Here is a 206,634-nt window from a genome sequence, read left to right on the forward strand (position 1 = left end):
GATCTCGATCGGCGCGGTCACCGGGCTGACGTCGGTGATGATGGTGGAGCTGGTGACGATCGGGCGGATCGGGTTCGCGATGGGCCGGGACGGGTTGCTGCCCAAGGCTTTGGGCACCGCGCACCCGCGCTGGGGCACCCCGCACCGGATGACGATCGGCGGCGCGGTGCTGATCGCCGTGCTCGCGGCGTTCGTGCCGATCACCGAGCTGTCCGACATGGTCAGCATCGGCGCGCTGTCCGCGATGATCATCGTCGCGATCGCGGTTCCGGTGCTGCGCAGGAAGCGCCCGGAGCTCAAGCGCCCGTTCCGGGTGCCCTTCTCCCCGGTGACCCCGATCCTGGCGGCGATCGCGTGTTTCTACCTGATGCTCAACCTGGACGTGCTCACCTGGATCCGGTTCGCGGCCTGGCTGGCCGTCGGCCTGATCATCTACTTCGGTTACGGCCGCACGCATTCGCGGCTGGCGGTCACCAGAGAACCGGTCGCAGACCACAGTTCCTGACCAGCTCGACGGCCTGCTGTTCGTGCTCGGGGCCGACCACGAACAGCAGGCCCCGGCCGCCGTCCAGAGCCAGGGCCAGCCGTTCGAGCATCTGGAAGTGCAAGCCCCGCTCGCCGAGCGAGGGATAGGTGTCCACTATGGACACCAGGGTGCCGCCGACGCCGGTGACGGTGCCCGCCAGCAGCACGAAGTGCCCCACTTTCCAGCGCGAAGTCCACAACGGCGGCAGCCCGCCTTCGAGGTAGTCCAGCAAGGCCCGCTCGGGTGTGTCGTGCGCGCCGAGCTCGGCAGTGTCCACATTGGCCAGAACCGTGACCCGGGGCAGCCCGGCCACCCCGTCGAGCAACGCGCGCAGTGCGTCGGGGCTCCATCGGCCGGAGGCCGGCACCACCCGGAGCCGCCCGCGCGACAGCTCCTGGACCGCTTCGGCGACACCGGCCGCCGAGGCACCCGCGTCGTCAGGATTTTCGGCCTGCGGCAAGGAAATCCGGTAGTCGTCGCGACCCTTCTCCCCTGGCGGCCAGGTCGGGGTGCCGTCCGGGTACAGCCGCACCCCGGCCGCCGCCGCGGCCTCGTCCTGATCCAGCACCGGGATTCCGTTGGCGCGCAACGCCACCAGCGTCACGAACCCGCCGCAGAGATCGTTCTTCTGCGGCATCTCGGCGCGGGCGACGGCGATCTGTTCCCGCGCTCCGGGGAACCAGCGCACTCCAGGCAGCACTCAGTACCGCCAAAGGTGTTCGGCGACGATCTCGTCGGTACCGCGTTCCGCCGCCCATTTCAGGTCGGACTCGCGCGCCGCCCGGAACGCACCCAGCAGATCATGGCCCAGCACGGCCGAAATCCGCGGCGAGGCGACGAGCGCCGCGTCCTGCTCGGCCGGGGTACTCGGCAGGCGCTGCACCCCGGCGGCGGCACGGCGTTCCTCCGTCCAGGTGCCCGGATCCTCCGCGATCGGTGCGGGCAGGGTCAGCTCGTCCGCCATGCCCGCGACCCCGGACGCGAGCACCGCGGCGAGCGCGAGATACGGATTCGCCGAGGCGTCGGACGGTTTCAGCTCGACGTTGGCGTGATCGGCACCGAGCAGCTCGGTGTCCGGCACGTAGCGCAGCGGCGCCTCGCGGTTCTCCACACCCCAGAACACGTAGGCGCTCGCGAAGTAGCCCGGCCGCAGCCGCATCGTGGACGGGACACTGGGCGCGGTGATCGCGGTCAACGCGGGCAGATCCCGCAACAGCCCCGCGAGGTACCCGGCGCCGGCGGAGCCGGGCAGCCCGGCGAGCAGGTTGCGCCCCTTGCGCCACAACGAGGTGTGCAGATGCCACCCGTTGCCGACGGCCTCGGCGCTGACGACGGGCGCGAAGCTGACTCGCAGCCCGTGCGTGCGGGCCGCCGCGTGGATGGTCTGGCGGGCCAGGAGCTGGTCGTCGGCCGCCGACACCGGATCGGTCGCCTGCAGGGACAGCTCGACCTGCGCGGGCCCGTATTCGGCGTGCAGCTGGTTGATCGCCAGGCCGTTCGCCTCGAAGTCGTGCAGCAGCGCCGCGACGAACTCGTCCAGCTCGATCAGCGCGTGCGGGCTGTACGCCGGTCCTCGATGCCCCGGGGCCGACGTGATGTCCGGGCTGCCGGCGGGCGCGACGGCGAACTCCAGCTCGTACCCGGCGCGCAGCTCGTAGCCCTGTTGCGCCGCTTCGGCCACCTGGCGTTCGAGCACGCTGCGCTGGCAGTACGGCCACGGAGAGCCATCCGGCGCGACCTGGCGCGCCGGCGCCCACGCCAGAGTCCGCTGCCCCGAGAGCCTGCGCAGGCGCTCCACGACCGGGATCAACCGGACATCGCCGGACGGCGTGGACAGGCCGGAGTGGCCGTAGGTGATCGCGTCGTGGGTGTCGAAGACCGCGAACAGCGACGTGACCCCGACGCCGTGGTTCGCGGCGGGCCCGAGCCCCTTGATCGGGACTATCCGGGAGCGCGGGATGCCGTTGTTGTCGGCCCAGGCGAGCTCGACCCCGGTCACGCCGGCGACCGCCAGGTCCTTGGCCGCCGCCGATGCCGCCTTCGTCATGAGTGAAGTGTCTCACGCGCCGGGGGCCGCGGACTGCCGTCCGAAGGGCCTTCCGGGGCCGATCGGGGTTTCGCCCTGAACGAACACCTTCCTGGCGGAACACACCCCCCGCGGCACTGCCGACGATCACTCACCGAGGCCGGAAAACACACCCTGACCACGGTGATCAGCAGGTTGGCGGTGTTGCGGCGAAGTTTCGCTGTCTTGAATGGCGGGATCGGTTCTACGGCATCCGGGGTAATTCGGCGTGACACAAGTCCCACACACGCGGGAACACTTGCGGCATGCTCAGCGTCTGCAAGAGTGGAAGCTACGAACACAGCGGAGCCGGCGGCGATCCCGTCCCGGCGTCAGTGCCGAAGTGATCGTGCTGGATCGATGGCCCCGGGCAACCGGTGCCGGGACGGAGGGAGACTCCCATGACATCACCCACGCTCACCCGCCCCGAATTGACCGCACTCGACCGTTGTGACAGGTGCGGTGCCGCAGCACAGGTACGAGCGATTCTCTCCACCGGGGGAGAACTGCTGTTCTGCAACCACCACGCCCGGGAGTACGAGCCCAAGCTCAAGGAGATGGCGGCGGAGATCCAGCGCTAAGGGACTTACGCCAGCGGGCGGGGACTCCTCACGGAGGTCCCCGCCCGTTTCGTTGTCTGGGGCGCGTTGGCCTGCCGGTCCGGCCCGAACGCTGCCCGGCAGCGGGGTGGCAGGCGCCAGTGGCGAGCGGAGCGGCCGGGGGCGGTAGGCGGTCACTCACCAGGAGCGCAGGGTGACGATCCGCTCTTCGAGCTGTTCGACCGTCGCCATCGCCGTGGGCGGCCCGCCGCAGACACGGCGTAGGTCGTTGTGAATGGCTCCGTGCGGCTTGTTCGTGCGATGGTGGTACATCCCGACCAGCGTGTTCAGTTCCTTCCGCAGCGACGCGATGCGCTCCTGCGTCGAACGCGGGCGGGCGGGGGCCGGCGCCTCTTCCTTCTGCGGCTTGCGGCGCTTGCCGTCGGCCAGCTGCTCCTCCTGCCGCTTCCGCAGCAGCGCGCGCACCTGGTCCGGCTCCAGCAGACCGGGCAGGCCGAGGTACTCCTGCTCCTCCTCGCTGCCGGAGAACACCGCGGTGCCGAAGGAGTTCCCGTCGTAGATGACCTGGTCCAGCTCGGCCGAGGCGCCCAGCGACGTGAACGCCTTCTCCTCCTCGCCGGGCTCGTCCTCGGTGCGGTTGGCCTGGGCGAGCAGCTCGTCGTCCCAGCCTTCCTTCTCCCGGTGCGGCTTCCCGAGCACGTGGTCCCGCTGGGCCTCCAGCTCGGCGGCCAGCTCCAGCAACACCGGCACGCTGGGCAGGAAAACGCTCGCTGTCTCACCCTTGCGCCGCGCCCGCACGAAACGCCCGATGGCCTGGGCGAAGAAGAGCGGTGTGGAGGCACTGGTCGCATACACGCCCACGGCGAGGCGTGGCACGTCGACGCCTTCGGACACCATCCGGACCGCGACCAGCCACCTGTCGTCGGTGTCGGAGAACTCGCCGATCTTCTTGGTGGCCTTGGGATCGTCGGACAACACGACCACCGGCTCGGTGCCGGTGATCCGGTACAGCAGCTTCGCGTAGGCCCGTGCGGACTCCTGGTCGGTCGCGATCACCAGCCCACCCGCGTCGGGGATGCCGCCGCCGCGCAACTGCTGCAACCGGGTGTCGGCGGCCTGCAGGACCGCGGGCATCCACTCCCCGCCCGGATCCAGCGCTGTGCGCCACGCCCGGGCCGTCTGCTCCGACGTCAGCGGCTCGCCGAGGCGGGCCGTGAACTCCTCGCCCGCGTTGGTGCGCCACGACGCTTCACCCGAGTACGCGAGGAAGACCACCGGCCGGACGACGCCGTCGGCGAGGGCATCGGCATAGCCGTAGGAGTGGTCCGGCTTGCTGCGCATGGCGCCGTCGCCGTCGGGCTCGTAGGAGATGAACGGGATCGGCGAATCGTCGCTGCGGAACGGGGTCCCGGTCAGCGACACGCGCCGTACCGCCGGGGTGAACGCCTCGCGGATCGCGTCGCCCCAGGACTTCGCGTCACCGCCGTGGTGGATCTCGTCGAGGATCACCAGCGTCTTGCGGTTCTCGGTGCGGACGCGGTGCAGCGTGGGGTGCGCGGCCACCTGCGCGTAGGTGAGCGCGACGCCCTGGTAGTCGGCGGAAGTCGCACCTTGGCCGTTGCGGTAGTTCGAATCGATCGCGATACCGGCGGCCGCCGCGGAGATCGCCCACTGGTGCTTGAGATGCTCGGTCGGGGTCACGATGGTGATCGACTCGACCGTACGGTCCGAGAGCAGCTCCGCCGCGATGCGCAGGCCGAACACGGTCTTCCCGGCGCCCGGCGTCGCCACCGCGAGGAAGTCCTTCGGCTTGCTGGTCAGGTACTTCGTCAGCGCGCGGCGCTGCCACGCGCGCAGCGGCCGTGCGGTGGAGTCGTGCTGCGGCTCGGGCGCGGCGAATCCGGATTCCCCCCGATTACGCTGTGCGGTGTCCGACAAGGATCTTCCCCCTCCTCTCGCCGACAGGAACGCCACATGCGAAAACCCCCACGAAACCGTCCGGCGGCAACGCCGGTCGCGGGTGAGGGCGCTGGATGGAGACTACCGGTCCGCAGCGGCGCGGGGCGCGAACGGCACGGCCGAGTGGAACACACCACACGCGCGGCGAGCCAAAATCCCCTTGATGGACCATGCTGGACGTCGAGATGAGTGACGAGATCGAGCCCCGGCCGCCCCGCAAGGGCGTGCGGCGTCTCATCGGCCGCACGTTCGGCAAAGCGTGGGAAGGCAACATCTTCTCCGAGTCCGCGGAAGCCGCTTTCTGGCAGACGCTGTCCCTGCCGCCGCTGCTGCTGGGACTGCTCGGCAGCCTCGGGTTCATGGGCGACTGGTTCGGCCCGGGTTTCGTCACCACGGTGCACGACAAGATCATCACGTTCTGCGAGCGCGTCTTCACCGGCAACGTGGTGCACCAGATCATCGAGCCGACGGTCGACGACATCCTCACCATCGGCAAGGGCGAGATCGTCTCCGTCGGCTTCCTGATCTCGCTGTGGGCCGGCTCCTCGGCGATGTCCTCGTTCGTCGACGCGATCACGGTGGCGCACGACCAGTACGGCGTGCGCAACGAGGTGTGGCAACGGATCTTCGCGCTGCTGCTTTACCTGTGCGGGCTGGTCCTGCTGGTGATCGGGCTGCCGGTGATCGCCGTGGGGCCGAACATCCTGACCGACTTCTTCCCCGATTCCTGGCGTCCGACGGTGTCCACGTGGATCGGCATCGGCTACTACCCGGTGCTGGCGGTGGGCCTGATCATCGCGCTCGCGACGCTGTACAAGCTCGCGCTGCCGCGGCGGCTGCCGTGGCACCGGGGGCTGCCGGGCGCGACGCTGGCGATGGTGATCTTCCTGCTGGCCAGTATCGGCCTGCGGATCTACCTGACGTGGATCACCAGCACCGGTTACACCTACGGCGCGCTCGCCACGCCGATCGCGTTCCTGCTGTTCACGTATTTCATCGGGATGGCCGTGGTCGGCGGCGCCTACTTCAACAGCGCCATCCAGGAACTCTGGCCGGCGAAGATGACCAGGCGGCAGCGCCGCCGGTGGCGCCGCCTGGAAATGGAGAAGGCCAGCGAGAAGATGCGCTCCGAGCAACAGGGCAAGGGCCTGTGGGAGCGCACCACCACGCCGTTGCGCAAACCGCGCGCGAAGGAATCCGGCGAAGCCGCAGGCGACCTCACCGACGCGGATCAGGCTTCGGGGCCGGGGCGCAGTCCTTCGTAGATCTCCTTGCACGCCGGGCAGACCGGCGAGCCGGGCTTGGGCGATTTGGTCACCGGGAAGACCTCGCCGCAGAGCGCCACCACGTGCGTGCCCATGACCGCGCTTTCGGCGATCTTGTTCTTGCGCACGTAGTGGAACATCTTCGGGGTGTCGTCGTCGGTGCTGTCAGTGGTTTCCGGCCGGGTGTCGGCCTCAGGCAGCGTCGTCGTGCTCATGTCTCCATGATGCCGCAGGCGCCCTGTGCCGCGAAGCACACACCTTGTCACTGTACCTACTAGTATGTACAGTGACCTCATGCCTCTCGTACGAATCGACGCCCCGCCCACGCACGACGACGCGACGCTGACCGCGCTCGGCGACGCGGTGCACCAGGCGATGACCGAAACCATCGACGTGCCCGCCGACGACTTCTTCCAGATCATCACCCGGCACGAAGCCGGCCAGGTCCGCTACGACCCCGGTTACCTCGGGATCACCCGCGACGACGGGATCGTGTTCATCAGCCTCACCCTGCGCGTCGGCAGGCTCAACTCGCAGAAGAAGGCGCTCTACGCGCGGATCGGCGAACTGGCGAAGGAAAGCGCCGGGATCGAGCCGCGCAACGTCTTCGTCAACCTCACCGAAAACAGCGAATCGGACTGGTCCTTCGGGGAGGGAGTGGCGCAGTATCTGAACTGAAGGGGGTGAGCCCGATGCCGGAGCCACGCGCCACCCGCCCGCACATGCCGGGCTACGGCACCCTGCCACCGGACGAGGGTTCGGGTCTGCTGCCGTGGTCGTGGGCGGTGCGGCGGCTGCAGGATTCCCATGACTACTGGGTCTCCACCGTGTGGCCGGACGGGCGCCCGCATCTGATGCCGGTGTGGGCGGTCTGGCACGACGAGGCGCTGTGGTTCTCCTCGGCCCTGCACGCCCGCAAGATCCGCAACCTGCGGGCCAACCCGGCGGTGTCGGCCGCGACGGACGATCCGCTCAACCCCGTGGTGCTGGAGGGCACGGCCAAGGTGGTGGCCGACACCGTGTCCCTGCGCGGATTCCTGAGCCAGATCAACGCCAAGTACGGCACGGACTACGGCGGGGAACTCATCGATCCGGTCAGCCACGCGACCGTGCGGGTGCGGCCGAAATGGGTGTTCGGCCTCGACGAGGCCGACTTCCCCGGCTCGCCCACCCGCTGGAAGTTCGGCTGAACCGGTCGGTGAAGATGACCTTCATGACCCCGATTTCCCTTTCCGGCGAGGTTTCCGAGGCCGTCAACAGCGGCAGGCCCCTCGTCGCGCTCGAGTCCACCATCCTGTCGCACGGGCTGCCGCCCGGCCGGAACCTCGACGTGGCACACCGTCTGGAGGAGACGGTGCGGGCGGCGGGCGCGGTACCGGCGACGATCGCGGTACTGGACGGCACGCCGGTCGCCGGTCTGTCGGCCGCGGAACTGGAACGGGTGTGCGCGCCGGACGCGGGTCTGGACAAGCTTTCGCTGCGCGACCTCGGCCCGGCGATCGGGCTGGGGCGTTCGGGTGCGACCACGGTGGCGAGCACCTCGGCGCTCGCGCACCAGGCCGGGATCGGGGTGTTCGCCACCGGCGGCCTCGGCGGGGTGCACCTCGGCGCGGCCGAGTCGTGGGACGTGTCGGCGGATCTCGGCGTGCTGGGCCGGATCCCGACGCTCGTGGTGTGTTCCGGGGTCAAGTCGGTGCTCGACATCGCGGCCACGCTGGAGGTGCTGGAGACCTCCTCGGTGCCGGTGCTGGGTTACCGGACCGACGAGTTCCCGGCGTTCTACCTGCGCTCGCGCGGGTTCGCGGTGCCGTGGCGGGTGGACGACCCGAAACAGGCGGCCGCGGTCGTCGCCGCGCACCGGCAGTACGCGGATTCCGGGGTACTGCTGGCGAATCCCATCCCCGCCGAGTCCGAAATGGACGGAGAGCTGCACGAACGGCTGCTGCGCGACGGGCTGGAGCTGGTGCGGGCCAAGGGAGTCCACGGCAAGGACGTGACGCCGGTGTTGCTGGAGCACTTCCACACCGCCAGCAACGGGGTGAGCCTGGACGCCAACGAGGCGCTCGTGCTGTCCAACGCGAAACTCGCGGCCGAGATCGCCGTGGAACTCGCGTGAAGGTGGTCGTGGTCGGCGATGCCGGCCTGGACGTGGTCGCCCGGCACGAGCACGCGATCGTGCGAGGCGGGGATTCGCGCGCACAGGTCCGGCTGACCGGCGGCGGCGCGGGAGCGAACACCGCGCTGTGGCTGGCTTCCGCCGGTGTGGAGACAACGCTCATCGCCCGGGTCGGCGATGACGCGGGCGGCCGGTTGATCCGGTCGGAACTGGAGGCGGCCGGGGTGCGGTGCGCGTTCGCGGTGGACGAGGTGGCCGCGACGTGCTGTGTGGTGGTGCTGGTGGACGGCCACGGCCAGCGCAGCATGCTCCCCGACCGCGGTGCCAACGCCCGTTTTTCGCCGGCCGATGTCGCCGCCGAGGCACTGGCGGGGGCAACGCATCTGCATTTGTCCGGTTATATCCTGCTCGACCCGTCGTCGCGGCCGGGCGGCTTGGCCGCGCTGGCGGCGGCACGGCGGGCGGGCCTGACCACGTCGGTGGACCCGCAGGCGGCGGCGTTGCTGACGGACCCGGCGGGCTTCCTCGACGACGTGCGCGGGGTGGATTTGCTCCTGCCGAACGCCGACGAACTGCGGGCCCTGACCGGTTCACACGGGCCGGAAACCTTGCTGGAGGCCGTGGGCGCGGTGGCTGTGACCGCGGGCATCGACGGCGCCGGCTGGGTGGACAGGAACGGCACCGTGAGCGTGCCCGCCGAGCCCGCGGAATGCGTGGACTCGACCGGCGCCGGTGACGCCTTCGACGCCGGCGTGCTTTCGGCGTGGCTGCACGGACAGTCCACTGTGGACGCCCTGCGCGCCGGAGTTACGTTGGGCGCCAAGGCGGTAGCACAGGTGGGGGCTCAGCCCTGACCGTCGATGACCCGGTGTTCGCGGTGCTCGATCTGCTTCGCCTCGCGCTGGTAGCGGCTGACGTTTTCCGCCTTGCGCGGCGGGCGGTCGTTGGCGACAAGCACGGCGATCCACGGCAGCGGAATGGACAGCACGACGAAGAACAGCGCCAGCCACCACGTGTGATAGAAGATGCCGGCCAGGATCAGGCAGGGGAAACGCATCCCCATCATGAGCATGTACTTGCGCTTACGCGCGGCGTGCTCTTCCTCGTAGGAGGGGGCGGCCTCGGTGATGAGAACCGGGTCGGCCTCTTCCCCGGCACTGCGGGGAGTCCTGTGCACTATGACCACCTCCGGCACCCATCGTCCCACTCGGCGCCGGTCGGCAACACCCGGGGAGGGTCACAACCCGCACCAATCCCGGCAGATCAGGGAGAAGATCTCCGCGGATTCGGCCAGCCGGCTCAGCGCGCACCACTCGTCGGTCACATGCGCCTGCGACGCCTCGCCAGGGCCGCAGATGAGCGTCGGTACCGAACCCAGCGCGGGCGTGAGGACCGAGGCGTCGGTGAAATAGGTCGCCGCGCGAGGTTCGCCCGATTCGCCGGTCACCGAACGCACGATCTCGGTGACCGAGGCGGCCCATTCGTCGCCCGGGTCGGTCCACACCGGCGGCAGATCGACGATCGGCCGCAGTTCCAGCCCTGCCACGCGCGAAAGTGCTCCGGCGACCAGCGCGTGGTCCTGCCCGGCGATCGTGCGCACGTCGACGGTGGCCACGGCGCGGTCCGGCACCGAGTTCGTGTTCAGGCCGCCGGAAATCGTGCCCACGTTCAGCGTCGGTGAGCCGAGGACCGGGTGCGGGCCGGCCTCGAACCGGTAGCCGGCGAGCGCGGTGACCGCGCTGGCGAGTTTGTAGATCGCGTTCTCCCCCAGCTCGGGCATCGAGCCGTGCGCGGTGACGCCGGTGGCCAGCGCCTCCAGCCACAGCGCGCCTTTGTGCCCGTGCACCACGGCGTTCGACGTCGGCTCCGCGATCACCAGCGGGCCGCTCGGCGCGTCGAGCACCGAATCCGCGACGTACCGGGCGCCCTGCGAACCCGTCTCCTCCGCGGCTGTCAGCACGAGACGCAGCCCGGCCCGCTTCGGCGTCTTCCCGGCGAGCGCGGTGGCCGCGGTGACGATGGCCGCGATGCCGCCCTTCATGTCACTGGTGCCGCGGCCGTACAGCCGGTCGCCGTCGACCTCCCCGAACGGCGCGTGCTGCCAGGCCGCGGCGCCGAGTGGGACGGTGTCGACATGCCCGGACAGGCACAGCGGCGGCACGCCGAGGCCGGTGTGCCAGTCCGCGACCAGCGTGCCGCGGCCGGGTTCGTGTTCGGTGATCGCGACGACGAACCCGGACTCCTCCAGCAGCGGCGCGAGTGTCCTGAGTGCGGCGGTCTCGTCCTTGCCCACCGTGTCCATGCCGACCAGTTTCCTGGTCAGCGCGACGACCTCGGTCATACGTGATTTCCCTTGCGTGCCAATCGGATCAGGCCCGGCCGTCGAGGTAGCGCAGCGCGCCGACGACGAGCGTCTCCACCCCGGTCCGCAGCGTGGGGTGCAGGATCGGGGCGAACTTCGACGAGTGGTTCGACGGGATGTCCTGTTCGAACCGGCCCTCGGTGATGGCCGTCAGCACCCGCTGCGGTTCGAGGCCACCGACCAGCCAGAACACCGACTGCGCGCCGGCCGCGCGGGCGAACTCGCTGAAGTCCTCGCTGCCGGTGACCAGCGGCGCCTCCATCCAGTGGTCCGGCCCGAAATGCGCCTGGAACGCCTCGGTGACCTGCGCGTTCGCGCCGTCGTCGTTGCGGGTGACGGGGAAGCTCGCGATGGTGGTGATCTCGGGCTCCTCCGGCGAACCGGCGACGACGGCCTCGCCACGCACGATGCGCTCGATCGCCGCCAGCACCTTGCGGCGCACCACGTCGTCGAAGGTGCGGATGTTGATCTCCAGCTCGGCGTGATCGGCGATCACGTTGTGCGCCGTGCCCACGTGCATCGAGCCCACGGTCACCACGGCCGAGTCGGTGGCCGAGATCTCCCGTGACACCACCGTTTGCAGCCTCATCACCACCGACGCCGCCAGCACCGCCGGATCCACCGTGGTCTCCGGGCGAGATCCGTGCCCACCGCGCCCGTGCAGCACCACCTTCAGCGCGTCGGTGGCGGCCATGATCACTCCGGGCCTGGTCAGCACCCAGCCCGCGGGCCCGGGCACCACGTGCTGGCCGAGGCACACATTGGGCTTGCCCACCAGGTCGAACAGCCCGTCTTGGACCATGCGCTCCGCACCCGAACCCTGCTCCTCCCCCGGCTGGAAGACCACCAGCAGCGTGCCCTGCCAGCTCTGCTTCGCCCGCGCGAGCAACTCGGCCGCGCCGGTGAGCCAGGCGGCGTGCATGTCGTGCCCGCACGCGTGCATCACGCCGTGCTCTTCGCTGGCGTACTCCAGGCCCGTGTGCTCCTCGACCGGCAGCGCGTCGATGTCCGCGCGCAGCAGCACCACCGGGCCGGACCCGTTGTGCAGCACCCCGGCGACCCCGGTTTTCCCGATGCCGGTGTGCACCTCGTAACCGGATTCGCGCAGCCGCCGCGCCAGCTCGCCCGCGGTGCGGTGCTCGGCGAAGGACAACTCCGGGTGCCGGTGCAGGTCCACATACAGCTCTTCCAGCGCCGGAAGAAGCCCGTCGAGTGGCGCCAGAGTCGCCGCGATGCTCATCCCGCCATCTCAGCACACCCATGGAAGGATCACCCGTTGTGAATCCCGAGTTTTCCGACGAGTTCTGCGCCCGCCTGCGAGACGCGTTCCGGCGCACCGGTTACGACACCGATGGAGTGGTCGGGGCGCTGGGCCTCGCGGCACACGCCGCGCTCGGCCGCGGTGAGCCGGAGGCAGCGTTCCGGGCGAGCCGTGACGCCGGGGAGCTCGGCACGCTCATCCGGCTGTTCCTGTTGGGCAGCAAGGAATCCGAAGCCGACGTGCGGGCCGCGCTCGCACCGGTTCCGCTCGAAGACGCCTTCACGACCGGGTTGCTGCGCGGCAAGGGCGACGAAGTGCAGGCGGGCCTGGACGTGCGCCCGCACGGTGACGAGCAGGGTTCCTGGTGGGTGGTCTCGGATCTGGACTCCGACGCGCTCGGCACGGAGGTGCCCACCGATCACGTGCTGGGCGTGGGACACGCGTCGCTGAGCCTGATCCGCGCGACGATCCGCCGCCCCGTGGGTTCGCTGCTCGACGTCGGCACCGGCAACGGGGTGCAGGCGCTGCACGCGTCGCGCCACGCCGAGCGCCTGACGGCGACGGACCTTTCGCCGCGCGCGCTCGCGTTGGCAAGCGTCACGTTCCGGCTCAACGAGATCGACGCGGAACTGCTGCGCGGCGAATGGTTCGCGCCCGTGGCGCGCCGCCGGTTCGACCAGATCGTGTGCAACCCGCCGTTCGTCGTCGGGCCCGCGAGGGTCGACTACACCTATCGCGACTCGGGGCTGGCCGGGGACGACGGTTCCGCGCTCGTGGTGCGCCAGCTGCCGGCCTTCCTCAACGAGGGCGGAGTGGGGCAGCTGCTCGCGTCGTGGCTGCACATCGAGGGCGAGGACTGGGGCGACCGCGTGGCGCGCTGGCTGCCGCCGGGCACCGACGCGTGGTTCGTCCAACGCGATATCGCCGATCCCGGGCTGTATGTCGGAACCTGGCTGCGCGACGCGGGAATCGACCCGCGCTCGCCGGAGGGCCGGGCCAAGGCCGGTGCGTGGCTCGATTGGTTCAACGAGGCGAAGGTGCAAGGCATCGGCTTCGGGTTCGTCACGCTGCGCCGCGCGGAGGTCGCCGACCCGACGATCGTGTGCGAAGACCTCCGGCAGGCCTACGACGACCCGCTCGGCCCCGAGGCCGGCGCGTGGCTGGATCGCGTGGCGTGGTTGCGCGAACACGGAAACGAGTTGCTCGACACCCGCTTCCGCGTGCCGCCGACGGTGTTGCTGGAACGAGTGGACTCTCCCGGCGACGAAGGCTGGGAGACCACTGTCCGCCGGCTGCACCGCAGCGACGGGCCCGGCTGGCAGCACGAGGTGGACGAGTTGGCCGAGGCGCTGCTGGCCGGCTGCCGCGGCGCGCTCCCGCTGGCCGACCTGCTGGAGCTGCTGGCGTTCGCGCACGGCGGAACTGCCGGGGAACTGGCCGAAACGGCCGTGCCGATGTTCCGGGAACTGGTGCGGCACGGGATGGTCGAGCCAGGGTGAGGACTGCTTGCAGGTCCGAACAATCAAGCAGCACGCCGGCCGACGCGAAGACACAGCCGCGGCTCGCCGCGTCCGGCAAGGAGGCAGCGTGAGGGCGGTGGTCGCGCGAGTGACCGAGGCGAGCGTCGTGGTGGGCGGGGAGACCGTCGGCGCGATCGACGAGCCCGGATTGCTGGTGCTACTCGGGGTGCACGTCGATGACACGGCGGACAAGGCGCCGGTGATGGCGCGCAAATTGCACGAGCTGCGTGTCCTCGACGGCGAGCAATCCTGCGCCGGTACCGGTGCGCCATTGCTCGTGGTGAGCCAGTTCACGCTGTACGGCGACACCCGCAAGGGGCGCCGTCCATCGTGGAGCGCGGCCGCCCGGCCGGAGCGGGCGGCGGAGATTTTCGCCACCGTCATCGGTGAACTTTCCGGCCGCGGCGCCCGTGTGAGCACCGGCGTATTCGGCGCGAAGATGGCTGTACACAGCGTGAACGACGGGCCCTTCACCGTACTCGTCGAGGTCTAGACCTCTGCCTCTCAGGAAAACCTCAGGCTTGGTCGAGCAACCGGATTGGCTGACGCCCCGTCCATTCCTCGGGAGCGCGGGAACGAAATCAGGGCTGACCGCGTTGACCCAAGTGTTCAGCCAACAAGCTGGATTCGCGTACCGGGTTCCACAGGCCCGGGCCGCGACGCACAGCCGGTGTGACGCACCAAAGTGTCAGCCCGTGACCGGGGAGGCAAACATGTCAGTACAGACTCTAGAGCGGAAGCCTCGGCGGCCCCGCGAGCGGAAGCTCCCGGAACCGGCTGTCGACACCAGCGTACCTGCTCCGGCGATGACGGACGCCGACCTCGACGCACAGAGCCCCGCCGCCGATCTCGTGCGCGTCTACCTCAACGGCATCGGCAAGACCTCGCTGCTCACCGCCGCCGACGAGGTCGAGCTGGCCAAGCGGATCGAAGCCGGGGTGTTCGCCCAGCACATGCTGGAGACCGCGCCGAAGCTCTCCGACCAGCGCCGCACCGAGCTCAAGGCCCTGATCAGGGACGGCCACCAGGCCAAGAACCACCTGCTGGAGGCCAACCTCCGGCTGGTCGTGTCCCTGGCCAAGCGGTACACGGGCCGGGGGATGCCACTGCTCGACCTGATCCAGGAGGGGAACCTGGGTCTGATCCGCGCGGTGGAGAAGTTCGACTACTCCAAGGGGTTCAAGTTCTCGACGTATGCGACCTGGTGGATCCGGCAGGCGATCACCCGGGGCATGGCGGATCAGGGGCGCACCATCCGGCTGCCGGTGCACCTGGTGGAGCAGGTCAACAAGCTCGCCAGGATCAAGCGGGACCTGCACCAGCAGCTCGGCCGCGAGGCCACCAACGAGGAGCTGGCCGCGGAGTCCGGGATAGCCGCCGAGAAGGTCGCCGACCTGCTCGACCACGCGCGCGACCCGGTGAGTCTGGACATGCCGGTGGGCACCGAGGAGGACGCTCCGCTGGGTGATTTCATCGAGGACTCCGAGGCGACCGACGCCGAGAGCGCGGTGATCTCCGGTCTGCTGCAGGACGATCTGCGCCGGGTGCTGGCCACCCTCGACGAGCGCGAGCAGTCGGTGATCCGGCTGCGCTACGGCCTGGACGACGGGCAGCCCCGCACACTGGACCAGATCGGCAAGCATTTCGGGCTGTCGCGGGAGCGGGTGCGTCAGATCGAGCGCGAGGTCATGTCGAAGCTGCGTCAGGGTGAGCGGGCCGAGCGGCTCCGCGCATATGCGAGCTGAGGGTAACTGGCGCATTACCCAAACGGCCCGTTGACATATGACGTACGTCACGAGACGGTCGAAGCAACGTCCGGAGGACGAACACGTCTTCCGGACGTGAGCTTCGCGACCGGTTCTGCCGGTCGCTTGCCCCGGAAGGTCGGGTCCGTCGGGGTGGGCCCGGCCTTCCGACTTTCCGGGACCCTTTTCGTTTCCCGGCAACTTGCGCAGAGCCGGACCGCGATCTTCATCATCCGGTTCCCGAATAGTTCTTGCCCACACCGCACAGTCGGTACGGGGATGCACGCGGTAACGTCGATGACCACCCGAACCGCGTGCAAGGGAGCCGTGCGTGACCGCCACCACCACCTCGTTCCAGTACACCGACGTGCTGCCACTCGCCCCTGACACTGAGACCGAGTACCGGCTCGTCACGCCCGAAGGCGTGCGCGTCGTCGAGGCCGGCGGGCGCAAGTTCCTGGAAGTGGCACCGGAGGCGCTGACGAACCTGGCGCGCACCGCGATCACCGACATCCAGCACCTGCTGCGTTCCTCGCACCTGGCCCAGCTGCGCGCCATCGTGGACGACCCGGAGGCCAGCGGTAACGACCGGTTCGTCGCGATGGACCTGTTGCGCAACGCCGCGATCTCCGCGGGCGGGGTGCTGCCGATGTGCCAGGACACCGGCACCGCGATCGTGATCGGCAAGCGCAGCGAGGGTGTGCTCACCGGTGGCACCGACGAGGAAGCGTTGGCGCGCGGCGTTTTCGACGCCTACCAGGAACTGAACCTGCGCTACTCGCAGATGGCCCCGGTGAACTTCTGGGAGGAGAAGAACACCGGCACCAACCTCCCGGCGCAGATCGAGCTTTACCACAAGGACGGCGCCAAGGACCCGGTCTACGAGTTCCTGTTCATGGCCAAGGGCGGCGGCAGCGCCAACAAGACCTTCCTCTACCAGGAGACCAAGGCGGTGCTGAACCCCAAGCGCCTGGCCAGGTTCCTGGACGAGAAGCTGCGCAGCCTCGGCACCGCGGCCTGCCCGCCGTACCACCTCGCGATCGTCGTCGGCGGCACCTCGGCCGAGTTCAACCTCAAGGTCGCCAAGCTCGCCTCCGCGCGCTACCTGGACAACCTGCCGCAGGAGGGTTCCCCGCTGGGGCACGGGTTCCGCGACAAGGACCTCGAGCAGCAGGTGCTGGAGATGACCCGGCAGTTCGGCATCGGCGCGCAGTTCGGTGGCAAGTACTTCTGCCACGATGTGCGCGTGATCCGGCTCCCCCGGCACGGCGCCTCCTGCCCGGTGGGCATCGCGGTGTCCTGCTCCGCCGACCGCCAGGCGAAGGCGAAGATCACCGCCGACGGGGTGTTCATCGAGCAGCTGGAGCGCGACCCGGCACGGTTCCTGCCCGAGGTCACCGAGGACGACCTGTCCGACGAGGTCGTGAGCGTGGACCTGAACCGGCCGATGGCCGAGATCCGCGCGCAGCTCACGCAGCTGCCGGTGAAGACGCGGCTGTCGCTGAGCGGGCCACTGGTGGTGGCGCGCGACATCGCGCACGCCAAGATCGCCGAGCGGCTCGAAGCCGGCGAGGAGATGCCGCAGTACCTGAAGGACCACCCGGTTTACTACGCCGGCCCGGCCAAGACGCCGGAGGGCTACGCCTCGGGTTCGTTCGGCCCGACCACCGCCGGCCGCATGGACTCCTATGTGGCCCAGTTCCAGGCGGCCGGCGGATCACTGGTGATGCTGGCGAAGGGCAACCGGTCCAAGCAGGTCACCGCGGCCTGCCGGGAACACGGCGGCTTCTACCTCGGCTCGATCGGCGGCCCGGCCGCGCGGCTGGCCCAGGACTGCATCAAGCAGGTCGACGTCCTGGAGTACCCGGAGCTGGGCATGGAAGCCGTGTGGAAGATCGAGGTCGAGGACTTCCCGGCGTTCATCGTGGTCGACGACAAGGGCAACGACTTCTTCTCCGAGACCTCGGAACCGGTGCTGCAGATCAGCTTCCGTTCGTGAGCCTTTCCTACAACCCGAGCGCGATCCTCTCGTGACCTTCGTCGTACGCAGGCGTCACGCCGACGCGCTCGACGAATTCCTGGGCGCACAAGAAATCAAGCTGACCGACGCGGTCCGGGTTCCCGGCATGTCGCGCTCAGTGGACGCGATTCACGTCGCCAGTGCCGAGCAACTCGGCTCCGAACTGACCGCGCTCGTGACCTACGACAGCCGGATGGCCGAGGCGGCCCGCAAAGCAGGACTGCCGGTCGCCGAGTAGGTCACCGCGCCTGGACCGGGTACATCCCGGCGAGCCGGTCGAGGGTCTTTTCGATGCCCTGCTTGTTCTTCCTCGGGAAGAAACTGATCCCGATCAGGAACGGCACGCGCGCGGTGGACCAGTCGAAGGTCTCGGTGACCTTCGTGCCGCCCTCGACCGGCTCGAGCTGCCAGCGCCACCGGTGGCCGTTGAAGTGCCGCCACGCGATGAGCCGGTTCTCCTCGTACTCGACCACGGTGTTGAGGATCTTGTACGACGCGCCCATCCGCATGTCCATCCCGAACTTCGAACCCAGTTCGAGCTTCTCCGGGCCACCGGCCTGCGCGGCCTTGACCGTGCCCGACCCGTCGAGCACCGGGTGCTTCGACGGGTCGGTCAGCAGGGCGAAGATCTCTTCCGGTGTGGTCGCGACCGTGCGCGTGCCGGAGACTTGACGTTTGGCCATGCCCGACACGCTAGGACATCAGCCGCCGCGCTTCTCGCTGGAGAGCACGAGTTTCCGCTGCCCGAGCGGCTCGCTCAGCGGCACCGAGACCACCGGGTAACGGATGTCCATCGTGCACATCTGGCCCTTGATGCTGGACTTGGTCTCGATCAGATTGAGCGCGACCTGCGAAGAGGTCTCTTCGCGGACTTCCACGGTCGCCTTCCCGCAGCCGCCTTCCTCGGCCCGGAGGTAGACCGTCTTCCCGTCCGCTGTGACGAAGACCTCGCGCGGATAGTCCGAAGCCAGCGCGCTCGTGTCGAGCTGGCCCGGCGGCACGACGAGCAGGCCGGCCGGGAAGGTCTGCGGGTTCCCTGGTCTGGTCGGCGCCGCCGCGCTGCTGCTGGTGGGGGTCGTGGCGCCTCCCCCGGCGGCCGGGACGCTCTCCGGCCGCTGACCGCACGCGGTCACGGTGAGAAGCACGATTCCTGTCGCGGCGAGCATTCCTTTCCACCTCATGTCACCAAGACGGAACAGGCGCGCCGAGGGGTTGCATCGGGTTCAATGTGGGCGTGAACGAACGGCTGACGCGGCGGCTGGGGACCACCGACGCGGTGGTGATCGGGCTGGGTTCGATGATCGGCGCGGGGGTGTTCGCCGCGTTCGCACCGGCGGCGCGCGCTGCGGGGGCGGGTTTACTGGTGGGGCTGGTGCTCGCCGGGCTCGTCGCGTACTGCAACGCGAGTTCGTCCGCGCGGCTCGCGGCGATGTACCCGTCCTCGGGTGGAACGTATGTGTACGGCAGGGAACGGCTCGGCGAATTCTGGGGTTATCTGGCCGGCTGGGGGTTCGTGGTCGGCAAGACCGCGAGCTGCGCCGCGATGGCGTTGACCGTCGCGGCCTATGTGGCGCCGCCCGGGTGGCAGCCGGTGGTCGCGGCCGGTGCGGTACTTGCCCTGACCGCGTTGAACTACTTCGGTGTGCAGCGTTCGGCCTGGCTGGCGCGAGTGCTCGTCGCGGTGACACTCGTGGTGCTCGCCGCCTCGGCCACCGCGATGTCCACCCAGCCGTTCGCGAGTGGAATCTCCTTTGACGGCAAGGGAATCCTCCAGTCCGCCGGTCTGCTGTTCTTCGCTTTCGCGGGATACGCGCGGATCGCGACCCTCGGCGAGGAGGTCCGCGACCCGGCCCGCACGATTCCCCGGGCGATCCCGATCGCGCTGGGCATCACGTTCGTCGTGTACGCGGCTGTCGGAGTACTGCTGGTCTTACGGCTCGGCCCGGCGCTGGCGTCCACTTCGGACCCGATCGCGCAGGCCGTGCCCGGCTGGATGGCGCCGGTGGTCCGGGCCGGTGCGGCGCTCGCGGCGCTGGGTTCCTTGCTGGCGTTGATTCTCGGCGTTTCCCGGACGACGTTCGCGATGGCGCGGGACGGCCGGCTGCCGCGTGCGCTCGCCGCCGTGCACCCGAGGTTCAAGGTGCCCCACCACGCCGAGCTCGCGGTCGGCGTGGTGGTGGCGATCCTCGTGACGACGACGGATCTCCGTGGTGCGATCGGGTTTTCGTCGTTCGCCGTGCTGACCTACTACGCGATCGCGAACGCCTCGGCGTTCACCTTGGGCGCCCGGGTGATCCCGGTGGCCGGGTTGGTGGGATGCGTGCTGCTGGCGTTCAGCCTGCCGCTGCCGTCGGTGATCGCCGGCTGCGTGGTGCTCGCGCTCGGCGCAGTGGCTTACTGGGTCAGCGGAAATCGGCGGCGTGGTGCGCCACCCAGCTCGCGTACGTGAACGGCGGGCGGCCGGTCACGCGCTCGACGTCGGGCAGGACCGGCGCGGTGGTGCCCACGAGTCCTTCGAACGTACTGAGCAGTGTGTCGACGATCGGCTCCGGCATGTAGGTCACCATCTGGCGCCGGGCTTCGGCCGGATCCTGTTCCTCGAACCGGACTTCCTGCCCCAGCACGTCGCCGATGATGCGCACCCGCTGCGCCACGGTCAGCGACTCCGGCCCGCTCAGCCGGTAGATCTGCCCCGCGTGCGCCTCGTCGAGCAATGCCTGCGCCACGACGGCCGCGATGTCGCGCTCGTCGACCGACGCCTGGGCTGCCGCACCGAACGGCGCCCGCACCACCCCGGCCTTGACCCCGGGCACCCACGCGAGGTCGTTGGTCATGAACCCGCCCGGCCGTACGAATGTCCACTTGAGACCGGAAGCCGCCAGCGCCCGCTCGTGGGCGAGATGCATGAGTCCGATCGAGTTCTCCTCCTCGTCGTCCACCGAGATCGAGGACAGCAGCACGACCTGCCGAAGGTCCTTGCCCTGCGCCAGAAATCCTTCCGTCGCCCCGGGGACCGGGAACAGGAAGGCACGCTCCACACCGGCGAGCGCGGCCGGGAGCGACTCCGGTTCGGTCAGATCCGCGCGCAGCACCTCGACTTCCGGCGGGAAGCTCAGACGTTCGGGATTGCGGGCGATCGCCCGCACCTTCTCTCCTGCTTCGAGCAACTGGGTGACGACGTTGTGGCCGACGTTGCCCGTCGCCCCGCTCACCAGGATCATGCTTTCCCCTTCAACTGTGCGGCCAGCCTTTCGTGCCAGCCGATCTCCCCTTCGAGCCGGCTTTGCGCGTGCTCGAATATCAAGGGCTCCAAGCCCTCGAGGAAGGGTGCCGCCTTCGCGCTCGTGGACTGCCAGGACGCCAGCTCGCGCCTGAGCGCGCAGAGCCGTTCCTCGATCATCTCCCGCAGCTCGGCGCAGTCGTCGCTGTAGACCAGGGCCAGATCGAGCGGATCCGGCCGGAGGCGGGTGTCAGCGATGATGCGCGCCCGCAGTTCGGCGAGCGCGCGACGGCCCTGATCGGTGATGCGGTACACGGTGCGCTCGGGCAGGTTGCCCTCCTGCTGCGTGCACGCGACCTCGATCAGCCCGTCGCCGGCCATCCGGGCGAGCGCACCGTAGAGCGAACCCGGCTTGATGTCGGTCCACAGTTCGGTGCGGTCGGTCTGGGCCTGCCGTCTGATGCCGTGCCCGTGCATGGGCCCCCACCTGGCGAGGGCACCGAGCACGAACAACCGGGTCACGCTCACCCGGCCTACTCAAACACGAGTACTCGTATGCGTCAACCCCGGGTCTTGTCCAGCCTCGCCAGCGCCTGCTCGTAGCCCTCGACCAGTTCGGTCATGATGTCGGCGACCGGGCGGATCTCCTTGATGCGCCCGATGATCTGGCCCGCGGGCATGGACACCAGCTGCGGGTCGTTCGCCTCGTGCAACCGGTTGTGCGCGTGCGACACGAGGATGTTCTGCAGCGGCATCGGGAGCGGCTTCGGTGCTTCCGGGATCTCCCACGCCTCGGTCCACCTGGTCTTGAGCAGCCGCGCGGGTTTGCCGGTGTAGATCCGGGTGCGCACGGTGTCCGAGGACGTCGCGTCGATCAGCGCGGACTGCATCGCCGCCGAACTCGGCATGGTTTCCAGGTACTCGCGGGTGGCCAGCCAGGTCGAGCCCATCCACACGCCGGAGGCGCCCAGCGCGAGCGCGGCCGCGGCCTGCCTGCCCGAGCCGATCCCGCCCGCGGCCAGCACCGGCGCGTCGATCGCGTCGACGATCTCCGGCAGCAGCACCATCGAACCGATCTCGCCGGTGTGCCCACCGGCCTCATATCCTTGCGCCACAATGAAATCCACGCCGTTGGCGACGTGCCGCGCGGCGTGCTCCGCCTTGCCGGCCAGCGCCGCGACGGGCACCCCGTGCGAATGTGCCTGCTCGATCACGTCCACCGGCGGCGAGCCCAGCGCGTTGGCGATGAGCTTGATCGGATGCTTGAGCGCGACCTCCACGTGCGAGCGCGCCACCGAGTGCAGCCAGCCCAGTACGCCCGCGCGTTCCTCGACGTTCCGCGGCAGCTCCGGCACACCCAGCTCACGCAGGGTTCGTTCGACGAACGCCTTGTGCTCCTCGGGAATCAGCTTCTCGATGTCGACCTGGGTGCCCTCGGTGGGGATTTTCGCCGGCATCACGATGTCCACCCCGTAGGGCCGCCCGCCGGTGTTGGCGTCCATCCAGTCCAGCACCGCGTCCAGTTCGGCCGCGTCGTTGAACCGGACGCAGCCCAGCACCCCGAGCCCGCCCGCCTTGCTGATCGCGGCCGCGACGTGTTCGGACGGGGTGAAACCGACGATCGGATACTCGATACCGAGCGTCTCGCACAACTCGGTGCGCATGAAGCCTCCTGGCGACTGGTCTAACGGGCGGGCTGGTTTTCGGCGGCGTGGCGCTGGGCCCACGGGTAGTCGGGCTTGCCGCTGGGCAGCCTGCCGACCTGGTCGACGACCCAGACGGTGCGCGGCACCTTGTACCCGGCGATCTCGGTCCGCACGTGCGCCTCGATCGCGTCCAGATCCGGGGTTTTCCCTTCCCTGGTCTCGATGATCGCGGCGACCCGCTGCCCGAGCCGTTCGTCCGGGACCCCGATGACGAGCGCGTCGAACACGTCCGGATGCGATTTCAGCGCGCCCTCGACCTCTTCCGGGAACACCTTCTCGCCGCCGGTGTTGACGCACTGCGAACCACGGCCCAGCAGGGTGACCGTGCCGTCGTCCTCGTAGCGCGCGTAGTCGCCGGGGATGACATAGCGGACGCCGTCGACCTCGATGAAGATCTGGTCGGTCTTGGTCTTGTCCTTGTAGTAGCCCACCGGCACGTGGCCGCGGCGCGCGATCCGCCCGGTGGCGCCGGGTTTCGGTTCCACCACACGGTTTTCGTCGTCCAGCAGGATCGCGTCCTTGCCGAAGTTCACCCGTGGTCCCGCCGAGTGGTCGGCGTCCTTGGCCACCATGCCCATCCCGGTGAACCCGCTCTCGGTGGAGCCGATCGCATCGGTGAGCACGATGTTCGGGAAGGTCGCCAGGTACTCCTGCTTGACCGAATGCGAGAACAGCGCGGCGTGACTGGACACGGCGACCAGCGACGACGCGTCGTAACCGCCGCGCTTGTAGGCGTCCAGCAGCGGCCGGGCCATCGCGTCGCCGACGATGGTGAGCACGTTGACCTTGTGCTCGGCCACCTGGCGCCAGATGTCGTCGGCGTCGAACTGCGGCACGAACACCACCGTCCCGCCGCCGAACAGCGCGCCGAACGCGGCCCACTGCGCGGCGCCGTGGATCAGTGGCGCCGCGGGCAGCCGCACCATCGCGCCCTGCTTGCCCTGTTCGGCGAGGGTCCATTCGTCGGGGATGTACTCGCCGGTGAGGAAGTCGATACCGCCGCCGAGCGCACGCCACACGTCCTCGTGCCGCCAGACGACGCCCTTCGGGTAGCCGGTCGTACCGCCGGTGTAGAGCATGTAGATGTCGTCCGCGCTGCGCTCACCGAAGTCGCGTTCCGGCGAATTGTCCGCCAGCGCTTCCTCGTAGGCGGCGCCTTCGAAGTGTTCGGAACTGCCGTCTTCGACGACTACAACGTGTTTCAATTTCGGGGCGTCCGGGAGCACCGCGGCGACCTTGTCCGCGTACTGGCGTTCGTGCACCAGCGCCACCAGATCGGCGTTGGTGAACAGGTACCTGAGCTCGCCCTCCACGTACCGGTAGTTGACGTTGATCGCGATGGCGCGGAGCTTGAACGCCGCGAACATCGCCTCGATCATCTCTATGGAGTTCCGGGAGTAAACGCCGATGTGATCGCCCTTGCCGACACCCTGCGCGGCAAGGTGGTGGGCGAGCCGGTTGGCCCGCCGCTCCAACTGACCGTAGGTGACCGCACGGCCGCCGCAGACGACCGCGGTCCGATCCGGCACGGCGTCGACGGCGTGCTCGAGGAGATCCGCGATGTTGTAAGCCACTCAGTCAAAGTAGAACATGTTATTGTTTTGGGCAATGGCCCCGGTGGAGGTAGTCGATGGCTGAGCCGCACGCTCTCGTTGAACAACGCGGACACACGCTCGTGGTGACGATGAATCGCCCGGAAGCACGCAACGCGATCTCGGGCGAAATGATGGAGATCATGGTCGGCGCCTGGAACCGCGTCGACGACGATCCGGAGATCAGGTCCTGCATCCTGACCGGCGCCGGCGGCGCGTTCTGCGCGGGCGCGGACCTCAAGTCGATGTCGCGCCACTCGCCGGCGGACTCCTACAAGGAGGGCACGTTCGACCCCGGCAAGATCGAGGGTCTGCTCAAGGGCCGCCGGCTGACCAAACCGCTGATCGCCGCCGTGGAGGGCGCCGCGATCGCGGGCGGGACGGAGATCCTGCAGGGCACGGACATCCGGGTCGCCGGGGAGAGCGCGAAGTTCGGCGTTTCCGAGGCGCGCTGGGGGTTGTTCCCGATGGGCGGTTCGGCCGTGCGGTTGCCGCGCCAGATCCCGTACACCGTCGCGGCGGAGATCCTGTTGACGGGCAAGCACATCACGGCCGCGGAGGCGAAGGAGATCGGCCTGATCGGGCAGGTCGTCCCCGACGGCACGGCACTGGAGCGCGCGCTGGAGATCGCCGGCAAGATCGCGGACAACGGCCCGCTCGCCGTGCAGGCGATCCTGCGCACGATCCGCGACACGGAGGGCATGCACGAGGAGGAAGCGTTCAAGCTGGAAGCCCAGTACGGGCTGAAGGTGTTCCAGTCCTCCGACGCACGTGAAGGGCCGAAGGCGTTCTCGGAGAAGCGCAAGCCCCGGTTCGAGGGGAAGTAGGGGCAGCCAGGACGAACCGCCCGGCCTCGGGAGCCGGGCGGTTTTTGCATTCCGGTGCCCGACCGGCTTGGCCGGCCACCCCCGACCCGAACGGAAACGATCAGTTGTCCATCCTGGTTCTAGAACTTGTTCCATGCGTGGCCAACTGCGTCTTGCCGTCATTTCGAGAACGTGTTTCACTCCAGGGGTGACTACACCGCTGTCTGCTCCGCTCGATGTCGGTTTCGACTACACGCGCTCGCTCGGGCCGGTGCTCGGGCGGTTCGTCAACGGCCTGCGCGAACGCCGCATCGAAGGCGTGCGTGGTTCGGACGGCCGGGTGCACGTGCCCCCGGTCGAATACGACCCGGTGACCGCGCAGCCGCTGACCGAATTCGTCCCGGTGACCGCCGAAGGAACTGTGCTGTCGTGGTCGTGGCAGCCCAATCCCCTTGACGCGCAACCACTTACCCGCCCGTTCGCCTGGGCGCTGATCAAGCTCGACGGCGCCGACACCCCGATGTTGCACGCCGTCGACGCGGGCAGTCCGGACGGAATCCACACCGGACTGCGCGTTCGCGTGCGCTGGGCGGACGAACTGGTCGGGCACATCCGCGATATCGCGTACTTCGTGCCGATCGGCGCCGAGGACGGTGCGGCGCCCCCGCCTCCCCCGGTGGCGAAACGGGAGGAAGGCGCGCCGGTCAGCATCATCATGACACCGGTGCACCTGCATTACGAACACTCGGCCTCGCCGGAGGAAAGCCGCTACCTGCAAGGGCTTGCCGAGGGCAAGCTCATCGGCCAGCGCTGCCCCGCGTGCCGGCAGGTCTACATCCCGCCACGTGGCTCGTGCCCCACCGACGGGGTGCCGACGGCCGAAGAGGTGGAACTGCCCGACACCGGGATCGTCACCACGTTCTGCATCGTGAACGTCCCGTTCCTCGGCCAGCGCATCAAACCGCCGTATGTGGCCGCATACATCCTGCTCGACGGCGCGGACATCGCGTTCCTGCACCTGGTCCTCGGCTGCGACGCCTCGGAGGTGCGGATGGGCATGCGCGTGCGGGCGGCGTGGAAGCCGCGCGAGGAGTGGTGGACGAGCCTGGAGAACATCGACCACTTCGAGCCGACCGGCGAGGAAGACGCGCCGTACGAATCGTTCGCCCACCATCTGTGAAAGGTGTAGTCATGCCAGAGGTCGCAGTGGTCGGCTTCGCGGAGGCGCCGCACGTCCGGCGCACGGAAGGCACCACCAACGGCGTGGAAATGCTGGTGCCGATCTTCGCCGAGGTGTACGCGCAGACCGGCTTGTCCAAAAAGGACATCGGATTCTGGTGCTCGGGTTCCTCGGACTATCTCGCGGGGCGGGCGTTCTCGTTCATCTCCGCGATCGACGCGATCGGCGCCTTCCCGCCCATCCACGAATCGCACGTCGAGATGGACGCCGCGTGGGCGCTTTACGAGGCGTGGCTGAAGATCCGGATGGGCGAAGTGGACACCGCGTTGGTGTACGGCTTCGGCAAATCCTCGGCGGGGCAGTTACGCCGGGTACTGTCGCTGCAGCTCGACCCTTACACGGTCGCGCCGCTGTGGCCGGACTCGATCAGCATCGCGGGCATCCAGGCCAGGATGGGCCTGGACACCGGGCTGTGGAGCGAGAAGGACCTGGCCGAGGTGGCCGCCCGCAGCCGGGGAGTCGACATCACCGGCCTGCTCGATGCGCCGTATGTCGCGGATCCGTTGCGGGCGCACGACATCGCGCCGATCACCGACGGTGCGGCCGTGATCATCCTGGCTTCCGCCGAGAAGGCCAAGGATCTCGCCGAGCGGCCCGCGTTGATCACCGGCATCGAGCACCGGGTCGACACTCCGGTGCTGGGCGCCCGTGACCTCACGCGCGCGCCATCGGCCGAGGCCGCGGCGAAGGCGATCGGCGTGTCCGGTGTGGAGGTCGCCGAGCTGCACGCGCCGTTCTCCCACCAGGAGCTCATCCTCCGCGCGGCGCTCGGGCTCAAGGACGACGTGCGGGTCAACCCGTCCGGCGGGGCGCTGGCCGGGAACCCGATGTTCGCCGCCGGGCTGGCGCGGATCGGCCAGGCGGCCAAGGAGATCTTCGCCGGGCGCGCCGGGAAGGTGCTCGCACACGCGACCAGCGGGCCGGCACTGCAGCAGAACCTTGTCGCGGTCATGGAAGGACTCGACTAGATGGGCAAGCAACTGGCCGCGGTGCTCGGCACCGGGCAGACCCACCACCGCGCCAGGCGGACCGACGTGTCGATGCCGGGCCTGCTGCGCGAGGCGATCGACCGGGCGATGGCCGACGCACAGGTCGACTGGCCCGACATCGACGCGGTCGTGATCGGCAAGGCGCCGGACCTGTTCGAGGGCGTCATGATGCCCGAACTGTTCCTCGCCGACTCGATCGGCGCGACCGGGAAGCCGTTGCTGCGCGTGCACACCGCGGGTTCGGTCGGCGGATCCACGGCACTGGTCGCGGCTTCCCTCGTGCAGGCCGGGGTGCATCGCCGGGTGCTGACGGTGGCGTTCGAGAAGCAGTCCGAGTCGAACGCGATGTGGGCGCTGTCGATCATGCCGCCGTTCACGATGCCGGTGGGCGCCGGCGCGGGCGGGTACTTCGCGCCGCACGTGCGCTCGTACATCCGCCGCTCCGGCGCGCCCGAGCACATCGGGTCGATTGTGGCGGCGAAGGACCGGCGCAACGGGGCGCTGAACCCGTACGCGCACCTACGACAGTCCGACATCACGGTGGAGTCGGTGCAGGCTTCGCAGATGCTGTGGGACCCGATCCGTTACGACGAGACCTGCCCGTCCTCCGACGGTGCCTGCGCGATGGTCATCGGCGACGAAGCGGCGGGGGACGCCGTTTCCGGTGGTGCGGCGTGGATCCGCGCGACGGCGATGCGCACGGAGCCCACGACGTTCGCCGGCCGGGACCAGGTGAGCCCGCAGGCGGGCCGGGACGCGGCCGCGGCGCTGTGGGCGGAGGCCGGGATCACCGATCCACTGTCCGAAGTGGACACGGCGGAGATCTACGTGCCGTTCTCCTGGTTCGAGCCGATGTGGCTGGAGAACCTGGGCTTCATGCCCGAGGGTGAAGGCTGGAAGCTCACCGAGGCCGGGGACACCGCGATCGGCGGTCGCCTGCCGGTGAACCCCTCCGGCGGGGTGCTGTCGTCGAACCCCATCGGCGCGTCGGGCATGCTGCGGTTCTCCGAAGCGGCGAAGCAGGTCATGGGCCGCGCCGGGGACTACCAGGTGGACGGCGCGCGGACCGCGCTCGGCCACGCCTACGGCGGCGGGTCGCAGTACTTCTCGATGTGGGTCGTCTCAGGCGAGAAACCCTGAGCGGGAACCGCTGAGCACCACAGGACCGGCCGTCCCATCGGGGCGGCCGGTCTCTTGGTGCGTGCGCCGTCTTTCCCGCGCATGACTGTGGGGCGGCACCTTCCGGCACCGCCCCACGTCGTCTTGTCTGCGGCCTAGGAGTACGCGACCTGGTAGTGCTTGATGCCGTTGAGCCAGCCCGAGCGCAGCCGTTCCGGCTCGGCGATCTGGCGGATGTTCGGCATCTCGTCGGCGATCGCGTTGAAGATCAGGTCGATCTCCAGCCGGGCCAGGTTCGCGCCGATGCAGTAGTGCGAGCCGGTGCCACCGAAGCCCACGTGCGGGTTGTCGGCGCGCAGCACGTCGAACTTCTCCGGGTGGTCGAACACCTCCGGGTCGAAGTTCGCCGAGCTGTAGAACATGCCGACCCGGTCCCCGCGTTTGATCTGCTGCCCACCGAGTTCCGTGTCGGCCGTCGCGGTGCGCTGGAACGCGACGACGGGGGTGGCCCACCGGACGATCTCGTCCGCGGCGGTCTTCGGCCGCTGCTGCTTGTACAGCTCCCACTGGTCCGGGTGGTCGAGGAACGCCTTCATCCCGTGCGTGATCGCGTTGCGGGTGGTTTCGTTGCCCGCCACGGAAAGCAGGATGACGAAGAACCCGAACTCCTCGGAGGCCAGCGACTCGCCGTCGACGTCGGCGTGCACGAGTTTGGTGACGATGTCGTCCATCGGGCAGCCGCGCCGCTGCTCCGCCATGTTCCAGGCGTAGCCGACCAGCTCCGCCGATGCCGCGATCGGCTCGACCTGGTACTCCGGGTCGTCGTAGCCGATCATCTGGTTCGACCAGTCGAAGATCTTGCCGCGGTCCTCCTGCGGGATCCCGATCAGCTCGGCGATCGCCTGCAGCGGCAGCTCACACGCGACGTCCTGGACGAAGTCCCCGGAGCCGTTCTTCTTGGCCTCGTGCACGATCCGCGCCGCGCGGTCGCGCAGGGTGTCCTCCAGCTTCGCGATCGCCCGCGGGGTGAAACCCTTGGACACGATCCGGCGCAGCTTCGTGTGCTGCGGCGCGTCCATGTTCAGCAGGACGAGCCTGTTGGCGTTGAGGTTCTCTTCGGTCATCGACTCGTCGAACCGGATGATCGCGAGCTTCTCCTGCGAGGAGAACAGCTCGCTGTCCCGTGACACCGTCTTGACGTCTTCGAGCCGGGTCACCACCCAATAGCCGTCGTCGCCGTACCCGGCGAGGTTGTGCGGCTGCTCATTCCACCAGACCGGCGCCGTACGACGGAGTTCCGCGAACTCCTCCAGCGGCAACCGCCGCGCGTACAGATCAGGATCGGTGAAGTCGAAACCGGCGGGGATCATCGGTGTTGCCACGGCTACCTCCCGGGATGCCACAACGTCGTGGAACACGTTCTATAGCCGATTGAAGCATACGGTGTTAACTAAAGAAAGAGGTCGAGTGATACCCGTTTACTTTTTCTTCGACGATCTTGAAACTCCTGGTAGAACAGGTGACTGCGGGAGGTAGCCAAATAGCGGTTGACCTGCGTCACAGTCTTCAAATACTGTAACTTGTTCTAGTTTTGACCCGGACAAAGGAGAGCAACGTGGGCGAAGCAGTCATCGTCGAGGCCGTGCGCACCCCGATCGGCAAACGGCGCGGCCTGCTGTCCGGCCTGCATGCCGCCGAGCTGCTCGGCGCGGCGCAGTCGGCGCTGCTGGAACGGGCCGGACTGGACCCGTCGCTCGTCGAGCAGGTGATCGGCGGCTGCGTCACGCAGGCCGGCGAGCAGGCGGGCAACGTCACCCGTACCGCGTGGCTGCACGCGGGCCTGCCGGAAGCGACCGGATCGACCACGATCGACGCCCAGTGCGGTTCGGCCCAGCAGGCCGCGCACCTGATCGCCGGCCTCATCGCGACGGACGCCATCGACGTCGGCATCGCCTGCGGCGTCGAGGCGATGAGCCGGATCCCGCTCGGCGCGAACCGGGGCGTGGACGCCGGGCAGCCCAAACCGGACGCGTGGTCCATCGACCTGCCCAACCAGTACGGCGCGGCCGAGCGGATCGCCGTACGGCGTGGACTCACCCGCGAGGACGTGGACCGTTTCGGCGTCGCCTCACAGGCCAAGGCCGCACAGGCCTGGGCAGAGGGCAGGTTCGACCGCGAGGTCACCCCTGTCAAAGCCCCCGTACTCGACGAGCAGGGCGCACCGACCGGCGAAACCCGGCTGGTCAGCCGCGACCAGGGCCTGCGCGACACCACCCTCGAAGGACTGGCCCGGCTCAAGCCCGTCATCGAAGACGGCGTGCACACCGCGGGTACGTCCTCGCAGATCTCCGACGGGGCCTCCGCCGTGCTCATCATGAGCGCCGCCAAGGCGCGCGAGCTGGGCCTGCGGCCGCGAGCGCGGATCCGTTCGCAGGCGCTCATCGGTGCCGAGCCCTACTACCACCTGGACGGGCCCGTGCAGGCGACCGAGCGCGTGCTGAGCCGGAGCGGGATGAAGATCGGCGACCTCGACCTCTTCGAGGTCAACGAGGCCTTCGCCTCCGTTGTGCTGTCCTGGCAGCAGGTGCACCAGCCCGACCCGGACAAGGTGAACGTCAACGGTGGCGCGATCGCGCTCGGCCATCCGGTCGGCAGCACGGGCGCCCGGTTGCTCACCACGGCGCTGCACGAACTGGAACGGCGGGACTCGAACACGGCGCTGATCACCATGTGCGCGGGCGGGGCCATGTCGACCGCGTCGATCCTGGAGCGTTGTTGAGTTGTGGGTCAGTGTTCGATACGCACCACCGGCCCGTTCTCCGGACGCTCGAACCTGATCGCGCCCCGGTCGGCGCGCCAGGACTCCACCACCAGCGTGCTGCCCTCCACCGTGGTCAGCACCACCTCGCGGAGATCGAGCCGGAACAGGTTGCAGGGCACGGAATCGCCCTGAACCGCCTCGATCTCCGCCGGGTCGGTGATCTCGACCGCCACCCCGGAGACCTTCGCGTCCCCGTTCGGGCCGGGATGGGCGTGCAAGGCGAACCGCCCGTCGCGCAACAGATCCCGCGCCTTGCGCGCGTCGAGCATCGAACCCGCTGTCAGCTCCGCACCGGCGAAATCGACCTCGATGCCGCTGACCCGCGGGGAACCATCCCGGCGCAGGGTGGCCAGGACATGGGTTTCGTGCGCGTCGAACCGGGCCCGGACCTCCCTCGCGAGGTCCGGTGCCCGAGTGCTGAACTCACGCCAATTCACCATGGACGCAGTCTCGCACGAGGCACCGACAAAACCGGGACTCAACGGATCCGGTAGCTACGCTCCGGGCCCCGACCGTTGGCACGTAAGCGAATCACGAGCCGATCCCAGCCCTGCGGCCACGACCCGGACGTCGGGCGCGCCGACGGTCAGGCTACCTCCGGTCGGATCAGCGACCCGGGACAGTCCACAACGGACGAAAGCCAAGCCGTCCGGGTCGAGCAGTGGGTCAGACCGCGCGGGCGGCCTTCGCCTCGTCGTAGCGGGCCCTGGCCTCGCCGACCTCCGGCAGCCGGGACTCCACGAACTCGATCAGGTCAAGCAGTTTGGCCGCGACCGCCTCCCCGGCGGGCGTCAGGCTGTACTCGACCCGCGGCGGGATCGTCGGCTCCGCCTCGCGGTGCACGAAACCGTCCCGCTCCAGTGCCTGCAACGTCTGCGCCAGCATCTTCTCGCTGACGCCGTCGACCTTGCGGCGCAGCGCGTTGAACCGGAACGGGCCCTCGCTCAGCGCGGCCAGCGCCAGCGTGCCCCAGCGACCGGTGATGTGTTCCAGCACGCCGCGCGAGTCACAGGCGCGGGCGAATACATCGGCCACAAGCTGGGCATGCTCGAGCTCGGACTCGTCGGACGCACAACCGGACATAGGACCAAGATACCGGGCTTTCCGAAAAAGCCCTTGTGACGATACTAACTTCTGGTTGGTACTTTCCAGAAGTTAGTACAAACTCTCGGTCGGTAGCACGAGTGAGGAGTCGACACATGATCGTTGTCACGGGCGCGACCGGGCAGCTGGGCCGCCACGTCATCGAAGGACTGAAGGAGAAGCTGCCCGCGGAGCAGATCGTTGCCGCGGTGCGCAATCCGGAGAAGGCCGCGGACCTCGGCGTCACCGTGAGGAAGGCGGACTACGACGATCCCGCCGCCGTGGCCGCCGCCCTCGAAGGCGCCGAGAAGGTGCTGCTGATCTCCGGCAGCGAGGTCGGGCGGCGAGTGCCGCAGCACCGCGCTGTCGTCGACGCCGCGAAACGAGCCGGGGTACGTCTGCTCGCCTACACCAGCGCTCCGCAGGCGGACTCGTCCCCGCTCATCCTGGCGCCCGAGCACAAGGCCACCGAGGAGCTCATCCGCGAATCCGGTCTGCCGTATACGTTCCTGCGCAACGGTTGGTACAACGAGAACTACGAGCAGACGATCAAGCAGGCCGCCGAAACCGGTGCCTTCGCCGGTAGCTCCGGCCAGGGCAAGGTGTCCAGCGCGGCGCGCGCCGACTACGCCGCGGCCGCCGTCGCGGTGCTCACCGGTGAGGGCCACGAGAACAAGATCTACGAACTGTCCGGGGACACGGCCTGGACGAATGACGAACTGGCCGACGAGATCGCCAAGGCGACCGGCAAGTCCATCACGTACACCGATCTGACGCCGGAACAGCACAAAGCCGCACTGCTGGAAGCAGGTCTGCCGGAAGGCACAGCGGAGTTCGTCGTGGCCCTGGACGGCAACCGCAAGGACGGCCTGCTCGGCGCGGTCACCGGCGAGCTGCGCGAGCTCATCGGCCGCCCGACGACGCCGATCGCAGACACCATCGCGACACTGGTGTAAGCGCTGCCCGGCCGCCCGCGCGGCGGCCGGGTCAGCTCGCGCCGTATACCGGTTCGGGCTCGGGCGAGTCGGCGATCAGCCGGTCCACCACCGGGCCGAGTTCCGCGGGCTCCCACCGGGCGCCCTTGTCCGCGGTGACCCCGTGCCGCCAGTTCTGCGCGAGCGAGACCTTGCCGCCCTCCACCTCGAACACCCGGCCGGTCACGTCCTTCGATTCGGCGCTGCCGAGCCAGACCACCAGCGGGGACACGTTTTCCGGTGCCATCGCGTCGAAACCCTGCTCCGGGGCGGCCATGTCGAAGGTCTGCTCGGTCATCCTGGTGCGCGCCGAAGGGGCGATCGCGTTCACGGTGATTCCGTAGCGCCCGAACTCCGCGGCCGCCACCACGGTGAGCCCGGCGATACCGGCCTTGGCCGCCGAATAGTTTCCTTGCCCGACGCTGCCCAGCAGGCCGGCACCGGAACTGGTGTTGATCACCCGCGCGTCCGGGGTGCGGCCCGCCTTTGCTTCCGCGCGCCAGTACGCGGCAGCGTGCCGCATCGGCGCGAAATGGCCCTTCAGGTGCACGCGGATCACCGCGTCCCACCCGTCCTCGCCGAGGTTGACCAGCATCCGGTCGCGCAGGAACCCCGCGTTGTTGACCAGGACATCGAGCCGGCCGAACCGTTCCAGCGCGGTCGCGACGAGCCGTTCGGCACCGGCCCAGTCCGCGATGTCGTCGGTGTTGGCGACCGCTTTGCCGCCCAGCGCCTCGATTTCCTCGACCACCTGCTGCGCAGGTCCGGTCGAGTTGCCACTGCCGTCCAGCCCGACGCCGACGTCGTTGACCACGACGCTCGCGCCCTCGCGCGCGAAAGCGAGCGCGTGCGCGCGACCGAGCCCCCGCCCCGCACCGGTGACGATCACGACCCGGCCGTCGACGATTCCGCTCACTTCTCCTCCTTCGCATACATCACGGGTGGCCGTTCGCCCCCGCCGTGTACCTGCAACGTCGCCCCGCTCACGTAGGAGGCCAGCGGCGAAGCCAGGAACGCGACGCAGGCACCGACCTCCTCCGGCTCGGCCAACCGTCCTAACGGGACTGTCCGGGCCACCGCCGAGTCATCCGGATAGTGCGTCGCCGCGAACTCGGTGCGGACCATCCCCACCGTGAGCGCGTTGACCCGGACCTTCGGCGCCCATTCCACGGCGAGCGTGGCCGTGAGGTTGTCCAGCCCCGCCTTCGCCGCCCCGTACGAAGCCGTTCCGGGCGATGGGCGGGTGCCGCTGACACTGCTGATGTTGACGATCGAACCGCCGGATTCCTGGTGCTGCATCACCGAATTCGCCTGCCGTGCCAGATACAGCGGGGCCAGCAGATTGAGACTCACGATCTTTTCGTGCAGGCGCGGCGAAGATGCCGCCACTTCGGCATACGGCGCGCCGCCCGCGTTGTTGACCAGCACGTCGAGCGAGCCGAACCGCGCCACGATGCGGTCCACCAGCTGCTCGACCTGCTCCGGATCCCGGACGTCACAAGGCAGGAACTCCGCCTCGGGATCGTCCGGTTCGGTGCGGCCGCAGGTGACGACTCTCGCCCCGGCGCGTTTCAGCGTGCGCGTTATTCCGGCGCCGACCCCGCGGGTGCCGCCGGTGATCAGCGCGACGGAGCCTTCGAGCCGCAGATCCAGGCTCACCGGCGAACCTCCTAGCACTATGCGCCCGCCAGGCGCCCTGTTAACCTACCAAGCAAGTGCTAGGTTTGGAAGAAGGCGCCGATGCCCATCAGCACCAACCGTCCGGAGCCCGGCATAGCCGTGGTCACCATGGACTCTCCCCCGGTCAACGCGCTGACCGTGCGCGGCTGGACAGAGCTGGCCGACGAAATCACCGCGGCGGGGCGGGATCCGGCGACGCACGTGGTCGTCCTGCGAGCCGAAGGCCGCGGGTTCAACGCGGGCGTGGACATCAAGGAGATGCAGCGCGAGCAAGGTTTCGACGCGCTCATCGGAGCGAACCACGGCTGCGCGGCGGCGTTCTCCGCGGTGTACGACTGTGCCGTGCCGGTGATCGCCGCGGTGCAGGGATTCTGCCTCGGCGGCGGGATCGGTCTCGTCGGCAACGCGGATGTCGTTGTGGCGTCCGAAGACGCGACGTTCGGTCTGCCCGAAGTGGACCGTGGCGCGCTCGGTGCGGCGACCCATCTCGCCCGGCTCGTCCCCCAGCATCTGATGCGCGCGCTGTACTACACGGCGAGCACGATCGACGCGCATCAGTTGCACCACCATGGTTCCGTGTACGCCGTGGTGCCGCGCGAAGGGCTCGACGAGAAGGCGCTCGAGGTCGCGCGGCAGATCGCGGCGAAGGACACCCGGGTGATCCGGGCGGCGAAACAGGCCATCAACGGAATCGACGTGCAGCCCGTGCACCGCAGCTATCGCTACGAGCAGGGCTTCACCTTCGAACTCAACCTCGCCGGGGTATCCGACCAGGCGAGGCAGGCATTTCTGGACAAGGGAGCGTGATGGACAAACGCATGACGGCGGAGGACGTCGTCGCGCAGCTCTGGGACGGGATGACGCTCGGCATCGGCGGCTGGGGTTCACGGCGCAAGCCGATGGCGCTGGTGCGGGCGATCCTGCGGTCGGGGTTGAAAGACCTCACCGTCGTCTCCTACGGCGGCCCGGACGTCGGCCTGCTCGCCTCGGCCGGCAAGATCCGGCGGCTCGTGTTCGGCTTCGTCACCCTCGACACGGTCCCGTTCGACCCGTGGTTCAACCGGGTCCGCGAGGCAGGCGACATCGAGGTGACCGAGTACGACGAGGGCGTGTTCGGCACCGGCCTTTCCGCTGCGGCACAACGGCTTCCGTTCCTGCCGACGCGCGCGGGCCTCGGCTCCGACGTGCTTCGGTTCAACCCCGGGCTGCGCACAGTGCAGTCGCCCTACACCGATGAGGAGCTGCTGGCGGTGCCGGCGTTGAAACTCGACGCGTCGCTCGTGCACCTCAACCGCGCGGACGCCCGCGGCAACGCGCAGTACCTCGGCCCGGACCCGTACTTCGACGAGCTGTTCGCGCTGGCCGCCGACAAGTGTTACGTGTCGACGGAACGGATCGTGGACACCGACGAACTGGCGTCGGGTGGTCCGGTGCAGAGCCTGCTGCTCAGCCGTGCGCAGGTGCACGGCGTCGTGGAAACCCCGCACGGCGCGCATTTCACCACCGCCGCCCCCGACTACGGGCGCGACGAAGCCTTCCAGCGGCATTACGCGGCGGCCGCGAAGGACCTCGACCAGTGGCCGGGGTTCGTCGACCGGTTCCTCTCCGGTGACGAGGCGACCTACCAGGCCGCGGTTGCGGAGTTCGCATGAGTGACGTGACAAGGGCCGAAGTGGCCGTGGTGGCCTGTGCCGAGCTGTTCCGCGGCGACGGCGAGATCGTGGTCAGCCCGATGGGGTTGATCCCTTCGCTCGGTGCGCGGCTGGCGCGGGCCACGTTCGAACCCGATCTGCTGCTCACCAACGGTGAGGCGTATCTGGTGTCCGACGGGGTCGTGGAAGGCTGGCTGCCGTTCCGCAAGATGCTGGACACCGTGGTGCCACACGGAAAACGGCACGTGGTGATGGGCGCGAACCAGATCGACCGGCACGGCAACCAGAACATCTCCGCCATCGGCGACCACGAACGGCCGAAGAAGCAGCTGCTCGGCATGCGCGGCAGCCCGGGCAACACGGTCAACCACCGCACGAGCTACTGGGTGCCGCGGCACAGCCGCCGAGTGTTCGTCAACGAGGTGGACGTGGTGGCGGGTATCGGATTCGAGCGTGCCCGCCAAGCCGGTGTGCAGCGCTTCCACGACCTGCACCGGGTGGTGACGAACCTGGGAGTGCTGGAGCTGCGCCCGGAGGGGATCCGGCTGCTGTCGGTGCACCCCGGGGTTTCGGTGGACGAGGTCGTGGAGAACACCACGTTCGAACTGGACACCTCGTCGGCCGTCGAAAGCCGGCTGCCGAGCCCGGAGGAGCTGCACCTGCTGCGTACCGTGATCGACCCGAAAGCCACCCGCGACAAGGAGTTCTGATGCGCACCGCGCTCACCGAGCTGACCGGGATCGCGCATCCGGTCGTGCAGACGGGGATGGGCTGGGTCGCCGGGCCGCGGCTGGTTTCGGCGACCGCCGAGGCCGGTGGGCTCGGCATACTCGCCTCGGCCACGATGACCTACGACGAACTGGAGGCCGCGGTCAAGGAGACCCGGTCCCGCACCGCGAAGCCGTTCGGCGTCAACCTGCGCGCCGATGCCGACGACGCGGAACGCCGGGTCGGCCTGTTGATCCGCGAGAGCGTCAAGGTCGCCTCGTTCGCGCTGGCGCCGCGCAAGGAGATGATCGCGCGGCTCAAGGACGCCGGCGTCGTGGTGATCCCGTCGATCGGTGCGGCGCGGCATGCGGAGAAGGTCGCGAGCTGGGGCGCGGACGCGGTGATCGTGCAGGGCGGCGAAGGCGGCGGCCACACCGGCGGGGTGGCGACCACGTTGCTGCTGCCGTCGGTGCTCGACGCCGTGGACATCCCGGTGATCGCGGCCGGCGGGTTCTTCGACGGGCGCGGGCTCGCGGCGGCACTCGCCTACGGCGCGGCGGGCATCGCGATGGGCACCCGCTTCCTGCTCACCCGCGAAAGCACGGTGCCGGACGCGGTGAAGGAGGCCTATCTCGGCCGCGGCCTGAACGACACCGTGGTGACCAGGAAGGTCGACGGGATGCCGCACCGGGTGCTGCGCACGGAACTGGTGGACGGGCTGGAACGTTCGGGCGCGTTGACCGGGTTCGTCCGGGCCGCGCGCAACGCGCGACGGTTCCAGCGGATCACCGGGCTGTCGTGGCGGTCGATGCTGCGCGAAGGCCTGGCGATGAAACAGGAACGGACGTGGTCACAGGTGATCATGGCCGCGAACACCCCGATGCTGCTGCGCGCCGGCCTCGTCGAAGGTGACACCGGGGCGGGCGTCCTGGCGTCCGGGCAGGTGGTGGGGCTGCTGGCCGATCTGCCGACCGTCGCGGAGCTGATCGAAGGCATTGTGGCGGACGCTTCGGGTATCTGTGCTCGGCTGGGCACGCTGTGATGGCGGCACCACGCTGTGCTTGACTGCCGCCATGAGTTCCGCGTGCCCGGTCGAGGACGGCGAACTGCATGTCCAGCGCCTCGGCGATGGCCCACCGCTGCTGCTGATCGCGGGCGGTATCGGCGCCGCCGAGGGCTACCGCGGGCTGGCGAAGAGACTCGCGGAGTCCTACACCGTGCTCAGCTACGACCGGCGCGGGCATTTTCTCAGCAAGGACAACACCGAGGGCCCGATCGCAGTCGAACGGCACGCCGACGACGCGCGCGCCGTGATCGAGTTCTTCGGCTACGGCAAGGCGCTGGCCTTCGGCAGCAGCGCCGGCGCGCAGATCGGGCTCGCGCTGGCCACCCGGCATCCCGAAGCCGTGGACGGGCTCGTGGCGCACGAACCACCGGCAGTACGTCTGCTGCCGGATGCCGAGGAGTGGCTGGGCTTCGCCGCGGAACAGGTCGCCTGCACCGAGGCCGGGGACCTGATGGCCGCGTTCGGGGGATTTCTGGGGTCCATCGCGGGCGCGGGCCTGCCGGAGCTGAAGACGATCCGGCTGCCCAACGAGACCGAATGGCGGACATTGTTCACCCGTGAGCTGACCGGGTTCTACGACTATCTGCCCGACGTGGACGCACTGCGGCGTTCGCGCGTGCCGATTGTGCTCGCCGGCGGTGAGGGCAGCCGCGGCTACTACCACTACCGGCCCGCGCGGACCCTGGCGCTGGAACTCGGCCTGCCGTTCGTGGAGATGCCGGGCGCGCATCTCGCGCCGCAACGCAACCCGGCGGTCTTCGCGGCCGCCCTGGCGGAAATCCTGACCGATCTGGTGCTGTGAGCCCGGTAAAGGTCGCCGTTCGCGATGCGCACCGATTGCCTCGGACTAGCTGTACGCTGAGAGATGGCGGTCGACGTCATCCTCCCCAGTTTCGCGTCGGCCGCGCTCCGGCGCACAACTCCCCCTCGGGTGCCGGGGCCAACGGCCTCCGGGCGGCGCCCTCCTCCCCCAGTTCGGCACCGCCCGGGGGTCCTCAAGTCCTTTGTAGACTTTCGATGATCGTGACGTTGGCCGTACCGCCGCCTTCGCACATCGTCTGCAGCCCGTACCGGCCGCCACGGCGCTCCAGCTCGTGCAGCAGGGTGGCCAGCAGCTTGGTGCCGGTGGCGCCGATCGGATGCCCGAGCGCGATACCGCCACCGTTCACGTTGACCCGCTCCGGATCGGCGCCGGTCTCGTCCAGCCACGCCAGCACCACGCTGGCGAATGCCTCGTTCACCTCGAACAGATCGATGTCGTGCACGCCGAGCCCGGTCTTCTGCAGGGCGCGCGCGGTGGCCGGGATCGGCCCGGTCAGCATCCACACCGGGTCGGCCGCGCGCACCGACACATGGTGAATCCGTGCCCGAGGGGTGATTCCGTGCTCACGTACGAAATCCTCGGAAGCGATCAGCGCGGCGCTCGCGCCGTCGGAGATCTGGCTCGACACGGCGGCAGTGAGCCTGCCGCCTTCGGAAAGCGGTTTCAGCCCGGCCATCCGCTCCAGGCTGGTGTCCCGCCGCGGCCCCTCGTCGTGACGGAACCCGTCGACGGGAACGATTTCGGCATCGAACCGGCCTTCGTCGACGGCCGAGATCGCGCGTTGATGGCTGCGGTAGGCGAACTCCTCCATGGCTTCACGCGAGAGATCCCAGTGCTCGGCGATCATCTCCGCGCTGCGGAACTGGGAGACCTCGGTGCTGCCGTAGCGTTCCTGCCAGCCCTTGGAACCGGAGAACGGGTCGTCGAACCCGTATTCGCGGCCTGCCAGCATCGCCGCGCTGATCGGGATCTGGCTCATGTTCTGCACACCGCCGGCCAGCACCAGGTCCATCGTGCCGGACAGCACGGCCTGCGCGGCGAACGTCACGGCCTGCTGCGACGAGCCGCACTGCCGGTCGATGGTCACGCCCGGCACGTGGTCCGGCAGCCCGGCGGCGAGCCAGGCCGTACGGGCGATGTTGCCCGCCTGTGAGCCGAGCGTGTCGGTGCAGCCGAAGATGACGTCGTCGACGAGCGCCGGGTCGATCCCGTTGCGCCGCACCGCCTCCTTGATCACGTGCGCGCCGAGATCGGCCGAGTGCAGGGCGCTGAGCGCGCCGCCACGGCGGCCGATCGGGGTACGGAGGGCATCGAGCAGGTAGGCCTCAGCCATCTGTTCTCCTCTTCGCGGGGCGCCGCCGGGTGGCGATACCGTCCAGCACGATCGACAGGTACTGCTGGGCGATCTCCGCCACCGGCAGCGAACCCTTCGGGTTGTACCAGTGCACCGCCACCCACACGGTGTCCCGGATGAACCGGTACACCACGTCGACGTCGAGGTCGGGGCGGAACGCCCCTTCGGCGACGCCCGCGGTGAGCAGGTCGGTCCAGAGAGCGCGGAACTCGGTGTTGCGGCGGTCGAGGTAGCCGAACCGGCCGAGCTTGGCGAGGTGTTTGGCCTCGTTCTGGTAGATCGCGACCTCGGCCGGATGCGAGTCGATCGCCTCGAAGGACGCGATCACGATGGCTTCCAGGGTTTTCCGCGGCCCGAGCCCCATCGCGACGATCTCGCTGTAGCGGCCGAACAGCCCGTCGAGGAAGCCGCCGAGGATCTCGTCGGCCATCGACTCCTTGGAGTCGAAATGGTGGTACAGGCTGCCGGAGAGAATGCCGGCGGCGTCCGCGATGTCCCGGACCGTGGTCGACTTGTAGCCGTGCTCGGCGAAGAGCCGGGCGGCCAGGTTCAGTAGTTCGGCGCGACGGCCGGAGTTCACCTCAGGCATGCTGGCTGCTCACGGAGATCACCTCACCGGTCAGGTACGACGCGTAGTCGCTGGCGAGGAATACCATCACATTCGCCACTTCCCACGGTTGAGCCGCCCTCCCCGATGCCTCGCGCGAGGTCAGTTCCGCCAGGAGTTCCTCGGTGGTCACCTTGGCCAGGAACGGATGCATCGCGAGGCTCGGTGCGACGGCGTTGACGCGGATCCCGTGCTCGGCGACGTCCACCGCGGCGCACCGGGTCAGCGCCATCACCCCGGCCTTCGCGGCGGCGTAGTGGGCCTGCTCAGCCTGGGCACGCCAGCCGATGACGGAAGCGTTGTTGACGATCGCGCCCCCGTTGCCCTGTGCGATGAAGGTGCGCAACGCGGCCCGGGTGGCGCGGAACGTACCGTTGAGGGTCACATCGAGGACGCGTGTCCACTCCTCGTCGGTCATGTCCACAATGGACTTGCTGCCACCCAGTCCGGCGTTGTTGATCAGCACGTCGATCCGGCCGAACTGCGCGGCCGCGCCGTCGACGAGCGCCTGCACCTGGCTCTCGTCGGTGACGTCGCACGGGATCGCGTGCACCTCGCCGAGGCCGGAGAGCTCGTCGAGCTTCTCTCCGAGCCTGCGCTCGTGCCAGTCGCTGAGCACGACCTTCGCGCCTTCTTCGAGGCTGCGCTGCGCGACGGCGGAGCCGATACCGGTCCCGGCCGCCGCCGTGACCACGACCACCTTGTCCCGCAACAGGTTCGCGCCTTCGGGGTACTTCGGGACCGGGATCATGGGCGCACCTCTCGGGGCAGGCCGAGCACCCGCTCGGCGATGATGTTGCGCTGGATCTCGTTGGAGCCGCCGTAGATGGTGTCCGCACGGCTGAACAGGTACAGCCGCCGCCAGGCGTCCTCCTCGACCAGGGAGGCCGCTCCTCGTACCGTCATCGCAAGCTCACCGAGTTCGCGATGCCAGTTCGCCCAGACCAGTTTGGACACTTCGGCGACGCCCGGCGCCTGCGAGCCGAGCGTGCGCGCGGCGTGTGCGCGCATGACCTCCAGGCCCATCCAGGACCGGGCGAGCCGCTCGGCGATCACCGGATCCTTGGCGGCGCCGTTCTCCTCGGCGAGCTTGGTCAGCGCGACGAGCTCGCGCCGGAACCCGACCTGCTGGCCGAGCGTCGCGACGCCCCGCTCGAAAGCGAGAGTGCCCATCGCGACGCGCCAGCCGTCGCCGGGCGCCCCGACGACAAGAGCTTCATCGGTGCGGGCGTCGTCGAAGAAGACCTCGTTGAACTCGCTGGTCCCGGTGAGCTGCCGGATCGGCCGCACCTCGATGCCCGGCTGGCGCATCGGCACCAGCAGGTAGGACAGGCCGTGGTGCCGTTTCGACCCGGGTTCGGTGCGGGCCAGCACGAAACACCAGTCCGCGACGTGGGCGAGCGAGGTCCAGATCTTCTGGCCGCGGATCACCCATTCGCCGTTTTCGAGCCGGGCGCTGGTGGAGACCGCGGCGAGGTCGGAGCCCGCGCCGGGTTCGGAATATCCCTGGCACCACAGTTCGTCCACCGACACGATCTTCGGCAGGAAACGGCGCTGCTGTTCAGAAGTACCGAACGCGATCAGCGTCGGGCCGAGCAGTTCCTGGCCGAGGTGGCTGACCTTGGCCGGCGCCTCCGCCCGCGCGTACTCCTCGTGGAAGATGACCTGTTCTTCGAGCGTCGCCCCGGCCCCGCCGTGCTCGGCCGGCCAGCCAAGGCAGTTCCAGCCCGCGCTCGCGAGATGCCGTTCCCACGCGACGCGTTCGGCGAATGCCTCGTCCTCACGGCCAGGCCCGCCAAGACCACGCAGGCCCGCGAACTCCCCGGCGAGGTTCTCCGCCAGCCAGGTTCGCGCCCTATCCCGGAACTCGGACACCGCACCTCCTCTGTTCAAAACGAGGCCTCCTGCGTAGGCTACCCTACCAAGCACTTGCTAGGGAGCAGCGTCATGGAAACCATCCCGGCCGCGGTCGTCCGGGCAGCGGAACGGTTCGGCGATCGTGAAGCGGTGGTCGACGGTCCGGTGCGCCTGACCTACGCGGAACTGTACGAGCGGATTCGCCGGTGCGCGGGGCTATTCCTGGAAGAGGGAATCCAGCCGGGCGACCGGATCGCGATCTGTTCCCCCAATACGTATCACTGGGTGATCGCGGCATTGGGCGCACTGCACACGGGCGCGTCGCTGGTGCCGATCAGCACCCGGTTCACCGGACCCGAGATGCGCGACGTCATCGAGCGCACGGACGCGCGGGCGCTCGTGGTCGCCGGCCCCTTCCTCGGCGTCGACCGGTTCGAGCAGATCGTGGAGGCGGGCACCCGGATTCCCGGGACGGTGCTTCGGATTCCGGTGGACGGCGAGGTGGATTGGAGCGGCGATACCAGCGGCGTCGATGCCCGGGCGGCCGCCGTGCGCCCCGACGACGTCAGCGACATCCTGTTCACCTCGGGTACGACCGGCCGCAGCAAGGGCGCGATGAGCGCGCACCGGCAGGCGCTCGGTGTCGCGCACGGCTGGGCCGAGCGCGGCCGGCTGTCTGCCGAGGATCGCTACCTGGTGATCAATCCGTTCTTCCACACCTTCGGCTACAAGGCGGGGATTCTCGCCGCGATCTCCCGCGGGGCGACGATGCTGCCGGAGACCACCTTTGACGTGGACCGCACCCTGCGCACGATCGAGCAGGAGCGGATCACCGTTCTTCCTGGCGCGCCGACGATCTACCAGATGTTGCTGAACTCGCCCGACCGCGCGAAGCGCGATCTGTCCAGCCTTCGCCTCGCGGTGACCGGCGCCGCGACGGTGCCGGTCGCGCTCGTCGAACGGATGCAGTCGGAGCTGAGTTTCGACACGGTGCTCACGGCGTACGGCCTCACCGAAGCCGTCGTCGCGACCATGTGCCGCCCGGAGGACGACGCGAAGACCGTCGCCCGCACCTGCGGCCGCGCCGCCGACGGCATCGAGGTGCGCACGGACCCCGAGACAAGCGAGATCCTGTTGCGGGGGCCGAACGTGATGCTCGGCTATCTCGACGATGCCGAGGCCACCGCGAAAGCCATCGACCCCGGCGGCTGGCTGCACACCGGCGACGTCGGTGTCCTGGACGAGCAGGGCTACCTCACGATCACCGACCGCATCAAGGACATGTACATCTGCGGCGGGTTCAACGTCTATCCCGCCGAGGTGGAACAGGCCCTCGCCCGGCTGAGCGGGGTGAGCGAATCCGCCGTGATCGGCGTGCCCGACCCGCGCCTCGGCGAGGTGGGCAAGGCCTTCGTCGTCCTCGTCCCCGGGCAGCGACTGTCCACCGAGGACGTGATCACGTACTGCAAACAGAACCTGGCCAACTACAAGGTGCCCCGCCAGGTGGAGTTCCGCGAGCAACTGCCGCGGAACGCCTCCGGCAAGGTGCTGAAACGAGTCCTGAGGGAGGCCCCGTGAGTGACGATGTCGTCCGCTACGAACGGCGCGGTCCGGTCGCACTGGTGACAATGAACCGCCCCGAGTACCGCAACGCCCAGAACTCGGCCATGACCTACGCGCTGGACGAGGCGTTCACGCGCGCCGTCGACGACGCCGGGGTGAAGGTGATCGTGCTGGCCGGCGCGGGCAAGCATTTCTCCGCGGGGCATGACATCGGGACCCCCGGCCGTGACGTCGACAAATCGTTCGAGAACAAGGCCGTGCTGTGGTGGGACCACGTCGACAAGGCCGGCGGCGATCAGCGTTTCGCCCGCGAGTCCGAGGTGTATCTGGGGATGTGCCGCCGCTGGCGGGAAATCCCCAAGCCGACGCTCGCGAGCGTGCAAGGCGCCTGCATCGCGGGCGCGCTGATGCTCGCCTGGGTGTGCGACATGATCATCGCCTCCGACGACGCGTTTTTCGCCGACCCTGTGGTGCGCATGGGCATTCCCGGCGTCGAGTATTTCGCGCATCCCTGGGTGCTCGGCCCGCGCGCGGCCAAGGAGGTGCTGTTCACCGGCGAACGGTTCAGCGCCCAGCAGGCGAAGGAATGGGGCATGCTCAACCGCATCGTGCCTCGCGCCGATCTCGAAGCCGAAACCCTGGCCCTGGCCGAAAAGATCGCCGAAATGCCACCGTTCGGCCTTGCGCTGACCAAGAAGGCGGTGAATCAGGCCGAGGACCTGATGGGCATGCGCTCCGGCATGGACTCGGCCTTCGGCCTGCACCATCTCGCACACGCGCACAACGCCGAGGTCGGCGGCGACTCCCTCGCCGGACAGGACGCCCGTTCCATGCGTGACGCGAACAAGGCCTCCTGACCGTGGACCTCGATCTCGACGACCACACCCTGGCCTTCCGCGACCAGGCACGGACCTGGCTGGCCGACAACGTACCCGCCGAGCCCTTGGCCTCCTTCGACACTGCTGAAGGCTTCGAGCAGCATCGCGCCTGGGAAGCCAAGCTCGCCGACGCACGCTGGTCGGTCGTTTCCTGGCCGGAGGAGTTCGGCGGCCGGGACGCGAGCCTCCTCGAATGGGTCGTGTTCGAGGAGGAGTACTACGCGTCCGGCGCACCGGGCCGGGTCAGCCAGAACGGTATCTTCATGCTGGCACCGACCCTGTTCTCCCACGGCACCGACGAACAGCGCACACGGATCCTGCCCGGCATGGCCCGAGGCGACCAGATCTGGGCCCAGGCCTGGTCCGAACCCGAGGCCGGCAGCGACATCGCCGCCCTGCGCAGTAGCGCGGTCCGCACCGACGGCGGCTGGCTCCTGTCCGGACAGAAGACGTGGAGCTCGCGCGCCGCCTACGCCGACCGTGCGTTCGGCCTGTTCCGCAGCGATCCGGAAAGCGTGCGGCACAAGGGTTTGACCTACTTCATGTTCGACCTCCGTTCTCCTGGCGTGCAGGTGCGCCCGATCCGTCAACTCGACGGCGAGCCCGGTTTCGCCGAGATCTTCCTCGACGAGGTGTTCGTGCCCGATGCCGATGTGATCGGCGAACCGGGCGCCGGCTGGCGCGTGGCGATGACCACCGCCAACAACGAGCGTGGGCTGTCCCTTCGCAGCCCGGGCAGATTTCTCGCGGCCGCGGACCGGCTCATCGGCCTGTGGCGCGAGGTCGGCGGCTCGCGTGAGACCGCCGACCGGGTGGTGGACGCCTGGATCGGCGCCCGGGCTTACCAGCTCTACACGTTCGGCACCGTCACCAGGCTCACCGAAGGCGGCGAGCTCGGCCCGGAGTCGAGCGTGAACAAGCTGCACTGGTCGCACCTGGACGTCGCCCTGCACGAGACGGCGCTCGACCTGCTCGGCCCGGAGGCCGAACTGCGCGGCGACTGGCTGGACGGCTGGCTGTTCTCCCTGGCAGGCCCGATCTACGGTGGCACCGACCAGATCCAGCGCAACACCGTCGCCGAACGCCTGCTCGGACTGCCCAGGGGTGATCGATGAGATTCGCGCTTTCCCAGGAACAACAGGACTTCTCCGCCACACTGGACGCTTATCTGTCCAGTGTGGACACAGCTGCGGCCGCCCGATCCTGGGCCTCCGGCGAGCACGAGCCGGGGCTCAAGATCTGGCGCGGGCTGGCCGAGGTCGGCGTCACCGCTTTGACTGTGCCCGAACGGTTCGACGGCATCGGCGCCGATGCCGTCGAACTCGTGCTGGCGTTCGAGCGCCTCGGGTACCACGTCGTACCCGGACCGTGGGTGGACACGGCCGCGGTGCTGCCCGCCCTGCTCGAGGACGAGCTGCTCGCCGACGTGGCCGCGGGCGAGACCCTGGCCTCGATCGTCGCACCGCCCGAGGTGCCGTATGCCCTGGACGCCGACGTCGCCGGACTCCGGGTGCGCGTTCAGGACTCCGGTCTGTCCGTCTTCACCCCCGGCCGCGCACTGTCCTCGGTGGACGGCGCACGACGGCTGTTCACCGCCGAACCCGGCGACCCCATCGGCACCGCGGCCGACCCCGGCCGCGCCTTCGACCTCGGTGCGCTCGCGACCGCCGCCCAGCTGCTCGGCGCTGGGCAGTGGCTGCTCGACTCGACCGTCGCCTACGCCCGGCAACGCAAGCAGTACGGTCGCGAGATCGGCCAGTACCAGGCAGTGAAACACCTGCTCGCCGACGTGGCCACCAAACTGGAACTGGCCCGCCCGCTGCTGTACGGCGCAGCAATCGCCGAAGGGACGCCGACGCGGCCACGTGACGTCTCCGCCGCCAAGGTCGCCGCCGCCGACGCCGCCCATCTCGCCGCCCGCACCGGCCTGCAGGTGCACGGCGCGATCGGCTACACCGACGAGCACACCCTCGGCCTGCGCCTCACCAAGGTGCGCGCCTTGGTGAGCGCCTGGGGCACGCAGGCCTTCCACCGCTCCCGTGTGCTGGAGGCGCTGGTATGACGGCCACCTCGGCCCATGTCACGGGGACCGTCCCAACCTTCACGTCCAGGCAGGCGAAGGGAACGGTATGACCTTCACCCCCGAGCAAGATGCCCTGCGCGAGACTGTCTGTGCGGTGCTGGAACGGCACTCCGATCCATGGAAGGTGCTGTGCGAGCAGGTCGGCGTCGCCGGGCTGGCGATCCCCGAGGCCTATGGCGGGCTGGGCTGTGGGCTGCGTGAGGCGCAAGTGGTCGCCGAGGAACTCGGCCGGGCGCTGAGCTCCGCGCCCTTCCTCGGATCGGCCGTGCTCGCGGCTCACGCAGTCCTCGAAGCCGCCGACGAGACCGCGGCACGGCGGCTGCTGCCGGCCATTGCCCACGGCGCGATCGCGACGCTTGCCTGGACATCGGCCGACGGCGCCTGGAGCCCGGACCGGGCCGCCGTGACCGCGAAAGACTCCACTTTGGACGGTAGCGCGCACTACGTCCTCGACGGAGACCTCGCCGACATTCTTCTGGTGATCGCGGAGACCGACGGTGAACTAGGCCTGTTCGAGGTCGACCCGAGGCAGGTCCGTCGCATCCACTCGACCACGATGGACGAGACCCGCGGACTGGCCGTCATCGAACTCACCGGTACGACCGGCACCCGGATCGGCACCGGCGACTTCCGTCCCGCGCTCCACCGCGTCCGGGACATCGCCTGTGCCGCTCTCGCCGCCGAGCAGGCAGGCGCGGCCGCTCGAGCGTTGGACATCACCGTCGCCTACACCAAGCAGCGAGAGCAGTTCGGCCGCCCCATCGGCGGTTTCCAGGCGCTGAAGCACCGGATGGCCGACCTGTACGTGCTGGTCGAAACCGCACGGTCGGCCGCTTACGCGGCCACGCAACCGGACGTGGACCGCGCGCGCCTGGCCGCGGTCGCGAAAGCCTATTGCACAGAGGCTTTCTCAACCGTTGCCGCGGAGATGATCCAGCTCCACGGCGGAATCGCGATCACCTGGGAGCACGAGGCGCACCGCTTTTTCAAGCGGGCACACAGCGCCACCCAGCTGTTCGGTCAACCACACCACCACCTTTCGCGTGTCGTGCCGGACTTGGGCTGAAGATCACCTTCGCCCGGCGGTTCATTCCCGCGCCGTGCCAGGCCACGGCCAGCAGGTCGGACAGCGGACGCGCCCCGAGGTGGGCGCGACCGGGACACAGGCCGCGCCGCATTCGGCGAGACCGAAGACCCTACCTTGCGCACGCAAACGGGAAGCGTTGCAGCGCTTGACTTTGTGCACGAGGTGCGCGGAGAAAGCACCGGGCCATGCGTAGTCGGATTCAGGCCTGCTGCCCGTTTCCGGCCGCATGACACGACTCACCGGGCGGGCCCGCGCCCTCCCGCACTCCGGCTCTCTTCGTCCACATGGCACGGCTCCCGCGCCACGGAACGTGAAAACTCTTGCAGGTCAACGATTTGTCAGTGTGTTCGAGTCGGCTTTCGCTCATACCGACGACTCTAAACGAACAGCGGGCTCCCGCGCATCTGCCAAAGTATGTATTTTCAAACCGGACGTCGCTGCGCTAACTTGCCTCCATGACCACCGCGCAGCCAACGACGGCCGCACGTCTCGACCGCCTTCCGGTCACTCGGTTCCACCGGTACCTGATCGCCGTCGTCGGCGTGGCGACCTTTTTCGACCTGTACGACCTGTTCCTGGCCAGCACCGTGAGCACGGTGCTGGGCAAGGAGTTCGGCGTGTCCAGCGCAGAACTCAAGCCGCTGCTCGCGTCCGCCTTCGTCGGCGCGTTCGTCGGCGCGGTCGCGCTCGGCAGGCTCGCCGACTGGGTCGGCCGCCGCCGCGCACTCCTGCTGACGCTCGCCATCTATTCGGTGTTCACGCTGCTCGGCGCGTTCAGCACCGACGTGTGGATGCTGGTCGTCTGCCGGTTCGTCGCGGGCATCGGAATCGGTGCAGAATTACCACTCGCGGACGCGTATTTGGCAGATCTGTTGCCGGCGCACGCTCGCGGGAGGGCCACGGCATGGGCGTACACCGTGGGCTTCTGCGGGGTACCCGCGGCCGGTTTCCTCGCGCAGGCGCTGGTCGGGCACAGCCCACTCGGTTTCGACGGCTGGCGCTGGCTGTTCGTGATCGGCGCGCTGGGTTCCGCGATCGTCTGGGTGCTGCGGGCCGGGTTGCCGGAGTCACCCCGCTGGCTCATCTCCCGTGGCAGAGCCGAAGAAGCGGACCAGGTCATCCGACGGCTGGAGAACTCGGCCGATAGTCCGTTGCCCGAGCCGGAAGTCCGCGAACATCCGGTCGAGCCGGAGCCACAGCGCAGCTCGGCGCTGTTCCGGCCGCCCTGGCGCCGGCGGACGGTGATGCTCTACGTCTTCCAGGTGCTGCAGGCGTTCGGCTACTACGGATTCGGTTCCCTGGTGCCGATCGTCCTGGCGGCCAAGGGATTCGACCTCACCCATTCGCTGCTGTTCAGTGCTCTGACGTTCCTCGGCTACCCGATCGGCTCGGCGCTGTCGATCCCGGTGATGGAGCGGGTGCAGCGGAAGTGGCTGATCGTCGCCAGTGCGCTGGGCATGGCGATGTTCGGTCTCGCTTTCGGTTACTCCACAACAGGTGTGGCGATCGCGATCCTCGGGTTCTGCTACACCGCCATCAGCAACGTCTTCTCGAACGCGTTCCACACGTACCAGGCCGAGTTGTTCCCGACCTCGCTGCGCGCGACGGCGGCGGGATCGGCCTACTCACTGTCCCGGCTGGCGACCGCCGCCATGCCGTTCATCCTGCTGCCGGTGCTCCAGCACCAGGGCGCGGGCGGGATGTTCGCGATAGTCGCGATCGCGATGGCGATCCTGGTCGTGGATGTCGCGGTACTCGGCCCGCGCACCACCGGCCGGTCGGTGGAGGCGATATCGAGCGCTGACTGAACCCGGTTCACAGCCAGTCGTCGGGAGCGGCCCAGGCCAGCATCGGTGCCAGATCGTTGCGCAGGGGCTCCGCCCCGGTGTACTGGCCGCGGTAGAACAACAGCGGCTTCCCACCGGAGGGGTCACCCAGGGCCGTCACCCGGCCGACCGCCACATAGTGGTCGCCGGCCTCGTGCACCATGTCCAGCTCGCAGTCGACCCAGGTCAGGGCACCGGCGAGAACCGGCGAACCCGACGGAGCCCGGGTCCATTCGACCGCGCCGAACTTGTCCGCCCCGCGTGAACCGAAGACGGAACTGACGTCACGTTGTTCCTCCGCCAGTACGCTGACCGCGAACCGGCCGGTCCCCTCGATGACCGGCCACGTCCGGGAAGTCCTGCTGGGGCAGAACAACACCAGCGGAGGGTCCAGGGACAACGCGGCGAAGGACTGGCAGGCGAACCCGACCGGCTCCTCGCCGCTGTGGGCCGCGACCACGGTGATCCCGGTACAGAAGTGACCCAGCGCCTGACGGAAGCGCGCCGAGTCCACTTCGGACACACCGGAACCGGAGATCACTGCTGCATCCCGACGCTGAAGTCGTGGCCCCACAGGCTGACCGCCGTACTCTCACGGGCGATCCAGTCGTCGTCGTCGACCTGACGCCCCTCGCACCCGAACTCCACGTCGAACCCACCGGGGGTCTTCATGTAGAAGGACAACATCAGATCGTTCACGTGCCTGCCGAGCGTCGCCGACATCGGGACCTTGCGCCGTTTCGCCCTGTCCAGGCAGAGGCCGACGTCGTCGGTGTTCTCGACCTCGACCATGAGGTGCACGATCCCGCTGGGGGTCGGCATCGGCAGGAACGCGAGACTGTGGTGCCGGGGATTGCAGCCGAAGAAGCGCAGCCAGGCCGGCTCACCGTCCGCGGGCCTGCCCACCATCTGCGGCGGCATCCGCATCGAGTCACGCAGCCGGAAACCGAGCACGTCCCGGTAGAACCGGAGCGCGGCCTCGTCGTCGTGCGTCGAAAGCACGACGTGCCCGAGCCCTTGTTCCTCCGTCACGAACCGGTGCCCGTACGGGCTCACAACGCGGCGATGTTCCAGCGCGACACCGTGGAAGACCTCCAGGGTGTTGCCCGAGGGATCGTCGAACGTGATCATCTCCGTAACCCGTCGATCGGCAAGCTGCTCCGCGGTGGCTTCCTTGTACGGCACGCCGTTCGACTCCAGCCTGCCCCGTACCTCGTCCAGTTCCGCGGCGGTGGCGACCTCCCAGCCGGCCTGCGCGAGACGGTCCGCCTCGCCGGGGAAAATCACCAGCCGGGCGGGAAAATCGTCCATGCGCAGGTACAGCGCGTCGGGATTGGTGCCCTTGCCCTCGATCATGCCGAGCACCTTGAGCCCGTACTCGCGCCACTTCGCCATGTCCGTGGCCTCGATGCGCAGGTACCCCAGTGAGCGAATGCCCATCACGAACCCCCAAGGAAATCCAGGGAAAGCCGGTTGAACTCGTCGAACTTCTCCAGTTGAGCCCAGTGCCCGCAGCGGCCGAACACGTGTAGCTGCGCGCGCGGGATCATCTTCAGCGCCACCAGTGCGCCGTCGAGCGGGTTGACGCGGTCCTCACGGCCCCAGATCAGCAGCACCCGCTGCCGGAGCCGATGGGCCTCCCGCCACAACAGGCCCTGCTCGTAGGAATCCGGCCGCATGAAGGACTCCCCCATCGCGCGCATCGCGGCGAGCGACTCGGGAGTGCTGGCCGCGGCGAAGCGTTCCTCCAGCAGTTCATCGGTGATCAGCGACTGGTCGTAGACCATCACCCGCAGGAATGCTTCGAGCTTTTCCTTGGTGGGCCCGGGAGGCGCGGCGAACCGGCCGAGGTTCTTCACGCCTTCGGTGGGGTCGGGCGCGAACACGTTCACGCTCAGCCCGCCCGGGCCCATCAGCACGAGCCGGCCCGCCCGGTCCGGGTGGTCCAGCGCCAGCCGCACCGCAGCTCCACCGCCGAGCGAATTCCCTACCAGATGGGCCTTTTCTACGCCGAGCTCATCGAGAAGGGCGACGACCGCGTCCGCGCTGTGCTTGAAGTACTGCGGATGGTCGACCGGTTTGCCGGAACGGCCGAAGCCGGGCTGATCGACCGCGATCGTGCGGAAGGATTTGGCGAACACCGGGATATTGCGGGAAAAGTTACTCCACGCCGAGGCGCCGGGGCCGCCGCCGTGCAGCAGTACCACCGTATTCGGATGCTCCGCGCCGGCCTCGTGATAGTGCAGCCGCAGACCGTCCCGTACCTGCACGTACTTACCTTCGGCCATAATTCACACCATCGCGTTCTCGACGGGCAGACCGAACTCTCCGGTGCCGAACATCGTGTAGGCTCGCTCTGGGTCGTTAGCCGCATGTACTCGGCCTGCGTGCGCGTCCCGCCAGAAGCGCTGAATGGGGGTTCCCATTTTCAGCGCGCGTCCTCCGGAATTCTCGAAAAGCCTGTCCACGGCGCCGATCGCGCGTTCTGTTCCGCGCACCTGATCCCGCCGCACCCGCAGGCGTGTAGCGAAAGGAAGTTTCTCACCACGACAGGCCAGTTGGTACAGCTCATCGATGTTGTGTGTCAGTTGCAGCCACGAAGCATCGATTTCGCTTGCCGCCTCGGCAATCCGCACCTTGGCGAAAGGATCCTCTTTGGACTGTTCTCCCGCGTAGGCGGCGCGCACGCGCTGGCGCTGGTGCTCGACGTGCGCGTCGTAAGCACCCTGGGCCATCCCGATGATGGGCGCGGTGATCGTCGACGGATGCACTGAGCCGTAAGGCAATCGGTACAACGGGCCGGGGTTGACCTCCTGTCCCGGCGTCTTGCACTTGGACGTCAGCATGAAGCTGAGCGCCCGGTGCTTGGGCACGAAAACGTCCTCGACCACGATGTCGTTGCTGCCGGTTCCGCGGAGTCCCACCGTGTCCCAGACGTCCACAATGCTGTAGTCGGCGATCGGCACCAGGTAGGTGCAGAAGTCGACCGGTTTACCGTCGGCGAAGGCCGGGCCGCCGAGCAGCACCCACGTGGCGTGGTCGCAGCCGGACGAGAAGCTCCACCGGCCCGAAAGCCGGTAGCCACCGTCGACCACGGTCGCCTTGCCCATCGGCGCGTACGACGACGAGATGAGCGTGTCGACGTTGTCGCTCCACACATCCGCCTGCGCCTGCGCTTCGAACAGCGCCAGGTGCCACGGGTGCACGCCCAGGATCGAAGCCACCCACCCGGTCGAACCGCACGCGCTCGCGATCTTCTTGACCGCGGTGTAGAAGCTCACCGGATCGGCTTCGTAACCACCGTAGGTTTTCGGCTGGAGAAGCTTGAAGAAACCGCATTCCTGCAAGGACTTGATCGACTCGTCCGGAATCCGTCGGGCGTCCTCGGTCTCCTGGGCCCGTTCCCGCAGGACGGGCAGGAGTTCGTCGACCCCCGCGATAACTGCCTGCGTGTCCTGCTCGCTCATTCGCGCTGCCCCGTCCTCGTCAGACCTGAACTCACATTCGCAAGACTAGAACACGTTCTCGTTTTTGTCATCACTCGCCGCCTTGAGCTGCCGAGATTCCCGCTCGACGTCCGGAAAACACGCAGTCAGCGAGCGACAGCCCGCTGACGTAGGACCTGGAACAGATTCCCACCGCGGATCGGCCGGCCGCGTACAGGCCGGGGATGCCGGCGCCGTTCTCGGCGCGGACCTGTCCGGTTTCCTCGTCCACGACCAGCCCGCCGAGGGTCAGCATCGGGCAGGGGAAACCGAGGCTGGGCCTGATCGACACATCGAGCAAAGAGAAAGGAGGAGTGCGTAACGGCTGCACATAATCGGCGGGCTTGCCCATGGGGTCGTCCACACCCGTTGCCGCGGCGGCATTGTAGGCCTCGACGGTCGCTTCGAGGCCGGCCGGATCCACGTCGGCACGGCGGGCCACGTCGGCCGGGGAGCCACCCTGCACGCGTTCGCGCCGCAACATGTAGTGCACCTGGAGCCATTGGAACCATTGGGCTTCCTTGCGCGCGCTGCGTTTCGCGGCGGTGACGATCTCCTGGTCGACGAGCAACCAGCCCTTGCCGTCGTGCTGCGAGATCATCGCTTCTCCGACCGCGGCGCCGTACCGCGATTCGTCGATGATCCGCTTGCCCGAGGCGTCGACGATCAGGCCGCGGATGAACGCGCTCGGTGGGGTGACGAAACGCCAGGCTGTGACGCTGCCCATTTCGCCGGTCGCCCCGCCCGCCGTGACACCGAGTCCGATGCCACTGCCGTCGTCGGCGGAGGTGCCGAGCGCGAGGCCGCCACGATAGGCGGGCGCGTGCTCACGCACCATCGCGCGGTTGGCGATGAACCCGCCTGCGGCGATGATCACGTTGCGGCAAGGGATTTCCTCCTCGCGCGCGTAGCGGCGCTCGATGCGCGCCGCGCGGCGGTGCAATGCCTTGCGCAGCGAGGGCAGGTAAATCCCCGGCTTGGCGGAGTAGCGCGACCAGAACCGGTGCGCGCGGCGTGCCCGGGCGGGCGCGTCGCGGAGCGTGCGTACGCGCACGCCGGTGACCGCGCCCGCAGCGTCGGTGAGCAGTTCCGTCGCCTGGGTGCCGGACATCACCTGCACCCCGCGGCGGCGCACGGCCTCGGCGAGCTTCTTGAAGAGGAGCTTGCCGGAGGTGCCGGAGCCCTTCGTGCGATGGCCGCGCGGAGCCGGTTTCGCGACGTCGCGGAACCCGCCTGAGGACTCGCTGCCCGAGTAGTACAGGTAGTAGTCGTCGTTGGGATACGACGTCTTGTACGGGCACAGGCTGCCCTCGAAAGGCACGCCCTGGTCCTGTAGCCAGCCGATCATGTCGACACTCTGGTCACAGAACCTGCGCAACGTCTTCTCCGACACCACGTCGCCCACTTCCAGGCGCAGGTAGTCGTACATCGCGTCGGCGGAATCATCCACGCCGGCGGCACGCTGCTGCTCCGTGCCACCGCCCGCATAGACGATCCCCCCGCTCAACGCGCTCGCGCCGCCGCCGCTGAACCGGTCCAGCACGAGCACCTCGGCGCCCGCGTCCGCGGCTTCGATCGCCGCACAGGCTCCGGCCGCGCCGAAGCCGATCACCACGACATCCACTGGTCGACCCACGTCGCCTACCCTAGAACTGAAACACGTTCTCGTCTATGGTGGCCGCAGAGGCTACGAGCAGGCAGGCGTTCTACTGGAACGCGTTCCACCGGAGGTCGCATGGCGGAGCAGTTCGACGTCGTTGTCGCGGGCAGCGGCGCCGCCGGGATGACGGCCGCTCTCGTCGCCGCACATCAGGGTCTGAGTGTGGTGGTGATCGAGAAGGCCGCCAAGTTCGGCGGGTCCACCGCCCGGTCGGGCGGCGGGGTCTGGATACCCAACAACGAGGTTCTTCAGGCCGCCGGGATCGAGGACACTCCCGAGAAGGCCCGCGAGTACCTCGAAGCGATCGTGGGGGATGTCGTTCCCGCCGCGGCGCGCGAGGCGTTCCTCGACAACGGCCCCGAGGTCGTGTCGTTCGTGCAGCGGGTGACCCCGTTGCGGCTCCAGTGGGTGCCGGGCTACTCGGACTACCACCCGGAGGCGCCGGGCGGACGTCCCGGCGGGCGCTCGGTGGAGCCGCGGCCGTTCAACGTCAAGTTGCTCGGCGACGAACTCGAAAACCTCGAACCGCCGTACAGCGCGCCGCCGCTGGGCGTGCCGATCACCCAGGCCGACTACCGCTGGCTCAGCCTTATCGCCCGACACCCGAAGGGTGTGCTGCGGATGCTGCGGCTGGGGCTTCGGCTGCTGTCCGGCAAGCGCCAGCTCTCGATGGGGCAGGCGCTTGCCGCCGGGCTGCGGGCAGGGCTGGTCAAGGCGAACGTCCCGGTGTGGCTGGACACCCCGCTCACCGACCTGGTCACCCAGGACGACCGCGTCACCGGCGTGGTCACCGGGGACGGGCGTGAGGTGCACGCGCGGCTCGGCGTGATCCTCGCGGCCGGCGGGTTCGAGCACAACGAAGAGATGCGCGCCAAGTACCAGCGCCAGCCCATCGGCACCGGATGGACGGTCGGCGCGAAGGCCAATACCGGCGACGCGATCACCGCCGGGCTCAAGCTCGGCGCCGCTGTCGACCTGATGGACGACGCGTGGTGGGGCCCTTCGATCCCGCTCACCGGCGGCCCGTGGTTCGCACTCGCGGAACGGTCGCGGCCTGGTTGCCTGATGGTCGACGCGAAGGGCGAACGGTTCGTCAACGAATCGGCGCCCTACGTCGAGGCCGTGCACGCCATGTACGGGCCTGGCGACGGGCCCGGGGAGCACATCCCCACCTGGCTCGTCTTCGACCAGCGCTACCGCAACCGCTACATGTTCACCGGGATCGGGCCGCGCCAGAAGCTGCCTGGCCGCTGGTACAAGGCCGGCGTCGCGGCGAAGGCGGGCACGCTCGCCGAGCTGGCGACGCGCATCGACGTCCCGGCCGAGTCGTTGGTCGCCACCGTGAACCGCTTCAACGGCTTTGCGCGCGAAGGCGTGGACGAGGACTTCGGGCGCGGGAAGAGCGCTTACGACCACTACTACGGCGACCCGCGCAACCGGCCTAACCCGAGCCTCGGCCCGCTCGACGTCGCACCGTTCTACGCGGTCAAGATCGTGCCGGGGGACCTGGGCACGAAGGGCGGGCTGCGGACGGACGTGCACGCACGCGTGCTGCGTGAAGACGGCTCGGTGATCACCGGGCTGTACGCGGCGGGAAACACCAGTTCGGCCGTCATGGGGCACACCTACGCCGGCCCGGGCGCCACCATCGGGCCCGCGATGGTCTTCGGCTACCTTGCCGCGCTGCACCTGGCTGGCCAGAATCGCACTGGAGGTCAACGATGACGGAAATCCGCACGATCGACGCGGGAGCTCCGCCGGAGCGGTTCGCGCGCGGCTGGCACTGCCTGGGCCTCGCCGACACGTTCAAGGACGGCAAACCCCACGCCATCAACGCTTTCGGCACCAAACTCGCGGTGTTCCAGGGCGCCGACGGCAAGCTCAGCGTGCTGGACGGGTACTGCAGGCACATGGGCGGTGACCTGACCCAGGGCAGCGTGAAGGGCACCGAGATCGCCTGCCCGTTCCACGACTGGCGCTGGGGCGGCAACGGGAAATGCGTCTCGATCCCTTACGCCAAAAGGGTTCCGCTGCGGGCGCGGACCCGCGCCTGGCGCACCCTCGAGGAGAACAAGCAGCTGTTCGTCTGGCACGACCCGCAGGGCAACCCGCCGCCCGAGGACGTGGTGATCCCCCGCATCGACGGGATCTTCAGCGGCGAGTGGAGCAACTGGACCTGGGACTCGGTGCTGATCGAGGGCGCGAACTGCCGCGAGATCATCGACAACATGGTCGACATGGCGCACTTCTTCTACATCCACTACGCCTTCCCGACCTACTTCAAGAACGTCTTCGAGGGGCACATCGCCACCCAGTACCTCAACACCAAGGGCCGCCCGGACATGGGCATGGCCTCCAACTACGGCGGCGAGGACAACCTGCTGCGGTCGGAGGCCTCGTACTTCGGACCCTCGTACATGATCAACAAACTGCTCAACACGTTCAAGGGCCTCGAAATCGAGAACGTGCTGATCAACTGCCATTACCCCGTCTCGCCGAACTCGTTCATGCTGCAGTGGGGCGTGAGCGTGAAGAAGCTGCCCGGGGTGTCCGACGAGCAGGCCGACAAGATCGCCGCCAAGTTCGCCAAGGGCATCAGCGTGGGTTTCCTGCAGGACGTGGAGATCTGGCGCAACAAGAGCAAGATCGACAACCCGCTGCTGTGCGAGGAGGACGGTCCCGTCTACCAGCTGCGCCGGTGGTACGACCAGTTCTACGTGGATGTCGAGGACGTCTCCGAGGACATGACGCGCCGCTTCGAGTTCGAGGTGGACACCACCAAGGCGAACGAGGCCTGGTCGCAGGAGGTCGCCGAGAACCTGGCCCGCCAGCAGGAAGAAGCGGGAGTCTGAGGATGCGGCGCCATGCGAGCGGGACGCGGCGGACGTGCGTGCCGGGTATGCGGCGGGAGGCCGGAGGATGACGACCGCCGAGCAGACGGAGTTCCTGTCCGGGGGGCTGCGCCCGCATACGTGCTCGGACTGCGGGACAAGGGTGCTGGTCAAGAAGAACAGCCACAAGCACACCAGCATCCAGTGGACGACCGACGCCGCCGCGAGCTGCCCGGTGTTCGCCGAGGCGGTGGCCGCCGGGGAGAACACCGCGCTGCTGGACACGTGTGACCGGTTGGGCGTCAGCATCGCGAAGGCGGTGCGGAACGGGGAGTTCGGGGAACTGGATGAGTGACGTGCACACGCTCACCGTGGCCGAGGTGATCGCCGAGACCGCCGACGCCAGGTCCGTCGTGTTCGAGATCGCGCCGGACCAGGAGGAGGCCTTCCGCTACCGCCCCGGCCAGTTCCTCACCCTGCGGGTCGGCACCGCGGCACGGTGCTACTCGCTGTCCAGCGCACCGCACGAGGGAACCCGGCTCAAGGTCACGGTCAAGCGCACCGACGGCGGCTACGGCTCGAACTGGATCTGCGACAACCTCGCGGCCGGCGCCACTGTCGAAGTGCTCCCGCCCGCCGGGATCTTCACCCCCGCCGACTTCGACGAGGACCTGTTGCTCTTCGCCGGGGGCAGCGGGATCACCCCGGTCATGTCGATCCTGAAAACCGCGCTGCGCCAGGGCAACGGCCGGATCGTGCTGGTCTACGCCAACCGGGACGAGAAGTCGGTGATCTTCGGCGACGAGCTTTCCGCGCTCGCCCGGGAGCATCCGGACCGCCTCGTGGTGCAGCACTGGCTGGAGAGCGTGCAGGGCCTGCCGACCGTCGAGCAGCTCCAGGCGCTGGCACGGCCGTTCACCGGGTTCGAGGCCTTCCTGTGCGGGCCGGCCCCGTTCATGGCCGCCACCAAACAGGCCCTGAAGGATCTCGGGTTCGAGCGCAAACGCGTGCACCTGGAGAAATTCGTCTCGCTCGGCGGGAATCCCTTCGACACCGGCCCCGCCGGGACCGAGGCCACCACCGAGGAAGAGACCACCGAACTGCGCGTCGATCTCGACGGCAAGCAGCACGAGCTCACCTGGCCGCGGCAACAGAAGCTGCTCGACCACCTGCTGGACAGGGGTTTGGACGCGCCCTACTCCTGCCGCGCCGGGCAGTGCAGTGCCTGTGCTTGCCGGATCGTCTCCGGTGAGGTGAAGATGCTGAACAACGAGATCCTGGACTCCGAGGACATCGCCGAGGGCATCGTGCTGGCCTGCCAGTCGCTGCCGCTGACGGACGAGGTTTCGGTCACCTACGAGTAGGAGCGCCCCCGTGCCCATCGATCCCGGCCTCGCGATCGGCGCCGAGCTCGGCGACGTGAACTTCAGCTGGTCCTCCTCCGACGTGCTGCTCTACCACCTCGCGCTGGGCGCGGGCGCGAAGCCGACGGACGAGCGGGAGCTGCGTTACGCCTCCGAGCGCGACCTGCGCGTGCTGCCGACCTTCGCGACCGTCGCGGCGAATCTGCACGCGGTCGCCCCGCCCGCGGTCTCCTACCCCGGCATCGAGATCAACCTGGCCGATGTCGTGCACGGCACACAGGCGGTGACCGTGCACCGGCCGATCCCGGTGGCGGGCAAGGCCGTCGGGCGCACCCGGATCGTCGACGTGCTGGACAAGGGCAAGGCGGCCGTCATCATCAACGAGACCACGGTGACCGAGCACGACGGCAGTCCACTATGGACGGAACGGTCAAGCATCTTCGCGCGCGGGGAAGGCGGGTTCGGCGGCAGACGGGGCAGCTCGGACAAGGTGGAGCTGCCCGACCGCGAGCCGGACATGGTGATCGAGACGCCCACCCTCCCCCAGCAGGCCCTGCTGTACCGGCTGTGCGGCGACCGCAACCCGCTGCACTCCGATCCCGAGTTCGCCCGCGCGGCGGGCTTCGAGGTGCCGATCCTGCATGGCCTGTGCACTTACGGCGTGGTGGCGAAGGCCGTGACGGACGCTTTACTCGACGCCGACGTCACCCGGGTGGAGTCGTTCTCCGCGCGGTTCGCCGGGATCGTGCTGCCCGGGGAAACCCTGCGCACCGCCGTGTGGCGGGACGGGAAGCGCCTGCTCGTCTCGACGGTCTCGAAGGACCGCGACGCCCCCGTGCTGTCGGACGCCGTGCTCGTCAGTAAGTAGCTACAACGCGGCGACAAGCAGGTACGCCATCCCGGCGCCCATGGCAGCGCGGTAGATGGGCCGTGCCGTCAGCGCCTCTCGCACGGGCGCGCCGCGCACCATGCGTACGGCGTTGAAGCCGGAGCGGGCCACATCGAACGCGAAGTACGCGACGCCGGCCACCGCGAGCGCGGGCCATGCGAGCCTGCCCGGCATCTCGACCATGTTCAGCCACGGGCCGTGACTCATCCCGTTCTGCGGCATCGCCGTGATCATGTACAGCATCACGACCGCCGAGATCAGGTGGTGCATCGCGCAGCACCGCCTGCCGCGCAGCGCCGCGACGAAGAACCAGCCCGCCATCAGCGCGAAGATCGCCTGCCAGCCCGCCGCCGGGATCGGGCCGCCCAGCGGGGACACCATCGCGACCATGGCGACGACCATCAGCAGTTCGGCGACGTCCATCTGCCGGATGTCGGGATCCATGCCTGGCCCCGCGAGCCGGACGAGCCGGTACACGCTCGGCACCGCCAGCAACGCGAACACCGCGGTCAGGCTCCATGCGACCGATGCCGGGATGTTCATGCGGTCAACGGTTGCGGATGCCGGCCCGCGAGGCTAGAGGTCATGCAGGTGAATGACCCATTTACTGATCCGACCAAAAGTAGCCGACCGTGATCAACTGGAAGCCGGTCTGCATAAGCCAGATAGCCGTGACTGTGGTCGGATCAGTAACGATCGGCACAGTACATCCTCACCGCGCGTCGCGGGCCAGCACCAGCCCACTGGTCGGCACGCCGGTCCCGGCGGTGACGAGCACGTTGTCCACCTGCGCCACCTGGTTCACCGCGGTGCCCCGCACCTGCCGCACGCCTTCGGCGATGCCGTTCATCCCGTGCACATAGGCCTCGCCGAGCTGGCCCCCGTGCGGGTTGAGCGGCAGTTTTCCGTCCAGCTCCAGCGTGTCGCCCGCAATGAAGTCCTTCGCCTCGCCACGGCCGCAGAAGCCCAGTTCCTCCAGCTGCATCAGCACATACGGGGTGAAGTGGTCATAGAGCACGGCCACATCCACATCGGACGGGCCGATGCCCGACTGGCCCCACAGCTGCCGCCCCACCACGCCCATTTCGGGCAGCGCGGCGAGATCGTCGCGGTAGTAGCTGGTCATGATGTACTGGTCCGGCCCGCTCCCCTGCGCCGCGGCGGTGATCACCGCGGGCGGCCGGGGCAGGTCGCGGGCGCGTGCCACGCTCGTGATCACCAACGCGACGCCGCCGTCGGTCTCCTGGCAGCAATCCAGCAGCCGCAACGGTTCCGCGATCCACCGCGAGGACTGGTGGTCCGCCAGGGTGATCGGCTTGCCGTGGAACCACGCATTCGGGTTCGTCGCGGCGTGTTTGCGGTCCACGACAGCGACGCGGCCGAAGTCCTCGGTGGTCGCGCCGTACTCGTGCAGGTACCGCTGGGCCACCATCGCGACCGTGGCCGCCGGAGTGGCCAGGCCCATCGGATAGTGGAAGCTGTTGTCGATACCCGAGGTGTTCACCTGTGTGGCGGCCGCGCTGGAGACCTGGCCGAAGCGGTGCCCGGACCGTTCGTTGAAGGCGCGGTAGGCCACCACGACCTCGGCGACGCCGGTGGCCACGGCCATCGCGGCCTGTTGCACGGTGGCCGCCGCCGCGCCGCCGCCGTAGTGGATGCGGCTGAAGAACGTCAGCTCCGGGATGCCCAGTTCGCGCGCCACCGAGGTTTCGTTGTTGCCGTCCATCGTGAACGAAACCAGTCCGTCCACATCGGACGGTTTCAGCCCCGCGTCGGTCAACGCCGACAGCACCGCCTCCGAGGCCAGCCGCAGCTCGCTTCGCCCGGAGTCCTTGGAGAACTCCGTGGCGCCGACGCCGACGATGGCCGCCTTGCCGGACAGGCTCATGCCACACCTCCGACCACGACGGTGCCGCCGACGTGCTCGCCGAGGCTGCACGTGCCCGAGACCTTGACGGTCACCTGATCCGCCTCCTGCTCGACGACCTCACCGGAGAAGACCAGCGTGTCGTAGGCGTAACAGGGCACGCCGAGCTTGATCTTGATCGAGCGCACCAGCGCCTCCGGGCCCGCCCAGTCGGTCACGAACCGCTGCACCAGGCCGGTGTCGGTGAGGATGTTGAGGAAGATGTCCTTGGAGCCACGCGTGATCGCCGCGTCCCGGTCGTGGTGCACGTCCTGGAAATCGCGGGTGGCCAGCGCGGAGCTGATCACGAAGGTGGGTGTGACCTCGATGCTCAGCGGCGGCAGCTGCGTGCCGATCATGACACCACCTGCCACACCGGCAGCGTCAGATCCTCGTCGATCTTCACGAACGCCGCCCGCACTTCCTGTCCGATGTGGACACTGGACACGTCGGCGACCTCGCCGAGCATCCGCACCCCCTCCTCCAGCTCCACCAGCGCGATGACGAACGGCAATCGCTTGCCGGGCACCGCGGGCCGGTGATGCACGATGTAGCTGTAGACCTTGCCGCGGCCGCCGGCCACGATGTAGCCGGGCTTGGCGTCGGTGTCCAGGTCCGGCGGCATCGGGCCCGGTGGATGCCGGAGCTTCCCGTCCCAGCTCTGGATCCGCAGCTCGCCGGCCTTGGTGCCCTCCCAGAAGAACTCGGTGTCCCGGCTGATCACCGGGCGCAGCGTGCCCTCGGTCGACGGTTTGGGCGCGGGCTTGAACTTGAGCACCCGGAACAACATGTCGGCGACCACTTCGTCGCCGACGCGCCAGGTGGTCTTCGTGGTGATGAACCAGCCCTCGCCGAGCGCCGTCCTTTTCGGACCGACGACGTCCTCGAGTTTCGTGGTGGCGGAGAAGTGTTCGCCGTATTCGACGTAGCGGTAGTAGTTCTGCTCGGAGTTCGTCGCGACGACCGAGGTGAACCCGGCCTCGTCCATGATGGCCATCATCGCGCCGAGCGGGTCGTCCTCCGCGCGCTCGTAGTGCAGCCCGCCCATGGTCCACACCTGGGCCATCGCCGGCGGCGCCTCGCCCCGCTCCACGTACCGCGGATTGGTGTCGCCGAGCGCTTCCAGCCAGTTGTTGACCATCGCCGGGTTCACCGGGTCGCGCGCCAGGCGCCGGGAGGATTCCCCTTTCGCGGCAACACGTTCGACTTGCTCTTGGATGCTCATCGCGGCACCCTCGGCAGGTTCAGGCCGAACATCGCGATCAGTTCCCGTTGCACCTCGTTCACCCCACCGCCGAAGGTCAGTACCAGATTCCGCCGGGCCAGCACGTCCAGCCATTCGGCCAGTTCCGCCGTGTCCGGGTCGGCGAGGTCGCCGTGCCGCGCCACCAGATCCTCCAGCAGCCTGCTGATCCGCTGGATCCGCTCGGAGCCGAAGATCTTCGTCGCCGACGCGTCCGCGATGTCCACCGGCGAACCCGGCGGCGCCGACGCGACCTGCCAGTTGAGCAGCTCGTTGATCCGCACCGTCGCGTCGGTCTCCCGCAACGCGGCGCGCACGTCGGGCAGGTCGAGGAGCTTGTGGGCCTCGGCCCAGGCGTGCACGCGGTCGTACAGCCCGCCGATGCGGCCCGCCGGGCCGAGCATCACGCGCTCGTGGTTGAGCTGCGTGGTGATCAGCTTCCAGCCCTCGTTCTCCTTGCCCACCACCATGTCCGCGGGCACCCGCACGTCGGAGTAGTACGTGGCGTTGACGTGGTGCGCGCCGTCGCAGGTGATGATCGGCGTCCAGGAATAGCCGGGGTCACGGGTGTCGACGATGAGAATCGAGATGCCCTTGTGCTTGGGCGCGTCCGGATCGGTGCGCACCGCGAGCCAGATGTAGTCCGCGTCGTGCCCGCCGGTGGTGAAGATCTTCTGCCCGTTGACGACGTAGGAATCCCCGTCGCGCACCGCCGTCGTGCGCAGCGACGCGAGATCCGTGCCCGCCTCCGGTTCGGTGTACCCGATGGCGAAATGCAGTTCCCCGGCCAGGATTTTCGGCAGGAAGAAGTTTTTCTGCTTGTCGGTGCCGAAGGCCTGCAGGGTGGGACCGACGGTCTGCAGCGTGACCGAGGGCAGCTGCACGTCGGCACGAGCGGCCTCGTCGACGAAAATGTGTTGCTCGATGTCACCGAACCCGTGGCCGCCGTACTCCTTCGGCCAGCCGACCCCGAGCTTGCCGTCCGAGCCCATCCGCCGCACGATCCGCCGGTACACCTCGCCGTGCCGCTCGCGCAGCAGCGCGTGGCGCTCCTCGGCCGTCACCAGGCCGGAGAAGTACTGCCGTAGCTCCGCGCGCAGTTCGTGTTGCGCCGGCGTCAGTTCGATATCCATGCGCTCAGCTCCTTGATCAGCGCGTAGTACCGGTGCAGCGGATAGGTGACGTCCACGCCGAGGCCCCCGTGCAGGTGGTGGCAGGTGCCCAGCGCGCGCGGCGCCTCGGCGGCGAACCAGTACGCCGCGATGTCCAGGTCCGGCTGCGGGTCCAGGCCCGTGGCCAGCCGCCACACGGCCGAAAGCGCAGCGAGATGCACGGTGCGCGAAGCGATGTAGACGTCGGCGATCTGCTGCGCCACCGCCTGGAACGCCGCCAGCGGACGACCGAACTGCTCACGCTGCCCGATGTGCTTCGTGGTCAGCTCCAGCGCCCCGGTCAGCGCCCCGTCGCCGAGCGCGACCGCGCCCGCGACGGCGAACCGGTGCAGCGCGGCGAGCGCGTCGGCGCCCTGCAATTGGTCGGCTTCGGTGACAGCCACCCCGTCCAGGCGCATCGACGTGCCCGTGACCTTGACGCCCTTGGCGTTCGGGTCCACCAGGAACACGCCCGCGCCGCCGGGCATCGACGCCGGGACGAGCACCCTCGTCGCCGCGCTCGCCCAGGGCACCTGGGTCTTGACCCCGTTGAGCAGCCAGGAGCCGTTCTCGGCCACGGCCTGGGTCTCGGGCTTCGTGGTCAGCGGTGCCGACGGCTCGTTCAGCGCGGCCGTGACCAGCGCGTCGCCGGCCGCGATTTCGGGCAGCAGCCAGGCTCGCTGATCCGGCGTGCCGAGCCGGTCCAGCGGCAACAGGCCGAGCGCGAGCGTCAGCGCCGGCACGGGCGCGGCGGCGCGGCCCAGCTCGGTGAGCAAGGTCGCGACCTCGCCGACACCGAGCCCGTCACCGCCCAGCTCCTCGGGCAACGCGAGCGAGAGCAAACCGGCTTTGCCCAGCGCGCGCCAGACCTGCTCGTCGTAACCGCGCTCACCGGCCGGGCGTTCGAAATCGACCTCCCGGCTGAGCAGGCCTGACGTCAGGCCGGCGATGTCCTGCCGGGTCTCGTCGAGGGTGAAGTCCACACGGGCTCCTCAGGCTAAGACTGAAACCTGTTCTAGTCTTAGTCGAGTGAGCAGCGTCAGGCAAGCCCGTCGGCCACCTGGAGAAGCTCCCGCATCTCCACGGGGAGGGCGTCCGCGAGCGGCCAGACTTCTGGAACGAGTTCTCGCGCCCCCAGCAGACCGACGTCGACCCGGCCCGCGGTGGAGATGACCGTGATGTTCAGCCCGGCGCCATGGAAGACCGGGCCCAGCGGGTACAGCCCGGTGATCCGCGAGCCCAGCAGGTACAACGGCATCGGCGGGCCCGGCACGTTGGAGATCACCAGGTTGTGCACCACCGGGTGCTTCTCCGCCAGCCGCAGCCCCGAGTACGCCCGCACCGCCAGCCCGAACACCCGCGGCGCGGCGAACTGCGCCCAGTCCCGCAGCATGTCCGGCTTCAGGGTGAAATGGTGTTCCTTGGCCAGCCGGTTGCTCTCCGCGATCGCGTAGACCCTCGCCGCGGGGTCGGCCAGCTGAGTGGGCAGAGAGGCGAAGAACGCCGAGACCTGGTTGCTGCCGTCGTCGTTCCGCGTGCGGTCCTGCGTCGACACCGGCACCGTGGCCACCAGTGGCTCGCCCGGCAACTCGCCGCGTTGTTCGAGGTAGCGGCGCAACGCACCCGCGCACAGCGCCAGCACCACGTCGTTGACCGTGACCCCGAAGGCGTTCTTGACCCGCTTGATCTCGTCGAGGTCCAGGCTGACGAACCCGACCGTGCGCAGGCCCGTGATGGTGCGGTTGAACGAGGTGCGCGGCGCGGTGAACGGCACCGGCATCCCGGTGCGCTTGAGCGCCCGCCCGACCCACGTCGGCGCCATGCTCACCAGGTCCGGCAGCAGTTTCGCCACCTCCACCGGGCGCTTGGCCAGGGACGAGACGCTCTTGCGCAGCAGGTCCAGGTGGCTCGGCGGCTGCGGGTTCTGCTCCGCGTCGGGCAGCGGCAGCAACGAGTCCGGCTCCAGCCCGCAGAGGTACGCGATCAGGTTCGCGCCCGCGACGCCGTCGGCGGTGGCGTGGTGCATCTTCAGCAGCACCGCGACCCCGTCGTCCGGCAGGCCCTCGATGACGTACATCTCCCACAGCGGGCGCGCCCTGTCCAGCGGTTGCCCGGCGAAATGCCCGCACAGCTCGGCCAGCTCCTCGCGCCCGCCGGGGCTGGGCACGGCGACCCGGTGCAGATGCCGGTCCAGGTCGAACTCGTCGTCCTCGACCCACATCGGATGCAGCAGGTTCAGTGGGGAATTGTGCAGTTTCCGGCGGAATTCCGGAATCTCCGCTATCCGGTCGCGCAGCTTGCGGCGGAACTCGGCGAAGCTGTACCCGCCGGGCATCGTCGAACCGTCCAACGTGAGCAGTCCGCAGATGTGCAGAACCTGGGAAGGTGTTTCCAGGTAGAGAAAACTCGCATCGAGGCCACTGAGCGGTTGCACCTGTCCAGCCTAAGCCAGATCGTTACGATCAGTCGTATGCGACCGCGTTTCCTCACCCGTCGGGCGATCCAACTGGCACTGACCGCGAACGCGCTGCGCCCTCCGCGCGGCGAACGGGCCGCGATACCCGCGTTCTTCGCCGGCTGGCTCACCGGGGAGCTGGCGCCGCACCTGCTCGCGCTGACCGCCGCCGACACCGCCGCGCATCTCGCGCGCCACGGCGCACGCAGCCGGTCGGACCGGGTCGCGCTCGGGCTGTCCGCGCTTTCCGCCGCCGGCCTCGGCGCGCTCGTCGTCAACTCGCAGCGGGCGCGCGGAAAGGTCGAGCAGGCGCTGGCCGAGGCGCTCGGGCCGCGCTACATCGAAGACCTCTCCCGCCCGCCGGACCCGAACGACCTGGCCACCCCGTGGGGGCAGCTGGTCTTCCCCTTCCGGATGCACAGCCCCGACGTCCGCCGCGACCGCAACGTCGCGTACGCGCCCGGCGGCAAACGGTTCCTGATGGACATCTACCGCCCGAAGGAACCCGTCGAGGGCAGGCCGGTGCTGCTGCAGATCCACGGCGGCGCCTGGATGATCGACAGCAAGGACCACCAGGGCATCCCGCTGATGCAGCACATGGCCCAGCGCGGCTGGGTGTGCGTGGCGATCAACTACCCGCTCTCGCCGAAGGCGCGCTGGCCCGAGCACATCGTCGCGATCAAGCGCGCGGTCGCCTGGATCCGGGACAACATCGCCGGGTACGGTGGCGATCCGACGTTCCTCGCCGCCACCGGCGGTTCCGCGGGCGGACACCTCGCCGCGCTGCTCGCGCTGACCGCCAACGACGCCTCGCTGCAGCCCGGGTTCGCCGAAGCCGACACCACGATCCAGGCCTGCGCACCGCATTACGGGGTCTACGACTTCGCCGCCACCAGCGGTTCACCCGCCAGCGAGTACCGCCTCAAGACGTTGCTGGCCCGTTACGTGGTCGGCAAGGACCCGGTGGAACACCTCGACGAATACATCGCGGCCTCCCCGTTGGACCGCGTCAACGAAAAGGCGCCGCCGTTCTTCGTGATCCACGGCGAGAACGACACGATGGTCCCGGTGCCCGAAGCCCGCGAATTCGTCCGGCGGTTACGGGAGACCTCGCCGAATCCGGTCGCGTACGCGGAATTGCCGGGGGCACAGCACGCGTTCGACGTCTTCCCGTCCATTCGAAGCGCACACGTCGTGCGCGGGGTGGAACGATTCCTGGAATGGGCCTACCTCCGTTCGCTGGCCGAATAACCCATTCTCCGGGAAATCTCGCCCGCCGTACGGCGGAGCGAACTCTCCAGCCTGCGCACGATCGAATCCATCGACGCGTGCCAGATCGACAAATGCACCGCGATGTTCACGGCCGCGACCACATCGCCGAAACCGTCCCGCACCGGGACGGCCAGCGAGCGCAGCCCTGGCGCGAGTTCCTCGTCGTTGACCGCGAGGCCGGTCTGGCGCACCCGGTTCAGCGCCGCCAGTAACGCTTCCCGCGCGGTCAGCGTGTTCGGGCCGCGGCGCGCGAGATCGATCCGGTCCAGTAGCGCGCGCAGTTCGTCGGGCTCCTGGAAAGCCAGCAGCACCTTGCCCATCGCCGTGCAGTACACCGGCAGCCGCGATCCCACGTGCAGGTTGAGGTCTATGCCGAAACGGCCTTCGCGCGCGCTGCGGCAGCGCTGGATGTAGAGGATCTCGATGCCGTCGAGCAAGGCGAGACTCACCGCGTAGCCGGTCTCGTCCGACAGCGCTTGCAGATGGGGCGCGGCGACCCGGGTGATCTCCATCGAGTTGATCGCCGCGAAGCCGAGATCGACCACCCTGGGCCCGAGCCGGTACTTCCGGGTGCACGGATCCTGTTGCAGGTAACCGAGATTCGTCAGCGTCGACAGGTACCGGTGAGTGGTGCTCTTGTTCAGCCCGACCGCGCGGGCCAGATCGACCGCGCCGAGCACCGGGCGTGCTTCGCCGAACGAGGCGAGGATGGCGAGGCCGCGTTCGAGCGACTGGGACTGACCGCGGGGATTCGGTTCCGTGGTGGGCATCGACGACCCCAATCGGGATTCGAGCGCGGCTCGGGTTCCGCATACTCGAACCGAAGTATTGACAGTCCGGCCCCCTGGCGCAATGCTGCACGCCCTCGAAGCCACCTGCGACGACGGAGGTGCCGCCGTGCCGATGCAACCTGCCTCCAGACGGACGTTCCTACGGCAGACCGGCGCGGGCGTCGCCGGTCTGATGCTCGCCGGATGCTCTTCGGGGCTGGGGAATTCCTCCGGTGGCGACAAGATCACGATCGGTTTCGTCAGCCCGCGCACCGGATCCACCGCCGGCTTCGGCGAGCCCGACGGGTACGTGCTGGACCTGGCGCGCAAGGCGTTCGCGAACGGGTTGCCACTCGGCGGAAAAACCTACGCCGTCGAGATCGTGGACAAGGACAGCCAGTCGAATCCGCAGCGCAGCGCGCAGGTGACCAACGACCTGATCAACTCTGCCGGTGTCGATCTCGTACTCGCCACCTCCACGCCGGAAACGGTGAACCCCGCCTCCGACGCCTGCGAAGCGGCGGGCGTGCCCTGTATTTCGACCAATACCCCTTGGGAGGCCTGGTATTTCGGCCGGGGCGCGAAGGAGGGCCAGCCCTCGCCGTTCAAGTACACCTACCACTTCTCGTTCGGCGTCGAGCAGTTCCACAAGACCTACGCGACGCTGTGGCCGCAGGTGCCGACGAACCGGAAGGTCGGCGTGATGTGGCCGAACGACGCCGACGGCAACGCCATCCGCCAGTCGCTTGGACCACTGCTCACCCAATCCGGCTACACGATCGTCGACCCCGGCGCGTACACCGACGGCACGAACGACTACTCATCGCAGATCGCCCGCTTCAAGGCCGAAAACTGCGAAATCTTCAACACCTTCCCGATCCCGCCCGACTTCGCGACGTTCTGGCAGCAGGCCGCGCAACAGGGCTACAAACCGAAAATCGCGCAGATCGCCAAGACCGGCCTGTTCGCCTCCCAGGTGGAAGCGCTAGGGCCGTTGGGAATCAACGTCGCCGGCGGTACCTACTGGGCGCCGACGTGGCCGTACAAGTCCGCGGTCACCGGGCTTACCGCGCAACAGCTCGGTGACGGATACACCGCGGCGACCGGCAAGCAGTGGAACCAGCAGCTCGGGCCCAGTATGGCGTTGTTCGACGTTGGCGTGGCCGCGTTGCGGGCGAGCGCGAACCCGAAGGACAAGGCGGGCCTGGCGAAAACGGTGAGCACGCTGAAGACCGACAGCTCGATCGGCCCGGTCGCGTGGGGCGGCGGGCCGGTGCCGAACGTGGTCGCGACGCCGATCGTCGGCGGGCAGTGGATCAAATCCGCGGGCGGGCGGTTCCCGCTGGAGTTCGTCATCTGCGAGAACTCGACCGATCCGGACGTGCCGATCGCGGCGAAGCTCATCCCCTACTCCTGACGGAGGTATCCGGTGGCCACTGTTTCCCGAAGAACCCTGCTCCAGGCCGGGGCGGGGCTCGCGATGGCAGGCCCGCTCGCGGCGTGTTCCTCCGGGCTGGGCGGTTCCGCCGGCGGTGACAAGATCACGATCGGCTTCGTCAGCCCGCGCACCGGATCCACCGCCGGCTTCGGCGAACCCGACGGCTATGTGCTCGACCAGGCGCGGAAGGCGCTGGCGAACGGCCTGCAGCTGGCCGGGAAGAGCTACCGCGTCGAGATCGTGGACAAGGACAGCCAGTCCAACCCACAGCGCAGCGCGCAGGTGACCAACGACCTGATCAACTCCAGTGGCGTCGATCTCGTGCTGACCACCTCGACGCCGGAAACCGTGAACCCCGCCTCCGACGCCTGCGAGGCGGCCGGGGTGCCGTGCATTTCCACGATCGTCCCTTGGGAGGCCTGGTATTTCGGGCGGGGTGCCAAGGAAGGGGAACCCTCGCCGTTCAAGTACACCTACCACTTCTCCTTCGGCGTGGAGCAGTTCCACAAGCAGTACACCTCGTTGTGGTCACAGGTCCCGACGAACAAGAAGGTCGGCGTCATGTGGCCCAACGACGCCGACGGCAACGCCATCCGCAAATCACTCGGCCCGCTGCTGAGCCAGTCCGGTTACACGATCGTCGACCCCGGCGCGTATACCGACGGCACGAACGATTTCTCGTCGCAGATCGCCCGGTTCAAGGCGGAGAACTGCGAAGTGTTCAACACCTTCCCGCTGCCACCGGACTTCGCCACGTTCTGGCAGCAGGCCGCACAACAGGGCTACAAACCGAAAATCGCGCAGATCGCCAAGACCGGGCTGTTCGTTTCGCAGGTGGAGGCCCTGGGCCCGTCCGCGGTCGGGCTCGCGGGCGGCACCTACTGGTCGCCGACTTTCCCTTACCGCGCAACGCTGACCGGTGTCACGTCACAACAGCTGGGCGACGGGTACACCGCGGCCACCGGCAAGCAGTGGAACCAGCAGCTCGGGCCGAGTACCGCGTTGTTCGACGTCGCCGTCGCCGCGCTGAAGGCCACCGCGAACCCGAAGGACAAGGCGGGGCTGGCGAAAACGATCAGCACCGTCTCGGCGGACACTACGCTCGGCAAGATCGCCTTCGGCACCGGTCCGGTGCCGAACGTGGTACCGATCGGGGTGCACGGCGGGCAGTGGCGCAAGGCGACCGGCGGCCCGTTCCAGCTGGAGTTCCTCATCTGCGAGAACTCCAACGACCCGAACGTGCCGACAGCGACGAAACTGCGGCCCTATGCCTGAGCCCGTCATCGAAGCCCTGGGCGCGAGCAGGAGATTCGGCGAGCTGGCCGCTCTGTCCGAAGTGGACTTCGCGGTCGACGCCGGCGAAGCTGTCGGCGTGGTCGGGCCCAACGGCGCGGGAAAGACCACGCTTTTGTCGGTGCTCGCGGGTACACTCAAACCCAACGACGGCGAGGTGCGGTTCCGGGGCGAGGACGTCACCCGGTTGCGTGCGGATCGCCGTTGTCGCAGAGGAATCGCGCGGGCGTATCAGATACCGCGGCCCTTCGGTGGGATGACGGTCCTGGAGAACGTCATCGTCGGCGCCACCCACGGGGCGGGACTACGAGGACAGGTGGCGCATCGGCGCGCCATCGAAACGCTCGAACAGTGCGCGCTGACCGAGCTGGCGAACAGGCGCGCCGAGAGCCTGGGATTACTGCATCGCAAACGGATGGAGCTGGCACGCGCCCTGGCAACCGGGCCGGCGGTGTTGTTGCTGGACGAGATCGGCGGCGGGCTGACCGACGCCGAAGCCGAGGAACTGGTGGCCACGATCCGGCAGCTGCACGCGGGCGGCGTCGCGATCGTGTGGATCGAGCACATCGTGCACGTGCTGGTGCAGGTGGTGAGCCGGCTGATGTGCATGAACGCGGGCCGGATCATCGCCGACGGCCCGCCCGGCGAGGTGCTCAAGGACGCTTCGGTGATCGACGCCTATCTGGGTCGGAGGGCGGCATGAGCGCGCTGCTTTCCGTGACGGAGCTCGACGTGCACCACGGTTTGCTGCACGCCGTCCGGTCCGTCTCGCTCACCGTGGCCGAGGGCGAACGGCTGGCGCTGGTCGGTGCCAATGGTGCCGGGAAGACGACACTGCTGCGGTCCATCGCCGGCGCGAAACAGGCAACACACGGAACGATTCGACTGGAAGAGGAGGTGATCACGGCACAGCCGGCACACAAACGCGTCCGGCTGGGGATAGCGCTGGTACCCGAGGGCCGCAAACTGTTCCCGGACCTGACGGTGGAGGAGAACCTGCTGGTCGCCACCCGGCACCGTCGCGCCGGGCCGTGGACGGTCGACGGGGTGCTCGACGTTTTCCCCATGCTGCGCAAGCTGCGCTCACGTCGAGCGTCCACTTTGTCCGGTGGTGAACAGCAGGCGACCGCGATCGGCCGCGCGCTGATGACGAACCCGAGGTTGCTGCTGCTGGACGAGGTCTCGCTCGGCCTGGCGCCACAGGCTGTCGACGCCGTGTACGAGTGCCTGGCGACGTTGCTCGCCGAGGGTGCCACGGTCGTGCTCGTGGAGCAGGATCTGGCGCGGGCGCTGAAGGTCGCGGACCGCGTGGTGTGCCTGTTGGAGGGCCGGGTGGTACTCGACGAACCCGCCGCCGACGTCAGCCGCGAACAGGTGACAGAGGCGTACTTCGGCCTGCGCGGGAGGTCGGCATGACGTGGGTCAATGCCGTCATCCAGGGCATCGCGCTCGGCGGGCTGTACGCGTTGCTCGCCTGTGGCCTGTCCCTGATGTTCGGGGTCATGCGCATCATCAACCTGGCGCACGGTGACATCGCGGTGCTCAGCGCGTTCATCGTGTGGGTGGTCGCCAACCAGTGGCACGTCTCGCCGTTCGTCGCGGTGCTGCCCGTGCTGCCGGTGATGCTGGTCCTCGGCTACCTCCTGCAACTGACGCTGCTCGGCCGGAGCCTGCGCGCCGGTATGCTGGTGCCGCTGCTGACCACGTTCGGGCTGGCGATCGTCATCCAGAACGCGCTGCTGCAGATCTTCTCGCCGGACGTGCGCTCGCTCGGCCCGATGGCGGGCGGCATCGTGACGGCGAGCTGGCGGATCAGCGGCAGTCTCGCGATCCCGGTGCTCGGGATCGTGGTGCTGGCGGTCGCGGTCGTGGTGCTCGGCGGGCTCCAGCTGTTCCTGCGGCGGACGCCGCTCGGCCGCGAGATGCGGGCCACGGCGCAGGACCAGGACACGGCACAACTGGTCGGGGTCAACGCGAAAGCGGTGTACGCCAGGGCGACCGCGATCGCGGTCGCGACGGCCGCACTCGCCGGCGTGTTCTACGCGATCCGGACGACCTTCGACCCGTCCAGCGGGCCGACGCAGCTGATCTTCGCGTTCGAAGCGGTCGTGATCGGCGGTTTCGGGTCCCTGTGGGGAACCCTGCTCGGCGGGATAGCGCTCGGGATCGCACAGGCGATCGGTGCGGCGATCGACCCGCAGTACGCGATCCTGGCCGGGCACATCGTGTTCCTGGCGGTGCTGGCTTCCCCGCGTGGCGGGCTGCTCGCGGCGAAGGAGACGGCGCAATGACCACGTACGCGGTGCGCCGGTGGACAGGCGTCTCCCGGATCTCCTCGGTGCTGTTGCTGGTGCTGGTACTCGTGCTCGTCGCGGTGCCGTACGGGATGTCGGGTTACGTGGTGCAGCAGCTGACCTCGCTGTTCATCCTGGTGATCCTGGCGGCGATGTGGAACACCCTCGCCGGGTACGGCGGGCTGGTTTCGGTCGGGCAGCAGGCGTATATCGGCATCGGCGCCTACGCGACGGTGTTGCTCACCCGCGAGCAGATCACGCCGTACCTGGCGATGGTGCTGGCGGCGGTGATCGCCGCGGTCATCGCGCTGCCCACGTCCCTGCTCGTGCTGCGGTTGCATGGCGGGCAGTTCGCGATCGGTACCTGGGTCGTGGCGGAGACGTTCGCGTTGCTGGTGACGCTGAACCAGACCCTGGGCGGCGGCACCGGGACGTCGTTGCTGGGGCTGAACCAGTACGACCCCGACTACCGGCGCGCGTACACCTATTGGCTGGCGCTGGCCTTCACGGTGCTGATGCTGGGCATCGTGTTCGTGCTGCTGCGCAGCCGGACAGGCCCGGCGCTGCAGGCGATCCGGGACGACGAGGAAGCGGCGGGCTCGCTCGGCGTACGCGTGCTGCCCGCGAAGCGCCTGTTGTTCGTCATCGCCGCGTTCGGCTGCGGGGCGGCGGGCGCGCTGACGGTGGCGAACTCGCTGTACATCCAGCCACAGTCGATCTTCGGCGTGCAGTGGACCGCGTACATGATCTTCATGGTGCTGGTCGGCGGGATCGGCACGTTCGAGGGCCCGCTGATCGGCGCGATCGTGTTCTTCGTGGTGCAGAACCTGTTCGCCGACTACGGCGCCTGGTACCTGATCGGGCTGGGCGCGGTGGCGATCCTGTTCGCGCTGGTGCTGCCGCGCGGGCTGTGGGGCATCGCGCGGGTGCAGCTGCTGCCGCTCGGGCATCGGCTGGTCCGGAAGTGACCGCACTGCGGCAGTTCATCGGCGGGCGCTGGCTGGAATCCAGTGGCGGGCGCACGTTCGAGGATCTGGATCCGTGGACCGGCAACGTGATCGCCCGCGTACCGGCGGGCGACGCGCACGACGCGCGGCTGGCGGTCGAAGCCGCGCACGCCGCGTTCGCGAACTGGACCCGCACCAGCCCCGGCACGCGGCAGGAGATCTTTCTCCGCGCCGCGGATGTGCTGCGTCGCCGTCGAGAGGAGATCATGGACCTGCTCGCCGCGGAGACGGGCTGCGGGCACGCGTTCGGCTCGATCCAGCTGGACTTCGTGCTTTCCTTGCTGCGTCAGGCATCCGGCGCGGGATACGCGGCGGTCGGGCAGGTAATCCCCTCGGACGAGCCGGATGCGTTCGCGATGGCGGTGCGGCATCCGGTAGGCGTGGTGGCGGCGATCGCACCGTGGAACGCCGCGCTGGTGCTGTCGTGCCGGGCGATCGCGGCGCCGTTGGTGTTGGGGAACACGGTGGTGCTCAAGCCTTCCGAAGAATCACCGTGGGTCGGTGGCCTGCTGTGGGCGGAGATCTTCGAGGAGGCCGGGCTCCCGCCGGGAGTGCTCAACGTGGTGACGCACGCGCGCGGCGAGGCCGGGGCGATCGGGCAGGAGCTGATCGCGCATCCGTGGGTGCGGCGGATCAACTTCACCGGCTCGACGGTGACCGGCAGGCGGCTCGCGGAGGCGGCGGGCCGGCACCTGAAGCGGATGGTGCTGGAGCTGGGCGGGCAGAACCCGCTGATCATCCTCGCCGACGCGGACGTGACGTACGCGGTGGACGCGGCGGCCTACGGTTCGTTCCTGCACCAGGGGCAGATCTGCATGTGCGCGCGGCGGATCTTCGTGGAACGCCCGCTGGCGGCGGAGTTCCTCGACAGGTTCGCCGTCAAGACCGCCGCTTTGCCTTACGGGGACCCGAAAGACCGGCGCACGGTGATCGGCCCGCTGATCAACGACCACGCGCTGCGGACGGTGGCCCGCCGGGTGGACGAGGCGGTGGCGAGCGGGGCGCGGGTGCTCGCGGGCGGAACGGCGACAGGACCGTGTTACCCGGCGACGCTGATCGTGGACGTGCCACCGGAAACGGAGCTGGCGCGGCACGAGACGTTCGGGCCGGTGGTGATCGCGGACGTGGTGGACAGCGCCGAGGAAGCGCTTTCCCACGCCAACGATTCGCGCTACGGGCTCACCGCGGGCGTGCTCACCGGCGATCCGGAACGCGGGCTGGCGCTGGCGAACAGGCTGGAGGCCGGCATCGTGCACGTCAACGACCAGCCCATCCACGACGAGCCGCAGATGCCGTTCGGCGGGGTGAAGGACAGCGGCTGGGGCCGGTTCGGGGTGACGTTCGCGATGGAGGAGTTCACCGAGATGCGCTGGGTGACCCTCGCCGGTGGCCCCCGCTCCTTCCCGTTCTAACGCAGGATCGCGTTCAGCAGCCCGGGAAAAGCCTCGTCGATCTCGTCCTCCCGGAGCACGTTGAGCGCCTGGCCGCCGTCGCGATGGGTGGCGATGATGCCTGCCTCGCGGAGGATCTTGAAGTGGTGGCTGAGCGTGTTCTTGGCCACCGTGGTGTCGAACCGGCCGCACGCGATCGCCGTGCCGGAGCGGCTGAGCTGGCGGACGAGGTCCAGGCGCACGGGATCCGCGAGCGCGCGCAGCACGCTCGTCACCTCGAGCCGGGCCGGGGCCTGTGGCGGGGACGACATCATCGGCACCTCATGGATCTCAGTTTAGACCTGTTCGATGGTCATCGAAACCCTTAGAGTTGTTCCATGACTATCGAACACCGTCGCGGTGTCGTGGCGCTCGCGCTGGTCGCCGCCTTCATGGTCTTCGTCGACGGCACGATCGTGAACCTCGCACTGGCCCAACTGGCCTCGCACCTGCACGCTTCGCGCCCGGAGCTGGAATGGGCCGTCAACGCCTACACGCTGACCTTCGCCGCGGTGATGCTCGGCGCCGGCGCGTTGGCGGACACTCTCGGCGCGAAGCGGGCCTTCGTCACCGGCCTTGTCGTGTTCACCGCCTCGTCTGCGGTCTGCGCGGTGGCCGGTTCGATGCTCGTGCTGAACCTCGCCCGGCTGGCGCAGGGGGTGGGCTCCGCGCTGCTGCTGCCCAGCGCGCTGATTCTGGCCACCGCGGCCGCGAGCGACGAGCAGTCGCGGCATCGGCTGGTCGGCTGGTGGGCCGCGGCCGGAGGCGTCGGCATGGCGGCCGGACCGTTGCTCGGCGGCGCGCTCGTCGCCCTCGCGGACTGGCGCGCGGTCTTCGCGGTCAACGTGGTGATCGGGATTCCGGCCATCGTCTGGAGCCTCCGCTCGATGCCTGCCGTGCCACGCCGGGACCGCCGCCTCGACCTCGCCGGCATGAGCACCGCGACCGTGGTGATCGGCGGCCTGGTGTTCGCGCTGATCGAAGCCCCGGCCCAGGGCTGGCACAGCCCCGCGGTCCTCATCGCGGGCGCACTGGTGGTCGCCGGGGGCATCGGTTTCGTACTGGCCGAACGAACGGCGAAGGCGCCGCTGCTTCCGGTGCGCGTCTATGCCGATCGCAGGTTCTCCGGGACCGCCGCGCAAGGGGCGCTGTTCAATTTCGCGTTCTACGGCCTGTTGTTCGCGATGGGCCTGCTGTTCCAGCAGAGCCGCGGACTCGGCCCGTTGGCCAGCGGGCTGCTGTTCCTGCCGCTGACCGGGCTGATCTCGGCCGGCACCCTGTCCGCGGCGCCGCTCGCACAACGCCTCGGCCGCCGGACCGTTCTCGGGATCGGCCAGACGGCGCTGGCGCTCACCCTGCTCGGGGTGGCCTGGGCGAGCACCTCGTCCTCGCTCTGGCCACTGGTTTTCGCTTTGATACCAGCCGGATTCAGCTCCGGCCTGCTGGTCTCGACGATGACTTCACAATCCATCTCCACCGTCGAGCCCACCCTGCACGGTGCGGCGTCCGCCGTCTTCAACACCTCCCGGCAGGTCGGTGCCGCCATCGGCGTCGCCACCTTCGGCCCGCTGCTCGGGGCGGGCGGCGGGTTCGTCACCTGCCTGATCGTGGGCGCCGCCGCGACCGCGGCCGCACTCGCGATCACGTTCCTGATGCGCCAGGCCACCGTGGCGAAGGCCCAGCCGGTCCCGGATTTTCCTTGCCACGCAAGGGGATGAGCAAGATCGTTTAAGCTCTGCCCCCGTGACGACCCTGTTGATCTACGCCGGACCCGGCGACGCGGCCGGGGACGGCACCAGGACCGGCGGACTGCCGCTGGTGCCTTCGGGTTTCACCTGGCCCCACTGCGGTTCCTGCGACGCTCCGCTGCAGTTCACCGCACAGGTGCGGGTCGGACCGGTCATCGCGGTGTTCCACTGCCGGCACGAAAGCCGCGCGTTCCGCTTCGCCGCGGACCGGTTGAGCGGACCGGCCGCGGCGCCGGGCGCGGTGCTGTCGGACGTCTCCGCGGTGCGCTTCGTGGAGGCGCCAGGGAACTACGCCCAGGCTCGCGACGCGTGGCCCCGCCGGCGGGATGTGCTGGGACAGCTGGGCGGTTCGCCCGTGTGGCTGCGGGGCGAACAAATTCCGGACTGCCCCGCCTGCGGCACGGCGATGGCATTCGTCGCGCAACTCGAAGTGGACGGCGGCTGCGCGTACGTCTTCACCTGCCGGCCCTGCGCGGAGGCCGCCTGCTGCTACCAGTGCTGACCGGAGGAAAGCGCGTCCAGCGGACGCGGGTAACCGGGCCCGGCGGGAAGCCAGCCGTCGGACGTGGGAGTGAACAGATACCAGCGTTCATCCCGGCCGATCCGGAGCTGGAGATCGCCACGGGTGACCCTGTTGCGCCAGACCTTCGTCTCCCCGGGCGATTCGTCGAGCGCGGCGCGCGCCTCGGCCAGCGCGATACCCGGCGGCTGCCACGACTCGCGCAACACCGCGAGGCCACCACGGCCCGCCACCGCCCAGGCGGACGCCCACCGACGCAGCTCGGCGGCCGGCATCCCCGCCGCCGCGGCAAGATTCGCGACCTCGCCACGGGCCGCCCGACGGGCCAGATCTTCTTGCGGGGAAAGGGAAAACTCGTCCTCCCCGGTCAGCAGCCCACACGCCAGGGCCGCCGCGGCCGACGCCAGCTCCGACAACGCCTCGACCCGCAGCCCCGAACCGGACGGCGGCTCCGTCAGCACGGCAGAAGGGCCTGGAGCCGACGGCGCCGCCGGCAACGACGGAACCGGCGAAGGCTTGCGCGCGAAGGCATCCCGGGGCGCCAAACCCTCCACCACCGGCACGTCCCGCACCGGGGCGGACGTCCGGCGCCGCGCCCGCAGCTCCTGCAACAACGGCTCCCGCGCACGGCCCCGCAACAGGAAAAGCACGAACGGATCGGCATCCACCTCGTCCGCCACGAGGTAACAGACCGCGGCGGAATGTTTGCACGGATCGGCCGAGTCCGGGCAGGAACACCGTGGCCGCAGGTCGCCAGGCCCCGGCAGCAGCTCCCCGGCCAGCTCCTCCGGCAACTCCCCGTCCAGCAGCGCGGCCGCGTGCCCGAGCCGGCCCACGATCTCGTCGAGCAGACTCTCCCATTGTGCCTCGGAAAACAGCTGCACCCGGATGGTGACCCGGTACGGCACCGACCGGCTGCCCCGCACCCATGCCCGCACCTCGCCCGCCGTCACGTCGAGCGCGCTCACCCGCCCCTTGCGCGCGTACGTCCGCCCGCGCGGCAACCGGTTCGGGTCCAGTTTCGCGCGGCCTTCGAGCGCCTCCGCCCAAGCCCGGCCCCACCAGGTCAGGCCGAAGTTCCGGCGCGGCGTCACGACTGCCCCAGCCGCACCAGATCGGCCAGCGCGTCGTCGGACAGCTCGGTGATCCAGTCCTCACCCGCGCCGACCACGGCTTCAGTGAGCCCGCGCTTGCTTTCCAGCACGGCCGCGATCCGCTCTTCGAGGGTGCCCTCGGCGATCAGCCGGTGCACCTGCACCGGACGGTCCTGGCCGATCCGGTACGCCCGGTCGGTGGCCTGGTCCTCGACCGCCGGGTTCCACCACCGGTCGTAGTGGATCACGTGGGTGGCCCGGGTGAGGTTCAGCCCGACCCCGCCTGCCTTGAGGGACAACAGGAACACCGGCACGTCCCCGCACTGGAACCGCTCGACCAGCTCCTCGCGGCGGCGCGGCGACGTGGCCCCGGACAGCAGCTCCACCGGCAGCCCGCGCTCGCCGAGCCGCGCGGCCAGCAGCTTGCACAGCTGCACGTACTGGCTGAACACGAGCACGCTCTCGCCTTCGTCGAGGATCACGTCCAGCAGCTCCTCGAAGGCCGCGAGCTTGCCCGAACGGCCTGGCAGCGGCCCGTCCTGTTTCAGGTACTGCGCCGGGTGGTTGCAGATCTGCTTCAACTCGGTCAGCAGCTTCAGCACCTGCCCACGGCGCTGCACCCCCTTCGCCTCGCGGATCACCGCCAGGTTCTCCCGCACTACCGCCTCGTACAGCGTGGCCTGCTCGGTGGTGAGCGGGACGAACCTGTCCGTCTCCGTCTTGCCGGGCAGCTCCGGCGCGATGTCCGGGTCGCTTTTCCGGCGGCGCAACAAGAACGGGCGCACGGTGGCCGCGAGCCGCTCGGTGCCGGCCCGGTCCCGGTCACGTTCCACCGGCCGCGCGACCGTGCGCCGGAAATGCTCCAGCGTGCCGAGCAGACCCGGCGTCGTCCAGTCCAAAATGGACCACAACTCGGTGAGCCTGTTCTCCATCGGGGTGCCGGTGAGCGCGACCCGCGCCCGCGACGGGATCTTCCGGAGTTCCTTCGCCGTCGCCGAAAGCGGGTTCTTCACGTGCTGCGCCTCGTCCGCCGCGAGCAGCCCCCAGCCGACCTCCGCCAGCGCCTCCCTGTCCCGGCGCAGCACCCCGTACGTCGCGAGCACCACCTCGTCCGGCGCGACCTCGTCGAGATGCCGCGAACCGCCGTGGAACCGCCGCACCGGCACGCCCGGCGCGAACTTCGTGAACTCGCGTTCCCAGTTGCCCAGCAACGAAGTGGGGCACAGCACGAGCGTCGGCCCGGTGCCCAGCCGGTGCAGATGCAGCGCGATCAGCTGGATCGTCTTGCCCAGCCCCATGTCGTCGGCCAGGATCCCGCCGAGGCCCAGCTCGGTCATCTTCGCCAGCCAGCCGAGCCCGGTCCGCTGGTACGGCCGCAGCGTGGCCTGCAGCCGCGGCGACGGCACCACTTCCGTCGCGTCCGCCGCCTGCACCCGCTCCAGCAAACCGGTCAACGCCGGCGGCGGCGCGAATTCCAGCTGCTCCCCGTCGACCTCCAGCGTGCCGGTCGACGCCGCCGCCAGCGCCTCCGCCGCTGTCATGGAACGGCCCCGGTGGCGCAGCTTGGCCAGCATGCCCGGATCGACCCGCACCCACTGACCGCGCAACCGGACCATCGGCCGCTTCGCCTCCGCGAGCGCCGTGACCTCCTCCTCGGTCAGGTCCTGCCCGCCGATGCTGAGCTGCCAGCGGAACTTCAGCAGATCGGTCAGCCGGAAAACTTCGCCGCCCTCGCTGCCGGGCGACGGGGTGGCCCCCGCCTTCACCCGCACGTCGTCGGCGAACATTCCCTTGGGCCACAACACTTCCACGCCCGAACGGCGCAGCGAACCGCCGAGCAGCTCGACCACTTCGTCGTCACTGAACGCCAGCTCGCTCGGCGTGGCCGCCTCAAGGGCGCGCTTCAACGGCGGCCACGCCTTCGCACCGCGCCGCAGGCCCAGCAACAGCTGCGCCCCGACCTGCTCACCGAGGCGGGACAACACCGCGTCCGGCGCGTCCCACAGCGTTGCCGCGTCGATCACCAGGCTCGGGTCGGACACGCTGCGCAGCGCGAGCACGCCGGCGAACGTCTCGTCCTCGCGGATCTCCATCCGCAGCATCAGCTGCGCCCCGGCGGGCTGCTGCGCGTCAAGCCACTCGATGTCCGCCGCGTCCAGCAGGGTGGGCTCGGGGGCGGCGAAGGCCGTGCCCCCGGCGGCCATCCGCGCGGCCGGCGTGCGCACCAGCACGTCCGCGGTGCCGTCCCACAGCGCGCGGATCAGCGTCTCCGGGGAGTGCAGCCGGATCTTCTTCAAACCCGACAACGGCAGCGCGTGCGCCTCCGGCGGCAACGCGGCCGCGAGATCACGCAACAACGCCTCGTCCGCTGTCTCCAGCGGGCCGACCCGCCACGCGTCCAGCCCGCCCGGCGTGGCCGCGGGCAGCACCCGGCCGCGCGCGATCAGGTTCAGCGCCGCCCGCACCGCGGCCGAGAACGCGGCGATCGCCGGGCTCGCCTCGCCGACCGCGAGCAATCCCGGAATGGCCTCGGACAGCGGCAGCACCCGAGCGTCCACTTTGCTGCGACGGAAGGCTTTTCCCCTGGGCAGCACGAGTTCGATCGGACTGTCCCCCGGCACGTCGTCGCCCCACAGCGCGAGCACACCGGCGCGCGGCGGGTCCGAAGGCACGAAGATCGCCCGGGTGTCGGGGGTCAGTTCCACAGGGCCACGATACGAGCCCCCACCGACAACTAGCGCGGCAGACCGAGCAGCCGTTCCGCCACCACGTTGCGCAGGATCTGGGTGCTGCCGCCGGCGATGCTCAGGCACCTCGTCAGCAGGAACTCGTGCTGGGCCTGGGCGTCGACCACCCCGGACGGGCCACACAGGTCGAGCGCCGCCTCCGCCACGGCCTGCCGGTGCGCGACGCCGAGCAGCTTGCGGACACTGGATTCCGGCCCCGGATCCTGCCCCGCGAGCCGCTTCTCGGTGGCCCGCAGGTCCAGCAGCGCACACGCCGAACCCTCGGTGACCAGCGCACCGAGCCGCTCCAGCTCCACCGGCTCCGGCTCCAGCCCGTCGAGCAGCTTCTCCACGCCTTCGCCGACCGACGAGCCGCTGCCCATCGCCACCCGCTCGTTGGCCAGCGTGGTGATGGCCAGCCGCCAGCCGCGGTCGACCTCGCCGACCACCAGTTCGTCGGGCACGAACACGTTCTCCAGGAACACCTCGTTGAACACCGCGTCACCGGTGATCTCCCGCAGCGGCCGGATCTCGATCCCCGCCGAGCGCATGTCGACGAGGAAGTACGTGATCCCCTTGTGTTTCGGCGCGTCCGGGTCGGTGCGGGCGAGACAGATCCCCCAGTCGGCGTCCCTGGCCAGTGACGTCCACACCTTCTGCCCGGACAACGACCAGCCACCGTCCACTTTGGTCGCTCTGGTGCGCAGCGAGGCGAGGTCCGAGCCCGCGCCCGGCTCGCTGAACAGCTGGCACCACACGATGTCGCCACGCAGGGTCGCGCCGACGAAACGCTCGCGCTGTGCTTCCGTGCCGTGTTCCAGGATCGTCGGTGCGGCCCACGCGCCGATCACGAGATCGGGCCGCTGCACCCCGGCACGCTGGAGTTCCGCGTCGATCACGAGCTGCTGCGCAGCGTCGGCGTCGAGCCCGTACGGACGCGGCCAATGCGGCATGAGGTACCCGGTTTCGGCAAGTTTCGCGCGCTGCTCGTCCGGCGGCAGCGCGGCGATTTCGGTTGCCGTGGCACGGATTTCCGGGTCTTCGGCGATCTCGATGTCGAGCCTGCGCCGCACCCCGGAGATCGCGAGTTCCGCCGCGCGCCGCCGCCAGTGCCCCGAACCGCCGAGCAGCTGCCGCAGCGAAACCGCGCGCCGGAGGTACAAATGCGCGTCGTGCTCCCAGGTGTAGCCGATGCCGCCCAGCACCTGAATACAGTCCTTCGCGTTGTCCACCGCGGCATCGAGCGCTCCAGCCGCGGCAACGGCGGCGGCCAGCGGATGCCCTGGCGCCCGCGCCGCGTCCCACGCCAGCGCCGACGCCTTTTCCGCGCGGCACAGCATTTCCGCGCAGATGTGTTTGATGGCCTGGAAAGAACCGATGGGCGCGCCGAACTGCTCGCGCACCTTCGCGTACTCGCTCGCGGTGCGCACGCACCAGTCCGCGATGCCCGACGCCTCCGCGGCGGCCAGCGTGGCGGCGAGTTCCCGCACCGGCGGGTCGTCCAGCACGAACTCGGCGGGCACCTCGGCCCCATCGAGATCGAGGAACCCGATCCCACGGGAGAAATCCAGCGGCGAAGCCTCTTCGACCGGGCGCGGTGGCAACAGGAACCACACTGCCCGCCCATCGAGGTCCGCCGCCAGCAGAAGGTACGTCGAGTCGTCCGCCTCCAGCACCGGCCCGGTGCGCCCGGTCAGCGAGAGCCCGTTCGGCGTGCGGGTGGCCTTCACCTCGCCCGGCCCGAACGCGACCGCCACCTGCGCCCGCCCTTCGGCCAGTGCGGGCCCGAGTTCGGTGGCCGGCGCCGATTCCGGTTGCCTGGCCAGCACCAGCCCGGCGAGCGCCGTGCCGAACACCGGCCCCGGCGCCAGCGCGACGGCCGCTTCTTCCAGTCCCGCCGCGAGATCGACGACGGTGCCGCCGACGCCGCCGAGTTCCTCGGGCAGGGCGACCGCGAACAGGCCGAGCCCGGCCAGTTCGCCTCGCCGGCCGCCTGCCCAGGACCGGATCGAATCCGCCAGCGCCCGCTGCTCCGGAGTAACCGCGATGACCATGCACACCACTATAGAACGTGTTTCAGTTTTTCCGAAGGAAGGCCGTTAGGTAAGGTACGCGTAGACAGTGGAACAAGTTTCGGGCAGGGGTCCAATGGCCGGTAAGGCGAAGGCATCAACGCAGAGCAAGAACGGCGTGGCCGGGGACGAGCTGGGCTCCGCCGCGCAGCGGGACCGGCGGCGCCGCATCATCGACGCCACCCTGGCACTGGCCTCGAAGGGCGGGTACGACGCGGTGCAGATGCGCGCCGTGGCCGAGAAGGCCGACGTCGCGCTGGGCACCCTCTACCGCTACTTCCCATCCAAGATCCACCTGCTGGTCTCCGGTCTGGCCAGGGAGTTCGAGCGCGCCAAGGAGAAGATCGAGCGTAGCGCCATCCCCGGCGAGACCCCGGTGGAACGGCTGATCTTCGTGCTCACCCGCAACACCAGGATGATGCAGCGGGACCCACATCTGACCGAGGCGATGGTGCGCGCGTTCATGTTCGCCGACACCACCGCGGCGGCCGAGGTGGAGCAGGTCGGGCAGCTGATGGAGGAGATGTTCGGCAAGGCGATGCGGATCGAGAAGCCGACGCCGCACGACCGCGCGGTCTTCCACCTCATCGCCGACGTGTGGATGGCCAACCTCGTGGCCTGGGTCACTCGGCGCGCCTCGGCGGCGGACGTGGCCGAGCGCCTGGAGCTGTCCGTGCACCTCCTGCTCGACAGCCCCGCTGCGGAATGACACCTGTGCATCACCGTTGGTGATCCTGGCTGTGGATTCCCTGTCAACGACCTGAGGGTTGTCTGTAGATCGGGAAAAACCGCAACAACGGCGGAGGTTGCGAGCGTTTATGGATCATGAAGCGCTCCGCGGCCGCGAATGCCGTACTCGGTGCCGTGGCCATGGGCGCGGCGATAATGCTGGTCGTTTCGGTCAGCCGGGACTCCGGTGCGGTGACCACCGCCAGCGTCGCCGTCGCGGCACCGGCGCCGTCGACCGCCTCACCGAGCACGACACTCGCCACGCAGTCCACCCACACGCCCACCCCGTCCCCCACGCCCGCGATCTCCGCCGAGCAGGGCCGGGCGATCGCCGAAGCGGTGCAGGCGGCGGCCCGTAAGACGGTGTCCAGCGCCAAGGTGGGCCTGGAGGTGTACGACAGGCAGACCGATGCCGTGGTCACCAGCGCCAACACCGAGACCCAGTTCTCCAGCATGTCGGTGGTGAAGCTGCTGATCGCGATCGACATCCTGGCGCGCGACGACTGGGCGCTGCCCTCGGAGTCCACCCAGCAGCGGATCACCAGAATGCTGAGCATGTCCGACGACGCGATAGCCAGCTCGTTCTGGGTTTCCGACGGTGGGCAGTCGATCATCACCAGGGACGTCAAGCTGATGGGCCTCACCGACACCACCGCCCCACGCACCGCCGGCGAGTGGGGCGACACGAAGATCACCGCCGCGGACATGGTGACCGTGTACCGCTACCTCGAGGACAAGGTGCCCCAGCCCGCGCACGACCTGCTGTACAACGCGATGTTCCACGCGTCCTCCACCGGGGCGGACGGCACCAACCAGTACTTCGGCATCCCGAATGGCCTGCCCGGCACCACGTGGGCCATCAAGCAGGGCTGGGGCAGCAGCGGCTCCACGGCGTACTACAACACCACCGGTCTCGTCGGGAAGGACGCGCGCTACGTGGTGATCGTGCTGTCGTCCGGCTCGCTCGGCAGCTACAGCTCGATGCCGAAGGCACTGACCAACGCCACCGCACAGCTGGCCCCGATCTTCGCCGCATAAGCCGCACAACCCCAACGAAAAAGAGCGCCCGCACCCACACGGATGCGAACGCCCTTCCCGAAAAACTCACCCATGCAGCTTCGGCAGCACCTCGCTGCCGAACACCTGCAGGAACTCCTTTTGGTTCCGCCCCACGTTGTGGATGTAGATCCGGTTGAACCCGGCGTCCACGTAGCGCTGCAGCGAAGCCCGGTGCACGTCGGGGTCGGACGAGATGACCATCCGGCCCTCGAAGTCCTCGGCGCGCACGAGCTTGGCCATCTGCGCGAAGTCGAACGGCGAGCGGACATCGGCCTTCGGGAACTTCATCCCGCCGTTGGGCCACTGGTCCATCGCGTTGGCCAGCGCCTCCTCCTCGGTCGGCGCCCACGACAGGTGCACCTGCAGCAGCTTCGGCATCGAGTCCGGGTCCTTGCCGGCCTTCTTCGCGCCCTGGCTGAAGTTGTCGACGATGCCCTGCAGCTTCTCGATCGCCGCGCCCGGCGTGATCAGGCCGTCGGCCAGTTCGCCGGTTTTGCGCGAGGTGTACGGGCCCGCCGAGGCGATATACACCGGCGGCGGGGTGTCCGGCAGGGTCCACAGCCGCGTGGTGTGCAACTTGAAGAACTCGCCGGAATGCTTGACATCCTTGCCGGTGAACAGTTTCCGGATGATCTCCAGCGCCTCGAACATGCGCCGCACCCGCTCGGGCGCCTCCGGCCAGTACCCGCCGATGATGTGCTCGTTGAGCGCCTCACCGGAACCGATGCCCAGCCACGTCCGCCCGGGGTAGGTCGCCTCCAGCGTGGCCGCCGCCTGCGCGACCATCGCCGGGTGCAGCCGGAAGGACGGGCACGTCACCCCCGGGCCCAGGTCACCGGTGGTGTTCTCGGCCAGCGAAGCCAGCACGCTCCACACGAACGAAGCCTCGCCCTGCTGCGGTACCCACGGCTGGAAATGGTCCGCCGCCATCTGCCCGGAGAATCCGTGCTGTTCACCCAGCGCGGCCAGCTCGATGGATTCGCGCGGGGAGAACTGCTCCAGCGCCGCCGCCAATCCGATCTGAACGTCACTCACGACCTCATCAACCTTTCTGAAGTGCGATATCTGCAACCTACCGGTAAGCCTCGACGAGTGCCGCGAACTCGTCGAGGCGCCGCAGCGTCCTCTCGGCGGGTTCCGGCGGGATGGCCAGCGTCACCCGCTCCGCGCCGGCCTCGGCATACGCCGCCAAGACCCGCGGATCCGGCCTTGCCGACGTCGCGGTGACCGGCAGCCCGGAACCGCCCAGCTGCGCGAACTGCGCGGGAACCGCGGCCGGGTCGGGCAGCGCGTTCGGCAGCCAGCCGTCCCCCAGCCGGTTCGCCCGCGCCGCGGCCACGTCGCTGTTGCCACCGATATAGATCGGCAGCACGCCGTACGGCTTGGGCCACGCGAAGATCGGATCGAAGTCGACGTACTTGCCGTGGAACTCCGCCTGCTCCTTCGTCCAGATCTCGCGCAGCGCCCGGATCTGCTCGTCCATCAGCGCTCCCCGGGTGCGCGGGTCGGTGCCGTGGTTGCGCATCTCCTCGCGGTTCCAGCCCACCCCGACGCCGTAGATCACCCGGCCACCGGAGATGAGGCTGAGGCTCGCCACGGAGTTCGCCGTGTGGATCACATCCCGCTGGATCAGCAGGCTGATCCCGGTGCCCAGGGTCAGCGTCGAGGTCACCGACGCCGCGGCCGCCAGCGCCACGAACGGATCCGCCGCCCGGTAGTAGGGCCGGCCCAGCTCGCCCCCGGCCGGATACGGCGTCTCCCTGTTGACCGGGATGTGCGAGTGCTCGGCGAGGAACAGGGACTCGAAGCCGCGCTCCTCCAGCGCTTTCGCCAGCGCGGCCGGCGCCATGCCCTCGTCGGTGACGAACGTGGTGATCCCGAGTTTCACAGGCCCCTCGCCAGTTCGGTGAGCTCGTCCAGTGCGGTGAGCGTCTCGGACTCCGGGCGGGTGGGCAGCATGAAGGTCACCCGGTCGACCCCGGCCTCCGCGTACTGCTCCAGCCGCGCGCGGTCCCGGCCGGCACCGAAGATGGTGAACGGCACGTCGGGACGACCGTTTTCGGCGAGCCACGAACGGACCCGGCGCAGCTCGGCCACGTCGGTGCCTTCGCGCGGCAGCCAGCCGTCGCAGTGCTTGAGCAGCCTGTCGAGCGCCGCCGGACTCTCGCCACCCACGTAGATCGGCGGATGCGGCCGCTGCACCGGTTTCGGCCACGCGAAGATCGGGTCGAAGTCGATGTGCTTACCGTGGAACTCGGCCTCGTCCTGGGTCCAGATCGCCTTCAGCGCCTCGATCTGCTCGTTGATCAGCGCGCCCCGGGTGCGCGGATCGGTGCCGTGGTTGCGCATCTCCTCGCGGTTCCAGCCGACGCCGACGCCGAAGATCACCCGGCCGTTCGAGATCATGTCCAGGCTGGCGACCTCGTTCGCGGTGTGGATGACATCGCGCTGCACCAGCAGCGCCACCCCGGTGGCCAGCAGCAGGTGGTCGGTCACCGACGCGGCGGCGGCGAGCGTCACGAACGGGTCGAGCGTGCGGTAGTACTTCCGCGGCAGGTCAGTGCCGCCCGGATACGGGCTCTCCCGGCTCGCCGGGATGTGCGAATGCTCGGCGAGGAACAGCGAGTCGAAACCCCGCTCCTCCAGCGCCCTGCCCAGGGCAGCGGGCCTGATGCCGTCGTCGGTCACGAACGTGGATATTCCGAACTTCATATGACCGCGCAACTCCCCTGGCGGACCGCGTATTCCCCGCGAAGGCGCTACCCTCGCTGGGTGAGCGCACCTGACCTCGATTTCGACCAGGTTTACCGCGAGTCACCGGTCATCCCCTGGGTGATCGGCGAACCCCAGCCACTGCTGGTCGCTCTGGAAGCCGCCGGCGAGTTCCGCGGCGACGTGCTCGACGTCGGCTGCGGCCCCGGCGACAACGCGATTTTCCTTGCCGGCCGCGGCTATCACGTCACCGGCGTCGACGGCTCGCCCACCGCGATCGAACGCGCCAAGGCGAAAACGGACGAAGTGGAATTCGTGATCGCGGACGCCACCCGCCTCGACGGTTTCGAGGACAGCTTCGACACGGTGCTCGACAGCGCGCTGTACCACTGCCTGGACGACGACGAGCAGCGCGCGTACGTGGCGGCGCTGCACCGCGCCTGCCGCTCCGGCGCCACGGTGCACGTGTTCTGCCAGGCCGAACAGCTCGCCGGCATGCCTGGCCCGCGGGTGATCTCGGCGGAGAACCTGCGCTCGACCTTCGCCGATGGCTGGCGGATCACCCGGCTGCAGCGGGCGTCCTACACCACGTCGATGACCGAGCAGCTGCTCGCGCAGATCCACCCGGACGCCGTGGGGAAGGTGCCCTTGGACGAGCGCGGGCGGTTCCTGATGCCGGTTTGGCAGCTGACCGCGGTCCGGGACTAGTCCGGCCGGACTAGATGTTGCGCCGATACTGGCCACCCACCTCGAAGAACGCGTCGGTGATCTGACCCAGCGAGCACACCCGTGCCGCGTCCATCAGGACTCCGAACAGGTTCTCGTCCCGGGTGGCCGCCTCGCGCAGTGCCTTGAGCGCCTGCTGTGCCTCGGCCTGGTTGCGCTGCTGGAAGTCCGCGAGGCGCTCCAGCTGGGACTGCTTCTCGCCCTCCGTGGCGCGCGCCAGCTCGACCTCGATCTCGTCGTCCTCCGGGTGCGGGTTGCGGAAGGTGTTCACGCCCACGATCGGCAGCGTGCCCTCGTGCTTGAGCCGTTCGTAGAGCATCGACTCGTCCTGGATCTTGCCGCGCTGGTAACCGGTCTCCATCGCGCCCAGCACCCCGCCGCGCTCGGCGATCCGGTCGAACTCGGTGAGCACGGCCTCCTCGACCAGATCGGTCAGCTCGTCGATGATGAACGAGCCCTGCAGCGGGTTCTCGTTGCCGGACAGGCCCCATTCCTTGTTGATGATCATCTGGATGGCCATCGCGCGGCGCACCGAGTTCTCGCTCGGCGTGGTGATCGCCTCGTCGAACGCGTTGGTGTGCAAGGAGTTCGCGTTGTCATACAGCGCGCACAGGGCCTGCAGGGTGGTCCGGATGTCGTTGAAGCTCATCTCCTGCGCATGCAGCGAACGACCGGAGGTCTGCACGTGGTACTTGAGCTTCTGCGAGCGTTCGTTCGCCCCGTAGCGCTCCTTCATCGCGGTGGCCCAGATCCGCCGCGCGACCCGGCCGAGCACCGAGTACTCCGCGTCCATTCCGTTGGAGAAGAAGAACGACAGGTTCGGCGCGAACTCGTCGATGTCCATCCCCCGCGCGAGATACGACTCGACGTAGGTGAAGCCGTTGGCGAGGGTGAACGCCAGCTGCGAAATCGGGTTCGCCCCGGCTTCGGCGATGTGGTAGCCGGAAATCGAGACCGAGTAGAAGTTCCGCACCCCGTGCTCGATGAACCATTCCTGGATGTCGGCCATCATCCGCAGGCTGAACTCGGTGGAGAAGATGCAGGTGTTCTGCCCCTGGTCCTCCTTGAGGATGTCCGCCTGCACCGTGCCGCGCACGTTGCGCAGCGTCCACTCGCGCAGCTCCGCGGCCTCCTCCGGCGAGGGCTCCCGACCGTGTTCTTCCTTGAAGGCGGCCATTTTCTGCTCGATCGCGGTGTTCAGGAAGAACGCCAGGATCGTCGGCGCCGGACCGTTGATCGTCATCGACACCGAGGTGTTCGGCGCGGTCAGGTCGAACCCGTCGTAGAGGACCTGCATGTCCTCCAGCGTCGCGATCGAGACCCCGGAGGTGCCCACCTTGCCGTAGATGTCGGGCCGGGTGCCCGGGTCACGCCCGTACAGCGTCACCGAGTCGAACGCGGTGGACAGGCGCTTGGCCTCGGAATCCGCGGACAGGTACTTGAACCGCCGGTTGGTGCGGAACGCGTCGCCCTCGCCCGCGAACATCCGGGCCGGGTCCTCGCCCTCCCGCTTGAACGGGAAAACCCCGGCGGTGTAAGGGAAATACCCGGGCAGGTGCTCGCGGCGGAGGAACGAAACGAGCTCGCCGCTGTCGGTGTAGCGCGGCAGGGCGACGCGCGGGATCTTGTTGCCCGACAACGTATCCCGCCACAGCTTGGTGCGCAGTTCCTTGTCCCGCACCTTGAAGACGAGCTCCTCGCCGCGGTAGGACTCGGAAAGCTCCGCCCAGTGCGCCAGCAGCTGCCGTGTCCCTTCGTCCACCCGCGACTCGGCCTCGGCGAGCAGCTCGCCGATCGCCTCGGTGTCCGCGTTCACCTTCTCCAGCGCGCGCTTCGCCGCCGCCAGCTGGTCGCGCTCGCGGACAGCTTCGGCCTGCTCACGCGTGTGCTCGTGGTAGCCGCGCACGGTGTCGGAGATGTCGGCGAGGTAGCGGGTGCGGGAGCTCGGGATGATCGTGCCCGCACCGGTGGACACCTTGCCCTCGATCTGCGGCAGCGTGCCCGCCGACACCGAAAGACCGCGCTGCGCAAGGGAATCCCGCAGATACTGGTACAGCGCGGTGACCCCGTCATCGTTGAACTTGGCGGCGCTCGTACCGAACACCGGCATGTCGTCGGGAGAAGCGCCGAACTCCTCACGGTTGCGCACCAGCTGCCGGGCGACGTCGCGGCGCGCGTCCTCGGCGCCACGGCGCTCGAACTTGTTGATGGCCACCACGTCGGCGAAGTCGAGCATGTCGATCTTCTCCAGCTGCGACGCGGCGCCGAACTCCGGCGTCATCACGTACAGCGAGGTGTCGACGTAGTCCACGATGCCCGCGTCACCCTGGCCGATGCCGGGCGTCTCCACGATCACCAGGTCATAGCCCGCCGCCTTACAGGCCAGGATCGACTCCTGCAGCCCCGTCGGGATCTCGCCGCTCTTCGTGCGCGTCGCCAGCGAACGGAAGTACACCGGCGAGCCTTCGAGGCTGTTCATCCTGATCCGGTCACCCAGCAACGCGCCCCCGCCGCGGCGGCGCGTCGGGTCCACCGCCAGTACCGCGATCCGCACCTTGTCCTGCTGGTCGAGCCGGAACCGGCGGACCAGTTCGTCGGTGAGTGAGGATTTGCCCGATCCGCCGGTGCCGGTGATGCCCAGCACCGGAACGGTCCGCTTGCCCGCGGTCTCGGTGATCGCGTCCAGCCAGTCCTGCGGCAGCTGCCCGGCCTGCAGCCGCGTGATCGTGCGGGCCAGCGCCGGCACGTCCCCCGAGAGCAGCTGGTCGACCGAACCCGCCTGCTCCGCCGCGAGATCGGTGTCGCAGGCTTCGATCATCAGGTTGATCATCCCGGGCAGGCCGAGCTCCATCCCGTCCTCCGGGGAGAAGATCCGCGCCACGCCACGGGAATGCAGCAGGTCGATCTCCTCGCGGACGATGACCCCGCCGCCACCGCCGAAAACCTTGATGTGCCCGGCCCCGCGCTCGCGCAACAGCTCCACCAGGTAGCTGAAGTACTCGACGTGGCCGCCCTGATAGGCGCTGATCGCGACGCCCTGGACGTCCTCGGCGATCGCGGCCGTGGCGACCTCGTCCACGGAACGGTTGTGCCCCAGGTGCACGACCTCCGCACCCTGCGCCTGCAGGATGCGGCGCATGATGTTGATGGAGGCGTCGTGCCCGTCGAACAGACTCGACGCCGTCACGAACCGGACCGGGTGGACGGCCTTGTGCAGTGGAGCGTTCATAGCTCCAAAATACTCGGACTTCCTACTATTTTAAACCCGAGCATCCACGTGACCGCAGTCACCAGCGGATCACCGCTGGTTGGCCGCCCGCAACGAGATCCACTGCCGCATCGCGTACTCGACCAGCGTGATCAACGTCTGCTTGGTCGACTCCCGGTCCCGCGCGTCGCAGCGCACGATCGGCACGGCCGGGTCGATGGCCAGCGCTTCCCGCACATCGCTGATCTCGTGGTGCATCACCCCGTCGAAGGTGTTGACCCCGATGATGTAGGGCAAGCCACGATCCTCGAAAAAGTCGACCGGGGCGAAGGAGTCGGCGAGGCGACGCGTGTCCGCGAGCACCACCGCCCCGATCGCGCCCCGCACCAGGTCGTCCCACATGAACCAGAACCGCTGCTGGCCCGGCGTGCCGAACAGGTACAGGATGAGGTCGGTGTCCAGCGACACGCGCCCGAAGTCCATCGCCACGGTGGTGGTGGACTTGTTGGGCGTCGAGTCGAGGTTGTCGATGCCCCGGCTGGCATCGGTCATCATCGCCTCGGTGGTGAGCGGCACGATTTCCGAGACCGACCCGACGAAGGTCGTCTTGCCCGCACCGAACCCACCGGCGACCACGATCTTGGCCGAGGTCATGGTCTGCGGCGCGGCCGGCCGCGGTGCCTTAAAGCCGACGGAGTCCACTCAACACCCTTTCCATCAACATGAGATGCGCCTCGGCGTTGTCATTGCCGGACACGGTCTTGTGCACGGTGACCAGACCGGCATCGGCCGCGTCACTGATGAGCACCCTCGCCACGCCGATGGGGATCCGCAGGAGCGCTGCGACCTCCGCGACGGAGCGAGGTGTCCGACATTCTTCCACGATCGAGTGATGCTCGATCGACACTGCCGCACCCGAGTGCATCCGGGCGTCGGCACCTTCCTGCACGGAGATCAACGTCTCCAGTTCCAGCAGGTAGCTGGCTTTCGTCCGGCCGCCGGTGAGGGCATACGGCCGGACGACCGCGGTCTCGTCCTCCCCGAACCCGGGCTCGGGCCGGAGCGGACCGCTGTTGGACACCGCGGGCTCGAACAGCCCGGAGCCTTGCCCCGGTTCGAACAGACCCGTGTTCGGCTCGAACTCCGGCCGTGCCGGCGGCGGTGGCGGAGGTTCGGGTACGCGCGGCTGCGGGGACGGGGCCGCCTCGGCGGCATCGTCCTGCTTTGGTGCCGGGGCCGCGGTTTCGGCCTCCGTTTCCCGGGCCTTCTTCCGCTTCCGGCGGCTGCGCCCCGAATCCAGGGTGAAGCCGTTGAGGACGTCCGCGAAAGTCGCGTCGCCGTCCTCGGGGGGAGAGGATCCGCTCCCGGGTCCCGTGGTCATCGCGGCATCATCCCACCGGTTCGCCGATCAGGGCACTACCAGAGCCCTGCAGCTGTGCCCGCATTTCCGGCGTGAGGATCTGGCCGACCCGGTCCACGAGCATCGTCATCTCGTAGGCGACCTGACCGATGTCGCAGTTGGGCGCGGCGAGGATCGCGAGGCACGAGCCGTCGCTGATGGACATCAGCACCATGATGCCGAGCTCCATCTCCACCACGGTCTCGTTCACCGCACCGGCCTCGAAGCAGCGCGCGGCCCCCTGCGTCAGGCTCACCAGGCCGGACGCCACCGCGGCGAGCTGGTCGGCACGGTCGAGCGGCAGCCGGTTCGACGCGGTCAGCAGCAGCCCGTCGGCGGACACGACCACCGCGTGCGCCACGCCGGGCACACGTTCGGCAAAGTCGTTGACCAGCCATCCGAACTGGTTCTGTTGTGGCTGCGGCGAGGTCATTCACCCTCCATCGTTTCGTGTTCCGAGTCGACAGGCTGACCCGTGCGGTGCCGTCCACGCCGGACACCCGCCTGGAAACTGCTCAGCCTGCCGCGCACGTCCTGTGGGTCCCGCTGGGTCCTTGGCCCGGAAGCCCCCACGGTGGACGCACTGCCCGGCATCAGTTGTTCCCCCCGACGTCGGCGCGGCAGTCCCGCCGCCGTGTAACCCGACGGCGTCGACTGCGAAACGGCCTGGACCGTCCGCCAGCTTTCGTCCGTCTCGAACGACCAGGCCGACTCCTCCACGGACGCCGGCCGGCTGTACTGCGTGGCCTCCTGCGGCTGGGTACCGCCGGAGAACAGTTCCTCGCCCCCCGGCGAGTCCTCTGACTGCTGCCACCGGAACGCACCCGTCGCCTCCGCGGCAGCGGGTTCAGACCGGGGCCGGCGGCGTGGCAACGGGGCCGAGGCCCCCGGCTGCTCCGGAGCCTCGGGCTGCCGCTGCGGCAGCGCCGTTTCCGCCTGCTCGGCGGCCGGGCGGCGTTGCGGCAGCTGTGTCTCAGCCGCGTCGGCGGCCGAAACCGGTTGCGGCTGCTGGGTTTCCGCCGGTTCCGCGGCGGGACGCCGTTGCGGGAGCGCCGTTTCCGGCGGCTGTTGCTCCGCCAACGGACGCCGCTGCGGCAAGGGATTCTCACGACGGGGCACCGGCGACGGCGTGCTCTCGGCCGCTTCCGTCTGCTCCTGCTGCGGCCAGGCCTGCCGCTGGGGCAGGCCGGAGGACGGCCGGCGCTGCGGCAGCACCTGCGCCCCTTCGGCCGGCGATTCCTGTTGCGGCTGCTGGGTTTCCGCCGGGGCGGCGGTGGCCTCGGCGGGCTGGTCGCCCGCCGCGTGCCGGGCCCGGTTGAGGCCCTGCTGGAAGCTGCTGAGCCTGCCACGGACGTCGGCCGGGTCGCGGACCGGCAACGGCGGCGCCGCGTCGGCCTTCGCGGGCTGCGCCGCCTCCGGCGTGGCGCTGCCGGGCATGAGCTGCTCGCCCCGGCGCCGCCGCGGCAGGCCCGCGTCCGTGTAACTGCTCGGTTCGCTCTGCGAAACCGCTTGCACGGTACGGAAACGCTCGTCCGCGGCGAAGTCCCAGCCGGTGCTGGCCTTCTCCTCGGAAACACTTTCCGGGCCGGCCTCCGGTCCGGCTTCGGGCTCCTCGTCGGTCGCCGTCTTCGGCTTCGGCGCCGGCTCTTCGCTGCGGAACCACGCCGAGAGCGTCTCGTCGAAAATCGGCGTGGTCTCGCGGGTGGGCGGCGGCTCGGGCTTCGGCTCGGCCGCGGCCGCGCTCCACCATTCCGTCAGCGCGCCCGCGCTCGTGTTCGCCGCGAACAGCGCCGCGCCGCTGGGCAGCTCGTCGTCGGGCACCGCATCCGGCTCGGCCGGGGGCTCCCCGGCGTCCTCGGGCTGGATCGGGTTGAACAGCGCCGTCCCGGACACCTCGACGTCCGACGGCGGACGCGGCGGCAGCACCCCGGAGTGCCCGTTCTGGTTCCACGGCCCCGGGGTCGCGGCACCGTCGCCGAGCGTGCCGGAGGTGGTGCCCGCGAGACTGGTCAGTGCCCCGGCCCGGCCGGCGCCGTTGACCGCGCGCCGGCGCGGCAGCGCACCGGTCTGTTGGGTGGTCTCGGCGGGGGCCTGCGCGGGCACGACCGCCTCGGGCAGGTCCATCACCAGTTCGGCCGGGACGGTCACGGTGGCCCGGACGCCCACGATGTCCTTGCCGCCGTGGAGAGTCACGCCGATGTGGTGGCGGCCGGCGAGGCGCCCGACCACGAACAGGCCCATCCGGCGCGAAGTGGCCAGGTCGACCGTGGCGGCTTCGGTGAGCCGGGCGTTCGCCTCGGCCACCTCGGCCTCGTTCATCCCGATGCCCTTGTCCATGATGTCGATCAGCAGGCCACCGCCGTCCGACACCCGGGTCGACACCGTCACCTGCGTCTCCGGCGCGGAGAACGCGGTGGCGTTGTCCAGCAGCTCGGCGACCAGGCGCATCAGGTCACTGGCCCCGTAGCCGACGATCCGCGCCGTCGGCGGCGTCTGCACCTGAACCCGTTGGTACTGCTCGATTTCCGACACCGCGGCGCGCAGCACGTCGGCGGTGGACACCGGCTGGCCGGAGCGGCGGCCCGGCTCGGCGCCGGAGAGCACCATCAGGTTCTCGTTGTTGCGCCGCATCCGGGTGGCGAGGTGGTCGAGCTGGAACAGGGTGGCCAGCTGGTCCGCGTCCTCCTCGTCCCGCTCCAGCCGCTCGATCAGCTGCAGCTGCCGCTGCACGAGGCTCTGGCTGCGGCGGGAGAGGTTGATGAACACGCTGGAGTAGCCGGTCCGCATCGCGGCCTGCTCGATCGCGAGGCGCAGCGCCTGGCTGTGCACCGCGTCGAAGGCCTTGGCGACCTCACCGACCTCGTCCTCGGTGCCGACGAGGACGGGACTGACCTCGGCGCTCTGTTCGCGCCCTTCCTGGATGTTCTGCACCGCCGCCGGCAGCTGCCGGTCCGCGACGTCCAGCGCGCTGGTGCGCAGCAGGCGCAGCGACCGCAGGAGCTGACGGGTGATCAGGAAGACCACCGCGGCGGTGATCACCAGCGCGGCGAACAGCAGCACGGCGAGCAGGCCGGCGTCGGTGCCGGAGGTTTCCACCAGATCGGTCGAGGTGGCGCTGACCTGGTCGCCCAGCCTGCCGCTCACCTGGCGCAGCGAGTTGACGACGTTGTTGGAGACGGTGCCCCACTGCTCGGCGGAGATACCGTCCAGCGCGTCGCCCGCCGTCACGCCCTGCGCGGCCAGCACGCTGGAGACCAGCCTGCTGCGCGTGTCGAAGTCCGGCCCGGTGACGGTGCGGTCGAAGTCCTGACCCTGGCCGCCGGTGGCGGCGGCGCGGAAGTCCTCGAGCCGGTCGGCGAGGCGCACCTCGGCGGTGCGCAGCTGGTTGAGCTGGGTCGGGGTGAGGTTGCCGCGGACGATCCCGTAGCCGACCAGGACCTGGGAGGTCGACACCTCCTCCTTGGCCACCTGCAGGTCGTGCAGCGCGTTCGCGGTACCGCTGATCGACGCGTCGCCCATGCCCGCCACCAGCGAGGTGTCCAGGGTCAGCAAAGCGGTCGTCATCGCGGAGTACGCGTCCAGCGCCTGCACCGAGTCCAGCTGACCGGCGGCGACCTGCTGCCGCACCTCGCCGAGCCGCGCGAGCGCGTTGTTCGCGGCGGTGCCCGGCGCGTCGATCGCGTTGTCGAGCTGCGTCACGCGCTGGGTGTCGGAGCTGATCGGCCGCAGCGCCTTGTCCGAGGCGGCCCGCGCGGCGTCCAGCTCCGGCGAGCTGCCGACCGTGCCCTGGGTGAGCAGGTTCGCGGTCTGGGTGCGCTCCTGCTGCAACGCGTCGGTGAGCCCGCGGACGTCGTTGGAGAGCACGACCAGCCGGTCGATGCGCTCGTAGTCGTTGTTGCGGCTGACCTGGTTGCTGATGGTGATACCGCCGAGCACCAGGGCGATCACGATCGGCACCAGCGTCACCGCGGCGAGCTTGACCGACAGCCGCCAGTCCCGCCAGCGCGCGGCGGCACGCCATTTGGAAGGCCGTTTCGGCTGCTGGCCCAGCAGTTGTCCGACGGGCACCTGGCCCTGTCCTGCTTCAGTCACGAAAGTGACTCCCTGTCCGGCATTTCTGGTGCGCGTCCGTGGCCCGCGGGCATCCGCGATCCGGGGCGGGCCCGGCGCCACGGGGACGGCAGCGCGCAGCCCGGCTGTGTCACTCTCCGCCTCAACCGCATGGTTCTCCTCGCCACGGATGGAACGACCGCGTTGTCTGTGTGTGCGTGCCCGGTCCCCACCGGCCGCACCTTGCCCGCCCTCACCGGCCCGGTCTCCCGTGCATGATGCGATGTGCAGGATGGCTGGGACAAGATCGGTTACCTTCGATCACGGTGAGTCAACTTGGCCGTGAAAGCGTACACCAATCGAGGCCCCTTCGAACCAGCCGAAGAAAGAGCCTTCGACCTGGGGAAATACCGGGTGTAACAAGGGGTTGACGCCGGGGTCGCCGACTCGGTCACAGTCCCACCCGGATCCGGTGACGACACTGTCCGGACCACTACGGACCACTGTCACCCACACAGCGCAGGGATCGCCTGCGCCCCAGCGGAAACAGATACTGACCGTACCGTCCCACCGTGGGCAAGCAGAGAATAACGCCCGATCTCGTGTCTTTTTGGCGCCGGGCCAATCGTGACCGATTTCCAGGGAAATGTCGGTACCGGTGACCTATTTCCAATGCGTATCAATCGCTTCCCGGGCGCTTGAACGATGTGCAAAATGAGCCATTCCCGCTAGATAATTACAAAGAGTGACCGAATTTGCAAAAGCACTAGACCAATGTCGCCCGATCGGCCCAAGAACTGCCGCCAGTGGCCTTGGTTGTGTTCAGCGCGTGAACCCGGCCTGGCGTGACATCCGTGTTTCGCCGGTAGTTAGAGTGTGCGCCTCCAAGGTTCGCCAGCTCGCCGGGAGGCAGCCATGCAGAACGTGGTTCCGAGTTCCACGACCAGAAACGCCGCCGAAGAAACCGGCCAGATGCCGGTCCTGTTCGACACGCCGGACGACGAGGTCCAGCAAGCGAGAAAGCGCATTCAGCACGACTACGTGGCCATCCAGCGCGGCCCCGAGTTCGGCGCGCTGCGCAGCCGCTTTCGCCGGTTCGTCTTCCCGATGAGCGTGCTGTTCGTGGTTTGGTACCTCGTCTACGTCCTGCTCGCGGCGTACGCGCACGACTTCATGAGCATCCAGGTCTTCGGCCAGATCAACGTCGGCATGATCATGGGCGTGCTCCAGTTCGTTTCCACCGCCTTGATCACCTTCGCCTATCTGCGTTTCGCGAAACGCAGGCTGGACCCCGAGGTGGACAAAGTCCGGCAGCAGGCAGGAGTTTGAACATGATCATCAATCTTGCCGCGGACGGCGACACGGCCACCAGCAACCCGGTTCTGAACACGGTCGTGTTCGCATTGTTCGTGGCGATCACGCTGTTCGTGGTGTACCGGGTCAGCAGCCGGCGCAACTCGCGTTCCGACTATTACGCCGCGGGCAGTGTGTTCACCGGACGGCAGAACGGGATCGCGCTCTCCGGTGACTTCCTTTCCGCCGCCTCGTTCCTCGGGATCGCCGGCGCCATCGCGGTGCACGGCTACGACGGTTTCCTCTACTCGATCGGCTTCCTCGTCGCCTGGCTGGTGGACCTGCTGCTGATCGCGGAACTGCTGCGCAACACCGGCCGCTTCACCATGGGCGACGTGCTCAGCTTCCGGATGAGGCAGCGCCCGGTGCGCGCCGCGGCTGCCACCTCGACCCTGGTGATCTCGCTGTTCTACATGCTCGCGCAGATGGCGGGCGCCGGCGGCCTGATCGCGCTGCTGCTCAACATCCACGGTGGTTTCGGGCAGGCCCTGATCATCGGCGTCGTCGGCCTGGTGATGGTGGTCTACGTGCTCGTCGGCGGGATGAAGGGCACCACCTGGGTGCAGATCATCAAGGCCAGCATCCTGATCGTGACCGTCGTGCTGATGACGGTGTTCCTGTTCGGCAAGTTCGGGTTCAGCCTGTCGAACCTGCTCTCCTCGGCCGCCTACAACAGCCCGATGGGCAACAAGCTGCTCGAACCGGGCGGCTCGTATGGCGCCAACGGCACCACCAAACTCGACTTCGTCTCGCTCGCCGTCGCGCTGATCCTCGGCGCGGCCGCGCTGCCACACGTGCTGATGCGCTTCTACACGGTGCCGAACTCGCACGAGGCGCGCCGGTCGGTGGTGTGGGCGACGGCCTGCATGTTCGTGTTCTACCTGTGCACCCTGGTGATCGGCTTCGGCGCCGCCGCGCTGGTCGGCACCAAGGAGATCAAGGCGGCGCCGGGTGGCGAGAACTCCGCGGCCCCGCTGCTGGCCCTGCACATCGGCGGCACGTTGCTGCTGGGCATCGTCGCCGCGGTCGCCTTCGCGACGATCCTCGCCGTGGTCGCCGGGCTGACCATCACCGCGTCCGCGTCCTTCGCGCACGACGTCTACGCGAACGTGTTCAAGCACGGCAACGCCGACCCGGTGGACGAGGTGCGCGTCGCGCGGATGACGGCGGTGGGCATCGGCGTGCTGGCGATCATCGGCGGCATCCTGGCCAACGGACAGAACATCGCGTTCCTGGTGGCGCTGGCCTTCGCGGTCGCCGCCTCGGCGAACCTGTCCACCCTGCTGTACTCGCTGTTCTGGAAGCGGTTCAACACCACGGGCACGCTGTGGGGCATCTACGGCGGGCTGATCGCCTGCCTGGTGCTGGTGGTCTTCTCCCCGGTGCTCTCCGGTGCCTCCGATTCGATCATCAAGGGCGTCGACTTCCACTGGTTCCCGCTGAAGAACCCGGGCCTGGTGTCGATCCCGTTCTCGTTCCTGTGCGGGTTCGTCGGCACCCTGGTCGGCAAGAACAAGGCCGACCCGGAAAAGTACGCCGAGATGGAGGTGCGTTCGCTCACCGGCATCGGGTCGTGAGAATGGAGCGGTGAGCCACGAACGGATCCACCGCTTCCTCGACGAGCAGCGGCCACCCACGCCCTGTCTGGTCGTCGACACCCGGGTAGTCACCGCGCGCGTGCGGGAGTTCGCCGAAGGACTCCCGCACGCGCGTTTGTGTTACGCGGTCAAGGCGAACCCGGAGCCGGCGGTGCTGCGCGCGGTGCTCGCCGCCGGGGGCGGGTTCGACGTGGCAAGTCCGGGCGAGATCACGGCCTGCCTCGCCGAGGGCGCGCGGCCGGAGGCACTGTCCTATGGCAACACGATCAAGAAACCCGCCGACATCGCGTTCGCTCATGCCTGCGGGGTAAGGGAGTTCACGACCGACGCCGAGTCCGATGTGGAGCGTCTGGCGCGGCACGCCCCCGGCGCGTCCGTCTCGGTGCGGGTGCTCGTGGACGCCCCGCGGTCGGCGACCCCGTTCGGCCGGAAGTTCGGTTGCCGCCCAGCCGAGGCGGTGGCGTTGCTGGCCAGGGCCGCGGCGCTCGGACTCGACCCCGCCGGGCTCGCGTTCCACGTCGGCTCCCAGCAACCCGACGTGTCGGCCTGGGAGCACGGAATCGCCATGGCCGCCAAGGTTTTCGCGGAGCTGGCCGGCCTCGGTATCCGGCTACGGCGGCTCGACATCGGTGGTGGATTCGGGATCTCCTACCAGGAAACAGTGCCGCCGCTGAGCGACTACCTGACGGCCGTCCGGCGCGCGCTGGACGCGTACTTTCCCGGCGGCGCACCGGAACTCGTGCTTGAACCGGGCCGCGCGATCGTCGCCGAAGCCGGGCTGATCCGCACCGAGGTGGTCCTGGTGGCCCAGCGCGGGCCGCACCGCTGGGTCTATGTGGACATCGGGCGGTACAACGGGCTGGCCGAGACGGAGAACGAAGCGATCAAGTACCGCTTCGGCGGCCCGCCCGGCGATCGGGGGCCGGTCGTCCTCGCCGGGCCGACGTGCGATGGTGACGACGTGCTCTACCAACACACGCCCTGCGAACTGCCGCTCGCGCTGGCTCCGGGCGACCAGCTCGACATCCTCGACGCCGGTGCGTACACGGCGAGCTACTCTTCGGTGTCATTCAACGGGATCGAGCCGTTGCGGACGTACTGCCTTGAGTGACGTGGGCGCCTTCGCCGGCCGCCACGTGCTGGCCGAACTGGACGGGATCGAGCCGGACCTGCTGGACGACCCGGAGTTCCTGCGCCGAGCGCTGACCAGCGCGGTGAGTGAGGCGGGAGCCACGGTGTGTGAAGTGGTGGCGCACCGCTTCGCGCCGCACGGAGTCACGGTGCTCGCGCTGCTCGCGGAGTCGCACGCCTCGATCCACACCTACCCGGAGATCGGTTCGGCCTTCGCGGACGTCTTCACCTGCGGGGAAAAGGCCGATCCCGAGAAAGCGGTCGAGCTGCTGGCCACGGCGCTGGGCACCGAATCCGTCCAGATGTCCGTTGTCGAACGCGGAAAGGCACGCGGCTGATGCGAATCGTGGAACCACTCGGCGCCGGGCTCACCCGGCACTGGGAAATCGAACAGGTGCTGTGCGAAACCGACACGGATTTCCAGCACCTGGTGATCGGCCGGACCGCGCAGGGCATCTCGCTGTTCTGCGATTCGGAACGCCAGAGCACCGAAGCCACCCAGCTCACCTATCACGAGGCGCTGATGGTGCCTCCGATGCTGCTCGCCGACCGGGTGCGGCGGGTGCTGATCATCGGCTCCAGCGAAGGCGTGGCCGGCCAACTGGCCGTGGCCGCGGGCGCGGAGATCGTCGACCACGTGGACATCGACAGCGCGGCCGTGCGGGCCTGCGCCGAGCACCTGCCGTATGGCTACACGCTTGCCGAGCTGGCCGCGGCCGAGCGCGGCGACGGGCCGGTGCGGATCCACTACCGCGACGGCTGGGAGTTCCTGGCCACCGCCGAGCCGGGTTACGACGTGGTGGTCGTCGACCTGCCGGACGAGAACGACGACCCGCAGGCACAGCACAACCGCTTGTACGGCAAGGAGTTCCTGCTCCGGTGCGCCGCGCTGCTCGCGCCCGGCGGGGTGGTCGGCAGCCAGGCGGGCTGCCCGACGATGTGGCGCAACGAGACGCTGATCAACGCCTGGCGCCGGTTCACCTCGGCCTTCGGGACGGTCGTCTACTACGGCTCGGACGAGCACGAATGGGCTTTCCTGTGCGGCCGGATGGACCGGAAAGCCCCGGACCTGGTGGCGAAACTGGCGAGCTCGCCCTACCGGCCCGAGACGATCGACGCGATGGCGCTGCGGGGCAACACCGTGCCGCCGCTGTCGGTCAGAGCTTCCGCCCCGCCTCCACCCGGCGCGTGACGGCGCGCTCGGCCACGAACGACAGGAACGGGATGGTCCCGGCGAGCAGGACGAGCACGGTGCCCTTGATCGACCACCGGGCCTTGAGCGCCAGGTCCACCGCCACCACCAGGTACACCATGTAGAACAGGCCGTGGGTGACCCCGGCCCAGCTCATCATGCCCGGGGAGTCGGCGGCGTACTTGAGGATGAACGCGGCGGTCAGGCACAGCAGGGCGACACCGGTGGCGTACGCCAGCACCCGGTAGCGCACCAACGGACCCCGAAGCGGCGCCGCGACCTTCGCCGGGGCACCCTCGCGCTCTTCCGTGCTCACCATTCAGGCCTTCTCTCTAGCGGTCTTGTTGGTCTCGTGCGTGCAGCTCGGCGAGATAGCGGTTGTACGCGGCAAGCTCGTCGTCGCCCTCCTCGATCCGTAGGACCGGCCTGGGCGCGCGCTGCTGCTTCGGCAGCTCGGGTGCCGGCTCCGGCGCGGCTTCGTCCTGCTCCGCGGCCTCCCGGCGGAGCTTGCGGATGCGCAGCACCATGAACGCCGGGAACAGCCCGAACAGCGGCCACTGCAGGACATAGCCGAGGTTCTGGAAGGTGCCGGTGGCCGATTCGAACCGATCCCACTGCCACCACGCCAGCCCGCAGCACACGAGCAGGCTGATCAGGCACAGCACGCCGATCGAGAGACGGCGTGGCGTGAAGAACCCGGCTGGCACGGCTTCGACGCTAGCACTTCCGGGTCAGGAGACCTTGACTACCTGCGCCGCCTTGGCGTAGGAGTCGGCCAGCCCGAACACCTTCTGCGCGTATTCGACCGAATTGTTGTAGGACAGGATCCCGTTCCACCAGCCCTGCGCGCTGGACATGTCACGGCCGCCGGCGCAGAGGTACTTCGCCGCGGCCAGTGCCGCCGCGTCGATCTGCTGCGGGTCGTAGCCGCCACCCCATTTCGCCCAGGTGCTCGGGATGAACTGCATCGGCCCGACCGCGCGGTCGTAGTTGGGATCCCCGTCGAAGCGGCCGCCGTCGGTGTCGGGAATCGCCTGCACGCCGGCCGAACCGTCCAGCGGGACGCCCACGATGGCCTTCGTCGGGTACCCGTTGGACTGGAGCACGGCGCCGCCGTACTGGCCGTGGTTGGACTCGATACGCCCGATGCCCGCGAGCGTCGCCCACGAGATCTTGCACGAGGGCTGGCTGTCGCGGAGCGCGAGTTCGGCGTTGCCGTAGCCGACGAGCGCCCTGGCCGGGATCCCGGTGACGGCGGAGACCTGGCCGGCCCACTTGGAGAGCAGGTCCTTGCCCGACTGCTTCTGTTGTTGCGGCTGCTGGACCTGCGGCTGCTGAGTCGCCGCGACGGGCGCGCCGCTGATGGTGGCGTTCACCGGGGCCGTCGACCCCGGCTGCACGTCGGCCGCCGCCACCTGCAACGCCGGGATGTCCGTGGTCGTCGGGCCCGCCTCGGGCGTGCTGGCCCTGGTGGTCACCCAGACCCCGGTTGCCGCGAGCGCCAGCACGGCGGCCACGATCCCGAGCCTGCCGAGTGCGGCCACCCCCGCGGGCCTCGCCTTGCGGGTCTTGCGGGGGGAGTCGCCTTCCGCCTCTTCTTCCTCGGCCGTGGGCACGTCGGCAACGTCCTGCTCAGTGTCCTCGGTGCCCAAAATCCAGCCCTTCCGGCGACGGCGTCTAGCGGATCAACGACCGCACAGCCGGTCAAGTTACGGCAAACGAGTCAGCTGGCCTTCTGCTGACGGGCGAGACGCGCGACACACCAGGCGGGAGCGCTGCCCCGGCGCAGGTGCTGCAGCACGGTCATCGGGCCGAGCCTGCGGCTGAGGTCGCCCGGGGTCAGCCCGGCCGCCCGGTAGTCCAGCGCGCGCTGGTCCAGCGGGCTGATCCCGGCGTCCCACCACTGCTCGGCCTCGGCCACGTCGCCGATCATCTGCCACCAGCCCGCGGCGGCGACGAGCAGATCGTGCGGGACCTCCGGCAGCCGCCGGCTCATGGCGTCCAGGTAGTCGGGGTCGGCCGAGGTGACCGGGGCCCAAGTCCTGGCGCCGCCACGGGCGCGCTGGCCGGGAATCCCTGGTGGCTGCTGCGGTGCGTCGGCGAGCCAGGCGGACGTGATGCGGTCGATCTCCCGCTCTTCGGCCGTCTTCTCGTTTTCGGCCGCCCACTGCCGAATAACCGCATCAACTCCGGGATCTCCGGTCATCCCTGCCTCCTTGTGCCCCAACTGACAAGTTCCGACATAGAACCGCGATGATCGAGTGATCGAGCGCCCCGGCCGGCTCGTTCACCCAGAACCGGCTGGTCACGCAATGTGAGCACCGTAGGGGCATTTCCCGCTGGGACGCCAGAGGTTCAAGCGGACGAATTCGGCGACCTGGTCTTTAATCGCGCACATCCACCCGGATGGTCGAATCAAGGACTTCACTTTCTGGGATTCGTGACTATCCGTAGTGAAGTTCCGTGGGCATACGAATATCCGGCACCACGCCTCGGCGGTGCCGGAACGACGTCAGGCCGGGGTCAGGAGAACAGTGCCCGCACGAAGGTCACGATCGCTTCCGCGCCGTCCCGCAGCCAGCCGAGCACGTTGTGCACCACGTCGGCGGACTGGTTGGGCTTGGTGATGAGGAAGAACAACACGAGCGCGACGACGGCGACGATGACGATCTTCTTGGCGTTCGCCGACATACGCTCCATCCGTTCCGGTTCCGCAGCCGGGATCCACCGTTCTGCACTGGAATACGCGTCATCCTGCCCGGCAAGAGCACTTTCCACCACGTGTTCACCCTGATGGCGGCACCCGGTGACAGTCCGTGCCCAAACCGGACGCTGACAGCCTAGGATAAAGGCGAGCTTCTCCCTCTCCCGACACGCGAAACGCACGCGCTGTGATGGGCACCCATGAGAGTGCCCACCACACCGATCAGGCGATCACGTCCCCGTCGCGGAGTCCCGCCAAGGCGTCGGCGTCGTAGCCGAGTTCGGCGAGCACGTCGGCGGTGTCGGCGCCAGGCTCACGCGGCGCCTCCGGGGTCTCCGGTGGCGTGCGGTCGAACCGTGGGGCGGGCGCGGGCTGGACCACCCCGCCGATGTCGACGAACGTGCCACGGGCGGCGTTGTGCGGATGTCCGGCCGCCTCCCACGGGCTCAGCACCGGCGTCAGGCACGCGTCCGTGCCCTCGGCGCGCGCGACCAGCTCGTCCCGCGTGTGCTTCCCGATGGCGTCGGCGAGGATCTTGCGCAGCCGCGGCCACTCGTCGGCGTTGACGTGCACGGGCAAGTCCTCGTCTTCGAGGCCGAGCACCTTGACCAGATCGCCCCAGAACCGCATCTCGATCGCGCCGACGGCCACGTATTTGCCGTCGGCGGTCTCGTAGGTGTCGTAGAACGGGGCGCCGCCGTCGAGCAGGTTGGTGCCGCGCGGGCCCGGCCACACGCCTGCCGCGCGCATCCCGTGCAGCTGCGTGGTGAGCAGCGCGGCGCCGTCGACCATCGCCGCGTCCACGACCTGCCCCTTGCCCGAGGACGTGCGCTCGTAGAGCGCGGACACGATGCCCATGGCCAGCAGCATCCCGCCGCCGGCGAAATCCGCGACCAGGTTCAGCGGCGGCACCGGCCGCTCCCCGGCACGCCCGATGGGTTCGAGCGCGCCGGCGATCCCGGCGTAGTTGATGTCGTGCCCGGCCGCCGTGGCCAGCGGACCGTCCTGGCCCCAGCCGGTGACCCGGCCGTAGACGAGCCGAGGGTTGCGGGCGTGTACCTGCTCGGGGCCAAGGCCCATCCGTTCGGCCACGCCAGGCCGGAACCCCTCGATCAGCACGTCGGATTTCCCGGCGAGGCGCAGTACGACCTCGACGCCCTCGGGTTTCTTGGTGTCCACGCCCACCGTGCGCCGGCCGCGGGCCAGCGGGTCGCCGGGGATGGCGAGCACGTCCGCGCCCGGCCGGGCCCGGTCGACCCGGATCACGTCGGCGCCGAGATCGGCGAGCATGGTGGCGGCGAACGGCGCCGGGGCCAGCCCGGCGAGTTCGACGACTTTCAGGCCGCTGAGCGGACCCTGCTTCATCGACGAGCTCCTCACAGCGTCCGGGAGATGATTTCCTTCATGATTTCGCTGGTGCCACCGAAAATCCGCGAGATGCGCAGATCGGTCCAGGCCCTGGCGATCGGGTATTCGTTCATGTAGCCGTAGCCGCCGAAGAGCTGCAGGCAGTCGTCCACGACCTTGTTGACCCGCTCGGTCGCCCACAGCTTCGCCATCGCGGCGCCCTGCACGTCCAGCTCGCCCTTCAGGTGCCGCTCGATGCACTGGTCGAGGAAGGCGCGCGAGACCGCGGCCTCGGTGGCCGCCTCGGCGAGCTTGAACTTGGTGTTCTGGAAGTTGAAGACCGGGCGGCCGAAAGCGGTGCGGTCCTTGGTGTAGGCGATCGTCAGGTCGACCGCGGCCTCCAGTGCCCCGACCGCGGTCACCGCGATGATCAGCCGTTCCTGCGGCAGCTGCATCATCATCTGGATGAAGCCCTGCCCCTCCTGCTCGCCGAGCAGGTTCGCGGCGGGCACGCGCACGTCGTCGAAGAACAGTTCGGCGGTGTCCTGGCCCTTGAGCCCGACCTTGTCCAGCACGCGGCCGCGGCGGAAGCCCGGGGTGTCGGTCGGTACGCCGATGAGCGAAACACCCTGCGCGCCGGCGTCCGGGTCGGTCTTGACCGCGAGCACGACGAGATCCGCGAGCGCCCCGTTGGTGATGAAGGTCTTGGCGCCGTTGATGACGTAGTAGTCGCCGTCGCGGACGGCGCGGGTCTTGATGTTCTGCAGATCCGAACCGGTGCCGGGTTCGGTCATCCCGATGGCGCCGACCATCTCGCCGCTGGCGAACTTCGGCAGCCACTCCTTCTTCTTCTCTTCGGAGGCGTAGTGCAGCAAGTAGTGCGCCACGATCCCGTTGTGCACCGACACGCCCCACGCGCCGTCACCGGCACGCGCCTGCTCCTCGTAGAGCACGGCTTCGTGGGCGAAGGTGCCGCCACCGCCGCCGTATTCCTCGGGAATCGACAGCGCGAGCAGACCGACCTCGCCCGCCTTGTTCCACAGCTCGCGGTCGACCTGCTTCTGCTTGCTCCAGCGATCCGCGTTCGGGGCCAGCTCCTTCTGGGCGAAATTCCTGGCCAGCTCCCGGAAATCGTCGAGCTCCGCGGCCCAGCCGCTCTTCGGCAGTTGCAGTGGCACTACGCCGCCTCCTAGAAAACATTACGCACGGAAGGTAAGTTCTACCCGGAATGTACATGCCAACTGGCTTGCCGGTACTGTGCCGTCCATTACCAATCCGATTACAGCCACGGCGGAAAGGGTCGCGACGAGCAAGTCGGCTGCGGACCGCGTCCGCCTACTTTCGGTCGGATTGGCAACGGCCAGCCAGGAGACGACGTGACGCAGCCCCGCGGCCACCGCACCCAGGCGCAACGTCGCGAGCAGACCAGGAACGCGCTGCTCGACGCCACGATCGACTGCCTGATCGAGCTCGGTTACGCACGAACGTCGATGCAGGAGATCTGCGCCCGCGCGGGTGTCTCGAAAGGCGCGGCACAGCACCATTTCGCGGACAAGGCGGAGCTGATGGCCGCGGCCGTCGAGCATCTGACGAACAAGCGGATGGCCGAGCTGTCCGAGTCGCTGGGCAGCCTCCCGCACGGGGTGGACGCCATCCCCGCCGCGATCGACAGGTTGTGGGCCGGATATTCGGGCGCGCTGGCCACCGCCTCGACCGAGCTGTGGGTGGCCGCCCGCACCGATCCCGCGCTGCGGGCGGCGATCCGCCCGGTCGACCGCGCCCTGGGCCGGGCCACGCTGGCGCAGATCCGCGGGCTCACCGCCGATCTCCCGCCGGAGCGCACGGAGCTGCTGTTCTGGCTCACCGTGAACCTCACCCGCGGCCTGGCGCTGGACGCCGAACTCGGCGGCGCGCCGGCGAGGCGCAAGCAGCTCCTCGAGGAGTGGAAGCGCGTCGCGGCCGCGCAGGCGAACGGAGAGTGAGCGGGCGGGCCGACCCGGCCCTCACACGGGTCGGCCCTGGCCACTCGATGAGACGGGCACAGCTGCGTTCTGTGACGGCTGTACACCAAACGATCTCACTCTTGCGGGGGAGGGAACGCGCGCAGCATGCTTCTCGTCCTAGCGCGTGAAGGCGAAGGAGTCCCTGATGACGACAGGATCGTTTCCCCAGCCGCAGTTCGCCAGGCAGGCCCCGCCCACCAAGAGCACAACGCGCGCGACCGTGATCGTGGGCGCCGCGCTCGCCATCGTGTCCGCCGCGCTGATCGTCGTCGGCACCTTCCTGCCGCTCACGAAGACGCATTCGCAAGCCGAGGAAATGACCATCACCTCCTGGAAGCGGACGTTCGATCCGCCGCCGGAGGGCACCATCGCGGCGATCTACGCGAAAAGTCACACCCCGTTGTTCGGCATTCCGTTGTCCGCCATCGCCCTGGTGCTGTTGATCGGCGGTGTCCTGGCGTTGCTGAACGCGCGGCGGCCCGGCGGCGCGGCCCGGGCGGTCCTGTTCGCCGGTGCCGGGGCGGCGCTGGCCGCAGCGCTGGTGCTGGCGGCGGAGGTCGACTCGGCACTGAGCTACAACGGCGCCGAGCCCGACGGCTCGAAGTACGAAATCGGCCTCGGCGGGTGGCTCGTCGCGGGCGGCGCGGTGCTGGCGGTGATCGCGGCGATTCTGGTGGCACTGCGCGGAAAACCGGCCACCCCGAATGGCGACGCGACGCCACCGCAGGGCTTCCCCGCACCGTCGGCCGCGCAGTACCCGCAGCGCGCGCAATATCCGCAGTACGCGCAGCAGTACCCGCCGAACCAGCAATACCCGCCGCAATACCCGCAGCGCCAGGCGCCGCAGCAGTACCCGCCCCGACAGGCGTACGACGAAGCGGCCGGGCCGGCTCATCCGCCCGCACCGGAGCCGGGCCAGGACCGGCCGGAACCCCCACAGGGGTGAGCGCGACCCGCCCTTCCCGTACCGGCGGTATGGTTTACTCGTCGGTAACCTAGCGCCATCGGGAGGGGTCCATGACGAGCACAGCCGCGACCACCGGGCAGGAATCGAGCCGTCCGACCACCGTCGGCGGCGTCGTCGGGGCGCCTTCGGCCGCGAGGGCCGCACAGCTCGTCCGCCGCGCCGCCGGTGGGCAGGATTCAGCGCCGGCCGAGGTCACCGCGCCCTTCACCGGGCTGGCCACGGCCACCCTCCCGCAGGCGACCGACAGCGAAGTGCGCCAGGTATTCGGCGAAGCGCGAGAAGCGCAGCGGGCCTGGGCCGCGCTCCCGGTAAACGAACGCCAGCACGTGCTCACCCGGTTGCACGGCCTGATCCTGCAACGCCAGGACGAAATCCTGGACCTGGTGCAACTCGAAGCGGGCAAAGCCAGGATGGACGCCTTCGACGAGGTGAGCGCGACAGCGCTCGTCGCCGGGTACTACGGCAAGCACAGCGCCCGGTTCCTCGCGCCGAAGCGGGTCGCGGGCGTGATCCCGGCCCTCACCAGGGCCGGTCAGGTCCGCCATCCCAAGGGTGTCGTCGGCGTGATCTCGCCGTGGAACTACCCGCTCGCGCTGACCGCGATGGACGTGTTCCCGGCGCTGGCCGCGGGCAACGCCGTGGTACAGAAGCCGGACAACCAGACCGCGCTCTCGGCGCTCTGGCTGCACGAACTCGCCGAGGAGGCGGGGCTGCCCGCCGGGTTGTGGCGGATCGTGCTGGGCCGGGGCTCGCAGATCGGCGACGCGCTCGTCGAGGAGTCGGACTACCTGTGCTTCACCGGTTCCACGCCGACCGGCAAGGACCTGGCCGCGAAGGTGGCGCGCCGGCTGACCGGCTACTCACTGGAACTCGGCGGAAAGAACCCGATGATCGTGCTGCCGGACGCGCCGGTGGCCAAGGCCGCGGCCGGCGCGGTCACCGCGTGCTTCTCCTCGGCCGGACAGCTTTGTGTTTCCGTGGAACGGATCTACGTGCACGAGAGCATCCGGGAGGAGTTCACGAAGGCGTTCGTCGCGAAGACGGAGGCGATGCGCCTCGGCGGTGAACTGGGCTACGGCGCCGACATGGGTTCGCTGACTTCGGAAAGCCAGTTGCGTGGCGTGTCCGCGCACGTGGAGGACGCCAGGGCGAAGGGCGCCACGGTGCTGACCGGCGGCAGGGCTCGGCCGGACCTGGGCCCGCTGTTCTACGAGCCCACCGTGCTGTCCGGTGTGACGCCGGATGTGCGGCTCTACGCCGAGGAAACCTTCGGCCCGGTCGTCTCGATCTACGGCTACACCGACGTCGAGGACGCGATCGCGCTGGCCAACGAGACGGACTTCGGCCTGAACGCGAGCGTCTTCACCAAAAACGCGGCGGCAGGCTGGGCCGTGGCAGCGCGTCTCAAGGCGGGCACGGTGAACATCAACGAGGGCTACGCCGCCACGTTCGGCACCGTCGCCCTGCCGATGGGCGGGATGAAGGAATCCGGCTTCGGCCGCCGCAACGGCTCCGAAGGACTGTTGAAATACACCGAGGTGCAGGCCATCGCCCAGCAGCGCGGCCTGCGGCTGCGCCCGCCGCGGATCGTTCCGCCGAAGCTGTGGGCTCGCGGCATGACCAGCGGACTGCGCTTCCTGCGCCGCATCCGCTGAGGCCCGCCGGGGAAAGCGCCGCGGCACCGATCCTCAACCTGATGGGCCTCGAAATTTCCGGACAGTGATTCGGGATGGTTTTATTCGACCCGGAAATTGTTCAGGTACCCGCCCCCCCGCAAGGCTCGGACGCAAAAAAGTTCACCAAATAGAGTGAACGGAATGCGCTACAGGTAACAACGATCGCGCTGCAAAACGATTCTGCCCTTGTCAGCATCGACTCCAGCGGCAATAAAGACCGGCTCGCAAGGTCGACTTCACGAGCAGGATCCGGAGGAAACGTCATGTCAAAAAAGAAGGGCGAGCCACCTACGGCAAGATGGCTGCAGGATGCCGCTACCAGTCCATGTCCTTCCTGGTGCTCGATAAACCACGGAAACAAGGATCATCCAGCGGACCGCACACACCTCTCCGATTGGGAATGGACCTTCCACCCAATACTTATGGAACCTGAAATCTTCGAACCACGCGGCGACGGATCCGGCCTATTTGATCACTACAAGTGGGAACTCAGCGTCTTCGTAAAACAGGGCTGGCTGGATCGGGAGCCGACTGTAGCAATTGCACCCGACCTGACGAAAGGGCCACTTGGCCACGGGTTGGAACTGACACTCAGCGAAACCAAGAAGCTGCAAAAAGCACTGTACAGGGCACTCGAGATCGCCTCTGGGAACGATATCGCCAATCGGCGGCAGCAGCTTGAAATCGCCGACAGAGCTTCGTGACACTGAGCCTTTGAGGAGAGTGGAATCGGGTTCGGCCGCAGAATGACCACACGATGAGCACAAGATGCTCGCGGACCTGCGTAGCGGAATACGGCTCACGAGTCCCGCGAGCATCCATCCACGCATCCGCTGAGGCCTAGACCCGTAGCGTCGACGGGCTGGCCGGACGCGTGAGCAGCCCCCTGTCGTAAGCGATGGCCACGGCCTCCGCGCGCCGGGTGGCACCCAGCTTGGCCATTACCCGGGACAGGTGGACGCTCACGGTCTTCTCGCTGATGTACAGCTCCTCGCCCACCTGCCGGTTGGTGCGGCCCAGCGCGACGCGCTCCAGCACCGAGCGCTCCCGTTCGGTGAGCGGGTCGACGACGTCGCGCTGGGCGCTCGCCGCGCTTTCGACCCCGGGCAGCTCGATCCGCGCGCGGCGCGCCAGCTCGCGGATCGCGTCGCGCAACGGCAGCGCGCGCAGCCTGTCCGCCACCTCGTGCGCCTTCGTCAGTTCGTTCGCCGCGCGCTCCGGCTCGGACACCCCGAGCAAAGCCTCGGCGTACTGCCACCGGCAGATCGCCTGCTCGTACACCGCGCCGTAGCCGAACGCCTCGACCGCAGCCGCCCACCGGTCCGGATCCGGGTTGCCACCGAGCCCGCTCGCCACCGCCTCCGCGCGAGCCAGCCAGGCAGCGCCCTCCGGCCCGAGCCGGCCGGCCCGCGGACGACCGTGCTCGGCCGCGTACCGGACCCGGGCAAGCTCCTTTTCCCCGATCGACAACGCGTCCGCGACCGCCGCGTCATCACCCTTGATGCGCGCCGCGGCGGCCTGCGCGACCGCGGAGGTGAGCGCGAGCGCGCCCAGCCTGACCCCGCTCAGCAGGTAGCCCTCGTCCAGCGCCGTGACGAACGCCGCCGCCTCCTGCGCCCGTCTGATCGCCTTCACGTGATCGCCCTGCCAGTACGCCATTTCCGCGCCGGCGCCGCCGGACGCCAGTGCTGTCAACGGCTCGACCCGCCAATGCGGGCGCAGCTCGGCCAGTAGCTTGCCCGCCGCGGCGAACCGGCCGCGGGCCACCACGATCGGCAGCCAGGAAGCCGACATCCGCGCGGCGAGCGTGCTGGACACCCCACGCGCGGGCGAGCCGGTGGCGGCCTCCGTCGGCCAGTCACCGCTCATGTAGCGCAACAGCAGATGCCGCGCCCGCAGCTCCAAGCCATACGCGCTCCAGATCAGCCCGGCCTGCTCGGCGCGTTCGATGCCGCGCTGGTACACCTCGATGGCCTCGGCGATCTCGCCCTGGTCCTCGTAGCTGAACCCGAGGAAACACACCGCCCGCAGCTCGACGTTCAGCGCGTCGGCCTCACGCGACTTCTCCTCGGCCTCCACCAGCCGGGCCCGCGCTTCCTCGAAATCCGCCGAGTTGTCCGCGAGCGCGCCGAGCGTGATCAGCGCCGAAGCTTCGGCCCCCGCCGCGCCGACCTCCCGCGCGTCCGCCACCGCCGTGCGGGCGCTCCAGTACGAATCCTCCCGGCGGTCGACGCTGCGCATGATCGCCGCCCTGGTGGCCAGCACCCACGCCCTCGTCCGGCTCACCTCGGCGTCGGCGACCAGATCCCAGGCCTTGCCGATCGCCTCCACCGCCTGGTCGATCGCCCCCTCGACATTCATCAGGGCTTCGGCCAGCCGGCGCCACGTCTTGACCGCGCGCTCGGGATCGATGTCCGGCCCCAGCGCCTGCACCGCCGAGCGCGCATACGCCACCGCCCGCTCAGGCTCGCCGGACGTGCCCGCGAAGTACGAGGCCTCGTGCAGCAGACGCAGCTCGTCCACGTCGGCGGGCCGCGCCGAATCGGCCACCACGTCCCAGATTTCCAGCGCCTGCTCGACATGCCGCAGCGCCGCGCCCGGCGCGCCGAGCCGCTCGGCCTCGTCCGCGGCTCGCAACAACGCGGGCAACGCCGTTGTGACGTCTCTGCTCTGCAGGCTGTGGTACGCCAGCTTCGCGTCGTGCCCCCGGCCCTGCGGCGTGCGATTGATGCGCACCGCATACGCCGCGTGCATTCTCGTGCGCTCCCCCGGGAGCAGATCCCCATACACCGCTTCGGAAAGCAGCGCGTGCCGGAAGGTGTACGCGCCCTTCTCCACCACCAGAACGTGGTGCTGCACCGCTTCGCGCAGCGCCTCGTCGAGCTCGTCCTCACCAAGACCGGAGACCTCGGCCAGCGCCGCGTGCGACACCGACTCGCCGGCCACCGAGATGACCCGCAGCACGCGGCGCGCGTCCGCGGAAAGCCTTTCCAGCCTGGCCAGCAGCACCTCGGCCAGCCCGGCGGGCATGTTCTCGGTCTCGGCGCAGGAAGCCAGCAGCTCCTCGGCGAAGAACGGGTTGCCCTCCGAACGCTCCACCACGTCGGCCAGCACATCGGCCGAAAGCGGGCCCTCGGCCAGCGCCTCCACGAAAGCCCGCGCGTCGGCCTGTTTCAGCGGATGCAGCTCGACCTGGGTGACCGTGGGCAGCCGGACCAGCTCGACCAGCATGCCGCGCAGCGGATGCCTGCGGTAGACGTCCTCCTCGCGGTAGCTCGCCACCACGAACAGCCGCTGTGCCCGCATCCGGGAAACCAGAAACGACAACAGGTTCCGGGTGGAACCGTCCGCCCAGTGCAGATCCTCCAGCACGAGCAGCACCGGCCGGTGCTCGGCGATCTCGGTGAGCACCCCGAGCACGGCGTCGAACAGCTGCAGCTGGCCGAGATCCTGCTCCGAGCGCGCCCGGTGCGGCACGTCGTGCTCGGAGCTGACCGGCACGAACTCCGAACTCGACAACGGGCCCGCCTGCGCCAGCGGCAGCAGCCTGCCCAGCGCGGGCCGGATCCGCACGGCCTCGGTGACCGCCGAATCCTCGGCCGTGGCCAGCGGCCCCAGCGCCTCGGCGAACGGGAGATAGGGCAGGCCGCCCTCCCGCACATCGAGACAGCGCCCGGTGAGCACGAGCGCGCCACGGCCCGTCGCGAACTCGGCCAGCTCGGCGAGCAGCCTGGTCTTGCCGACCCCCGCGTCCCCGGCAAGGAGCGCCGCGCCGGCCTCCCCGCGCTCGGCGCGGGTGAAGCCGGAACGGAGCCTGCGCATCTCCTCGACACGCGCGACCAACGGGATACCGGAACCTAGACGGGGCACGAGACGCATTCTCTCCTACCCCACCGACAATTCCGCAGTCGTTTTCGTCCTGCCCTGAGCGAACCGTGCGCGAGCACACGCACACGGTCCGCCCGGCCGGCCCGCCATGACGTCCCTTACCTCGCCCGGACCCCGGTAAGGGCACTCTCTTCGTGATCCGGGCGCCGCTGTTCGGGGACTGTCACCTCCGGGACCCTCCTGCCCAGTAGCCAGCGGCGACGCGGCTTGCTGGGCCGCCCCGCCCGGTAGTTCTCCTCGGTCCGGTACGCCACCTCGGCCTGCACCGCGTCGAAGATCCAGTCGTTTCGCATGGGATTTCCCTCGTCTCTGCGTGGTTCGCTCTGCTGCGAACCTCAGATTCGTCCTGAGGGGGTCGTCCCGGCATCGGAAGATCAGGCAGTACCTGGACGCAAAACGACCCCTTACCCCGCTTTGCCCCTGCTCAGCGGTGTAAGGGGTCGATGCCGGTACTCAGTTGCGGCCGACGGCGCCCAGCAGGCCGGTCCAGCCACGCCGCGACACGCTCAGCGCGCCCGCGTCCGGGTTCTTCGAGTCGCGCACGCCGACGTGCTCGGCGAACATCGCCACCTCGACACAGTCGTTCCCACCACCACTGTGGCTGCTCTTGCGCCAGACCGGCGCGGGAGACTCCGCTTCCACCATTCTCCCCACTCCTTCACTCTGCGTCTTTGATTGTTTTCGATATGGGCTCGGGCATCCCGCCTCAGGCGGAATACCGTTCCGCGGCCTCGGCGATCAGGGCTACCGAGTCGTCCGGTTTCAGGGCCGCTGCACGCAGATGATCGAACATGAGCGAATAACGGCGCACATCGGGGGGCGCTTCCAGGAAGAAACCTCCGGAAGTGCTGTCGACGTACACCACGTCGGGATCCGCCTGCTCGGGAAAACCGAGGATCAGGAAGGGTCCTTCCATGCCGGGATGCGCACCCGCCGTGAACGGCACCACCTGGATCGTCACGTGCGGCAGTTGCGCAAGTTCGAGCAACCGCGCCGCCTGTTTCGCCATCACTTCGGGCCCGCCGACCACGCGGTGCAGCACCGCCTCGTCGATCACCGCCCAGTATTCGGGCGGGCTCGGATCCGAAAGCAATTGCTGGCGGGCGGTACGCGCGGCGACCCGTTTCTGAATGTCGGATTCGTCCGCATCGGGCCGCATCGCGCGGATCACGGCACGCGCATACGTCTCCGTTTGCAGCAATCCCGGCACGAGCAGCGCCTGGAACGCGCGCAGCGAACTGGCATCGGCCTCGAGTCCGACGAACGTTCCGGTGAAGACCTCTTTGTAGGCGTGCCACCAGCCGGGCTTGCGCGCTTCGCGGGCGAGCTGGACCAGCGCCTCGCGCTCGTCACCGGTGAGGCCGTACAACTCGAGCATGTCCCTGGCGTCACGGGGAGTGACCCCGACGTGGCCGGTCTCGATCCGGCTCACCTTGGACGCGGAACATTCGAGCTTCTCGCCGACCTCGTCGATCGTCAGGTCGGCGGCTTCCCGGAGCCGGCGCAGTTCGCTTGCCAGCCGCCGCCTTCGAATGGTGGGACCCTGACCCCGTTTCACTCCACTACCTCCAAGGTCGCGCCATTCCCCCCAGGACCGATTGTTCGGCGACGGCCTCCATCTAACCAGCCGTTTCGTATTTCAGTACGTGCCTGACCCACCCCTATGGGTTACTTTCCCCGGATCGGGCCACTGCAAATTGCACAATGCGGATGTACGCTGGCATCCTGCGCGAGTCTGGGACGCGCATTCCGATCACCAGAACGTGCCTATCGCGAGGAGGCGGCGTGCTCGACAGCGAGGCCATCGCCGGACCGTTGCAGACGTCGGTGCACCACCGGCTGGACGAGCTGGCCCGCACCGCCGGACTGGCCGACGACGACCATGCCACCGAACTCGCCCGCCGGGAGATTCCCCTTCTGGTGCAAGCATTACGCGCCGTGCTCGCCGCGCATGAGCCGGACGCGCGCGGCCGTTGCCGGGCCTGCCGCGGGCAGGCCACCCGCAAGCTGTTCCGCCGCGGCAACCGGATGCCCTGCCGCGCCTACCTCGCCGTGCAACTCCGGCTGGGCACCATCGAGGCGGCGCTCCCGCACCACCGCCACAACCGCACGCGCCATCATCGCCGGACCACTACCCATCTGCACTCCGTGGGTTGACCGGCGGTCGCTTCAGCGGTCCTGGGGGACGCGGAGCAGACCCTCCTGGACCACGGTCGCGATCTGCGTGCCGTCGGCGGCGAAGAACCGGCCGGTGGCCAAGGCGCGAGCGCCCGAGGCGCTCGGCGAAGCCGTGTCGTAAAGGAACCATTCATCGGCGCGGAAGGGGCGGTGGAACCACAGCGCGTGGTCCAGGCTCGCGCCCACCACGTTGTCCAGCTCCCAGTACACGTTGTGCCGCGCCAGCGGTGAATCCAGCAGCGTCATGTCGGACGCGTAGGTCAGCACGCACACTTGCAGCAGGTCGTCGTCGGGCAGGGTCCCGTCGGCGCGCATCCAGACCTGGTTGCGGGCACTGGGGTCCTCGCTGCCCCGGGTGACCCACGGCGGGTCGTTCACGTACCGGATGTCGATCGGCCTCGGCATTTCACGGCTGCCGCCGAGCCCCGGGTAGCCCGCGATCCGCTCGGCGAACGTCGGCAGCGTCTCCGGCGCCGGCACCTCCGGCATCGTCTCCTGGTGTTCGATGCCCGGTTCCCGGATCTGGAACGACGCCGACAACGCGAAGATCGCCTTGCCGTGCTGCACCCCGACCACCCGCCTGGTGGTGAACGAACGCCCGTCGCGGATCCGGTCCACCTCGTAGACGATCGGCACGCTCGGGTCTCCGCCGCGGATGAAATACGCGTGCAGCGAGTGCACCTTCCGCTCGCTCGGCACCGTCCGCCCGGCGGCGACCAGTGCCTGCCCGGCGACCTGGCCACCGAAAACGCGCACCGGCGAATGCGCCGGGCTCACGCCGCGGTAGATGTTCTCGTCGATCTGCTCCAGGTCGAGCAGGGCGACGAGCCGGTCGAGCACGGGTTGCCCGACCAGGTCGGTCGCCACGTCCAGATCCGCCGCGGCGCCCCGGGCCACCTCAGTCATAGCGCGACTCTAAGCGAAGGCTCAGGCGTGGTCGTCTTCGCCGAGGCGGTGCACGCGGATGAGGTTCGTGGTACCGACGGTGCCGGGCGGCGAGCCCGCCACGATGACCACCAGATCGCCGGGCTGGTAGCGGTCCATCTCCAGCATCGCGTGGTCGACCTGCAGGATCATCTGGTCGGTCGAGTCCACCTTCGGCACGATCTGCGCGTTGGTGCCCCAGGTCATCGTGAGCTGGCTGCGGACGCTCTCCTCCGGGGTGAACGCGAGCAGCGGCAGGCGGGTGTGCAGCCGGGCCAGCCGGCGCACGGTGTCGCCGGACTGCGTGAAGGCGACGAGGGCCTTGGCGTTCAGCCGCTCGCCGATGTCCTTTGCCGCGTACGAGATGACGCCGCGCTTGGTCCGCGGCACGTGCGACAGCGGCGGCACGGCGAGCGAATCCGCCTCGACGGCCTCCACGATGCGGCCCATCGTCTGCACGGTCTCGACCGGGTAGCGGCCGACGCTCGTCTCACCGGAGAGCATCACCGCGTCGGCGCCGTCGAGCACCGCGTTCGCCACGTCGGAGGTTTCGGCGCGGGTCGGCCGGGAGTTGTTGATCATCGAGTCGAGCATCTGGGTGGCGACGATGACCGGCTTGGCGTTCTCCCGCGCGATCTGGATCGCGCGCTTCTGCACCAGCGGCACCTGCTCGAGCGGCAGTTCCACGCCGAGGTCGCCGCGGGCGACCATCACCCCGTCGAAGGCCAGCACGATCGCCTCGAGGTTGTAGACGGCCTCGGGCTTCTCCAGCTTGGCCACGACCGGCAGCCTGCCCTTGCCGACCCGGTCCATCACCTGGTGCACCAGGTCGATATCGGCCGGCGAGCGGACGAACGACAGCGCGATGAAGTCCACGCCCAGTTCGAGCGCGAACTCGAGGTCCTCGATGTCCTTCTCCGACATCGCGGGCACCGAGACGTCCATGCCCGGCAGCGAGACGCCCTTGTTGTTGCTGACCGGCCCGCCCTCGGTGACCTCGCAGACCACGTCCGGGCCCTCGACGCCCTTGACCACGAGGCCGACCTTGCCGTCGTCGACCAGCAGCCGGTCACCGGGCTTCGCGTCCTTGGCCAGCCCCTTGTACGTGGTGGAGACCCTGTCGTGGGTGCCGGCGACGTCCTCGACGGTGATCCGGACGACGTCACCGGTGCGCCACTCCACGGGCCCGCCTGCGAACGTGCCCAGCCGGATCTTGGGGCCCTGCAGGTCGGCCAGGATGCCGACGGCCCGCCCCGTCTCCGCGGCGGCGTGCCGGAGCAGGTCGTAAACCTGTTTGTGGTCGCCGTGGCTGCCGTGGCTGAAGTTCATCCTCGCGACATCCATCCCGGCGTCGACAAGGGCTCGTACCTTCTCCGCCGTGGCAGTCGCAGGACCAAGCGTACAAACGATCTTCGCGCGTCGGCTCACGTTCATAAAGCGTAGACCCTCCGGCCCGATCCGTCTGTACCGATCCCGAGATCGAGTCAGTCGTGTGGGTTAACGCCGCGGCTTCTCGCTGACGCCGACGTGGTCGCGCGCCCACTCGTTGAAGGCCCTGACCTGCCGCCAGGCCTTGCGAACCCGGTCCAGGCAGGCACGTTCGTGGAGTGTGTCGTCCGGCTCCCACACGCGCACGGCGTAGAGCGAACGATGTCGGAGCAGGTCGATGCGGGGGTGATCCTCGGGGTATCCGCGCGGTTTCGTCCGCAGCCGGTCACCGGCGATCTGCCAGCCCGCCTTGCGCAGTTGGGCAAGAATTCGCGCGAGCGCGTCGCCGTGCACGTCGGTGTCGACCGCTTGGCGGAACTTCGCGAGCTGGTCGGACTGCAGGTGGAAGCAGCCGCCACCGACGCGCAGCCCGGCCGAGGACAGCTCGACGTAGTACGCACCGCCGCCACGACCCGGTTCGATCACCCCGCCGCAGTGCGTCTTGTACGGCGTCTTGTCCTTCGCGAAGCGTACGTCGCGATACGGCCGGAAGACCTTGCTCTCCCCGAAGTCGGGGCCGAACTCGGGCGTCAGCTCGGCGAGCAGCGCCTCCATCGGGCCGCGCACGTCTTCTTTGTAGGTCTTGAGGTTGTCCTCCCAGTAGGGCTTGGAATTGTCGGCGCCGAGCCCGTCGTAGAACTCGACCGCGTACTCCCCGAAACCCGTGAACTTCACGAGCAGACGATATCGCTGGGGTCACTAATACGGGGGACCGGCGGTTTGCCACCCCGCGGGCGCCGGGTACCGCAGGGGCATCCGATTGAAGGGAGTCGCGGATGAACCTGTTCGACAAGGCCAAGGAAGCCCTCAGCCAGCACCCGGACCAGGCGGACAAGGGAATCGACAAGGCCGCGGAGGCCGCCAAGGGCAAGTTCGGCGGCCACGACGAGCAGATCGACCAGGCCGCGGAGAAGGCGAGGGGGTTCGCCCGCGGGCAGAACGACCAGCAGGATCCGCCTCCGCCGCCCCCGGCGTGAGGCGCTGAGAAAAGCCGGTTTCCCTTGCGTCAGGGGAAACCGGCTTTTCTCGCGCTCAGCCGTTCATCGCGGTGATCAACTGGCCGTCAGCGGTGTCCCCGGACAGTTCCCAGGCGAACGCGCCGCCGAGGCCTTGTGTCCGGGCATAGCCCATCTTGCCGGCGATGGTGCTCGGCGTGTCATAGCTCCACCACTCGTTCCCGCAGTAGGCGTACGCGGTGCCCGCGACCGTTCCCGTTGCGGGACAACGGGGCTGGAGCACCTTGTAGTCCTCGATCCCGGCCTCGTACTTGCCGGGGGCCGCGCCGGTCGCCGCGCCACCCGGCGCCGCCTGTGTCACGCCTGTCCAGCCGCGGCCGTAGAAACCTATGCCCAGCAACATCTTGCTCGCCGGGACACCCGTCGACCTGAGTTTCCGGACCGCCGCGTCGGCGTAGAAGCCGGCCGTCGGGATCCCGCTGTAGGAGTTCAGTGGAGAGTGCGGAGCCGTCGGCCCGCTGGTGGCCCACGCACCGAAGTAGTCGTAGGTCATCACGTTGTACCAGTCGACGTACTGCGAAGCGCCGCCGTAGTCGGCCGCGTCGATCTTGCCGCCCGACGTGCCGTCGGCGGTGATCGCCGCGGTGACGAGCTCGCCACCGAACCGCGACCGCAGTGCCGACATCAGGCTGGCGAACGCGGCGGATCCACTGGTGTCACAGGAAAGCCCGCAAGCGTTGGGATACTCCCAGTCGATGTCGATGCCGTCGAACACGCCGTTCCAGCGTGGATCGTGCAGCAGGTTGTAGCAGGAGTCGGCGAACGCGGCCGGGTTCCGCGCGGCCTGGGTGAACCCCGACGACCACGTCCAGCCGCCGAACGAGTAGATCACCTTGAGCCCGGGGTGCATCGCCTTGAGCCGCTTGAGCTGGCCGAAGTTGCCACGCAGCGCGCCGGCGTCCCAGGTGTCGGACACACCGTCCACGCTGCTCGCGGCGTCGTAGTACTTGTCATAGGCGGCGTACGAATCGCCGATCGCGCACTGGCCGTTCGTCACGTTGCCGAACGCGTAGTTGAGATCTGTCAGTTTTCCCGCCGAGCCGCTCGTCTCGACGTTCTTGACCTGGTAGTCGCGGTCGTAGACGCCCCATTCGGTGAAGTAGCCCAGCACCTTGCCGACGGGGGCCGACGAAGCGGGTGGCGCGTACGAGAGTGTCATCAGCATGGCCGCGAAAACTCCCGCGGCGCCCAGCAGTTTCCGGCGGATGGACATGCTTTCCTCCCGGATCCGGTTAAGGAGGGGGACAAAGGCACTCTATTTGGACTAGACCACCTGTTCAATGGTCTAGTCCACTTTCCCTACGAAGGTAGGTCCGCGAACTCGACGCCGGTGGCCGCCGCGCGCTGCTCGCCCCATTCGTAGAGCAGCTGCAGCGCGGGACCGAGCGACTTGCCCTGCGCGGTCAGCCGGTACTCCACCCGGGGCGGGTTCTCGTCGAACGCATGGCGCGAGACCAGGCCGTCGGCCTCCAGCTCCCGCAGCTGCTGGGTGAGCATCTTCTCGCTGATGGCGGGCAGGTGCGCGCGCAGCTGCCCGTACCGGTGCACGCCTTCCTTGAGGTGCGCCAGGATCACCGGCTTCCACCGGCCGCCGATCACGTCGATGGTCAGCTCCACCGGGCAGTAGTAGACCCGCGCCATGCCGATGCCCCTTACCGGAAAGTGCGTACTTGGCAACACCGCGCGCCCGGTGTTGCCTTGACTGGTGAACGATGACAGCACCGTGCCCACGTTGTACGAATGGGCGGGCGGCGCCCCGGCGCTGCACCGGCTTTTCGAGGTGTTCTACCGGAAGGTACTCGCCGACGAGCTGCTCGAACCCGTCTTCCGCGGCATGGATCCGCACCACCCCGCACACGTGGCCCTCTGGCTGGGCGAGGTGTTCGGCGGGCCCGCGGAGTACAGCACCGAGCGCGGCGGGCACGCGCACATGATCGGCAGGCACCTGGGCCGCGCGATCACCGAGGAGCAGCGGCGGCGCTGGGTCTCGCTGCTGATGGACGCGGCCGACGAGGCGGAACTGCCCGCGGATCCGGAGTTCCGCGCCGCCTTCGCCGGATACATCGAGTGGGGCAGCAGGCTCGCCGTCGTCTTCTCGCACCCCGGCGCGAACCCGGCCCACGACGAGCCGATGCCACGGTGGGACTGGACCGTCCCACCGTGGCAGCCGGCGGCTCAGCCGAAGAAGACCTCGGCCTCTTCGTAACGCTCCGCCGGCACCGTCTTGAGCTCGGCGGTAGCCTCGGCCAGCTTCACGCGCACGATGTCCGTGCCGCGCAGCGCCACCATCGTGCCGAAGTCGCCGTCGGTCACCGCGTCCACGGCGTGCAGCCCGAACCGGGTGGCCAGCACCCTGTCGTACGCCGTGGGCGTGCCGCCGCGCTGCACGTGGCCGAGCACCACGGCGCGGGATTCCTTGCCGGTACGCACGGCGATCTCGTCGGCGAGCCAGGTGCCGACCCCGCCGAGCCGGACGTGCCCGAACGCGTCCTTCTCGCCGGTCTTGAGCACCTCGGCGCCGCCCTCGGGCAGCGCGCCCTCGGCGACCACGATGATCGGCGCGTACATCCGCTCGAACCGGCGCTCGACCCATTCGGTGACCTGGTCGACCGAGAACGGCCGCTCCGGCACCAGGATCACGTTCGCGCCGCCTGCCAGCCCGGCGTGCAACGCGATCCAGCCCGCGTGCCTGCCCATCACCTCCACCACGAGCGCGCGGAAATGCGACTCGGCGGTGGTGCGCAGCCGGTCGATGGCCTCGGTCGCGATGTGCACCGCGGTGTCGAAACCGAAGGTGTAGTCGGTGGCGGCGAGGTCGTTGTCGATCGTCTTGGGCACGCCGACGACACCGATCCCGTCGTCGGTCAGCTTCTTGGCCACACCGAGGGTGTCCTCGCCGCCGATCGCGATCAGCGCGTCGATCTTCTGCTCGGCCAGCACCGACTTGATCTTGTCGACGCCGCCCTCCTCGTTGTACGGGTTGGTCCGCGAGGAGCCCAGGATGGTGCCGCCCCTGGTGAGGATCTCCTCCACGTCACCGAGCCCGAGCGGCCTGCTCTCCCCCGTCATCGGCCCGCGCCAGCCGCTGCGGAAGCCGACCACGTCCCAGCCGTGCACCTCGATGCCCTTGCGGACGACCGCACGGATCACCGCGTTGAGCCCGGGGCAGTCACCACCGCCGGTCAGCAAGCCCACTCGCATCGGATCAGCCCTTTCGAAAGTTGTCTCAGGTCACACTTCTCCCCGCCAGCGTAGCCGTGATCACCCTTGATCGGTAAAGGGGTGGTGGCCTTTGGTACTGTCGGCGCCATGCAGCGGTATTTCTGGTTTAGCGGGCCGGCCCTGGGTGGGCCAGCCGGCGAGATCGCCGCGCGCTGAACCTTCCACCCTGGAGCCGGATGCAAGACCGGCTCGGGTGGCAGACCGCGGGCCGGTCGGGAAAGGACCACCCGCAATGTCGATCACCGCAGCCCCCGCCGCCGCACTGGACAACCAGCGCACGGCCGGGATCAGCCCGCTGATCCCGCCTTCGCTGCTGCGCCAGGAACACCCGATGGACGTCACCGTCGCCAAGACCGTGGCCGAAGGCCGCGCGGCGACCGTCGACATCCTCGACGGCACCGACGACCGGCTGCTCGTCGTGGTCGGGCCGTGCTCGGTGCACGACCCGGAAGCCGCCGTGGACTACGCGATCCGGCTGGCCGAAAAGGCCGAGCAGCTGCGCGACAAGCTGCATGTGGTGATGCGCGTGTACTTCGAGAAGCCGCGCACCACACTGGGCTGGAAGGGCCTGATCAACGACCCAGGGCTGGACGGGTCCTACGCGGTCAACCAGGGCCTGCGGATGGCGCGCAAACTGCTGCTGGACATCTCCGCGCTCGGGTTGCCGGTGGGCTGCGAGTTCCTCGACCCGATCACCCCGCAGTTCATCGCCGACATCGTCAGCTGGGGTTCGATCGGCGCGCGCACCGCGGCCAGCCAGGTGCACCGGCAGCTGTGCAGTGCGCTGTCGATGCCGGTCGGGATCAAGAACGGCACCGACGGCGACGTGCAGGTCGCGGTGGACGCGACCAGGGCCGCGGCGGCCGGCCACGTGTTCCCCGGGATCAACGCCGACGGGCTCGCGGCGCTGATCACCACCTCCGGCAACCCGGACTGCCACGTGATCCTGCGCGGCGGCTCCGGCGGGCCGAACTACGACGCGGAAACGGTGGCGGACACGCTGGCGCGGCTGCGCAAGGCCGGGTTGCCGGAGCGGGTCATCATCGACGCGTCGCACGGCAACAGCGGCAAGGACCACGTGCGCCAGGGCGTCGTGGTGGAGGAGATCGCCGGGCGGATCGGCGCGGGCGAGCGCATCACCGGCGTGATGCTGGAGAGCTTCCTCGAAGCGGGGCGCCAGGATTTGGTGCTGGGCAAGGCTTCCGAGCTGACCTACGGGCAGTCGATCACCGACGCCTGCCTGGACTGGCCCACCACGGCCGCGCTGCTGGACACGCTCGCCGCCGCTGTCCGGTGAAGCAGCGGCTCAGCGACGGACCGCTTCGATGGCGTGCCAGCGCTCCAAGTTGTGCTTGGCGTCGGCCAGCGCGTCGTGCGCGTCGCGCGGGGGCGAGGGCAGCTTCGGCTTGCCCGCGTCCTCCCAGCGCTGGCGCAGGTCGCGGGTGAAGCGGGGCAGCTGGCGCGGCAGCGCGGGCATCGCGCCCCACAGCTGTGCCAGCGCCACATGGTCGTAGGCGGCGTACCAGGCCCACAGCTCGATCCCGCCCGGCGGCTTGCCGAAGAACTCCAGCAGGTCGGCGCGGATCTGCTCGCGGCTGCGCCACGCCTTGTCGGCCGGGGACGGCAGCTTCGGCAGGACGTTGTCGCGCACCCACTGGCCTGCCTTGGCGGGGTCGAAGTCCGTGGAGACCGCGTAGAACTCCCGGCCCCGCTCGTCCACGACACCGATCGACACAAGATCGATCGTCACGCCGTCCTCGATGAATTCGGTGTCGTAGAAAAATCGCACCGAAGCACCTTAGGGCTTGGGCTATCCGGCCTTCGTCTCCGGTACCCGGTCGGCGTCCGTGGCCGACGTCTGGGCCGGGACCTGCGGGCGTACACCGGCCGCCTCCGCGGCGAGCAACTCCTTGGCGCGGGCCGCGTAGATGTCGACGTACTCCTGACCCGAAAGCTCCATCAGGGCGTACATGATCTCGTCGGTGATCGACCGCTCGACGAACCTGTCCCCGGACAGCCCCTCGTACCGGGAGAAGTCCAGCGGGGCGCCGAAGCGGATCTCCAGCCGGCGCGGCCACCACATCTTCGAGCCGATCGGGTTGACCTTGTCGGTGCCGATCATGGCGACCGGGACGACCGGCACGCCCGCCTCCAGCGCGATCCGCGCGACGCCGGTCTTGCCCTTGTGCAGCCTGCCGTCCGGGGAGCGGGTGCCCTCGGGGTAGATGCCGAGGAGGCTGCCCTCGCGCAGCAGCCGGATCGCGGTGTCGAGCGCGGCCTGCGCGGCGGTGCCGCCGGAGCGGTCGATCGGGATCTGGCCGACGCCGGTGAAGAACCACTTCTTCAGGCGGCCCTTGACACCCTTTTCGGTGAAATACTCCGATTTCGCGGGGAACGTGACCCGCCGGGGAACCCGCACGGGCATGAAGAACGAGTCCGCCACCGCGAGGTGGTTGCTCGCCAGGATGGCGCCACCGGCGGCCGGAATATGCTCACGACCGGTGACCTTCGTCGGCCACAGCAACTTGAGCAACGGACCGATGAGCACGTACTTCAGCAACCGGTACAGCACTGTGACATGCCCTCCTGCCTGCCCGGACCGCTCGGCTGCCCCAGGGTACGAACCGTGACCGGCCGAGCACAACGCCCCCTCGGGCGGTGCGCGGGATCTCACAGCACCGGCAGGCATGTGAGATCCACCGCCCACGTGGGACCATGGGCAGGGTCGGGACGAGGAAAAGGCGGTCACCATGCCCGTACTCGCCGGTGCGGAACCCTTCACACACACCGGAACCGGTCAGACCGGGGTGCTGCTTTGCCCATGTCCCAGCACCGGCAATCCCCAGCACCACACAGCACCAGCAGGCATGTGAGATCCACCGCCCACGTGGGACCATGGGCACGGTCGGGACGAGGAAAAGGCGGTCACCATGCCCGTACTCGCCGGTGCGGAACCCTTCACACACACCGGAACCGGTCAGACCGGGGTGCTGCTTTGCCACGGGTTCACCGGGAGTCCGCAGAGTATGCGGCCCTGGGGTGAGTACCTCGCCGGGCTGGGCCACAGTGTGCGCTGCCCGCGGCTGCCAGGGCACGGCACGAGCTGGCCGGAACTGAACAGGACGACCTGGCAGGACTGGTACGGCTGTGTCCGCGCCGAGTTGCTCGACCTGCGGGAGAGCTGCCCGACGGTGTTCGTGTTCGGCCTGTCCATGGGCGGCACGCTGAGCCTGCGGCTGGCGCAGGAGTTCGGCGAGCAGATCGCCGGGCTGGTGCTGGTCAACCCCTCGGTCACCACGTTGCGCCGGGACGCGAAGCTGCTGCCCGTGCTGGGCCGGGTGCTGCCTTCGGTGCCCGCGATCTCGAACGACATCGCCAAGGCGGACGCCAAGGAGCTGGCCTACGACCGCACGCCGGTGCGCGCCGCGGCGAGCCTCGCGCAGCTGTGGCGCTTGGTGCGGGCCGACCTGGCGAAGGTGACTCAGCCGCTGCTGTTGTTCCGGTCGAGGGTCGACCATGTCGTGGAACCGGTGAACGCGCGTATCGTGCTGGACGGGGTACGCAGCGTCGAGACCGCGGAAGTGCTGCTGGAGCACAGTTTCCACGTTGCGACGCTGGACAATGACGCACCGCTGATCTTCCGGCGCAGTGGTGAGTTCGTAGCAGAGCAGGTGGGGTCCCGATGAGCGCGCACGGCACTGATCCCGACGACGTGGACGCCACGTTCGCCGCGATCGTCGCGGATCTGCGGGCCGAAGGGGTCGGGGTTTTCGCCGACGAATCGCTTGAGCAGTCCGCCGAGGGTGAGCCGCGTCCGGAGAAGCCGCCATCACCCCCGCCACCGGCGCCCGAGCCCGAGACGTCCTGGCGCACCGGCGGCCCCGGCTGGGAGGACACGCTCCTTGGCGAAGACGTGGCCGACGACAACGAGCACTACGAGCCGCCGGAGCCGCCGCCGCTGCCCCGTCCCGGCAAGGGCGCGTTCATCGTGCTGCTGTTCTTCCTGATCGGACTGTTCCTGCTGATCGCGCCGGGCCTGATCGGAATCAGCTCCTCGCTGGGCACCCCGCTCGGCATCCTGTCGCTGGCCACTGCGATCGCGTTGTTGCTGCTGCGGGTGAAGCAGGGCCCGCCCGACGGCGCCGATCCGAGCAACGGCGCGCAGGTCTGAATGCACCTGGACTTCCAGCCCTCACGCCGGTCGACGGTGGGAGCCGAATGGGAGCTGGCGCTGGTCGACCGCCGCAGCGGTGAGCTCAGATCGGTGGCGGAACGGATCCTCGAGGCGGTGCGCCCGGACGGGCTCGGCGAGCATCCCAAGATCAAGCAGGAGCTGCTGCTCAACACCATCGAGATCATCACCGGGGTGTGCGACACCGTCGGTGAGGTCACCGCGGATCTGGCCGCTTCGCTCGACGAGGTGCACGCCGTCGCGGACCCGCTCGGGGTGGAGCTGTTCTGCGCGGGCACGCACCCGTTTTCGTCCTGGTACCAGCAAAAGGTCACCGACAAGGCCCGGTACGCGAAGCTGATCGACCGCACCCAGTGGTGGGGCAGGCAGATGCTGATCTACGGGGTGCACGTGCACGTCGGGCTCGACCACCGGGACAAGGTGCTGCCGGTGCTCGACGCGCTGCTCAAGTACGCGCCGCACCTGCAGGCGCTGTCCGCGTCCTCGCCGTACTGGGGCGCCGAGGACACCGGCTACGCGTCGAACCGGGCGCTGATGTTCCAGCAGCTGCCCACCGCCGGGCTGCCGTTCCAGTTCCGCGAGTGGTCGGAGCTGGAGGGCTATGTGGACGACATGTTCAAGACAGGCGTGATCGACCATTTTTCCGAGATCCGCTGGGACATCCGGCCCGCCCCGCATTTCGGCACGATCGAGATGCGGGTGTGCGACGGGCTGCCCACGCTGGAGGAGGTCGGCGCGATCGCCGCGCTCACCCAGTGCCTGGTGGACGATTTCAGCGAGCGGCTGGACAACGGCGAGAGGCTGCCGTCGCTGCCGCCGTGGCACGTGCAGGAGAACAAGTGGCGCGCCGCCCGGTACGGACTGGACGCGATCATCATCCTGAACGCGGCGGGGGACGAAGGGCTGGTCACCGAGGATCTGGCGGATCTGCTGGAGCGGCTGGAGCCGGTCGCTCGCCGGCTGGACTGTGTCGAGCAGCTGCGCGGGGTGGAGACGATCCTCAAGTACGGGGCGAGCTATCAGCGTCAGCGGGCGGTGGCGCGACAGTACAACGGGAGCCTGAAGGCCGTCGTCGCTTCGCTCATCGCGGAGATGCGGGACGGTATCGCGCAGGATCAGTAGGCTGCCTGCTCATGCCTAGGGTCGTCATCGCTCCGGACAAGTTCAAGGGCTCGCTGCCGGCGAAGCAGGTCGCGGACGCGATCGCCGCCGGGCTGCGGCGGGCCGTGCCCGGGGTGCAGACGCTGGAATGCCCGATCGCCGACGGTGGCGATGGGACGGTGGCGGCGGCGCTGGCGGCGGGTTACGAGTTCGTGCCCGCGCGCGCGACCGGGCCGACGGGTGAGCCCGTCGATACGGGCTACGCGCGGCTGGACGGCACGGCGGTGGTCGAGCTCGCGTCGGTTTCCGGCTTGAGCCGGTTGCCGGGCGGGGTCGTGGCACCGTTGACGTCGAGCACGTTCGGTGTCGGTGAGCTGATCGCCCGGGCGCTCGCGGACGGTTGCCGGAAAATCGTGATCGGCCTGGGCGGCAGCGCGAGCACCGACGGTGGCGCGGGCATGGTGCGTGCTCTCGGCGCCCGGCTGCTCAACGCCGAAGGCGCGGAGATTCCCCTTGGCGGACAAGCACTTCTGGACCTGGACCAGGTCGATCTGAGCGGCCTGGACCTGCGCGGCGCGGAGTTCGTGGTGGCCAGCGACGTGGACAATCCCCTGCTCGGCAAGCACGGCGCGGCCGCGATCTACGGTCCGCAGAAGGGCGCGTCGCCGGAGGATGTGGCGCTGCTGGATTCGGCCTTGCGGCATTTCGCGGAACTGGTCGATCCGGCTTTCCTGGCCGCGCCCGGCGCCGGTGCGGCGGGCGGCACGGGTTACGCGTGCCTGGCGATCCTCGGCGCGAAGTTCCGGGCCGGGATCGAGGTGGTGCTGGAGATGACGGGGTTCGCGGAGAAGCTCGCCGGCGCGGATCTCGTGATCACCGGCGAGGGCTCCTTCGACGAACAGACCCTGCACGGCAAGGGGCCCGCCGGGATCGCCGCACAGGCAACGGGAATTCCCGTCGTGGCGATGGCCGGGCACACCACCTTGCCACCGGAAGTGTTGCGGGAGAACGGTTTCGCGGCGGCTTACGGGTTGACGGACATCGAGCCGGACGTGACGCGCTGTATGACGGACACGGCGGAACTGCTGACCCGGCTGGCGGCCCGGGTCGCGGCGGATTGGCTCTAGAAACGGCTTACCTGGTGGCGGGCGCCCGTCCGGTCGGACGCTCGGCGATGATTTCCCGGCTGCCCTGGCCGCTGATCAGCAGGGCGGTCGGCACCAGGTCCCCGCTCGTGTCGGGCGAGGTGCGCACCCAGTCCTTGATCTCCTGGGCCCAGCCCGAACTCGCGCCGGCGGCGTAGAGGTGGTCCGGGCTGATCAGCCCCACCATCACCTTCTCCTCGCCCACGTGGGCGGAAACCTGCTCATGGAAGTCGTCCAGCACGATCGCAGACCCGGCGCACAGGTTGTTGTCGCCGCGTTCGAGTTCGATCAGAAGCCCCTTCTCGTCATCCGCGAAAGCCTTGAAGGCGAGTCCGCGGGTGAGGTTGTCGATCGCTTCGCCGCCCACTGCCTGGAGTTCGTCCTCGCTCATCTCCGCGACCCTGCCCCGCAGCAGATGGGACATCTGGATCCTGCCTTCGGGCGAGATCGTCGTCTTGGCGAATCCGAGGTGCATCCGGTCGTCCACCAGCGGCAGGGAGAAGTAGAGCTTCAACGGGCCGTCGTAGGTGTGCAGGATGGGCAGCCATTCGCCGTCGGCTTCGGCCTTGAGATACGTCTCGGCGCTGCGTTCCAGCACGGCACCGGCCATGGCCTTTTCCGCGAACGCGAAGGCCTCGGTCCAGTCGTTTCCCTCGGGACGCTCGAACTGATGGGTGCACTCGACGCCCGGGAACGTCCCGGCCAGGAAGACCCGGTCCATCCGCGAGGGCTGCCAGATGCTGGCGATCCCGGTCACGTCGGCGGCCTGAATGCCATGCTCTTCCCGCACCTGCCGCCACGCCTGCCGGACGGCGTCCTGGGCCTTGGCCGGAGCCGCTGCCTGGCGCAGGTCGTCATCCCTGCCGTTCACCTGGAAAAGGACGACGTTCATGGTTATCGAGTTGTCCACAGCCTGGCGATCTTACGCAAGGCCGCTGACCTTTCCCCCGCACCCGGAACACCGCTGACATGCCGTTCGACCGCTCCGGTACGGACCGGCTACGGGTGTCCTCAGCCGAACATCATCCGCCACTCGTCCAGATTCCGTGGCCGGTAGACGAAGTTGCTCTCCCGCACCGAAGACAACGCGGCCGACGGCTCGGCCGAATACTGATGCCCGGGGAACACGACCGGATCCCCCGGCAACTCCGCCAGCGCCCGCAGGCTGTGGTACATCGCCTCGGCGTCACCGCCCGGGAAATCCGTGCGGCCACAGCCTTCCAGGAACAGGGTGTCCCCCGCGATGATCCGGTCGTCCAGCAGAAAGCACTGGCTGCCCGGCGTGTGCCCGGGGGTGTGCAGCAGGCGGATCGGGATCTCGCCGACCTGGATGACGTCGTCGTGGTCGTGTGCGGTGAGGTCGGTGGCGGACAGGCCGGTGGTCTGCCGCACCCACTCGCTCTCGGCGCGGTTCACGTGCACCGGCACGGGTTCGCGCGCGAGCAGCTCCGCGAGGCCGGGCAGGGTGAAACCCATCATGCTGCCGCCCACGTGATCGGGATGGTGGTGGGTGGCGAGCACACCGGTGAGCCGCATGTCGTCGGCAGCGAGGACGTCCAGCAGTTCGCCGACGGCATACGCGGGGTCGACGAGCACTGCCTCCCTCGTCTCCCGGTCGCCGATCAGGTAGGCGAAGTTGACCATCTGGGTGGCGATCGGGTCGCCGACGGCGAAGTCACGGCCGGAGAGCAGCTGGCGGAAGTACAGGCGATCGTCGGACATACCCCGAGGGTAAGGCGTCAGCTGAACGGGGTTTTCGGCCGCTCCTGCCGCACGCCGTCGACGAAGATGTCCACCTTTTCGTTGTAGAAGCAGACCAGGCCCTGCACCTTCTGGCTTTCCGGCACCGGTGAGCGGTAGTACCAGGCGATGTCCTCGTGCAGGCGCTCGCCGGCGCGCACCGAGTAGTACCGCGCGTCGCCCTTGTACGGGCAGCGGGTGATGGTCTCGCTCGGTTCGACCAGATCCAGCCGCACGTCCGTCTTCGGCAGGTAGTACCGGGTGGGCAGGCTCGTCTCGAACAACAGCCGCGGGCTGCTCGATTCCGCGACCGTGACACCGTCGATCTCGACCCGCACATGCCGCGAGCTCGACAGGATGTCGATGCGTTTGTACGGGTCGCGCGGGTGGACGAAGATCTCCTCGTCCTCCTCGAACCAGCCGTCCATCGCCTCGAAGTCGAAGCGCACGTGCTCACGCAGGGCTTCCACCGGCGACCCGCGGTACTCGGCCGCCGCACCCGGGGCCTCGCGGTCGCCGACCTTCACCGTGGACAGGACCGCGTCGCCGCGGCTCGGCGAATGCCTGGTCTCACTCGTCTCGACCAGCACGTCCGCGACATCCGCGCGGGGCACGTAGTAGGCCGGGTAGTACGGAACTTCCCAGACCAGCAGCGGCCGCGTCGTGTCGGCGATGAACTGCCCGCCGAAAAGCACCCGGACCCGCTTCGGCCCCTGTTCGACTCGCACCCGAGGTTTCTCCGACATCCGACTCCCTTTCAAGGGGTGTACCGGGCGATGAGGTCACGGGCCATCGCCTTGGCCCGGAGGGCGGCGTCGGCATCGCCTTCCGCCGCGGAGACGATGGAACCCTTCATCAGAATGTGCCACGACCGCGCGAACTCGCCCGGCTCGCTCAGCCCGGCTTCCTCGGCCAGCGTCCGCACGATCTTCCGGATGTTGCTCAGATAGCCGATGCACGCCTGGCCCAGCGGATGCGCCGCGCCCATCTCCAGCAGCACGTTGATGAACGAGCAGGCGTCGAACTCCTCCGGACGGCGGAACCATTCGTCGAAGACGTCGAAAATGCCCAGCAGGTGCTCCTGGGCCGTGGCGCCGCGCTGCCGCGCCCGCGTCTCGACGAAGCCGAGGGTCCACAGCTGTTCCCGCCGGTCGAGGAAGGCCAGGACCAGCTCGTCCTTCGACGGGAAATGCCGGTACAGGGTGGCCTTGGCGACCCCGGAGCGGGCGATGACCTCGTCGATCCCGACGTCCCGGACGCCACGCCGGGCGAACAGCTGGTAACTCGCGGTCAGGATCCGCTCGCGCGGCCCGAGCCCGCTGTCCACCGTGGTGCCGTCCGTCGTCATCGTCCCTTCATAGTAGCCCTGCCTCCGGGAACCGTCAGTCTATTGTGGACTCGGCGGCGTCGACCGTCTGTGCCAGCAGCACGGCGATGGTGGTCGGCCCGACCCCGCCGGGCACCGGGGTGATCAGGCCCGCCGGGCCGGACGCCTCCTCGAAGGCCACATCCCCGACGTTGCCAGGGTTGTAGCCCGCGTCGATCACGACGGCGCCGGGTTTGAGCCAGGAGCCACGCACGAACTCCGGCCGCCCGACCGCGGCGATCACGAGGTCGGCCGACCGCACGATCGAAGGCAGGTCCGTGGTTCGGGAATGACACACCGTCACCGTGGCGTTCCGGGCCAGCAACAACGCCGCCACCGGCTTGCCGAGGATCGGGCTGCGGCCGATCACCACCGCGTGCTTGCCTTCGATCCCCACGTCGTAGGCGTCCAGCAGCCGCATGATCCCGCCCGGAGTACAGGACACGAAACCCGGCAGCCCGAACGACATCGCGGCGAAGGAACTCATCGTCACCCCGTCGACGTCCTTGCCGGGCGCGATCGCCTCGAACGCCGCCCGCTCGTCGATGCCTTCGGGCACGGGGTGCTGCAACAGGATTCCGTCCACACCCGGATCGGCGGAGAGGTTTTCGATCACCTCGACCAGCCCGGCCGTCGTGGTGGTGGCGGGCAACGGGACGTGCCGCGAGTCGATTCCCGCCTTGCGGCAACGGTTCTGCTTCATCCGCACGTACGTCACCGAGGCCGGGTCCTCGCCGACGAGCACGGTGGCAAGGCACGGTTTACGGCCTGCGCGAGTTTCGAACCCGGCTGCGCGCCGTGCGGCGTCGGCGACTATTTCGGCGGCAAGGTCTGTACCGGACATCAGGGCCACTGGGGCGCTCCTCGAACTCGTCGGCTCACCCAGGCGCGCGGCTCCAGTAGCGGACCGCTCCCCGGTGGTGTCCCACCCGAACGCCAGTCACGGCCCACGGCCAGCTTAGCGCGAAGGCACCGCGCGCAGGTCCGCCACCAAGTCGGCGTAGGCACTGTCGCGGTCCGGCGCGCGCAATACGGACGACGGATGCACCGTGGGCAGCACCTGCCCGGGATGCCCGTCGAGTTCTTCGGGTGCGGGCAGCAGTTCGCCCCGGTGCTGAGTGACCTTGAACGACGGGCCCAGCAGTGCCTGTGCCGCCGTCGCGCCCAGCAGTACCACCAATTCCGGGTGCAGCGCCCCGAACTCGGCCAGCAGCCATGGCCGGCAGGCGACCACCTCGACACGCGACGGTTTCTTGTGGATGCGCTGTTTTCCGTTCGCGGCACGGGTGAACTTGAAATGCTTGACCGCGTTGGTCACGTACACCTCGTCGCGGTCGATGCCCGCTTCGACGAGCGCGCGGTCGAGCAGTCTGCCTGCCGGGCCCACGAACGGCTCGCCCTCGCGGTCTTCCTTGTCCCCGGGCTGTTCCCCGAGCAACACGATGCGGGCTCCCGCCGGGCCGGCGCCGAACACCGTCTGCGTCGCGTCCCGGTAGAGCCCGCACCCCTTGCAGGAACGGGACGCCTCCCGCAGCCGCGCCGGATCGGTACTGTCCGGCACGAACCCGGAGGCGTCCCCTCGCGTGGCCACGATCAGCCCGGCGGCCGTTCGACTTCACCCCGCCAGGCGCCGCTCTCCCGGCCGTGGTGCTCGATGAACTCCTTGAAGCGCTTGAGATCGCCGCTGACCCGGCGGTCGAGCACGCCCAGCTTGTCGGCGGCGTTCTCGGCGAAACCCTCGGGGTCGATGTCCATCTGCGCGGTCACCCGCGTGGTGCCCTCGCCGAGGCGGTGGAAGGTGATCACGCCACCGTGGTCGGGCCCGTTTTCCGAGCGCCATGCGACCCGCTCGTCGGGGTGCTGCTCGGTGATCGTCGCGTCGAACTCCCGTTGCACGCCACCTATCCTGGTCACCCAGTGCAGATGCGTGGCGTCGAGCTGGCGGATCTCCTGCACGCCCTCCATGAAACTCGGGAAGGACTCGAACTGCGTCCACTGGTTGTAAGCGGTGCGCACGGGGACAGCCACGTCGACCGTCTCGGTGATGGTGCTCATCTTCTGCGTCACTCCCTTCGTCGTCTCCCGACCGGGGTACCTCGACGCGAGGGAGCTACACGTCCTCCTTTGGTTTCGCGAGCCGCGCCAGCACCGATTCCAGGTACTCGCGGGTGCGGTCCGGCTGCACGGCCGGGTTCTGCACCGCCGCGACCAGCCGGTCGGCCAGCTCCCGGAGTTTGACATTGCCCCGCTGCGACGCGGTGATCAACATCTCGAACGCGGCCGCCGAGTCGCAGCCGTAGCCGAGCATGATCATCCCTTTGGCCTGCTCGATGCCGGCCCGCGACGCCATCGCCCGCTGCAGCCCGGCGGCCTCCCCGGCCAGCTCCGAGAGCTGCTCGGCCTCGCGCAGCCGGGCGCTGGTCAGATCGACGTAGTAACCGTGGATCTTGGTGGTGCCTGCCTCGTCCTGGTCGACGTCACCGACCACCACCACGGCACGGGTGACCTCGTCGGCGGCGGCGATGCGCAGCTGGCAGCTGAACGGCTCGCCGGTGCGCCGGGCCCGCTCGAACACATCGGTGAGCCGCGGCCGGTCGCCGGGATGCCCGTGTTTGGCCAGCAACTCCGTCGACGGTGAGACCGAACCCGGCCGGTAGCCGTACATGGAGTAGATCTCCGACGACCAGGACCAGGTCCCGGTCCGGACATCCCAGTGGTACATGCCGACTTGGTCGGCACGCTGGCCCGAGGGCAGCGCGGAGAGTGGATCCGGCTTCGTGGACATGCGTGTACGGCTCCTGTGCAAAAGCGCAATCAACACGGGTGCCACGCTGCTGGACAATCCCAGGGAGCCAGATCATAGCCGGAAGATCGTCAGGCCCCGCGCGCCGATAGCCGGATATCCGTGCGCCCCGGCCCGGCACCGCCGAAGGCCGACTCAGCCGTCATGCGCCCCAGCCCGACACCGCCGAAAGCCGACTCAGCCGTCACGCGCCCCAGCCCGGCACCACCGAAAGCCGACTCAACCGCCACGCGCCCCGGCCCGGCACCACCGAAGGCCGACTCAACCGACAAGCCAGCCGTGGCCGACACCGCCGACAGCCGACTCAACCGTCACGCGCCCCAGCCCGACACCGCCGAAGGCCGACTCAACCGTCACGCGCCCCAGCCCGGCACCACCGAAAGCCGACTCAGCCCTCGAGCCAGCCGTGGTCGGCCGCGAGGTCGAGCACCGTGCGGCGTACGCGCAGCAGTTGCTCGGCCGTCAGCGTGGGCACGCCGGCGAGCAGCGCCTCGGTCAGCTCCTCGCGGAACTCCAGGCCGGAGGCCGGGTAGTCGGCGGGCTCGCCGGACCGCCCGCCGCGCACGATGCGCACATTGGACGCCTTGGGCCCGCGCTCGCCATCCTCCACAGTGAACTCGACGATCGTGCCGGGCGCGATCAGCCGTTTGTCCACATCGAGGTCGTTGACGTGCACGAAAACGTCTTCACCGCCGCCCTCCGGCGCCACGAACCCATACCCGCGAATCTCGTCGAAGCGGACGACTTTTCCCGTGACCACAATGAATCCCGCAATCGAATCCGGCCGGAGACCCCCGGCGCAACATCGCGCTAAGGTACCGCCTCGTCCGGATACGCACAATCGACCGGTGCCAATCGGCCGAACCTGGGTACCCGGGGAACATGAAACTCCTCTACAAGCCGCTCAGCCTCGTGATCAGCGCCCTCGGCGGGGTGCTCGCGGGAGCCGTGTTCAAGAAGTCCTGGCAGGCCATCTCCGGTGACGACGAGGCGCCGAAGGCCACCGCGACCGAGCACCGGATCCGGGAAGTACTGCTGGCCGCCGCGCTGCAGGGCGCCATCTTCGGCGTGGTGAAGGCGGCGCTCGACCGCGGTGGCGCCGAGGCGTTCGAGCGGACCACGGGGAAGAAGCTGGAGGACTAGGGTCACAGCGCGGCGGCGTCGGGGAACATGGTGAGGGCGCGCAACGCCGTGCCGAGTTCCGCGACGTCCGCCGGGTTGCTGAGCGAGCGGTCGAGCTGGTCGGTGATCCGCTTGAGCCGGTGCCGGACCGTGTTCGGGTGGCAGAAGATCTGCTCGGCCACCAGCTTCGTCGAACCCTGGCAGTCGAACCAGGCGCGCAGCGTCAGCAGCAGCACGTCCCGGTCGTCCAAGGCCAGCAACGGATCCAGCACCTGGTGCGCGAGCTGCACGGAGGCCGCCGGGTCACTGGCCACCAACCCGGCCAGCGGCGACTCGGCGAACTGCGCGATCCCCGACTGCCCCGGCACCAGCCCGGCGAGCGCGACCCGCGCCAGGTGCAGGGCGCGGGCGGTGTTGCCCAGCCCGGTGAACTCGGGGCTCACCCCGATCCGGCCTGCCACGTTTTCCTTGAGCAGCACCATGATCAGGTCCGTCGCGCCCGGTGCCTGCACCGACACCACGCCCATCTGCAGGTCCGGGGTGAGCCGCCAGGCCGAGGCGAGATGCCGTTCGCGCAGCGTGTTTTCGATGCCCGGTAAGGCTTCCTGGCCCAAGCCCGGGGTTTCCGCCGCCACCACCAGGAAAGTCCCGTCCAACGACATCTCCAGCAGCCGGGCGATGTCCCACAGGGTGGCCTCGGTCGAGATGCCACCGGCGAACAGCGCCTCGACCAGCGCCAGCCGCTTCTCGTAGCGGGAACGCAGCAGTTCGGCGACCGAATCGCGGTAGGCGATGGTGAGCGCCTCGGTGTAGTCGTCCATCAGCGCCCAGATCGCGGTGGTGGCGGCCACCAGTGCCGGCTGGTCCCGGCCGGTCAGTTCCACGAACCGTTGCCACACCTCGATGAACCCGATCCGGAAGGCGCGCAGCAGCTCCGGCAGCGGCGCGCCCTGACGGGCCCGCTGGTGCCCGGTCTCGGCCGCTCTCGACAGGTCCGGACTGTCCGGTTCGGAGAGTGCGCGCAGCAGGAAGTCCAGATTCTCCAGGCAGGACACGTGCAGGTCCTCATGGGACACGAACTGTTCCTCGCGGTAAACCGCCATCTCGGCCACGATCCGGTTGAACGTGCGCCGGGCCAGCTGCGCCAGCCCCGGCCACGCCGCGGCCGCGAGTTCGGCCACGGCGGGTTCGGCTCCCGTGTACCGCATCGCCGTTTCCCCACCTGTCAGTGCGCGGACCTCATCGTCGAGGCACCGGAGCGTCATTGAACCCCAGTCGGCACGGCGACAGCAAAAGGTCCCGCATCTGCGGAGAGATGCGGGACCTTTCACCGAATCCGCGGTTACATCTTCGACTCCGCGCTCTTGATCGCCTCGCGGATGCGGAAGTAGGTGCCGCACCGGCAGATGTTGCGAATCTCGTCGAAGTCCGAATCGCCGAGTTCGCGGCCTTCGGCCTTGGCGGCCTTCACCTTGGCCACCGCGGCCATGATCTGCCCCGGCTGACAGTAGCCGCACTGCGCGACGTCGTGTTCCAGCCACGCCTCCTGCATCGGGTGCAGGGTTTCGCCGTCGGAGAGCCCTTCGATGGTGGTGACCTCGTCGGTCGCCTTGATGTCGGACACCGGCACCGAGCACGGGTTGAACGCCTTGCCGTTGATGTGCGAAGTGCACGCCTTGCAGACGTTGAGCCCGCAGCCGTACTTCGGGCCGGTGACCCCGAGCAGGTCACGCAGCACCCACAGCAGGCGCACGTTGTCCTCGGTGTCGACGGTGACCTGCTTGCCGTTGAGCACGAAACTGTGTTGGGACACGGGAATCCTTAGGAGACGTAGGAAAGACCGTCGGTGGGCGAGTCCGGAATGGACGGAACGCGCGGCAGTGGCTCGAAGCCGAGCGTGCCGTGGTTGATCGGGAAGCTGGTCGGCATCTTCCCCACCGCCCTGGCGTAGGCGCAGGCCACCGCGGCGAACGAGCTGGCGACACCGAGCTCACCCGCGCCACCGGGCTCGCCGTTGGCCGGCATCACGTGGATCTCCACCTCGGGCGGGGTGTTCCACTGCCGCGTGTAGAAGAAGTTGTCCCAGCTGCCTTCCAGCGGCAGGCCCTTGTCGATGTGCAGACTTGCGGTGAGCGCGAGCCCGATCCCGTCGTTGATGCAGCCCATCATCTGCGCTTCCAGGCCGCGCGGGTTGATCGGCAGCCCGGCGTCCACGGCCATGATCGCCTTGGTGACCCGCGGCCCGGTGACCCCGTCGCGCACCTTGCGGTTGACGGTCTCCGGCCGGCAGTCGATCTCCACCAGCACCGCGCTGCAGCTCTTGTACTCGGCGTGGAACCCGATGCCCTGCGCCATGCCGGCCGGCAGCTGCCTGCCCCACTGACCGGCCTGCGCGACCTTGTCCAGCACCGCCCGGAACCGGTCGTCCTTGAAGAAGGAACGCCGGAACGCCAGCGGGTCCTGGCCCATCTTCGCGGCCAGCTGGTCGACGATCAGCTCGCGGGCGCACACCACGTTGGGCGAGTAGACGTTGCGCATACTGCCGGTGTTGAACTTCAGCGGCACCTCGTTGAGCAGCTGCGTGGTGACCCCGAAGTTGTACGGCATCGACTGGGACAGCTCGAAGACCGTCTCCGAGAACCCGAGGCCGCCGACCGGGAGCTTCGCCGCGACCGCGGTGAGCAGTTCGCCGAGCCCGTGCCCGAAGTCGGTGCTGGCGCTGGTGTGCCGTTGCTCGTAGCTGACCACGTTGCCCAGCGCGTAGTTGACCCGTACCCGGGACAGCGACATCGGGTGCGCGCGGCCGTGCCGGAAGTCGTCGGTGCGGTGCCACATCAGCTTGACCGGCTTGCCGATCTTCTTCGAGAACTCCGCGGCCTCCATCGCCGCGTCGCCGAACAGCTTGCGGCCGAAGGAGCCGCCGCCCTGCATGACGTGCACCTTCACCGCGGTCACCGGCAGGCCGAGCATCGTCGCGATCTGTTCCTGGGTGGTGATCGGCGACTTCAGCCCGGACCAGATCTCCGCGCTGTCCGGCCGCACGTCGGCGACCGCGCAGTTGGTCTCCAGCGCACTGTTGCTGGCGAAGGCGAACACGAAATCCGCCTCGATGGAGCTGGTCAGCACCGGCGGCACGGCCAGCGGCAGGGTGGCCGCCTTCAGCTTGTCCAGCACGGTCTGGTCGGACTCGCCGTCCACCGTGCCCGGGCCCCAGTTCACCTGCAACGCGCGCACGGCGTCAATGCAATGGGTGATCGTCTTCCCGCGCACGGCGACGCCGCTGGAGATCACGGCGACGTCGGTGATCCCGGGCATCGCCTTGACCGCGGCCAGGTTCGCGACGGATTTCACGGTGCCGCCGATCGTCGGCGGGCGGCACACCATGGCCGGCAGCGCGTTCGGGATCTGCAGGTCCATCGTGAACTGCTTCTTGCCGGTGACCGCGTCGTGCGCGTCGATCCGGGTCTGCGGGGTGCCGACGAGCTTGAACTTCGCCGCGTCCTTGGGCTGCGCGGACACCTGTTCGGTGCGGCCGCTCGCGGCGGCTTCGGCGAGGGAGCCGAACGTGGCGCTGCGGCCCGAGCCGCTGATCACTCCATTTTGGACGGTCAGGGTGGACACCGGCACGCCCCACTGGCTCGCGGCCGTGGACAGCAGCCGGGCCCGCGCGATCGCGGCCGCCGCGCGGACCGGGTTGTACAGCGCGCGCACCGAGTTCGAACCACCGGTGAGCTGGTTGAACATCAGTTCCGGGCGGGCGTCGGCGAGCGTCACGCGCAGCTTGTCCAGCGGCACGTCCATTTCCTCGGCGATCAGCATCGCGACGGTGGTGGTGATCCCCTGGCCGACTTCGGCGCGCGGCACCGCGAAGGACACGGTGTCGTCGCGGTTCACCTGGATGGCGATCAGGCCCGAAGTGGGCAGCGCGGCGAGGGTCAGCGCGTCGCCGAGGTCGAGGAGATCGGAGGGCTCGGGCGGGGACGGGATCGCGGCCGAGGCCGCGGGCGGGTCGAGGGTGTCGGCCCCGAGGCGGGCTGCGACGGCGAGGGTGGGGGCGGCCAGCAGGTAACCGAGGAACCGGCGGCGCTGCAGGCCCTCGGCCCCGGCTGGCGATCGGCGCTGATCGACCATCACGGTCCTTCCAGGCGAGAGGGAATTTCTCGCGAAGATTAGGAAGGATGGCGGATTGCGGTCAACGCTGGGTAGCCGATTGCCCCGATCTCTGTGACGAGACGACAGAGAACTGCCACAAAACTGTGACGCCCCCACAGCTGAACGTTGTACAAACGCTCGGGCCGTGGGGGCGCCCGGGGACCGGGGCGGTCAGTTCACGCTGTGCATCAGCACGCCGCGGATGTTCTTACCGTCGCGGAGGTCCTGGTAGCCCTCGTTGACCTGGTCGAGGGTGTAGCGGCGGGTGACCAGCTCGTCGAGCTTGATCGCGCCGGCCTGGTAAAGCCGCAGGATGCGCACGATGTCGTACTGCGGGTTCGCCGAGCCGAACAGCGAGCCCTTGATCGTCTTCTCGAACAACGTCATCACGCCGCCGGAGACGTGCACGGTCAGCTTCTCCGGGTTGGCCAGCCCGGTGATGACCACCGTGCCGCCCTTGCCGACCGCGTTGAAGGCCTGTGTGACCACGTCCTCGTCGACGGTGCCGACCGTGATCAGCGCCTGGTCGGCCATCTGGCCCCAGGTCAGCTCGGCGATCTTGGCCAGCGCCTCGTCGGCGGAGGCGAACGCGTGGGTGGCACCCAGCTTCAGCGCCGTCTCCCGCTTGAACGCCACCGGGTCCACCACGACCACGTTCAGCGCGCCGGCGTGCGCGGCGCCCTGCACGGCGTTGATCCCGATCCCGCCGATGCCGTAGACGACCACGGTGTCCCCGGCCTTGACCCCGCCCGAGTAGTTCGCGGTGCCCCAGCCGGTCGGCACTCCGCAGCCGACGAGCACGGCTGTCTCCAGCGGGAGCCAGTCGTCCACCTTCACCAGCGAATGCTGCGAAATGGTGGCCCGCTCGGCGAACGTGCCGAGCATGCACATGGCTCCGTAGTCGGTGCCGCCGCGGTGGAAGCGGAAACTGCCGTCCGGCATGTGCCCGTCGAGGATCGTGGCGCCCATGTCGCACAGGTTCGAGCGGCCGGTGGCGCAGTAGCGGCAGGTCCCGCAGTTGGGGATGAAACTGCACACCACGTGGTCACCGGGCTTGACCTTGGTGACGCCCGGGCCGACCTCCTCGATGATGCCGGCGCCCTCGTGCCCGCCGACGATCGGAAACCGGGGCACCAGGTCGTTGTCGATCAGGTGCAGATCGGAATGGCACAGTCCGGCGGCGGTGTATTTGATGAGCACTTCGCCCTCGCGCGGGCCGTCGAGCTCGAGCTCCTCGATCTCGAAGGGCTTGTGCGGATCGTGCAGGACAGCGGCTTTCGTCTTCACGACGCTTCACCTCTTTGTGACGTGGGTCGCAGGCACGGACCGCTACATCATGGCATCCGACGCAACCGCCTCGACAGCTTCAAGTAGAGCATTGCCCCAGTTGAGGAGTATCCGTTCGCCTTCTTCGGCAGTCGCGCCCACCGGATTCCCGAGCACTCCGCTGGGACTCACGGCGGCCACGCCACCTTCGCGCAGTTGGTGAATCAGTTGCGGTAACGGTGTTGTGTTCCCGGGTTCGAGCCGGTCGAGCCGGACCGCGGACGGTCGCAGCGCGAGCATCACGGACGTCTCGGTGCGACCGGCATGGGTGTCGTCGGGTGACCCGCCCGGGCCCCAGGCGCGGACGTTGCGGCCCTCGTACCGAAGCGTGGCAAGGGCCCGGCGCAACGGCTCGGCGTTTCCACCGTGCCCGCACACGAGAATGACCCCGGCGTACGAATCGGCCGAGCGGACCAGCTCGACCAGTACCGCCTCGGTGGCGTCCTGCCCGATCGAGAGCGTGCCGGGAAAACCGGCGTGCTCGCCGCTGGACCCGAACGGCAACGCGGGCGCCAAGACGACGTCTTTCCGTTGCGCCGCAACACGTTCGCACAGCGCCACGGCGACCTCGGTGTCGACGGTGTAGGGCAGGTGCGGGCCGTGCTGCTCCACCGCGCCGAGCGGAACGGCGAGAATCCGGCGGCCCAGCTCGGGCCACGCGACATCGGCCAGGTGCGTCATTTACCCGGCCAGTCGGACAGATCCGGAACCAACGGCGCGACCGTGCGCTCGGTGACGCAACCACGCCAGACCCCGGCGCCGTAGCTGAGGTCGTCGGCCGCGCGGGCCGCGATCCACGTGCCGAGATCCACCTCCGGTTTGACCTCGGCCCACTCGCGGACATGCCGGGACAGCGCGAGCGCGAGCGTCCACCGGCCCCGTCTTGTCGCTGCCAGCAAGGGGATCGCGACCGGTCCCCAGGTGCGCGTCAGCAGGTCGGCGACGTACCGACCGGCGCCGAGATGTCCGCGCAAGGCGAGCTTGAGCGACTCACCGTCCGGTACACCCATCGGCCGGAGCTTGCGCGGGAGGAGCCCGGCAGTGACCAGCGCGACCATGAGCCCGAGCTTCGGCTTTCCCAGCGCCACCAACGACCACGCCAGCGCCGTCCAGCCGGAGATTCGCAGCGGCGCCAAGGCTTTTCGGCCGTGCCGACGGGACAGCGGTGCCGCGGAGGTGCCGTAGTCGAACCGCTGCTTCGCCCACGCACGCCAGCTGCTTCGGGGCTCGTGCACGACTTCCGCGGCGGGTTCGTAGCGCACCCGCCCACCCGCGTCGACAAGCCGCCACACGAGATCCACGTCCTCACCGAAGCGGAGGTCTTCGTCGAACCCGCCGATCTCACGCAGAGCTTCGACGCGCACGACGAGCGCCGCCGTCGGCACATACGTGACACGACCGCCGCGCCCCACCTGCGCGGGCTTGTCACCGAGATCGAGCGAGGAGCGGGCCCGTTCGTACCGCGCGAGTTTCGTCGAGCCTTTCGCGCTACGCACGCGGGGCGCGACGGCGACGACGGCGGGATCTTCGAACTGCGGGAGGAGGTTTTCGAGCCAGCCCGGCGCGGGCCGGGTGTCGGCGTCGAGGAACGCGACGAGCCGGGTGTCGGCCAGCCACCAGCCGGTGTTACGCGCCGCGGCGGGACCTCTGGCCACCTGATGTCGTTGTGCCGCATGGGGAATCGGCTCGACCGAACCGTCGTCCACGACCAGCGCGCCAACCGGCAGCGGGCCGGCGGGATCACGCGCAGGCACGACGATGGTCACGTCGGCCGGGGTCAGCGTGCCCCGCTCGTACACCGGATGCGCGATGCCGGCGGCGATGATTTTGTCCGCGAGTTGCCCTCCACTGTGGACCTCGTCACCGTTTTCCCATTGCCGGAAGAGCCGCGCCCCGGCTTCGGAAAGCCGGAGCACTCGCAGCGGTGCACCACCGATCAGGGTCCGCCCGAGCATTCGGGTTCCCGGATCGATCCGCAGCCTCATGCCGTGAAGCCTCCGTCGGCGTGCACGACCGTGCCCGTGATCGCGGAAGCCTGTTCCCCGCACAGCCAGCACACGGCGGCGGCCACCTCCTCGGGCGCCAACAGCCTTTCGGCGAGCTGGTGCTGGGAGAACTCCTGGACGTCTTCGAGGTCGTAGAGCGCGGCCGTGGCGTCGAGCATCGCCGTCCGGGTCGAGCCCGGTGACACGGCCGTCGCGGTGACGCCGGTGCCGCGCAGATCCGTTGCCAGGCCGCGGATCAGGCCCACCACGGCGTGCTTCGCCGCGTTGTACCCGGCCAGGTGCCACAGGCCTTTGTGCCCCGCCGCGGACGCCAAAGCGACAAAGCGCCCCGAACGCGGTTCCGGCCTGCGCAACAACGCCGGCACAGCCGCGCGAGCGAGGTTGAACACGCCACGCACGCCGGTGTCGAACAACGCGTCCCAGTCACCGTCTTCGGTTTTCCACAAGGGTTTCCCGCCGGCCATGACCGCGGCGGCGGCCACCGCGGCGTCCACCCCGCCGAACTCCCGCTCCGCCAGCGCGACCGCTTCCTGCAGCGCGTCCGGGTCACGCACATCGGCGACGAAATCCCGGACCTGCGGCCACTTCGCGGCCAGCGCGGCGAGATCTTCCCTGCGCGCCAAGGGATACTTCACCCCGGGCAGGTCGGCGCAGATGTCGACGGCGACGACCGACCAGCCCTCACCGGCGAGCTGGTTCACCACCGCGGCGCCGATCCCCCGGCCCGCTCCGGTGACCACGGCGGTTCTCATTCCGCGTACCCGTGCTCACGCAGGTAATCGAGCAAGGCCTGCGCCGCTTCGGCGGGACTACCCGGCCGGAGCACCTTCGGCGGTGTACGCTCCACCAGCGCTCCGGTCAAGGCCAGCACGCGCTGGTGCGGCTCCGCCCCTTCCGGGCTCGGCAACGCGCGGGGCCTCGGCCGGTACGGCCGGACCACGCCCGCCTTCACATGCAGCTCCTCGCCGTGCGCCACGGGAATCTCGGCGGCGCGGGCGGCGAGCGTGGCAGGCAGCGACGCGCGGCGCGGCACCGTGTCCGCCGGTTCCACCGAACAGACCGCCGGAGTACCGAAGGTGAGCCGCTCCCGGCGCCCCCCGTCCAGCCGCCGTAATGCGCGCAGCTTCCCTTCCACCACACCGAGTTCGATCAACCCGAGCGCCTGGCAGGCGCCGAGCCGGTGCGCCAGGAACGCGGGTGTACTGCCCGTGCCACGATCGGCGGAATGATCCCCGCAGACCACGATGTCCGGCCGCTCCGGCAACGCGGCCAGCAGCAGGCGCGCGGTCTCGCTGCCGTCCTCGGTGACGGTTTCGGCCGGATCCGGGCCCGCCACCCGCAACACCTCGTCCGCGCCCAGCGCCAGCGCCTCGCGCAGCATCTCGTCCGCCTCGGCGGGCCCGACCGTGACGGCCAGGCAACGGCCACCGAGGGTTTCCTTGAGCCGCAAGGCGTGTTCGAGCGCGGCCCGGTCCGCGGCGCTCGGCCCGCTCACCCGCGCGTCGGGGTGTACCTCACCGGTCAGCGCATCCACCGGGGCACGCTGGTCCACCCAGCGCAACGCGGCCACGACCAACATCGTCTACCCCTTTTTGAACACGACGCCGTAGCCCCCGTCGGGGTAGCTCCAGCTGATCGCGTTTTCGCCGTTGCAGATCTGGTAGCAGGTGCCGCACTCGAAGCACTGCTCGTAGTTGAACAGGATCCCGCCCTCACTGGTGGGCACGAACAGATCCGCCGGACAGGCGTGCACGCACGCCTTCGTCGTGCAGGACCGGCAGATCTCGGTGTCCACCACGATATGCGGCCGCTCCGCGACGCGGAACTCCACAGTGGACATCACGTCGTCGAAGGCCTGCTCCTGGTAACGCCGTTCGGTCATCGCAGTCCCCGCATCCCGGTCCACCCGTCACGCGCCAGGTCACGCAGGCGGACCCCGTTGTTCTTGGCGCTGCGCAGCAACAGCTTGCGCAGCCCCGGTTTCGGCGCGGGATTGTCCACCTGGAACAGTCCCTGCACCAGATCGCAGACCAGGCCGGGATACCGCTGCTGCATCCGTTCGGAGAGCACCAGCCCGGGAAAGTCGCGCAGCTTCCGGTGATCGGCGAGCACGAACGAGTTCTCCAGCAGCTTGCGGTACTCGCCGAGCCCGGCGCGGGAAACGTCACCGGCCTTGAGCGCCCGCGCCGCCGCCCGCCCGGCGAGCATCCCGGCGCCGAGCGCGAAGTTCACGCCCTCCAGCCAGAGCCCCGCGGCCAGGCACATCGCCGCCGCGTCACCGGCGATCAGGATCCCGTCCCCGGCCAGCTCCGGCATCGACCGGTAGCCGCCCTCGGGAATCAGGTGCGCCGAGTACTCGATCTGCTCGCCGCCCCTGACCAGCGGGGCGATCGCGGGATGCCGTTTCAGGTCGGCGACCAGGTCCTCCGGCCTCGTCTTGCCGTCCCGCACACCCGGCAGGCCGAGCACCACGCCGATGCTGATCGACTCGTAGTTGGTGTAGAGGAAACCGCCGCCGGGAATACCGCGCGTACAGCCGAGCATCTCGATGTCGACCCCGTCGCGGCCGGTCACCGCGAACCGTTCCTCGATCGTCTCGCGCGGCAGCGCCAGCGTCTGCTTGACGCCGAGCGTGAGGTGTTCGGCCTCGTGCTCGGTGTCGTACATCCCGGCTTCCTTGGCCAGGAACGAGTTCACCCCGTCGCACGCGATCACCACCCCACCGGTGAGATCCCCGTCCGGCCGGTCCGTGCGCACCCCGACCACCGCGCCGGCGCGATCCCGCAGCAGCCCGGTGACCACAGTGGACGGTACGAGCACCGCGCCCGCTTCCACGGCCAGCTCGGCGAGCCAGGAGTCGAGGTCCGCGCGGTGCGCAGTCGCCCCGTTGTACGGCGGCTTGCCCCAGTCCTCGGTGCGGAAGTCCACGGTGAGCGCCTGGTGCTCGGTCATGATCATGGTCTGCCGCCGGGTGACCCAGCGCTGCACCGGCATCCGCTCCCACCACCGCGGCACCAGCTCGTCCAGGATCCGGCCGTAGACCACCCCGCCATAGACGTTCTTGGAGCCGGGGAACGGCCCCCGCTCCACGAGCGCGACGGAGTACCCGGCGCGCGCCACCTCCAGCGCGGCCGCGGACCCGGCAGGCCCGGCGCCGACGACGATCACGTCGAAGGTCCGGGTGGTGGCCTCGACCACCGCGGACTGCGAGCTCGGTCCCGCGTGAGTCATCGGCGCACCTCCAGGATCCGGGCGAGTTCGGCGAGCGTGGCCTGCGCGTCGGCGACGATCCCGAGATCGGCCATCGCGGTCATCGGCGAGGACGGGTCGGTGTTCACGCTGACCACGTGCTCCGGCGTGCCGAGCCCGCCGATATGTTGTGCCGCACCGGAAATCCCGAAGGCGACGTAAAGTTCCGGGTTCACCACGACCCCGGTGGTACCGATCTGGCGCTGATAACCGGTCCACCCCGCGTCGGTCACCACGCGCGTGGCGCCGAGCGACGCGCCCAGCGCCGAAGCAACCCGGCCGAGCAGCTCCACGACGGCCGGGCCGTCCAGTTCGCCGTGACCGAGCCCGGCTCCGGCGCCGAAGATCCGCGCGGCCTCGGCGAGATCGACCGTGCCCGGCTCGGGGTCGAGCACTTCCGTCACGGTCACGTCCGGCACCGCCTCCACCTCGGGCAGCGCCAGGTCGTGCAGCGTCGGCGACACTCCCGCGGGCTGCCCGCCGCGCACGCCCGGAAGCAGCGTGGCGACGAACGGCCCGTCCGCGGTGAGGTCGACGCTGACCCGCCCGCCCCAGCGAAGAACCTCCGCGCCGCCGGCCCGGACGCGGAACGCGCCGGGCAGCAGCGGACGTCCGAGCTCGGCGGCCAACCGAGGCGCCAGGTCCCGGCCGTCGGGTGACGCGGGCAGCAGGATCTGTTCGTCCTCAAGGACTTTCGCGAGCTGGCGGGCCCAGCGACCCGGCGCGAACACGCCGTTCTCGGCGAGCTGACCACTGTGCAGCGACGGCAGCTCGGCCGCCGCTTCCTTCACCCCGGTGCCCACGAGCACCGCGGTGCCGCCGGCTTCGGCCACTGCCTCGTCCGCGCCCAGCGGCAGCACTCCGTCACGCACCACCAGTACGGCGATCACAACGCCACCCCCGCGCGGTGCCCCTCGATCACGGCCGAATGCGCGCGGCGCGGGGTCACGCAGTCGCCCGCCCGGTACACCTCGAACGGCGCGCCTTTCAGCTCGTGCCACAACGCGTCCTCGGGCGCCTGGTGGGTCGCGCAGACCACCCAGTCGCAGCGGACCTCGTTGGTCACGCCCGTGGTGTGCGTCAGTACCTGCAGCACGATCCGTCCGTCCTCTTCGGACGCTCCCAGCACCACCTCGTCGGTGTGCTGGGCGATCCCCTTCGCGTGCGCCCGCACGTTGAAGGTCTCCATGTCGAGCGTGATGCCCAGATCCTGGCCGACGACCATACCGGAGGTGGAAAGCCTTACCCGGCAACCACGATCGGCCAGCAACTCGGCGACCGAGGTGGCCTGGTGGAAGCCGAGGTCGTCCAGCACGAACACCTCACCGGACGGCGTCGCGCGGCCGTCCAGCACGTCGCGCACGTCGACCACCCGCTCCAGCCCGCCCGCCCAGTACGGCGCCTGCGGTTTCGCACCGGTCGCGAGCACGACGGCGTCCGGCGACTCGCCGCGCAGCAACTCGGCCGAAGCCTCCGCGCCGGTCTTGACGTCCACCCCGTAACGCTGGCATTCGGCGAGCAGATTCCTGACCACGTCGAGGAATTCGGCCCGGCTCGGGATGCTCGCGGCGAGCGCCACCTGACCACCGGTGTGCTCCCCACGCTCGAACAACGTGACGTGGTGCCCGCGCTGCGCGGCCGTCGAGGCGGCCTGCAGCCCGGCGGGCCCCCCGCCGACGACGAGTACCCGCTTCGGGCGCGGGCCCGGCATCGGCAGCGGCACGGATTCCTTGCCGGTGCGCGGGTTCTCGATGCAGCCCAGCCACCGGTTGAGCCCCATCCGGCCGACGCACTCCTGGTTGCAGGACAGACAGGTGCGGATCTCCGTGGCGTGCCCGGCACGGGCCTTCGCCACGAAATCGGCGTCCGCGATCTGCCCGCGCACCACACCGATGAGGTCGGCATGCCCTTCGGCCAGCGCGCGTTCCGCCTGCACCGGATCCTTGATCCGGCCGACCCCGATCACCGGGATCCGCACCGCCTCGCGGATCGCGTTGGAGATGAACAGGGCGTACCCCGGCGGGATCGCCATCGAGGCTTCGATCATGAACAGCGTCGAGGTGGCCACGCCGATCGAGGTGTTGATGTAGTCGACCTTCCCGGTCGCCTCCACCAGTTTCGCGACCTCGACGGCCTCGTCGATGGTCGTGCCACCTTCGATCAGCTCGTCCCCGCACAGCCGGACGCCCAGCGCACGGTTGGGGCCGATCGCCTCGCGCACGGCGCCGATGATCTCCAGCAGGATCCGCGCCCGGTTCGCCAGCGAGCCGCCGTAGGCGTCGGTGCGCTTGTTCGTTGCGGGGGAAAGGAATCCGCGCACGATCGAGGAGTGCGAGCACTGCAGCTCGATCCCGTCGAACCCGCCTTCGGCGCAATGCCCGGCGACCGTCCCGTACCCGGCGACCACCTCGGCGATCTCGTGCACATCGATGCCCTTGGGCACCTCACGGAACATCGGGTCCGGCACCGGCGACGGCGCCCACACCGGCAGCCGCGAGTACATCGACGAGGCCTGCCCGCCGTTGTGGTTGAGCTGCGCGAAGATCGGCGTGCCGTGGGCGTGCACCGCGTCGGTGATCCGTTTGTAGCCGGGGATCACCGAGCGGTGGAAGCCGTGGATGAGCTTCTCGTACGGCCAGTCGGTGACGTGGGTGGAATGCTCCTCGGTGATGATCAGCCCGGCGCCACCGGCCGCGCGCGCGGCGTAGTACTCGGCGTGCTGCTCGCTGGGCAGCCCGTCCTGGGCGTAGTTCGTCAGGTGCGCGGAGAACACGATCCTGTTGCGCACCACCACCGGCCCCACCTGCAAGGGGGAGAACAGGTACTTGTACCGGCCGCCGCTCATGCGCCCTCCTCGACGGACACGGCAAGCCGCGGCAACAACAACACGTCGGCAGACATGGCGTCCATGATTCGCTCGCAAGCGTCGCTCATACCTTCGCACCTTCTGCCGAAAGGACCATCGCCGCGCGACGCCCTTCGAGGATCGCTTCGTGCACCGTCCGCGGCGCGACGCAGTCACCGGCCCGCACGGGCCCGGCCAGCGTCTCGTCCGGCAGCCGGTGTCCACAGTGGATCAACACGGCGCAGGGCAGCTCGCGGCGTTCGGCGGTGAAGGAATCCTCCAGTACCACGTGATCGGCGTGCACCTCGCGCAGCAACGAGCACTTCGCCAGCGTCACACCTGCCTGCTGCAGCCGGGTGTTCGCGTCGGCGAGGTCGCCGGTGAGTGCGAGCTGGGTGCCGATCACCTGGTCCTGGCTGATGATCGCGGTCTGCCTGCCCTGGCTCGCCAGCAGTTCCGCCACCCCGACGCCGACGAAATCGCCGACCGGATCGGCCACCACCACCGGGCCGTCGGGCAGCTCCGCACCGGCCAGCAGGTCCACCACGTCGACAATCGTTCCATTGTGGATCGTGTAGTTCCTCGGCCCGGCAAGGGAACCGGTGGCCACGATCGACGGCCGGTCCAGCTCGGTCACCTCGACCCCGGTGCTGATCCGCACCCCGAGCCGCCGCACTTCGCTCTCCAGCCAGTCGGCGAGCTTGCCGAACCGCGAACGCCCGCCGACCTTCGCGGCGACGCGCAGCATCCCGCCCAGACTGTCGGAGCGCTCCGCCAGCTCGACCTGGTGCCCGCGCATCGCCAGCACCCGGGCGGCTTCCAGCCCAGCCGGGCCGCCGCCGACGACCAGCACGTCCCGAGGCGAATCGCTGCCCTCGGGCGCGGGGTCCCCGGTCTCGTGCCCGCTGCGCGGTTCGCTGATGCAGCTGACGATCGGGTTGCGGTTGTCCCGCACCCGGCACTTCTGGTTGGACAGCACGCACGGCCGGACCGCCGCGCCGGCACGCACCTTGACCACCAGATCCGGGTCGGCGATCTGGGCGCGCGTCATCTCGACGAGCCCCGCGACCCCGTCGTCCAGCGCTTGTTGCGCCTGCTCGGGCTCGACGACACTGCCCTGCAACACCGTCACCGTGCGGCCTTCGACGGCCTCGGTGATCTGGCGGCACAGCTCGCGGTTGAAGCCCGGCTCGACGTGCAGGTCGGGTTTGGTCGCCGAACCGCTCATCGCCGAACCCCGCACCGGCACCAGGTAGTCCACCAGGCCGGCCAGGTCACGCGCCAGCACCGCGGCCTGTTCCGGGGTGAGCCCGGCCCACGGCGCCAGCTCGTCACAGGAGAGCCGGAGCCCGACGATCCCGCCGGATTCCCTTACCGCGCCGAGCACTTCCCGCAGCAGCCTCGACTTGTCGGTGCCGTACTCGTCACCCCGCTGGTTCGTCAGCCCGGAGGAGAACTGCCGCAGCAGCGAGTACTGCCCGGCGTCGATCTCCACACCGTCCATTCCGGACTCGACGGCCAACGCGGCAGCCTCGGAGAACCCGGCGACGAGCGCCTTGATCTCGGTGTCTTCCATCTCCATCGGCAGCTCGCGGCTGGCCACGTCCGGCACCCGCGACGGCGCCCACAGCGCGGACTGGTTGAACGCCGTGGAGCCCTGCGACCCGGAATGCCCGAGCCCGGCGAGCACAATCGTGCCGTGTGGCCGGCAGGCGTCCACAGTGGACCGCCAGCCGGGACCGCAGAGCGCGGCCAGCGGCGCCCGCTCGTACGGCCAGTCAGAGTCGTGCACGCTGGCGGTCTCGGTGACAACAATGCCCGCGCCACCGGCCGCACGCCGCGCGTAGTAGGCGACGTGCCGGTCGGAAAACACCCTGCCACGCGCCAGATTCGTCTCATGGGGACCGAACAGCACACGGCTGGTCAGTGCCCGCCCGGCCAGTTCTGCCGGACCGGTCAGTGCGCTCATCGGCCCGGGGTGAACCCGGCCAGCGGCGAGGTGTCACAGGCGCGGTCCGGCCGGTCGGTGCCCTCGGGCGGGCCGAAACCGATCGACACCGGCACCTTGCGGCTCTTGCGCGTGGTGCGGTGGGAATGGTCCACATCGGACCGTGGCGCCGGGGCGCCGACGCCCTGCAGCGCGAGTTCCCCGTGTCCCTTCACGCATTCCGGGTCCGGCCCGTCCAGCGGCAGGCCGGTGAAGAACTTGGCCGCCATGCAGCCGCCCTGGCAGGCGTCATACGCCGAGCAGGAGGTGCAGGCGCCGCCGGTCTGCGGGCCGCGCAGGTTGTTGAACAGCTCGGATTCGCGCCACACCTTGCCGAAGCCGCCGTCGCGCACGTTGCCGGCCATGAACTCCTGGTGGATGGCGAACGGACAGGCGTAGACGTCGCCCACCGGGTCGATCAGGCACACCACCCGGCCGGCGCCACACAGGTTCAGGCCCGGCAGCGGGTCCGAGCCGAGTGCGTTGAGATGGAAGAAGGAGTCCCCGGTGAGCACCTTCTCGCCGTTGCCGACCAGCCAGTCATACAGCGTGAGCTGCTGCTCGGCCGTCGGGTGCAGCTCGTCCCACACGTCGGCGCCGCGGCCGGACGGACGCAGCCGGGTGATCCGCAGCTGCGCGCCGTAGGTGTCGGCGATTTCGGCGAACTGGTCGAGCTGGTCGACGTTCTGCCGCGTCATCACCACCGACAGCTTGAAATCCTTGAACCCGGCGTCGCGCAGGTTCGTCATCGCGCGGATCGCGGTGTCGTAGGAACCCGGGCCGCGAACGAAGTCGTTGACCTCGGCGGTGGCGCCGTCCAGCGAAATCTGCACGTCCACGTAGTCGGTGGCGGCGAGCCAGCGGGCGCGCTCGGGGGTGAGCTTGACGCCGTTGGTGGAGAACTTCACACCGACCTGGTGGGCGACCGCGTACTCGACCAGCTCCCAGAAGTCGGACCGGACGGTGGGCTCACCGCCGCCGATGTTCACGTAGAACACCTGCATCCGCTGCAGCTCGTCGATGACCGCCTTGCACTCCTCGGTGCTCAGCTCCCGCGGGTCACGGCGGCCCGACGAGGAAAGGCAGTGCACACACGAGAGATTGCACGCGTAGGTCAGTTCCCAGGTCAGACAGATGGGCGAGTTGAGCCCCTCTTTGAAATGCTCGACGAGCTTCATCGCGCGCCTTTCACGTGGTGGGATCAGCGGGGTTCGATGGTCCCGTTGCCCGCGAGACCCTCGAGTGCCTTCAGATAGCTGGGACGCTCCGGCTCGGGCACCCCGGCCGCGTCGAGGGTGGTGTGCACGTCGGGCTGCTCCTCCAGCGCGCGCACCACCTCGACCAGCAACTTCGTCTTCAGAAACGACAGCCTCCGCGTGCCGAAGTCATACGCGAGCGCGCCGAAGGGCTCCGGCCGCAACGCGACCCTCGGCGAACACCGGTAGGCCTGCCCTGGATCGAACATGCTGCTCAGTAGACGCCGCACATGCCGTCGATGGAGACCTCTTCGACGAGCAGGTCGGCCTCGACCAACGGCTCTTCGTGCGACTCGGTGCCCTGCTGGACCTCGGACATGGGATGCTCCCTTCGCCTGGCCGCCCCGATGCGGCCTCCGATACCGAACAATAATGGCACCGAGTGCCGAATGGAAGAGCCGATGCCTGATCCGGTGACAACCCGATCCGGACGCCGTCCGATCACGTCACGCTCCGAAGTGGAACACGCGGCGTTCGAACTGTTCGCGCGCCAGGGGTTCGAGCGTACGACCGTGGACGACATCGCACAGGCCGCCGGGATCGGCCGCCGCACCTTCTTCCGCTACTTCCCGTCCAAAAACGACGTCGCCTGGGGCGACTTCGAGGGCCAGCTGACCCTGATGCGGACCCGCCTCGCCGAGGCGCCCGGGGACAAACCACTCCTGCAGGTGATCAGCGACGCCCTGGTCGACTTCAACCGGATCGACCCGGCCGAGGCGCCGTGGCACCGGCGCCGGATGGAACTGATCCTGACCACCCCGGCCCTGCAGGCACACTCCACCCTCCGCTACGCCGAGTGGCGGCAGGTACTGGCGGAGTTCGTCGCCGCACGCGTCGGCGCGAGCCCGGATTCCCTTGCCCCGCAAGCGATTGCATACGCGACCCTGGGCGTGGCACTGGCCGCCTACGAACAGTGGCTGCGCACCGCCGACGCCGAACTGGGCGAACTGATGCGCGCCGGGATGCGGGGCCTGTCGACCGCACTGGCCTGAGCCGGTTGTCCTACCATGCCGGTGTGCTGCTGCCGCGTGGTTCCGAGGCCATCAGCCCGACCGGCCACTACACGGGCTACGTCTGGGTGCGCAACGGGCTCGCGCCGCAGGCTCTGGCCACCACCGAAGGGCGGCTGTTCTACCACGCGCTCGAACCCGCGATGGCCGTCAGCAGGCGGCTCGGCCAGCCCACCTTCGAAGGGATGCTCGTCGCCCGGCACCGCATCCTCGACGCGCTACTCGCCGGCGCCGTCGAACGCGGCGAGATCGGGCAGGTGATCGAGATCGCGGCCGGGCTGTCCGCCCGCGGCTGGCGGTTCACGCGCCGCTACGACGTGCGCTACGTCGAAGCCGATCTGCCCCGGATGGCCGCCCGCAAGCAACGTCTTCTGCAGCGCCTCGACGGGCCGTCGCCCCGGGTGGTCACGCTCGACGCGCTGGCGGAGGACGGCCCGGAAAGCCTCGGCGCACTCGCCGATTCGCTCGACCCGGAACTCGGCACGGCGATCATCACCGAAGGCCTGCTGAACTACTTCGACCTCGACGCGGTCACCGGCATGTGGCGCCGCTTCGCCGACGTGCTCCGCCGCTTCCCCACCGGCGCGTACTTCGCCGACGTGGTGCTCGGTGACTCGCCGGTCCAGCGCCTCGGCGTCGGCCTGCTCTCCACCATCGTGCGCGGCCGCGTGCACCTGCACTTCGCCGACGACACCGAAGCGGCCGCGGCGCTGGGCGACTGCGGCTTCCCCGCCGCCGACGTCACGCCCGCCGACACGGAAGACCCGTCAGCGCGGCTGGTGCACGTGATCGACGCGTGGACCTGACGTCAGTCCAGCTCGTCGAGCAGCCGTAACAGCGCGGAAGGGGCCAGCACACGCGCGCCCTCGGCGGTGACCCTGTCCCGCAGCTCGCGATCGGCGGTGACCACCAGCACGTGGTCCTCGGGCCGCAAAGCGCGGACGGTATCGACGATCGCCGAGTCGCCGTCGCGGGGTGCGGCGATCACCTCGACCTCCCCCACCGGCTCTGTGCCGCGCGCCTGGCCTTCGACGACCAGCAGCACCCTCGGCCACCACCGCCAGTCCGGCAGGCCGACGTCATCGCCCGGGATACCCGCCAGCCCGGCGAGGCGATCCCGCAGGCGAACGGCGGCGCCGGCCCTGTCCCGCCACCACCCGTCCGGCCTGCTGCCGACGACGTTCGCCCCGTCCACCACGAGCACCAGCTCCCGGCCGAGCTGATCCTTGAGCGCCGGCCAAGCCTGCGCGAAATCCTTGTGCAGCGGGAAGTTCTCGACTTCCTCAGGCGCCACCCAGCGCAGCTCGTCGCTCTCGGCGTTCATCACCCGCTCGGAGAACGTCCCGGCGACAGTGGCGAGCACGGTCGTGTAGCTCCACCCGCCGTGATCGACGAGCGACGACGACGCGAGCCGCAGTGCTTCCGCGGGGATCGCGGCCTCCTCTTCGGCTTCGCGGGCCGCCGCCTGCGCCGGTGTTTCGTGGCTGTTCAGCGCGCCGCCAGGCAGCGCCCAGGTACTGCCGTGATGCGTCCACCAGGCCCGGCGCTGCAACAGCACGCCGCGTGCCGGGTCGGCAAGGAGCAGCCCCGCCGCGCCGAACCGGCCCCAGTGCCGATGCCCGCGCAGACACACCACGAACCCGTCGCCGTCTTCACGAGTCAACACACCTCTACTTTGACACACGATCATCCAGCCCAGCGGCCACAACCTGGGCCGTCCCCAGGGTCAGGCGGCATCCAGGGCCAGTGCGGCCGCGCCGACCATGGCGGCGTCGTCGCCGAGGTGCGCGGTGCGGATGCGGGCCAGCGGACGGTGCTTCGCGCCGGTGACGGCCGCGGTGTAGTGCTCGCGGGCCTCGTCGAGGAACAGCGGCGCCGAACCGGACACGCCGCCCGCGATCACCACGATCTCCGGGTCGAACACGTCCGCGACCAGTGCCAGCCCTTCGCCGAGCCACTTCGCCAGCTCGGCCATCGCACGCTGCGCGATGGGGTCGCCGTCGCGCGCCGCCCCGGCCACCCGGCGACCGGTGATCGAGCCAGGGTCACCGGACATCTCCCGCGCCAGCAACGTGGACTGCCCCGGGCAGCGGGCCATCAGCTCGACCGCAGTCGCGGCGAGCGCCGTCCCGCTGCAGTACCGCTCGAAGCACCCGTACTTCCCGCACGGGCAGGCCCGCCCGCCGGGCAGCACCGTCAGATGCCCCAGCTCCGGCGCCACCCCGAACCCGCCGCGGTAGATCTTCCCGTCCAGCAACAGTCCCGCACCGATCCCGGTGCCGATCGCCACCAGCGCCGCCACCCGCGCGCCCCGCGCCGCACCGAACCGGTGCTCGCCGAGCGCGGCTGCGTTCGCGTCGTGCTCCAGCGTCACGGGCAGGCCGATGCGTTTGGCCATCCGGTCCGCCACCGGGGCGGCCCGCCAGGCCAGATGCGGCGCGAACATCACCGTGCGCCGGTCGCTGGCCACGAACCCGGCGACCGCGAGCCCGACCGCGCCGACCTCGTCGTGCCGGTTGCGCAGCTCGTCGACGACGCCGGAAATGGCGTCCTCCAAAGCGCTTTCGTCGCTGGGTGTGCCCACCCGCGCGGTGTCCAGAATGGACCCCTGCCCATCCACTACGGCGGCACGCACACTCGTCCCGCCGACATCGAGGCCGACCGCGAGCACTTACCCCTCCTCGCCCCGCCACTGCACGGGGATCCGCTGCACCCGCGACGACGACGGCTCGGGCTTCGCCGCGGGTTTGAAGCCTGGCATGTGGAAACCGGCCTCGGGCTCCCACCGGTCGGCCAGTACCGCCCGCAACAATGCCACCAGCTGCGCCAGCTGCTCGACCAGGCGCGCCGCGAACTCCGGTTTCTCCCCGCGAACCAGTGCGACGACCGCACACAATGGACACCAGCCGCAGTCCGTGCTCTCCCGCTCGGCGGCGGAACCGTGCCCGGCGGCGACAACGCCATCGAGCCACGGGGCCGCGCGGTCCACGACCATCTCCACCAGCAGCCGGATCTCCTCGGCGAGGCTCGCCCCGTCGGCCTCGGTCATCAGCGCCTCCCGGCGTCGCTCAGGGAAACCAGCAGCCCGCGCGAATCCGACGCGGCACCGGTGATTTCACACGGCCGCAGCGCCTCCGGCAGCGCAACGAGCCGCCGGTGCCCGTCCACGGTGATCGCGAGATCATCGTCCACTCTGGCCAGTTCCACCGCCGCGTCGCGGGCCAGCGGCAGCATCACGCGCAGCTCGAACCCGCCGTCCACTTCGGACATCTGAAGCAGCGGCGCCAACTCGGAACCGTTTCCCAGCAACGGATCCGACTGTCCATAAAGCTCTGTCGAGATCTCCCGCAACGCCTCGGCGCCGACCGGCTCCACCGCCCGGTGCTCGACCCGCGAGAACTCCCCCAGCCCGGAACCCGCCAGCTCCGCGAGCACCTCGTCCTGCTGCCTGCGGCGCGTCCGCATCCACGACGCCGCCGGGCCGCGCCACACCCGGGGCGCGGGCATCAGCCGGTTCACGATCACCCCGTCGACCCGGATTCCGCGCAGCGCGAGCGAACTCAGCGTGCGCCGGGCCTCCGCGACGACCACCCGCTCCGGCGTCAGTACCAGCCGCACGCTGGTCACCGCCGGATCGGTGAGCAGACCGCGCAACGACTCCAGGTGCTCGGCCAGCCGGCGCACCGACTCGACCGTGCCGCGCGGACCCGCGAGCTTCACCTGCCACATCTTGCCGAGATACCCGGAAATCGCCTCGGGAAGCGCGAGCAGCCGCAATGTTTCGGCGGTCGGCCCGCAGTCGACGACGATCGTGTGCCAGCGGCCGGACTCCGCCAGCCGCTGCACTTCCGTCAGCGCCAGCAGTTCGTCCACCCCGGGCAGGACGGTGAGTTCCTCGGCGTCCAGCGCGTCGATGCCTGCACCCGCGAGCGCGGCGGTGAGTTTCCCGCGCAACTCCTGCCAGATCCCGTCGGCCAGCCCGCGCGAGTCGATCTGGGCGCCGTGCAGGCAATGCTCGACCTCGGCCGGTTCCGCGGTCAGGGTGCGGGAGAACGCGTCACCGAGGGAATGCGCGGGGTCGGTGGAGACCACCAGCGTCTTGTGGCCCTTCGCGGCGAGCCCGGCCGCCGTCGCCGCGGCGAGGGTCGTCTTGCCGACGCCCCCTTTTCCGGTGAACAGCAGCAACCGCATGTTCAGGAAAGATCCTCGACCCGGCGCTTGAGCTCCTTGAGCGCGGTGTCCATCACCATCTTCTCCGCCTTGCGCCGCAGCAACCCGATCATCGGCAGCACCAGCTCGACCGACAAGGTGTACGTCACCTTCGTGCGGCCGTCGAGGTCCGCCAGCTCGTAGCGGCCGTTCTGCGCCTTCTGCATCTGGCCCTTGATCAGGTGCCAGCTGACCGACCGGCCGTCGGCGGCCCAGTCGTACTCGAGGGTGTAGACGTCCTTGATCGGCCCGGCGTCCAGGGTGAGCCGGACCTGCTTGGCGCGCCCGTCGTCGCCGGTGGCCAGCACCTCGGTCTCGCGGACCTGCTTGGCCCATTGCGGGTACGACCCGAAGTCCGCGATCACCGCCATGACCTGCTCGGGGGGTGCTTCGACCTCGATGGACTGCGTGGAGGACTCCTCGGCCATGGGCCAGAGGTTACAGGGCGAAGCCCGGTCACCACCGCAGGACGTAGGGCCGTTCGGTGACCTTGAAGTGACCGACGTTACGACATTCCGTCCGCCCGGCCCGCAGCCGTGGCGAGAGGGGCTGGTGCACGTGCCCGAACACCGACCACCGCGGCTGTTGCGCGGTGATCAGCTCGCGCAGCGCCGTGGAGCCCAGCTCGTGCTTGCGGGCGATGACGTCGTAGGTCAGTTCGGGGAACGCGGGCGGCACGTGCGTGCACAACACCTGCACGTCCGAGAGCTTGCCGACCGCCTCGTCGAACTCCTCCCGCCGGCGCAGGTACGCGCGCCAGACCGGGTTCTTGCGGGGCAGCGGGGTTCCCGTCGGCAGCACCACCCCGCCGACGAACCCGAACCGCAGCCCGCCGATCTCGACGACCTCGCCGTCGACGATGGTGACCCCGTTCCCGGCGAACTCGGGCCACAGATGCGGGGAGTCCACGTTGCCCGGCGTGGCGTAGGTGGGCGCGCTCATGGCCCCGAACAGCTCGGCGTACTGGGTGCGGATGGCGTCGTCGACGGCGGACGCCGGGTCTTCGAGGGTGGCCCACAAGGAGCGCGAGAACGCCAGCGATTCCTCACGGCTGCCCTCGCGGCGCAGCCGGGCGAAGGTCGAGACCTTTTCCGGGCCGAACAGCGTGCCGAGGATCCCGCGGTCGTGCTGGTGGTAGTCGACGAAGTCGAGCAGGTCACCGAGCACGATCAGCGCGTCCGCGCCGTCACCTGCCCGGGCCAGTGCCTCGGCGTTGCCGTGCACGTCGGACACCACATGAACCCGCATAACCGGCAACATTACTGCGGCGTACTCAGGCACGACCGGGTGCGGTGGCGGGGCTCACCGGGCGGGCGGCACTCCCGGCTCGCGGCCGTCTTCCAGGATCTCCTTGAGCTCCAGCGCGATCGCCTTCGCCGCGCGCGCCCGCTTGTCGAACTCGCGGCGCAGCTCGCGCGGGTTCAGCGGCCCGGCGGCGGTGGCGCGCAGGAAGTAGTGCAGCAGGGTGCCGTCGAGCTTGGGCTCCAGCCACACCTCCATCGTGCCGGTCAGCGCTCCCTTGACCGTCCAGCGCAGACCTTCGTCCCCGCGGTCGGTGTACACCTCCAACAGCAGGTCGGGCCAGTAGCGGCGCCACGCGGCCGGTTCGGCGAAGGCCGCCGCGACCGTGCCGGGGGGCACGGCGAGGAAGGTCTCGTCCACGACGTCGATGGCGGGCGGTGCACCGTTCAGCGTGCTCACAGGTGTCAGAATGGCATGAGGTACGCCAGTTGGTCGTAAGGTGGTGCTGCCGCTAAGTTGACTGGCGAGTAACACCGGAGAACGCGGAGGTCACCCGTGCGCGAGTACAGCGCCCCGGCAGCGAAGCCGGTTGCCGATGACGAGAACCTGGGCGACATCCTGTGGGCGAACGCCGAACGGTTCGGCGACGCGATCAGTTTCCGTCGCCAGGACGGCGGCTCCTGGCTGGACGTGACCGCCCGCGAGTTCGCGGCGCAGGTGCTGGCCGTGGCGAAGGGCCTGATCGAGGCCGGGATCGAACGCGGCGACCGGATCGGGCTGATGTCCAAGACCCGGTACGAGTGGACCTTGATCGACTTCGCGATCTGGGCCGCCGGCGGGGTGACGGTGCCGATCTACGACACGTCCTCCGCGGAGCAGGTGCACTGGATCCTGTCGGACTCCGGCGCCAAGGGCGTGTTCGTCGAGACCGACCAGCACCACGGCGAGGTCGACGCGGTGCGCGACCGGCTCGGCGCGCTGAAGTACACCTGGCAGATCGAGGGCACGCACGCCAACCCCGCGGTCGAGGAGCTGACCGCGCTGGGCGCGAAGGTGGCCGACGACGTGGTGCACGAGCGGCGCCGCACCGTTTCGGCGAACGACCTGGCAACGATCGTGTACACGTCGGGCACCACCGGCAGGCCCAAGGGCGTAGAGCTGACGCACCGCAACCTGCTGGCCGAAATCCGCGCCGACATCGACGCCTTCCCGCAGCTGATGGAGCAGGGCAACTCGCTACTGTGCTTCCTGCCGCTCGCGCACGTGCTGGCCCGCGCGATCGCCCTGACCGCGATCACCGCGCGCGTGACGCTCGGGCACACCCCGGACGTCAAGAACCTGGTGGCCGACCTCGGCACCTTCCGGCCCACTTTCGTGGTGGCCGTGCCGCGCGTGTTCGAGAAGGTCTACAACACCGCGAAGCAGAAGGCGCACAGCGAAGGCAAGGGCGCGATCTTCGACAAGGCCGAGGCCGTCGCGGTCGCCTACAGCGAAGCGAAGGACAAGGGCAACGCGCGGCTCGGGCTCAAGGCGCAGCACTTCCTGTTCGACAAGCTCGTGTACACGAAGCTGCGCGCCGCACTGGGCGGACGTTGTATCGCGGCGGTGTCCGGCGGGGCGCCGCTGGGTGGCCGGCTCGCGCATTTCTTCCGTGGCATCGGCGTTCCGGTGTTCGAGGGGTATGGCCTGACCGAGACCTCCGCCGCGGCCAACGTGAACACCGAGACGGCCTTCCGCGTCGGCACCGTCGGCCGGCCCGTGGCGGGCACTTCGGTGCGCATCGCCGAGGACGGCGAGATCCTGTTGAAGGGCGACGTGGTCTTCGACGCGTACTTCAACAACGAGCAGGCGACGAAGGAATCCCTCGAGGACGGCTGGTTCCACACCGGCGACCTCGGCGAGCTCGACCGTGACGGTTTCCTGAAGATCACCGGGCGCAAGAAGGAAATCATCGTCACCGCCGGCGGGAAGAACGTGGCCCCGTCGGGGCTGGAGGACACCCTGCGCGCGAACCCGGTGATCAGCCAGGCCATGGTGGTGGGCGACCGGCGCCCGTTCATCGGGGTGCTGGTGACCATCGACGAGGAGTTCTTCCCCACCTGGAAGGCGCAACACGGCAAGCCCGAAAGCGCGACCGTCGCCGACCTGGCCGACGACGCCGACCTGCGAGCCGACGTGCAGGCGGCGGTGGACGAGGCGAACAAGCAGGTCTCACACGCCGAGGCGATCAAGAAGTTCGTCATCCTGGCCAACGACTTCACCGAGGCCTCGGGCGAGATCACGCCGAGCCTGAAGCTCAAGCGCAACGTGGTGACCAAGAACTACGCGACGGCGATCGAGAACCTGTACCAGAAGTAGGTGGCTAGCCGGGCTCACGGCCCGGCCCGGCTCCCGCCTCGGGAGTGGGGCCGGACAGTTCGAAGGTGACCTCATCCGCATCACCGAAGACGGTGAGACGGCGCGCCTCACGAGGCGGGGCAGGCCGGAACATGACCCACCCGGTGGCCCATTCACCGGTGCTCGAACTCGAACCGGCGCCCGGGCCCGAGTACCGGCCGCCGAGGTCATCCCTGGCGGCCCAATCCAGATCGCGGATGAACGGCCCGCGATAGGTGAAGTGGTGAAGTGCAAGCGCAGCAAGGTGGTCCACAGCTCCCAGCTCAGGAACTCGACGGTCACCGCACCGACCCGGACCCGGCGGCCCAGCACGGGCAGCACCGACACCGGATCGGGAACCGGCTCCTCGCGCGCACGACAACCGGCTCAGCTTCCCGCCGCCGCACCGCGGAAACCGAACCCCAAGCCGACCCCGAACCCGAGACCTGCCGAACCTGGATCCTCCCGAAGCTCCGCGAGAATCCGCTGCGCCTCATCCTGTGTGAGAACACCCGCCGCGACCAGAGCGTTCGCAGCCCCACGCGGCCCGGACAGCTCGGCAGCGCGTGCGGTCAGCTCCCCCAGATAAGCCTTCCCGTCCACCAGTCCATACTGGCCCTCACAACGCCGTCATGCTCGCGATTTTCCAGGTCCCGTCGACCTTCTTCGCGACAACGGACAACGACGCCGTGGTCGAGGACTGCTGGTTCGAGGTCGTGTTCAGGGTCTGCTGGTCCAGAAAGAGCAGCAACCGGGCGTCCGAGCCCTGCAACTCCTGCACGCCGATCGAGCCGATTGTCGTGGTGCGCACCAGTTTCTGCGCCTCCGCCTGTTGCCTCGCCGCCGTGAAACTCGCCTGGTACTGGCCGACCGCGGCATCGACGAGCACGCTCGACGCCGCTCGCGAAGTGCGGTCCAGGTTGTCGTAGTCGTACGAGAAAATGGACTTCACCGCGGCAGTCACCTGGTCCGCCACCTCGGTCGTCGCCGCCGTGTCCGCGACCGCCGCGTTGTCGTCGCGCGCGGAGTTCAGCCCCGCGTACACCGAAAACCCGGCCGCCAGCACGATCACCACCACCAGCACCGGCAGCCACGTCACCCGCCTCGGAAACCTCATGACGCCGCCTGCACAGAGTTGACCTTCCAGCCCTGTGGAGTCCGCGTCAGCGCCGCGTTCAGCCGGGCGCGGGAGTCCTTCGGCGCGGCGTCGTTGGTACTCAGGTGCACGTCGAGCACCGCTATCACCCTGGCGGTGCCCGCGTTCTGGTCCAGCGCCGTCACCGCCGCCTGGTCCAGCGAAGCCCACGCCACGGTCTTGCTCGACGTGGCCCGCTCCAGCTGCGTCTGCTTGTCCCCGGACATCGAACTGCCCAGCTCCCCCGTGGTGACCGAAATCCACCGATCCACCGCGGGCTCCGGGTTGTGGTAGTCGACGGTGTTCAACGCGATCAACGCGTCCGTGGCCGCGCTCAGCACGGTATCCCGGTCCAGCGCCCGGTTCTGCACGTCGTCGTGCGCGGTGCTCCACCAGCCCCAGCCGAACCAGCCTGCCACCACCACCGCGACCACGGCCAGCGCGCTCAGCCAGGGCAGTAACCGGCCTTTCATCCCGGCAACCCCAGCAGCTGCCCGATTCCCTGCTGCACGCCCGAAGTCGCCATGTTCAGCAAGCCCGGCAGCTGCGCCGTCTGCGCGCCCGTCGTGGACTGGGCGGGTGTGGACCGCGTCGGCGCCGTCGTGGCCGGGTTGGCGGGTGCGCCCGCGTACGGGGCGTTCTGCGCGCCGCGCACGCCCGTCGCGCTGCCGGGCGCTTCGGCGCAATACGCCTGCATGTTCGGCGGCGCCTCACTGGTGTCGCTGGCCGGGCGCTCCTTCGTGGTCTCGTAGCCCTTCGTACACGAGTGCGGGTCGAAGAAGTTCAGCACCAGCCCCAGATGCCCCTCGCCATTCGACGACACCGAGCGCGAGAACGCCGAAATCACCGGGAAGGCGACGAGTTCCTCTTCGATCGCGTCCGTGCGCACCGAGGTGATCTGGAACGTGGTGAGCAGGTTCGCGATCAGCACGCCCATGTCGGTGCCCGACGTGGCGAGGATGCTGTCGACGTTGTCCGCCAGCACCGGTGCCTGGTCGACGATCTTGCGCAGATCGGGGTCGGAAGCCTTCAGCTGCCCCGCGATCTTGTTCAGCCCGGTCGCGATGTCGGCGATGTTCTGCCCCTGCTTTTCCTGCGTCCGCAGCACCGTCCGCCCATCGGAGAGCAGTTTCGTGGTCTGCGGCAGGTTCTGGGTGGCGGTGCCGGTGAACGAGTTCGCGGTGTCCAGCAGCTGCTGCAGATCCGGGCCGGTGCCGGCGAACGCGTTGTAGGTCTCGTCCACCACCGTCTGCAGGTCGGCCGGATTCACGCTGGACACCAGACTGTCCAAATTGGCCAGTACGGTGTCCGGGGACAGCGGGAGCGCCGTCTTCGACCGCTCGATCACCGAACCGTCGTGCAGGTACGGCCCGTCTTGGTGGGTGGGCCGCAGATCGACGTACTGCTCGCCGACCGCCGACCGGTTCGCCACCACCGCGTTGGTGTCCGCGGGCACCTGCGTGCCCGAGTCCAGATCGAGGTCGAGGTTCACGCCCTGCGGGTCGAGGTGCATCCCGGTCACCTTGCCCACGGCCACCCCCCGGTACGTCACCTCCGAGTTGACGAAGATCCCGCCGGAGTCGGTGAGCTGCGCGGTGACGACGAAACCCCGTGCGCCGAACAACCTGTCCAGGCCCGCGTACTTCGCCCCGGCGTAGCCGACGGACAGCACCGCCACCAGCCCGAAGATCAGCAGTTTCGCCCAGTGCGTCCTGGTGAACATCAGTGGCCACCCCCCAGCAGGCTGCCTAGCAGCCCACCGTACTGCTGACTGTCCGAAGTGGACGGGAGAACCTGTTGCGGCAGCGGCAAGGGCGGCGCGGACGCGGCCGGCGTGGACGTGCTCGGGGTGGTCGTCGTGGCGGGTTTCGTGCCCGGCGGCCACTGGGCGTTCTGGATGTTCTGCAGGATCTCCGAAAAGTCCAGATCCAGCCGGGCGGATACGTTCGCGTAGTCGCCCTTCACCACGTCACCGGCGACATCGGGCAGTGGGTACGTGGGCAGGATCTTCAACGCCGTCGGCAGGTTCTGCCCGGCCTCGGCCAGTTTCGTCAGGGTCGGGGTGAGCGCCCTGAGGTTGTCGATCAGCTGGTCCTTGCTCTTGTTCACGGTGTCCACCGCGACCCCGGACAGCTGGTCCAGCGACTGCAGCATGCCGACCAGCTGATCGCGCTGCTCGTTGACCACCTGCAGCCCCGGGGCGAGATTGTCCAGCGCGTTGCTCAGGTTCGCCGTCTGCGAGACCAGCGTGCCGGACAACCGGTTCAGCCCGTCGATGGCGCGGATGATGTCGCTCTTCTGCCCGTCCAGCTCCGTCGCCAGATCGTCCACTCTGGACAGCAGGGACCGGATGTCCGCCTCGTTGCCGGTGAGCGCCTTGTTGAGCTCCCTGGTGATGTCCGCCAGCTGGTTCACGCCGCCGCCGTTGAGCAGCAGGGACAACGCGCCGAGAACCTCTTCGACCTCCGGGTTGCGGTTGGTGTGCGCCAGCGGGATCGTCGCCCCGTTGGTGAGCGTGCCGGTGGCGTCCTGCCCGGTCGGGTCCCGCAGCTCCACGTACTTCTCGCCGAGCAGGCTCGACTGGCGCAGGTCGGCGTAGGCGTTGCCGGGCAGGTGCACGTCCCCGTTGACCCGCATGGTCACCATCGCCGAACGGGTGTCGGGCGCCAGGTCGATCTTGTCCACCCGGCCGACCGGGACGTCGTTGACCTTCACGCTCGCCTGCGGCACGAGATCCAGCACGTCGGCGAACTGCGCCACCACCTGGTACGGGTGGTCGCCGAGATCGGCGCCGCCGGGCAGCGGCGTGCTGTAGAGGCCGTTGAACCCGCCGGAGCCGCAGGCCGCGACCAGCAACAACACCCCCGCCAGCAGCACGACACGTTTCATGAGATCCCCTGCTCCGGAACCGAGACCAGCGGCGTGATCGGCAACGGCGGCAGCTTCCCGCTCTGGATGTCGGCGATCAGCTGGGAGAGCGACGGCGCGTTGGTGACGCCGTCCACCACCGACGCGAGATCCGAGCAGAGCGTGCCGACGACATCGGGCAGTCCGGTCGGGGTGCCGGCCTTGATGAGCCGGCACAGCGTCGTGAACAGCGGGTTGGTGAATTCGTTGGCGTTGTAGCGGATCGCGATACTGCCGGAGGCGGCGTCGTAGGAGTTGATGAAGTTGGTCATCCCGGTGGGCGCGGTGTCGATCACCTCGGCCAGCGCCGAACGCTCGTCCACCAGCACCTTGCTCACGCTCGCCAGTTTGTCCACATTGGACGTCAGCCCGTCCTTGTTCTCCTCGACGAACTGCTGCACGTCACCCAGCGAGTTGCCCAGTGACGACAACGCCTTGCCGACGTCCTCGGAATCCCCGGCCAGGAAGCCCGTCACGTCCGAGAGCCGCGAGTAGAACTGGTTGAGCTGGTTGTCGCTGTCGGCCAGCGTCGTGGTGAACGACTGCAGATTGCGCACCGTGGAGAACAGGTCGTCCTTCGAGTTGTCCAGCGTGCGCGAGAGATCCGCCAGCTCGGTGACCGTGTCGTTGAGGTTCTTGCCGTTGCCGTCGAGGTTCTTGGCCGCGGTGTCCAGCAGGTTCGACAACGCGCCATTCGCGTTCGCGCCGTTCGGGCCGAGGCTGGTGGACAGCTTGTCCAGGCTGCTGTAGAGGTCGTCCAGCTCCATCGGGGTGGCCGTGTGGTCCTGCGCGATCAGCGTGCCCGTAGCCATTTCCGGGCCGCTGTCATACGCCGGGGTCAGCTGCACGTACCGGTCGCTGACCAGGCTCGGCGCGACCACCACGGCGCCCGCGTTCGCCGGGATCTGCACCCCGGGGTCGACCTGCATGTCCACCCGCACCGCCGCGCCCTGCGGGGTCACGTCGGTGACATGGCCGACCTGCACACCCAGCACCCGCACCGAGGAACCCGAGTACAGCCCGACGGTCTTGTCGAACATCGCGGAGATCTTCGTGCCGCCGGAATCGCGGAAAGCCAGCCACAGCCCCGCCGTCAGCAGCAACGCGAGCACGCAGGCGGTGGCCACCCAGCGGTACACGCTGCGGCCGGCCCTCGTTTCGACCGTCACTGGCCGCTCACCCCCTGGTCGGGCGCGGAGAGCGGCGGGGTACAGCCGTTCGGGTTGATCTGCACCGCGCCCGCGTTGATCACCGGCGGGAACAGGCCGCAGATGTAGCCCTCGAACCAGCGCCCGTTGCCGGTGGCGTTGGTGCCGACCCGGGTGAACGGCGCGAGCAGCGCGAGGCTGCGGCCGAGATTGTCCTGGTTGCGCTGCAGGATGTCGGTGACGTCGCCGAGCTTCTGCAGGGTCGGCGCCAGTTGGGCACGGTTGTCCGCGACCAGCCCCTCCAGCTGCGTCGAGAGGTCCTGGGTGCCCTTGAGCAGCGCGCTGATCGCGTCCCGGCGCTGCTGCAGTTCGGTGAGCAACAGGTTGCCGTCGTTGATCACCTGCTGCAGCTGGGCGTCCCGGTCGGACAGCGTTTTGGTGACCTGGCTGGTGTTCGCCAGCAGTGTCGCCAGCTCCTGGTCCCGCGAAGAGACCGTTTTGGACAGTGCGGACAGCCCGTTCAGCGTGTCCTTCAACGGCTGCGGGGTGTCCTTCAACGCGTCCGACACCGCGTCGAAACTCTGCGCCAGCTGCTGGGTGTTGATGTCGCCGACCGTGTTCGACAGCTGCCCGAACGCGTCCTGCAGTTCGAACGGGGTGGTGGTGCGCTCGACCGGGATCGGCTGGTCCGGGCTCTGCGTACCGGTGCCTTTCGGTTGCAGCGCAAGGTATTTCTCGCCGAGCAGGGTTTTGATCTCGATCGAGGCGGTGGTCTGGTCGCCGACGCGGGTGTCGGAGACCTTGAACTTCACCAGCACCTTCTTGCCCGCCAGCGTGACCGAGCTGACCTGCCCCACCTTCACCCCGGCCACCTGCACCTCGTTGTCCGGGGAGAGGCCGGCCGACTCGGCGAAGTACGCCTGGTAGGTGGTTCCGTTGCCCAGCAACGGAAGGTCGTCGGAGAAGTACGACACCATGCTGACCAGCACGATGAGGATGAGGGTCACCGCGCCGACGGCGGCCTGGTTGCGGTCGCGCAGTGCTTTCACGACTGGCACCTTTCCGGCTCCTGGGTGGCGGGCAGGGGCAGCAGCGGCAGCGTGATGTTCAGCGAGGAGATGCCGATCGTGCCGGACAGGTTGCAGAGGAAGTAGTTGTACCAGCTGCCGTAGCTCAGGGTGCGGGTGAACTTCTCCAGGTTGCCCGGCAGCTTCTGCAGCAGCTCGTCCAGCAGCTGTCCCGAATCCGACAGGTTCTGCGACAACAGGCCGAGGCTGGAGATGTCGTCTTTCAGCGAAGGCCGCGCGTCCTGCACCAGCCCGGCCGTCACCTGCGTCAGGTTCGACAACGCGGTGACCGCGTCGCCGATCGGCTGCCGCTGCTGGGATAGCCCGGTGACCAGCTGCTGGGTCTGGTCGATCAGGTTGGCCAGCTGCGGGCCGCGGGAGTTGACGGTGGCGAGCACGTTGTTGAGGTTGTCGATGACCTGGCCGATCACCTTGTCCTTGTCCGCGATCGCGGTGGTGACCGAGGCGGTGTGCGTGAGCAGGCTGTCGATCGTGCCGCCCTCACCCTGGAACACCTGGATGATCTCGTAGGAGAGCTGGTTGACCTGCTGCGGATCCAGGGCCTGGAACAACGGCTTGAACCCGTTGAACAGTACGGTGAGGTTCAGCGCCGGCTGAGTGCGCTCGGGCGGGATCGTGCCGCCGGCCGGCAGCCGGCCGTCACCGTCCACAGTGGTCCCGAGTGCGAGGTAGCGCTGGCCGACGAGGTTGCGATACTTGACCGTGGCGGTGACCGCGGAGGGCAGCTGGTACGCCTGGGAAACGGTGAAGTGCACGTCGGCGAGGTTGCGGTCGCCCTCCTGCGCCACGGTGATCTTGTCCACCTGGCCCACCTTGACCCCGACGATCCGCACGTCGTCACCTTCGTGCAGGCCCGAAGCATCGGTGAACCGCGCGACGTAGGTGGAGCTGACCCCGAAGTTCGTGTTGGCGATCGTGGCGCCGAGAATCCCGGTCAGCAGCACCGTGACCGCGGCGAAGATCAGCGTTTTGATCAACGGGCCGACGGTGTCTCTGCGGGACACCCGCACCCGATCGGTCCTCGCGCGCCGCGCTCCTTTGTCGCGCTTGCTTGTGCGGTCCTCGGTGTTCCTCAACCGACGTCCACCTCCGCTCCCCGATAGACCGGCCCGACGAGCAGTCCCGCCCAGCCGGGCACCGCGTCCGGCGGGGTGTCCAGCGTCGGCGCGACGAGCACGTCGATCAACTGCTGCTCGGCGGTGGAGTTGGCCACCGAGCCGGTGGTGCCGGAACCGCCGTCGATGATGCCGTCACTGGGCAACGGGGTGTTCTCCCCCGGCGGCACCGCCGGGTGGCTCGACCCGTCCTGCACCGGGCCGTCCGGCGGGTACTGCGGCCACCTGCCCGGCGGCACCACCTGCGGGTAACAGCGCGGGCCGCGCTTGTCGGTGTAATTCGGCTCGTCCACGCCCGGCAGGTACTTGGTGCGGTCGGCGATGAACCGGATCGTCACGTGGTTGCGCTGGTCCGTGCCCGCACCGAAGGCGGCGTACGCGCGCGGCACGGAATCCGCCAGCTGCTGCAGCAGGCACGGGTACTCCGGCGCGTACTTGGCCAGTACGTCCAAAGTGGACTGTGACGTGGTGGTCAGGGCGATGAGGTTGTTCTCGTTGACCTTCAGGAAACTGCCGAGGTCCACCGACACGTTGGTCACCGAGGAATACAGCTGGGAGAGCTGCTGTCGCTTGTCCACCAGTGTTTTGCTCGTGGTGGTCAGGTCTGACAGCGCGTTGAGGAAGTCCGGCGCCGCCTGGTTGTAGATGTCACTCACGTTGGCGAAGCTGGAGATGTCGGCCTTGATGTCCGGCAGCGACGGGTTCAGTCTGCCAAGGTAGTCCGACAGGTTCACCAGCGTCTGCCCGAGCTGTTCGCCGCGGCCCTGCAGGGCCGTGGACACCGCGCTGAGCGTGGCCGAGAGCTTCTCCGGCTGCACGGCCTGCAGCAGCGGCATCACGTCGTCGAGCACCTTCTCCAGCTCGATCGCGGAACTGCTGCGATCCTGGGTGATCACGTCGCCGGCCTGGATGTGCCGCGCCGAAGGCCCCTGCGGGATCTGCAGCGCCACATAGCGTTCGCCGAACAGGGTTTTCGGCAGCAGCCGCGCCGAGACGTTCGACGGGATCTCGCCGATCTTGTCCGGGTCCAGCGCCAGCTCCAGCGCCGCATGGTCGCCGAGGCCCTGCACACTGCGCACCTCGCCGACCACCACCCCGCGGACCTTCACGTCCGAGCCCTCGCCCAGCTGGTTGCCGACCGTGTCGGTTTCCAGCCGCACCATCGAAACCGGCGTGAACTCCTTCTTGTAGATCGCCACCGTGGTGACGAAGAACAGCGCACACACCACCAGGAACACCAGCCCGAGCAGCTGGTGCCACAGCCTGCGGCGCAGCGCCTGGCGGCTCATCCGGATATCCTCACCGTCGTCGTGGCGCCCCAGATCGCCAGGCTGAGGAAGAAGTCCAGCAGCGAGATCAGCACGATCGAGGTCCGCACCGCGCGGCCCACGGCCATGCCGACACCGGCCGGACCGCCGGACGCGGTGTAGCCGTAGTAACAGTGCGACAGGATGACGAGCGCACTGAAGATCATCACCTTCAGGAACGACCAGAGCACGTCTTCCGGTGGCAGGAACAGGTTGAAGTAATGGTCGTAGGTGCCCGCCGACTGCCCGTACAACCAGACGGTGACCTGCCGGGACGCCAGGTACGACGAAAGCAGGCCGACGGCGTAGAGCGGGATCACCGCGAACACCCCGGCCAGCACCCGGGTGGTCACGAGGTACGGCATGCTCGGGATGCCCATCACCTCGAGTGCGTCGATCTCCTCGGAGATCCGCATCGCGCCCAGTTGCGCGGTGAAACCACAGCCGACGGTCGCCGAGAGCGCCAGCCCTGCCGCCAGCGGAGCGACTTCACGGGTGTTGAAGTAAGCGGAGATGAAGCCGGTCAGCGCCGCGGTGCCGAGCTGGTTCAGCGCCGCATATCCCTGCAGGCCGACGATCAGACCGGTGAACATGGTCATCCCGATCATCACGCCGAGCGTGCCGCCGATGACCGCGAGCCCACCGGTACCGAAGCAGACCTCGGTCAGCAGACGCAGGGTTTCCTTGAGGTAGCGGCGAAGCACGCGAGGCGACCACGCCAGCGCGCGCACGTAGAAGGACAGCTGAGTGCCCATGCCCTCGAAGATCGCCCCGGGGCGGGCGATCGCCTCCAGGACCTTGTCCGGGCGCTCCTCGGTGTCGACGGTTGTCGTCATCACAACGCCTTCGGCGGCACGATCCGCAGGTAGATCGCCGTCAGCACGACGTTGATGAGGAACAGCAGCAGGAACGTGATCACCACGGCCTGGTTCACCGCGTCCCCGACACCCTTGGGCCCGCCGGCCGGGTGCAGCCCGCGGTAGGCGGCGACCACCCCGGCGACGAACCCGTACAACAGGGCCTTGATCTCACTGATGTAGAGGTCGGGCAGCTGGGCGAGCGCGTTGAAACTCGCCAGGTACGCGCCGGGCGTACCGCCCTGCATGACCACGTTGAAGAAGTAGCCACCGAGTACGCCGACCACGCTCACCAGGCCGTTGAGCAGGGTGGACACCACCATTGCGGCGAGCACCCTCGGCACGATCAGGCGCTGCACGGGGTTGACCCCGAGGACCTCCATCGCGTCGATCTCTTCGCGGATCTTGCGCGCCCCGATGTCCGCGCAGACCGCGCTGCCGCCCGCGCCGGCGACCAGCAGGGCGGTGATCAGCGGAGAGGCCTGCTGGACGATCGCGAGCGCGCTGGCCGCGCCGGTGAAGGACTGCGCGCCGATCTGCTCGGTCAGCGATCCGAGCTGCAACGCGATCACCGCGCCGAACGGAATCGCCACCAATGCGGTCGGCAGGATGGTCACGCTCGCGAAGAACCAGCACTGCTGGATCCATTCGCGGAACTGGAAGGGGCGCCTGGGTATCGCGCGCAGTACTTCCCAGCCGAGCGTGCTCAGCCTGCCGACCTGGGTGAGCGCGGCGGTACCCGGAACCGAGATCGTTCCACTGCGCGTGCCCATCAGACCTCCGCCGACCCTAGCTTCGTTGCCCTGAGTCTTACTCACCATGTGAAGCCGATTTTTGTTAGCGGTGTTCACATGATCGAACCGCAGGCCTCCCGGGTGTTTTTGATCACTGGACTTTCAAGGCATGGGTGGCCGTCGCGCCGCCGTCGGCGACGAACTCCCCGCCCGTGCAGTAGGAACTCTCGTCACTGGCGAGGAAAAGCGCGACGTTCGCGATCTCCTCCGGCTGCCCGACCCGGCCCAGCGCGACCTTCTTCCCCACCCAGGACAGGTCCACTTCGGCCCCGCCCGCGGCGTCGGAAACCATCTTCGTGTCGATCATCCCCGGGTGCACGGAGTTGACCCGGATACCCTTGGCACCCAGTTCGAGGGCGGCCACCTTCGTCATCCCGCGAATCGCGAACTTGCTCGCGGTGTACGCGACCAGGAAAGGCATTCCGGCCAATCCCTCCACAGAGGACACGTTGACGATCGAGCCTGCGCCGGCTTCCGACATGGGTTCAACGACCGAGCGCATCCCGAGAAACGCGCCGATCTGGTTCACCCTTATCACGCGTTCGTAGTCGGCGAGGGTGGTTTTGCCCAGTTCGGAAAAATGCAGAATCCCGGCATTGTTCATCAGGACGGTGACCGGCCCGAACTCGTCACCGGCGCGCGCGATCGCGGCCGCCCAGTCCTCTTCACGCGTCACGTCGAGATGCTGGTACACCGCACCGATCTCGTCCGCCAGCGCCTTCCCGTCGTCGTCGAGCACGTCGGCAATGAGCACCTTCGCGCCTTCTTCGGCGAACCGGCGTGCGGCCGCGGCGCCCTGGCCGCGGGCCGCGCCGGTGATCACGGCGACTTTGCCGTCCAGCCTGCCCATGTCACATCATCTCGTCGGTCAGCGGCATGTACACCGACTTGAGCTCGGTGTAGGCCTCGATGGAGGACTCGCCGCCTTCGCGGCCGAGCCCGGACTGCTTGAACCCGCCGAAAGGCAGATGCGGTTCGATCTGGAACCCGTTGACGCCGATCGTGCCGGCGCGCAGTTTGCGGGAGACCCGGAAGGCGCGCTGCGCGTCCGCGCTGAACACGCTCGCGCCGAGACCGTACTCGGTGTCGTTGGCCAGCCGGACGGCTTCTTCTTCGGTGTCGAAGGGGACGACGGAGAGCACCGGCCCGAAGATCTCCTCCTGCGCGATGGTGGCGGAGTTCGCCACATCGGCGAAGATCGTGGGCGTCACGAAGTTGCCGTCCGCGAGATCGCCGCCGGGGCGTTCGCCACCGTAGACCAGCCGCGCTTCCTGCTTGCCCTGCTCGATGTAGCCGAGCACACGCTCCAGCTGCCGCTCGTTGATCAGCGGGCAGGACATCACGCCGGGGTCGAAAGGGTCACCGTAGGTGACGGCCGCGGCCATTCCCTGTGCGGCAGCGAGGAATTCGTCGTAGACCTCGCGCTGCACGAGCGCCCGCGTGTTGGCGACACACGCCTGGCCGGACAGTCCCATCGTCACGGCGCCGATGGTGGTCGCCGCGGCGAGCCCGACGTTGGGCGCGTCGGCGAAGATCAGCGCGGGGCTCTTCCCGCCCAGCTCCAGGGAAACCCGCTTGAGCGTGCCGGCCGAGGCCTCCACGATCCGCCTGCCGACCCCGCGGCTGCCGGTGAAGCTGACCTTGTCGACGTCCCGATGCGTGATCAGCGCTTCGCCGACCGGATCGCCGGGGCCGGTGACTACGTTGAGCGTGCCTGCGGGCAGCCCGGCCTCGATGAGCAGCTCGACCATCCGCAACACCGTGAACGTGCAGTACTCCGAAGGCTTGAGCACCACGGTGCAGCCCGCCGCGAGCGCCGGCGCGATCTTCTGCGCGTACAACAGGAAAGGCGCGTTCCACGGCAGGATCGCCGCGACCACGCCGATCGGCTCGCGGAAGGTCATCGCCAGGTGGTCGCCGCCCTGGTACGGCGGCAGGGTCTGCCCGCCGAGCTTGTCCACCCAGCCCGCGTGATGGTCGAACACGTCCGCGGCCGCCTCCACCGAGGTGGCGTAGATGTTGCTGCTGAAGGAAATCGGCACGGAGTTGTCCAGCGCCTGGAACGCGCGCAGCTCTTCGGCGTGTTCGCGCAGCAGTTCGGCATAACGGTGCAACAGCTTGATCCGCACACCCGCACGGGCGTTGGACCACGTGCCCGAATCGAAAGCCTTGCGCGCGGAGGCCACCGCGGCGTCGACGTCGCCCGCCGTGGCGATGGCGAACTCGCCGACCGCCTCACCGGTGGCCGGGTGCGTGTGCGTCCAGGTGTCGCCGCCACCGCCGGGGACCCACTGCCCGTCGAGGTAGAGCTGGCCGGTCTTGAGACCGACCGATTCGCGATGCGGTTGCACGGTAAGCGTCATAGCAACTCCTCACTGGCGAACATCTGGTCGCGGCCGGCGAAATGGCCCGGGAGCCCGGCAAGCTCGGCGAGGTTCCACGTCCGTTCCACCGTGGGCGGCGCGACGAGCGCGACGTTCCCGCCGTGCACCACGAAGACCTGGCCGTTGACAGTGTCGGCCTCAGGCGAGGCGAGGAACGCGACGAACGGGGCCACGTGCTCGACCGACAACGGGTCCACGCCTTCGGCGGGCGCGTCCCCGAAGACCGCTTCGGTCATCGCTGTGCGGGCGCGCGGGCAAATCGCGTTGGCGCGCACGCCATAGCGAGCGCAACCGCGCGCCGTCGCCACCGTGAGCGCCGCGATCCCGGCCTTGGCGGCGGAGTAGTTGGGCTGCCCGGGCGCGCCGAAGAGAAACGCCTCGGACGCGGTGTTGACCACCCGCGCGTACACCGGTCTGCCCTCCACTTTGGACTGTCGCCGCCAGTACGCGGTTGCGTTGCGGGACAACAGGAAGTGCCCGCGCAGGTGCACCCTGATCACGGTGTCCCACTCCTCGTCGGACATCGAGAAGATCATCCGGTCACGCAGCACCCCGGCGTTGTTCACCAGCACGTGCAGCCCACCGAAGTGATCCACCGCGGCCGAGAGCAGCACGTCGGCGGTCGCCCGCTCGGACACGTCACCGGCGACGAACAGCGCCTTGCCGCCGGCTTCTTCGATTTCGGCGACGACCCCGGTATCGCTGAGGTCGTTCACGACCACGGAGTGGCCGTCCTTGGCGAGCGCGAGCGCCTCCGCACGGCCGAGGCCCGCTCCCGCGCCGGTGACGATGGCTGTCCGGCCGCTCATCCGATCACCACCCGGGATCCGGCCCTGACCCGGCCGGTGGCATCATCCGCGTTCCATGCGGCGGCTCTCACCGTGGCAGCCTCCTCGCAGGCGCGGCGAGCCGTCCCTGGCTCGCCTCTCACGGCACACACTAGAATCTGTTCTCGCGATCGGCAAGCCTCAATTATTCCCGGGTGAACAGGGCATTTCGCGGACAGCTGGCCACCGCTTGAGTAACACGTTCTATTTCTCCCTCGGGCACCTCCTCGTGCTTGACGACGAGTTCGTCCTCGTCATCCAGCTCGAACACCCCGGGCGCGAACGCGGCACACACCTCGTTGGCCTCGCACAGGTCACGGTCGACACCGACCCGCATGGTTTCCTCCCGTCCGGCAGGTTTGCTAGAACTAGAACCTGTTCTAGACTAGCGCCGCGGCCGGTTCGCTACCAGAACGAGCGGGGCACGGTGGAGGTGACGGGATGCGGATCAGCTACACGCCCGAACAGGAATCGCTGCGCGCGCAGCTGCGTGAGTACTTCGCGGAGCTGATGACGCCCGAGCGCAGGGCGGATCTCGACGCGGACGGCGGCGAGTACGGAAGCGGCTTGGCATACAAGGAAATCGTCCGCCAGCTGGGCAAGGACGGCTGGCTCGCGATCGGCTGGCCGAAGGAGTTCGGCGGGCAGGACCGGTCGATGATGGACCAGCTCATCTTCACCGACGAAGCGGCCGTCGCCGGGGTGCCGGTGCCGTTCCTGACGGTGAACACGATCGGCCCGACGATCATGCGCTACGGCACGCCGGACCAGAAGGCGTTCTACCTGCCGCGCATCGCCGCCGGCGAGTTGCATTTCTCCATCGGCTACTCCGAGCCCGAGGCCGGCACGGACCTCGCCTCACTACGCACCAAAGCGGTCCGTGACGGCGACGAGTACGTGGTCAACGGGCAGAAAATGTGGACTTCGCTGATCGAATACGCCGACTACATCTGGCTGGCCTGCCGCACCGATCCGGAAGCGCGCAAGCACAAGGGCCTGAGCATGCTGATCGTGCCGACCTCCGCGCCCGGGTTCTCCTGGACGAAGGTGCACACCGTCGCCGGGCCCGGCACCAGCGCCACGTACTACGACGACGTGCGCGTGCCGGTGTCCTCGCGGGTGGCGGAGGAGAACGCCGGCTGGCCGCTGATCACCAACCAGCTCAACCACGAGCGCGTCGCGCTGACGTCGGCCGCGCCGGTCCTCGACGCGCTGCGCGAGGTGCGGCAATGGGCGCAGGAGACCAAACAGGCCGACGGCAGCCGGGTGATCGACGCCGAATGGGTGCGGACGCATCTGGCCCGCGTGCACGCGCACGGCGAATACCTCAAACTGCGCAACTGGCGCATCGCGACCACGCCCGACCTGAGCCCCGCGGAGGCGTCGGCCACCAAGGTGTACGGCACCGAGCTGGCGATCGAGGCGTACCGGCTGCTGATGGAAATCGTCGGCGCCGCCGCCGTGGTCCGCACCGGCTCCCCCGGCGCGGTGCTGCGCGGCCGGCTCGAGCGCGCGCACCGGTCCGCCCTGATCCTCACCTTCGGCGGCGGTACCAACGAGATCCAGCGCGACCTCATCGCGGCCACCGCCCTCTCGCTGCCAGTGACCCGCTAAGGAGCGCAACCGTGGATTTCTTGCCGAGCGACGAAGAGACCGAGCTGGCCGGGCTGGTCCGGCGGATCTGCGGCGACCTGGTCACCAAGGAGGTGCTGGGGAGCCACGGCGAAGGCGGCTTCGACCGCGGCGTGTGGGACGCCCTGCTGGCGGCGGGCGTGCTGGAGGCCGGCTGGCTGGCGCAGTGCGCCGCGCTGGTCGAGGTCGGGCGCACCCTCGCGCCTGTTCCGTACGTGACAGCGGTGGCGTCCGGGCGCGGCGACAAGGTGTACGCCCTCGCGCTGCCGGACGCGGGCCTGCCGTCGGGATTCGCGGTGCACGACGGGTTGCTGTCCGGCTCGCAGACCGCAGTCATGTTCGGCGCGTTCGCGGACGCGTTCCTGATTCCCGCGGATGGCAAGGTCTTCCTCGTCGAACAGGCCGACGTGCGGGCACAGCGGACCGTCGACCACGCCGACGCCGCCTTGGTGGAACTGGAGGACGCGCCGGGCGAACCGCTCGATCTCGACCCCGAGCTGTTGCGGCAGCGGATGACGGTCGCCTTGTGCGCGGTCCAGCTCGGCGTCCTGGAAAGCGCCCTGCACCGCACGGCCGGATACGCCAGGACACGCAAGCAGTTCGACCATCCGATCGGGAGTTTCCAGGCTGTCCGGCAACGCCTCGCCGACGCCTACATCGACGTCGAGGCCGTCCGGCTGACGCTGTGGCAAGCGGCCTGGCGGCTGTCGGAGGAACTGCCGGCGGCCGAGGAGGTGGCCACCGCGAAGTACTGGGCCGCCGAAGCCGGGCACCGTGTCGCGCACACCGCTGTCCACGTGCACGGCGGCGTCGGGATCGACGTGGACCACGAGCTGCACCGGTATTTCGCGGCGGCGAAACGGATCGAGTTCGCCCTCGGCGGGGCGACCGCGCAGCTGCGCGCACTGGGCGGGCTGCTGGCCGCCGAGCCGGCATGACGGTCACCGAGCTGCTGCTCGCCCGCGCGGCCGACCCGCGTCCGGGCCTGCTGTTCGAGAACGAAACCCGGACGTGGGCCGAGCACGTCCAGGAATGCGCGGACCTCGCGGCCCTGCTGCCCCGGCTGCTGCGCACGGACGCGCCGCCGCATATCGGGGTTCTGGCGGACAACCAGCCGCGGTTCTCGGCGCTGCTCGGCGCCTGCGCGTTCTCGGGCTCGGTGCTGGTCGGCCTGAACCCGACGCGCCGGGGCGAAGCTCTGGCGCGGGATGTGCGAGCTTCGGACTGCCAGCTCGTGCTGACCGAGCCGAAGTACGCGCCTCTGTTGGCGGGCCTCGATGTTCCGGTGTCCTCTTTGGACGATCTTGCGCCGGAGCACGCGCCGCTGGCACCGGTCGCCGCCGGCCCCGAAGACCTGATGATGCTGATCTTCACGTCCGGCACCAGCGGGGAGCCCAAGGCGGTGCGGGTCACGCACGAGAAGATCACCGTCCCCGGTGAGATGCTCGCCGACCGGTTCGGACTGTCCGGTTCGGACACCGTCTACGTCGCGATGCCGATGTTCCATTCCAACGCGATCATGGCAGGCTGGGCGGTCGGCCTCGCCGCGGGCGCGACGATCGCCCTGCGCCGCAAGTTCTCCGCGTCCGGATTCCTGCCCGATGTGCGCAAGTTCGGCGCCACCTACGCGAACTACGTCGGGAAGCCACTGTCGTACGTGGTCGCGACCCCGCCGCGACCAGACGATGCGGACAATCCGCTGCGCCTGGTGTACGGCAACGAGGGTGCGGAAGCCGATCTGGCCGAGTTCGGCCGCCGGTTCGGCTGCCACGTGGTGGACGCGTTCGGGTCCACCGAAGGCGGGATCGGGTTCGCCCGCACGCCGGACTCGCCGCCGGGTTCGCTGGGTAAGCCGGCCGCGGAGGTGGCGATCCTGCACCCCGGAACGGGGAAACCCTGTCCCCCGGCGAAGTTCGACGCCGACGGGCAGCTGATCAACGCGAACGAAGCCGTCGGCGAACTGGTCAACACGGCCGGCGCCGGCGCGTTCGCGGGCTACTACCGAAGCCCGGAGGCCGACGCCGAACGCCTGCGCGGCGGCCAATACCACACCGGCGACCTGGCGTACGCCGACGCCGACGGTTTCTACTACTTCGCCGGCAGGCTCGGCGACTGGCTCCGCGTCGACGGCGAAAACCTTGGTACTGCGCCGATCGAACGAGTGCTGGTGCGCCATCCGGCCGTCGCCGAGGCGGCCGTCTACCCGATTCCGGACCCGGTGACCGGGGACCAGGTGATGGCCGCGCTGGTGCTGCGCTCACCGGTCGAGCCGGTCGAGTTGGGCGAGTTCCTCGCCGCGCAACCGGATCTGGGCCCGAAACAAGTGCCACAGTACGTGCGAATTGTCAACGAACTGGAGAAGACATCGACGTACAAGATCGTCAAACGGAGGCTGTCCGCGGAGGGCACCCACTGCTCCGATCCGGTCTGGATGCGCACGAAAGGGAAAACTTCTTACGAACTGCTTCTCCGGTGAAGTGATCGCGGCTAGCTTGCTGTACTGCTCATTACCAATCCGACGGCAGTCACGGCGGACACGGGTGTCCATGAGCAGATCGGCCGCGGACCGTCTCCGCCTGCTTTCGGTCGGATTGGTCATCAAATGCGCAGGTCGCTCGCGGCAGTGTTCGCCGCCATCGCCATGGTCACGCTGTCCGCCGCCCCGGCACAGGCGGCCCCGACGAAGCTCACCGCGAGCGATTTCCGGTTGCAGGAAAGCGCTTACAACCCGGTGATCGCCCAGCTCGACAGCGTACTCGGGGTCAAGTCCGTCTCCGCCGTGCTGGACAGCGCCAACCGCGCCGCCACCGCGTGCGACCCCGGCGCGAGCAACCAGGTGGCCGCGTTCTGCTGGAACTCCGGCGACAACGACACCACCGACTGGTACCCGCAGGGCATCAGCACCACGGCCGACGCCTACGACGCCGGCACGTACGAGGGCCGGACGGCGCTGTTCGCGAGCTGGTACTACAACGGCTCGGGCACGAACAAGGGCGTCCGGGTGTCCTTTGTGGACTATTCGAGCCCGAGCGCGCCCGAGTACCGGCACGTACTGCTCGTCGAGCCGTACACGAACTCCGCGGGGCAGCCGGACTTCAAACCGGTCCCCATCCACGCCGGCGGCATCTTCACCTACGGCTACTACCTGTACGTCGCCGACACCTCCGGCGGCTTCCGCGCGTTCGACCTGCGGCACATCTGGCCGGCGAAGACCGGGGACAGCACGAAGATCGGCCGCCAGCCCGACGGCAGCTACCAGGCCTTCGACTACGCCTACGTGCTGCCGCAGGCGCAGACCTTCGCCGACTCGACGACCAACAGCGTCACGCAGCTGCGTTTCTCGGCCGCTTCGCTGGACCGCACGAGCACCCCGGACAGCGTGATCGTGCCCGAGTACAACGCCGACGGCACCGGCACCCGCGTGGTCCGCTTCCCGATCGACTACACCGACCGGAAGTTCGCCGAGTCGTCCGACGGGTACACCCACGCCACCGAGGCGTATCAGGTGAACATCCCGAGCATGCAGGGCGCGACCGCGATCAACGGGAAGTTCTACGTCTCCGCGAGCGCCGGTTCGAGCACCAAAGGCTCGCTGTGGACCTTCACGTCGAGCAGCGGCCCCACCAAACACGCCACGGTTTTCCCGATAGGCAACGAAGACCTCTCCTATCGCGGCCCGAACACGCAACTGTGGACGCTGTCGGAATACCCGGGTAACCGCAGCGTGGTCGCGATCAACCCGGGCGCCTACTAGGGAGCAACGGGAAAGTACGGATGCCCAGCGATTTTGCCGTGAGGCCATGAACGCCGTCCATCGCGGAATCCTCAAGCATCCGGCATGGTTCCTCAACCCCGCGTGGCGAGCGCGGACGAACGGAGCCGGCTCTGGCCGGAGATCACGGCCAGGTACCGGAACTACGCCGATTACCAGACCAAGACCGAGCGTGAGATCCCGTTGGCGCTCCTCGAAGAACGCCCCTAGTCAGGCGCATTGATCCCCCACAACCAGCGCGAACTGAGCACCACACAATCGGCCGCCCACCACCCACCACCACACTCAATTCTGCGCATCGATCGCCCGCAGCCGGCACGAACTGAGCACCACACAATCGGGCGGCGCAGGCCGCCGCCCACCACCCGTCACCACACTCAATCCGGCGCGTTGATCGCCCGCAGCCGGCGCGGGCCCGTATCCGGGCGCGCCGGGGGCGGGCCCAGCACGATCCGCGCGTTGGCCACGAAAGCGCCCTCGGGTGAGGCCATCACCGGGTCCAGGCTCAGCGCCCGCACCTCCGGGTTGTCCTCCGCCAGCGCCGCCACCCGCAGGATCGTGTCCTGCAGCGCGGCCAGATCCGCGGGCTCGTCCCCACGGTAGCCGGTCAGCAGCGGCGCGCTCTTCGGCTCGCGCACCAGCGTCGCGGCGTCCACGTCTGTCAGCGGCACGGCCCGGAACGCCCGGTCCCCGAGCAGCGTGCTGACCAGACCGGACAGCCCGAAGGACACCAGCGTGCCGAACGAAGGATCGTCCTGGAGCCCGATGAAGCAGGAAATCCCCTTGGGCGCCATCTTCTGCACGTACATCTCGTCCTCGCCGGACACCTCGCGCAGATCGCGGTAGCTGCGCCGGATCTCGTCCGCCGACGCCAGATCCAGGCGCACCCCGGCGAGATCCGGACGGCCACGCAACCTGTCGTCGACCGCCTTCACCGTCACCGGATAGCCGATCTCCGCCGCCGCGGCCACCGCTTCGTCCTCGCTCGCGACCACCTGGAACGGCACCACGTCCACGCCGTAACACTTCAGCAGCCGGACGATGTCCTGGTCCTCCAGCACCACGTTGTTTTCCCCGGCGTCTTCGAGGAGTTCGCGCACGATCTGTTGCGCCGCTTCGGTGTGCAGCTCCGCCGGGCGCACGAGATGACCCTGCGGCCGCTGCCGCCACGCGGCGTACCGGACAGCCTTCGCCAGCGCGTAGACCGCGCGCTCCGGGCTGGGGAACGACGGGATCGAGCCCGGGCCCGGCGAACCGTCCTCGCCGGGCACCGCCAGTTCGGCCGGAACCCCTTCCGCGGCAAGGAAAGTCGAGACGATCGGCTTGTTCTGGTCCAGTTCCTGCACAGCTTCGCGCAGCGCCCTCGCGTACGCCGTGCCGGGCATCGCGATCGGCGGCACGAACACCGCCACCAACGCGTCGGTCTCGGGCGAGTTCAACGCTTCGCGCACCGCCGCGGCGAACTCCTCGGGCCCGGCCTGCGGCCCGACATCCACCGGCTCGAACGCCAGCCGTAGCCCCTGCGCCCGCGCCGTGTCCGCGGCCAGCATCCCGATCGCGCTGGAGTTGCCGACAATGCCGACTCGCGGCCCGGCGGGCAACGGCTGATGTGCGAACACCAGCGCCGTGTCGAACAACTGCGCCAGCGTCTCCACCCGGACGACACCGGCCTGCTCGAACAGCGCCTGCACGCTGGCCTCGTCCACTTCCGTGGAGGTGGCGGCCAACTGCGGGCGCACCGCGTGCCGCCCGGATTTCACCGCCACCACCGGCTTCGTGCGGGCGAGCCGCCGCGCCAGCCGGGCGAACTTGCGGGGGTTGCCGAAGGACTCCAGGTACAGCAGCACCAGGTCCGTCGCCGGGTCGGTTTCCCAGTATTGCAGCAGATCGTTGCCGGAGACGTCGGCCCGGTTACCGGCCGAGACGAACGTGGACAGGCCCAGCCCGCGCGACTCGGCGTCGGCGAGGATCGCCGTGCCGAGCGCACCGGACTGGCAGAAGAACCCGGCGCGGCCACGCTTGGGCAGCCGCGGCGCGAGCGTCGCGTTGAGCCGCACCGACGTGCTGGTGTTGAGCACACCGAGCGCGTTCGGCCCCACCACACGCATCCCGTGCGCCCGTGCCTCACCGACCAGCCGCAGCTCGGCGTGCAGCCCGTGCGGCCCGGCCTCGGCGAACCCGGCCGTCACGATCAGCAGCGTCTTCACGCCCTTGGCCAGCGCCCCGTCGAGCACCGACTCGACCTGGTCCGCCGGCACCGCGACCACCGCGAGATCCACCGGGTCGGGGATCTCCAGCACCGACTTGTAGGCCCGCACCCCGCGCACCGAGCGGTGCTCCGGGTTGACCGGGTAGACGGTGCCCGCGAAGTCCGCGGCCAGCAGGTTCGACAGCACCACATACCCGACCTTCGTCGGGTCGGCCGAAGCGCCGATCACCGCCACCGACGTCGGGTGCAGCAGGTTGTGCACGCTGCGCGCCTCGGCCGCCTGTTCCCTCGCGCGCGCCACCGCGAGCGACTCCTCGGTGGGGTCGATGTCGAACTCCAGGTGCAGCACGCCTTCTTCGATCGCGCGGCTGACCTGGTAACCGGCGTCGCGGAACACGCGCACCATCGCCGAGTTCTCCGCCAGCACCTCGGCGACGAACCGGCGCAGCCCGGATTCGGACGCGGCGGCGGCCAGGTGCTCCAGCAGGATCGAACCGAGACCGCGGCCCTGATGCCCGTCATCCACCACGAAGGCGACCTCGGCCGACGTCCCGCCACCGAGCCGTTCGTAGCGCCCGACGGCCACGATGTCGTCGCCGAGCAGCGCGACGAACGCCACGCGATCGTGGTGGTCCACGGTGGTGAACCGCTCCAGGTCGCGTTGCGGGATCCGCGGGTACGCGCCGAAGTAGCGCAGATACCGGGTGCGCTCGGAAAGCTTGCCGTGGAACGCCACCAGCGCATCGGCGTCGCTCGGCACAATCGGTCGCAAGTGGACAGTGCCGCCGTCGGAGAGCACCACGTCGGCCTCCCACCGGCGCGGGTAGTCGTAGGGGTCGCGGGGGCCGTTGCGCTTGCCGTCGGCGCTGTTCATGCTGGTCAGTCTCTCGGGTCGTCCGGGTCCAGGCCGTGCAGCGGGAAGACCGCCCGCCGGGTGTCCCGGATCGCGATGTCCACCGGATCGTCCTCGCCGTCGCCCCACGGGCGGTAGGCCGTTTCCGCGCCGTCGGTCATTTTGGTGGGCAGCTCGGCGTTCGGCGCGGCCTTGCGCACCAGGTCGGTCCAGCCCGGAGGGATCGGCGTCTCGGGCTTCACGTCGCGGTCCAGCGCCATTGCGAGCAGGTGGGTCCACGACCTCGGCACGACACGGATCAGCTGGTAACCACCACCGCCGACAGCCAGCCATTTCCCGTCGGCGTACCGGTCCGCGAGTTCACGCAGGGTCGAGTAGATCGTGCGGTGCCCGTCCACCGACAGCGACAGGTCCGCCAGCGGGTCCTCTTCGTGGGAGTCCACTCCGCATTGCGTGACCAGCAGCTGCGGCCGGAACTCGGCCAGCAGCGAGGGCACGATGGCGTGAAAGGCGCGGAGCCAGCCGGGGTCGCGGGTGTGCGGTGGCAGCGGGATGTTCACCGCCGTGCCCTCACCCGCGCCCGCCCCGGCCTCGCCGGAGTAGCCGGTGCCCGGCCACAGCGTGAAGGGGTGCTGATGCAGGGAGACCGTGAGCACGCGCGGGTCGTCGTAGAACGCGGCCTGCACCCCGTCGCCGTGGTGCACGTCGGTGTCGACGTACGCGATCCTGTCGAACCCGTGGTCGAGCAGCCAGGAGATGGCGACCGCGCAGTCGTTGTACACGCAGAAGCCAGCGGCGTGGTCACGCATCGCGTGGTGCAGGCCCCCGGCGATGTTCACCGCGCGCCGCACCTGCCCCTCGGCGATTTTGCGGGCCGCCAGCAGGGTGGAGCCCACCACCAGCGCCGAGGAGTCGTGCATGTCGCTGAACACCGGATTGTCCGCCGTGCCCAGTCCGTGCCCGACGTCCCAGCCCGCCATCGGCGCCTGCCGGACCGCCTCCAGGTAGTCGGGGGCGTGGATGCGCAGCAGCTCGTCGTCGCCCGCGGGCGCCGGCACCAGCAGCGGGACACCGTCGAGGATGCCCAGCTCGGTGGCCAGGCTGATGGTCAGCTGCAGGCGGACGGGGTTGAACGGATGGTCACCGCCGAGGTCATAGCCGAGCAGTGCGGGATCCCAGACGACGGCCGGCTGCATGGCCACCGATGGTAGCCGCCACGCGCCGCCTTTTGCCTCCCCGATCACCCCGGCTGACTGTCGGTGCCAGCGACTACCATGGATTCCTGCGGACGAAGGGGACATCGTGAACGATCTCATCGACACCACAGAGATGTACTTGAAGACCATCTTCGAGCTCGAAGAGGAAGGTGTCGTACCGCTGCGCGCCCGCATCGCGGAGCGGTTGGCGCAGAGCGGGCCCACGGTGAGCCAGACCGTGGCCCGGATGGAGCGCGATGGCCTCGTGCGCGTGGCCGACGACCGCCATCTGCAGCTCACCGACCACGGCCGCGAGCTCGCCACCGCCGTGATGCGCAAGCACCGGCTCGCGGAGCGTCTCCTGCTGGATGTGATCGGCCTGGAGTGGGAGCAGGTGCACACCGAGGCCTGTCACTGGGAACACGTGATGAGCGAGGCGGTGGAGCGCAAGCTGGTCAAGCTGCTCGACCACCCGACGACCTCGCCCTACGGCAACCCGATCCCGGGCCTGGACAAGCTCGACCACGGCGGCCTGCCCGCCCCGCCCGCCGAAGCGGACCTCATCCGCTTGGACGAGTTCGCCCGCGCCGGGGGCGGAAAGGTCGAGGTGCGGCGGATAGCGGAGCACGTGCAGCTGGACGAGAAGCTGATGGTCGACCTGAAGTCGGCCGGGGTGGTGCCCGGCCGCACGATCACGGTCGGCCGGGCCGCCGGCGGTGGCACGGTCGAGGTCTCCGGCGAGGCGGCCACTCTGCAGGTGCCCATGTCGGCGCTGCACGCCGTGCTCGCGCAGGCCAGGTGAGCGGTATCCGGCCGGATATCCGGGTCGGCGCGGTGTGGGGTGGGCGCGCGGGCCAGGTCGGCGCGGTGCGGGGTGGTCGCGCGGGCCGGGTTGGCCGAGCTTACTCGGACGCCCAGGTCGACCGGGTGTGGGATGGTTGCGCGGGCCGGGTCCGCGGGGCCGGCTCAGGTGCCCACGCTGGCGCGGCGCCCGGTGGTCGCGCGGGCCGGGTCGGCCAGGCTTACTCGGACGCCCAGGTCGACGGGGTATGGGGTGGTCGCGCGGGCCCGGTCCGCGGGGCCGGCTCAGGTGCCCACGCTGGCGCGGCACCCGGTGTTCGCACGGGTCCGGGTGGCGGTGCCTGCCCGGACGCCCAAGTCGGCGCGGTGCTGGGTTCTCACGTGAGCCGGGTCAAGCCATTCTGTCCCGGGGCGTGGGCTGGCGCGACCCATGATCCCCGCGCGGCGCATGATCTCCGCGCGGGGCAGGCGAACGGGGTGCGGCCGCGCTGAAGCGCGGCCGCGAGTGAACGGGCGTCCGATGGCGGGCGCGTACTGATTGGGTGAGTGTTGGACGAGAGGCAGAGCCTGGCCGGCGCGGAGGGTTCCGCCCCGTTCCAGGCGCATGAGGCCGCCGCGGAGGCGTTCCGTTCGGTGCACGGCGGACCCCCCGCCGGGGTGTGGTCGGCACCGGGCCGGGTCAACCTGGTCGGCGAGCACACCGACTACAACGACGGCTTCGTGCTGCCCTTCGCCCTGCCGCACCGGCTGGCCGCGGCCGCGTCACCCAGGGACGACCAGACCCTGACCGTCGCCACGCTCGGCTCCGACGGCCGTATCCAGCAAGCCGCGCCGCTGCGGATCGCGGACCTGCGACCGGGCGCGATCGACGGCTGGGCCGCGTACCCCGCCGGCGTGGCGTGGGTCCTGCGGGACCAGGGCATCACCGGCGGCGCCGATGTCGTGCTGGCCGGCGACGTGCCGACCGGGGCCGGCCTGTCGTCCTCGCACGCGCTGGAATGCGCGGTGTCGCTCGCGCTGCTCGGACTGGCCGGGCAGGAGCTCGACCAGGCGGGTTCGCCGACACGCCCGGAAATCGCCCGCTGGGTGCAGCGCGCGGAGAACGACTTCGTCGGCGCCCCCACCGGCCTGCTGGACCAGACCGCGTCCCTGTGCTGCACCGAATCGCACGTACTGTTCCTCGACGTGCGCTCCGGCGAGTCCGAGCAGGTTCCATTCGACACGGCAGCCTTCGACCTGCGCATCCTCGTGATCGACACGCGCACCAAACACTCGCACGCCGACGGAGGTTACGGCGAGCGCCGTCGCGGCACCGCGCGCGCGGCCGACCTGCTGGGCATCAAGGCGTTGCGCGACGTGCCTTTTGACGCGCTGGACACCACGCTCGGCCGCCTGCCGGACGAGCTCGCGCCGCTGGTGCGGCACGTCGTGACCGAAAACCAGCGTGTGCTGGACGTGGTCGGCCTGCTCCGCGCCGGGCGCCTGCCGGAAATCGGCCCGTTCCTGGACGCCTCCCACGTGAGCATGCGCGACGACTACCGCATTTCGACCCCGGAACTCGACACTGCGGTGGACGCCGCCCGCTCCGCCGGAGCGCTTGGCGCCCGCATGACCGGTGGCGGGTTCGGTGGCTCCGCCATCGCACTCGTTTCGGCGGCAGCGGTGCCCGAGGTCGAAGCCGCCGTCACGGCGGCCTACGAACGCGAAGGCTGGCGGGTGCCGCGCACCTTCGTCGCGATCCCGTCGGCCGGCGCCAGCCGGGACAGCTGAGCCACTCGGTCACCCCGTGTCGGGAAGTCCACAGGCCCAGCCCACAAAGGCACCGCACGGCGTACGGGTTCGGGCGGGCAGACTGCGGGGAGCCTGTGTGCCGCTCACAGCTTGATGGTCCACACTGGGCGCCATCACCTCCTTTCGTCCTGTAGCAGAAAGGGCCCTGACTACCTATGGCCACCGCTAGCGACCGCAAGGCCCTCAAACTGATCGTCACCGGCGGTGCCGGGTATGTCGGCAGCGTCTGCGCGGCCCGGCTGCTGGAAGCCGGGCACGAGGTCGTCGTGGTGGACGATCTCTCCACCGGGCACGCCGACGCTGTGCCCGACGGCGCGCGCTTCGTCGAGGGTGACGCGGCCGACGCGACCGCTTCGCTGCTCGGCGAAGGCTTCGACGGGGTACTGCACTTCGCGGCCAAGTCGCTGGTCGGCGAATCGATGCAGGACCCCGGGAAGTACTGGCGCGGCAACGTGTTCACCGCTATCCGGCTCCTCGACGCGATGCGCGACCACGGCACGTCGAGGCTGGTGTTCTCCTCCACCGCCGCCACCTATGGCGAGCCCGAGAACTCGCCCATCCCCGAGACCGCACCGACCCGCCCGACCAACACCTACGGCGCCTCGAAGCTCGCGATCGACAACGCCATCACCAGTTACGCCCGTGCGCACGGGCTGGCCGCGGTGAGCCTGCGGTACTTCAACGTGGCCGGCGCGTACGGCCGCTACGGCGAGCGGCACACCACCGAGACGCACCTGATCCCGTTGATCCTGCAGGTGGCCACCGGTGACCGCGAGCAAGTGCAGATCTTCGGCGACGACTACCCCACCGACGACGGCACCGCGGTGCGGGACTACATCCACGTGGTGGACCTCGCCGACGCCCACCTGCTGGCACTGACCCACGCCGCCGAGGGCGAACACCGGATCTACAACCTCGGCAACGGCACCGGTTTCTCGGTACGCCAGGTGATCGACACCTGCCGCCAGGTGACCGGGCACGCGATCCCCGCCGCGCAGGCGCCGCGCCGCGCCGGAGACCCCGCGACTCTGGTTGCCGCCAGCGACCGCGCACGCGAGGAACTCGGCTGGAAACCCGAGCGGGCCGACCTGTACGGCATCGTGAGCGACGCATGGCGATTCACCCAGGAACGCCGCTGAATTCAGGACGGCGACGAGGCACCGGCGGGGTGCCGGGGAGATGGGCCCGGCACCCCACTGTCCTGTTCGGACAGTGTCGGTGTGCACGAAACGGCTGAGTTCGGTTCGAAATCTCACCTCCTTTTCGGTGACACGGGAAGCGTTGGCGGACAGGGGATCGGCGGGATGCTCAGCCCCGGAAGGTGATCACCGGCCGGCCGGCGGGAGCAGCCGGTCCAGGTGTTCGTTGCTGCCGAGCTCCCGCAGCTTTTCGGGCGGGATTCCCCTTTCCAGGCAGCGGACCAGCAGGCGCGAGAGCATATGCCCCGGATCGGCGTCCAAGGCGTTTTCCAGCGCCACGCGGGCAAACGCCCCGTCCCCACGAAGGTAAGCCGCGTAACCGAGCACGCTCGCGGCCTCCGCTCGCTCCGGCGGCGGGGTGCGCCGGATCAGCTCCAGCCACAACCCTTCGGCTTGGGTCGGACGACCGGCGACAGACCCGTGGGCCGTTGCCAGGCACGTGTCTCGTACCCGGGAGTTGCTCAGCGCCTCGGCCAGGCGCACGACCTGGTCGTCACCGAAGGCGAGATCTCCGTTACGTACCAGCAAAAGCGCGCGCCGTACCTCCGCCAACCCCGCAGCGAAGGTCATCGGTTCACGCGACTGTTCCCGCAGCAGGGCAGCCCGCCGGGCGATGGCGGCCGGATCATCGGGCGCGAGCCGTCCGGCCATCTCCTCGCGGCTGTCGTAAGTGACCTGCCCCTGGCTGACACAGATCGCGGCCAGCTCCGTGCTTCGCTGATCCGGCAGTTCGCCTTCACGATCTCCTTCGTAACTGCGCCATCGGGCGCCGCCGCGCACTTCCGGTGTCCACAGTGTATTCAGCAGCGGCCTGCCCAGCTCCTCGAACGCCGCGCTCAGGCGCGCTATCAGCCGGGCATGCGGCAACTCACCGGGCGCCCGGCCCGGATGCGCGCCGACGACGATCGCGATCACCGCCCCGCACGGGTTGTGCGCGAATGCCGGCATCACGGCCGCGACGGCCTCCTCCTCGTGCTCGGGCGGCGGGAGAGCAAGGCGCAGCACCGGGCCGAGGCGGCCCCCGCTACTTCCGCCAAGACCCGCCACCACCAAGGAATTCTCGGGGCGGAAGCCGAAGAGGTACGGAATCGAGGCGATCAGCTGGCCGGGGTCGCTGACATTGATCTTGGGCCTGCCGTCGGGCATTGTGCTTGTGGTCATGACTCCACCTTGCCGGGAACGGGCGAGCGTGCGAAGAGGGAATTTGGCGGGCTGGGGATAACTGGGGTGGTGTGGACAACTCAACCCTGGGGTGGAGCCGCGAATCAACCCGGATGCCACCCGGGCACCGACGCGCGCAGCACCGTGAAACCGGGACGCTGAGGCTGTCGCGGAAGATGCTCGGTGATCGGAAACCCGGGCATAGCAAAGAAATCGCCGTGAAGCCGAGGAGAAAACACCGATGAATCCGACCCAGATCCTGCTCTACGTGGTGATCGCCGCGCTGGTCGTGTGGCGGGTGATCGTGCGGCAGTTGCTCGGTAGTGCTGTCACCCTGCAGGGCCTGGCGCTCATCCCCGCCATCCTGCTGGTGCTCGGCATCGTCGACTGCGCCAAGGCTCTGCCCGGCGCCTCCGGCACCGAAATCGCGCTGCTGGCGGCGGATCTGGCGATCCTGCTCGTGCTCGGCCTCGCTCGGGCAGCCACCGTCCGGCTGTCCCTGCGCGACGGCAACGCCTATCAGAAAGGCAGCGCGCTCACCCTGGTGCTGTGGCTGGTGACCATCGCGATCCGCATCGGGTTCGCCGTACTGGGGGCGCGCGCGGGAACGACGAGCGGGCTGGCCGGGGCGTCGATCGCGCTCTCGATGGGGTTGAGCATCGGTGTGCAGAACGTGCTGATCTACAGCAGGGCGCGCCGCCGCGAGCTGCCGATCGCCGCCAGGCGTTCCGAGGTCGCGACACGGCGCGGGTGAGGCATCCTGAACAGTATGAACGGGCTTTCGCGGGTCCTCGAGTCGCTGCGCTGGCTGCTGATCGCGCTGCCGCTCGCGAGCGAGGTGCCGCACCTGCGCGGCTGGGAATGGCCGCTCGCCGCGCTCGTGCTGCTTTCGTCCATCCCGATGCTGTGGCTGCCGTCCCGCCCCGAATGGCTGCTCGGCTCCAGCCTGCTCCTGCTCAGCGCCTCCAGTTGCCTGCTCTGGGTGCTGCATCCGACCGGCCTGCTGTCGGTGATCGTGTTCACCACGATCTTCTACGCCGTCCGGTTCGGAACGCTCGGAGCCGCGGTGCCGGTCGGCCTCATCACGTTCGGCGCCTTCGTCGCCGCCTGGGTGCATTACGGCATCAACCTGCGCGCGGGCCTGTTCGACGTGGCCCTGCTGGCGGTGGTCGTGTTGCTCGGCCTGAACCGTCGCGGCCGCACCGCCCGGCTGGAACAGACCGAGCTGGCCCTCGCCCGCGCACAGACAGCAGCCGAGGAACACGCCCGCGCGGCCACTCTCGCCGAGCGCGCCCGTATCGCCCGTGAACTGCATGACGTGCTGGCGCACTCCTTGTCCGGCCTCGCGCTCAATCTCCAGGGCGCGCGGCTGATGTTGCGGCGCGACGGCGCGAGCGACGAAGCGGTGGCGCAGATCGAGCGCGCTCAGCAGCTCGCCGTGGAGGGACTTTCCGAAGCGCGCATGGCGGTGGCTGCGCTTCGTGAGGACCCGGTGTCGCTGCCGGGCGCCATAGAGGACCTGCTGGCGGAGTACCAGCTCGACAGCAGCGCAGACGCCGAGCTGATCGTGCGTGGTGAGCCCAGGACAGTGGAAGCCGCGACAGCGGCCACAGTCGTGAGAGCCGTGCAGGAAGCGCTGTCCAACACCCGCAAACACGCCCCCGGCTCCCCCGTCCGGGCCGAGCTGACCTTCGCCGCCGGGGAGATCGCGGTGACCGTGTCGGATCATCAAGGCAGGAAACCGGCCACGATCCCCGGGGCGGGTTACGGTTTGCGTGGCATGCGGGAACGTGCGGAACTGCTCGGCGGGCGGCTTTCCACCGGCCCGGAGGAGGACGGATGGCGGGTACACCTGGCGGTCCCGGCGTGACGCCGCTGCGTGTGGTGCTCGCCGACGACCAGGCCGTGGTCCGGGAGGGCCTGGTGACACTGCTCGGTCTGCTGCCCGATGTGGAGGTGGTGGGCGCCGCCGCGGACGGCGAAGAGGCGCTGGAGCTGGTCGCCCGGCACCGGCCGGATGTGCTGCTGGTGGACCTGCGGATGCCGCGCCGCGACGGCGTGCAGACCACCGAGCAGGTCCGCGCCGAGTATCCCGCCACTGCCGTCGTCGTCCTCACGACGTACTCCGACGACGAGTCACTGCTGTCCGCGCTACGCGCCGGCGCTCGGGGCTTTCTCACGAAGGACGCCGACGCCGAGTCCATCGTGCGTGCGCTACGTTCGGCCGCCAACGGTATGTCCACTGTGGATGCCGAACTGCAGGGCAGGCTCGTCGAGGCGGCCACTCGCGGTCAGGCGCCCCGCCCCGAGGAGACGGAGGGCCTGACCGGACGGGAACTCGAAGTGCTCCGGCTCATCGCGGGCGGACTGTCCAATGCGGAGATCGCACGCGCGCTGGTGATCAGTGAGGCAACCGTCAAAACCCACATCAACCACCTGTTCGCCAAGGCCGGGCTGCGAGACAGGGCGCAGGCCGTCGCATTCGCCTACCGAACAGGCCTCGTGCGGCATTAACCCAGGGTTTACCGGTTTCGGCTGCAGCCACAACGAAACGGCGCATTATTGGCTCGATGTTGTGGCGTATCGGCCTTTCGCTCTGCGCGACCGCCCTCACGGGTGTCCTGCTCGCCTGCTCGGTCCGGGTGCCCGATCAGCCACCAGCCGCCGCCACGCCCGCGGCGATCACGGCGACCACCACCACGACAACGAAGACCTCCACCATCGAGCATCCCAACCTGGCCAAGGAAGTGACCGACGCGGTCACTTCCGTCGTACCCGGGACTTCCGTCAGTTTCGTGCTCTACGACAAGGAAACCGGGCAAACCCCGGTGTCGGTGAACGCCGGCACGCAGCGCTACACCGCGTCCGTGGTCAAGCTCCTCATCGCGATGGACGCGCTGCACACCGGCGGCTGGCACGCGCCGTCGAACGGCCGGATAGCCGAGATGCTGTCGCTGAGCGACGACGGAGTCGCCGATTCCCTGTGGGCCGCCGACGGACAGGGCACGATCGTCACCCGGATGGCTCGCCTGATCGGGCTGAAGCACACCACCGGCCCGCGTATCGCCGATCAGTGGGAAATGACCAGCACGACTGCCGACGACCTGGCCGCGATCTACCGGTATCTCACCGACGAGGTGCCGGCAGTGGCCGCGGACCCGTTGCTGGACGCGCTGGCAGCGGCGAAGAACCCGGCCGCGGACGGCTTCCAGCAGTACTTCGGCATCCCCGACGGCCTGCCCGGCAGACAGTGGGCGGTCAAGCAGGGCTGGATGGAGATCCAGCGTTCGGTCGTGCTGAACACCACCGGCATCGTGGACGACCGGTACATCGTGGTACTGCTCGCGGAGCTGCCGGCCGGGACGAGCTTCGCCCGCGGCAGGCCCGCGCTCACGGCGGGTATCAGCGCTATCGCGCCCGCGCTGCCGGGATAGACTCCCCGGCACCATGTCGGATCGTGCCAAACTGCGCCGGCGGGTGACCGAAGTCGCGGAAACCACGCTGGGGAAACAGAAGTACGTCGCGCCCGTCGATGTCCTCGTGGGCTTGGGCTGGCTCGCGCCACCGACCGTCGAGAACTGGCGCCGCGGCCGGGTGAGCCCGTTGGCGCGTCTGCTGCCCGTGGACGCCGAGAGGGTCGTCACCGCCTTCGAGCACCTGCGGGACTGGGCCCGGGAGCGCGGGCTGCAGCCGAGCGAGGCCTCGTACCTCGCGGGGACGCGCGACCAGCGTCCACTGGTGTTCGCCGAGGACGAGGCGCTGCAACGGATCTTCCGGGTGCATTGGCTCTCGCCGGAACTGTCGGAGAAACAGCGTGAACGGATCGCGGCACGCCAGAACAAGGCGCCCGACCTTGCGGTCACGGTGTCGGAAAAGCCTTGGGAATGCGACGGTTGCCGAACGCCGGCCGCCGCGGGTGAGTTCCTGTTCATGGAGGACGGGCGGCCGCTTTGCCTCTCGTGCGCGGATTTCGACCACCTGGTCTTCCTCCGTTCGGGCAACGCGGCGCTGTCGCGGCGCGCCAAGCAGGAAAGCGCGCTCTCGGTGCTGGTCACCCGGTTCAACCGGCGCCGGAAACGCCATGAGCGGCAAGGGATCCTCGTCGACGAGGCCGCGCTGGAACGCGCCGAACAGCAATGCCTGGCGGACGAGGACGTGCGCGCCCGCCGCCGGGAACGCGATGCGGTGCGCCGAGCCGCGCAGGACGTGAATTTCCAGGCCGCGATGGCGGCCGAGATCCGGCGGATGTTCCCCGGGTGCGCGGCTGAGCGGGCGCAGGCCATCGCCGAGCACGCAGGCACGCGCGGCAGCGGCCGCGTTGGCCGCTCCGCGGCGGGCCGGGCGCTGGACGAGGAGGCCGTGCGCCTCGCCGTGATCGCTTCGGTCCGGCACCTCGACACCGACTACGACGCGCTGTTGATGGCCGGGGTGCCCCGTGCCGAGGCCCGCGACCGCATCCGCGGGACCATCGACAAGGTGCTGGCGGGCTGGGAGCGTCAGCCGTGGGCGATGTAAGCCTGGAGCTGCTGCTGGCTGGTCTCCAGCTCCTCCATCCGAGTCTTCACGACGTCACCGATGCTGATGATCCCGGCGAGCCTGCCGTCGTCGAGCACCGGCACGTGCCGGACCCGGCGCTGGGTCATCAGCACGCTCAGATCGTCCACCGAATCCCGTGGCGTGCAGGTGGCGACGACGGTCGTCATGATCTCCGCGACGGGCTGGCCGAGCAGCGCCGCGCCGCGTTCGTGCAGCCTGCGCACCACGTCACGTTCCGACACGATGCCCGCCACCCCGTCCGGGCCGAGCACCACCATCGCACCGATGTTGTGCTCGGACAGCCCTGCCAGCAGCTCTGCCACAGTGGTCTGCGGCGTCACCGTGGCCACTGCGCTGCCCTTGCTCCGTATCAGGTCCGCGATCCGCATCCGGCGCCTCCCGGGTAGTGAGCTGGGTCATACCAGGGTAGGGCCCAGCAGCGGGGCGCGAAAGTCGCGAAGCGGGCGAACGTCGCGTCCGTTTTCCGCCAGCGGCACACCCGGAGTGAGCGGGAGCATGGAACCATGCTCATCCGGCACCGTGACCACACACCGGAAGTCCACCCGGATGCTTACGTCGCCCCGAACGCGACGCTCGTCGGCGACGTGCGTGTCGGACCGCATGCCCGCGTCATGTACGGCGCGGTGCTCGACGCGGAGGGATCCCGGATCGAGGTCGGCGCCACGGCGATCGTGGCCGAGCACGCCGTCCTCCGGGCCACCGCCGTGACCGGCACCGACCGGCCCGTCCTGCTCGGCGATCACACGTTCGTCGGTCCACATGCGACCGTGCTCGGCGCGGAGGTCGGCCGGTGTTGTTATCTGGCCGCGCAAACCACCGTCCTGCACGGCACCGTTCTCGGCCCCGGTGCTTCCGTTGCCGTCGGCGCGCTCGTGCACGCCGGAACGGAGCTGCCGGGCGAGTTCTTCGTGCCACCGCACACGACGGCGATCAGCTCACCGGTGCGCGTGCTCACTCCGGACCAGCGCGACGAAGTGCCCGAAGCCATCCGCGCCACGCGCTTCTCCGCGCAGGCCTTCGGGGTGGAGAACGATTGGCAGGACCGCGCGCGCCGCTACGCCGAGGCCACCGAGGTGCGTTCAGCCGAGTTCGCCGAACATCGTCACGACATCGTCAAATGACCTCCCGCAGCCGCTTGAGCCCCGGCGCGATGCACTCGAGTGACACCGAGCCGAAGCCGAAAACCAGCCCTTGCAAGGAATCCCTGCGTTCGGTGAAATCCCCCAGCGCGTAGAGCCGCACCCCGACGCCACGCGCCGCACGGACGATCCGGCGCGCGTCGACGGAGCTGTACGCGCTCAGATGCAGCCCCGCCACCGAGGGCAGGGGCTCCAGCACATCGGCGAAATCCGCCGCCAGTATCCGCCGCACCTCGTTGTGCCGCGCCTGGTACTCGCGACGCATTTTCCTTACGTGGCGGGCGAAACCGCCTTCGGCGAGGAACTTGGCGAGCGCCGCCTGCTGGACGCTCGGGGAATGCCAGTCGGTGAGGTACTTCGCCTTGCCCAGCGCATCCCGCAGGGACGGCGGCGCGATCATGAAACCCAGGCGCAGCCCCGGAAGCAGCACTTTGGAGTAGGTGCCGACATAGAGCACGCGACCCGCGGTGTCGAGACTGTGCAACGGCTCCAGCGGCCGGCCGGTGTAGCGGAACTCCGTGTCGTAGTCGTCCTCCAGAATCGCCGCGTCGTTCCGTCTCGCCCACTCGACGAGCGCCAGCCGGCGGGCCGGCGACATCGACGTGCCGAGCGGGAACTGGTGCGACGGCGTCACATAGACCAGCCGGCAGCCCACGGGAATCCGGTCGACCACGATGCCCTCGCTGTCGACCGGCACCGCCGCCACCCGCGCTCCGAAGGTGGCGAACAACTGCCGTGGCGGCGGATATCCGGGATCTTCCACCGCCACCTGGTCTCCCGGCCGGAGCAGCACCCTGGCCGCGAGATCGAGCGCCTGCTGCGAGCCGTTGGTGACCAGCACGTCATCGGGGCGGGTCCGCACGTCGCGAGAAAGCCCAAGGTGGCGCGCTATCTCGGCGCGCAGCCCCGGGTGGCCTCGCGGATCGCCGTATGTCAGCACCTCCGGCCGCGACCCGCGCAACTGCTCGGTGACCAGCCTGCGCCACGTGTCGAAGGGAAACATCCGGACATCCGGGGCGCCGGTCCGGAAATCGAACTCCGCCTCGACCTCGAACCGGTGCGGCGCGGCAGGCACGTCGGCCCACACCGGCGCGGGCTCGAGCGCGGACGCATCGGCGACCGGCCGCGGACGGCCGCGGGTGCCGCGGCGAACGAATGTGCCCGCGCCCGCCTTGGTCTCGACAAACCCTTCCGCCGTCAGCAGTTCGTACGCGGCTGTGACCGTGTTGCGCGAGACGGCCAGCCGCTGGGCAAGCTCGCGGCTCGGTGGCAGCGCGTCTCCCTCGCGCAGCCGTCCGTCGAGGATCGCCGCCCTGATCTGCCGCTGGATCTCCTCCCGCAGACCACGACCGGCCTCGACATCGATGTGCAACTCCACATTCCGGAGCCTAGATTGGCCCACCGACATTTCCCGGTTTTTGGCTCTCCCGCGGGCGCCCGTAGTTCCTACTGTGGACGCTATGGAAGATCCACGTGAACTCGACCGCCGGGCGCTGATCGTGCTCGACAAGCTCGTCAGCACCGTCACCCCGGCCGATCTGGAGCGGCGAACTCCTTGCGAGGGCTGGACTCTCGCCGATCTGCTGCGCCATCAGGTGAGCGAGAACCGGGGCTTCGGCGCCGCGCTGCTCGACGGTTCTGCGCCGGACTGGGATTCCGGCGAGCTGGGCGCGGACCCGTACGGCAGTTACGCCGATTCGGTCGATCTGGTGCTCGCCACGCTGGACGACGACGCGGTACTGGACCGGCAAGTGACGGTGCGCGAGTTCGGCACGTTCCCCGGCATCGTGGCGGTCTCCATGCACCTGGTGGACACCGTCGCGCACGGCTGGGACATCGCCGGCGCGCTCGGCCTGCCCTACGCGCAGGACGCCGACATCGTGCACACCGCGCTCAAGATCGCCGAGCAGATCCCGGCCGATCCGGAGTTCCGCTCGGAACGGGGCAGTTTCAAACCGGTCGTGCCGACCGAAAGCGCGTCCGAATTGCACCGTTTTCTCGGTTTGCTGGGCCGTTCCCCGGACTGGGCCTGAAAATGGTTGCCAACCTGGCAGACTGGGCGCATGGCTGATGAAGACCCGTTCCGGTGGCTCGAGGACGTGACCGGAGAGGCGGCGCTCGACTGGGTGCGGGCGCGCAACACCGAGACGCTCGATGAGCTGGCCGGCGGTGAGCGCTTCGAACGGCTGCGGACGGAGATCCGCGAGGTGCTCGACGCCGACGACAGGATCCCTTATATCCGGCGCCGCGGCGACTATTTTTACAACTTCTGGCAGGACGCCACGCATCCTCGCGGGTTGTGGCGGCGCACCACGCTGGAGCAGTACCGCACCGATCACCCCGAGTGGGAGGTCCTGCTCGACGTGGACGCGCTCGCCGAAGCCGAAGGCGAGAACTGGGTCTGGCAGGGTGCCGCCGTGCTGCGCCCGGACTACCGGCTCGCGCTCGTCGAACTGTCCCGCGGCGGCGCGGACGCCACCGTGGTGCGTGAGTTCGACGTCGACCGGCACGAGTTCGTCGCCGACGGGTTCCGGTTGCCGGAGGCCAAGAGCAGGGTCAGCTGGATCGATGAGAACCTCATCTACGTCGGCACCGACTTCGGCGAAGGCTCGCTGACCACCTCCGGCTACCCGCGGGTGATCAAGGAATGGCGCCGCGGCACCCCGCTCACGGCCGCGGTCACCGTGTACGAAGGCAAGCCGGACGACGTCTCGGCCTTCGCCTACCACGACCCGACCCCGGGCTACGAGCGCGACTTCGTCGGCCGCTCCCCGGATTTCTACCGCACCGAGAAATACCTGCGCACGGGCGAAAAACTGACCCGGATCGAAGTCCCGGACGACGCGGAGACTTCGGTCGAACGGGAGTGGCTGCTGATCCGGCTCCGCTCGCCATGGACGGTCGGCGGCCGCGACTACCTCGCCGGCACGCTGCTCGCCGCCCCGTTCGACGCGTACCTGGCCGGCACGGCGGAGCTGACGGTGCTGTTCGAGCCGGACGAGCGCACCTCGCTGGAAGCCTACGACTGGACCCGCAACCACCTGCTGCTCACCACGCTGTCCGACGTCCGCACCGAGCTCTACGTGCTGACCCCTGCCGAAGGCTGGCGCCGCGAGCCGCTGACCGGCGGGCCGGAGCTGGGCATCGCCGAGATCCTGGACACCGATCCGGACAACAGCGACGAGTACCTGCTGAGCACGAGCGGTTTCACCGAGCCGCCCACCCTTTCCTACGGCCACGTCCACCGCGAGGTCGAGGTGCTCAAGCAGTCCCCGGCGCGGTTCGACGCCGAGGGAATGACGGTCGACCAGTACTTCGCCACCTCTCGTGACGGCACCCGCATCCCCTACTTCGTGGTGCGCCCCGGCGCCGAAGGCGGTCCGACGATGCTCACCGGGTACGGCGGGTTCGAGGTCTCGCGGCTGCCGGGGTACAGCGGGGTCACCGGCCGGGGCTGGCTGGCCCGCGGCGGCACGTACGTGGTGGCCAACATCCGCGGCGGCGGCGAGTACGGGCCGGGCTGGCACACCCAGGCGATGAAGGCGAACCGCTACCTCGTGTACGAGGATTTCGCTGCGGTGGCAACGGATCTGGTCGAACGTGGCATCACCACCCCGGAGCGGCTCGGCATCCACGGCGGCAGCAACGGCGGGCTGCTGATGGGCGTCATGCTCACCCGCTGCCCCGAGCTGTTCGGCGCGATCGTCTGCCAGGTGCCGTTGCTCGACATGCGGCGGTACCACCTGCTGCTGGCGGGCGCATCGTGGATGGCGGAGTACGGGGACCCGGACGATCCGGCCGAGTGGGAGTACATCGCCAAGTACTCGCCGTACCAGAACATCCGCACCGGGCAACCGTACCCGCCCACGCTGTTCATGACGTCCACAAGGGACGATCGGGTGCATCCCGGGCACGCTCGCAAGATGGTGGCGAAGCTGCTCGACGTCGGTTACGACGTGCGCTACCACGAGAACATCGAAGGCGGGCACGGCGCGGCGGCGGACAACGAGCAGCTGGCGCAGAAGTGGGCGCTGCTGTTCGAGTACCTGTGGCGGAACCTCAGGTCGTAGCCAGCGCCACTCCGGCCACCGCGCACACCGCGGCGGCCACCACGAACGCCGGGCCGAAGGCGCCGGTGGCCACGATCGCGCCCATCGCGGCGACGCCGACGGTCGCGCCGACCTGGCGGACGGCGTTGAGCAGGCCACCGGCCGTGCCCGCGTACCCGTCGGGCGCGGCCACGACCACGCCGGTCACCAGCGCGGGCAGCGAGAACGAGACACCGAAGCCGGTGAGCAGCAGGCCGAGAGCCAGCAGCGGGTAGGGGCCGCCCACGGTCACGGCCAGCACGACCGAACCCGCCGTGAGCAGAGCGAGTCCACAAAGGACAGGGAGTCTGGGGCCGCGGGCGGCCACGATGCGGCTCGTCACGAGCGGGTTGAACGCGGTCGGCAGGGTGAGCGGCAGGAAGGCCAGCCCGGTCTGGATCGGCGTGAGATTCCGTTGCAGCGCAAGAGTGACGGTGAACAGTGCGCCGGACAGGGCGAAGTTCACCGCGGCCCCGGCGAACAGGTTCGCGGCAACGCCGCGGGCGCGCACCAGCACCCGCGGCACGGCCGGCGCGCTGCTGCGCCGTTCCCACAGCACGAAAACCATCAGCACGACGAGCGCCGCGACACCGGACACGATGTGTTCGCCGACGATCGCGTCGGTGAGCAGAGCGAGGAAAGCGGCCGCGGCGAGTTGCGTGCGCCAGTCGATGGAGCGCGGGTTCCTCGTGGACGGGATGCCCCGTGCGAGCACGAGAGCGAGCGCGGCCAGCGGCACGTTCACCAGGAACACCGCACGCCAGCCGGCGAGGTCCACGAGCACCCCGCCGACAACCGGGCCGGCGGCCAGCGCCACGCCGGTGATCGCCGCCCACGCCCCGAGTGCCTTCGCGCGACGCCTCGGGTCCGGATAGAGCGCGCCGATCAGTGCCAGCGAGCTCGGCAGGCACGCGGCGCCGGCCGCTCCGAGCAGTACGCGCAGCACCACGAGCACCCACAGCTGAGGTGCTGCGGCGCAAGCGAGCGACAGAACGCCGAAACTGGCTACGCCCCAACGAAAAACGCGCAATGGGCCGTGGCGGTCGGCCAGTGCGCCACCGCCGAGCAGGAAAGCCGCGAACGCGAGCGTGTAGCCGTTGACCACCCATTGGCGCATCGCGACGGAACCGCCGAGAGCCGGTAGGGCGACGGTGAGCACCGTCGTGTCGAGCAGAACGAGGAAGTAGGCGAGCGAGACGCCGAGCAAGCGATGCACAACCGCGACTTTGCGGGTCGCGACGTGGCCCGCTCAACGGGCGTTCCCGGATGCCGCGTTCGGTTTTTCCGAATGCCCTCGGACTAGACTGATCTTATGGAACTCCGGCAGCTTCGCGGTTTCGTCGCGGTCGCCGCGTCCGGCACGGTGACCGGGGCCGCCGACCGGCTGGAGCTGTCCCCGGCCACAGTGTCCGAGCAGGTCAGGACGTTGGAGTCAGGGCTCGGTGTCACCTTGTTCGACCGCAGCCCGAAGGGCATGGTGCTCACCGAACACGGCCGGCTGTTGTTGCCCGAGGCCAAACGCCTGCTCGAACACGCGGACGCGATCCACCGGCTGATGACCGACGCGCGGCAGCGGATCACCGTGGGCGCGCTGGAAACCCTGGTCGCCACCCGGTTGCCGGCGATCTTCGGCCGCCTCGCCGACCGGCGCCCGGATCTGGACCTGGCCGTGCGTTCCCTGATGCGCCGCCAGCTGCTCACCGCCGTGGCACGCGGCGAGCTCGATGCCGGCCTGCTGCTGGACACCGGGGAAAGCCTGGGGGAACTGGGCTTCGAGACACCCGAACTGTCGTTTGTGGACGTCGACACGGTGCGGCTGTTCCTCGTCTCCCGGCCGGGTGGGGCGTCGGCGGGCACGCTGCTGATCACGCCGGAAGGCTGCTCGTTCCGGATGGCCGCCGAGCGGATGCTGCCCACCTACGAGCGGCGGATCGAGTTCGACAGCGTGTCCACCATCCGCTCGTGGATCACGCAGGGGCTGGGTGTCGCGTTGCTTCCGGAGTTCGCGGTGGCGGGTGATCTCGCGGACGGCACGCTGGTCGCGCTCGACACCCCGCCCGCCGAGCTGGCGCTCCGCGTGGTCTGGCGCGAGGACGATTCACGGGATCTCCGCGAGGTCCTCTACGCGATGGCCGCTTGAGCCCGCGACAAGATCCGGCACGAGCGTCACAGCGGCGACCGCAACCCGAAGGCCGGGATGACCAGCCCGCCGACCAGGCAACCGATGCTGCGCCCCTGCGGCCGGTTCTCGAAGTCACCATCGACGATCAGCTTCAGCAACAACCGAATCCGTTGTCGCGGGGGCATTTCCACGCCCGCCGGAACCGGGTGCCGGCGGGTGGTCATACCGCAAAACGCGCGTCAGCCCGCGACCGGCCCGGTCAGCTGTGCCCGCGCGTATTTGCTGAACGCCGCGACAAGCCGGCTACGGTCATCGGCCCTCGTGGCCAGTACGACGTGGCATGGCTCGATGCCCTCCAGCGCAACGGTGGTGAGATCGGGCCGCAGCGCGAGCCAGGAACCGCCGGGGATGATGATCACGGCCTGACCACTGGCGACGACCTCGAACTTGTCCCCCATCTCGCGGATGAGCGGACCGTCCGGCGCCCGGCTGCCATCGGGGCGTGGGTCGATCCGCCAGAAGGCGTCCAGCTCGGGCACGTCGCCCCACGGCATCGGCTCGTCCGCGATGTCGTCCAGGGTCACGGATTCCTTGCCCGCCAGGCGATGATCGAGCGGGAGGAGCAACTCCCGCGGCTCGTCGAAGAGCACTGTCACGTGCAGCCCGTCGGTGGGGAACGGCAACCGCATCACCGCCGCGTCCACCCGGTGTTCAAGCAAGGCCTTGTACCCATCGCGCCAGTCCAGGTACATCGTCTTGACCTCGGCATCCGGATGCCGACGGCGCAGTTCGCGCACCGCGGGGGTGACGATCAGGTTGCCGGTGTGGCCGACGGTAATGTGGCTCGGCTGGGCAGCCGCCCTGGCGCGCGCCACAGCCTGCGCCGACGAAGCCAGCGCGGCAGTGGCGAGCGGGAGGAACACCTCGCCGGCTTCGGTGAGCCGGGTACCCTGCGGCGTTCGATCCAGCAGGCGCGCGCCGACTTGCTGTTCCAGCCGGACGATCTGCCTGCTCAGCGACGACTGTGTGAGATGCAGCGTTTCGGCGGCACGACCGAAGTGCCGGTGTTCGGCGACGACGGCGAACGAGCGCACGAGTCGCAGATCGAGGTCCACCGGCAGCGAGTCGGGCATCCCCCCACAGTAGCGCGCTCGCCGCACCACCTCGCGGCGCTGAACTGCGGTGATGCATGAATCGGGATGCGCGGTGCGGAACATTCATTGGCTTTTCGCGCTCCAGCCTCGGCAAGGTGGAGACAGCAGTTCAAGGAGGAGTCCATGGGGAAGATCGAAGACGCCCGCCGGGCGCTCGGACCGGTGGGTGTGGCCCTTCCGGTCTCGTTCACCACCACGCCGTCGATCGACGAGCAGCGGGCCGCGGTCGTCCGGCTGGAGCGGGCCGGCTACCGCGCGGTCTGGTCCAACGAGGTCATCGGCGGCAAGGACACGTTGGTACAACTGGCTTTGCTGCTCGACGCCACCGAACGGACGGTGTTCGGCACCTGCATCGCCAACATCTGGGCCAGGGAGCCGGAAACCGCGCACGCCGCCGCGGCCATGCTCGCCCAGGCGCATCCCGGGCGGCTCGTACTCGGGCTGGGTGTCGGCTATCCGGCGCAGGCGGAAAGCGTCGGCCGCGAGTTCGGCAGCCCGCTCACCCGGATGCGGGACTACGTGGCCCGGATGGACGGCGACACCTGGCCGCCCGCGGCCGACGCCGAGTACCCGCGGATCCTCGCCGCGAACGGGCCGAAAATGCTTGCGCTGGCAGGGGAAATCGCCGACGGCGCGCTGCCCGCCATCGTCCCGCCGGAGCAAACCGCACTGGCCCGGCAGACGCTCGGGCCGGCCAAACTGGTGGTCGTCGGGGTTTCCGTGATCATCGATCCCGATCCCGGACAAGCGAAAGCGACGGCACGGCAAAGGGTCACCGACATGCTCGGCAACCCGTCCTACGCGGCGACTGTGAGCCGGCTGGGCTACGCGGCCGAGGCGGACGACCGGCTGGTGGACGCGCTCTTTGCCCACAGCGGGCCGGAGTCGGTGGTGGCGAAGGTGCGCGAGCATCTCGCCGC

At 69.2% G+C, this 206,634-nt stretch carries 208 protein-coding genes and 1 riboswitch (1 of these 209 running past the window's edge); of the genes, 87 read left to right on the plus strand and 121 right to left on the minus strand.

Annotation, left to right across the window (positions count from 1 at the left end):
* Nucleotides 1-505: the 3' portion of an amino acid permease gene (locus VHD82_RS12505; protein ID WP_325701529.1), read on the plus strand. It extends 959 nt beyond the left edge of the window; the window shows 505 of its 1,464 coding nt (coding positions 960-1,464); the start codon falls outside the window, past its left edge; it ends in the stop codon at nt 503-505.
* Here the strand turns inward: VHD82_RS12505 and VHD82_RS12510 are convergent.
* Both VHD82_RS12510 and VHD82_RS12515 read right to left on the minus strand, forming a co-directional pair.
* Nucleotides 471-1,214 (minus strand): DUF6885 family protein, encoded by a 744-nt coding sequence (locus VHD82_RS12510; protein WP_325701532.1) that lies wholly within the window; start codon nt 1,212-1,214, stop codon nt 471-473. The genes VHD82_RS12505 and VHD82_RS12510 overlap by 35 nt on opposite strands.
* A gap of 12 nt (nt 1,215-1,226) precedes the next feature.
* Nucleotides 1,227-2,573, minus strand: coding sequence for a glutamine synthetase family protein (locus tag VHD82_RS12515; RefSeq protein ID WP_325701535.1), 1,347 nt, complete (start codon nt 2,571-2,573; stop codon nt 1,227-1,229).
* Between the two features lie 419 nt (nt 2,574-2,992).
* On the opposite strand from VHD82_RS12515, the gene VHD82_RS12520 reads away from it, so the two are divergent.
* On the plus strand, nt 2,993-3,172 hold the full coding sequence (locus VHD82_RS12520; RefSeq protein WP_325701538.1) for a DUF7455 domain-containing protein: 180 nt from the start codon (nt 2,993-2,995) through the stop codon (nt 3,170-3,172).
* A gap of 156 nt (nt 3,173-3,328) precedes the next feature.
* On the opposite strand, the gene VHD82_RS12525 is transcribed toward VHD82_RS12520, so the two are convergent.
* The gene (locus tag VHD82_RS12525) at nt 3,329-5,089 is read right to left on the minus strand and encodes a DEAD/DEAH box helicase (protein WP_325701541.1); all 1,761 of its coding nucleotides are present in this window, start codon (nt 5,087-5,089) and stop codon (nt 3,329-3,331) included.
* 206 nt (nt 5,090-5,295) lie between these two features.
* Here VHD82_RS12525 and VHD82_RS12530 point away from each other — a divergent pair, with 206 nt between their 5' ends.
* On the plus strand, nt 5,296-6,375 hold the full coding sequence (locus VHD82_RS12530; RefSeq protein ID WP_325701544.1) for a YihY/virulence factor BrkB family protein: 1,080 nt from the start codon (nt 5,296-5,298) through the stop codon (nt 6,373-6,375).
* Here VHD82_RS12530 and VHD82_RS12535 read toward each other — a convergent pair.
* The gene (locus tag VHD82_RS12535; protein ID WP_325701547.1) at nt 6,342-6,590 is read right to left on the minus strand and encodes a DUF3039 domain-containing protein; all 249 of its coding nucleotides are present in this window, start codon (nt 6,588-6,590) and stop codon (nt 6,342-6,344) included. The two genes, VHD82_RS12530 and VHD82_RS12535, sit on opposite strands and share 34 nt — an antisense overlap.
* A 79-nt stretch (nt 6,591-6,669) precedes the next feature.
* Between VHD82_RS12535 and VHD82_RS12540 the strand changes: the two genes are divergently transcribed.
* Genes VHD82_RS12540 through VHD82_RS12555 form a run of 4 tightly spaced genes read left to right on the plus strand, consistent with a single transcriptional unit; the run spans nt 6,670 to nt 9,345 of the window.
* Nucleotides 6,670-7,053: a tautomerase family protein gene (locus VHD82_RS12540; RefSeq protein WP_325701550.1), complete on the plus strand. Its 384-nt coding sequence runs from the start codon at nt 6,670-6,672 to the stop codon at nt 7,051-7,053.
* Between the two features lie 14 nt (nt 7,054-7,067).
* On the plus strand, nt 7,068-7,565 hold the full coding sequence (locus VHD82_RS12545) for a pyridoxamine 5'-phosphate oxidase family protein (RefSeq protein ID WP_325701552.1): 498 nt from the start codon (nt 7,068-7,070) through the stop codon (nt 7,563-7,565).
* A 23-nt stretch (nt 7,566-7,588) separates the two neighbouring features.
* Nucleotides 7,589-8,491 (plus strand): pseudouridine-5'-phosphate glycosidase, encoded by a 903-nt coding sequence (locus VHD82_RS12550; protein WP_325701555.1) that lies wholly within the window; start codon nt 7,589-7,591, stop codon nt 8,489-8,491.
* Nucleotides 8,488-9,345 (plus strand): carbohydrate kinase family protein, encoded by an 858-nt coding sequence (locus VHD82_RS12555; protein ID WP_325701556.1) that lies wholly within the window; start codon nt 8,488-8,490, stop codon nt 9,343-9,345. Before VHD82_RS12550 ends, VHD82_RS12555 begins: the two co-directional genes overlap by 4 nt.
* Here VHD82_RS12555 and VHD82_RS12560 read toward each other — a convergent pair.
* From VHD82_RS12560 to VHD82_RS12570, 3 genes are read right to left on the minus strand one after another with little or no spacing between them, the layout of a single operon-like run.
* The gene (locus tag VHD82_RS12560; RefSeq protein WP_325701559.1) at nt 9,336-9,677 is read right to left on the minus strand and encodes a DUF3099 domain-containing protein; all 342 of its coding nucleotides are present in this window, start codon (nt 9,675-9,677) and stop codon (nt 9,336-9,338) included. The genes VHD82_RS12555 and VHD82_RS12560 overlap by 10 nt on opposite strands.
* 51 nt (nt 9,678-9,728) lie before the next feature.
* Complete coding sequence (locus VHD82_RS12565) at nt 9,729-10,832, minus strand: M20 family metallopeptidase (protein WP_325701561.1); 1,104 nt, start codon at nt 10,830-10,832, stop codon at nt 9,729-9,731.
* A gap of 28 nt (nt 10,833-10,860) precedes the next feature.
* Entirely contained in the window at nt 10,861-12,093 is a 1,233-nt protein-coding gene (locus VHD82_RS12570) for an amidohydrolase (RefSeq protein ID WP_325701563.1), read from the minus strand.
* A gap of 38 nt (nt 12,094-12,131) precedes the next feature.
* Here VHD82_RS12570 and VHD82_RS12575 point away from each other — a divergent pair, with 38 nt between their 5' ends.
* From VHD82_RS12575 to VHD82_RS12595, 5 genes are all read left to right on the plus strand, one after another.
* A complete protein-coding gene (locus VHD82_RS12575) occupies nt 12,132-13,613 on the plus strand; it encodes a DUF7059 domain-containing protein (RefSeq protein WP_414637499.1) in 1,482 nt (493 codons plus the stop codon).
* An 88-nt stretch (nt 13,614-13,701) separates the two neighbouring features.
* Nucleotides 13,702-14,127 carry a D-aminoacyl-tRNA deacylase gene (gene dtd, locus VHD82_RS12580; RefSeq protein WP_325701569.1) on the plus strand — a complete coding sequence of 142 codons (426 nt, stop codon included), beginning with the start codon at nt 13,702-13,704 and terminating at the stop codon, nt 14,125-14,127.
* A gap of 220 nt (nt 14,128-14,347) precedes the next feature.
* On the plus strand, nt 14,348-15,379 hold the full coding sequence (locus tag VHD82_RS12585; protein WP_325701572.1) for a sigma-70 family RNA polymerase sigma factor: 1,032 nt from the start codon (nt 14,348-14,350) through the stop codon (nt 15,377-15,379).
* Nucleotides 15,380-15,710: 331 nt separating this feature from the next.
* Nucleotides 15,711-17,378 carry a fumarate hydratase gene (locus VHD82_RS12590; protein ID WP_325701575.1) on the plus strand — a complete coding sequence of 556 codons (1,668 nt, stop codon included), beginning with the start codon at nt 15,711-15,713 and terminating at the stop codon, nt 17,376-17,378.
* A 31-nt stretch (nt 17,379-17,409) separates the two neighbouring features.
* Nucleotides 17,410-17,637 (plus strand): hypothetical protein, encoded by a 228-nt coding sequence (locus VHD82_RS12595; RefSeq protein WP_325701578.1) that lies wholly within the window; start codon nt 17,410-17,412, stop codon nt 17,635-17,637.
* 1 nt (nt 17,638) lies between these two features.
* Here the strand turns inward: VHD82_RS12595 and VHD82_RS12600 are convergent, their stop codons facing one another.
* Entirely contained in the window at nt 17,639-18,082 is a 444-nt protein-coding gene (locus VHD82_RS12600) for an SRPBCC family protein (RefSeq protein WP_325701581.1), read from the minus strand.
* A gap of 18 nt (nt 18,083-18,100) precedes the next feature.
* Nucleotides 18,101-18,565, minus strand: coding sequence for a hypothetical protein (locus VHD82_RS12605; RefSeq protein WP_325701584.1), 465 nt, complete (start codon nt 18,563-18,565; stop codon nt 18,101-18,103).
* Between the two features lie 131 nt (nt 18,566-18,696).
* On the opposite strand from VHD82_RS12605, the gene VHD82_RS12610 reads away from it, so the two are divergent.
* Nucleotides 18,697-19,848: an APC family permease gene (locus VHD82_RS12610; RefSeq protein ID WP_414637504.1), complete on the plus strand. Its 1,152-nt coding sequence runs from the start codon at nt 18,697-18,699 to the stop codon at nt 19,846-19,848.
* Here the strand turns inward: VHD82_RS12610 and VHD82_RS12615 are convergent.
* The 4 genes from VHD82_RS12615 to VHD82_RS12630 are packed head-to-tail and all read right to left on the minus strand — an operon-like array spanning nt 19,802 to nt 23,899.
* Nucleotides 19,802-20,620 carry an NAD(P)H-binding protein gene (locus tag VHD82_RS12615; RefSeq protein ID WP_325701590.1) on the minus strand — a complete coding sequence of 273 codons (819 nt, stop codon included), beginning with the start codon at nt 20,618-20,620 and terminating at the stop codon, nt 19,802-19,804. The two genes, VHD82_RS12610 and VHD82_RS12615, sit on opposite strands and share 47 nt — an antisense overlap.
* Complete coding sequence (locus VHD82_RS12620; protein WP_325701593.1) at nt 20,617-21,147, minus strand: PadR family transcriptional regulator; 531 nt, start codon at nt 21,145-21,147, stop codon at nt 20,617-20,619. Before VHD82_RS12620 ends, VHD82_RS12615 begins: the two co-directional genes overlap by 4 nt.
* A 32-nt stretch (nt 21,148-21,179) precedes the next feature.
* A complete protein-coding gene (locus VHD82_RS12625) occupies nt 21,180-22,283 on the minus strand; it encodes a nitronate monooxygenase family protein (protein WP_325701596.1) in 1,104 nt (367 codons plus the stop codon).
* 20 nt (nt 22,284-22,303) lie between these two features.
* On the minus strand, nt 22,304-23,899 hold the full coding sequence (locus tag VHD82_RS12630) for an acyl-CoA synthetase (RefSeq protein WP_325701599.1): 1,596 nt from the start codon (nt 23,897-23,899) through the stop codon (nt 22,304-22,306).
* 56 nt (nt 23,900-23,955) lie between these two features.
* On the opposite strand from VHD82_RS12630, the gene VHD82_RS12635 reads away from it, so the two are divergent.
* The 4 genes from VHD82_RS12635 (at nt 23,956) to VHD82_RS12650 (ending at nt 28,092) form a co-directional block, all read left to right on the plus strand.
* Nucleotides 23,956-24,744: a crotonase/enoyl-CoA hydratase family protein gene (locus tag VHD82_RS12635; RefSeq protein WP_325701602.1), complete on the plus strand. Its 789-nt coding sequence runs from the start codon at nt 23,956-23,958 to the stop codon at nt 24,742-24,744.
* Nucleotides 24,745-24,877: 133 nt separating this feature from the next.
* Nucleotides 24,878-25,903, plus strand: a complete 1,026-nt coding sequence (locus VHD82_RS12640) for a Zn-ribbon domain-containing OB-fold protein (protein ID WP_325701605.1) — start codon at nt 24,878-24,880, stop codon at nt 25,901-25,903.
* A gap of 11 nt (nt 25,904-25,914) precedes the next feature.
* The gene (locus tag VHD82_RS12645; RefSeq protein WP_325701608.1) at nt 25,915-26,931 is read left to right on the plus strand and encodes a thiolase domain-containing protein; all 1,017 of its coding nucleotides are present in this window, start codon (nt 25,915-25,917) and stop codon (nt 26,929-26,931) included.
* Nucleotides 26,932-28,092 (plus strand): thiolase domain-containing protein, encoded by a 1,161-nt coding sequence (locus VHD82_RS12650; protein ID WP_325701611.1) that lies wholly within the window; start codon nt 26,932-26,934, stop codon nt 28,090-28,092.
* Between the two features lie 134 nt (nt 28,093-28,226).
* On the opposite strand, the gene VHD82_RS12655 is transcribed toward VHD82_RS12650, so the two are convergent.
* Nucleotides 28,227-29,453 (minus strand): cytochrome P450, encoded by a 1,227-nt coding sequence (locus VHD82_RS12655; RefSeq protein ID WP_325701614.1) that lies wholly within the window; start codon nt 29,451-29,453, stop codon nt 28,227-28,229.
* 233 nt (nt 29,454-29,686) lie between these two features.
* On the opposite strand from VHD82_RS12655, the gene VHD82_RS12660 reads away from it, so the two are divergent.
* The gene (locus VHD82_RS12660) at nt 29,687-30,850 is read left to right on the plus strand and encodes a steroid 3-ketoacyl-CoA thiolase (protein WP_325701618.1); all 1,164 of its coding nucleotides are present in this window, start codon (nt 29,687-29,689) and stop codon (nt 30,848-30,850) included.
* Nucleotides 30,851-30,858: 8 nt separating this feature from the next.
* Here the strand turns inward: VHD82_RS12660 and VHD82_RS12665 are convergent, their stop codons facing one another.
* The gene (locus VHD82_RS12665) at nt 30,859-31,332 is read right to left on the minus strand and encodes a pyridoxamine 5'-phosphate oxidase family protein (RefSeq protein ID WP_325701622.1); all 474 of its coding nucleotides are present in this window, start codon (nt 31,330-31,332) and stop codon (nt 30,859-30,861) included.
* A gap of 226 nt (nt 31,333-31,558) precedes the next feature.
* A complete protein-coding gene (locus VHD82_RS12670) occupies nt 31,559-31,975 on the minus strand; it encodes a helix-turn-helix domain-containing protein (protein WP_325701625.1) in 417 nt (138 codons plus the stop codon).
* A gap of 116 nt (nt 31,976-32,091) precedes the next feature.
* On the opposite strand from VHD82_RS12670, the gene VHD82_RS12675 reads away from it, so the two are divergent.
* Nucleotides 32,092-32,931, plus strand: a complete 840-nt coding sequence (locus VHD82_RS12675; RefSeq protein ID WP_325701628.1) for an SDR family oxidoreductase — start codon at nt 32,092-32,094, stop codon at nt 32,929-32,931.
* A 31-nt stretch (nt 32,932-32,962) separates the two neighbouring features.
* On the opposite strand, the gene VHD82_RS12680 is transcribed toward VHD82_RS12675, so the two are convergent.
* Nucleotides 32,963-33,865, minus strand: a complete 903-nt coding sequence (locus VHD82_RS12680) for an SDR family oxidoreductase (protein ID WP_325701631.1) — start codon at nt 33,863-33,865, stop codon at nt 32,963-32,965.
* Nucleotides 33,862-34,608, minus strand: coding sequence for an SDR family oxidoreductase (locus tag VHD82_RS12685; RefSeq protein WP_325701634.1), 747 nt, complete (start codon nt 34,606-34,608; stop codon nt 33,862-33,864). Before VHD82_RS12685 ends, VHD82_RS12680 begins: the two co-directional genes overlap by 4 nt.
* An 81-nt stretch (nt 34,609-34,689) precedes the next feature.
* On the opposite strand from VHD82_RS12685, the gene VHD82_RS12690 reads away from it, so the two are divergent.
* The 5 genes from VHD82_RS12690 to VHD82_RS12710 are packed head-to-tail and all read left to right on the plus strand — an operon-like array spanning nt 34,690 to nt 38,857.
* Complete coding sequence (locus VHD82_RS12690; RefSeq protein WP_325701637.1) at nt 34,690-35,436, plus strand: enoyl-CoA hydratase family protein; 747 nt, start codon at nt 34,690-34,692, stop codon at nt 35,434-35,436.
* Nucleotides 35,433-36,281 carry a CoA transferase subunit A gene (locus VHD82_RS12695; RefSeq protein ID WP_325701640.1) on the plus strand — a complete coding sequence of 283 codons (849 nt, stop codon included), beginning with the start codon at nt 35,433-35,435 and terminating at the stop codon, nt 36,279-36,281. The genes VHD82_RS12690 and VHD82_RS12695 overlap by 4 nt, the downstream gene beginning before the upstream one ends.
* Nucleotides 36,278-36,991, plus strand: coding sequence for a CoA-transferase subunit beta (locus VHD82_RS12700; RefSeq protein WP_325701643.1), 714 nt, complete (start codon nt 36,278-36,280; stop codon nt 36,989-36,991). The genes VHD82_RS12695 and VHD82_RS12700 overlap by 4 nt, the downstream gene beginning before the upstream one ends.
* Nucleotides 36,991-38,031 (plus strand): NAD(P)H-dependent flavin oxidoreductase, encoded by a 1,041-nt coding sequence (locus VHD82_RS12705; protein WP_325701646.1) that lies wholly within the window; start codon nt 36,991-36,993, stop codon nt 38,029-38,031. The genes VHD82_RS12700 and VHD82_RS12705 overlap by 1 nt, the downstream gene beginning before the upstream one ends.
* A 31-nt stretch (nt 38,032-38,062) precedes the next feature.
* Nucleotides 38,063-38,857, plus strand: coding sequence for an alpha/beta hydrolase (locus VHD82_RS12710; protein WP_325701649.1), 795 nt, complete (start codon nt 38,063-38,065; stop codon nt 38,855-38,857).
* A 193-nt stretch (nt 38,858-39,050) separates the two neighbouring features.
* On the opposite strand, the gene VHD82_RS12715 is transcribed toward VHD82_RS12710, so the two are convergent.
* The 4 genes from VHD82_RS12715 to VHD82_RS12730 are packed head-to-tail and all read right to left on the minus strand — an operon-like array spanning nt 39,051 to nt 42,714.
* Nucleotides 39,051-40,211: an acetyl-CoA C-acetyltransferase gene (locus VHD82_RS12715; protein ID WP_325701652.1), complete on the minus strand. Its 1,161-nt coding sequence runs from the start codon at nt 40,209-40,211 to the stop codon at nt 39,051-39,053.
* Nucleotides 40,204-40,821 carry a TetR/AcrR family transcriptional regulator gene (locus tag VHD82_RS12720; protein WP_325701654.1) on the minus strand — a complete coding sequence of 206 codons (618 nt, stop codon included), beginning with the start codon at nt 40,819-40,821 and terminating at the stop codon, nt 40,204-40,206. The genes VHD82_RS12715 and VHD82_RS12720 overlap by 8 nt, the downstream gene beginning before the upstream one ends.
* Nucleotides 40,814-41,590, minus strand: a complete 777-nt coding sequence (locus VHD82_RS12725) for an SDR family oxidoreductase (RefSeq protein WP_325701656.1) — start codon at nt 41,588-41,590, stop codon at nt 40,814-40,816. The genes VHD82_RS12720 and VHD82_RS12725 overlap by 8 nt, the downstream gene beginning before the upstream one ends.
* Complete coding sequence (locus tag VHD82_RS12730) at nt 41,587-42,714, minus strand: acyl-CoA dehydrogenase family protein (RefSeq protein ID WP_325701659.1); 1,128 nt, start codon at nt 42,712-42,714, stop codon at nt 41,587-41,589. The genes VHD82_RS12725 and VHD82_RS12730 overlap by 4 nt, the downstream gene beginning before the upstream one ends.
* A 72-nt stretch (nt 42,715-42,786) precedes the next feature.
* Between VHD82_RS12730 and VHD82_RS12735 the strand changes: the two genes are divergently transcribed.
* From VHD82_RS12735 to VHD82_RS12760, 6 genes are all read left to right on the plus strand, one after another.
* Entirely contained in the window at nt 42,787-44,274 is a 1,488-nt protein-coding gene (locus VHD82_RS12735; protein WP_325701661.1) for a FadD3 family acyl-CoA ligase, read from the plus strand.
* A complete protein-coding gene (locus VHD82_RS12740; protein ID WP_325701663.1) occupies nt 44,271-45,116 on the plus strand; it encodes an enoyl-CoA hydratase in 846 nt (281 codons plus the stop codon). The genes VHD82_RS12735 and VHD82_RS12740 overlap by 4 nt, the downstream gene beginning before the upstream one ends.
* Nucleotides 45,117-45,118: 2 nt before the next feature.
* Nucleotides 45,119-46,252 (plus strand): acyl-CoA dehydrogenase family protein, encoded by a 1,134-nt coding sequence (locus tag VHD82_RS12745; protein WP_325701667.1) that lies wholly within the window; start codon nt 45,119-45,121, stop codon nt 46,250-46,252.
* On the plus strand, nt 46,249-47,199 hold the full coding sequence (locus tag VHD82_RS12750; protein WP_325701670.1) for an acyl-CoA dehydrogenase family protein: 951 nt from the start codon (nt 46,249-46,251) through the stop codon (nt 47,197-47,199). The genes VHD82_RS12745 and VHD82_RS12750 overlap by 4 nt, the downstream gene beginning before the upstream one ends.
* A 67-nt stretch (nt 47,200-47,266) precedes the next feature.
* Entirely contained in the window at nt 47,267-48,286 is a 1,020-nt protein-coding gene (locus VHD82_RS12755) for an acyl-CoA dehydrogenase family protein (RefSeq protein ID WP_325701673.1), read from the plus strand.
* A gap of 476 nt (nt 48,287-48,762) precedes the next feature.
* The gene (locus tag VHD82_RS12760) at nt 48,763-50,115 is read left to right on the plus strand and encodes an MFS transporter (protein ID WP_325701676.1); all 1,353 of its coding nucleotides are present in this window, start codon (nt 48,763-48,765) and stop codon (nt 50,113-50,115) included.
* A 7-nt stretch (nt 50,116-50,122) separates the two neighbouring features.
* Here the strand turns inward: VHD82_RS12760 and hsaB are convergent, their stop codons facing one another.
* The 5 genes from hsaB to VHD82_RS12785 all read right to left on the minus strand — a co-directional run bounded on the left by hsaB (nt 50,123) and on the right by VHD82_RS12785 (nt 55,254).
* Nucleotides 50,123-50,656 (minus strand): 3-hydroxy-9,10-secoandrosta-1,3,5(10)-triene-9,17-dione monooxygenase reductase subunit, encoded by a 534-nt coding sequence (hsaB, locus tag VHD82_RS12765; protein ID WP_325701679.1) that lies wholly within the window; start codon nt 50,654-50,656, stop codon nt 50,123-50,125.
* Between the two features lie 14 nt (nt 50,657-50,670).
* Nucleotides 50,671-51,573 (minus strand): iron-dependent extradiol dioxygenase HsaC, encoded by a 903-nt coding sequence (gene hsaC / locus VHD82_RS12770; RefSeq protein ID WP_325701682.1) that lies wholly within the window; start codon nt 51,571-51,573, stop codon nt 50,671-50,673.
* Nucleotides 51,573-52,421, minus strand: coding sequence for a 4,5:9,10-diseco-3-hydroxy-5,9,17-trioxoandrosta-1(10),2-diene-4-oate hydrolase (hsaD, locus tag VHD82_RS12775; RefSeq protein WP_325701685.1), 849 nt, complete (start codon nt 52,419-52,421; stop codon nt 51,573-51,575). Before hsaD ends, hsaC begins: the two co-directional genes overlap by 1 nt.
* A 3-nt stretch (nt 52,422-52,424) precedes the next feature.
* Nucleotides 52,425-53,600, minus strand: a complete 1,176-nt coding sequence (gene hsaA, locus VHD82_RS12780; protein ID WP_325701688.1) for a 3-hydroxy-9,10-secoandrosta-1,3,5(10)-triene-9,17-dione monooxygenase oxygenase subunit — start codon at nt 53,598-53,600, stop codon at nt 52,425-52,427.
* A 70-nt stretch (nt 53,601-53,670) separates the two neighbouring features.
* Nucleotides 53,671-55,254, minus strand: a complete 1,584-nt coding sequence (locus VHD82_RS12785; RefSeq protein ID WP_325701691.1) for an FAD-binding protein — start codon at nt 55,252-55,254, stop codon at nt 53,671-53,673.
* A 99-nt stretch (nt 55,255-55,353) separates the two neighbouring features.
* On the opposite strand from VHD82_RS12785, the gene kstD reads away from it, so the two are divergent.
* The 5 genes from kstD to VHD82_RS12810 all read left to right on the plus strand — a co-directional run bounded on the left by kstD (nt 55,354) and on the right by VHD82_RS12810 (nt 60,341).
* On the plus strand, nt 55,354-57,003 hold the full coding sequence (gene kstD / locus VHD82_RS12790) for a 3-oxosteroid 1-dehydrogenase (protein ID WP_325701694.1): 1,650 nt from the start codon (nt 55,354-55,356) through the stop codon (nt 57,001-57,003).
* Nucleotides 57,000-58,130 carry a Rieske 2Fe-2S domain-containing protein gene (locus VHD82_RS12795; RefSeq protein WP_325701697.1) on the plus strand — a complete coding sequence of 377 codons (1,131 nt, stop codon included), beginning with the start codon at nt 57,000-57,002 and terminating at the stop codon, nt 58,128-58,130. Before kstD ends, VHD82_RS12795 begins: the two co-directional genes overlap by 4 nt.
* 67 nt (nt 58,131-58,197) lie before the next feature.
* Entirely contained in the window at nt 58,198-58,464 is a 267-nt protein-coding gene (locus tag VHD82_RS12800) for a hypothetical protein (RefSeq protein ID WP_325701700.1), read from the plus strand.
* Nucleotides 58,457-59,473, plus strand: a complete 1,017-nt coding sequence (locus VHD82_RS12805; RefSeq protein WP_325701703.1) for a ferredoxin--NADP reductase — start codon at nt 58,457-58,459, stop codon at nt 59,471-59,473. Before VHD82_RS12800 ends, VHD82_RS12805 begins: the two co-directional genes overlap by 8 nt.
* 10 nt (nt 59,474-59,483) lie before the next feature.
* Nucleotides 59,484-60,341 carry a MaoC/PaaZ C-terminal domain-containing protein gene (locus tag VHD82_RS12810; protein ID WP_325701706.1) on the plus strand — a complete coding sequence of 286 codons (858 nt, stop codon included), beginning with the start codon at nt 59,484-59,486 and terminating at the stop codon, nt 60,339-60,341.
* Here the strand turns inward: VHD82_RS12810 and VHD82_RS12815 are convergent, their stop codons facing one another.
* The 7 genes from VHD82_RS12815 to VHD82_RS12845 all read right to left on the minus strand — a co-directional run bounded on the left by VHD82_RS12815 (nt 60,342) and on the right by VHD82_RS12845 (nt 67,096).
* Complete coding sequence (locus tag VHD82_RS12815; protein ID WP_325701709.1) at nt 60,342-60,905, minus strand: DUF5134 domain-containing protein; 564 nt, start codon at nt 60,903-60,905, stop codon at nt 60,342-60,344.
* A 169-nt stretch (nt 60,906-61,074) separates the two neighbouring features.
* Nucleotides 61,075-62,250: a lipid-transfer protein gene (locus tag VHD82_RS12820; protein ID WP_325701712.1), complete on the minus strand. Its 1,176-nt coding sequence runs from the start codon at nt 62,248-62,250 to the stop codon at nt 61,075-61,077.
* On the minus strand, nt 62,247-62,627 hold the full coding sequence (locus VHD82_RS12825) for a MaoC family dehydratase (protein ID WP_325701715.1): 381 nt from the start codon (nt 62,625-62,627) through the stop codon (nt 62,247-62,249). The genes VHD82_RS12820 and VHD82_RS12825 overlap by 4 nt, the downstream gene beginning before the upstream one ends.
* On the minus strand, nt 62,624-63,493 hold the full coding sequence (locus VHD82_RS12830) for a bifunctional MaoC family dehydratase N-terminal/OB-fold nucleic acid binding domain-containing protein (protein WP_325701718.1): 870 nt from the start codon (nt 63,491-63,493) through the stop codon (nt 62,624-62,626). Before VHD82_RS12830 ends, VHD82_RS12825 begins: the two co-directional genes overlap by 4 nt.
* Nucleotides 63,490-64,644 carry an acyl-CoA dehydrogenase family protein gene (locus VHD82_RS12835; RefSeq protein ID WP_325701721.1) on the minus strand — a complete coding sequence of 385 codons (1,155 nt, stop codon included), beginning with the start codon at nt 64,642-64,644 and terminating at the stop codon, nt 63,490-63,492. The genes VHD82_RS12830 and VHD82_RS12835 overlap by 4 nt, the downstream gene beginning before the upstream one ends.
* Nucleotides 64,629-65,645 (minus strand): acyl-CoA dehydrogenase family protein, encoded by a 1,017-nt coding sequence (locus VHD82_RS12840; protein ID WP_325701723.1) that lies wholly within the window; start codon nt 65,643-65,645, stop codon nt 64,629-64,631. The genes VHD82_RS12835 and VHD82_RS12840 overlap by 16 nt, the downstream gene beginning before the upstream one ends.
* A gap of 56 nt (nt 65,646-65,701) precedes the next feature.
* Entirely contained in the window at nt 65,702-67,096 is a 1,395-nt protein-coding gene (locus VHD82_RS12845; protein ID WP_325701726.1) for a wax ester/triacylglycerol synthase family O-acyltransferase, read from the minus strand.
* Between the two features lie 36 nt (nt 67,097-67,132).
* Between VHD82_RS12845 and VHD82_RS12850 the strand changes: the two genes are divergently transcribed.
* Nucleotides 67,133-68,368 (plus strand): alpha/beta hydrolase, encoded by a 1,236-nt coding sequence (locus VHD82_RS12850; RefSeq protein ID WP_325701729.1) that lies wholly within the window; start codon nt 67,133-67,135, stop codon nt 68,366-68,368.
* Here VHD82_RS12850 and VHD82_RS12855 read toward each other — a convergent pair.
* Nucleotides 68,344-69,159, minus strand: coding sequence for an IclR family transcriptional regulator (locus VHD82_RS12855; protein WP_325701732.1), 816 nt, complete (start codon nt 69,157-69,159; stop codon nt 68,344-68,346). The two genes, VHD82_RS12850 and VHD82_RS12855, sit on opposite strands and share 25 nt — an antisense overlap.
* Before the next feature lie 133 nt (nt 69,160-69,292).
* Here VHD82_RS12855 and VHD82_RS12860 point away from each other — a divergent pair, with 133 nt between their 5' ends.
* From VHD82_RS12860 to VHD82_RS12890, 7 genes are read left to right on the plus strand one after another with little or no spacing between them, the layout of a single operon-like run.
* Nucleotides 69,293-70,576, plus strand: a complete 1,284-nt coding sequence (locus tag VHD82_RS12860; RefSeq protein ID WP_325702124.1) for an ABC transporter substrate-binding protein — start codon at nt 69,293-69,295, stop codon at nt 70,574-70,576.
* A 12-nt stretch (nt 70,577-70,588) separates the two neighbouring features.
* Entirely contained in the window at nt 70,589-71,872 is a 1,284-nt protein-coding gene (locus tag VHD82_RS12865; protein WP_325701735.1) for an ABC transporter substrate-binding protein, read from the plus strand.
* Nucleotides 71,865-72,593 (plus strand): ABC transporter ATP-binding protein, encoded by a 729-nt coding sequence (locus tag VHD82_RS12870; protein ID WP_325701738.1) that lies wholly within the window; start codon nt 71,865-71,867, stop codon nt 72,591-72,593. The genes VHD82_RS12865 and VHD82_RS12870 overlap by 8 nt, the downstream gene beginning before the upstream one ends.
* Nucleotides 72,590-73,306 carry an ABC transporter ATP-binding protein gene (locus VHD82_RS12875; protein WP_325701741.1) on the plus strand — a complete coding sequence of 239 codons (717 nt, stop codon included), beginning with the start codon at nt 72,590-72,592 and terminating at the stop codon, nt 73,304-73,306. Before VHD82_RS12870 ends, VHD82_RS12875 begins: the two co-directional genes overlap by 4 nt.
* Nucleotides 73,303-74,181 carry a branched-chain amino acid ABC transporter permease gene (locus tag VHD82_RS12880; protein WP_325701744.1) on the plus strand — a complete coding sequence of 293 codons (879 nt, stop codon included), beginning with the start codon at nt 73,303-73,305 and terminating at the stop codon, nt 74,179-74,181. The genes VHD82_RS12875 and VHD82_RS12880 overlap by 4 nt, the downstream gene beginning before the upstream one ends.
* Nucleotides 74,178-75,152 (plus strand): branched-chain amino acid ABC transporter permease, encoded by a 975-nt coding sequence (locus VHD82_RS12885; RefSeq protein WP_325701747.1) that lies wholly within the window; start codon nt 74,178-74,180, stop codon nt 75,150-75,152. Before VHD82_RS12880 ends, VHD82_RS12885 begins: the two co-directional genes overlap by 4 nt.
* A complete protein-coding gene (locus VHD82_RS12890) occupies nt 75,149-76,603 on the plus strand; it encodes an aldehyde dehydrogenase family protein (RefSeq protein WP_325701750.1) in 1,455 nt (484 codons plus the stop codon). The genes VHD82_RS12885 and VHD82_RS12890 overlap by 4 nt, the downstream gene beginning before the upstream one ends.
* On the opposite strand, the gene VHD82_RS12895 is transcribed toward VHD82_RS12890, so the two are convergent.
* The gene (locus tag VHD82_RS12895; protein ID WP_325701752.1) at nt 76,600-76,893 is read right to left on the minus strand and encodes a helix-turn-helix transcriptional regulator; all 294 of its coding nucleotides are present in this window, start codon (nt 76,891-76,893) and stop codon (nt 76,600-76,602) included. The genes VHD82_RS12890 and VHD82_RS12895 overlap by 4 nt on opposite strands.
* A 66-nt stretch (nt 76,894-76,959) precedes the next feature.
* Here VHD82_RS12895 and VHD82_RS12900 point away from each other — a divergent pair, with 66 nt between their 5' ends.
* Entirely contained in the window at nt 76,960-78,339 is a 1,380-nt protein-coding gene (locus VHD82_RS12900; RefSeq protein ID WP_325701755.1) for an MFS transporter, read from the plus strand.
* Nucleotides 78,340-78,364: 25 nt separating this feature from the next.
* On the plus strand, nt 78,365-78,871 hold the full coding sequence (locus tag VHD82_RS12905; protein ID WP_325701758.1) for a hypothetical protein: 507 nt from the start codon (nt 78,365-78,367) through the stop codon (nt 78,869-78,871).
* Here VHD82_RS12905 and VHD82_RS12910 read toward each other — a convergent pair.
* The 3 genes from VHD82_RS12910 to VHD82_RS12920 are packed head-to-tail and all read right to left on the minus strand — an operon-like array spanning nt 78,859 to nt 84,763.
* Complete coding sequence (locus tag VHD82_RS12910) at nt 78,859-79,983, minus strand: SWIM zinc finger family protein (protein WP_325701761.1); 1,125 nt, start codon at nt 79,981-79,983, stop codon at nt 78,859-78,861. The two genes, VHD82_RS12905 and VHD82_RS12910, sit on opposite strands and share 13 nt — an antisense overlap.
* Nucleotides 79,980-82,688, minus strand: a complete 2,709-nt coding sequence (locus VHD82_RS12915) for a DEAD/DEAH box helicase (protein WP_325701763.1) — start codon at nt 82,686-82,688, stop codon at nt 79,980-79,982. Before VHD82_RS12915 ends, VHD82_RS12910 begins: the two co-directional genes overlap by 4 nt.
* Nucleotides 82,689-82,717: 29 nt before the next feature.
* Complete coding sequence (locus VHD82_RS12920; protein WP_325701766.1) at nt 82,718-84,763, minus strand: acyl-CoA dehydrogenase; 2,046 nt, start codon at nt 84,761-84,763, stop codon at nt 82,718-82,720.
* A gap of 94 nt (nt 84,764-84,857) precedes the next feature.
* Here VHD82_RS12920 and kstR point away from each other — a divergent pair, with 94 nt between their 5' ends.
* Nucleotides 84,858-85,490 (plus strand): cholesterol catabolism transcriptional regulator KstR, encoded by a 633-nt coding sequence (gene kstR, locus VHD82_RS12925; protein WP_325701769.1) that lies wholly within the window; start codon nt 84,858-84,860, stop codon nt 85,488-85,490.
* Between the two features lie 116 nt (nt 85,491-85,606).
* A complete protein-coding gene (locus VHD82_RS12930; protein WP_325701771.1) occupies nt 85,607-86,548 on the plus strand; it encodes a hypothetical protein in 942 nt (313 codons plus the stop codon).
* A 66-nt stretch (nt 86,549-86,614) separates the two neighbouring features.
* Here the strand turns inward: VHD82_RS12930 and VHD82_RS12935 are convergent, their stop codons facing one another.
* From VHD82_RS12935 to VHD82_RS12945, 3 genes are read right to left on the minus strand one after another with little or no spacing between them, the layout of a single operon-like run.
* The gene (locus VHD82_RS12935; RefSeq protein ID WP_325701773.1) at nt 86,615-87,604 is read right to left on the minus strand and encodes a TIGR03557 family F420-dependent LLM class oxidoreductase; all 990 of its coding nucleotides are present in this window, start codon (nt 87,602-87,604) and stop codon (nt 86,615-86,617) included.
* A gap of 37 nt (nt 87,605-87,641) precedes the next feature.
* The gene (locus VHD82_RS12940; RefSeq protein WP_325701776.1) at nt 87,642-88,457 is read right to left on the minus strand and encodes an LLM class F420-dependent oxidoreductase; all 816 of its coding nucleotides are present in this window, start codon (nt 88,455-88,457) and stop codon (nt 87,642-87,644) included.
* Nucleotides 88,454-89,281 carry an LLM class F420-dependent oxidoreductase gene (locus VHD82_RS12945; protein ID WP_325701780.1) on the minus strand — a complete coding sequence of 276 codons (828 nt, stop codon included), beginning with the start codon at nt 89,279-89,281 and terminating at the stop codon, nt 88,454-88,456. The genes VHD82_RS12940 and VHD82_RS12945 overlap by 4 nt, the downstream gene beginning before the upstream one ends.
* 60 nt (nt 89,282-89,341) lie before the next feature.
* Between VHD82_RS12945 and VHD82_RS12950 the strand changes: the two genes are divergently transcribed.
* Nucleotides 89,342-89,989: a class I SAM-dependent methyltransferase gene (locus VHD82_RS12950; RefSeq protein ID WP_325701783.1), complete on the plus strand. Its 648-nt coding sequence runs from the start codon at nt 89,342-89,344 to the stop codon at nt 89,987-89,989.
* Between the two features lie 10 nt (nt 89,990-89,999).
* Here the strand turns inward: VHD82_RS12950 and icmF are convergent, their stop codons facing one another.
* The 5 genes from icmF to VHD82_RS12975 all read right to left on the minus strand — a co-directional run bounded on the left by icmF (nt 90,000) and on the right by VHD82_RS12975 (nt 98,706).
* Nucleotides 90,000-93,236, minus strand: a complete 3,237-nt coding sequence (gene icmF / locus VHD82_RS12955; RefSeq protein WP_325701786.1) for a fused isobutyryl-CoA mutase/GTPase IcmF — start codon at nt 93,234-93,236, stop codon at nt 90,000-90,002.
* A gap of 69 nt (nt 93,237-93,305) precedes the next feature.
* Entirely contained in the window at nt 93,306-93,917 is a 612-nt protein-coding gene (locus tag VHD82_RS12960) for a GTP-binding protein (RefSeq protein WP_325701789.1), read from the minus strand.
* The gene (locus VHD82_RS12965; protein ID WP_325701792.1) at nt 93,898-94,596 is read right to left on the minus strand and encodes a DUF742 domain-containing protein; all 699 of its coding nucleotides are present in this window, start codon (nt 94,594-94,596) and stop codon (nt 93,898-93,900) included. The genes VHD82_RS12960 and VHD82_RS12965 overlap by 20 nt, the downstream gene beginning before the upstream one ends.
* Before the next feature lie 7 nt (nt 94,597-94,603).
* Entirely contained in the window at nt 94,604-95,047 is a 444-nt protein-coding gene (locus tag VHD82_RS12970) for a roadblock/LC7 domain-containing protein (protein WP_325701795.1), read from the minus strand.
* Nucleotides 95,044-98,706 carry a nitrate- and nitrite sensing domain-containing protein gene (locus tag VHD82_RS12975; RefSeq protein WP_325701798.1) on the minus strand — a complete coding sequence of 1,221 codons (3,663 nt, stop codon included), beginning with the start codon at nt 98,704-98,706 and terminating at the stop codon, nt 95,044-95,046. The genes VHD82_RS12970 and VHD82_RS12975 overlap by 4 nt, the downstream gene beginning before the upstream one ends.
* 873 nt (nt 98,707-99,579) lie before the next feature.
* On the opposite strand from VHD82_RS12975, the gene VHD82_RS12980 reads away from it, so the two are divergent.
* Genes VHD82_RS12980 through VHD82_RS13000 form a run of 5 tightly spaced genes read left to right on the plus strand, consistent with a single transcriptional unit; the run spans nt 99,580 to nt 103,938 of the window.
* Entirely contained in the window at nt 99,580-99,993 is a 414-nt protein-coding gene (locus VHD82_RS12980) for a DUF485 domain-containing protein (protein ID WP_325701802.1), read from the plus strand.
* A gap of 2 nt (nt 99,994-99,995) precedes the next feature.
* On the plus strand, nt 99,996-101,594 hold the full coding sequence (locus tag VHD82_RS12985; RefSeq protein WP_325701805.1) for a cation acetate symporter: 1,599 nt from the start codon (nt 99,996-99,998) through the stop codon (nt 101,592-101,594).
* A 10-nt stretch (nt 101,595-101,604) separates the two neighbouring features.
* Entirely contained in the window at nt 101,605-102,726 is a 1,122-nt protein-coding gene (locus tag VHD82_RS12990) for a type III PLP-dependent enzyme (RefSeq protein ID WP_325701808.1), read from the plus strand.
* Nucleotides 102,719-103,084: an adenosylmethionine decarboxylase gene (gene speD, locus VHD82_RS12995; protein WP_325701811.1), complete on the plus strand. Its 366-nt coding sequence runs from the start codon at nt 102,719-102,721 to the stop codon at nt 103,082-103,084. Before VHD82_RS12990 ends, speD begins: the two co-directional genes overlap by 8 nt.
* A complete protein-coding gene (locus VHD82_RS13000; protein WP_325701814.1) occupies nt 103,084-103,938 on the plus strand; it encodes a spermidine synthase in 855 nt (284 codons plus the stop codon). Before speD ends, VHD82_RS13000 begins: the two co-directional genes overlap by 1 nt.
* On the opposite strand, the gene VHD82_RS13005 is transcribed toward VHD82_RS13000, so the two are convergent.
* From VHD82_RS13005 to VHD82_RS13035, 7 genes are all read right to left on the minus strand, one after another.
* Nucleotides 103,904-104,257 (minus strand): DUF3817 domain-containing protein, encoded by a 354-nt coding sequence (locus tag VHD82_RS13005; RefSeq protein ID WP_325701817.1) that lies wholly within the window; start codon nt 104,255-104,257, stop codon nt 103,904-103,906. The genes VHD82_RS13000 and VHD82_RS13005 overlap by 35 nt on opposite strands.
* Before the next feature lie 13 nt (nt 104,258-104,270).
* Nucleotides 104,271-104,645, minus strand: coding sequence for a hypothetical protein (locus tag VHD82_RS13010; RefSeq protein ID WP_325701819.1), 375 nt, complete (start codon nt 104,643-104,645; stop codon nt 104,271-104,273).
* Nucleotides 104,646-104,669: 24 nt separating this feature from the next.
* Nucleotides 104,670-105,590 carry a murein transglycosylase gene (locus tag VHD82_RS13015; RefSeq protein ID WP_325701822.1) on the minus strand — a complete coding sequence of 307 codons (921 nt, stop codon included), beginning with the start codon at nt 105,588-105,590 and terminating at the stop codon, nt 104,670-104,672.
* Between the two features lie 71 nt (nt 105,591-105,661).
* The gene (locus tag VHD82_RS13020) at nt 105,662-106,144 is read right to left on the minus strand and encodes a helix-turn-helix transcriptional regulator (RefSeq protein WP_325701825.1); all 483 of its coding nucleotides are present in this window, start codon (nt 106,142-106,144) and stop codon (nt 105,662-105,664) included.
* A 317-nt stretch (nt 106,145-106,461) separates the two neighbouring features.
* Complete coding sequence (locus VHD82_RS13025; protein WP_325701828.1) at nt 106,462-106,629, minus strand: hypothetical protein; 168 nt, start codon at nt 106,627-106,629, stop codon at nt 106,462-106,464.
* 235 nt (nt 106,630-106,864) lie between these two features.
* Complete coding sequence (locus tag VHD82_RS13030) at nt 106,865-108,007, minus strand: CaiB/BaiF CoA-transferase family protein (protein WP_325701831.1); 1,143 nt, start codon at nt 108,005-108,007, stop codon at nt 106,865-106,867.
* 11 nt (nt 108,008-108,018) lie between these two features.
* A complete protein-coding gene (locus VHD82_RS13035) occupies nt 108,019-109,167 on the minus strand; it encodes an acyl-CoA dehydrogenase family protein (protein WP_325701834.1) in 1,149 nt (382 codons plus the stop codon).
* A 198-nt stretch (nt 109,168-109,365) separates the two neighbouring features.
* Between VHD82_RS13035 and VHD82_RS13040 the strand changes: the two genes are divergently transcribed.
* The 4 genes from VHD82_RS13040 (at nt 109,366) to VHD82_RS13055 (ending at nt 113,339) form a co-directional block, all read left to right on the plus strand.
* Nucleotides 109,366-109,971 carry a TetR/AcrR family transcriptional regulator gene (locus tag VHD82_RS13040; protein WP_325701837.1) on the plus strand — a complete coding sequence of 202 codons (606 nt, stop codon included), beginning with the start codon at nt 109,366-109,368 and terminating at the stop codon, nt 109,969-109,971.
* 166 nt (nt 109,972-110,137) lie between these two features.
* Nucleotides 110,138-110,938, plus strand: a complete 801-nt coding sequence (locus tag VHD82_RS13045) for a hypothetical protein (RefSeq protein ID WP_325701839.1) — start codon at nt 110,138-110,140, stop codon at nt 110,936-110,938.
* Nucleotides 110,939-111,009: 71 nt separating this feature from the next.
* Nucleotides 111,010-112,614, plus strand: a complete 1,605-nt coding sequence (locus VHD82_RS13050) for a succinic semialdehyde dehydrogenase (protein ID WP_325701842.1) — start codon at nt 111,010-111,012, stop codon at nt 112,612-112,614.
* A 284-nt stretch (nt 112,615-112,898) separates the two neighbouring features.
* Nucleotides 112,899-113,339 (plus strand): hypothetical protein, encoded by a 441-nt coding sequence (locus tag VHD82_RS13055; protein ID WP_325701845.1) that lies wholly within the window; start codon nt 112,899-112,901, stop codon nt 113,337-113,339.
* Nucleotides 113,340-113,475: 136 nt separating this feature from the next.
* Here the strand turns inward: VHD82_RS13055 and VHD82_RS13060 are convergent, their stop codons facing one another.
* From VHD82_RS13060 to VHD82_RS13075, 4 genes are all read right to left on the minus strand, one after another.
* Entirely contained in the window at nt 113,476-116,514 is a 3,039-nt protein-coding gene (locus tag VHD82_RS13060) for a helix-turn-helix transcriptional regulator (protein ID WP_325701848.1), read from the minus strand.
* A 107-nt stretch (nt 116,515-116,621) separates the two neighbouring features.
* Nucleotides 116,622-116,816, minus strand: coding sequence for a hypothetical protein (locus VHD82_RS13065; RefSeq protein WP_325701851.1), 195 nt, complete (start codon nt 116,814-116,816; stop codon nt 116,622-116,624).
* A 160-nt stretch (nt 116,817-116,976) separates the two neighbouring features.
* Nucleotides 116,977-117,168 (minus strand): DUF397 domain-containing protein, encoded by a 192-nt coding sequence (locus VHD82_RS13070; RefSeq protein WP_325701854.1) that lies wholly within the window; start codon nt 117,166-117,168, stop codon nt 116,977-116,979.
* A gap of 61 nt (nt 117,169-117,229) precedes the next feature.
* Nucleotides 117,230-118,081: a helix-turn-helix transcriptional regulator gene (locus VHD82_RS13075; protein ID WP_325701857.1), complete on the minus strand. Its 852-nt coding sequence runs from the start codon at nt 118,079-118,081 to the stop codon at nt 117,230-117,232.
* A 227-nt stretch (nt 118,082-118,308) separates the two neighbouring features.
* Here VHD82_RS13075 and VHD82_RS13080 point away from each other — a divergent pair, with 227 nt between their 5' ends.
* Nucleotides 118,309-118,680: a hypothetical protein gene (locus VHD82_RS13080; RefSeq protein WP_325701860.1), complete on the plus strand. Its 372-nt coding sequence runs from the start codon at nt 118,309-118,311 to the stop codon at nt 118,678-118,680.
* A 12-nt stretch (nt 118,681-118,692) separates the two neighbouring features.
* Here VHD82_RS13080 and VHD82_RS13085 read toward each other — a convergent pair whose 3' ends face one another.
* The 3 genes from VHD82_RS13085 to VHD82_RS13095 all read right to left on the minus strand — a co-directional run bounded on the left by VHD82_RS13085 (nt 118,693) and on the right by VHD82_RS13095 (nt 121,788).
* The gene (locus VHD82_RS13085) at nt 118,693-119,607 is read right to left on the minus strand and encodes an acyl-CoA thioesterase II (protein ID WP_325701863.1); all 915 of its coding nucleotides are present in this window, start codon (nt 119,605-119,607) and stop codon (nt 118,693-118,695) included.
* 21 nt (nt 119,608-119,628) lie between these two features.
* The gene (pyk, locus tag VHD82_RS13090; RefSeq protein WP_325701866.1) at nt 119,629-121,053 is read right to left on the minus strand and encodes a pyruvate kinase; all 1,425 of its coding nucleotides are present in this window, start codon (nt 121,051-121,053) and stop codon (nt 119,629-119,631) included.
* A 69-nt stretch (nt 121,054-121,122) separates the two neighbouring features.
* Nucleotides 121,123-121,788: a DUF2461 domain-containing protein gene (locus VHD82_RS13095; RefSeq protein WP_325701869.1), complete on the minus strand. Its 666-nt coding sequence runs from the start codon at nt 121,786-121,788 to the stop codon at nt 121,123-121,125.
* Between the two features lie 101 nt (nt 121,789-121,889).
* On the opposite strand from VHD82_RS13095, the gene VHD82_RS13100 reads away from it, so the two are divergent.
* Complete coding sequence (locus tag VHD82_RS13100; RefSeq protein WP_325701871.1) at nt 121,890-122,090, plus strand: antitoxin; 201 nt, start codon at nt 121,890-121,892, stop codon at nt 122,088-122,090.
* A gap of 55 nt (nt 122,091-122,145) precedes the next feature.
* On the opposite strand, the gene VHD82_RS13105 is transcribed toward VHD82_RS13100, so the two are convergent.
* Nucleotides 122,146-123,342 (minus strand): glycoside hydrolase family 18 protein, encoded by a 1,197-nt coding sequence (locus VHD82_RS13105; protein WP_414637500.1) that lies wholly within the window; start codon nt 123,340-123,342, stop codon nt 122,146-122,148.
* Between the two features lie 86 nt (nt 123,343-123,428).
* Nucleotides 123,429-123,770: a helix-turn-helix domain-containing protein gene (locus VHD82_RS13110; protein WP_325701873.1), complete on the minus strand. Its 342-nt coding sequence runs from the start codon at nt 123,768-123,770 to the stop codon at nt 123,429-123,431.
* A 64-nt stretch (nt 123,771-123,834) separates the two neighbouring features.
* On the opposite strand from VHD82_RS13110, the gene VHD82_RS13115 reads away from it, so the two are divergent.
* Complete coding sequence (locus tag VHD82_RS13115; protein WP_325701876.1) at nt 123,835-124,335, plus strand: group II truncated hemoglobin; 501 nt, start codon at nt 123,835-123,837, stop codon at nt 124,333-124,335.
* Here VHD82_RS13115 and VHD82_RS13120 read toward each other — a convergent pair.
* Complete coding sequence (locus VHD82_RS13120; RefSeq protein WP_325701878.1) at nt 124,305-125,330, minus strand: 6-phosphofructokinase; 1,026 nt, start codon at nt 125,328-125,330, stop codon at nt 124,305-124,307. The genes VHD82_RS13115 and VHD82_RS13120 overlap by 31 nt on opposite strands.
* 253 nt (nt 125,331-125,583) lie before the next feature.
* Here VHD82_RS13120 and VHD82_RS13125 point away from each other — a divergent pair, with 253 nt between their 5' ends.
* Entirely contained in the window at nt 125,584-126,648 is a 1,065-nt protein-coding gene (locus VHD82_RS13125) for a 3-deoxy-7-phosphoheptulonate synthase (protein ID WP_325701881.1), read from the plus strand.
* Between the two features lie 9 nt (nt 126,649-126,657).
* On the opposite strand, the gene VHD82_RS13130 is transcribed toward VHD82_RS13125, so the two are convergent.
* A complete protein-coding gene (locus VHD82_RS13130; RefSeq protein WP_325701884.1) occupies nt 126,658-127,140 on the minus strand; it encodes a polyadenylate-specific 3'-exoribonuclease AS in 483 nt (160 codons plus the stop codon).
* A 21-nt stretch (nt 127,141-127,161) separates the two neighbouring features.
* A complete protein-coding gene (locus tag VHD82_RS13135; protein WP_325701887.1) occupies nt 127,162-127,923 on the minus strand; it encodes a lysophospholipid acyltransferase family protein in 762 nt (253 codons plus the stop codon).
* Nucleotides 127,924-128,281: 358 nt separating this feature from the next.
* On the opposite strand from VHD82_RS13135, the gene VHD82_RS13140 reads away from it, so the two are divergent.
* From VHD82_RS13140 to VHD82_RS13155, 4 genes are read left to right on the plus strand one after another with little or no spacing between them, the layout of a single operon-like run.
* Entirely contained in the window at nt 128,282-129,037 is a 756-nt protein-coding gene (locus VHD82_RS13140; RefSeq protein ID WP_325701890.1) for an alpha/beta hydrolase, read from the plus strand.
* Nucleotides 129,034-129,522, plus strand: a complete 489-nt coding sequence (locus VHD82_RS13145) for a hypothetical protein (protein WP_325701893.1) — start codon at nt 129,034-129,036, stop codon at nt 129,520-129,522. Before VHD82_RS13140 ends, VHD82_RS13145 begins: the two co-directional genes overlap by 4 nt.
* Nucleotides 129,523-130,665 carry a glutamate--cysteine ligase gene (locus VHD82_RS13150; protein WP_325701896.1) on the plus strand — a complete coding sequence of 381 codons (1,143 nt, stop codon included), beginning with the start codon at nt 129,523-129,525 and terminating at the stop codon, nt 130,663-130,665.
* An 11-nt stretch (nt 130,666-130,676) separates the two neighbouring features.
* Entirely contained in the window at nt 130,677-131,771 is a 1,095-nt protein-coding gene (locus VHD82_RS13155) for a glycerate kinase (RefSeq protein WP_325701899.1), read from the plus strand.
* A 7-nt stretch (nt 131,772-131,778) separates the two neighbouring features.
* On the opposite strand, the gene VHD82_RS13160 is transcribed toward VHD82_RS13155, so the two are convergent.
* From VHD82_RS13160 to VHD82_RS13200, 9 genes are all read right to left on the minus strand, one after another.
* Nucleotides 131,779-132,681 carry a hypothetical protein gene (locus tag VHD82_RS13160; protein WP_325701902.1) on the minus strand — a complete coding sequence of 301 codons (903 nt, stop codon included), beginning with the start codon at nt 132,679-132,681 and terminating at the stop codon, nt 131,779-131,781.
* 119 nt (nt 132,682-132,800) lie between these two features.
* Nucleotides 132,801-133,511, minus strand: a complete 711-nt coding sequence (locus tag VHD82_RS13165; protein ID WP_325701904.1) for an MBL fold metallo-hydrolase — start codon at nt 133,509-133,511, stop codon at nt 132,801-132,803.
* 17 nt (nt 133,512-133,528) lie between these two features.
* Entirely contained in the window at nt 133,529-134,275 is a 747-nt protein-coding gene (locus tag VHD82_RS13170; protein WP_325701907.1) for a DUF427 domain-containing protein, read from the minus strand.
* An 11-nt stretch (nt 134,276-134,286) separates the two neighbouring features.
* A complete protein-coding gene (locus VHD82_RS13175) occupies nt 134,287-134,877 on the minus strand; it encodes a TetR/AcrR family transcriptional regulator (protein ID WP_325701910.1) in 591 nt (196 codons plus the stop codon).
* A gap of 34 nt (nt 134,878-134,911) precedes the next feature.
* Nucleotides 134,912-135,739: a bifunctional 5,10-methylenetetrahydrofolate dehydrogenase/5,10-methenyltetrahydrofolate cyclohydrolase gene (locus VHD82_RS13180; RefSeq protein WP_325701913.1), complete on the minus strand. Its 828-nt coding sequence runs from the start codon at nt 135,737-135,739 to the stop codon at nt 134,912-134,914.
* A 29-nt stretch (nt 135,740-135,768) separates the two neighbouring features.
* A riboswitch (ZMP/ZTP riboswitch) is annotated at nt 135,769-135,849 on the minus strand.
* A 4-nt stretch (nt 135,850-135,853) separates the two neighbouring features.
* Complete coding sequence (locus VHD82_RS13185; protein WP_414637501.1) at nt 135,854-136,486, minus strand: UdgX family uracil-DNA binding protein; 633 nt, start codon at nt 136,484-136,486, stop codon at nt 135,854-135,856.
* A gap of 2 nt (nt 136,487-136,488) precedes the next feature.
* Nucleotides 136,489-136,950, minus strand: coding sequence for an SRPBCC family protein (locus VHD82_RS13190; protein ID WP_325701915.1), 462 nt, complete (start codon nt 136,948-136,950; stop codon nt 136,489-136,491).
* A gap of 55 nt (nt 136,951-137,005) precedes the next feature.
* On the minus strand, nt 137,006-137,680 hold the full coding sequence (locus tag VHD82_RS13195) for a PAS and ANTAR domain-containing protein (RefSeq protein WP_325701918.1): 675 nt from the start codon (nt 137,678-137,680) through the stop codon (nt 137,006-137,008).
* Nucleotides 137,681-138,086: 406 nt separating this feature from the next.
* Nucleotides 138,087-138,458 (minus strand): cold shock domain-containing protein, encoded by a 372-nt coding sequence (locus VHD82_RS13200; protein WP_325701921.1) that lies wholly within the window; start codon nt 138,456-138,458, stop codon nt 138,087-138,089.
* A 122-nt stretch (nt 138,459-138,580) separates the two neighbouring features.
* On the opposite strand from VHD82_RS13200, the gene VHD82_RS13205 reads away from it, so the two are divergent.
* Nucleotides 138,581-138,841: a DUF4235 domain-containing protein gene (locus VHD82_RS13205; RefSeq protein ID WP_325701924.1), complete on the plus strand. Its 261-nt coding sequence runs from the start codon at nt 138,581-138,583 to the stop codon at nt 138,839-138,841.
* A 2-nt stretch (nt 138,842-138,843) separates the two neighbouring features.
* Here VHD82_RS13205 and VHD82_RS13210 read toward each other — a convergent pair whose 3' ends face one another.
* From VHD82_RS13210 to mftA, 16 genes are all read right to left on the minus strand, one after another.
* Nucleotides 138,844-140,028, minus strand: a complete 1,185-nt coding sequence (locus VHD82_RS13210) for a helix-turn-helix domain-containing protein (protein WP_325701927.1) — start codon at nt 140,026-140,028, stop codon at nt 138,844-138,846.
* Between the two features lie 134 nt (nt 140,029-140,162).
* Nucleotides 140,163-140,633 carry a (2Fe-2S)-binding protein gene (locus VHD82_RS13215; RefSeq protein WP_325701930.1) on the minus strand — a complete coding sequence of 157 codons (471 nt, stop codon included), beginning with the start codon at nt 140,631-140,633 and terminating at the stop codon, nt 140,163-140,165.
* 8 nt (nt 140,634-140,641) lie between these two features.
* Nucleotides 140,642-142,951 (minus strand): molybdopterin cofactor-binding domain-containing protein, encoded by a 2,310-nt coding sequence (locus VHD82_RS13220; RefSeq protein WP_325701933.1) that lies wholly within the window; start codon nt 142,949-142,951, stop codon nt 140,642-140,644.
* A 192-nt stretch (nt 142,952-143,143) separates the two neighbouring features.
* The gene (locus VHD82_RS13225; RefSeq protein ID WP_325701936.1) at nt 143,144-144,259 is read right to left on the minus strand and encodes an NDMA-dependent alcohol dehydrogenase; all 1,116 of its coding nucleotides are present in this window, start codon (nt 144,257-144,259) and stop codon (nt 143,144-143,146) included.
* A 42-nt stretch (nt 144,260-144,301) separates the two neighbouring features.
* The gene (mftE, locus tag VHD82_RS13230; RefSeq protein ID WP_325701939.1) at nt 144,302-144,979 is read right to left on the minus strand and encodes a mycofactocin biosynthesis peptidyl-dipeptidase MftE; all 678 of its coding nucleotides are present in this window, start codon (nt 144,977-144,979) and stop codon (nt 144,302-144,304) included.
* Nucleotides 144,976-146,283, minus strand: coding sequence for a mycofactocin biosynthesis glycosyltransferase MftF (mftF, locus tag VHD82_RS13235; protein ID WP_325701943.1), 1,308 nt, complete (start codon nt 146,281-146,283; stop codon nt 144,976-144,978). The genes mftE and mftF overlap by 4 nt, the downstream gene beginning before the upstream one ends.
* Nucleotides 146,280-147,056 carry a mycofactocin-coupled SDR family oxidoreductase gene (locus tag VHD82_RS13240; RefSeq protein ID WP_325701946.1) on the minus strand — a complete coding sequence of 259 codons (777 nt, stop codon included), beginning with the start codon at nt 147,054-147,056 and terminating at the stop codon, nt 146,280-146,282. Before VHD82_RS13240 ends, mftF begins: the two co-directional genes overlap by 4 nt.
* A complete protein-coding gene (locus tag VHD82_RS13245) occupies nt 147,053-147,883 on the minus strand; it encodes a mycofactocin-associated electron transfer flavoprotein beta subunit (protein WP_325701949.1) in 831 nt (276 codons plus the stop codon). Before VHD82_RS13245 ends, VHD82_RS13240 begins: the two co-directional genes overlap by 4 nt.
* Before the next feature lie 3 nt (nt 147,884-147,886).
* Nucleotides 147,887-148,186: a ferredoxin family protein gene (locus tag VHD82_RS13250; RefSeq protein ID WP_325701952.1), complete on the minus strand. Its 300-nt coding sequence runs from the start codon at nt 148,184-148,186 to the stop codon at nt 147,887-147,889.
* Nucleotides 148,183-149,535, minus strand: a complete 1,353-nt coding sequence (locus tag VHD82_RS13255; RefSeq protein WP_325701955.1) for an FAD-dependent oxidoreductase — start codon at nt 149,533-149,535, stop codon at nt 148,183-148,185. The genes VHD82_RS13250 and VHD82_RS13255 overlap by 4 nt, the downstream gene beginning before the upstream one ends.
* Nucleotides 149,532-150,443 carry a mycofactocin-associated electron transfer flavoprotein alpha subunit gene (locus tag VHD82_RS13260; RefSeq protein WP_325701958.1) on the minus strand — a complete coding sequence of 304 codons (912 nt, stop codon included), beginning with the start codon at nt 150,441-150,443 and terminating at the stop codon, nt 149,532-149,534. The genes VHD82_RS13255 and VHD82_RS13260 overlap by 4 nt, the downstream gene beginning before the upstream one ends.
* On the minus strand, nt 150,440-152,398 hold the full coding sequence (locus VHD82_RS13265) for a mycofactocin system FadH/OYE family oxidoreductase 2 (RefSeq protein ID WP_325701961.1): 1,959 nt from the start codon (nt 152,396-152,398) through the stop codon (nt 150,440-150,442). The genes VHD82_RS13260 and VHD82_RS13265 overlap by 4 nt, the downstream gene beginning before the upstream one ends.
* Before the next feature lie 85 nt (nt 152,399-152,483).
* Nucleotides 152,484-154,367: a mycofactocin system FadH/OYE family oxidoreductase 1 gene (locus VHD82_RS13270; RefSeq protein ID WP_325701964.1), complete on the minus strand. Its 1,884-nt coding sequence runs from the start codon at nt 154,365-154,367 to the stop codon at nt 152,484-152,486.
* Nucleotides 154,364-155,563, minus strand: coding sequence for a mycofactocin radical SAM maturase (mftC, locus tag VHD82_RS13275; RefSeq protein ID WP_325701966.1), 1,200 nt, complete (start codon nt 155,561-155,563; stop codon nt 154,364-154,366). The genes VHD82_RS13270 and mftC overlap by 4 nt, the downstream gene beginning before the upstream one ends.
* 23 nt (nt 155,564-155,586) lie before the next feature.
* Nucleotides 155,587-155,850, minus strand: a complete 264-nt coding sequence (mftB, locus tag VHD82_RS13280) for a mycofactocin biosynthesis chaperone MftB (RefSeq protein WP_325701969.1) — start codon at nt 155,848-155,850, stop codon at nt 155,587-155,589.
* Nucleotides 155,851-155,855: 5 nt separating this feature from the next.
* Nucleotides 155,856-155,960, minus strand: a complete 105-nt coding sequence (mftA, locus tag VHD82_RS13285; protein WP_325701971.1) for a mycofactocin precursor MftA — start codon at nt 155,958-155,960, stop codon at nt 155,856-155,858.
* A gap of 82 nt (nt 155,961-156,042) precedes the next feature.
* On the opposite strand from mftA, the gene mftR reads away from it, so the two are divergent.
* Both mftR and VHD82_RS13295 read left to right on the plus strand, forming a co-directional pair.
* Nucleotides 156,043-156,633: a mycofactocin system transcriptional regulator gene (mftR, locus tag VHD82_RS13290; RefSeq protein WP_325701973.1), complete on the plus strand. Its 591-nt coding sequence runs from the start codon at nt 156,043-156,045 to the stop codon at nt 156,631-156,633.
* Nucleotides 156,634-156,656: 23 nt separating this feature from the next.
* A complete protein-coding gene (locus VHD82_RS13295; RefSeq protein ID WP_325701976.1) occupies nt 156,657-157,457 on the plus strand; it encodes a class I SAM-dependent methyltransferase in 801 nt (266 codons plus the stop codon).
* 2 nt (nt 157,458-157,459) lie between these two features.
* Here the strand turns inward: VHD82_RS13295 and VHD82_RS13300 are convergent, their stop codons facing one another.
* The 7 genes from VHD82_RS13300 to VHD82_RS13330 form a co-directional block, all read right to left on the minus strand.
* On the minus strand, nt 157,460-158,314 hold the full coding sequence (locus tag VHD82_RS13300; RefSeq protein WP_325702132.1) for an NUDIX hydrolase: 855 nt from the start codon (nt 158,312-158,314) through the stop codon (nt 157,460-157,462).
* Between the two features lie 63 nt (nt 158,315-158,377).
* Complete coding sequence (locus VHD82_RS13305) at nt 158,378-159,322, minus strand: ROK family protein (protein ID WP_325701979.1); 945 nt, start codon at nt 159,320-159,322, stop codon at nt 158,378-158,380.
* Nucleotides 159,323-159,700, minus strand: a complete 378-nt coding sequence (locus VHD82_RS13310) for a hypothetical protein (protein WP_325701982.1) — start codon at nt 159,698-159,700, stop codon at nt 159,323-159,325.
* Nucleotides 159,700-160,842 (minus strand): ArsA family ATPase, encoded by a 1,143-nt coding sequence (locus tag VHD82_RS13315; protein ID WP_325701985.1) that lies wholly within the window; start codon nt 160,840-160,842, stop codon nt 159,700-159,702. Before VHD82_RS13315 ends, VHD82_RS13310 begins: the two co-directional genes overlap by 1 nt.
* A 2-nt stretch (nt 160,843-160,844) precedes the next feature.
* Entirely contained in the window at nt 160,845-161,288 is a 444-nt protein-coding gene (locus VHD82_RS13320; protein ID WP_325701988.1) for an SRPBCC family protein, read from the minus strand.
* Nucleotides 161,289-161,316: 28 nt separating this feature from the next.
* A complete protein-coding gene (locus VHD82_RS13325) occupies nt 161,317-162,108 on the minus strand; it encodes a metallophosphoesterase family protein (RefSeq protein ID WP_325701991.1) in 792 nt (263 codons plus the stop codon).
* Between the two features lie 54 nt (nt 162,109-162,162).
* Complete coding sequence (locus tag VHD82_RS13330) at nt 162,163-162,552, minus strand: polyketide cyclase / dehydrase and lipid transport (RefSeq protein WP_325702135.1); 390 nt, start codon at nt 162,550-162,552, stop codon at nt 162,163-162,165.
* Between the two features lie 105 nt (nt 162,553-162,657).
* Between VHD82_RS13330 and VHD82_RS13335 the strand changes: the two genes are divergently transcribed.
* The gene (locus VHD82_RS13335) at nt 162,658-164,460 is read left to right on the plus strand and encodes a long-chain fatty acid--CoA ligase (RefSeq protein WP_325701994.1); all 1,803 of its coding nucleotides are present in this window, start codon (nt 162,658-162,660) and stop codon (nt 164,458-164,460) included.
* A 4-nt stretch (nt 164,461-164,464) separates the two neighbouring features.
* Here VHD82_RS13335 and VHD82_RS13340 read toward each other — a convergent pair whose 3' ends face one another.
* The 15 genes from VHD82_RS13340 to VHD82_RS13410 form a co-directional block, all read right to left on the minus strand.
* Nucleotides 164,465-164,752 carry a hypothetical protein gene (locus VHD82_RS13340; protein WP_325701997.1) on the minus strand — a complete coding sequence of 96 codons (288 nt, stop codon included), beginning with the start codon at nt 164,750-164,752 and terminating at the stop codon, nt 164,465-164,467.
* A gap of 345 nt (nt 164,753-165,097) precedes the next feature.
* The gene (locus VHD82_RS13345; RefSeq protein ID WP_325702000.1) at nt 165,098-165,595 is read right to left on the minus strand and encodes a hypothetical protein; all 498 of its coding nucleotides are present in this window, start codon (nt 165,593-165,595) and stop codon (nt 165,098-165,100) included.
* On the minus strand, nt 165,592-166,086 hold the full coding sequence (locus VHD82_RS13350; protein ID WP_325702003.1) for a hypothetical protein: 495 nt from the start codon (nt 166,084-166,086) through the stop codon (nt 165,592-165,594). Before VHD82_RS13350 ends, VHD82_RS13345 begins: the two co-directional genes overlap by 4 nt.
* The gene (locus VHD82_RS13355) at nt 166,083-167,336 is read right to left on the minus strand and encodes an MlaD family protein (protein ID WP_325702006.1); all 1,254 of its coding nucleotides are present in this window, start codon (nt 167,334-167,336) and stop codon (nt 166,083-166,085) included. Before VHD82_RS13355 ends, VHD82_RS13350 begins: the two co-directional genes overlap by 4 nt.
* Complete coding sequence (locus VHD82_RS13360; RefSeq protein WP_325702009.1) at nt 167,336-168,502, minus strand: MCE family protein; 1,167 nt, start codon at nt 168,500-168,502, stop codon at nt 167,336-167,338. The genes VHD82_RS13355 and VHD82_RS13360 overlap by 1 nt, the downstream gene beginning before the upstream one ends.
* Complete coding sequence (locus VHD82_RS13365) at nt 168,499-169,689, minus strand: MCE family protein (RefSeq protein WP_325702012.1); 1,191 nt, start codon at nt 169,687-169,689, stop codon at nt 168,499-168,501. Before VHD82_RS13365 ends, VHD82_RS13360 begins: the two co-directional genes overlap by 4 nt.
* On the minus strand, nt 169,686-170,717 hold the full coding sequence (locus VHD82_RS13370) for an MCE family protein (protein ID WP_325702016.1): 1,032 nt from the start codon (nt 170,715-170,717) through the stop codon (nt 169,686-169,688). The genes VHD82_RS13365 and VHD82_RS13370 overlap by 4 nt, the downstream gene beginning before the upstream one ends.
* A complete protein-coding gene (locus VHD82_RS13375; RefSeq protein ID WP_325702019.1) occupies nt 170,714-171,760 on the minus strand; it encodes an MCE family protein in 1,047 nt (348 codons plus the stop codon). The genes VHD82_RS13370 and VHD82_RS13375 overlap by 4 nt, the downstream gene beginning before the upstream one ends.
* A gap of 68 nt (nt 171,761-171,828) precedes the next feature.
* Nucleotides 171,829-173,160, minus strand: a complete 1,332-nt coding sequence (locus VHD82_RS13380; protein WP_325702022.1) for an MCE family protein — start codon at nt 173,158-173,160, stop codon at nt 171,829-171,831.
* Nucleotides 173,157-174,014 (minus strand): ABC transporter permease, encoded by an 858-nt coding sequence (locus tag VHD82_RS13385; RefSeq protein WP_325702025.1) that lies wholly within the window; start codon nt 174,012-174,014, stop codon nt 173,157-173,159. The genes VHD82_RS13380 and VHD82_RS13385 overlap by 4 nt, the downstream gene beginning before the upstream one ends.
* Nucleotides 174,014-174,808, minus strand: a complete 795-nt coding sequence (locus tag VHD82_RS13390) for an ABC transporter permease (protein ID WP_325702028.1) — start codon at nt 174,806-174,808, stop codon at nt 174,014-174,016. The genes VHD82_RS13385 and VHD82_RS13390 overlap by 1 nt, the downstream gene beginning before the upstream one ends.
* 112 nt (nt 174,809-174,920) lie before the next feature.
* Complete coding sequence (locus tag VHD82_RS13395) at nt 174,921-175,679, minus strand: glucose 1-dehydrogenase (protein ID WP_325702031.1); 759 nt, start codon at nt 175,677-175,679, stop codon at nt 174,921-174,923.
* Between the two features lies 1 nt (nt 175,680).
* Complete coding sequence (locus VHD82_RS13400; RefSeq protein WP_325702034.1) at nt 175,681-177,192, minus strand: aldehyde dehydrogenase family protein; 1,512 nt, start codon at nt 177,190-177,192, stop codon at nt 175,681-175,683.
* Nucleotides 177,189-178,022: an SDR family NAD(P)-dependent oxidoreductase gene (locus VHD82_RS13405; RefSeq protein WP_325702037.1), complete on the minus strand. Its 834-nt coding sequence runs from the start codon at nt 178,020-178,022 to the stop codon at nt 177,189-177,191. Before VHD82_RS13405 ends, VHD82_RS13400 begins: the two co-directional genes overlap by 4 nt.
* 163 nt (nt 178,023-178,185) lie before the next feature.
* Entirely contained in the window at nt 178,186-178,377 is a 192-nt protein-coding gene (locus VHD82_RS13410) for a ferredoxin (RefSeq protein WP_325702040.1), read from the minus strand.
* 104 nt (nt 178,378-178,481) lie between these two features.
* Between VHD82_RS13410 and VHD82_RS13415 the strand changes: the two genes are divergently transcribed.
* The 5 genes from VHD82_RS13415 to VHD82_RS13435 all read left to right on the plus strand — a co-directional run bounded on the left by VHD82_RS13415 (nt 178,482) and on the right by VHD82_RS13435 (nt 183,654).
* On the plus strand, nt 178,482-179,654 hold the full coding sequence (locus VHD82_RS13415; RefSeq protein ID WP_325702043.1) for an acyl-CoA dehydrogenase family protein: 1,173 nt from the start codon (nt 178,482-178,484) through the stop codon (nt 179,652-179,654).
* 11 nt (nt 179,655-179,665) lie between these two features.
* Complete coding sequence (locus VHD82_RS13420) at nt 179,666-180,610, plus strand: acyl-CoA dehydrogenase family protein (RefSeq protein ID WP_325702046.1); 945 nt, start codon at nt 179,666-179,668, stop codon at nt 180,608-180,610.
* Nucleotides 180,607-182,148, plus strand: a complete 1,542-nt coding sequence (locus tag VHD82_RS13425; protein ID WP_325702048.1) for a long-chain-fatty-acid--CoA ligase — start codon at nt 180,607-180,609, stop codon at nt 182,146-182,148. The genes VHD82_RS13420 and VHD82_RS13425 overlap by 4 nt, the downstream gene beginning before the upstream one ends.
* Nucleotides 182,149-182,274: 126 nt before the next feature.
* Nucleotides 182,275-183,426, plus strand: coding sequence for a hypothetical protein (locus tag VHD82_RS13430; protein WP_325702051.1), 1,152 nt, complete (start codon nt 182,275-182,277; stop codon nt 183,424-183,426).
* An 84-nt stretch (nt 183,427-183,510) separates the two neighbouring features.
* On the plus strand, nt 183,511-183,654 hold the full coding sequence (locus VHD82_RS13435; protein ID WP_325702055.1) for a nitroreductase/quinone reductase family protein: 144 nt from the start codon (nt 183,511-183,513) through the stop codon (nt 183,652-183,654).
* Nucleotides 183,655-183,821: 167 nt separating this feature from the next.
* Here the strand turns inward: VHD82_RS13435 and VHD82_RS13440 are convergent, their stop codons facing one another.
* Together VHD82_RS13440 and VHD82_RS13445 are read right to left on the minus strand one after the other, a co-directional pair.
* Nucleotides 183,822-186,527, minus strand: coding sequence for a GNAT family N-acetyltransferase (locus VHD82_RS13440; RefSeq protein ID WP_325702058.1), 2,706 nt, complete (start codon nt 186,525-186,527; stop codon nt 183,822-183,824).
* 5 nt (nt 186,528-186,532) lie between these two features.
* Complete coding sequence (locus VHD82_RS13445) at nt 186,533-187,702, minus strand: acetoin utilization protein AcuC (protein WP_325702061.1); 1,170 nt, start codon at nt 187,700-187,702, stop codon at nt 186,533-186,535.
* Between the two features lie 106 nt (nt 187,703-187,808).
* On the opposite strand from VHD82_RS13445, the gene VHD82_RS13450 reads away from it, so the two are divergent.
* The 3 genes from VHD82_RS13450 to galE all read left to right on the plus strand — a co-directional run bounded on the left by VHD82_RS13450 (nt 187,809) and on the right by galE (nt 191,433).
* A complete protein-coding gene (locus VHD82_RS13450) occupies nt 187,809-188,504 on the plus strand; it encodes a metal-dependent transcriptional regulator (protein WP_325702063.1) in 696 nt (231 codons plus the stop codon).
* A 566-nt stretch (nt 188,505-189,070) separates the two neighbouring features.
* Nucleotides 189,071-190,273: a galactokinase gene (galK, locus tag VHD82_RS13455; protein ID WP_325702138.1), complete on the plus strand. Its 1,203-nt coding sequence runs from the start codon at nt 189,071-189,073 to the stop codon at nt 190,271-190,273.
* Between the two features lie 176 nt (nt 190,274-190,449).
* Complete coding sequence (gene galE, locus VHD82_RS13460) at nt 190,450-191,433, plus strand: UDP-glucose 4-epimerase GalE (RefSeq protein WP_325702066.1); 984 nt, start codon at nt 190,450-190,452, stop codon at nt 191,431-191,433.
* Nucleotides 191,434-191,619: 186 nt separating this feature from the next.
* On the opposite strand, the gene VHD82_RS13465 is transcribed toward galE, so the two are convergent.
* On the minus strand, nt 191,620-192,654 hold the full coding sequence (locus VHD82_RS13465) for a DUF4192 domain-containing protein (RefSeq protein ID WP_325702069.1): 1,035 nt from the start codon (nt 192,652-192,654) through the stop codon (nt 191,620-191,622).
* A gap of 241 nt (nt 192,655-192,895) precedes the next feature.
* On the opposite strand from VHD82_RS13465, the gene VHD82_RS13470 reads away from it, so the two are divergent.
* The 5 genes from VHD82_RS13470 to VHD82_RS13490 are packed head-to-tail and all read left to right on the plus strand — an operon-like array spanning nt 192,896 to nt 197,169.
* Complete coding sequence (locus VHD82_RS13470; protein ID WP_325702072.1) at nt 192,896-193,408, plus strand: hypothetical protein; 513 nt, start codon at nt 192,896-192,898, stop codon at nt 193,406-193,408.
* Between the two features lie 15 nt (nt 193,409-193,423).
* Complete coding sequence (locus VHD82_RS13475; RefSeq protein WP_325702075.1) at nt 193,424-194,524, plus strand: sensor histidine kinase; 1,101 nt, start codon at nt 193,424-193,426, stop codon at nt 194,522-194,524.
* The gene (locus VHD82_RS13480; RefSeq protein WP_325702078.1) at nt 194,494-195,168 is read left to right on the plus strand and encodes a response regulator transcription factor; all 675 of its coding nucleotides are present in this window, start codon (nt 194,494-194,496) and stop codon (nt 195,166-195,168) included. Before VHD82_RS13475 ends, VHD82_RS13480 begins: the two co-directional genes overlap by 31 nt.
* Nucleotides 195,169-195,224: 56 nt before the next feature.
* Nucleotides 195,225-196,088, plus strand: coding sequence for a hypothetical protein (locus VHD82_RS13485; protein ID WP_325702081.1), 864 nt, complete (start codon nt 195,225-195,227; stop codon nt 196,086-196,088).
* Nucleotides 196,089-196,101: 13 nt separating this feature from the next.
* Nucleotides 196,102-197,169, plus strand: a complete 1,068-nt coding sequence (locus VHD82_RS13490) for a DUF2293 domain-containing protein (protein WP_325702084.1) — start codon at nt 196,102-196,104, stop codon at nt 197,167-197,169.
* On the opposite strand, the gene VHD82_RS13495 is transcribed toward VHD82_RS13490, so the two are convergent.
* Nucleotides 197,151-197,579, minus strand: coding sequence for a CBS domain-containing protein (locus VHD82_RS13495; protein ID WP_325702087.1), 429 nt, complete (start codon nt 197,577-197,579; stop codon nt 197,151-197,153). The genes VHD82_RS13490 and VHD82_RS13495 overlap by 19 nt on opposite strands.
* A gap of 135 nt (nt 197,580-197,714) precedes the next feature.
* On the opposite strand from VHD82_RS13495, the gene VHD82_RS13500 reads away from it, so the two are divergent.
* Nucleotides 197,715-198,332: an acyltransferase gene (locus tag VHD82_RS13500; protein WP_325702090.1), complete on the plus strand. Its 618-nt coding sequence runs from the start codon at nt 197,715-197,717 to the stop codon at nt 198,330-198,332.
* Here VHD82_RS13500 and VHD82_RS13505 read toward each other — a convergent pair.
* Nucleotides 198,325-199,728, minus strand: a complete 1,404-nt coding sequence (locus VHD82_RS13505; protein ID WP_325702093.1) for a PLP-dependent aminotransferase family protein — start codon at nt 199,726-199,728, stop codon at nt 198,325-198,327. The genes VHD82_RS13500 and VHD82_RS13505 overlap by 8 nt on opposite strands.
* An 82-nt stretch (nt 199,729-199,810) precedes the next feature.
* Between VHD82_RS13505 and VHD82_RS13510 the strand changes: the two genes are divergently transcribed.
* Both VHD82_RS13510 and VHD82_RS13515 read left to right on the plus strand, forming a co-directional pair.
* A complete protein-coding gene (locus VHD82_RS13510) occupies nt 199,811-200,383 on the plus strand; it encodes a TIGR03086 family metal-binding protein (protein WP_325702096.1) in 573 nt (190 codons plus the stop codon).
* A 30-nt stretch (nt 200,384-200,413) separates the two neighbouring features.
* The gene (locus VHD82_RS13515) at nt 200,414-202,420 is read left to right on the plus strand and encodes a prolyl oligopeptidase family serine peptidase (protein WP_325702099.1); all 2,007 of its coding nucleotides are present in this window, start codon (nt 200,414-200,416) and stop codon (nt 202,418-202,420) included.
* Here the strand turns inward: VHD82_RS13515 and VHD82_RS13520 are convergent.
* Nucleotides 202,410-203,654, minus strand: coding sequence for an MFS transporter (locus VHD82_RS13520; RefSeq protein WP_325702102.1), 1,245 nt, complete (start codon nt 203,652-203,654; stop codon nt 202,410-202,412). The two genes, VHD82_RS13515 and VHD82_RS13520, sit on opposite strands and share 11 nt — an antisense overlap.
* A 96-nt stretch (nt 203,655-203,750) precedes the next feature.
* Between VHD82_RS13520 and VHD82_RS13525 the strand changes: the two genes are divergently transcribed.
* Nucleotides 203,751-204,578, plus strand: a complete 828-nt coding sequence (locus VHD82_RS13525) for a LysR family transcriptional regulator (RefSeq protein WP_325702104.1) — start codon at nt 203,751-203,753, stop codon at nt 204,576-204,578.
* Between the two features lie 26 nt (nt 204,579-204,604).
* On the opposite strand, the gene VHD82_RS13530 is transcribed toward VHD82_RS13525, so the two are convergent.
* Complete coding sequence (locus VHD82_RS13530) at nt 204,605-204,784, minus strand: hypothetical protein (RefSeq protein WP_325702108.1); 180 nt, start codon at nt 204,782-204,784, stop codon at nt 204,605-204,607.
* A gap of 15 nt (nt 204,785-204,799) precedes the next feature.
* Nucleotides 204,800-205,693, minus strand: coding sequence for a LysR family transcriptional regulator (locus tag VHD82_RS13535; RefSeq protein ID WP_325702112.1), 894 nt, complete (start codon nt 205,691-205,693; stop codon nt 204,800-204,802).
* Nucleotides 205,694-205,837: 144 nt separating this feature from the next.
* On the opposite strand from VHD82_RS13535, the gene VHD82_RS13540 reads away from it, so the two are divergent.
* A partial coding sequence (locus VHD82_RS13540; RefSeq protein ID WP_325702115.1) for an LLM class flavin-dependent oxidoreductase occupies nt 205,838-206,634 on the plus strand: 797 nt, incomplete at its 3' end.

Origin of the sequence: Amycolatopsis sp., assembly GCF_035546795.1 — a bacterium.
Lineage (GTDB): Bacteria > Actinomycetota > Actinomycetes > Mycobacteriales > Pseudonocardiaceae > Amycolatopsis_E.

Coding starts and splice junctions, on each gene's coding strand:
- VHD82_RS12515 (WP_325701535.1), bottom strand. CDS start 2,573: ATGACGAAGGCGGCATCGGCGGCGGCCAAGGACCTGGCGGTCGCCGGC.
- VHD82_RS12520 (WP_325701538.1), top strand. CDS start 2,993: ATGACATCACCCACGCTCACCCGCCCCGAATTGACCGCACTCGACCGT.
- VHD82_RS12530 (WP_325701544.1), top strand. CDS start 5,296: ATGAGTGACGAGATCGAGCCCCGGCCGCCCCGCAAGGGCGTGCGGCGT.
- VHD82_RS12535 (WP_325701547.1), bottom strand. CDS start 6,590: ATGAGCACGACGACGCTGCCTGAGGCCGACACCCGGCCGGAAACCACT.
- VHD82_RS12540 (WP_325701550.1), top strand. CDS start 6,670: ATGCCTCTCGTACGAATCGACGCCCCGCCCACGCACGACGACGCGACG.
- VHD82_RS12545 (WP_325701552.1), top strand. CDS start 7,068: ATGCCGGAGCCACGCGCCACCCGCCCGCACATGCCGGGCTACGGCACC.
- VHD82_RS12550 (WP_325701555.1), top strand. CDS start 7,589: ATGACCCCGATTTCCCTTTCCGGCGAGGTTTCCGAGGCCGTCAACAGC.
- VHD82_RS12565 (WP_325701561.1), bottom strand. CDS start 10,832: ATGACCGAGGTCGTCGCGCTGACCAGGAAACTGGTCGGCATGGACACG.
- VHD82_RS12570 (WP_325701563.1), bottom strand. CDS start 12,093: ATGAGCATCGCGGCGACTCTGGCGCCACTCGACGGGCTTCTTCCGGCG.
- VHD82_RS12585 (WP_325701572.1), top strand. CDS start 14,348: ATGTCAGTACAGACTCTAGAGCGGAAGCCTCGGCGGCCCCGCGAGCGG.
- VHD82_RS12600 (WP_325701581.1), bottom strand. CDS start 18,082: ATGGCCAAACGTCAAGTCTCCGGCACGCGCACGGTCGCGACCACACCG.
- VHD82_RS12605 (WP_325701584.1), bottom strand. CDS start 18,565: ATGCTCGCCGCGACAGGAATCGTGCTTCTCACCGTGACCGCGTGCGGT.
- VHD82_RS12610 (WP_414637504.1), top strand. CDS start 18,697: ATGATCGGCGCGGGGGTGTTCGCCGCGTTCGCACCGGCGGCGCGCGCT.
- VHD82_RS12615 (WP_325701590.1), bottom strand. CDS start 20,620: ATGATCCTGGTGAGCGGGGCGACGGGCAACGTCGGCCACAACGTCGTC.
- VHD82_RS12625 (WP_325701596.1), bottom strand. CDS start 22,283: ATGCGCACCGAGTTGTGCGAGACGCTCGGTATCGAGTATCCGATCGTC.
- VHD82_RS12635 (WP_325701602.1), top strand. CDS start 23,956: ATGGCTGAGCCGCACGCTCTCGTTGAACAACGCGGACACACGCTCGTG.
- VHD82_RS12640 (WP_325701605.1), top strand. CDS start 24,878: ATGCGTGGCCAACTGCGTCTTGCCGTCATTTCGAGAACGTGTTTCACT.
- VHD82_RS12645 (WP_325701608.1), top strand. CDS start 25,915: ATGCCAGAGGTCGCAGTGGTCGGCTTCGCGGAGGCGCCGCACGTCCGG.
- VHD82_RS12650 (WP_325701611.1), top strand. CDS start 26,932: ATGGGCAAGCAACTGGCCGCGGTGCTCGGCACCGGGCAGACCCACCAC.
- VHD82_RS12665 (WP_325701622.1), bottom strand. CDS start 31,332: ATGGTGAATTGGCGTGAGTTCAGCACTCGGGCACCGGACCTCGCGAGG.
- VHD82_RS12670 (WP_325701625.1), bottom strand. CDS start 31,975: ATGTCCGGTTGTGCGTCCGACGAGTCCGAGCTCGAGCATGCCCAGCTT.
- VHD82_RS12675 (WP_325701628.1), top strand. CDS start 32,092: ATGATCGTTGTCACGGGCGCGACCGGGCAGCTGGGCCGCCACGTCATC.
- VHD82_RS12690 (WP_325701637.1), top strand. CDS start 34,690: ATGCCCATCAGCACCAACCGTCCGGAGCCCGGCATAGCCGTGGTCACC.
- VHD82_RS12700 (WP_325701643.1), top strand. CDS start 36,278: ATGAGTGACGTGACAAGGGCCGAAGTGGCCGTGGTGGCCTGTGCCGAG.
- VHD82_RS12705 (WP_325701646.1), top strand. CDS start 36,991: ATGCGCACCGCGCTCACCGAGCTGACCGGGATCGCGCATCCGGTCGTG.
- VHD82_RS12710 (WP_325701649.1), top strand. CDS start 38,063: ATGAGTTCCGCGTGCCCGGTCGAGGACGGCGAACTGCATGTCCAGCGC.
- VHD82_RS12715 (WP_325701652.1), bottom strand. CDS start 40,211: ATGGCTGAGGCCTACCTGCTCGATGCCCTCCGTACCCCGATCGGCCGC.
- VHD82_RS12720 (WP_325701654.1), bottom strand. CDS start 40,821: ATGCCTGAGGTGAACTCCGGCCGTCGCGCCGAACTACTGAACCTGGCC.
- VHD82_RS12725 (WP_325701656.1), bottom strand. CDS start 41,590: ATGATCCCGGTCCCGAAGTACCCCGAAGGCGCGAACCTGTTGCGGGAC.
- VHD82_RS12735 (WP_325701661.1), top strand. CDS start 42,787: ATGGAAACCATCCCGGCCGCGGTCGTCCGGGCAGCGGAACGGTTCGGC.
- VHD82_RS12750 (WP_325701670.1), top strand. CDS start 46,249: ATGAGATTCGCGCTTTCCCAGGAACAACAGGACTTCTCCGCCACACTG.
- VHD82_RS12755 (WP_325701673.1), top strand. CDS start 47,267: ATGACCTTCACCCCCGAGCAAGATGCCCTGCGCGAGACTGTCTGTGCG.
- VHD82_RS12760 (WP_325701676.1), top strand. CDS start 48,763: ATGACCACCGCGCAGCCAACGACGGCCGCACGTCTCGACCGCCTTCCG.
- hsaC (WP_325701682.1), bottom strand. CDS start 51,573: ATGGGCATTCGCTCACTGGGGTACCTGCGCATCGAGGCCACGGACATG.
- hsaD (WP_325701685.1), bottom strand. CDS start 52,421: ATGGCCGAAGGTAAGTACGTGCAGGTACGGGACGGTCTGCGGCTGCAC.
- hsaA (WP_325701688.1), bottom strand. CDS start 53,600: ATGAGCGAGCAGGACACGCAGGCAGTTATCGCGGGGGTCGACGAACTC.
- kstD (WP_325701694.1), top strand. CDS start 55,354: ATGGCGGAGCAGTTCGACGTCGTTGTCGCGGGCAGCGGCGCCGCCGGG.
- VHD82_RS12795 (WP_325701697.1), top strand. CDS start 57,000: ATGACGGAAATCCGCACGATCGACGCGGGAGCTCCGCCGGAGCGGTTC.
- VHD82_RS12800 (WP_325701700.1), top strand. CDS start 58,198: ATGACGACCGCCGAGCAGACGGAGTTCCTGTCCGGGGGGCTGCGCCCG.
- VHD82_RS12805 (WP_325701703.1), top strand. CDS start 58,457: ATGAGTGACGTGCACACGCTCACCGTGGCCGAGGTGATCGCCGAGACC.
- VHD82_RS12815 (WP_325701709.1), bottom strand. CDS start 60,905: ATGAACATCCCGGCATCGGTCGCATGGAGCCTGACCGCGGTGTTCGCG.
- VHD82_RS12820 (WP_325701712.1), bottom strand. CDS start 62,250: ATGAGCCTGTCCGGCAAGGCGGCCATCGTCGGCGTCGGCGCCACGGAG.
- VHD82_RS12825 (WP_325701715.1), bottom strand. CDS start 62,627: ATGATCGGCACGCAGCTGCCGCCGCTGAGCATCGAGGTCACACCCACC.
- VHD82_RS12830 (WP_325701718.1), bottom strand. CDS start 63,493: ATGAGCATCCAAGAGCAAGTCGAACGTGTTGCCGCGAAAGGGGAATCC.
- VHD82_RS12835 (WP_325701721.1), bottom strand. CDS start 64,644: ATGGATATCGAACTGACGCCGGCGCAACACGAACTGCGCGCGGAGCTA.
- VHD82_RS12850 (WP_325701729.1), top strand. CDS start 67,133: ATGCGACCGCGTTTCCTCACCCGTCGGGCGATCCAACTGGCACTGACC.
- VHD82_RS12855 (WP_325701732.1), bottom strand. CDS start 69,159: ATGCCCACCACGGAACCGAATCCCCGCGGTCAGTCCCAGTCGCTCGAA.
- VHD82_RS12860 (WP_325702124.1), top strand. CDS start 69,293: ATGCAACCTGCCTCCAGACGGACGTTCCTACGGCAGACCGGCGCGGGC.
- VHD82_RS12870 (WP_325701738.1), top strand. CDS start 71,865: ATGCCTGAGCCCGTCATCGAAGCCCTGGGCGCGAGCAGGAGATTCGGC.
- VHD82_RS12875 (WP_325701741.1), top strand. CDS start 72,590: ATGAGCGCGCTGCTTTCCGTGACGGAGCTCGACGTGCACCACGGTTTG.
- VHD82_RS12880 (WP_325701744.1), top strand. CDS start 73,303: ATGACGTGGGTCAATGCCGTCATCCAGGGCATCGCGCTCGGCGGGCTG.
- VHD82_RS12885 (WP_325701747.1), top strand. CDS start 74,178: ATGACCACGTACGCGGTGCGCCGGTGGACAGGCGTCTCCCGGATCTCC.
- VHD82_RS12895 (WP_325701752.1), bottom strand. CDS start 76,893: ATGTCGTCCCCGCCACAGGCCCCGGCCCGGCTCGAGGTGACGAGCGTG.
- VHD82_RS12900 (WP_325701755.1), top strand. CDS start 76,960: ATGACTATCGAACACCGTCGCGGTGTCGTGGCGCTCGCGCTGGTCGCC.
- VHD82_RS12920 (WP_325701766.1), bottom strand. CDS start 84,763: ATGGTCATCGCGGTTACTCCGGAGCAGCGGGCGCTGGCGGATTCGATC.
- kstR (WP_325701769.1), top strand. CDS start 84,858: ATGGCCGGTAAGGCGAAGGCATCAACGCAGAGCAAGAACGGCGTGGCC.
- VHD82_RS12930 (WP_325701771.1), top strand. CDS start 85,607: ATGAAGCGCTCCGCGGCCGCGAATGCCGTACTCGGTGCCGTGGCCATG.
- VHD82_RS12945 (WP_325701780.1), bottom strand. CDS start 89,281: ATGAAGTTCGGAATATCCACGTTCGTGACCGACGACGGCATCAGGCCC.
- icmF (WP_325701786.1), bottom strand. CDS start 93,236: ATGAACGCTCCACTGCACAAGGCCGTCCACCCGGTCCGGTTCGTGACG.
- VHD82_RS12965 (WP_325701792.1), bottom strand. CDS start 94,596: ATGACCACGGGACCCGGGAGCGGATCCTCTCCCCCCGAGGACGGCGAC.
- VHD82_RS12970 (WP_325701795.1), bottom strand. CDS start 95,047: ATGACCTCGCCGCAGCCACAACAGAACCAGTTCGGATGGCTGGTCAAC.
- VHD82_RS12980 (WP_325701802.1), top strand. CDS start 99,580: ATGCAGAACGTGGTTCCGAGTTCCACGACCAGAAACGCCGCCGAAGAA.
- VHD82_RS12985 (WP_325701805.1), top strand. CDS start 99,996: ATGATCATCAATCTTGCCGCGGACGGCGACACGGCCACCAGCAACCCG.
- VHD82_RS13000 (WP_325701814.1), top strand. CDS start 103,084: ATGCGAATCGTGGAACCACTCGGCGCCGGGCTCACCCGGCACTGGGAA.
- VHD82_RS13005 (WP_325701817.1), bottom strand. CDS start 104,257: ATGGTGAGCACGGAAGAGCGCGAGGGTGCCCCGGCGAAGGTCGCGGCG.
- VHD82_RS13020 (WP_325701825.1), bottom strand. CDS start 106,144: ATGACCGGAGATCCCGGAGTTGATGCGGTTATTCGGCAGTGGGCGGCC.
- VHD82_RS13025 (WP_325701828.1), bottom strand. CDS start 106,629: ATGTCGGCGAACGCCAAGAAGATCGTCATCGTCGCCGTCGTCGCGCTC.
- VHD82_RS13030 (WP_325701831.1), bottom strand. CDS start 108,007: ATGAAGCAGGGTCCGCTCAGCGGCCTGAAAGTCGTCGAACTCGCCGGG.
- VHD82_RS13045 (WP_325701839.1), top strand. CDS start 110,138: ATGACGACAGGATCGTTTCCCCAGCCGCAGTTCGCCAGGCAGGCCCCG.
- VHD82_RS13050 (WP_325701842.1), top strand. CDS start 111,010: ATGACGAGCACAGCCGCGACCACCGGGCAGGAATCGAGCCGTCCGACC.
- VHD82_RS13055 (WP_325701845.1), top strand. CDS start 112,899: ATGTCAAAAAAGAAGGGCGAGCCACCTACGGCAAGATGGCTGCAGGAT.
- VHD82_RS13060 (WP_325701848.1), bottom strand. CDS start 116,514: ATGCGTCTCGTGCCCCGTCTAGGTTCCGGTATCCCGTTGGTCGCGCGT.
- VHD82_RS13065 (WP_325701851.1), bottom strand. CDS start 116,816: ATGCGAAACGACTGGATCTTCGACGCGGTGCAGGCCGAGGTGGCGTAC.
- VHD82_RS13070 (WP_325701854.1), bottom strand. CDS start 117,168: ATGGTGGAAGCGGAGTCTCCCGCGCCGGTCTGGCGCAAGAGCAGCCAC.
- VHD82_RS13085 (WP_325701863.1), bottom strand. CDS start 119,607: ATGACTGAGGTGGCCCGGGGCGCCGCGGCGGATCTGGACGTGGCGACC.
- VHD82_RS13100 (WP_325701871.1), top strand. CDS start 121,890: ATGAACCTGTTCGACAAGGCCAAGGAAGCCCTCAGCCAGCACCCGGAC.
- VHD82_RS13105 (WP_414637500.1), bottom strand. CDS start 123,342: ATGTCCATCCGCCGGAAACTGCTGGGCGCCGCGGGAGTTTTCGCGGCC.
- VHD82_RS13110 (WP_325701873.1), bottom strand. CDS start 123,770: ATGGCGCGGGTCTACTACTGCCCGGTGGAGCTGACCATCGACGTGATC.
- VHD82_RS13120 (WP_325701878.1), bottom strand. CDS start 125,330: ATGCGAGTGGGCTTGCTGACCGGCGGTGGTGACTGCCCCGGGCTCAAC.
- VHD82_RS13125 (WP_325701881.1), top strand. CDS start 125,584: ATGTCGATCACCGCAGCCCCCGCCGCCGCACTGGACAACCAGCGCACG.
- VHD82_RS13140 (WP_325701890.1), top strand. CDS start 128,282: ATGCCCGTACTCGCCGGTGCGGAACCCTTCACACACACCGGAACCGGT.
- VHD82_RS13145 (WP_325701893.1), top strand. CDS start 129,034: ATGAGCGCGCACGGCACTGATCCCGACGACGTGGACGCCACGTTCGCC.
- VHD82_RS13150 (WP_325701896.1), top strand. CDS start 129,523: ATGCACCTGGACTTCCAGCCCTCACGCCGGTCGACGGTGGGAGCCGAA.
- VHD82_RS13155 (WP_325701899.1), top strand. CDS start 130,677: ATGCCTAGGGTCGTCATCGCTCCGGACAAGTTCAAGGGCTCGCTGCCG.
- VHD82_RS13160 (WP_325701902.1), bottom strand. CDS start 132,681: ATGAACGTCGTCCTTTTCCAGGTGAACGGCAGGGATGACGACCTGCGC.
- VHD82_RS13165 (WP_325701904.1), bottom strand. CDS start 133,511: ATGTCCGACGATCGCCTGTACTTCCGCCAGCTGCTCTCCGGCCGTGAC.
- VHD82_RS13170 (WP_325701907.1), bottom strand. CDS start 134,275: ATGTCGGAGAAACCTCGGGTGCGAGTCGAACAGGGGCCGAAGCGGGTC.
- VHD82_RS13175 (WP_325701910.1), bottom strand. CDS start 134,877: ATGACGACGGACGGCACCACGGTGGACAGCGGGCTCGGGCCGCGCGAG.
- VHD82_RS13180 (WP_325701913.1), bottom strand. CDS start 135,739: ATGTCCGGTACAGACCTTGCCGCCGAAATAGTCGCCGACGCCGCACGG.
- VHD82_RS13190 (WP_325701915.1), bottom strand. CDS start 136,950: ATGAGCACCATCACCGAGACGGTCGACGTGGCTGTCCCCGTGCGCACC.
- VHD82_RS13195 (WP_325701918.1), bottom strand. CDS start 137,680: ATGTCCACGAAGCCGGATCCACTCTCCGCGCTGCCCTCGGGCCAGCGT.
- VHD82_RS13205 (WP_325701924.1), top strand. CDS start 138,581: ATGAAACTCCTCTACAAGCCGCTCAGCCTCGTGATCAGCGCCCTCGGC.
- VHD82_RS13210 (WP_325701927.1), bottom strand. CDS start 140,028: ATGCGGTACACGGGAGCCGAACCCGCCGTGGCCGAACTCGCGGCCGCG.
- VHD82_RS13220 (WP_325701933.1), bottom strand. CDS start 142,951: ATGGTCGATCAGCGCCGATCGCCAGCCGGGGCCGAGGGCCTGCAGCGC.
- mftE (WP_325701939.1), bottom strand. CDS start 144,979: ATGACGCACCTGGCCGATGTCGCGTGGCCCGAGCTGGGCCGCCGGATT.
- mftF (WP_325701943.1), bottom strand. CDS start 146,283: ATGAGGCTGCGGATCGATCCGGGAACCCGAATGCTCGGGCGGACCCTG.
- VHD82_RS13240 (WP_325701946.1), bottom strand. CDS start 147,056: ATGAGAACCGCCGTGGTCACCGGAGCGGGCCGGGGGATCGGCGCCGCG.
- VHD82_RS13245 (WP_325701949.1), bottom strand. CDS start 147,883: ATGTTGGTCGTGGCCGCGTTGCGCTGGGTGGACCAGCGTGCCCCGGTG.
- VHD82_RS13250 (WP_325701952.1), bottom strand. CDS start 148,186: ATGACCGAACGGCGTTACCAGGAGCAGGCCTTCGACGACGTGATGTCC.
- VHD82_RS13255 (WP_325701955.1), bottom strand. CDS start 149,535: ATGACTCACGCGGGACCGAGCTCGCAGTCCGCGGTGGTCGAGGCCACC.
- VHD82_RS13265 (WP_325701961.1), bottom strand. CDS start 152,398: ATGAGCGGCGGCCGGTACAAGTACCTGTTCTCCCCCTTGCAGGTGGGG.
- VHD82_RS13270 (WP_325701964.1), bottom strand. CDS start 154,367: ATGAGCGCACTGACCGGTCCGGCAGAACTGGCCGGGCGGGCACTGACC.
- mftC (WP_325701966.1), bottom strand. CDS start 155,563: ATGAAGCTCGTCGAGCATTTCAAAGAGGGGCTCAACTCGCCCATCTGT.
- mftB (WP_325701969.1), bottom strand. CDS start 155,850: ATGTTCGATCCAGGGCAGGCCTACCGGTGTTCGCCGAGGGTCGCGTTG.
- mftA (WP_325701971.1), bottom strand. CDS start 155,960: ATGTCCGAGGTCCAGCAGGGCACCGAGTCGCACGAAGAGCCGTTGGTC.
- mftR (WP_325701973.1), top strand. CDS start 156,043: ATGCCTGATCCGGTGACAACCCGATCCGGACGCCGTCCGATCACGTCA.
- VHD82_RS13310 (WP_325701982.1), bottom strand. CDS start 159,700: ATGACCGAGGCCGACGGGGCGAGCCTCGCCGAGGAGATCCGGCTGCTG.
- VHD82_RS13315 (WP_325701985.1), bottom strand. CDS start 160,842: ATGCGGTTGCTGCTGTTCACCGGAAAAGGGGGCGTCGGCAAGACGACC.
- VHD82_RS13320 (WP_325701988.1), bottom strand. CDS start 161,288: ATGGCCGAGGAGTCCTCCACGCAGTCCATCGAGGTCGAAGCACCCCCC.
- VHD82_RS13325 (WP_325701991.1), bottom strand. CDS start 162,108: ATGCGGGTTCATGTGGTGTCCGACGTGCACGGCAACGCCGAGGCACTG.
- VHD82_RS13345 (WP_325702000.1), bottom strand. CDS start 165,595: ATGAGGTTTCCGAGGCGGGTGACGTGGCTGCCGGTGCTGGTGGTGGTG.
- VHD82_RS13350 (WP_325702003.1), bottom strand. CDS start 166,086: ATGAAAGGCCGGTTACTGCCCTGGCTGAGCGCGCTGGCCGTGGTCGCG.
- VHD82_RS13355 (WP_325702006.1), bottom strand. CDS start 167,336: ATGTTCACCAGGACGCACTGGGCGAAACTGCTGATCTTCGGGCTGGTG.
- VHD82_RS13360 (WP_325702009.1), bottom strand. CDS start 168,502: ATGAAACGTGTCGTGCTGCTGGCGGGGGTGTTGTTGCTGGTCGCGGCC.
- VHD82_RS13380 (WP_325702022.1), bottom strand. CDS start 173,160: ATGAGCCGCCAGGCGCTGCGCCGCAGGCTGTGGCACCAGCTGCTCGGG.
- VHD82_RS13385 (WP_325702025.1), bottom strand. CDS start 174,014: ATGACGACAACCGTCGACACCGAGGAGCGCCCGGACAAGGTCCTGGAG.
- VHD82_RS13390 (WP_325702028.1), bottom strand. CDS start 174,808: ATGGGCACGCGCAGTGGAACGATCTCGGTTCCGGGTACCGCCGCGCTC.
- VHD82_RS13395 (WP_325702031.1), bottom strand. CDS start 175,679: ATGGGCAGGCTGGACGGCAAAGTCGCCGTGATCACCGGCGCGGCCCGC.
- VHD82_RS13400 (WP_325702034.1), bottom strand. CDS start 177,192: ATGACGCTTACCGTGCAACCGCATCGCGAATCGGTCGGTCTCAAGACC.
- VHD82_RS13405 (WP_325702037.1), bottom strand. CDS start 178,022: ATGAGCGGCCGGACAGCCATCGTCACCGGCGCGGGAGCGGGCCTCGGC.
- VHD82_RS13410 (WP_325702040.1), bottom strand. CDS start 178,377: ATGCGGGTCGGTGTCGACCGTGACCTGTGCGAGGCCAACGAGGTGTGT.
- VHD82_RS13415 (WP_325702043.1), top strand. CDS start 178,482: ATGCGGATCAGCTACACGCCCGAACAGGAATCGCTGCGCGCGCAGCTG.
- VHD82_RS13425 (WP_325702048.1), top strand. CDS start 180,607: ATGACGGTCACCGAGCTGCTGCTCGCCCGCGCGGCCGACCCGCGTCCG.
- VHD82_RS13430 (WP_325702051.1), top strand. CDS start 182,275: ATGCGCAGGTCGCTCGCGGCAGTGTTCGCCGCCATCGCCATGGTCACG.
- VHD82_RS13435 (WP_325702055.1), top strand. CDS start 183,511: ATGGTTCCTCAACCCCGCGTGGCGAGCGCGGACGAACGGAGCCGGCTC.
- VHD82_RS13440 (WP_325702058.1), bottom strand. CDS start 186,527: ATGAACAGCGCCGACGGCAAGCGCAACGGCCCCCGCGACCCCTACGAC.
- VHD82_RS13445 (WP_325702061.1), bottom strand. CDS start 187,702: ATGCAGCCGGCCGTCGTCTGGGATCCCGCACTGCTCGGCTATGACCTC.
- galE (WP_325702066.1), top strand. CDS start 190,450: ATGGCCACCGCTAGCGACCGCAAGGCCCTCAAACTGATCGTCACCGGC.
- VHD82_RS13465 (WP_325702069.1), bottom strand. CDS start 192,654: ATGACCACAAGCACAATGCCCGACGGCAGGCCCAAGATCAATGTCAGC.
- VHD82_RS13470 (WP_325702072.1), top strand. CDS start 192,896: ATGAATCCGACCCAGATCCTGCTCTACGTGGTGATCGCCGCGCTGGTC.
- VHD82_RS13475 (WP_325702075.1), top strand. CDS start 193,424: ATGAACGGGCTTTCGCGGGTCCTCGAGTCGCTGCGCTGGCTGCTGATC.
- VHD82_RS13480 (WP_325702078.1), top strand. CDS start 194,494: ATGGCGGGTACACCTGGCGGTCCCGGCGTGACGCCGCTGCGTGTGGTG.
- VHD82_RS13485 (WP_325702081.1), top strand. CDS start 195,225: ATGTTGTGGCGTATCGGCCTTTCGCTCTGCGCGACCGCCCTCACGGGT.
- VHD82_RS13490 (WP_325702084.1), top strand. CDS start 196,102: ATGTCGGATCGTGCCAAACTGCGCCGGCGGGTGACCGAAGTCGCGGAA.
- VHD82_RS13495 (WP_325702087.1), bottom strand. CDS start 197,579: ATGCGGATCGCGGACCTGATACGGAGCAAGGGCAGCGCAGTGGCCACG.
- VHD82_RS13500 (WP_325702090.1), top strand. CDS start 197,715: ATGCTCATCCGGCACCGTGACCACACACCGGAAGTCCACCCGGATGCT.
- VHD82_RS13510 (WP_325702096.1), top strand. CDS start 199,811: ATGGAAGATCCACGTGAACTCGACCGCCGGGCGCTGATCGTGCTCGAC.
- VHD82_RS13515 (WP_325702099.1), top strand. CDS start 200,414: ATGGCTGATGAAGACCCGTTCCGGTGGCTCGAGGACGTGACCGGAGAG.
- VHD82_RS13525 (WP_325702104.1), top strand. CDS start 203,751: ATGGAACTCCGGCAGCTTCGCGGTTTCGTCGCGGTCGCCGCGTCCGGC.
- VHD82_RS13530 (WP_325702108.1), bottom strand. CDS start 204,784: ATGACCACCCGCCGGCACCCGGTTCCGGCGGGCGTGGAAATGCCCCCG.
- VHD82_RS13535 (WP_325702112.1), bottom strand. CDS start 205,693: ATGCCCGACTCGCTGCCGGTGGACCTCGATCTGCGACTCGTGCGCTCG.